Origin of the sequence: Pseudomonas sp. HN11 (assembly GCF_021390155.1) — a bacterium.
Taxonomy (GTDB): domain Bacteria; phylum Pseudomonadota; class Gammaproteobacteria; order Pseudomonadales; family Pseudomonadaceae; genus Aquipseudomonas.
The window spans coordinates 4942644-5172661 of sequence record NZ_CP089985.1 but is presented as its reverse complement, the minus strand read 5'-3'; the positions used below and the strand labels follow the sequence as shown (position 1 = coordinate 5172661).

The 230018-nt window shown below is 59.8% G+C and carries 214 protein-coding genes, 3 tRNA genes and 4 pseudogenes (2 of these 221 cut by a window edge); 126 read left to right on the top strand and 95 right to left on the bottom strand.

Annotated features, from left to right (window positions below):
* Positions 1-801: the 3' portion of a protein translocase subunit SecF gene (gene secF / locus LVW35_RS23670; RefSeq protein ID WP_233892268.1), read on the top strand. It extends 114 nt beyond the left edge of the window; the window shows 801 of its 915 coding nt (coding positions 115-915); its start codon lies beyond the left edge, outside the window; its stop codon occupies positions 799-801.
* A 124-nt stretch (positions 802-925) separates the two neighbouring features.
* Entirely contained in the window at positions 926-1468 is a 543-nt protein-coding gene (locus tag LVW35_RS23665) for a glycine zipper 2TM domain-containing protein (protein WP_010207894.1), read from the top strand.
* Between the two features lie 59 nt (positions 1469-1527).
* Here the strand turns inward: LVW35_RS23665 and suhB are convergent, their stop codons facing one another.
* Positions 1528-2343 (bottom strand): type III secretion system regulator SuhB, encoded by an 816-nt coding sequence (gene suhB / locus LVW35_RS23660; protein WP_003175971.1) that lies wholly within the window; start codon positions 2341-2343, stop codon positions 1528-1530.
* Positions 2344-2488: 145 nt separating this feature from the next.
* Between suhB and trmJ the strand changes: the two genes are divergently transcribed.
* The 19 genes from trmJ to der all read left to right on the top strand — a co-directional run bounded on the left by trmJ (position 2489) and on the right by der (position 19249).
* Positions 2489-3259 carry a tRNA (cytosine(32)/uridine(32)-2'-O)-methyltransferase TrmJ gene (gene trmJ, locus LVW35_RS23655; RefSeq protein ID WP_233892267.1) on the top strand — a complete coding sequence of 257 codons (771 nt, stop codon included), beginning with the start codon at positions 2489-2491 and terminating at the stop codon, positions 3257-3259.
* Between the two features lie 2 nt (positions 3260-3261).
* Positions 3262-4044 carry a serine O-acetyltransferase gene (gene cysE, locus LVW35_RS23650; protein WP_233892266.1) on the top strand — a complete coding sequence of 261 codons (783 nt, stop codon included), beginning with the start codon at positions 3262-3264 and terminating at the stop codon, positions 4042-4044.
* A gap of 301 nt (positions 4045-4345) precedes the next feature.
* A complete protein-coding gene (iscR, locus tag LVW35_RS23645) occupies positions 4346-4837 on the top strand; it encodes a Fe-S cluster assembly transcriptional regulator IscR (RefSeq protein WP_003194020.1) in 492 nt (163 codons plus the stop codon).
* A 50-nt stretch (positions 4838-4887) separates the two neighbouring features.
* On the top strand, positions 4888-6102 hold the full coding sequence (locus tag LVW35_RS23640; protein WP_233892265.1) for an IscS subfamily cysteine desulfurase: 1215 nt from the start codon (positions 4888-4890) through the stop codon (positions 6100-6102).
* Between the two features lie 99 nt (positions 6103-6201).
* Positions 6202-6588 (top strand): Fe-S cluster assembly scaffold IscU, encoded by a 387-nt coding sequence (iscU, locus tag LVW35_RS23635; protein WP_010207899.1) that lies wholly within the window; start codon positions 6202-6204, stop codon positions 6586-6588.
* Between the two features lie 28 nt (positions 6589-6616).
* The gene (gene iscA / locus LVW35_RS23630) at positions 6617-6940 is read left to right on the top strand and encodes an iron-sulfur cluster assembly protein IscA (RefSeq protein ID WP_003175963.1); all 324 of its coding nucleotides are present in this window, start codon (positions 6617-6619) and stop codon (positions 6938-6940) included.
* 8 nt (positions 6941-6948) lie between these two features.
* Positions 6949-7470, top strand: coding sequence for a co-chaperone HscB (gene hscB, locus LVW35_RS23625; protein WP_233892264.1), 522 nt, complete (start codon positions 6949-6951; stop codon positions 7468-7470).
* A 53-nt stretch (positions 7471-7523) separates the two neighbouring features.
* Positions 7524-9386, top strand: a complete 1863-nt coding sequence (gene hscA / locus LVW35_RS23620; protein WP_233892263.1) for a Fe-S protein assembly chaperone HscA — start codon at positions 7524-7526, stop codon at positions 9384-9386.
* 3 nt (positions 9387-9389) lie between these two features.
* On the top strand, positions 9390-9731 hold the full coding sequence (fdx, locus tag LVW35_RS23615; protein WP_015885743.1) for an ISC system 2Fe-2S type ferredoxin: 342 nt from the start codon (positions 9390-9392) through the stop codon (positions 9729-9731).
* A 14-nt stretch (positions 9732-9745) separates the two neighbouring features.
* On the top strand, positions 9746-9946 hold the full coding sequence (iscX, locus tag LVW35_RS23610; protein ID WP_016977667.1) for a Fe-S cluster assembly protein IscX: 201 nt from the start codon (positions 9746-9748) through the stop codon (positions 9944-9946).
* A gap of 92 nt (positions 9947-10038) precedes the next feature.
* Positions 10039-10464: a nucleoside-diphosphate kinase gene (ndk, locus tag LVW35_RS23605; protein ID WP_083356869.1), complete on the top strand. Its 426-nt coding sequence runs from the start codon at positions 10039-10041 to the stop codon at positions 10462-10464.
* Between the two features lie 29 nt (positions 10465-10493).
* Positions 10494-11642 carry a 23S rRNA (adenine(2503)-C(2))-methyltransferase RlmN gene (gene rlmN / locus LVW35_RS23600; RefSeq protein WP_233892262.1) on the top strand — a complete coding sequence of 383 codons (1149 nt, stop codon included), beginning with the start codon at positions 10494-10496 and terminating at the stop codon, positions 11640-11642.
* 12 nt (positions 11643-11654) lie between these two features.
* Positions 11655-12413, top strand: coding sequence for a type IV pilus biogenesis/stability protein PilW (gene pilW / locus LVW35_RS23595; protein WP_233892261.1), 759 nt, complete (start codon positions 11655-11657; stop codon positions 12411-12413).
* Positions 12413-13393, top strand: a complete 981-nt coding sequence (locus LVW35_RS23590) for a RodZ domain-containing protein (RefSeq protein WP_233892260.1) — start codon at positions 12413-12415, stop codon at positions 13391-13393. The genes pilW and LVW35_RS23590 overlap by 1 nt, the downstream gene beginning before the upstream one ends.
* A gap of 2 nt (positions 13394-13395) precedes the next feature.
* Positions 13396-14505, top strand: coding sequence for a flavodoxin-dependent (E)-4-hydroxy-3-methylbut-2-enyl-diphosphate synthase (gene ispG, locus LVW35_RS23585; protein WP_003175952.1), 1110 nt, complete (start codon positions 13396-13398; stop codon positions 14503-14505).
* A gap of 21 nt (positions 14506-14526) precedes the next feature.
* Entirely contained in the window at positions 14527-15816 is a 1290-nt protein-coding gene (hisS, locus tag LVW35_RS23580) for a histidine--tRNA ligase (protein WP_233892259.1), read from the top strand.
* 41 nt (positions 15817-15857) lie between these two features.
* A complete protein-coding gene (locus LVW35_RS23575; protein WP_016977673.1) occupies positions 15858-16499 on the top strand; it encodes a YfgM family protein in 642 nt (213 codons plus the stop codon).
* Complete coding sequence (gene bamB, locus LVW35_RS23570) at positions 16492-17643, top strand: outer membrane protein assembly factor BamB (RefSeq protein ID WP_233892258.1); 1152 nt, start codon at positions 16492-16494, stop codon at positions 17641-17643. Before LVW35_RS23575 ends, bamB begins: the two co-directional genes overlap by 8 nt.
* 136 nt (positions 17644-17779) lie before the next feature.
* Positions 17780-19249: a ribosome biogenesis GTPase Der gene (der, locus tag LVW35_RS23565; RefSeq protein ID WP_233892257.1), complete on the top strand. Its 1470-nt coding sequence runs from the start codon at positions 17780-17782 to the stop codon at positions 19247-19249.
* An 87-nt stretch (positions 19250-19336) separates the two neighbouring features.
* Here der and LVW35_RS23560 read toward each other — a convergent pair whose 3' ends face one another.
* Positions 19337-20542, bottom strand: a complete 1206-nt coding sequence (locus LVW35_RS23560; RefSeq protein ID WP_233892256.1) for a hypothetical protein — start codon at positions 20540-20542, stop codon at positions 19337-19339.
* Positions 20543-20779: 237 nt separating this feature from the next.
* Between LVW35_RS23560 and LVW35_RS23555 the strand changes: the two genes are divergently transcribed.
* Positions 20780-21928 carry a pyridoxal phosphate-dependent aminotransferase gene (locus tag LVW35_RS23555; RefSeq protein ID WP_233892255.1) on the top strand — a complete coding sequence of 383 codons (1149 nt, stop codon included), beginning with the start codon at positions 20780-20782 and terminating at the stop codon, positions 21926-21928.
* Positions 21916-22707 carry an amidohydrolase gene (locus LVW35_RS23550; protein ID WP_233892254.1) on the top strand — a complete coding sequence of 264 codons (792 nt, stop codon included), beginning with the start codon at positions 21916-21918 and terminating at the stop codon, positions 22705-22707. The genes LVW35_RS23555 and LVW35_RS23550 overlap by 13 nt, the downstream gene beginning before the upstream one ends.
* A 94-nt stretch (positions 22708-22801) precedes the next feature.
* On the opposite strand, the gene leuA is transcribed toward LVW35_RS23550, so the two are convergent.
* From leuA to LVW35_RS23530, 4 genes and pseudogenes are all read right to left on the bottom strand, one after another.
* Positions 22802-24481: a 2-isopropylmalate synthase gene (leuA, locus tag LVW35_RS23545; RefSeq protein WP_233892253.1), complete on the bottom strand. Its 1680-nt coding sequence runs from the start codon at positions 24479-24481 to the stop codon at positions 22802-22804.
* Between the two features lie 324 nt (positions 24482-24805).
* Positions 24806-25627, bottom strand: a complete 822-nt coding sequence (locus LVW35_RS23540; RefSeq protein ID WP_233892252.1) for a M23 family metallopeptidase — start codon at positions 25625-25627, stop codon at positions 24806-24808.
* A 3-nt stretch (positions 25628-25630) separates the two neighbouring features.
* Positions 25631-27010 carry an exodeoxyribonuclease VII large subunit gene (xseA, locus tag LVW35_RS23535; protein WP_233892251.1) on the bottom strand — a complete coding sequence of 460 codons (1380 nt, stop codon included), beginning with the start codon at positions 27008-27010 and terminating at the stop codon, positions 25631-25633.
* Between the two features lie 10 nt (positions 27011-27020).
* Positions 27021-27600, bottom strand: a pseudogene (locus LVW35_RS23530) (LysR family transcriptional regulator).
* A gap of 91 nt (positions 27601-27691) precedes the next feature.
* Between LVW35_RS23530 and LVW35_RS23525 the strand changes: the two are divergent.
* From LVW35_RS23525 to LVW35_RS29270, 6 genes and pseudogenes are all read left to right on the top strand, one after another.
* The gene (locus LVW35_RS23525) at positions 27692-28459 is read left to right on the top strand and encodes a sulfite exporter TauE/SafE family protein (protein WP_233892250.1); all 768 of its coding nucleotides are present in this window, start codon (positions 27692-27694) and stop codon (positions 28457-28459) included.
* Between the two features lie 159 nt (positions 28460-28618).
* Entirely contained in the window at positions 28619-29167 is a 549-nt protein-coding gene (locus LVW35_RS23520) for a sugar ABC transporter ATPase (protein ID WP_233892249.1), read from the top strand.
* 104 nt (positions 29168-29271) lie between these two features.
* Positions 29272-30741: an IMP dehydrogenase gene (gene guaB / locus LVW35_RS23515; protein ID WP_038446326.1), complete on the top strand. Its 1470-nt coding sequence runs from the start codon at positions 29272-29274 to the stop codon at positions 30739-30741.
* An 80-nt stretch (positions 30742-30821) separates the two neighbouring features.
* Positions 30822-32399, top strand: a complete 1578-nt coding sequence (guaA, locus tag LVW35_RS23510; RefSeq protein ID WP_233892248.1) for a glutamine-hydrolyzing GMP synthase — start codon at positions 30822-30824, stop codon at positions 32397-32399.
* A gap of 1022 nt (positions 32400-33421) precedes the next feature.
* Positions 33422-33676, top strand: a complete 255-nt coding sequence (locus LVW35_RS23505) for a helix-turn-helix domain-containing protein (RefSeq protein WP_233892247.1) — start codon at positions 33422-33424, stop codon at positions 33674-33676.
* Positions 33660-33821, top strand: a pseudogene (locus tag LVW35_RS29270) (type II toxin-antitoxin system HipA family toxin); the annotation flags it as partial. The gene LVW35_RS23505 and the pseudogene LVW35_RS29270, both read left to right, overlap by 17 nt.
* Positions 33822-33899: 78 nt before the next feature.
* Here the strand turns inward: LVW35_RS29270 and treR are convergent.
* Complete coding sequence (gene treR, locus LVW35_RS23500; RefSeq protein WP_233892246.1) at positions 33900-34604, bottom strand: trehalose operon repressor; 705 nt, start codon at positions 34602-34604, stop codon at positions 33900-33902.
* A 237-nt stretch (positions 34605-34841) separates the two neighbouring features.
* On the opposite strand from treR, the gene treP reads away from it, so the two are divergent.
* The 5 genes from treP (at position 34842) to LVW35_RS23475 (ending at position 42097) form a co-directional block, all read left to right on the top strand.
* Complete coding sequence (treP, locus tag LVW35_RS23495) at positions 34842-36284, top strand: PTS system trehalose-specific EIIBC component (protein WP_233892245.1); 1443 nt, start codon at positions 34842-34844, stop codon at positions 36282-36284.
* A 29-nt stretch (positions 36285-36313) separates the two neighbouring features.
* Positions 36314-37960 (top strand): alpha,alpha-phosphotrehalase, encoded by a 1647-nt coding sequence (gene treC / locus LVW35_RS23490; protein ID WP_233892244.1) that lies wholly within the window; start codon positions 36314-36316, stop codon positions 37958-37960.
* A 69-nt stretch (positions 37961-38029) separates the two neighbouring features.
* Complete coding sequence (locus tag LVW35_RS23485; protein WP_233892243.1) at positions 38030-39250, top strand: maltoporin; 1221 nt, start codon at positions 38030-38032, stop codon at positions 39248-39250.
* 49 nt (positions 39251-39299) lie between these two features.
* Positions 39300-41816 carry a phosphoenolpyruvate--protein phosphotransferase gene (gene ptsP, locus LVW35_RS23480; protein WP_233892242.1) on the top strand — a complete coding sequence of 839 codons (2517 nt, stop codon included), beginning with the start codon at positions 39300-39302 and terminating at the stop codon, positions 41814-41816.
* A gap of 2 nt (positions 41817-41818) precedes the next feature.
* Positions 41819-42097 carry a PTS transporter subunit EIIB gene (locus LVW35_RS23475; protein ID WP_233892241.1) on the top strand — a complete coding sequence of 93 codons (279 nt, stop codon included), beginning with the start codon at positions 41819-41821 and terminating at the stop codon, positions 42095-42097.
* Between the two features lie 125 nt (positions 42098-42222).
* Here LVW35_RS23475 and mltF read toward each other — a convergent pair whose 3' ends face one another.
* Positions 42223-43683, bottom strand: a complete 1461-nt coding sequence (gene mltF / locus LVW35_RS23470; RefSeq protein WP_233892240.1) for a membrane-bound lytic murein transglycosylase MltF — start codon at positions 43681-43683, stop codon at positions 42223-42225.
* 287 nt (positions 43684-43970) lie between these two features.
* Between mltF and purL the strand changes: the two genes are divergently transcribed.
* The 5 genes from purL (at position 43971) to LVW35_RS23445 (ending at position 50198) form a co-directional block, all read left to right on the top strand.
* Positions 43971-47867, top strand: a complete 3897-nt coding sequence (gene purL, locus LVW35_RS23465) for a phosphoribosylformylglycinamidine synthase (protein WP_233892239.1) — start codon at positions 43971-43973, stop codon at positions 47865-47867.
* A 4-nt stretch (positions 47868-47871) separates the two neighbouring features.
* Positions 47872-48183: an NGG1p interacting factor NIF3 gene (locus tag LVW35_RS23460; RefSeq protein ID WP_106578295.1), complete on the top strand. Its 312-nt coding sequence runs from the start codon at positions 47872-47874 to the stop codon at positions 48181-48183.
* Between the two features lie 312 nt (positions 48184-48495).
* Positions 48496-49134, top strand: coding sequence for a DUF6036 family nucleotidyltransferase (locus tag LVW35_RS23455; RefSeq protein WP_233892238.1), 639 nt, complete (start codon positions 48496-48498; stop codon positions 49132-49134).
* Positions 49118-49570 (top strand): hypothetical protein, encoded by a 453-nt coding sequence (locus LVW35_RS23450; RefSeq protein WP_233892237.1) that lies wholly within the window; start codon positions 49118-49120, stop codon positions 49568-49570. The genes LVW35_RS23455 and LVW35_RS23450 overlap by 17 nt, the downstream gene beginning before the upstream one ends.
* A gap of 364 nt (positions 49571-49934) precedes the next feature.
* Entirely contained in the window at positions 49935-50198 is a 264-nt protein-coding gene (locus LVW35_RS23445; RefSeq protein ID WP_233892236.1) for a DUF6124 family protein, read from the top strand.
* 48 nt (positions 50199-50246) lie between these two features.
* Here the strand turns inward: LVW35_RS23445 and nagE are convergent, their stop codons facing one another.
* The 7 genes from nagE to LVW35_RS23410 form a co-directional block, all read right to left on the bottom strand.
* The gene (nagE, locus tag LVW35_RS23440) at positions 50247-51944 is read right to left on the bottom strand and encodes an N-acetylglucosamine-specific PTS transporter subunit IIBC (RefSeq protein ID WP_233892235.1); all 1698 of its coding nucleotides are present in this window, start codon (positions 51942-51944) and stop codon (positions 50247-50249) included.
* Between the two features lie 27 nt (positions 51945-51971).
* Positions 51972-54482 (bottom strand): phosphoenolpyruvate--protein phosphotransferase, encoded by a 2511-nt coding sequence (gene ptsP, locus LVW35_RS23435; protein ID WP_233892234.1) that lies wholly within the window; start codon positions 54480-54482, stop codon positions 51972-51974.
* A gap of 28 nt (positions 54483-54510) precedes the next feature.
* Positions 54511-55533, bottom strand: a complete 1023-nt coding sequence (locus LVW35_RS23430) for an SIS domain-containing protein (RefSeq protein WP_233892233.1) — start codon at positions 55531-55533, stop codon at positions 54511-54513.
* Positions 55514-56620 (bottom strand): N-acetylglucosamine-6-phosphate deacetylase, encoded by a 1107-nt coding sequence (gene nagA, locus LVW35_RS23425; RefSeq protein WP_233892232.1) that lies wholly within the window; start codon positions 56618-56620, stop codon positions 55514-55516. Before nagA ends, LVW35_RS23430 begins: the two co-directional genes overlap by 20 nt.
* A 10-nt stretch (positions 56621-56630) precedes the next feature.
* A complete protein-coding gene (locus LVW35_RS23420) occupies positions 56631-57389 on the bottom strand; it encodes a GntR family transcriptional regulator (protein WP_010207963.1) in 759 nt (252 codons plus the stop codon).
* A gap of 263 nt (positions 57390-57652) precedes the next feature.
* Positions 57653-58156 carry a L,D-transpeptidase family protein gene (locus tag LVW35_RS23415; RefSeq protein WP_233892231.1) on the bottom strand — a complete coding sequence of 168 codons (504 nt, stop codon included), beginning with the start codon at positions 58154-58156 and terminating at the stop codon, positions 57653-57655.
* A 20-nt stretch (positions 58157-58176) separates the two neighbouring features.
* The gene (locus tag LVW35_RS23410) at positions 58177-58725 is read right to left on the bottom strand and encodes an NUDIX hydrolase (RefSeq protein ID WP_233892230.1); all 549 of its coding nucleotides are present in this window, start codon (positions 58723-58725) and stop codon (positions 58177-58179) included.
* A 148-nt stretch (positions 58726-58873) separates the two neighbouring features.
* Here LVW35_RS23410 and LVW35_RS23405 point away from each other — a divergent pair, with 148 nt between their 5' ends.
* The 5 genes from LVW35_RS23405 to purT all read left to right on the top strand — a co-directional run bounded on the left by LVW35_RS23405 (position 58874) and on the right by purT (position 62133).
* Entirely contained in the window at positions 58874-59476 is a 603-nt protein-coding gene (locus LVW35_RS23405; RefSeq protein WP_016971944.1) for a CoA pyrophosphatase, read from the top strand.
* Positions 59477-59514: 38 nt separating this feature from the next.
* The gene (locus LVW35_RS23400) at positions 59515-60039 is read left to right on the top strand and encodes a gamma carbonic anhydrase family protein (RefSeq protein WP_028617818.1); all 525 of its coding nucleotides are present in this window, start codon (positions 59515-59517) and stop codon (positions 60037-60039) included.
* Positions 60036-60251: a DUF1289 domain-containing protein gene (locus tag LVW35_RS23395; RefSeq protein WP_233892229.1), complete on the top strand. Its 216-nt coding sequence runs from the start codon at positions 60036-60038 to the stop codon at positions 60249-60251. The genes LVW35_RS23400 and LVW35_RS23395 overlap by 4 nt, the downstream gene beginning before the upstream one ends.
* A gap of 163 nt (positions 60252-60414) precedes the next feature.
* Positions 60415-60882 (top strand): VUT family protein, encoded by a 468-nt coding sequence (locus LVW35_RS23390; protein ID WP_015885703.1) that lies wholly within the window; start codon positions 60415-60417, stop codon positions 60880-60882.
* Between the two features lie 69 nt (positions 60883-60951).
* The gene (gene purT, locus LVW35_RS23385) at positions 60952-62133 is read left to right on the top strand and encodes a formate-dependent phosphoribosylglycinamide formyltransferase (RefSeq protein ID WP_233892228.1); all 1182 of its coding nucleotides are present in this window, start codon (positions 60952-60954) and stop codon (positions 62131-62133) included.
* 105 nt (positions 62134-62238) lie between these two features.
* On the opposite strand, the gene LVW35_RS23380 is transcribed toward purT, so the two are convergent.
* The 3 genes from LVW35_RS23380 to LVW35_RS23370 all read right to left on the bottom strand — a co-directional run bounded on the left by LVW35_RS23380 (position 62239) and on the right by LVW35_RS23370 (position 65835).
* Positions 62239-63549, bottom strand: coding sequence for an MFS transporter (locus LVW35_RS23380; RefSeq protein ID WP_233892227.1), 1311 nt, complete (start codon positions 63547-63549; stop codon positions 62239-62241).
* Positions 63550-63771: 222 nt separating this feature from the next.
* Complete coding sequence (locus tag LVW35_RS23375; RefSeq protein WP_233892226.1) at positions 63772-65010, bottom strand: transporter associated domain-containing protein; 1239 nt, start codon at positions 65008-65010, stop codon at positions 63772-63774.
* 12 nt (positions 65011-65022) lie between these two features.
* Positions 65023-65835 carry a cytochrome C assembly family protein gene (locus LVW35_RS23370; RefSeq protein WP_043046858.1) on the bottom strand — a complete coding sequence of 271 codons (813 nt, stop codon included), beginning with the start codon at positions 65833-65835 and terminating at the stop codon, positions 65023-65025.
* Positions 65836-66055: 220 nt separating this feature from the next.
* Here LVW35_RS23370 and ffh point away from each other — a divergent pair, with 220 nt between their 5' ends.
* The 5 genes from ffh (at position 66056) to rplS (ending at position 69628) form a co-directional block, all read left to right on the top strand.
* Positions 66056-67432 carry a signal recognition particle protein gene (gene ffh / locus LVW35_RS23365; RefSeq protein WP_233892225.1) on the top strand — a complete coding sequence of 459 codons (1377 nt, stop codon included), beginning with the start codon at positions 66056-66058 and terminating at the stop codon, positions 67430-67432.
* Positions 67433-67683: 251 nt separating this feature from the next.
* Positions 67684-67935 carry a 30S ribosomal protein S16 gene (gene rpsP, locus LVW35_RS23360; protein ID WP_003175899.1) on the top strand — a complete coding sequence of 84 codons (252 nt, stop codon included), beginning with the start codon at positions 67684-67686 and terminating at the stop codon, positions 67933-67935.
* 5 nt (positions 67936-67940) lie between these two features.
* Complete coding sequence (gene rimM, locus LVW35_RS23355; RefSeq protein WP_233892224.1) at positions 67941-68477, top strand: ribosome maturation factor RimM; 537 nt, start codon at positions 67941-67943, stop codon at positions 68475-68477.
* On the top strand, positions 68459-69232 hold the full coding sequence (gene trmD, locus LVW35_RS23350) for a tRNA (guanosine(37)-N1)-methyltransferase TrmD (protein ID WP_233892223.1): 774 nt from the start codon (positions 68459-68461) through the stop codon (positions 69230-69232). The genes rimM and trmD overlap by 19 nt, the downstream gene beginning before the upstream one ends.
* A 45-nt stretch (positions 69233-69277) precedes the next feature.
* The gene (gene rplS, locus LVW35_RS23345; protein ID WP_003175895.1) at positions 69278-69628 is read left to right on the top strand and encodes a 50S ribosomal protein L19; all 351 of its coding nucleotides are present in this window, start codon (positions 69278-69280) and stop codon (positions 69626-69628) included.
* A gap of 166 nt (positions 69629-69794) precedes the next feature.
* Here rplS and LVW35_RS23340 read toward each other — a convergent pair whose 3' ends face one another.
* Positions 69795-70178 carry a hypothetical protein gene (locus LVW35_RS23340; RefSeq protein ID WP_233892222.1) on the bottom strand — a complete coding sequence of 128 codons (384 nt, stop codon included), beginning with the start codon at positions 70176-70178 and terminating at the stop codon, positions 69795-69797.
* A gap of 188 nt (positions 70179-70366) precedes the next feature.
* Between LVW35_RS23340 and xerD the strand changes: the two genes are divergently transcribed.
* The 4 genes from xerD to thrC all read left to right on the top strand — a co-directional run bounded on the left by xerD (position 70367) and on the right by thrC (position 75084).
* The gene (gene xerD, locus LVW35_RS23335; protein ID WP_233892221.1) at positions 70367-71263 is read left to right on the top strand and encodes a site-specific tyrosine recombinase XerD; all 897 of its coding nucleotides are present in this window, start codon (positions 70367-70369) and stop codon (positions 71261-71263) included.
* A 142-nt stretch (positions 71264-71405) separates the two neighbouring features.
* Positions 71406-72137: a thioredoxin fold domain-containing protein gene (locus tag LVW35_RS23330; RefSeq protein ID WP_010207987.1), complete on the top strand. Its 732-nt coding sequence runs from the start codon at positions 71406-71408 to the stop codon at positions 72135-72137.
* Positions 72138-72266: 129 nt separating this feature from the next.
* A complete protein-coding gene (locus LVW35_RS23325; RefSeq protein WP_033898582.1) occupies positions 72267-73571 on the top strand; it encodes a homoserine dehydrogenase in 1305 nt (434 codons plus the stop codon).
* A 103-nt stretch (positions 73572-73674) separates the two neighbouring features.
* Positions 73675-75084 carry a threonine synthase gene (thrC, locus tag LVW35_RS23320; RefSeq protein WP_233892220.1) on the top strand — a complete coding sequence of 470 codons (1410 nt, stop codon included), beginning with the start codon at positions 73675-73677 and terminating at the stop codon, positions 75082-75084.
* A gap of 88 nt (positions 75085-75172) precedes the next feature.
* On the opposite strand, the gene LVW35_RS23315 is transcribed toward thrC, so the two are convergent.
* Positions 75173-75373 carry a hypothetical protein gene (locus LVW35_RS23315; RefSeq protein ID WP_043205840.1) on the bottom strand — a complete coding sequence of 67 codons (201 nt, stop codon included), beginning with the start codon at positions 75371-75373 and terminating at the stop codon, positions 75173-75175.
* Between the two features lie 314 nt (positions 75374-75687).
* Here LVW35_RS23315 and LVW35_RS23310 point away from each other — a divergent pair, with 314 nt between their 5' ends.
* On the top strand, positions 75688-75972 hold the full coding sequence (locus LVW35_RS23310; protein WP_233892219.1) for a DUF3509 domain-containing protein: 285 nt from the start codon (positions 75688-75690) through the stop codon (positions 75970-75972).
* Positions 75973-76152: 180 nt separating this feature from the next.
* On the opposite strand, the gene LVW35_RS23305 is transcribed toward LVW35_RS23310, so the two are convergent.
* Positions 76153-77352: a CaiB/BaiF CoA transferase family protein gene (locus LVW35_RS23305; protein ID WP_233892218.1), complete on the bottom strand. Its 1200-nt coding sequence runs from the start codon at positions 77350-77352 to the stop codon at positions 76153-76155.
* Positions 77353-77488: 136 nt separating this feature from the next.
* Between LVW35_RS23305 and LVW35_RS23300 the strand changes: the two genes are divergently transcribed.
* Positions 77489-78031 (top strand): YaeQ family protein, encoded by a 543-nt coding sequence (locus tag LVW35_RS23300; RefSeq protein WP_016977727.1) that lies wholly within the window; start codon positions 77489-77491, stop codon positions 78029-78031.
* 103 nt (positions 78032-78134) lie between these two features.
* Positions 78135-79844 (top strand): single-stranded-DNA-specific exonuclease RecJ, encoded by a 1710-nt coding sequence (gene recJ, locus LVW35_RS23295; protein WP_233892217.1) that lies wholly within the window; start codon positions 78135-78137, stop codon positions 79842-79844.
* A gap of 138 nt (positions 79845-79982) precedes the next feature.
* Here recJ and LVW35_RS23290 read toward each other — a convergent pair whose 3' ends face one another.
* The 4 genes from LVW35_RS23290 to LVW35_RS23275 all read right to left on the bottom strand — a co-directional run bounded on the left by LVW35_RS23290 (position 79983) and on the right by LVW35_RS23275 (position 84543).
* Complete coding sequence (locus tag LVW35_RS23290; RefSeq protein ID WP_233892216.1) at positions 79983-81263, bottom strand: virulence factor family protein; 1281 nt, start codon at positions 81261-81263, stop codon at positions 79983-79985.
* Entirely contained in the window at positions 81263-83905 is a 2643-nt protein-coding gene (mprF, locus tag LVW35_RS23285; protein WP_233892215.1) for a bifunctional lysylphosphatidylglycerol flippase/synthetase MprF, read from the bottom strand. The genes LVW35_RS23290 and mprF overlap by 1 nt, the downstream gene beginning before the upstream one ends.
* Before the next feature lie 279 nt (positions 83906-84184).
* A tRNA-Met gene (locus tag LVW35_RS23280) sits at positions 84185-84261 on the bottom strand.
* A gap of 205 nt (positions 84262-84466) precedes the next feature.
* Positions 84467-84543 (bottom strand) — tRNA-Met (locus LVW35_RS23275).
* Between the two features lie 279 nt (positions 84544-84822).
* Here LVW35_RS23275 and dinB point away from each other — a divergent pair.
* Positions 84823-85881, top strand: coding sequence for a DNA polymerase IV (dinB, locus tag LVW35_RS23270; RefSeq protein WP_233892214.1), 1059 nt, complete (start codon positions 84823-84825; stop codon positions 85879-85881).
* A 68-nt stretch (positions 85882-85949) separates the two neighbouring features.
* Here dinB and LVW35_RS23265 read toward each other — a convergent pair whose 3' ends face one another.
* The 4 genes from LVW35_RS23265 to LVW35_RS23250 all read right to left on the bottom strand — a co-directional run bounded on the left by LVW35_RS23265 (position 85950) and on the right by LVW35_RS23250 (position 90712).
* On the bottom strand, positions 85950-86903 hold the full coding sequence (locus LVW35_RS23265; protein WP_233892213.1) for a hypothetical protein: 954 nt from the start codon (positions 86901-86903) through the stop codon (positions 85950-85952).
* Positions 86904-86923: 20 nt separating this feature from the next.
* Complete coding sequence (locus tag LVW35_RS23260; protein ID WP_177017058.1) at positions 86924-88639, bottom strand: proline--tRNA ligase; 1716 nt, start codon at positions 88637-88639, stop codon at positions 86924-86926.
* 182 nt (positions 88640-88821) lie between these two features.
* Positions 88822-90354, bottom strand: coding sequence for an AmpG family muropeptide MFS transporter (locus LVW35_RS23255; RefSeq protein ID WP_233892212.1), 1533 nt, complete (start codon positions 90352-90354; stop codon positions 88822-88824).
* A gap of 43 nt (positions 90355-90397) precedes the next feature.
* Positions 90398-90712, bottom strand: a complete 315-nt coding sequence (locus LVW35_RS23250; protein WP_442799697.1) for an MGMT family protein — start codon at positions 90710-90712, stop codon at positions 90398-90400.
* A 201-nt stretch (positions 90713-90913) separates the two neighbouring features.
* On the opposite strand from LVW35_RS23250, the gene LVW35_RS23245 reads away from it, so the two are divergent.
* The 10 genes from LVW35_RS23245 to LVW35_RS23200 all read left to right on the top strand — a co-directional run bounded on the left by LVW35_RS23245 (position 90914) and on the right by LVW35_RS23200 (position 99594).
* On the top strand, positions 90914-91921 hold the full coding sequence (locus tag LVW35_RS23245) for a DUF481 domain-containing protein (RefSeq protein ID WP_233892210.1): 1008 nt from the start codon (positions 90914-90916) through the stop codon (positions 91919-91921).
* Positions 91922-92027: 106 nt separating this feature from the next.
* A complete protein-coding gene (locus tag LVW35_RS23240) occupies positions 92028-92759 on the top strand; it encodes a HugZ family pyridoxamine 5'-phosphate oxidase (RefSeq protein WP_233892209.1) in 732 nt (243 codons plus the stop codon).
* Positions 92760-92825: 66 nt separating this feature from the next.
* A complete protein-coding gene (locus LVW35_RS23235) occupies positions 92826-93302 on the top strand; it encodes an FxsA family protein (protein ID WP_233892208.1) in 477 nt (158 codons plus the stop codon).
* A gap of 248 nt (positions 93303-93550) precedes the next feature.
* Positions 93551-93844 (top strand): co-chaperone GroES, encoded by a 294-nt coding sequence (locus tag LVW35_RS23230; protein WP_233892207.1) that lies wholly within the window; start codon positions 93551-93553, stop codon positions 93842-93844.
* A gap of 50 nt (positions 93845-93894) precedes the next feature.
* Positions 93895-95550, top strand: a complete 1656-nt coding sequence (gene groL, locus LVW35_RS23225) for a chaperonin GroEL (protein WP_233892206.1) — start codon at positions 93895-93897, stop codon at positions 95548-95550.
* 272 nt (positions 95551-95822) lie between these two features.
* Positions 95823-96506, top strand: coding sequence for a two-component system response regulator ColR (gene colR / locus LVW35_RS23220; protein WP_003175870.1), 684 nt, complete (start codon positions 95823-95825; stop codon positions 96504-96506).
* A complete protein-coding gene (locus tag LVW35_RS23215) occupies positions 96496-97776 on the top strand; it encodes a sensor histidine kinase (RefSeq protein WP_233892205.1) in 1281 nt (426 codons plus the stop codon). The genes colR and LVW35_RS23215 overlap by 11 nt, the downstream gene beginning before the upstream one ends.
* Positions 97777-97965: 189 nt before the next feature.
* A complete protein-coding gene (locus tag LVW35_RS23210) occupies positions 97966-98646 on the top strand; it encodes a class I SAM-dependent methyltransferase (RefSeq protein WP_233892204.1) in 681 nt (226 codons plus the stop codon).
* Positions 98647-98650: 4 nt separating this feature from the next.
* Complete coding sequence (locus LVW35_RS23205) at positions 98651-99370, top strand: lipopolysaccharide kinase InaA family protein (RefSeq protein WP_233892203.1); 720 nt, start codon at positions 98651-98653, stop codon at positions 99368-99370.
* Positions 99367-99594 (top strand): hypothetical protein, encoded by a 228-nt coding sequence (locus LVW35_RS23200; RefSeq protein WP_099585549.1) that lies wholly within the window; start codon positions 99367-99369, stop codon positions 99592-99594. Before LVW35_RS23205 ends, LVW35_RS23200 begins: the two co-directional genes overlap by 4 nt.
* A 61-nt stretch (positions 99595-99655) precedes the next feature.
* Here the strand turns inward: LVW35_RS23200 and LVW35_RS23195 are convergent, their stop codons facing one another.
* The 5 genes from LVW35_RS23195 to LVW35_RS23175 form a co-directional block, all read right to left on the bottom strand.
* Positions 99656-102682: a multidrug efflux RND transporter permease subunit gene (locus tag LVW35_RS23195; RefSeq protein ID WP_233892202.1), complete on the bottom strand. Its 3027-nt coding sequence runs from the start codon at positions 102680-102682 to the stop codon at positions 99656-99658.
* A gap of 3 nt (positions 102683-102685) precedes the next feature.
* Positions 102686-103816, bottom strand: a complete 1131-nt coding sequence (locus tag LVW35_RS23190) for an efflux RND transporter periplasmic adaptor subunit (RefSeq protein WP_233892201.1) — start codon at positions 103814-103816, stop codon at positions 102686-102688.
* A 115-nt stretch (positions 103817-103931) separates the two neighbouring features.
* Positions 103932-105029: a DUF1513 domain-containing protein gene (locus tag LVW35_RS23185; protein WP_233892200.1), complete on the bottom strand. Its 1098-nt coding sequence runs from the start codon at positions 105027-105029 to the stop codon at positions 103932-103934.
* Positions 105030-105031: 2 nt separating this feature from the next.
* Positions 105032-106096 carry an imelysin family protein gene (locus tag LVW35_RS23180; RefSeq protein ID WP_233892199.1) on the bottom strand — a complete coding sequence of 355 codons (1065 nt, stop codon included), beginning with the start codon at positions 106094-106096 and terminating at the stop codon, positions 105032-105034.
* Between the two features lie 31 nt (positions 106097-106127).
* Positions 106128-107555 (bottom strand): di-heme oxidoreductase family protein, encoded by a 1428-nt coding sequence (locus LVW35_RS23175; RefSeq protein WP_233892198.1) that lies wholly within the window; start codon positions 107553-107555, stop codon positions 106128-106130.
* A gap of 139 nt (positions 107556-107694) precedes the next feature.
* On the opposite strand from LVW35_RS23175, the gene LVW35_RS23170 reads away from it, so the two are divergent.
* The gene (locus tag LVW35_RS23170; RefSeq protein WP_233892197.1) at positions 107695-108258 is read left to right on the top strand and encodes a nitroreductase family protein; all 564 of its coding nucleotides are present in this window, start codon (positions 107695-107697) and stop codon (positions 108256-108258) included.
* Here LVW35_RS23170 and LVW35_RS29265 read toward each other — a convergent pair.
* From LVW35_RS29265 to gap, 8 genes and pseudogenes are all read right to left on the bottom strand, one after another.
* The gene (locus LVW35_RS29265; protein WP_442799695.1) at positions 108255-109010 is read right to left on the bottom strand and encodes a methyl-accepting chemotaxis protein; all 756 of its coding nucleotides are present in this window, start codon (positions 109008-109010) and stop codon (positions 108255-108257) included. The genes LVW35_RS23170 and LVW35_RS29265 overlap by 4 nt on opposite strands.
* 102 nt (positions 109011-109112) lie before the next feature.
* Positions 109113-110252: pseudogene (locus tag LVW35_RS29260) on the bottom strand (PDC sensor domain-containing protein); the annotation flags it as partial.
* 280 nt (positions 110253-110532) lie between these two features.
* The gene (locus LVW35_RS23160) at positions 110533-110934 is read right to left on the bottom strand and encodes a YbaN family protein (RefSeq protein WP_233892196.1); all 402 of its coding nucleotides are present in this window, start codon (positions 110932-110934) and stop codon (positions 110533-110535) included.
* A gap of 72 nt (positions 110935-111006) precedes the next feature.
* Entirely contained in the window at positions 111007-111615 is a 609-nt protein-coding gene (locus LVW35_RS23155; RefSeq protein ID WP_233892195.1) for a biliverdin-producing heme oxygenase, read from the bottom strand.
* A 134-nt stretch (positions 111616-111749) separates the two neighbouring features.
* Positions 111750-114314, bottom strand: a complete 2565-nt coding sequence (locus LVW35_RS23150; protein WP_233892194.1) for a TonB-dependent receptor — start codon at positions 114312-114314, stop codon at positions 111750-111752.
* A 115-nt stretch (positions 114315-114429) separates the two neighbouring features.
* A complete protein-coding gene (locus LVW35_RS23145) occupies positions 114430-115398 on the bottom strand; it encodes a FecR family protein (protein WP_233892193.1) in 969 nt (322 codons plus the stop codon).
* A gap of 74 nt (positions 115399-115472) precedes the next feature.
* On the bottom strand, positions 115473-115991 hold the full coding sequence (locus LVW35_RS23140; protein WP_233892192.1) for an RNA polymerase sigma factor: 519 nt from the start codon (positions 115989-115991) through the stop codon (positions 115473-115475).
* A gap of 89 nt (positions 115992-116080) precedes the next feature.
* The gene (gene gap / locus LVW35_RS23135; RefSeq protein WP_233892191.1) at positions 116081-117082 is read right to left on the bottom strand and encodes a type I glyceraldehyde-3-phosphate dehydrogenase; all 1002 of its coding nucleotides are present in this window, start codon (positions 117080-117082) and stop codon (positions 116081-116083) included.
* A gap of 221 nt (positions 117083-117303) precedes the next feature.
* Between gap and edd the strand changes: the two genes are divergently transcribed.
* From edd to LVW35_RS23115, 4 genes are all read left to right on the top strand, one after another.
* Entirely contained in the window at positions 117304-119130 is a 1827-nt protein-coding gene (edd, locus tag LVW35_RS23130; protein ID WP_233892190.1) for a phosphogluconate dehydratase, read from the top strand.
* Complete coding sequence (locus tag LVW35_RS23125) at positions 119127-120083, top strand: glucokinase (RefSeq protein ID WP_233892189.1); 957 nt, start codon at positions 119127-119129, stop codon at positions 120081-120083. Before edd ends, LVW35_RS23125 begins: the two co-directional genes overlap by 4 nt.
* Before the next feature lie 71 nt (positions 120084-120154).
* Entirely contained in the window at positions 120155-120889 is a 735-nt protein-coding gene (locus tag LVW35_RS23120; RefSeq protein ID WP_016975493.1) for a response regulator, read from the top strand.
* Positions 120890-120920: 31 nt separating this feature from the next.
* A complete protein-coding gene (locus LVW35_RS23115; RefSeq protein ID WP_233896540.1) occupies positions 120921-122348 on the top strand; it encodes an ATP-binding protein in 1428 nt (475 codons plus the stop codon).
* Here the strand turns inward: LVW35_RS23115 and LVW35_RS23110 are convergent.
* Positions 122345-123274 (bottom strand): AraC family transcriptional regulator, encoded by a 930-nt coding sequence (locus LVW35_RS23110; RefSeq protein ID WP_233892188.1) that lies wholly within the window; start codon positions 123272-123274, stop codon positions 122345-122347. The genes LVW35_RS23115 and LVW35_RS23110 overlap by 4 nt on opposite strands.
* A gap of 327 nt (positions 123275-123601) precedes the next feature.
* On the opposite strand from LVW35_RS23110, the gene LVW35_RS23105 reads away from it, so the two are divergent.
* Together LVW35_RS23105 and LVW35_RS23100 are read left to right on the top strand one after the other, a co-directional pair.
* Positions 123602-123943: an antibiotic biosynthesis monooxygenase family protein gene (locus LVW35_RS23105; RefSeq protein WP_016975490.1), complete on the top strand. Its 342-nt coding sequence runs from the start codon at positions 123602-123604 to the stop codon at positions 123941-123943.
* Between the two features lie 41 nt (positions 123944-123984).
* Complete coding sequence (locus tag LVW35_RS23100) at positions 123985-124227, top strand: hypothetical protein (protein ID WP_233892187.1); 243 nt, start codon at positions 123985-123987, stop codon at positions 124225-124227.
* On the opposite strand, the gene LVW35_RS23095 is transcribed toward LVW35_RS23100, so the two are convergent.
* From LVW35_RS23095 to LVW35_RS23075, 5 genes are all read right to left on the bottom strand, one after another.
* On the bottom strand, positions 124224-124847 hold the full coding sequence (locus tag LVW35_RS23095; protein WP_233892186.1) for a flavin reductase family protein: 624 nt from the start codon (positions 124845-124847) through the stop codon (positions 124224-124226). The genes LVW35_RS23100 and LVW35_RS23095 overlap by 4 nt on opposite strands.
* A gap of 91 nt (positions 124848-124938) precedes the next feature.
* Complete coding sequence (locus LVW35_RS23090; protein ID WP_233892185.1) at positions 124939-126258, bottom strand: MFS transporter; 1320 nt, start codon at positions 126256-126258, stop codon at positions 124939-124941.
* Between the two features lie 166 nt (positions 126259-126424).
* A complete protein-coding gene (locus LVW35_RS23085; protein WP_233892184.1) occupies positions 126425-127759 on the bottom strand; it encodes a sigma-54-dependent transcriptional regulator in 1335 nt (444 codons plus the stop codon).
* The gene (locus tag LVW35_RS23080; protein WP_233896539.1) at positions 127753-129519 is read right to left on the bottom strand and encodes an ATP-binding protein; all 1767 of its coding nucleotides are present in this window, start codon (positions 129517-129519) and stop codon (positions 127753-127755) included. Before LVW35_RS23080 ends, LVW35_RS23085 begins: the two co-directional genes overlap by 7 nt.
* A gap of 102 nt (positions 129520-129621) precedes the next feature.
* Complete coding sequence (locus tag LVW35_RS23075) at positions 129622-131145, bottom strand: fumarate hydratase (protein WP_233892183.1); 1524 nt, start codon at positions 131143-131145, stop codon at positions 129622-129624.
* Between the two features lie 216 nt (positions 131146-131361).
* On the opposite strand from LVW35_RS23075, the gene LVW35_RS23070 reads away from it, so the two are divergent.
* Positions 131362-132294 carry an iron-sulfur-binding ferredoxin reductase gene (locus LVW35_RS23070; RefSeq protein WP_233892182.1) on the top strand — a complete coding sequence of 311 codons (933 nt, stop codon included), beginning with the start codon at positions 131362-131364 and terminating at the stop codon, positions 132292-132294.
* Between the two features lie 30 nt (positions 132295-132324).
* Positions 132325-133074, top strand: coding sequence for an enoyl-CoA hydratase-related protein (locus tag LVW35_RS23065; RefSeq protein WP_233892181.1), 750 nt, complete (start codon positions 132325-132327; stop codon positions 133072-133074).
* 56 nt (positions 133075-133130) lie between these two features.
* Here the strand turns inward: LVW35_RS23065 and pyk are convergent, their stop codons facing one another.
* On the bottom strand, positions 133131-134582 hold the full coding sequence (gene pyk / locus LVW35_RS23060; protein ID WP_233892180.1) for a pyruvate kinase: 1452 nt from the start codon (positions 134580-134582) through the stop codon (positions 133131-133133).
* Between the two features lie 173 nt (positions 134583-134755).
* On the opposite strand from pyk, the gene LVW35_RS23055 reads away from it, so the two are divergent.
* Both LVW35_RS23055 and LVW35_RS23050 read left to right on the top strand, forming a co-directional pair.
* Complete coding sequence (locus LVW35_RS23055; protein WP_015885641.1) at positions 134756-135130, top strand: hypothetical protein; 375 nt, start codon at positions 134756-134758, stop codon at positions 135128-135130.
* Between the two features lie 226 nt (positions 135131-135356).
* On the top strand, positions 135357-135716 hold the full coding sequence (locus LVW35_RS23050; RefSeq protein WP_233896538.1) for a PilZ domain-containing protein: 360 nt from the start codon (positions 135357-135359) through the stop codon (positions 135714-135716).
* Between the two features lie 62 nt (positions 135717-135778).
* On the opposite strand, the gene LVW35_RS23045 is transcribed toward LVW35_RS23050, so the two are convergent.
* Genes LVW35_RS23045 through LVW35_RS23020 form a run of 6 tightly spaced genes read right to left on the bottom strand, consistent with a single transcriptional unit; the run spans position 135779 to position 142461 of the window.
* A complete protein-coding gene (locus tag LVW35_RS23045; protein ID WP_233892179.1) occupies positions 135779-137110 on the bottom strand; it encodes a DUF58 domain-containing protein in 1332 nt (443 codons plus the stop codon).
* 7 nt (positions 137111-137117) lie between these two features.
* Positions 137118-138113 (bottom strand): AAA family ATPase, encoded by a 996-nt coding sequence (locus tag LVW35_RS23040; protein ID WP_233892178.1) that lies wholly within the window; start codon positions 138111-138113, stop codon positions 137118-137120.
* Positions 138110-139279, bottom strand: a complete 1170-nt coding sequence (locus LVW35_RS23035) for a DUF4350 domain-containing protein (protein WP_233892177.1) — start codon at positions 139277-139279, stop codon at positions 138110-138112. Before LVW35_RS23035 ends, LVW35_RS23040 begins: the two co-directional genes overlap by 4 nt.
* Positions 139276-140805 carry a DUF4129 domain-containing protein gene (locus LVW35_RS23030; protein ID WP_233892176.1) on the bottom strand — a complete coding sequence of 510 codons (1530 nt, stop codon included), beginning with the start codon at positions 140803-140805 and terminating at the stop codon, positions 139276-139278. Before LVW35_RS23030 ends, LVW35_RS23035 begins: the two co-directional genes overlap by 4 nt.
* Entirely contained in the window at positions 140792-141772 is a 981-nt protein-coding gene (locus LVW35_RS23025; protein WP_233892175.1) for a stage II sporulation protein M, read from the bottom strand. Before LVW35_RS23025 ends, LVW35_RS23030 begins: the two co-directional genes overlap by 14 nt.
* Positions 141769-142461, bottom strand: a complete 693-nt coding sequence (locus LVW35_RS23020) for an RDD family protein (RefSeq protein ID WP_233892174.1) — start codon at positions 142459-142461, stop codon at positions 141769-141771. The genes LVW35_RS23025 and LVW35_RS23020 overlap by 4 nt, the downstream gene beginning before the upstream one ends.
* Positions 142462-142628: 167 nt before the next feature.
* Between LVW35_RS23020 and sbcB the strand changes: the two genes are divergently transcribed.
* Positions 142629-144056: an exodeoxyribonuclease I gene (gene sbcB / locus LVW35_RS23015; RefSeq protein WP_233892173.1), complete on the top strand. Its 1428-nt coding sequence runs from the start codon at positions 142629-142631 to the stop codon at positions 144054-144056.
* An 89-nt stretch (positions 144057-144145) separates the two neighbouring features.
* Here sbcB and mvaT read toward each other — a convergent pair whose 3' ends face one another.
* Positions 144146-144520, bottom strand: coding sequence for a histone-like nucleoid-structuring protein MvaT (gene mvaT / locus LVW35_RS23010; protein WP_016970296.1), 375 nt, complete (start codon positions 144518-144520; stop codon positions 144146-144148).
* Positions 144521-144870: 350 nt separating this feature from the next.
* On the opposite strand from mvaT, the gene purU reads away from it, so the two are divergent.
* Positions 144871-145719 (top strand): formyltetrahydrofolate deformylase, encoded by an 849-nt coding sequence (purU, locus tag LVW35_RS23005; protein ID WP_010208067.1) that lies wholly within the window; start codon positions 144871-144873, stop codon positions 145717-145719.
* Positions 145720-145804: 85 nt separating this feature from the next.
* The gene (locus LVW35_RS23000) at positions 145805-145975 is read left to right on the top strand and encodes a hypothetical protein (RefSeq protein ID WP_233892172.1); all 171 of its coding nucleotides are present in this window, start codon (positions 145805-145807) and stop codon (positions 145973-145975) included.
* Here LVW35_RS23000 and LVW35_RS29255 read toward each other — a convergent pair whose 3' ends face one another.
* Together LVW35_RS29255 and LVW35_RS29250 are read right to left on the bottom strand one after the other, a co-directional pair.
* Complete coding sequence (locus tag LVW35_RS29255) at positions 145976-146740, bottom strand: methyl-accepting chemotaxis protein (protein ID WP_442799694.1); 765 nt, start codon at positions 146738-146740, stop codon at positions 145976-145978.
* Positions 146741-146833: 93 nt separating this feature from the next.
* A pseudogene (locus tag LVW35_RS29250) lies at positions 146834-147865 on the bottom strand (HAMP domain-containing protein); the annotation flags it as partial.
* A gap of 204 nt (positions 147866-148069) precedes the next feature.
* Here LVW35_RS29250 and LVW35_RS22990 point away from each other — a divergent pair.
* On the top strand, positions 148070-149548 hold the full coding sequence (locus tag LVW35_RS22990; RefSeq protein ID WP_233892170.1) for a helicase HerA-like domain-containing protein: 1479 nt from the start codon (positions 148070-148072) through the stop codon (positions 149546-149548).
* A 4-nt stretch (positions 149549-149552) separates the two neighbouring features.
* Here the strand turns inward: LVW35_RS22990 and LVW35_RS22985 are convergent, their stop codons facing one another.
* Positions 149553-150008 (bottom strand): DUF721 domain-containing protein, encoded by a 456-nt coding sequence (locus LVW35_RS22985; RefSeq protein ID WP_233892169.1) that lies wholly within the window; start codon positions 150006-150008, stop codon positions 149553-149555.
* A 306-nt stretch (positions 150009-150314) separates the two neighbouring features.
* Between LVW35_RS22985 and secA the strand changes: the two genes are divergently transcribed.
* The 3 genes from secA to LVW35_RS22970 all read left to right on the top strand — a co-directional run bounded on the left by secA (position 150315) and on the right by LVW35_RS22970 (position 155355).
* Complete coding sequence (secA, locus tag LVW35_RS22980) at positions 150315-153050, top strand: preprotein translocase subunit SecA (protein WP_233892168.1); 2736 nt, start codon at positions 150315-150317, stop codon at positions 153048-153050.
* A gap of 122 nt (positions 153051-153172) precedes the next feature.
* Entirely contained in the window at positions 153173-154390 is a 1218-nt protein-coding gene (gene argJ, locus LVW35_RS22975) for a bifunctional glutamate N-acetyltransferase/amino-acid acetyltransferase ArgJ (protein WP_233892167.1), read from the top strand.
* A gap of 20 nt (positions 154391-154410) precedes the next feature.
* Positions 154411-155355, top strand: coding sequence for a Nudix family hydrolase (locus LVW35_RS22970; protein WP_233892166.1), 945 nt, complete (start codon positions 154411-154413; stop codon positions 155353-155355).
* 45 nt (positions 155356-155400) lie between these two features.
* On the opposite strand, the gene LVW35_RS22965 is transcribed toward LVW35_RS22970, so the two are convergent.
* From LVW35_RS22965 to LVW35_RS22955, 3 genes are read right to left on the bottom strand one after another with little or no spacing between them, the layout of a single operon-like run.
* On the bottom strand, positions 155401-155979 hold the full coding sequence (locus tag LVW35_RS22965; RefSeq protein ID WP_233892165.1) for a cob(I)yrinic acid a,c-diamide adenosyltransferase: 579 nt from the start codon (positions 155977-155979) through the stop codon (positions 155401-155403).
* Positions 155980-155981: 2 nt separating this feature from the next.
* The gene (locus tag LVW35_RS22960; protein ID WP_233892164.1) at positions 155982-158018 is read right to left on the bottom strand and encodes a sensor histidine kinase; all 2037 of its coding nucleotides are present in this window, start codon (positions 158016-158018) and stop codon (positions 155982-155984) included.
* Positions 158019-158064: 46 nt separating this feature from the next.
* Positions 158065-158982, bottom strand: coding sequence for a putative 2-dehydropantoate 2-reductase (locus LVW35_RS22955; protein WP_233892163.1), 918 nt, complete (start codon positions 158980-158982; stop codon positions 158065-158067).
* A 123-nt stretch (positions 158983-159105) separates the two neighbouring features.
* On the opposite strand from LVW35_RS22955, the gene LVW35_RS22950 reads away from it, so the two are divergent.
* Together LVW35_RS22950 and LVW35_RS22945 are read left to right on the top strand one after the other, a co-directional pair.
* Positions 159106-159591, top strand: coding sequence for a YajQ family cyclic di-GMP-binding protein (locus tag LVW35_RS22950; protein WP_003175814.1), 486 nt, complete (start codon positions 159106-159108; stop codon positions 159589-159591).
* Positions 159592-159726: 135 nt separating this feature from the next.
* Positions 159727-160569, top strand: coding sequence for a mechanosensitive ion channel family protein (locus LVW35_RS22945; RefSeq protein WP_233892162.1), 843 nt, complete (start codon positions 159727-159729; stop codon positions 160567-160569).
* Between the two features lie 185 nt (positions 160570-160754).
* Here the strand turns inward: LVW35_RS22945 and LVW35_RS22940 are convergent, their stop codons facing one another.
* Positions 160755-162053, bottom strand: coding sequence for an OprD family porin (locus LVW35_RS22940; RefSeq protein ID WP_233892161.1), 1299 nt, complete (start codon positions 162051-162053; stop codon positions 160755-160757).
* Between the two features lie 874 nt (positions 162054-162927).
* Here LVW35_RS22940 and LVW35_RS22935 point away from each other — a divergent pair.
* Positions 162928-163353 (top strand): HIT domain-containing protein, encoded by a 426-nt coding sequence (locus LVW35_RS22935; RefSeq protein ID WP_233892160.1) that lies wholly within the window; start codon positions 162928-162930, stop codon positions 163351-163353.
* Between the two features lie 3 nt (positions 163354-163356).
* Positions 163357-163563: a SlyX family protein gene (locus LVW35_RS22930; protein WP_016975456.1), complete on the top strand. Its 207-nt coding sequence runs from the start codon at positions 163357-163359 to the stop codon at positions 163561-163563.
* 69 nt (positions 163564-163632) lie between these two features.
* On the opposite strand, the gene LVW35_RS29015 is transcribed toward LVW35_RS22930, so the two are convergent.
* Positions 163633-164235, bottom strand: a complete 603-nt coding sequence (locus LVW35_RS29015) for a cold-shock protein (protein ID WP_326489593.1) — start codon at positions 164233-164235, stop codon at positions 163633-163635.
* Positions 164236-164651: 416 nt separating this feature from the next.
* Here LVW35_RS29015 and LVW35_RS22920 point away from each other — a divergent pair, with 416 nt between their 5' ends.
* The 20 genes from LVW35_RS22920 to nadA all read left to right on the top strand — a co-directional run bounded on the left by LVW35_RS22920 (position 164652) and on the right by nadA (position 181213).
* Positions 164652-165125, top strand: coding sequence for a Dps family protein (locus LVW35_RS22920; protein WP_177111177.1), 474 nt, complete (start codon positions 164652-164654; stop codon positions 165123-165125).
* A gap of 180 nt (positions 165126-165305) precedes the next feature.
* Positions 165306-165638 carry a ribbon-helix-helix domain-containing protein gene (locus LVW35_RS22915; protein WP_233892159.1) on the top strand — a complete coding sequence of 111 codons (333 nt, stop codon included), beginning with the start codon at positions 165306-165308 and terminating at the stop codon, positions 165636-165638.
* Between the two features lie 168 nt (positions 165639-165806).
* Positions 165807-166028, top strand: coding sequence for an FmdB family zinc ribbon protein (locus LVW35_RS22910; protein ID WP_010208103.1), 222 nt, complete (start codon positions 165807-165809; stop codon positions 166026-166028).
* A 107-nt stretch (positions 166029-166135) separates the two neighbouring features.
* Positions 166136-167911: an aspartate--tRNA ligase gene (gene aspS / locus LVW35_RS22905; RefSeq protein WP_233892158.1), complete on the top strand. Its 1776-nt coding sequence runs from the start codon at positions 166136-166138 to the stop codon at positions 167909-167911.
* Between the two features lie 134 nt (positions 167912-168045).
* Positions 168046-168792: a YebC/PmpR family DNA-binding transcriptional regulator gene (locus LVW35_RS22900; RefSeq protein WP_233892157.1), complete on the top strand. Its 747-nt coding sequence runs from the start codon at positions 168046-168048 to the stop codon at positions 168790-168792.
* A 68-nt stretch (positions 168793-168860) separates the two neighbouring features.
* Positions 168861-169385, top strand: a complete 525-nt coding sequence (gene ruvC, locus LVW35_RS22895; protein ID WP_233892156.1) for a crossover junction endodeoxyribonuclease RuvC — start codon at positions 168861-168863, stop codon at positions 169383-169385.
* 66 nt (positions 169386-169451) lie between these two features.
* Positions 169452-170063, top strand: coding sequence for a Holliday junction branch migration protein RuvA (gene ruvA, locus LVW35_RS22890; RefSeq protein ID WP_003175802.1), 612 nt, complete (start codon positions 169452-169454; stop codon positions 170061-170063).
* Positions 170064-171122 carry a Holliday junction branch migration DNA helicase RuvB gene (ruvB, locus tag LVW35_RS22885; protein ID WP_003193867.1) on the top strand — a complete coding sequence of 353 codons (1059 nt, stop codon included), beginning with the start codon at positions 170064-170066 and terminating at the stop codon, positions 171120-171122.
* A 151-nt stretch (positions 171123-171273) separates the two neighbouring features.
* Positions 171274-171729, top strand: a complete 456-nt coding sequence (gene ybgC / locus LVW35_RS22880) for a tol-pal system-associated acyl-CoA thioesterase (protein ID WP_015885610.1) — start codon at positions 171274-171276, stop codon at positions 171727-171729.
* Position 171730: 1 nt separating this feature from the next.
* Positions 171731-172426 carry a protein TolQ gene (gene tolQ / locus LVW35_RS22875; RefSeq protein WP_010208111.1) on the top strand — a complete coding sequence of 232 codons (696 nt, stop codon included), beginning with the start codon at positions 171731-171733 and terminating at the stop codon, positions 172424-172426.
* A gap of 23 nt (positions 172427-172449) precedes the next feature.
* A complete protein-coding gene (gene tolR / locus LVW35_RS22870; protein WP_233896537.1) occupies positions 172450-172902 on the top strand; it encodes a protein TolR in 453 nt (150 codons plus the stop codon).
* Positions 172902-173975, top strand: coding sequence for a cell envelope integrity protein TolA (gene tolA / locus LVW35_RS22865; RefSeq protein WP_233892155.1), 1074 nt, complete (start codon positions 172902-172904; stop codon positions 173973-173975). The genes tolR and tolA overlap by 1 nt, the downstream gene beginning before the upstream one ends.
* Positions 173976-173992: 17 nt before the next feature.
* Positions 173993-175273 carry a Tol-Pal system beta propeller repeat protein TolB gene (gene tolB / locus LVW35_RS22860; RefSeq protein WP_233896536.1) on the top strand — a complete coding sequence of 427 codons (1281 nt, stop codon included), beginning with the start codon at positions 173993-173995 and terminating at the stop codon, positions 175271-175273.
* A 55-nt stretch (positions 175274-175328) separates the two neighbouring features.
* Positions 175329-175829 (top strand): peptidoglycan-associated lipoprotein Pal, encoded by a 501-nt coding sequence (gene pal, locus LVW35_RS22855; RefSeq protein WP_003209827.1) that lies wholly within the window; start codon positions 175329-175331, stop codon positions 175827-175829.
* A gap of 6 nt (positions 175830-175835) precedes the next feature.
* Positions 175836-176669, top strand: a complete 834-nt coding sequence (gene ybgF, locus LVW35_RS22850; RefSeq protein WP_233892154.1) for a tol-pal system protein YbgF — start codon at positions 175836-175838, stop codon at positions 176667-176669.
* A 163-nt stretch (positions 176670-176832) separates the two neighbouring features.
* Positions 176833-177480 (top strand): 7-carboxy-7-deazaguanine synthase QueE, encoded by a 648-nt coding sequence (gene queE, locus LVW35_RS22845; RefSeq protein WP_010208116.1) that lies wholly within the window; start codon positions 176833-176835, stop codon positions 177478-177480.
* Between the two features lie 16 nt (positions 177481-177496).
* On the top strand, positions 177497-178171 hold the full coding sequence (gene queC, locus LVW35_RS22840; protein ID WP_233896535.1) for a 7-cyano-7-deazaguanine synthase QueC: 675 nt from the start codon (positions 177497-177499) through the stop codon (positions 178169-178171).
* A gap of 63 nt (positions 178172-178234) precedes the next feature.
* A tRNA-Lys gene (locus tag LVW35_RS22835) sits at positions 178235-178310 on the top strand.
* A gap of 317 nt (positions 178311-178627) precedes the next feature.
* Positions 178628-179914: an OmpP1/FadL family transporter gene (locus tag LVW35_RS22830; RefSeq protein ID WP_233892153.1), complete on the top strand. Its 1287-nt coding sequence runs from the start codon at positions 178628-178630 to the stop codon at positions 179912-179914.
* 240 nt (positions 179915-180154) lie between these two features.
* A complete protein-coding gene (gene nadA, locus LVW35_RS22825) occupies positions 180155-181213 on the top strand; it encodes a quinolinate synthase NadA (RefSeq protein WP_233892152.1) in 1059 nt (352 codons plus the stop codon).
* Between the two features lie 4 nt (positions 181214-181217).
* On the opposite strand, the gene LVW35_RS22820 is transcribed toward nadA, so the two are convergent.
* The 12 genes from LVW35_RS22820 to arcD (LVW35_RS22765) all read right to left on the bottom strand — a co-directional run bounded on the left by LVW35_RS22820 (position 181218) and on the right by arcD (LVW35_RS22765) (position 195380).
* Positions 181218-181706, bottom strand: coding sequence for an RDD family protein (locus LVW35_RS22820; RefSeq protein WP_233892151.1), 489 nt, complete (start codon positions 181704-181706; stop codon positions 181218-181220).
* Between the two features lie 95 nt (positions 181707-181801).
* Positions 181802-182017 (bottom strand): cold-shock protein, encoded by a 216-nt coding sequence (locus LVW35_RS22815; protein ID WP_233892150.1) that lies wholly within the window; start codon positions 182015-182017, stop codon positions 181802-181804.
* A gap of 388 nt (positions 182018-182405) precedes the next feature.
* Positions 182406-183530: a glycine cleavage system aminomethyltransferase GcvT gene (gcvT, locus tag LVW35_RS22810; protein WP_233892149.1), complete on the bottom strand. Its 1125-nt coding sequence runs from the start codon at positions 183528-183530 to the stop codon at positions 182406-182408.
* Positions 183531-183569: 39 nt separating this feature from the next.
* Positions 183570-184946 carry an L-serine ammonia-lyase gene (locus LVW35_RS22805; RefSeq protein ID WP_233892148.1) on the bottom strand — a complete coding sequence of 459 codons (1377 nt, stop codon included), beginning with the start codon at positions 184944-184946 and terminating at the stop codon, positions 183570-183572.
* Between the two features lie 121 nt (positions 184947-185067).
* Complete coding sequence (gene gcvP / locus LVW35_RS22800; protein WP_233892147.1) at positions 185068-187908, bottom strand: aminomethyl-transferring glycine dehydrogenase; 2841 nt, start codon at positions 187906-187908, stop codon at positions 185068-185070.
* A gap of 10 nt (positions 187909-187918) precedes the next feature.
* Complete coding sequence (gene gcvH / locus LVW35_RS22795) at positions 187919-188302, bottom strand: glycine cleavage system protein GcvH (RefSeq protein ID WP_233892146.1); 384 nt, start codon at positions 188300-188302, stop codon at positions 187919-187921.
* A gap of 269 nt (positions 188303-188571) precedes the next feature.
* Positions 188572-190080 carry a sigma-54-dependent transcriptional regulator gene (locus LVW35_RS22790; protein ID WP_233892145.1) on the bottom strand — a complete coding sequence of 503 codons (1509 nt, stop codon included), beginning with the start codon at positions 190078-190080 and terminating at the stop codon, positions 188572-188574.
* 172 nt (positions 190081-190252) lie between these two features.
* Entirely contained in the window at positions 190253-190615 is a 363-nt protein-coding gene (locus tag LVW35_RS22785) for a DUF5064 family protein (protein WP_233892144.1), read from the bottom strand.
* A gap of 18 nt (positions 190616-190633) precedes the next feature.
* Positions 190634-191563 (bottom strand): carbamate kinase, encoded by a 930-nt coding sequence (gene arcC, locus LVW35_RS22780; protein WP_233892143.1) that lies wholly within the window; start codon positions 191561-191563, stop codon positions 190634-190636.
* Between the two features lie 86 nt (positions 191564-191649).
* Positions 191650-192660, bottom strand: coding sequence for an ornithine carbamoyltransferase (locus tag LVW35_RS22775; RefSeq protein ID WP_233892142.1), 1011 nt, complete (start codon positions 192658-192660; stop codon positions 191650-191652).
* Between the two features lie 11 nt (positions 192661-192671).
* On the bottom strand, positions 192672-193928 hold the full coding sequence (gene arcA, locus LVW35_RS22770; RefSeq protein WP_233892141.1) for an arginine deiminase: 1257 nt from the start codon (positions 193926-193928) through the stop codon (positions 192672-192674).
* A 24-nt stretch (positions 193929-193952) separates the two neighbouring features.
* A complete protein-coding gene (arcD, locus tag LVW35_RS22765; RefSeq protein WP_233892140.1) occupies positions 193953-195380 on the bottom strand; it encodes an arginine-ornithine antiporter in 1428 nt (475 codons plus the stop codon).
* Positions 195381-195815: 435 nt separating this feature from the next.
* Between arcD (LVW35_RS22765) and arcD (LVW35_RS22760) the strand changes: the two genes are divergently transcribed.
* On the top strand, positions 195816-197243 hold the full coding sequence (gene arcD / locus LVW35_RS22760) for an arginine-ornithine antiporter (protein ID WP_233892139.1): 1428 nt from the start codon (positions 195816-195818) through the stop codon (positions 197241-197243).
* Positions 197240-198103 (top strand): DNA-3-methyladenine glycosylase family protein, encoded by an 864-nt coding sequence (locus tag LVW35_RS22755; protein WP_233892138.1) that lies wholly within the window; start codon positions 197240-197242, stop codon positions 198101-198103. The genes arcD (LVW35_RS22760) and LVW35_RS22755 overlap by 4 nt, the downstream gene beginning before the upstream one ends.
* A gap of 110 nt (positions 198104-198213) precedes the next feature.
* Here the strand turns inward: LVW35_RS22755 and LVW35_RS22750 are convergent, their stop codons facing one another.
* From LVW35_RS22750 to LVW35_RS22720, 7 genes are all read right to left on the bottom strand, one after another.
* Positions 198214-199563: a CoA transferase gene (locus LVW35_RS22750; protein ID WP_233892137.1), complete on the bottom strand. Its 1350-nt coding sequence runs from the start codon at positions 199561-199563 to the stop codon at positions 198214-198216.
* Between the two features lie 40 nt (positions 199564-199603).
* A complete protein-coding gene (locus tag LVW35_RS22745) occupies positions 199604-200947 on the bottom strand; it encodes a sensor histidine kinase (protein WP_233892136.1) in 1344 nt (447 codons plus the stop codon).
* Positions 200948-201015: 68 nt separating this feature from the next.
* A complete protein-coding gene (locus LVW35_RS22740) occupies positions 201016-201480 on the bottom strand; it encodes an LTXXQ domain protein (protein ID WP_233892135.1) in 465 nt (154 codons plus the stop codon).
* A 185-nt stretch (positions 201481-201665) separates the two neighbouring features.
* Complete coding sequence (locus tag LVW35_RS22735) at positions 201666-202343, bottom strand: response regulator transcription factor (RefSeq protein ID WP_233892134.1); 678 nt, start codon at positions 202341-202343, stop codon at positions 201666-201668.
* A gap of 7 nt (positions 202344-202350) precedes the next feature.
* Entirely contained in the window at positions 202351-202758 is a 408-nt protein-coding gene (locus LVW35_RS22730) for a translation initiation factor 2 (protein ID WP_233892133.1), read from the bottom strand.
* Positions 202759-202864: 106 nt separating this feature from the next.
* Positions 202865-203164 carry a YciI family protein gene (locus LVW35_RS22725; protein WP_233892132.1) on the bottom strand — a complete coding sequence of 100 codons (300 nt, stop codon included), beginning with the start codon at positions 203162-203164 and terminating at the stop codon, positions 202865-202867.
* A gap of 1 nt (position 203165) precedes the next feature.
* Complete coding sequence (locus LVW35_RS22720; protein WP_233892131.1) at positions 203166-203762, bottom strand: septation protein A; 597 nt, start codon at positions 203760-203762, stop codon at positions 203166-203168.
* An 87-nt stretch (positions 203763-203849) separates the two neighbouring features.
* On the opposite strand from LVW35_RS22720, the gene LVW35_RS22715 reads away from it, so the two are divergent.
* The 6 genes from LVW35_RS22715 to rluB all read left to right on the top strand — a co-directional run bounded on the left by LVW35_RS22715 (position 203850) and on the right by rluB (position 208702).
* Positions 203850-204713, top strand: a complete 864-nt coding sequence (locus LVW35_RS22715; protein ID WP_233892130.1) for a PHP domain-containing protein — start codon at positions 203850-203852, stop codon at positions 204711-204713.
* A 13-nt stretch (positions 204714-204726) separates the two neighbouring features.
* Complete coding sequence (locus tag LVW35_RS22710) at positions 204727-205356, top strand: L-threonylcarbamoyladenylate synthase (protein ID WP_016975422.1); 630 nt, start codon at positions 204727-204729, stop codon at positions 205354-205356.
* A 120-nt stretch (positions 205357-205476) separates the two neighbouring features.
* Complete coding sequence (locus tag LVW35_RS22705; RefSeq protein WP_164365898.1) at positions 205477-206175, top strand: segregation and condensation protein A; 699 nt, start codon at positions 205477-205479, stop codon at positions 206173-206175.
* Positions 206176-206187: 12 nt separating this feature from the next.
* Positions 206188-207120, top strand: a complete 933-nt coding sequence (scpB, locus tag LVW35_RS22700; RefSeq protein ID WP_233892129.1) for an SMC-Scp complex subunit ScpB — start codon at positions 206188-206190, stop codon at positions 207118-207120.
* A gap of 37 nt (positions 207121-207157) precedes the next feature.
* Positions 207158-207349, top strand: a complete 192-nt coding sequence (locus tag LVW35_RS22695) for a DUF1289 domain-containing protein (RefSeq protein WP_233892128.1) — start codon at positions 207158-207160, stop codon at positions 207347-207349.
* 144 nt (positions 207350-207493) lie between these two features.
* Positions 207494-208702: a 23S rRNA pseudouridine(2605) synthase RluB gene (gene rluB, locus LVW35_RS22690; protein ID WP_233892127.1), complete on the top strand. Its 1209-nt coding sequence runs from the start codon at positions 207494-207496 to the stop codon at positions 208700-208702.
* Between the two features lie 107 nt (positions 208703-208809).
* Here the strand turns inward: rluB and LVW35_RS22685 are convergent, their stop codons facing one another.
* Together LVW35_RS22685 and LVW35_RS22680 are read right to left on the bottom strand one after the other, a co-directional pair.
* Positions 208810-209769 carry a leucyl aminopeptidase gene (locus LVW35_RS22685; protein WP_233892126.1) on the bottom strand — a complete coding sequence of 320 codons (960 nt, stop codon included), beginning with the start codon at positions 209767-209769 and terminating at the stop codon, positions 208810-208812.
* A gap of 72 nt (positions 209770-209841) precedes the next feature.
* Entirely contained in the window at positions 209842-209979 is a 138-nt protein-coding gene (locus tag LVW35_RS22680) for a hypothetical protein (RefSeq protein ID WP_003237751.1), read from the bottom strand.
* A gap of 638 nt (positions 209980-210617) precedes the next feature.
* Here LVW35_RS22680 and LVW35_RS22675 point away from each other — a divergent pair.
* Positions 210618-212039, top strand: coding sequence for an amino acid permease (locus LVW35_RS22675; RefSeq protein WP_233892125.1), 1422 nt, complete (start codon positions 210618-210620; stop codon positions 212037-212039).
* A gap of 109 nt (positions 212040-212148) precedes the next feature.
* A complete protein-coding gene (gene arfB, locus LVW35_RS22670; protein ID WP_233892124.1) occupies positions 212149-212562 on the top strand; it encodes an alternative ribosome rescue aminoacyl-tRNA hydrolase ArfB in 414 nt (137 codons plus the stop codon).
* Here arfB and LVW35_RS22665 read toward each other — a convergent pair.
* From LVW35_RS22665 to LVW35_RS22655, 3 genes are all read right to left on the bottom strand, one after another.
* Complete coding sequence (locus LVW35_RS22665) at positions 212559-213755, bottom strand: MFS transporter (RefSeq protein WP_233892123.1); 1197 nt, start codon at positions 213753-213755, stop codon at positions 212559-212561. The two genes, arfB and LVW35_RS22665, sit on opposite strands and share 4 nt — an antisense overlap.
* A 104-nt stretch (positions 213756-213859) precedes the next feature.
* The gene (locus tag LVW35_RS22660) at positions 213860-214030 is read right to left on the bottom strand and encodes a hypothetical protein (RefSeq protein ID WP_233892122.1); all 171 of its coding nucleotides are present in this window, start codon (positions 214028-214030) and stop codon (positions 213860-213862) included.
* A gap of 350 nt (positions 214031-214380) precedes the next feature.
* Positions 214381-214692 carry a DUF962 domain-containing protein gene (locus LVW35_RS22655; RefSeq protein WP_233892121.1) on the bottom strand — a complete coding sequence of 104 codons (312 nt, stop codon included), beginning with the start codon at positions 214690-214692 and terminating at the stop codon, positions 214381-214383.
* A gap of 160 nt (positions 214693-214852) precedes the next feature.
* Here LVW35_RS22655 and LVW35_RS22650 point away from each other — a divergent pair, with 160 nt between their 5' ends.
* Positions 214853-215911, top strand: a complete 1059-nt coding sequence (locus LVW35_RS22650) for an AraC family transcriptional regulator (protein ID WP_233892120.1) — start codon at positions 214853-214855, stop codon at positions 215909-215911.
* Here the strand turns inward: LVW35_RS22650 and LVW35_RS22645 are convergent.
* The 7 genes from LVW35_RS22645 to LVW35_RS22615 form a co-directional block, all read right to left on the bottom strand.
* Positions 215868-217322, bottom strand: a complete 1455-nt coding sequence (locus tag LVW35_RS22645) for a TrkH family potassium uptake protein (protein ID WP_233892119.1) — start codon at positions 217320-217322, stop codon at positions 215868-215870. The genes LVW35_RS22650 and LVW35_RS22645 overlap by 44 nt on opposite strands.
* A gap of 109 nt (positions 217323-217431) precedes the next feature.
* A complete protein-coding gene (locus tag LVW35_RS22640) occupies positions 217432-218775 on the bottom strand; it encodes an imelysin family protein (protein ID WP_233892118.1) in 1344 nt (447 codons plus the stop codon).
* Positions 218776-218902: 127 nt separating this feature from the next.
* Entirely contained in the window at positions 218903-220954 is a 2052-nt protein-coding gene (locus LVW35_RS22635; protein WP_233892117.1) for a putative bifunctional diguanylate cyclase/phosphodiesterase, read from the bottom strand.
* A 235-nt stretch (positions 220955-221189) separates the two neighbouring features.
* Positions 221190-221369: a hypothetical protein gene (locus LVW35_RS22630; RefSeq protein WP_233892116.1), complete on the bottom strand. Its 180-nt coding sequence runs from the start codon at positions 221367-221369 to the stop codon at positions 221190-221192.
* Positions 221370-221523: 154 nt separating this feature from the next.
* Complete coding sequence (locus tag LVW35_RS22625) at positions 221524-222120, bottom strand: superoxide dismutase (protein ID WP_233892115.1); 597 nt, start codon at positions 222118-222120, stop codon at positions 221524-221526.
* Between the two features lie 178 nt (positions 222121-222298).
* Positions 222299-222898 carry a LysE/ArgO family amino acid transporter gene (locus tag LVW35_RS22620; protein WP_233892114.1) on the bottom strand — a complete coding sequence of 200 codons (600 nt, stop codon included), beginning with the start codon at positions 222896-222898 and terminating at the stop codon, positions 222299-222301.
* A 5-nt stretch (positions 222899-222903) separates the two neighbouring features.
* The gene (locus LVW35_RS22615) at positions 222904-223305 is read right to left on the bottom strand and encodes an ACT domain-containing protein (RefSeq protein WP_233892113.1); all 402 of its coding nucleotides are present in this window, start codon (positions 223303-223305) and stop codon (positions 222904-222906) included.
* 98 nt (positions 223306-223403) lie between these two features.
* On the opposite strand from LVW35_RS22615, the gene LVW35_RS22610 reads away from it, so the two are divergent.
* From LVW35_RS22610 to LVW35_RS22585, 6 genes are all read left to right on the top strand, one after another.
* Entirely contained in the window at positions 223404-224300 is an 897-nt protein-coding gene (locus tag LVW35_RS22610; protein WP_233892112.1) for a LysR family transcriptional regulator ArgP, read from the top strand.
* 91 nt (positions 224301-224391) lie between these two features.
* Positions 224392-225390: an NAD-dependent epimerase/dehydratase family protein gene (locus tag LVW35_RS22605; protein ID WP_233892111.1), complete on the top strand. Its 999-nt coding sequence runs from the start codon at positions 224392-224394 to the stop codon at positions 225388-225390.
* A 110-nt stretch (positions 225391-225500) separates the two neighbouring features.
* On the top strand, positions 225501-226337 hold the full coding sequence (locus LVW35_RS22600) for an ATPase (RefSeq protein ID WP_233892110.1): 837 nt from the start codon (positions 225501-225503) through the stop codon (positions 226335-226337).
* Between the two features lie 181 nt (positions 226338-226518).
* Entirely contained in the window at positions 226519-227778 is a 1260-nt protein-coding gene (locus LVW35_RS22595; RefSeq protein WP_233892109.1) for a D-mannose isomerase, read from the top strand.
* 104 nt (positions 227779-227882) lie between these two features.
* On the top strand, positions 227883-229169 hold the full coding sequence (locus tag LVW35_RS22590) for an ABC transporter substrate-binding protein (protein ID WP_233892108.1): 1287 nt from the start codon (positions 227883-227885) through the stop codon (positions 229167-229169).
* A gap of 101 nt (positions 229170-229270) precedes the next feature.
* A protein-coding gene (locus tag LVW35_RS22585) for a carbohydrate ABC transporter permease (protein ID WP_076949697.1) crosses the window boundary here: on the top strand, positions 229271-230018 show its 5' portion. The gene runs 161 nt beyond the window's last position; 748 of the gene's 909 nt are visible here — the first part of the coding sequence; it begins with the start codon at positions 229271-229273; its stop codon lies beyond the right edge, outside the window.

The window sequence follows — 230018 nt, the reverse complement described above, 5'->3', positions numbered from 1 at the left end:
GACTTCACCGGCGGTACGCTTATCGAGCTGACCTATGAGAAACCGGCCGACGTTACCCTGGTGCGTGGCGAGCTGGTCAAGGCCGGTTACCACGAAGCCGTGGTGCAGAGCTTCGGTGCCACCACCGATCTGCTCGTGCGTATGCCGGGCGAAGACCCGCAGCTGGGTCACCAGGTAGCCGACGCCTTGCAGAAAGTCGGTGGCGACAACCCGGCGTCGGTCAAGCGCGTCGAGTTCGTAGGTCCGCAAGTAGGTGAGGAGCTGCGTGACCAAGGCGGCCTCGGCATGCTGATGGCACTGGTCGGCATCATGATCTACCTGGCGTTCCGCTTTCAGTGGAAGTTTGGTGTCGGCGCCATTGTGTCGCTGATCCACGACGTGATCGTGACCGTGGGTATCCTGGCGTATTTCCAGATTACTTTCGATCTGACCGTGCTGGCGGCGGTGCTGGCAATCATTGGTTACTCCCTCAACGACACCATCGTGGTATTCGACCGGGTTCGCGAGAACTTCCGTGTGCTGCGCAAGGCATCGTTGATCGAGAACATCAACATTTCCACCACCCAAACCCTGCTGCGGACCATGGCCACGTCGATCTCCACTTTGCTGGCGATTGCAGCACTGATGATCTTCGGTGGCGACAACCTGTGGGGCTTCTCCCTGGCGCTGTTCATCGGCGTTCTGGCGGGCACCTACTCGTCGATCTATATCGCCAACGTGGTGCTGATCTGGCTGAACCTCAACAGCGAAGACCTGATCCCTCCTGCGGCGACGGGCAAGGAGGTCGACGACCGCCCTTGAGGGGTGTTTGTCGATCCGCTGTTACAAGAAAGGCGCGAGTATTGAACTCGCGCCTTTTTTTTTGCTCCAAGGCTGGGTATAGCGCGGACGTTTCAGTCCGCTTGTGATGGTCAGGAGGTTCAACGTGAACAAGTCGTTACTGGTTGGTGCGGTATTGGGTGCTGTCGGTGTGACTGCCGGGGGTGCTGTTGCCACCTACAGCCTGGTAAAAAGCGGCCCTGAGTATGCGCAAGTGCTGGCAGTGCAGCCGGTGAAAACCCAGATCAAAACTCCACGCGAGGTTTGCAAGGACGTCACCGTGACTCGGCAGCGTCCAGTGCAGGATCAGCATCAAATCGCCGGTACGGTCGTAGGTGCCCTGGCGGGTGGCTTGCTGGGCAACCAGATCGGTGGTGGTAACGGTAAGAAGCTGGCCACGGTGGCCGGTGCGGTCGGTGGTGGTTATGCCGGTAACAAGGTTCAGGAAGGCATGCAGAACCGCGATACCTACACCACCACGCAAACCCGCTGTAACACCGTCAACGACATCAGTGACAAGGTTGTCGGGTATGACGTGCGTTACAACCTGGACGGTAAGGAAGGCTCCGTGCGTATGGAGCGCGACCCTGGCAGCCAGATTCCAGTCGACAAAGAAGGTCGACTGATCCTGGGCCAGAACCAGCAGTAACCGGTTCTACAGGCATAAAAAAAGCACCCCCGAGGGGTGCTTTTTTTGTGCTCGCTCGCTTAACGCTTCAGCGAGGCCGGCAAGTGAGGCTGGATCGCCGTCAGGACTGCCTTGAAGCATTTGGTGTTGCCGGCAACCACGTGGCCTTTCTCAAGGAAGTCGTGACCGCCGGTGAAATCGCTTACCAAGCCGCCCGCTTCCTGGATCAGCAGCGCCCCTGCAGCCATGTCCCACTCGGACAGGCCTGACTCCCAGAACGCATCGAAACGACCGGCAGCCACATAAGCCAGGTCCAGGCTCGCAGCACCCGCGCGACGGATGCCGGCAGTCTGGCCAACCAGGGCGCGGAACATGCCCAGGTAGTTTTCCAGGTTATCCATCTGGTCATCACGAAACGGGAAGCCGGTACCCAGCAGGGCGCCGTCCAGGCTGGTGCGACCGCTGACGCGCAGGCGGCGACCATTCAGTTGAGCACCACGGCCACGGCTGGCGGTGAATTCTTCCTGACGGACTGGGTCCAGAACCACGGCGTGTTCCAGGCGACCACGGTATTTGCACGCGATGCTCACGGCAAAGTGCGGGATGCCACGCAGGAAGTTGGTGGTGCCATCCAGTGGGTCGATGATCCACAGGTAATCTTCGCCTTCGCCACTGCCTTTATGCAGGCCGGTTTCTTCGCCGAGAATGCCGTGGGTAGGGTAGGCCTTGCGCAGAGCGTCGATGATTTTCTGTTCGGCGGCGCGATCCACCTCGGATACATAATCCTTGGCGTCTTTTTCGTCGACCTTGATGGTATCCAGGCGCTCGATGGAGCGGAAGATCAATTCACTGGCGCTGCGGGCGGCGCGCAGCGCGATATTCAGCATGGGCTGCATGGATAGGTCACCTAAGGTTGTTAAAGAAAGCCGAGCAGTTTAGCAGAAACTTTCTTCAGGTGAAGGACGACGTTAGCTTTCATGGCATAACCTTAGGCTGTTCTGTAAGATTTGCTCCCCTTTCCCGTGTCCGAGAGCGCCTCCCTTGCTGCAAAACATTCGTGTCGTCTTGGTCAATACCAGTCATCCCGGCAACATCGGTGGGGTGGCGCGAGCCATGAAAAACATGGGGCTGACGCGCCTGGTGCTGGTCGACCCGCGCGTGTTCCCGCACCACGAGGCCGATGCCCGCGCGTCCGGCGCCAATGACCTCCTTGAAAAAGCCCAGGTCGTCGCTACTTTGGAAGACGCCTTGGTCGGCTGCAACCTGGTGCTCGGTACCAGCGCCCGCGACCGTCGCATCCCCTGGCCGCTGCTGGATCCGCGCGAATGCAGCACTAAAGTGGTGGAAGAGGCCGCCGGCGGCGCTGAAATCGCCTTGGTGTTTGGTCGTGAAGACTCCGGCCTGACCAATGAAGAGCTGCAGCGATGTCATTACCACGTGCACATCCCATCAGACCCCGAGTTCAGCTCGCTGAACCTCGGGGCCGCGGTGCAGGTGTTGACCTACGAAGTGCGCATGGCCTGGCTGGCTGCACAAGGTCAGCCAAGCAAAGTGGAGAAGGACGAGGTAGCCTCGACCAAAAGTGGCGAACTGGCCACCATGGACGAGCTGGAACGGTTTTATGAGCACCTGGAGCAAACCTTGGTGGCCATCGAATTCCTCGATCCGGAAAAACCACGGCACTTGATGGCGCGCCTGCGTCGCCTTTACGGACGCAGCGCGGTCAGCCGGGCAGAAATGAATATATTGCGTGGCATCCTCACGGAAACCCAGAAAGCGGCCCGTGGCGAGCTTCTTAAGCGGAAGGATTAAAAATGTTCGAGCGTTTGCGAGAAGATATCCAGAGTGTTTTCCACCGTGACCCGGCGGCGCGCAACGCCTTTGAAGTGCTGACCTGCTACCCGGGCATGCATGCGATCTGGATCCATCGCCTGTCCGGCGCCTTGTGGGGTATGGGCTGGAAATGGCTGGCGCGGCTGGTGTCGAACTTCGGTCGTTGGTTGACCGGGATCGAGATTCATCCAGGTGCTAAGGTGGGCCGCCGCTTCTTCATCGACCATGGCATGGGTATCGTGATTGGCGAGACTGCCGAGATCGGCGATGACGTGACGCTCTATCAAGGCGTGACCTTGGGTGGCACCAGCTGGAACAAAGGCAAGCGTCACCCGACACTGGGTGATGGCGTGGTGGTAGGGGCGGGCGCCAAGGTACTCGGTCCGTTCACGGTCGGCGCTGGCGCCAAGGTCGGCTCCAACGCGGTGGTGACCAAGGCTGTGCCGCCGGGCGCAACGGTTGTCGGTATTCCTGGCCGGATCATCGTCAAGCCGGAAGTCGGCGACGAGCAAGAAGCCAAGCGCAAGGCCATGGCCGAGAAAATCGGCTTCGATGCCTATGGCGTCAGCGAAGACATGCCTGATCCGGTGGCGCGAGCAATCGGCCAGTTGCTGGATCACCTGCAGGCAGTAGATGGCAAGTTGGACGGTATGTGTGGCGCGCTGAAGGACTTGGGCAGCCCCTACTGTGCGAAGGATCTACCAGAGCTGCGCGAAGAAGACTTCGCCGAAATCAAGGATGAAACCGCCACCAAGGCGAGCTAAAGCCTAAGGCTCACTGCAAAATCCCTGTGGGAGCGGGCTTGCTCGCGAATACGGCATGTCAGTCACCAAATATATCGACTGAATCACCGCTTTCGAGAGCAAGCCCACTCCCACATTGATCTCCGTTAGTCTTGAGATCGGGCGTTGGGCTTGTTCCTGCTGTTCGTCCCCACCCCATCCTGCTATGATTCGCGCGCCCTTTTTACGGGTAATCCTGACTAAAGTAGTGGGTCTTATAGTTGACTTAAATACTCGGGAATCGCATACTTGCCCACATTCTGAAACACCTTGGTACTTGTCCATGAGACTGACTACAAAAGGCCGATACGCGGTGACTGCCATGCTCGACCTGGCTTTGCACGCGCAAACTGGGCCGGTGTCCCTGGCCGATATCTCCGAGCGCCAAGGCATTTCCCTGTCCTATCTCGAGCAACTGTTCGCCAAGCTGCGCCGTAGCAACCTGGTTTCCAGTGTGCGTGGGCCAGGTGGTGGCTATCAGTTGTCCCGCGACATGCAGGGTATCCAGGTAGCCCAGGTGATCGACGCGGTCAACGAATCCGTCGACGCCACCAAATGCCAGGGCCTGGGTGACTGCCACGCCGGCGACACCTGCCTGACACACCACCTGTGGTGTGACTTGAGCCTGCAGATCCACGAGTTTTTGAGTGGTATCAGCTTGGCTGATCTTGTGACTCGCCGTGAGGTGCAAGAAGTAGCCCAGCGTCAGGACCAGCGCCGTTGCAACACCAAGGCGCCGCGTCTGGACAAGATCGAAGCGTCCGCCGTCGAGTAACAGCCGAAGAGCTAACGGCACGCCAGCCAGCCTGATTTAGGAGAAAGTCCATGAAATTGCCGATTTACCTTGATTATTCAGCGACCACCCCGGTTGATCCGCGTGTCGCGCAAAAGATGAGCGAATGCCTGCTGGTTGACGGAAACTTCGGCAACCCGGCCTCCCGTTCCCACGTATTCGGCTGGAAAGCCGAGGAAGCGGTCGAGAACGCTCGTCGCCAAGTCGCCGACCTGGTCAACGCCGATCCACGGGAAATCGTCTGGACCTCCGGTGCCACCGAGTCCGACAACCTGGCAATCAAGGGCGCGGCGCATTTCTACGCGACCAAGGGCAAGCACCTGATCACCACCAAGATTGAGCACAAGGCTGTCCTCGACACCATGCGCCAACTGGAGCGTGAAGGTTTCGAGGTTACCTACCTCGAGCCCACCACCGACGGTATCGTCACCCCGGCCATGATTGAAGCCGCGCTGCGTGAAGACACCATCCTGGTTTCCGTGATCCACGTGAACAATGAAATCGGCACCATCAACGACATCGAGGCCATCGGCGAACTGACCCGCTCGAAAGGCATTCTGCTGCACGTCGACGCTGCTCAGTCCACCGGCAAGGTCGATATCGACCTGTCGAAGCTGAAAGTCGACCTGATGTCGTTCTCCGCCCACAAGACCTACGGCCCTAAAGGCATCGGCGCTCTGTACGTGAGCCGCAAGCCACGCGTGCGCATCGAAGCCACCATGCACGGCGGCGGTCACGAGCGCGGCATGCGTTCGGGCACCCTGGCGACCCACCAGATCGTCGGCATGGGCGAAGCCTTCCGCGTAGCCAAGGAAGACATGGCTGCCGAGAACATCCGTATCAAGGCACTCAGCGATCGCTTCTACAAGCAGGTCGAGAACCTTGAAGAGCTGTACATCAACGGCAGCATGACCGCCCGTGTACCGCACAACCTGAATTTGAGCTTCAACTATGTTGAGGGCGAGTCGCTGATCATGGCGCTCAAGGACCTGGCCGTTTCGTCCGGTTCGGCCTGCACCTCGGCGTCCCTTGAGCCTTCGTACGTACTGCGCGCCTTGGGCCGCAACGACGAACTGGCACACAGCTCGATCCGCTTTACGTTCGGCCGCTTTACCACCGAAGAACAAGTCGACTACGCCGCGCAGAAAGTCTGCGAAGCCGTCAACAAGCTGCGCGTTCTGTCGCCGCTGTGGGACATGTACAAAGACGGTGTCGATATTTCCAAGATCGAGTGGGCGGCACACTAACTATAGAAGCCGCCACCCAAGCTCTGTAGGAACGTGGCGGAAAACGCAGGCGTTTCTACAGGGTTCCAGAGCGGCCCTGATGAGTGAGGATTCAGTACCATGGCTTACAGCGAAAAGGTCATCGACCACTACGAAAACCCGCGTAACGTCGGCAAGATGGACGCGGAAGACCCGGATGTCGGCACCGGCATGGTCGGCGCCCCGGCGTGCGGCGATGTAATGCGCCTGCAGATCAAGGTCAACGACAACGGCGTCATCGAAGACGCCAAGTTCAAGACCTACGGCTGCGGTTCGGCCATCGCCTCCAGCTCCCTGGCAACCGAATGGATGAAAGGCAAGACCCTGGATGAGGCTGTCACTATCAGCAACACCCAGCTGGCCGAAGAACTGGCCCTGCCGCCCGTGAAAATCCACTGTTCGGTACTCGCAGAAGACGCCATCAAGGCGGCTGTTCGCGACTACAAGCAGAAGAAAGGCTTGATCTAAGCATTTGGCGACGAGTAAGGAGTCAACGATGGCTATCAGCATGACAGAAGCGGCTGCGCAGCACATTCGCCGCTCCCTGAATGGGCGCGGGAAAGGTGAGGGGATTCGTCTGGGTGTTCGCACTACAGGCTGTTCCGGCCTTGCCTACGTGCTGGAGTTTGTCGACGAGGTGGTGGCGGAAGACCAGGTGTTCGAAAGTCACGGCGAGAAAGTGATCATTGACCCTAAAAGCCTGACCTACCTGGACGGCACCGAACTCGATTTCGTCAAGGAAGGGTTGAACGAAGGCTTCAAGTTCAACAACCCCAACGTGCGCGGTGAATGTGGCTGCGGCGAAAGCTTCAACATCTGAGGCTATTCGTGGGTACTCCTTGTCATTTCGCTTTATTCGAGCTGCAGCCGAGTTTTCGCCTGGACCTTGAGCAGCTTGCCACGCGCTACCGAGAATTGGCGCGTGGCGTGCATCCGGACCGCTTCGCTGACGCTTCCGAGCGTGAGCAACGCCTGGCCTTGGAGCGTTCGGCCAGCCTCAACGAAGCCTATCAGACCCTCAAAAACCCTCCGAAGCGCGCGCGTTACCTACTCGCGATGAACGGTGGGGAGTTGCCGCTGGAAGTTACGGTTCACGACCCGGACTTTCTGATGCAGCAGATGCATTGGCGCGAGGAGCTCGAAGACTTGCAGGACGAAGCCGATCTGGCTGGCGTCGCAGTCTTCAAGCGTCGTCTGAAAACGGCCCAGGACGAGCTCAACGAAAGCTTCGCAGCCTGTTGGGATGATGCGGCGCAACGTGAGCAGGCTGAACGCCTGATGCGGCGCATGCAGTTCCTCGACAAGCTCACCTACGAAGTGCGCCAGCTAGAAGAGCGCCTCGACGATTAACCCAGTGTGCTGCCCGTGATGCACGCCTGATAGACAGATAAGACCTGATTACCATGGCCCTACTGCAAATCGCCGAACCCGGCCAAAGCCCTCAACCGCACCAGCGTCGCCTGGCGGTCGGGATTGACCTGGGCACCACCAATTCCCTGGTCGCTGCCTTGCGCAGCGGCCTGTCCGAGCCGTTGCCCGACGCTGACGGCCAGGTGATCCTGCCGTCTGCCGTGCGTTATCACGCCGACCGCACCGAAGTCGGTGAGTCGGCGAAGCTGGCGGCGTCTACCGATCCTTTGAATACCGTGCTGTCGGTCAAGCGCTTGATGGGGCGTGGTCTGTCTGACGTCAAGCAATTGGGTGACCAGCTGCCGTACCGCTTTGTCGGTGGTGAATCCCACATGCCGTTCATCGAGACCATCCAGGGCCCGAAAAGTCCGGTGGAAGTGTCGGCCGATATTCTCAAGGTGCTGCGCCAGCGCGCGGAAAAAACCCTGGGCGGCGAACTGGTCGGTGCGGTGATCACCGTTCCGGCCTATTTCGATGACGCGCAACGTCAAGCCACCAAGGACGCGGCGAAACTCGCCGGCCTGAACGTGCTGCGCCTGCTCAACGAGCCGACGGCAGCGGCCGTGGCTTATGGCCTGGACCAGCATGCAGAGGGCCTGGTTGCGATTTACGACCTGGGCGGCGGCACCTTTGATATTTCGATCTTGCGCCTGACCGGCGGTGTCTTCGAAGTGCTCGCGACCGGCGGCGACAGCGCCCTGGGCGGCGATGACTTCGACCACGCCATCGCGGGTTGGATCATCAGCGGCGCCGGCTTGTCGGCCGATCTGGATCCTGGCGCGCAGCGCAATCTGCTGCAAACTGCCTGTGCCGCTAAAGAAGCGCTGACGGATGCCGCAACTGTTGAAGTTTCTTACGGCACTTGGTCGGCCCAGCTGACCCGCGAAGCCTTCGATGCGTTGATCGAACCGATGGTTGCCCGCAGTCTGAAAGCCTGCCGCCGTGCCGTGCGTGATTCCGGTATCGAACTGGAAGATGTCGGTGCCGTGGTCATGGTCGGTGGGTCCACCCGCGTGCCGCGCGTTCGTGAAGCCGTCGCCGAAGCCTTCGGTCGCCAGCCACTGACTGAAATCGACCCGGATCAAGTGGTCGCCATCGGCGCCGCGATCCAGGCCGATACCCTGGCTGGCAACAAGCGCGACGGTGGCGAGTTGCTGCTGCTCGACGTGATTCCGCTGTCCCTCGGCCTGGAAACCATGGGCGGCTTGATGGAGAAGGTGATTCCACGCAACACCACCATCCCTGTCGCCCGCGCCCAGGACTTCACCACTTATAAGGATGGCCAGACGGCCATGATGATCCACGTGCTGCAAGGTGAGCGCGAGCTGATCAGCGACTGCCGCTCCCTGGCGCGCTTCGAATTGCGCGGCATTCCGGCGATGGTCGCGGGTGCGGCGAAGATCCGTGTGACCTTCCAGGTCGACGCCGACGGCTTGCTGAGTGTTGCTGCGCGCGAGCTGGCCTCGGGCGTTGAAGCCAGCATCCAGGTCAAGCCGTCCTACGGTCTTACCGACGGCGAAATCGCCAAGATGCTCAAGGACTCGTTCCAATATGCCGGTGACGACAAGGTCGCCCGTGTATTGCGTGAGCAGCAAGTCGACGCCCAGCGTTTGCTCGAAGCAGTACAGGGCGCCCTGGACGCTGACGGCGAGCGCCTGTTGGATGCCGAGGAACGTATGGTCATCGATCTGCAGATGCAGGAGTTGGCCGAATTGATGAAAGGCGACGATGGTTATGCCATCGAGCAACAGACCAAGCGCCTGTCGCAAGTGACCGATGCCTTTGCCGCCCGTCGTATGGACCAGACGGTCAAAGCCGCCCTGGCGGGACGCAACCTGAATGAAATCGAGGAATAATTAATGCCGCAGGTCATTTTTCTGCCACACGCCGAGCATTGCCCGGACGGTATGGTCGTGGAGGCTGAGACCGGCAAGTCCATCCTCGAAGTTGCCCATGACAACCACATCGAGATCGAAAGCGCCTGCGGCGGAGTGTGCGCTTGCACCACGTGCCACTGCGTCATACGCGAGGGCTTCAACAGCCTTGAAGAGGCTGACGAGCTGGAAGAGGACTTCCTTGACCGCGCGTGGGGCCTGGAAGCGACTTCGCGTCTAAGCTGTCAAGCAAAGGTCGGGACGGAAGACATCACCGTCGAAATTCCGAAATATTCCCTCAACCATGCTGCCGAAGCGCCGCATTGATTCAAGGAAGTGTCATGAGTCTTAAATGGGTTGATGTGCAAGAGATCGCTATCCTGTTGGCTGATGCCAACCCGGATCTGGATCCTTACTCCCTGAACTTTGTAGCTTTGCGTGACATGGTCATGGCGTTGCCAGGGTTCGAAGATGAGCGTGATCGCGGCGGTGAGAAGGTTCTGGAGGCTATCCAGACTGCCTGGAAAGAAGAACAGGACTGACGCCTCCCTTTACGCAGTTAGGCAATACCCAATAACCCGCGTATAATTCGCGGGTTTAATTTTTCGTAAATTACCGTTTCTGGAGTTACACCATGGCTGTTCAACGTACTTTCTCCATCATCAAGCCTGACGCTGTTGCAAAAAACGTCATCGGCGAGATCACCACTCGTTTCGAAAAAGCCGGCCTGAAGGTTGTAGCTTCGAAACTCAAGCAACTGTCCAAGGCTGAAGCTGAAGGCTTCTACGCTGAGCACAGCGCTCGTGGCTTCTTCGGCGACCTGGTCTCCTTCATGATCTCCGGTCCTGTTGTTGTTCAGGTGCTGGAAGGCGAAAACGCTATCGCTCTGAACCGTGAGCTGATGGGCGCTACCAACCCTAAAGAAGCAGCTGCTGGCACTATCCGTGCTGACTTCGCTGAGTCCATCGACGCCAACGCTGTACACGGTTCGGACTCCGAAGCTGCTGCTGCTCGCGAAATCTCGTACTTCTTCGCCGCTACTGAAGTAACCGCTCGCTAAGCATCGGCTTAAAGAGTGAGGGTGAATCCATGACGACATCGACTGTAAAAACCAACCTGCTGGGTTTGACCCAGCCGGAAATGGAGAAATTCTTCGACTCAATCGGGGAGAAGCGTTTCCGTGCCGGTCAGGTAATGAAATGGATTCACCACTTTGGCGTCGACGATTTCGACGCCATGACGAACGTCAGCAAGGCCCTGCGCGACAAGCTCAAGGCCATTGCTGAGGTCCGTGGTCCCGAAGTGGTCAGCGAGGACATCTCCAGCGACGGCACCCGTAAGTGGGTGGTGCGTGTGGCGTCCGGCAGCTGCGTCGAGACCGTGTACATTCCCCAGGGCAAACGCGGCACCTTGTGCGTTTCGTCCCAGGCAGGCTGTGCCCTGGACTGCAGTTTCTGCTCCACCGGCAAGCAAGGCTTCAATAGCAACCTCACCGCCGCCGAAGTGATCGGCCAAGTGTGGATTGCCAACAAATCCTTTGGCAGCGTCCCGGCGACCGTCGACCGTGCCATCACCAACGTGGTGATGATGGGCATGGGTGAGCCGCTGCTGAACTTCGATAATGTCATTTCGGCCATGCATTTGATGATGGACGACCTGGGCTACGGCATCTCCAAGCGCCGTGTGACCCTGTCGACCTCCGGCGTGGTACCGATGATCGATGAGCTGGCCAAGCACATCGACGTCTCCCTGGCGTTGTCGCTGCACGCGCCCAATGACGCATTGCGTAACCAATTGGTGCCGATCAACAAGAAGTATCCGCTTAAGATGCTGCTCGAATCTTGCCAGCGTTACATGGCAACTTTGGGCGAGAAACGTGTGTTGACCATTGAGTACACCCTGCTCAAGGACATCAACGACAAGGTCGAACACGCGGTCGAGATGATCGAGTTGCTCAAGAACACCCCGTGCAAGATCAACCTGATTCCGTTTAACCCGTTTCCACATTCTGGGTACGAGCGACCGAGCAACAACGCCATCCGCCGTTTCCAGGATCAACTGCACCAGGCCGGTTACAACGTCACCGTCCGCACCACCCGTGGTGAAGACATCGACGCCGCCTGTGGCCAATTGGTAGGGCAGGTGATGGACCGCACCCGCCGCAGCGAACGTTATATCGCCGGACGCGAAGTAAGCGCCGCCGACGATTTACCGCTGATTGCTGTGAATCGAATCTGAGAGAGGATCTCTATGCCCTTGCGCCTTGCGCCGCTTTTGCTTGTTACCGGTCTTGCGGCCGGTTGTGTTTCATCGGGTCCTGAGAGCCCTTTGCAAACCGGTAAAGGCCGTGACGAGGCGCGGGTTGCCTATGTGCAACTGGGCTTGGGTTACCTGCAACAAGGCATGAGCGAGCAGGCCAAGGTGCCGTTGAAGAAAGCCTTGGAGCTGGACAGCGACGATGCCGACGCCAATGGCGCACTGGCCCTGGTATTCCAGGCCCAGGCTGAGCCTGAATTGGCCGAACAGTATTTCCACAAGGCCCTGGCCTCCCGTCCTGCCGACCCTCGGCTGCTGAACAATTACGGCAGCTTCCTGTTCGAGCAGAAACGTTACGACCAGGCCGCCCTTTACTTTCAGCAGGCCAGCGCTGATACCCTCTATCCTGAACGTTCGCGGGTGTTCGAGAACCTTGGTGTCACCTCGATGCGCCTCGGTCAACGCGATAACGCGCGCCAGCAACTGGAAAAAGCCCTGCATTTGAATGGTCGGCAGCCTCGGGCATTGCTCGAAATGGCTGAGATATCCTTTGATGACAGGCATTATGTGCCGGCACGTGACTATTACGAGCGTTTTAGCCTGCTCAGCGGGCAAAATGCACGTAGTCTATTGCTCGGTGTGCGCCTGGCGACGGTTCATGAAGAACGCGACACGGCCGCACGTTTTGGCCAGCAACTCGAACGACTCTATCCCGGTACGCCGGAATATCAGCAATACCTGTCGGAGCAATGATGAAAGCGGCGCACCCGGAAGTTGTAGCAGCTAATCGCGTAAACCCAGGCGACACCTTGCGCCAGGCCCGCGAAAGCAATGGTTGGTCGCTGGCGGAAGTGGCCCTCAAGCTCAATTTGACCACCACCTCCCTGGGCAATCTTGAAGCCGGCGCGTTCGATAAGCTGCCTGGGCACACCTTTGCCCGCGGCTATATACGTGCCTATGCCAAGTTGCTGGGCATTGACCAAGCCGTATTGGTCCAGGAATTTGACCAGTTCACCGGCACCGACTCCCAAGGCAGCAATGTACATGGCCTGGGTCGCATCGAAGAACCGGTGCGGGTTTCCCACACGATTTTGCGAATAGTTAGCCTGTTGCTGTTGATCGCAGTCATTGGCGGTGGTTTTGTCTGGTGGCAAGACCAGACCTCCCAGCGCACCAAGGACCTGACCAGCAACGCCATGGAGCACGTCGAAGTCGAAAGCGCCGACGGCACCACCCAGATTCATCCGCTGGACGAGCCGGAAGACCAGGCCGTTGCCGAAGGCCAGGCCGTGCCTGAGGCACCGGTTGCCACTGAGCAGCCAGCAGCACCGGAAACCGCACCAGCCGCGACCGCTGCTGTCCCGGCTCCTGCAACGCCTGCTGCCCCGGCTCACACTCCGGCCGCCCCAGCGCAGACGCTAGCAACTCCGGCTCCAGCCGCTCCTGCTGCCCCTGCGATTTCGCCGCCCACCACCCCGGCGTTGATCGCCGGTGATGGCCGCTTACAGATTACCTTCATCGCTGACTGCTGGACGCAGGTCACCGATGGCAATGGCAAAGTGCTGTTTAGCGGTCTGAAGCGTAAGGGAGATACGCTTGACCAGGGCGGCAAGCCTCCTTTGACGCTGCGTCTGGGCTTCGCCCGTGGCGCGCAAGTGGCCTACAACGGCCAGCCTGTGGACGTAGCGCCGTTCACCACTGGCGAGACCGCTCGCCTGAAGTTGGGACAATAGTCATGCACGGCGAATCTCCAATCAAACGTCGCGTATCGCGCAAGATCTGGGTCGGCTCGGTGCCGGTGGGTGGCGACGCCCCCATCGCCGTCCAGAGCATGACCAACAGCGACACCAATGACGTGGCCGCCACCGTTGCCCAGATCAATCGTCTGGAAGCTGCTGGCGTGGACATCGTGCGCGTCTCCGTGCCAGACATGGACGCTGCCGAAGCCTTTGGTCGCATCAAGCAATTGGTCAAGGTGCCGCTGGTTGCCGACATTCACTTCGACTACAAGATCGCACTGCGGGTGGCCGAGTTGGGTGTGGACTGCCTGCGTATTAACCCGGGCAACATCGGTCGTGAAGACCGTGTACGCGCGGTGGTTGATGCGGCTCGCGATCGCGGCATTCCAATCCGCATCGGCGTCAACGCCGGTTCCCTGGAAAAAGACCTGCAAAAGAAATACGGCGAGCCTACCCCGGCGGCACTGGTTGAATCGGCGCTGCGCCACGTTGAACACCTCGAACGCCTGAATTTCCAGGACTTCAAGGTCAGCGTAAAGGCTTCGGACGTGTTCATGGCAGTAGAAGCCTACCGCCTGCTGGCCAAGGAAATCGTGCAGCCGTTGCACCTGGGTATCACCGAAGCCGGCGGTTTACGCTCAGGCACAGTGAAATCTGCGGTGGGTCTCGGTATGCTGCTCGCCGAAGGAATTGGCGATACTATCCGCATCTCGCTGGCAGCAGACCCTGTAGAGGAAGTGAAAGTCGGTTACGACATTCTCAAATCCCTGCGTTTGCGTTCTCGTGGTATCAATTTCATTGCCTGCCCGAGCTGCTCGCGGCAGAACTTCGACGTGGTGAAAACCATGAACGACTTGGAATTGCGCCTCGAAGACCTGCTGGTGCCGCTGGATGTTGCGGTGATCGGTTGTGTGGTCAACGGGCCCGGTGAAGCCAAAGAAGCCCATGTGGGGCTGACCGGTGGCACGCCGAACCTGATCTACATCGACGGCAAGCCGTCACAGAAGTTGACGAATGACAATCTGGTGGATGAGCTGGAAAAGCTGATCCGCGAGAAAGCGGCCGAGAAGGTCGCGGCTGACGCAGCGCTGATCGCGCGCGGCTAAGAACGAATTTAAGGATTTGATGTGAGCAAGTCTCTGCAAGCCATTCGTGGCATGAACGACATCCTGCCGGAACAGACGCCGCTGTGGCGCTATTTCGAGGGCACTGTCGCGCGCCTGCTGGATAACTACGGTTATAAGCAGATCCGCATGCCGATCGTTGAGTTCACCGAGCTGTTCAAGCGCTCCATCGGTGAAGTGACCGACATCGTCGAAAAAGAGATGTACACCTTTGAAGACCGCAACGGCGACTCCCTGACCCTGCGTCCGGAAGGCACCGCGGCCTGTGTGCGCGCCGTGCTTGAGCATGGCCTCACCGGTGCTGGCCAGCCGCAGAAATTGTGGTACATCGGTCCGATGTTCCGTCACGAACGTCCACAGAAAGGCCGTTATCGCCAGTTTCACCAGATCGGCCTGGAAGTGTTCAATCTCGACGGTCCGGACATCGACGCCGAGCTGATCGTGCTGACCTGGCGCCTGTGGGGCCTGCTGGGCATCCGCGACGCGGTCAAGCTTGAACTCAACAGCCTGGGCACCAGCGAATCCCGCGGCCGCTACAAAGTGGCCCTGGTCGAGTACCTGTCCGCCCATCTGGACAAGTTGGACGAAGACAGCCAGCGCCGTCTGAAGACCAACCCATTGCGCGTCCTCGATACCAAGAACGCCGATACCCAGGCCGTGCTGGTCAATGCGCCGAAAATGGCCGACTACCTGGACGACGAATCCCGCATCCATTTCGAGGGCCTCAAGGCTCGTCTGGAGGCGGCTGACATTCCGTTCGTGATCAACACCAAGCTGGTACGTGGTCTCGACTACTACAGCAAGACCGTGTTCGAGTGGGTCACCGACAAACTCGGTGCCCAGGGCACCGTGTGTGCCGGTGGCCGCTACGACGGCCTGGTCGAGCAGATGGGCGGCAAGCCGACCACGGGCGTGGGCTTCGCCATGGGCATCGAGCGGCTGATCCTGCTGCTGGAAACCCTGGAGCAGGTCCCGGAAGAGATCTCCCGTCAGGTGGACGTGTACCTGTGCGCCTTTGGCGAGGCCGCCGAACTGGCTGCCCTGGCCCTGAGCGAAAAGATTCGCGACCAACTGCCGAACCTGCGCCTGCAAGTCAATGCCGGCGCTGGCAGCTTCAAGAGCCAATTCAAGAAGGCCGACAAGAGCGGTGCGCTGTATGCACTGATCCTCGGCGATGACGAGCTGGCCCAGCAAGTGATAGGTTTCAAACCCCTGCGTGGCCAGGGCGAGCAACAGAACATTGCCTTTGATGCGCTCGCTGCGCACTTGGCCACCTGCGTCGTGCAGGGTTGAAGCTGTCGAACAGCCGAATTTAGCGATTAAGGAGTATTGGGGTGTCGAGTTCTGATGATGATCAACTGGCCGAGTTCAAGGACTGGTGGCAGCGTAACGGCAAGCCCCTGGTTACTGGCGGTCTGCTGGCTTTAGTGGTGGTGTTCGGCTGGCAAGCCTGGACCAAGTATCAGGCTAACCAGTCCCAAGGCGCCTCGATCCTCTATCAGCAATTGCTGGAAACCACCCTGACGCCGGACGGCAAGCCGGACCCTGCGCAGGTTGCGGACCTGGCCGGCAAGCTGAAAAACGAATTTGGCGGTAGCACCTACGCCCAATACGGCAGCCTGTTCGTCGCGAAAGTCGCGGTCGACACCGGCAAGCTGGACGACGCAGCCGCTGAACTGAAGGCCATCGCCGACAAGCCGACCAACCCGACCCTGGGTGAAATCGCACGTCAGCGCCTGGCTCAGGTACTGGCGGCACAGAACAAGGCTGACGAAGCACTCAAACTGCTCGACGGCGATGCTGACAAGGCATTTGTAGCCACTCGCGAAGAGCTCAAGGGCGACCTGTTGGTCCAATTGGGTCGTACCGACGAAGCCAATGCTGCGTACCAAAAAGCCAAGGCGGCGCTGTCTGATGAAGCGGCGGTCGGTGGCTTACAAATCAAGCTGGACGACTTGGCCAAAGGGGATGCGTGACGTGATCCGTTGGAAACATGCAGCATTGCTGGCTCTGGCCGTTCTGGCCGCGGGTTGCAGCAGCAACAGTAAGAAAGAACTGCCGCCTGCGGAGCTGACCAGCTTCAAGGAAGAAGTGGTGCTGCAAAAGCAGTGGAGCCGCTCCATCGGTGATGGCCAGGGTGAAACCTACAACATGCTGGTACCGGCGATCGACGGTGACAGCATTGTGGCTGCTGACGTGACTGGCGTGGTGATCTCCATGGATCGCATGAACGGTGACGTGAAGTGGAAGAAAGACCTCGAAATACCGGTATCCGGTGCCGTCGGCGTGGGTTACGGCATGGTCTTGCTTGGCACGCTCAAGGGCGAAGTCGTGGCCCTGGATTCCAGCACCGGTGAAGAGAAATGGCGCGCTCGGGTGACCAGTGAAGTCCTCGCACCGCCCGCCACCAACGGCGATATCGTTGTGGTGCAGACCCAGGACGACCGTGTGATCGGCCTTGACGCCAGCACCGGCGAACAGCGTTGGTTGTACGACAGCACCCCAGCGGTGCTGACGTTGCGCGGTACCAGTGGTCCGATTGTGACCAACAATCTGGCCGTTGCAGGCCTGTCGACCGGTAAAGTGGTCGCCCTGGATACCCAGAACGGCGTGCCGGCCTGGGAAACCCGGGTGGCCATCCCGCAAGGTCGTTCCGAGCTGGACCGCGTAGTGGACATCGACGGCGGCCTGCTGCTGTCCGGTGAAACCCTCTACGTCGCTACCTACCAGGGCCGTGTTGCGGCATTGGACCTGCAGAGCGGCCGTGTGAACTGGCAGCGTGATGCTTCCAGCTACGCCGGTGTCGCCCAAGGGTTTGGCAGCGTCTACGTGAGCCTGGCGTCCGGCACCGTTGAAAGTGTCGACGAACGTTCCACTACCGCGCTGTGGAGCAACGACTCCCTGGCTCGCCGTCAACTGTCGGCACCGGAAGTGTTTTCCAGCTACGTCGCCGTGGGTGACTTCGAAGGCTACCTGCACCTGCTGAGCCAGGTGGACGGTCGCTTCGTGGGTCGCGAGCGTATCGACAGCGACGGCCTGCGTGCGCGTCCGCTGGTGGTGGGTAACATGCTTTATGTGTATGGCAACAGCGGCAAGCTGGAAGCCCTGACCATCAAGTAAGAACTATGCTTGGGGTAAAACTCCCAGGCGGCCCCGCTTCGGCGGGGCATGCGGCATTTGATTATGCTGCCCCGAGCACCAGCCGCTGCCTTGCAGCGGCTTTTGTATTTTCTGAAATAACGAAGTGGAGAGCCGCATGGTTCCCGTAATCGCCCTGGTGGGCCGACCTAACGTCGGCAAGTCCACCTTGTTCAACCGCCTGACCAGGACTCGCGACGCCATCGTCGGCGACTTGTCCGGTCTGACCCGTGATCGCCAATACGGTGAGGCAAAGTGGCAAGGGCGCTCCTACATTATTGTCGACACCGGTGGTATTTCCGGTGACGAGCATGGCATGGACGAAAAGATGGCCGAGCAGTCGCTGCTGGCCATCGAAGAAGCCGACGTCGTGTTGTTCCTGGTGGACGCCCGTGCGGGCTACACCGCTGCCGACCAGATGATTGGCGAGCACCTGCGCAAGCGCAACAAGCGTTCCTATCTGGTCGCGAACAAGATCGACAATATCGATCCTGAAGCGGCCCGTGCCGAATTCAGCCCGATGGGCCTGGGCGACGCGATCCCGGTCGCCGGTGCCCATGGTCGCGGTATCACCCAGATGCTGGAAATTGCCCTGCGCGATTTCCCCAAGGATGATATCGAGGAAGAAGAGGGCGAAGAGGAAATCGTTGCCGAAGGCGAGGAAGCCAAGCGCATTCCTGGCCCAAGTGAAAAAGACGGTATCAAGATCGCCATCATCGGCCGTCCGAACGTCGGCAAGTCGACCCTGGTCAACCGCATGCTCGGTGAAGACCGGGTCATCGTCTACGACCAACCCGGCACCACCCGCGACAGCATCTACATCCCGTTCGAACGTAACGAGGAAAAGTACACGCTGATCGACACGGCCGGTGTGCGCAAGCGCGGCAAGATCCATGAGGAAGTTGAAAAGTTCTCGGTGGTGAAAACCCTGCAGGCGATCAAAGACGCCAACGTGGTGATCTTCGTGATGGACGCCCGCGAAGGCGTGGTGGACCACGACCTCAACCTGCTGGGCTTTGCCCTGGAGGCCGGTCGGGCACTGGTGATCGCGATCAACAAGTGGGACGGCATGACGCCGAGCGAGCGCGATTTCGTCAAGATCGAGCTGCAACGCCGCCTGTTCTTCGTCGAGTTCGCCGATATCCACTTTATCTCGGCACTGCACGGCACTGGCGTGGGCAACCTCTACGCGTCCGTCCAGAACTCGTTCAAGTCTGCGGTCACCCGCTGGCCGACCAACCGCCTTACCCAGATCCTGGAAGATGCGGTTGGCGAGCACGCGCCGCCGATGGTCAACAACCGTCGGATCAAACTGCGTTACGCCCACTTGGGTGGTGCCAACCCGCCGATTATCGTGATCCACGGTAACCAGATCGAGAAGGTGCCGAAGTCCTATGTGCGTTACCTGGAAAACACCTACCGCCGTGTCTTGAAACTGGTCGGTACGCCGATCCGTATCGAGTTCAAGGGTGGCGAGAACCCGTACGAAGGCAACAAGAACACACTGACTGACCGTCAGGTGAACAAGAAGCGTCGTTTGATGACTCACCACAAGAAGGCCGACAAGAAGCGCCGCGACAAGCGCTGATCCGTATCAGGCGGGTGGCGTTCATCAGTCGCCGGCCGCGCAACTTATAAATGGGCGCCTTGGGCGCCCATTTGTATTCAGCGTTGGTTATGAAAAAAGACGAGCCAGGTAATATTGGCTGTCGCCAATATTTGCTTTGGCAGAAGCCAGTATGACAATACCTTTCTGTGTGTCGTAAGTGACATCAATCGGAGCGCTCTCCGATGCTCCGTAGTCTATTGATGCGTAGCCGCCTGTGCCGAAAGATCTGTCTAGGGTTCTATCGTTATTGAAGCGAGCAACAACAAGTTGTGATCCGAACGCACTTTTTCTTTCACCAATTAGAACTAGTTTATTATCCTGCCAGGCCATTTTTGTCCATCGGTTACTTAAATTAATGGGTGTTATGCTGGGTTCACCCTGCAGGTTGCCCTCAGTATCAAGTTCAAACAGTAAGGCTTCCCCTGAGCCTGTTGAGCCGCAACACAAGATACGTTCGTTAACGACAATGATATGTTCAGGTTTCCAGCCTTCTCTACGAAAGGTAAACGCTGAATCCGCCAGTCCATCTTTTTCGTAGCGTAAAATAATGCCTCTACGGATCCCTACACGGTCCTCGGTATAACCACAGGTTACGATCTTGTCATCGTGCTGGGTGGCGATTGACGATAAACGTATCTGCTCGTCGGCGTACTGACGAGTGTCGACATACTCTTGATTATTATTGAACGTGGCGTCACGCCTTCCGTCATGTGTGCTTCGTACCATAACAGTTGTTACGTTATGGTGAGTGACGTATGGATTGATGCTCAAGAGGTATTGATGAGATTGAATGCAGGCATCGGTATAAGGGTCATGTGCGCTGCCGTACTCTGGGATTAAAGGTGAGCGTGCTACATAGCGACCGTTTTCGCCGAAACTGTGGTCCGGGTTGCCGTTGATGTCAAAACGGGCAAATGCCGCCAGTACTGATGTAGTGCCGTCGATGAAGCGACCTGACAATAATATCCGGGAATTTTCCAATTCAAAGGCCTTCTGACCCATGGAAGATAGGCTTGCGTCTTCTGTAAATCGACCTGATACAGAGTCGCCCTCGCCGAAGTTGTCGGGATGTCCGAGGTGTGTTCTTCGTCCCAGCGAATAATATATGTGCTTCCCTGTATCATCGGTATAACTCCCGGGAGTAAGCAGTTTTCCCGCCTTTGTTAGCGTCACACCGTGGACTTGAAAAAATGACTTACCCGGCTGAGTAATATGCGCAAGCCCCTCAGTACCGAACGTGTGATCAAGATCACCTGGATTGTTAGTCGCCATGCTGTACTCCTCGTAGGTCGCTTTCCTTGATTTGACTCTTGTCTGGGAGTTCCAGCTACTGTGAAAACTAACAGGTACGCCTGATCATTTTGGCCACTCGTCAGTTAAGCGGCAGCCGGCGCGCGTAATAAATCAGTGAGTAGATCGCGTCGTGCAGTTGTTTTTTCTCACTATTGAATCGGCTATCCTCGGTCCCTCCCGCGCCGCCGTAGCGCCGGGTGTTCAGCAGGGGTTCCCATGATCACCAGCAAGCTGCCGAATGTCGGCACGACCATTTTTACCACCATGTCGCAACTCGCTGCCGAAACCGGCGCACTCAACCTTTCTCAGGGCTTCCCGGACTTCAATGGCCCCCAGGGTTTGCTCGATGCGGTGGGCAAACATATCGCCCTCGGTCACAACCAATATGCGCCCATGACTGGCCTGCCGGTGCTGCGTCAGCAGGTGGTGGCCAAGATCGCCCGCAGCTATGGCGCTACGGTCAATGCCGACAGTGAAGTGACCATCACCCCTGGTGCCACCGAGGCGATCTTCTGTGCGGTACAGGCGGTGATTCGTAATGGCGATGAAGTCATCGTGTTCGATCCGTGCTACGACAGCTATGAGCCCTCGGTCGAGCTGGCCGGTGGCCGTTGCGTGCACGTGCAACTGAGCCTGGATGGCTTTGCCCTCGACTTCGAGAAGATCCAGGCGGCGCTGTCGCCGCGTACGCGCATGATCATCCTCAACACACCGCACAACCCGACGGGCGCGCTGATCAGTCGCGCCGAGCTTGATCTGTTAGCGGCATTGATCCGTGACCGCGATATCTACCTGGTCAGCGACGAGGTTTACGAGCACCTGGTATTTGATGGCGTGCCCCACGTCAGTGTACTGGCCCATGAGGAGCTTTATCAGCGCGCCTTCGTGGTCAGTTCCTTCGGCAAGACCTACCACGTCACCGGCTGGAAAACCGGTTACGTCGTTGCGCCACCGGCCCTGACGGCCGAACTGCGCAAGGTGCATCAATACGTCAACTTCTGCGGCGTCACCCCGTTGCAGTACGCGTTGGCCGATTTCATGGCCGAACACCCGGAGCATGTCGAGGAGCTGCCAGCTTTTTACCAAGCCAAGCGTGACTTGTTCTGCGACTTGCTGGCGCCATCGCATTTCAGCTTTACCCGCGTCACCGGCACCTACTTCCAACTGGTGGATTATTCACAGATCCGCCCGGACCTGGATGACGTGGCCATGTCTCTGTGGATGACCCGTGAGCACGGTGTCGCCACCATCCCGGTCTCGGTGTTCTACCAGACTCCACCCCAAGGCCAGCGCCTGGTGCGCCTGTGCTTTGCCAAACGCGAGGAAACGCTGCGTCAAGCGGCTGAAAAACTATGCGTGATCTGAGTGCACTGCAGAACCTGAACATTGCCCTGGTCCAGACCAGCCTGGCCTGGCATGACCGCCAGGCCAACCTCGAACATTTCGAGATGCTATTGGAACAGGCCAAAGGCGCCGATCTGATTGTGTTGCCAGAGATGTTCACCACCGGCTTCTCGATGGAATCACACAACCTTGCTGAGCCTGAAAACGGCCCGACCCATCATTGGCTCCAGGCCCAGGCGGCGAAGTACAACGCGGTAATTACCGGCAGTGTGATCATCCAGGACGCCGACGGCAGCCACCGCAACCGCTTGTTGTGGGCGCGGCCGGATGGAGAAGTGTTGCATTACGACAAGCGCCATCTGTTCCGCATGGCGGGTGAACACAATCACTACACGCCGGGCGAACGCCAGGTGCAGTTCCAATTGAAGGGTTGGCGTATTCGCCCATTGATTTGCTACGACCTGCGCTTCCCGGTGTGGAGCCGCGACGCTCAGGATACCGACCTGCTGCTGTATACCGCCAACTGGCCGGGTGCGCGGCGTTCACACTGGAACCGTCTGCTGCCGGCGCGGGCTATTGAGAATCTGTGTTATGTGGCGGCAGTGAATCGAGTGGGCACGGATGGGAAGGGCTTTGCCTACACCGGGGACAGCCAGGTATTGGATTTCCAGGGTGAGACTTTGCTGAGTGCGGGTGAAGCGGATGGGGTGTTTCAGGTGAACCTGGATGCAGCGGAATTGGCCGCGTATCGCACCCGATTTCCGGCCAATCTGGATGCCGATAGCTTTCAGTTTGTCTGACCGACCGCCATCGCGGGCAACACAAATCTGACATAGCCAACAAAAAGGCCCCTGAGTTTTCACCCAGGGGCCTTTTGCATTCCTACGAACCGGCTTACGCCGCTTTCGCTTCCTGCTGGCTCAACGAGCGGTTCAGCGCACTGAACAGCGCCTTGAAACTTGCCGTAGTGATGTTTTCATCAATACCGACGCCATGCACCGGACGCTCACCGTTCACACGCAGCTCAATATAGGCCGCAGCCTTGGCGTTGGTGCCCGCACCGATCGCATGTTCGTTGTAGTTCATGATCTCCACGCCGATCGGCAGGCCTGCTACCAGCGCTTCCAGCGCGCCGTTGCCTTTGCCTTTCCAGTGCAGGTTGGTTTCGCCCTGGCCCTTGCCGGAGACTTCCACCTCAACAAAGCTGTTACCGTTTTCTTCCTGCAGGCGATGGCTGACCAGCGCGTACGGGGTGTTGGCTTGCAGGTATTCACGCTGCAGCAAGGCGTAGATCTGCGGCGCTGTCATCTCCAGGCCTACGCGGTCGGTTTCGGCCTGTACCACTTGGCTGAACTCGATCTGCATACGACGCGGCAAGCTGATGTCGTATTCCTGCTCCAGCAGGTAGGCGATGCCGCCTTTGCCCGACTGGCTGTTCACGCGAATCACCGCCTCGTAGCTGCGGCCGATGTCGGCCGGGTCGATCGGCAAGTACGGCACTTCCCACAAGGCATCGTCTTTCTGCTGGGCGAAGCCTTTGCGGATTGCATCCTGGTGGGAACCGGAGAACGCGGTGTGGACCAGGTCGCCCACATACGGGTGACGCGGGTGCACCTGGATCTGGTTGCACTCTTCGACGACCTTGCGTACGCCGTCGATATCGGAGAAGTCCAGTTCGGGGTTAACCCCCTGGGTGTAGAGGTTCAGCGCCACGGTCACCAGGTCGACGTTGCCGGTGCGCTCGCCGTTGCCGAACAGGCAGCCTTCGACACGGTCGGCGCCGGCCATCAGGCCCAGCTCGGTGGCGGCTACGCCAGTGCCACGGTCGTTGTGGGTGTGCAGGCTGATGATCACGCTGTCACGACGGTTGATATGACGACCGAACCACTCGATCTGGTCGGCATAGATGTTCGGCGTGGCGCACTCAACGGTGGCGGGCAGGTTGAGGATCATCTTGTGCTCAGGCGTCGGGTTCCACACCTCGATCACCGCGTCACACACTTCCTTGGCGAACTCCAGCTCGGTGGCGCTGAAAGTCTCCGGGGAGTATTCGAAGGTCCACTGGGTTTCCGGCTGCTGGGCGGCGTACTTGACGAACAGCTTGGCCGCGTTGACCGCGATGGCCTTGATGCCGTCCTTGTCCTGGTTGAACACGATGCGGCGGAAGGACGGCGACGTGGCGTTGTACAGGTGCACGATGGCCTTCTTGGCACCGCGCAGGGATTCGAAGGTGCGTGCGATCAAGTCTTCACGGCCCTGGGTCAGCACCTGGATGGTGGTGTCCTCGGGGATGTGACCGTCTTCGATCAAGGTGCGCACGAAGTCGAAGTCGGTTTGCGAGGCGGCTGGGAACGAGGCTTCGATTTCCTTCACGCCGACCGCAACCAGGGTCTTCCAGAAACGCAGCTTTTTCACCGCGTCCATCGGCTCGATCAGCGACTGGTTGCCATCGCGCAGGTCGGAGCTGCACCAGATCGGCGCTTCGGTAATGGTCTTGGACGGCCAGGTGCGGTCCGGGATGTCGATGGTCGGGAACGCGCGGTACTTCGAAGACGGGTCTTTGAGCATGCTCATCGGTAAATCCTTTGTTGTAGGGGCCGAGAAAAGGCGGCCTGCCGTGGAACTGTTTTTAGGGATAAAACTGAAAGACGAGGCAGATCGATTCAGCCTGGCAGTCGTGCGCTGACGAGGCACAGGCTGCGGTGCTGGCGGAGCTGAATGAGGGTGTGAGAGGTTTTCATAAGCCCAACCCTAACCGCCGGGGTGAAAGATGGCAAGCAGTCGCGAAAAATTGAGAGAAGTTCTGCTTTTTGCGTGGGAGGCGAGATTTTGTGCTTGAGGATATGTCTGGGGCTGGTTTTAATTGCGCGCCCATTATCAGGCGCGCAATCGAGCGTTTCAGGGTTGGAACGCCCCAATAAAGATCGCCGGGTCGACCCGTGCGTCGTTCAGGCTGACGTTCCAGTGCATGTGCGGCCCGGTCGCGCGGCCCGTGGCACCGACTTTACCTACCACCGCGCCCCGCGTGAGCTGGTCACCGACTTTCACGTCGATCTTCGACATGTGGCAGAACATGCTGATAAAGCCCTGGCCGTGGTCGACGAACACGGTATTGCCGTTGAAGAAGTAGTTGCCCACCAGAATCACTTTACCGTTGGCCGGTGTCTTGATCGGTGTACCGGCCGGCACGGCAAAGTCCAGGCCCGAATGCGGATTGCGCTCTTCACCGTTGAAGAAACGTCGCACGCCAAACTTGCTCGACAGCGGCCCGTTTACCGGTTTGTCCAACACCAGGTTGCTCGGCAGGTTCGGGCTGAAACTGCGGTAAGCCTTGATCTGTACCGCCAGCTCCGCCTCGATGCGTTTTAGCTGCGCCGGGTCGGGGTTCACCTGGCTTTTGTTTTTCAGGGTGATGCGCTGCTCCGGGTACTTCTTGTAGCCGACGATAAACGGCAGGTTGCGCCCGCCGCTGCTGATGCGTTCGTTGCCGGGCTTGACCGTCAACGGGATGCCGACAATCGCCAGCCAGGTGTCCGCCTCTTTTACCACCAGCACAGGCTTGCCCAGGTACGTGGCTTTGGGCGGGGCGGCGGAGGGGCCTAGTTCGACCACGGCAACACCACCCGGCACCGGCTTGTTCAAGGTGCGGGTGATGTAGCTATCGGCATGAGCATTAAAGGCAAGGCACAACAGCATCAACACACTAAAAAGACGTGGCATCGATCAATCCAATAACGAGAGGGTGACGGGTGTCAGGTGGTTGTCTTCCACCCGCACTTGCAATTGGCCCTCGCCGAGACGCGCGGTCAGGCGCTGACCGGTGTGGGTCTGCGCGGCGTTGCGAATGGCCTGGCCGCGCTCGTCCAGCAGGATGCTGTAGCCACGGCCCAGGGTCGCCAGCGGGCTGACCACATGCAGCGTCTGCATCTGGCTTTGCAGTTGCAGGCGCCGCGCCTTGAGGCCTTCGCGCATGGCGCGGGGCAGACGTTCGGCGAGGCTGTCCAGGCGTTGGCGCAACAGGGCCAGTTGGCGACCGGGGTGTTGGCCGGCGAGGCGGGTTTCCAGGCGGATCAGGCGCTCGCGACGGGTATTGAGGCTGCGCTCGAACGCACGGCGCAGGCGCATGTCCAGGTCATCCAGGCGCTGGGCCTGTTGTCGCAGGCGCTCGCCAGGGTGGCGCAAGCGTCGTGCCATGCCTTCCAGGCGCAGGCGGTCATGGTTCAGGCGATTGCGCATCAGCATCACTAGGCGGCGGTGCAGGTTCTCGACCTGGCGCACCAGGTGGCTGGCGTCCGGCGCGAGCAGTTCGGCTGCGGCGGAGGGAGTAGGAGCACGCACGTCGGCCACGAAGTCGCTGATGGACACATCGGTTTCATGGCCAACAGCGCTGACGATTGGCGTGACGCAGGCGTCCACCGCTCGGGCTACGGCTTCTTCGTTGAAGCACCAGAGGTCTTCCAGCGAGCCGCCGCCTCGAGCCAGGATCAGCGCATCGAAGCCGCGTGCATCCGCCAGTTTCAAGGCGCGCACAATCTGCGGGATCGCTTCGCGGCCTTGCACGGCCGTGGGGATCAGGGTCAGTTCAATGTTTGGCGCACGGCGACGGAACACGCTGATGATGTCGCGAATCACCGCGCCCGTCGGCGAACTGATAATGCCAACGCGCCGAGGATGCGCCGGCAGCGGCACTTTGCGTTCGGCGCTGAACAGGCCTTCGGCGCTGAGTTTTTCCTTTAACGCGTCGAACGCCAGGCGTAATGCCCCATCACCGGCAGGTTCCACGGTATCGAGGATCAACTGGTAGTCGCCACGGCCCTCGAACAACGAAACCTTGCCGCGCACTTTCACCGCCAGGCCATCTTTCAACGCTTGGCGCACCCGCGCGGCATTGTTGCGAAACAGCGCGCAACGCACCTGCGCGCCGCTGTCCTTGAGGGTGAAATACACATGACCAGAGGCCGGGCGAGCGAGGTTGGAGATCTCGCCTTCGACCCAGATATTGGTGAACACGTCCTCCAGCAACACCCGCGCGCGGCCGTTGAGCTGGCTGACAGTCAGGACTTCGCGGTCCAGGCCCAGTCGGGCAAAAGGATCTTTAATCATGGGCGGCAGTTTATAGGCATTCTTGCAATGTTTGGCAGAATTGCTCCACCAGCGCGCTCGGCTTTTGTGCGCAGGCCAGAGCTACGGTGCTGAGGCAGTCCGGGTCGGCCAAGGACACAAAGCGCACGTTGGGCGGAGCAATGTCCTGCATGGATTTTGGTAACAAGGCAATGCCGAAGCCGGCCTGGATCAATTGCAATCGGGTGGTCTTGCGTGACATCACCCCGCGCGGCCTTGGGGAAAAATCCTGCACGCATGCACAACTGCGCTTCGGAGGACAGTTGACGATGTCAATCGACACCCCAGGGCAGCGTGCCCAGTTCGCCGTTACCCACCTGTGTCGCCATCTCGCTGGCCTTGAGCAGTTCACTCAGCAGGTTGCGTGCTCGCGGGTAGAAGGCTTCCCCCGCGGCGGTGAGTCGTGGTTGGCGCGCGGTACGTTCGAACAACGGAGTCTGCAGCTGGGTTTCCAGCTCCTTGATCTGGCGGCTCAAGGCTGACTGCGCCCCAAACAAACGCTCGGCAGCGGCACTGAAGCTGCCGCTGTCGGCGATTTCGACGAAGTAACGCAGTTGGCGAGTGGAAATCACGCGTCATGTCTTTTCGAGATGGCTTTGAAGATATTAGTCGCATCCCTCGTTGATGGCTAAAGTGATGGCCATCTCTAACAAGGAATTACCCATGAGCCCGATTGAGCTGATGAGCCAATGGTCGTTTGGCGGTGTGGATTGGCTGGTGATCAGCCTAGGCATTGTCGTGGCCTATATCGTGTTCGGTATCGCGGGTTTTGGCACCGCGTTGGTGGCGGGTCCGCTGCTGATCCTGTTCATGCCGCTGTCGAAGATCATTCCGCTGCTGGTGTTGCTGGATTTTGTCGCGGCGTTTGGCAATCTGCTGCAATCGCGGCGGGAAGTGAACAAATCGGAGCTGCTGCGCTTACTGCCGTGCATGGCGATCGGTTGCACACTGGGCGTGGTGTTTTTGCTTAATCTGCATTCGGACCTGTTACTACTGCTGATGGGGCTGTTCATCAGTGCCTACGCTCTCTACAGCCTGGCGGTAAAGGCGCGGCCGACACAGCTGGCGGCGAGCTGGTCGATTCCCTTGGGCACGGTGGGCGGATTGTTCGGGGCGCTGTTCGGCAGTGGCGGCTTTCTCTATGCGATCTATCTGAATAGCCGCCTGCCCAAGGACGCGGCGCGCGCCACCCAGAGTGCGCTGATCAGTTGCAGTACGGTGGTGCGCCTGAGCCTGTTCCTGATCGCCGGGGTATATGCTGATTTACCGCTGTTGATGTTGGCGTTGTGCCTGCTGCCGGCGATGGCCCTGGGGCTGTGGTGTGGGCGCAGGCTGACGATGCGTATGTCGCGTGAGGCGTTTGTGAGATTGGTGACGTGGTTGGTGTTGGCCAGCGGTATTGCCTTGATTGGACGGTATTTGAGTACTTGACCTGGGTGGGGCAGGGATTAAGCTGCCAGCCTTCAGGGCCTCTTCGCGAGCAAGCCCGCTCCCACAGGGACTACATTCCTACAGGAAAAATGCAGTCGATGTAGGAGCGGGCTTGCTCGCGAAGGCGGCAGACGACACACCGCAGGACTCGCAGGCCTCATGAATTCCCAAAGCATCCTTGTCCCGAAAATCTCCACCTTGCCCGTCCACGAACCCCGCGCCCGGGCGATCGTGCGTTGGCTGGTGCGCAAGAACATCATCAAGGAAGAGCTGACCACCTGCGGCCGCACCGGCAACCGCATGGGCTACGCCCTGGCCGATGGCGCCCGCGCCGTGGTGTTGTACCCGCAGGCGCTGCCGTTCAACGAGCCGATCAACGGCTTGGAGATCATCTATAAGCGTTGCATCTACACGCCGGCCAAGGGCTTTCTCGAAGAAGCCGGCTGCCCGGAATGCCGCAAGGAAGTTGGCGAAGCGCTGTTCGAAAGCCTTGAAGACTGGATGCCCGGCCATACCGACAACTTCACCTGCCCGCTATGTGGGCATGAAGACGACATCAATGGGTTTCTTTTTCTGCAGGAATGCGGGTTTTCCAACCTGGGATTCATCTTCAATAACTGGGCAGAGGCGGGGTTCAAGCAGAGCTTTATCGACGAATTTGCCGATTGGCTGGACCAGAAGATGAGTTGGGTCAAAGTCGAACTTTAATCCATCTATCAGTATTACCAAGTTTGTCAGAGTTTTACATTGAGCCCGGCAGGGTGCATGTATATAATGGCGCGCTTCCATTTTCCCGCTCGGGAGCCCCCGCGATGCTGCGTATCAGCCAAGAAGCTCTGACATTCGACGACATTCTCCTAGTGCCCGGTTATTCCGAGGTGCTTCCTAACGAAGTCAGTCTCAAGACCCGCCTAACCCGTGGCATCGAGCTGAATATTCCCCTGGTTTCCGCTGCCATGGACACCGTCACCGAAGCCCGTCTGGCCATCGCCATGGCTCAGGAAGGCGGCATCGGCATCATCCATAAGAACATGACCATCGAGCAGCAAGCTGCCGAAGTGCGCAAGGTCAAGCGTTACGAAGCCGGTGTGGTGAAAGATCCGATCACCATCGAAGCCGACGCGACCGTGCGTGACCTGTTCGACCTGACCCGTCTGCACAATATCTCCGGCGTTCCGGTGCTGCACGATGGCGACCTGGTCGGCATCGTCACTTCCCGTGACGTACGTTTCGAGAACCGTCTTGAAGTCACCGTCCGCGAAGTGATGACGCCGAAAGAGCGTCTGGTCACGGTCAAGGAAGGCGCCGACAAGAACGATGTGCGTGAACTGCTGCACAAGCACCGCATCGAGCGCGTGCTGATCGTCGACGAGAAATTCGCCCTCAAAGGCATGATGACTGTCAACGACATCGAAAAAGCCAAGGCTTACCCGCTGGCCAGCAAGGATGACCAAGGTCGTCTGCGCGTCGGCGCTGCAGTCGGCACCGGTAAAGACACCGGCGACCGTGTTTCGGCCCTGGTCGCTGCCGGTGTTGACGTGGTGGTGGTCGACACTGCCCACGGCCACTCCAAAGGCGTGATCGACCGCGTGCGTTGGGTCAAGCAGAACTTCCCTGATGTGCAGGTGATCGGCGGCAACATCGCCACCGGCGCTGCCGCCAAGGCCCTGGCCGAAGCGGGCGCGGACGCGGTCAAGGTCGGTATCGGCCCTGGCTCGATCTGCACCACCCGTATCGTCGCTGGTGTGGGCGTGCCGCAAATCAGCGCCATCGCCAACGTCGCCGCTGCTCTCGAAGGTACCGGTGTTCCGTTGATCGCCGACGGTGGTATCCGTTTCTCCGGTGACCTGTCCAAGGCCATCGTGGCCGGTGCTTCCTGCGTGATGATGGGCTCGATGTTCGCCGGTACCGAAGAAGCGCCAGGCGAGATCGAACTGTTCCAGGGCCGTTCCTACAAGGCTTACCGTGGCATGGGTTCGCTGGGCGCCATGTCCCAGGCGCAAGGCTCCTCCGACCGTTACTTCCAGGACTCCTCGGCGGGCGCCGAGAAGCTCGTTCCGGAAGGCATCGAAGGCCGTGTGCCGTACAAAGGCACCCTGAGCGCGATCATCCATCAACTGATGGGCGGCCTGCGTTCCTCGATGGGCTACACCGGCAGCGCCGACATCGAAGAAATGCGCACCAAGCCAGAGTTCGTACGGATCACCGGCGCCGGCATGGCTGAATCCCATGTCCACGACGTACAGATCACCAAGGAAGCGCCAAACTACCGTGTAGGTTGATGCTTCCAGCAAAGTGTTAAGTAACCGGGGCTGTTCTTCAGCCCCGAGTTGTTTCTGATTCATTAGACGAGACTGACTTCATGGCCCTCGACATTCACGCCCACCGCATCCTGATCCTCGATTTCGGTTCCCAGTACACCCAACTGATCGCCCGCCGCGTGCGTGAAATCGGCGTGTACTGCGAACTGCATCCGTTCGACATGGACGACGAAGCGATCCGCGAATTCGCACCGAAAGGCGTCATCCTCGCCGGTGGCCCCGAGTCCGTGCACGAAGCCAACAGCCCACGCTGCCCGCAAGCCGTATTCGACCTGGGCGTACCGGTCTTCGGCATCTGCTACGGCATGCAGACCATGGCCGAGCAACTGGGCGGCAAGGTCGAAGGTTCCGAGCTGCGTGAATTCGGTTATGCCCGTGTCGACGTGGTCGGCAAAAGCCGCCTGCTGGACGGTATCGAAGACCACATCGACGCTGACGGCCTGTTCGGCCTCGACGTGTGGATGAGCCACGGTGACAAGGTCACCAAGATGCCGCAGGACTTCCACATCCTGGCCAGCACCCCGAGCTGCCCGATCGCCGGCATGTTCAGCGACGAGCGTCGTTACTACGGTGTGCAGTTCCACCCGGAAGTGACCCACACCAAGCAAGGCGGCCGCATCCTGTCGCGCTTCATCCTCGACATCTGCGAGTGTGAGGCCCTGTGGACCCCGTCGAAAATCGCTGAAGACGCCATCGCCCAGGTTCGCGCCCAGGTCGGCACCGACAACGTATTGCTCGGCCTGTCCGGCGGCGTTGACTCCTCCGTGGTCGCAGCCCTGCTTCACAAAGCCATCGGCGACCAACTGACCTGCGTCTTCGTCGACAACGGCCTGCTGCGCCTGCACGAAGGCGAGCAAGTAATGGCCATGTTCGCCGAGAACATGGGCGTCAAAGTGATCCGCGCCAATGCTGAAGATCAGTTCTTGAACAACCTGGCCGGCGAGTCCGACCCAGAGAAGAAGCGCAAGATCATCGGCCGCACCTTCATCGACGTGTTCGATGCCCAGTCCAGCAAACTGGACAACATCAAGTACCTCGCCCAGGGCACCATCTACCCTGACGTGATCGAGTCAGCCGGCGCCAAGAGCGGCAAGGCCCACGTGATCAAGTCCCACCACAACGTGGGTGGCCTGCCTGAGGAAATGAACCTCAAGCTGGTAGAACCGCTGCGCGAGCTGTTCAAGGACGAAGTCCGCCGTTTGGGCCTGGAACTCGGCCTGCCGTACGACATGGTCTACCGCCACCCATTCCCAGGCCCGGGCCTGGGCGTGCGGATCCTCGGTGAAGTGAAAAAGGAATACGCCGACCTGCTGCGTCGCGCCGACCACATCTTCATCGAAGAACTGCGCAAAGCCGACTGGTACCACAAAGTCAGCCAGGCATTCGTGGTGTTCCAGCCGGTGAAATCGGTTGGCGTGGTTGGCGATGGCCGTCGTTACGCCTGGGTCGTGGCCCTGCGTGCCGTCGAAACCATCGACTTCATGACCGCCCGCTGGGCACACCTGCCATACGAACTGCTGGAAACTGTCAGCGGCCGTATCATCAATGAGATCGAAGGCATTTCGCGCGTGACGTATGACGTGTCGAGCAAGCCGCCGGCGACGATTGAGTGGGAATGATCCTGCGCTAGCAGGTAAATGCTGAACAACAAAACCCCGGCCATGTGCCGGGGTTGTGTATTGTGGAATAAGGTAAACCAATCACCGCCGACACAAATTGTGTGGCTTGCCTGCGATGGCATCACCTCGGTATGACTTGATATCCCAGGCGTCTGCATCGCAGGCAAGCCACAGTTGATCTCTGTTTGGCCTTACCGCAGCGCGATATCCGAACAGTAAAACATTGACGTTTCAAACGAACGGCTCAGGCTGGCGCAGGTATTAGAGAAACTGTGATCGAATCAAATCCGTATCAAACGGAGTTATCCCTTGATCAGGCGCGAACACCGCCTGTGCCTGCAGCGGTGACGCCACTTGTTCTCCTCGTGCTCGAACGTGTAAATCGAACAGAGTCTCCAAGTCCGGTCTGGGTGTACATATTTATCCGCGTAGTCGCCCGGATGCAATACCTTAGCCAGGCGTTTCCAGCGCTCAGCATGGCGCATCACGTCTTCTACGGCGTTGGGTATTTGGTCGAGCGCTTCATCGCTGTGAAATGCGTCGAAGCTGTCGCTAGTGACACGTCTCCTCCATTCAGAGCGACTGCGAGTCGTAGCACGTCAGTCGCCGTTTCGACGTTTTTCTCAAGGAATGCGCCCACCCGTGCGTCGCCGGCTACCTGCAGGATAAGCGCGCCGCCAACCTGTGCACGGATTTCCCGGAACGGAATGGCTTCAGGCAGTAGGCGGAACACATCGTTTTTGTACGTTCGGATAAACCAGGCGACATCGGCAGCGTCCTCCTCGGAGAGCGAGGTGCGCGCTGAAACGAGTGACTCGAACTCAGAGGCGCTTCTCAACGGTAACAAGCTGCTTCACAGGCTACGTCTTTGCACAGTCTGCTTGGCGGGATGTTTGTGTTTCTGGTGTGCAAACGCTCATCGAGCCGCGAGCAAATAAAGCACTATTCAAAGCTGAGTGCATCGTATACGGTGCATTAATGCAGCATTACGAAATTTTGCATTGTATTGGATGCGCTTTGATATGAATGATTTAGGACTATTGATTAAGGACCTCCGCAAAGCCGCAGGTCTTTCGCAAAGCCAGCTCGCACAACGACATGGCATGAGTCGCGCCACCATTTCGGGGATTGAAAACAATACCATCCCGGAAGTGGGGATTCGCAAGGTCGCAGCCATTCTTGAAGGCCTGGGATATGAGTTGACCGCCACTCCCAGACGCCGGCGCATGACCCTTGATGAGCTGAAATCAGGAAACATCCATGACGAGTCAAAGTGAACGGCTATATATCGGCGTAGGCGGTGTGCCTGCAGGAACGCTCGGGCGGGGAGGGGAGAACCGCCGCGATACGGTTTTCTCGTATAACGACACTGTCAGCGAAGAGAATGCCATCTCCTTGACCATGCCGGTGCGTCTGGAAAGTTAGGAGAGAAGATGACCGCTGCCTGGGCAACAGGACTGGCAAAAAGCATCGCAGTGCAATGATCTTCCCGACCTGTGTTCAACGCCGCGCAATATCCGAAAAGTAAAACTTATCCAACGTATGCCGCGACTCGGTGTACTCGAACTGCCGCCCGTCCTGCAAAAACGTCTGGTTGCTTACCACGATCACATGGCTCTGGCCTTCTAGGTCCAGGTGGGTCTGGTCGTCTTTGCTGCGGGGCAGGGCTTCGATGGTGCGTTGCGCGTAGGCAATTTGCAGTTGCAAGGTCTGCTCGATAAACGCGTAGATCGACTGCTCGGCAATCGAGCGGTCCAGCCCGGGAATCACCTCGGCCACGAAGTGGTTGATGTCGAGGATCACCCGTTTGCCGCCGATGCGCCGTACCCGTTTGATGCGGGTGATCAGGGTGCCGGGTTCGGCTTCGATGTGTTGCAGCAATGAGCCTTCCAGCGGGAATTGGGTGAACTCGACCACTTCGGTGCGCACGTCATCGCCCAGGTCGGCGTGGGTTTCGTGAAAGCTGACGATGCCGCCCAGTTGGAACTCGATCGGGTTGGGCGACAACACGAACGTGCCCTTGCCGTGGATCTTTTGTGCAAAACCGCGCTCCTGCAACTGCTCGATGGCACGGCGCACGGTGCCTCGGCTGGCCTGGTAGCTGTCCATCAATTCGGTTTCGGAGGGGAGGCGCGTGCCGCGCTGCAGGCGTTCGGTAGTGATGCTGGCAAGCAGATCCGTATAGATCTGGTTGTATTTGCTCATGGGGATGGCTCTTTGCCGGGGTTGCGGTCAAGGCAGGAACCTTAGTGGCAGAGAGGCGGTTTGTCCATTAGACCCTTGGTTCATGCGGCTTGCAGCGACGCGCTGCCCTACAAAAGATAAACAATATGTAACTCGTACAGACGAGTTGTTGCTTTAACTCGTACAGACGAGTACTTTTGCCCTCGGCGTGCTGCCAATGACTGCCCCCAATAAAAAAAAACAAAGTGGAAACCAAGCATGAGCCACGACTATTCCAATATCGCCCGCGAGATTCTCGAGAACCTCGGGGGCAGCGACAACCTTGAGCAAGCTGCCCACTGTGTGACCCGTCTGCGCCTGGCGCTCAAGGACCCGAGCCTGGTCAACGGCAGTGCGCTGAACCAGGTGGATCTGGTCAAGGGCTCGTTCTTCACCGGTGGCCTGTTCCAGGTGGTGATCGGCCCCGGCGAAGTGGAAAAGGTCTACGCCGCCCTGCGCGCGCAGACCGGTCTCGCCGCTGCCACCATCGCTGACGTGAAGAAGAAGGGCGCCGATAAAACCAACGCCATGCAGCGCCTGGTGCGGGTGTTCTCCGACGTATTCATGCCGATCCTGCCCGCGTTGATCATTGCCGGCCTGTTGATGGGCGTGAACAACCTGATGGGCGCCAAGGGCATGTTCATCGAGGGCAAGACGCTGCTGGAGGCCTATCCGAACCTGGATGGCCTGTGGAGCCTGATCAACCTGATGGCCAACACCTCGTTTGTGTTCCTGCCGGCATTGGTGGGCTGGTCGGCGGCCAAGCGGTTTGGCGGCAGTGAAATCCTCGGCATCGTGCTTGGCCTGATGCTGGTGCATCCGGATCTGCTCAACGCCTGGAACTACGGCAAGGCGGTCGCTGGTCTCGACGGTCAGAGCCTGCCGTACTTCGATATTTTCGGTTGGTTCAAGATCGAAAAAGTCGGTTACCAGGGGCAGATCCTGCCGATCCTGATGGCCGCCTATGTGATGAGCGTGATCGAGAAATGGCTGCGGGCGCGAGTGCCCAATGCGATTCAACTGCTCGTTGTGCCGATCACCACCATCGTCGTCACCGGCGTGCTCGCCCTGGCGATCATCGGCCCGGTGACCCGTCACCTCGGCATCCTGATCACCGAAGGCGTGGTTACTTTGTTTGACCTGGCGCCGATGGTCGGCGGGGCGATTTTCGGCCTGTTGTATGCGCCATTGGTAATCACTGGCATGCACCACATGTTCCTCGCCGTGGACCTGCAATTGATCTCCACCCAGGGCGGCACCTTCATCTGGCCGATGATCGTCATGTCCAACCTGGCCCAGGGCAGCGCCGCGCTCGCGGTGTTCTACATGACCCGCAATGCGCGGGACAAAAGCATGGCCTCGACCTCGGCGATTTCCGCCTACTTCGGCATCACTGAGCCAGCGATGTTCGGGGTGAATTTGCGTTTCAAGTTTCCGTTCTATGCGGCCTTGGTGGGCTCGGGATTGGGCAGCATTTTCCTCGCGCTGAACAAGGTGCAGGCCTCTGCCATCGGCGTGGGCGGCTTGCCTGGGTTTATTTCGATCGTGCCGCAATCCATCACGGTGTTTGTGATGGGCATGGTCATCGCGATGGTGGTGCCGTTTGTTCTGACCTGTGCATTGAGCATGAAGATCGTGCGTCCTGGTTATCGCGTCGCCTGACCAGCGTTTTCACATTGAAGGAGTCCACCATGCAAGACTGGCAACACTCGGTGATCTACCAGATCTATCCGAAAAGCTTCCACAGCCACGCGGGTAACGCCACCGGTGACCTGCTGGGCATCGTGGACAAACTCGACTACCTCAAATGGCTGGGCGTCGACTGCCTGTGGATTACGCCGTTCCTGCGCTCGCCGCAGCGCGACAACGGCTACGACATCAGCGACTACTACGCCATCGACCCCAGCTACGGGACCATGGCCGACTGCGACTTGCTGATCAGCGAAGCGGCCAAGCGTGGCATCAAGCTGATGCTGGATATCGTGGTCAACCACACCTCTATCGAACACGAGTGGTTCCAGCAGGCGCGCAGCAGCCTCGATAACCCGTACCGCGACTTCTACATCTGGCGCGACCAGCCGAATAACTGGGAATCCAAGTTCGGCGGATCGGCCTGGGAATACGAGGCGCAAACCGGGCAGTACTTCCTGCACCTGTTCGACCACACCCAGGCCGACCTCAATTGGGACAACCCCAAGGTGCGCGCCGAAGTGTTCAAGCTGATGCGCTTCTGGCGCGACAAGGGCGTGGGCGGTTTCCGCCTGGACGTGATCAACCTGATCTCCAAACCCGCCGATTTCCCTGAGGACGATACCGACGGCCGCCGTTTCTACACCGACGGCCCGAACGTGCACGCGTACCTGCAGGAAATGCACCGCGAAGTCTTCGAAGGGCATGACCTGATCAACGTCGGCGAGATGTCGTCCACCAGCCTGGAACACTGTATCCGCTACTCGCGGCCGGAGTCGAAAGAGCTGTCGATGACCTTCAACTTTCATCACCTGAAAGTCGATTACCCGAACCTGCGGAAATGGGTGAAGGCTGATTTTGACTTCCTGCAACTCAAGCAGATCTTCTCCGACTGGCAATTGGGCATGCAGGCCGGTGGCGGCTGGAACGCACTGTTCTGGTGTAACCACGACCAGCCGCGGGTGGTCTCGCGTTTCGGCAATGACGGCGAGCATCGCGTGGTCTCAGCCAAGATGCTGGCGACGGCGCTGCACTTCCTCCAGGGCACGCCGTATGTGTATCAGGGCGAAGAGTTGGGCATGACCAATCCAGGCTTCGACAACATCTCGCAATACCGCGATGTGGAGACCCTGAACATCTTCCGTCTCAAGCGCGATGCGGGTGAGTCCGAGGCATCAAGCATGGCGGCGATCATGCAGAAGTCCCGCGACAACGGCCGTACGCCGATGCAGTGGAATGCCGGGGAAAACGCCGGTTTCAGCAGCGGTGAGCCGTGGATCGGCATTCCGGCCAATGCGGCGCAGATCAATGTCGAAAGCCAACTGGATGACCCGGACTCAGTGCTGCATCACTACCGCGCGCTGATTGCCTTGCGTCGTCGTGAACCGCTGATCCAGGAGGGCGTATATCGCCAACTGTTGCAAGACCACTTGCAGGTCTGGGCCTACACGCGCGAAGGCCATGGGGAACGCCTGTTGGTGCTGAATAACTTCTACGGCGCGCCCTGCGAAATCCAACTGCCGGACGGGGTTATCAATCCCGCCAGCGAACAGCGCCTGCTGATCAGCAACTACCCCGACTGCCCGCAACGTACTGCCACGGTGACGTTGCGCCCTTACGAATCGTTTGTGCTGCACCTCAAAGGTTAAAACCCGCTGCAACCCCGTGTGGGAGCACGGGGCGCTTCAAAAACCATAATAAAAATATCGGAGTGCTTTATGAAAACAACAATAAGGCTGGGCCTCGTCGCGTCTTGTTTAAGCCTGCCTCTTGGCGCTCAAGCCTTGGAATTTTCCGGTTATGTGCGCAGTGGCGCGGGGACATCGACGGGCAGTGGTCCACAGCAGTGCTTCCAACTGCCGGGGGCGCAAACCAAATACCGTTTGGGCAACGAATGCGAGCAATACGCCGAACTGGAACTGCGCCAGGACCTGCTCACCCTCGACGACGGCTCGGTGCTCAGTGTCGATGCCATGGCGTCGCTCTACAACAAGTACGATCGCGAGTTGAAGTTCCAGGGCGAAAACAACGGCACCGCGCGCATGCCTCAGATGTATGCGCAATGGTCCAACCTGCCCAGCCTCAATGGCGGTTCGGTGTGGGCCGGCCGGCGTTACTACAAGCGTAACGACATCCATATCTCCGACTTCTACTACTGGAACCAGAGCGCCACGGGCGGGGGGATCGAGGACGTGCAGATCGGTGACCTCAAGTACAGCTACGCGATTTCCCGCAAGGACAACCTGTACCAGAAGGAATACGCCACCCGTCACGACTTCAACGTCGCGGGCTTCAAGACCAACCCCGGCGGCGAGCTGGAACTGGGCCTGAGCTACATCGAAAAAGCCGGCGGGCGCGACACCAACAGCGGTTGGGCGCTCACCGCGCAGCACGTGCAAAAACCTTTCCTGGGCGGCAAGAACAAGTTCGCCTTGCAGTACGGTGAAGGCCCCGGCACCGGCCTGGGTTATACCGGCAATACCTTGCTGGACAACAGCAGCAAAAGTTACCGCGCCGTGGAGTTTTTCGACTGGCAGGTGACCCCGCGTTTTGGCGGTCAGGTCGAAGCGGTGTACCAGAAGGATATCCGCCCCGGCAGCCAGGATCAGACCTGGATGTCCATCGGCGTGCGCCCGGCGTACGCCATCAGCGAGCAGTTCAAACTGGTCACCGAGCTTGGGCATGATCAGGTCGACGCAACGGGCGGCACACGCAAGCTGAGCAAATTTACCTTCGCCCCGACCTGGTCACCCAAAGGCCCGCACTTCTGGGCGCGGCCAGAAGTGCGCTTGTACTACACCTATGCAACCTGGAACGAAGCGGCCAAGCGCGCGGCGAATGAACTGGCCGCGGGCTCGGCGTTGTCTGATACCGGCTCCTATGGCACGGCGCGGCATGGCTCGAATTTTGGTGTGCAGGTTGAGTATTGGTGGAAGTAATCCTTCCTCCACTCAATGATATTTACAGAACAAAACAGCAGGTGAAGTCATGACCACAACTCAACCCCTGGAATTGCTGGCGCCCTTGTCGGGTGTGCTGCTGGCGCTGGACAAAGTGCCTGACCCGGTTTTCTCCAGCCGCCTGATCGGCGATGGCCTGTGCATCGACCCCACGTCGCAGACGCTGTGCGCGCCGCTGGCCGGAGTGATCAGCAATATCCAGGACAGTGGGCATGCGGTCAGTGTCACCGATGACAACGGTGTTCAGGTGCTGATGCATATAGGCCTGGACACTGTGAACCTGGCGGGCCAGGGCTTCACCCGGCTGGTGCAGGAAGGGCAGCGGGTGGAAGCCGGGCAGCCGTTGATCGAATTCGACGCCGACTACGTGGCGCTCAACGCACGGAGTTTGCTGACCCTGATGCTGGTGGTCAGCGGCGAGCCGTTTAGCCTGTTGGCAGATGGTTTGGTGGAAACGGGCCAGCCGCTTTTGCAGTTATCCCCAGGTGAGGCCGTGGAAGCAGCGGACGACGAGGAGGGCGAGGCGCTGTTCTCCAAACCGCTGACGTTGCCCAATGCCAATGGTTTGCACGCTCGCCCAGCGGCGGTGTTCGCCCAGGCGGCGAAAGGTTTCAACGCGAGTATTTACCTGCACAAGCAAACCCAGAGCGCGAACGCGAAGTCGCTGGTGGCGATCATGGCACTCCAAACCGTGCAGGGCGACACGTTGCAGGTGAGCGCGGCGGGGGAGGAGGCCGAGGTGGCGATCACTGCGCTGGTAGCCTTGTTGGCTGAGGGCTGTGGCGAGGTCGTGACGACAGTTGCTGAACCGGTCGCGACGGTGTTGTCGGCGTCGATGCTAAAGGGTGTGTGTGCATCACCGGGCTCGGCGTTTGGTCAGGTGGTTCAAGTGACTGAGCCGGAGCTGCTCATCACGAAGCAAGGCTCGGGCGAAGCAACGGAACGTGTTGCTTTGACCCGTGGCCTGCGCGCCGCCACTGAAGCGTTGCAGGCGTTGCAGGATAAGGCTGCCGGCAGTGCTCAGGCGGAGATTTTCCGCGCCCATCAGGAATTGCTTGAAGACCCGACCCTGCTGGAACACGCCAACCGCCTGCTGGCTGAAGGCAAAAGTGCCGCGTTTGCCTGGAACAGTGCGACGCTCGCGACCGTCAAGCTATTCCAGGGATTGGGCAACGCACTGATCGCCGAGCGTGCCGCAGATCTGGCGGACGTCGGCCAGCGCGTGCTGAAACTGATCCTGGGCATTCAGGACAGCGCCTGGGACTTGCCGGAGCGTGCGATCCTGATCGCCGAACAACTGACGCCTTCGCAGACGGCCAGTCTGAATACACGCAAGGTGCTGGGTTTTGTCACGGTCGGCGGCGGCGCTACCAGCCATGTCGCAATTCTCGCCCGCGCCCTTGGCCTGCCGGCTATTTGCGGCGTTCCAGTCCAAGTACTGGCGTTGGCCAATGGCAAGCAGGTGCTGCTTGATGCCGACAAAGGTGAATTGCACCTGGAGCCGAACCTGGCCGAAATTGAGCAATTGGAAGCGGCGCGCAAACAACAAGTGCTCCGCCATCAGCGCGACGTGGCGCAGGCCTCGTTACCCGCCACTACCCGCGACGGTCATCACGTCGAAGTCACTGCCAACGTGGCTTCATTGCAGGAGGTCGAGCAATCCCTGACCCTCGGCGGCGAAGGTGTCGGCCTGTTGCGCTCGGAATTTCTCTACTTGGACCGCAACCGCGCGCCTGGCCCTGACGAACAAGCCGCGACCTACACCGCGATCGCCCGTGCCCTGGGCATCGAGCGCAACCTGGTGGTGCGCACCCTCGATGTCGGTGGCGACAAGCCCTTGGCTTATGTGCCGATGGACGCCGAGACCAACCCCTTCCTCGGCCTGCGCGGCATCCGTTTATGCTTGGAGCGCCCGGAGCTATTGCGCGAACAATTGCGTGCGATCCTCGCCAGTGCCGGGTTTGCGCGCCTGCATATCATGTTGCCGATGGTCAGCCTGCTGGCTGAGCTGCACCTGGCGCGCAAGATCCTTGAAGAGGAGGCGCTGGCGTTGGGGCTCACTGAGTTGCCAAAGCTGGGCATCATGATTGAAGTGCCGTCCGCCGCGGTGATGGCGGATGTGTTCGCGCCCCATGTGGATTTTTTCTCCATCGGCACCAACGACCTGACCCAATACACGCTAGCCATGGACCGCGACCACCCGCGCCTGGCCAGCCAGGCCGACAGCTTCCATCCGGCCGTGCTGCGCCTGATCTCCACCACGGTCAAGGCCGCCCATGCCCACGGCAAGTGGGTGGGCGTATGTGGTGCATTGGCGTCTGAAGCACTGGCCGTGCCCGTGTTGATCGGCCTGGGCGTGGACGAGTTGTCGGTCAGCGTGCCGCTGATCCCCACCATCAAGGCCACTGTGCGCGAGCTGGACCTGGCCGACTGCCAGATCTTCGCCCGCCAGGTCCTGGACCTGGAAGAGGCCGCCCAGGTGCGTGAAGCCTTGCGCCAATATCAAGCGGCCACCGTTGAAACCTCACCTGTCGTGGAGCACTGAGTATGTTCGAGAAATTACAACGGGCATTCTGGAAGGCACTGACCCCGGATTTGATCGCCGAGACCGTAGCACCACCGACGCAGGGTCTACTGCCAGCCGAAGTACTCAGCGCGCTGGGCGGCGTGGAAAACCTCAAGTCGCAGCAGCGAGTGGCGCTGACGCGGGTGCGGGTACAGTTGCAGGATGCGGGGCGGATGGATGAGGCGGCGTTAAGAGCGGCAGGTGTGCCTGGGGTGATGGTGTTGACGACTGGCGTTGTCCATCTGCTCACCGGTCTCTAAGCCAAGTGGAGATGTAAATGTGCGAGCGGGCTTGCTCGCGAAGGGGGAGTATCAGTCAGCCGATGTATCGACTGATACTCCCCCTTCGCGAGCAAGGCCGCTCCCACATAGGTCCTGCAGTGTTCTTACAATTGTGGGTTATCTTCCGGCGGCTTGGTCTTGTCCACACCGGGTACATGCAAGTTGCCTTCGACCACCTGGTTGCCCTCCAGCTGCGGCTGGGTCACCCAGGTGAGGATGTCGTAATAACGCCGGATGTTCGCCACGAAGTGCACCGGCTCACCGCCCCGCGCATAACCGTAGCGGGTCTTGCTGTACCACTGCTTCTGCGACAGGCGCGGCAGCATCTTCTTCACGTCCAGCCACTTGTTCGGGTTCAGGCCTTCGCGCTTGGCCAGGGTGCGTGCGTCGTCCAGGTGGCCGGTGCCAACGTTATAGGCGGCGAGGGCAAACCAGGTGCGGTCCGGCTCGGCGATACTGTCGTCCAGCTCATCCTTGATCTTGGCCAGGTACTTGGCGCCGCCCATGATGCTTTGCTTGGGGTCCAGGCGGTTGGACACGCCCATCGCCTGGGCGGTGTTCTGGGTCAGCATCATCAGGCCGCGCACGCCGGTCTTGGAAGTGACGGCCGGCTGCCACAGCGATTCCTGATAGCCGATGGCAGCCAGGAGGCGCCAATCGACCTTTTCTTCCTTGGCATAGGCGCGGAAGTGTTTCTCGTACTTGGGCAAACGCTGCTGCAGATGCTGGGCAAAGGTGTAGGCGCCCACATAGCCGAGCACGTCGACGTGCCCGTAGTAGCGGTCTTTCAGGCGCTGTAACGTGCCGTTCTTCTCGACTTTATCCAGATAGCTGTTGATCTCGTTGAGCAGGCTGTTGTCTTCACCGGCGGCCACGGCCCAACTCTGGTTGCTGGCGTTGCCCAGGTCGAACGCCACGCGTACGTTGGGGAAGTACACCTGGTTCATTGCCACTTCGTTGGAATCCACCAGGGTCAGGTCGATTTGCCCCTCGTCTACCATGCGCAGCAGGTCGACCACCTCAACGGCGTCGGATTCTTCGTATTCAATCGCAGGATTCTGCTTTTTAAGCGCCGCCAGTTGTTCGGCGTGGGTGCTGCCCTTGAGCACCATGATCTTCTTGCCCACCAAATCGGCCGCGTTGGTCGGTCGTGACTGGCCGTTACGGTAGATGATCTGCGGGGTGACTTCTAGATAAGGGTGGGAAAAACGCACCTGCGTCTGGCGCTGTTCGCTGCTGACCAGGCCGGCCGCCGCGAGAACCGGGCCGTTGGGTTTACCCAACTGGCCAAACAGGTCGTCAAGGTTGTCGGCGGTCTCGATTTCCAGCTTCACACCCAGGTCATCGGCGAAGCGCTTGACCAGTTCGTATTCGAAACCGGTTTCACCGTTGCGGTCCTGGAAATAGGTTGCAGGGCTGTTCCGGGTGACCACCCGCAATACGCCATCCTCCTTGATTCGCTCGAGCGTGCTGGGTTTATCAACACAGGCGCTGAGCATCAGGAAGAGTCCGGTGGCGATGAGCCATTTGGCGCATCGCGGGCGCAAAGCAGTTGGGGAGAACATCTGCGCAGTATACGCAAACGGCCCACGGCGCCATATCTCGACAGCGTGGGAGTTGTCTGCTAGCACCGGCAAAACTGTGCTGCAGCCCGCAGAAACGTGGCTTGGCGCGCGATTGTGACGGTTAAAATAACTGCGCCGAATGCCCGGCATGGCCCCTCGAAAGGGGGGTAATCCGGCCAACTGACGTCCGGCAGCAGCCACCGGTAGCGTTTCGGGTGCCGTTGGCAACGGTTTACGCTAGAATGCACGGCCTCAAAGCACACCCCCTTCCCGAGGCTGTCCCGAAGATGTTGATCCTGCGCGGCGCTCCTGCCCTTTCTGCCTTTCGCCACAGCAAACTCCTTGAGCAACTGAGCCAGAAGGTTCCAGCTGTTACAGGCCTGTACGCTGAATTTGCTCACTTCGCCGACGTTACCGGCGTATTGACCGCCGACGAGCAGCAAGTGCTGGCACGCCTTCTGAAGTACGGCCCAAGCGTTCCGGTTCAAGAGCCTGACGGCCGCTTGTTCCTGGTTCTGCCGCGGTTCGGCACCATCTCGCCCTGGTCGAGCAAGGCCAGCGATATCGCCCGCAACTGCGGCCTGGAGAAAATCCAGCGCCTGGAGCGTGGTATCGCTTTCTACGTCGCCGGCCAGTTCAGCGATGCCGAAGCCGAGCTGATCGCCAGCAGCCTGCACGACCGCATGACCCAGATCATCGTCAGCCAGTTGGAACAGGCTGCCGGCCTGTTCAGCCACGCCGAGCCCAAGCCGCTGACCGCGATTGACGTGCTTGGCGGTGGTCGCGCCGCCCTCGAGAAGGCCAACACCGAGTTGGGCCTGGCCCTGGCCGAAGACGAGATCGACTACCTGGTCAACGCCTTCAACGGCTTGAAGCGCAATCCGCACGACATCGAACTGATGATGTTTGCCCAGGCCAACTCCGAGCACTGCCGTCACAAGATTTTCAACGCCAGTTGGGACATCGACGGCGAAAGCCAGGAAAAAAGCCTGTTCGGCATGATCAAGAACACCTACGTGATGCACAGCGAAGGCGTTCTGTCGGCTTATAAGGACAACGCTTCGGTGATCGTCGGCTCCGTCGCCGGCCGTTTTTTCCCGGACCCTGCAACCCGCCAGTACGGCGCGGTGCAGGAGCCGGTGCACATTCTGATGAAGGTTGAGACCCACAACCACCCGACCGCGATTGCCCCGTTCCCGGGCGCAGCCACCGGTTCCGGCGGCGAAATCCGTGACGAAGGCGCTACCGGCCGAGGCGCCAAGCCAAAGGCGGGCCTGACCGGTTTCACCGTATCCAACCTGCAGATCCCAGGCTTTGAACAGCCATGGGAAGTGCCGTACGGCAAGCCTGAGCGCATCGTCAACGCGCTGGACATCATGATCGAAGGCCCGCTGGGCGGCGCTGCGTTCAACAACGAATTCGGGCGTCCGGCGCTGACCGGTTACTTCCGTACCTTCGAACAATCCATCACCACCCCGCGTGGCGATGAAGTGCGCGGCTACCACAAGCCAATCATGTTGGCCGGCGGCATGGGCAACATCCGTGAAGAGCACGTCAAGAAAGGCGAGATCCTGGTCGGCTCCAAGCTGATCGTGCTCGGCGGCCCGGCGATGCTGATCGGCCTGGGCGGCGGCGCGGCTTCCTCCATGGCCACCGGCACCAGCTCGGCGGACCTGGACTTCGCTTCCGTACAGCGCGAAAACCCGGAGATGGAACGTCGCTGCCAGGAAGTCATCGACCGTTGCTGGCAGTTGGGTGACAAGAACCCGATCAGCTTCATCCACGACGTCGGCGCCGGTGGTTTGTCCAACGCCTTTCCGGAACTGGTCAACGATGGCGACCGTGGTGGCCGTTTCGAACTGCGCAACATTCCAAACGACGAGCCAGGCATGGCTCCGCACGAAATCTGGAGCAACGAATCCCAGGAGCGTTACGTTCTGGCGGTTGGTGCAGAAGACTTCGCGCGCTTCCAGGCCATCTGCGAACGCGAGCGCTGCCCATTCGCCGTGGTCGGCGAAGCCACTGCCGAGCCGCAACTGACTGTTACAGACAGCCACTTCGGTAACAGCCCGGTCGACATGCCGCTGGAAGTGCTGCTGGGCAAGGCCCCGCGCATGCACCGTTCAGCGGTACGTGAAGCCGAGCTGGGCGATGATTTCGACCCAAGCACGCTGGAACTGGCCGACAGCATCGAGCGCGTGCTGCACCACCCGGCCGTGGCGAGCAAAAGTTTCCTGATCACCATCGGCGACCGCACCATCACCGGCCTGGTGGCTCGTGACCAAATGGTCGGCCCGTGGCAGGTTCCAGTGGCTGACGTTGCCGTCACCGCCGCCAGCTTCGACGTCTACACCGGTGAAGCCATGGCCATGGGCGAGCGCACGCCGCTGGCCCTGCTCGACGCTCCGGCGTCGGGCCGCATGGCGATTGGTGAAACGCTCACCAACATCGCGGCTTCGCGCATCGGTAAATTGTCCGACATCAAACTGTCGGCAAACTGGATGTCCGCTGCCGGTCACCCGGGTGAAGACGCGCGTCTGTACGACACCGTCAAGGCAGTCGGCATGGAGCTGTGCCCGGAACTGGGCATCACCATTCCGGTGGGCAAGGACTCCATGTCCATGGCCACCCGTTGGAACGAAGACGGCGTCGACAAGACAGTCACCTCGCCGCTGTCGCTGATCGTCACCGGTTTCGCACCGGTCACCGACATCCGCCAGACCCTGACCCCGCAACTGCGCATGGACAAAGGCACCACCGATCTGATCCTGATCGACCTGGGCCGTGGCCAGAACCGCATGGGCGCGTCGATCCTGGCGCAGACTCATGGCAAGCTCGGCAAGCAGGCACCGGACGTCGATGACGCCGAAGACCTGAAAGCCTTCTTCGCCGTGATCCAGGGCCTGAATGCCGACGGCCACCTGCTGGCTTACCACGACCGTTCCGACGGTGGATTGCTGACCAGCGTTGTCGAGATGGCCTTCGCCGGTCACTGTGGCCTGAACATCGTGCTCGACAGCGTTGCCGAGGATGCTGCCGAGATCAACGGCATCCTGTTCAACGAAGAGTTGGGCGCGGTGATCCAGGTTCGCCAGGACGCTACCCCGGACGTGCTCGCCCAATTCAGCGCTGCTGGCCTGGACGACTGCGTGGCCGTGATCGGCCAGCCGATCAACAATGGCGAGATCAATATCTCGTTCAACGGCGACACCGTGTTTGCCGGTCAGCGTCGTTTGCTGCAACGCCAGTGGGCCGAGACCAGCTATCAGATCCAACGCCTGCGCGACAACGTTGAGTGCGCCGAGCAGGAATTCGACGTGATCCTGGAAGAAGACAACCCGGGCCTGAGCACCAAGCTCAGCTTCGACGTCAACCAGGACATTGCCGCGCCTTACATCAAGAAAGGCATTCGCCCACAAGTTGCCGTGCTGCGTGAGCAGGGCGTCAACGGCCAGGTGGAAATGGCGGCCGCGTTCGACCGCGCCGGCTTCAATGCGATCGACGTGCACATGAGCGACATCCTTGCCGGTCGCGTCGACCTCAACGAGTTCAAAGGCCTGGTGGCCTGCGGCGGTTTCTCCTACGGCGACGTGCTGGGTGCCGGTGAAGGCTGGGCCAAGTCAGCGCTGTTCAACAGCCGTGCCCGCGACGCGTTCCAAGGCTTCTTCGAGCGCAACGACAGCTTCACCCTGGGTGTGTGCAACGGTTGCCAGATGATGTCCAACCTCAGCGAACTGATCCCGGGCAGCGAGTTCTGGCCGCACTTTGTGCGTAACCGTTCCGAGCAGTTCGAAGCCCGTGTCGCCATGGTGCAGGTGCAGGAGTCCAACTCGATCTTCCTGCAAGGCATGGCCGGTTCGCGCATGCCAATCGCCATCGCCCACGGTGAAGGCCATGCCGAGTTCGAAAGCGAAGAAGCCTTGCTGGAAGCCGACCTGTCCGGCACCGTCGCCCTGCGTTTCGTCGACAACCACGGCAAGGTCACCGAGACCTACCCGGCCAACCCGAACGGCTCGCCGCGCGGGATTACCGGCCTCACCAGCCGCGACGGTCGCGTGACCATCATGATGCCGCACCCGGAGCGTGTATTCCGCGCCGTGCAGAATTCGTGGCGTCCGGAAGAGTGGAACGAAGACGGCGCCTGGATGCGCATGTTCCGCAACGCCCGTGTGTGGGTGAACTAAGACGGTGTACAAGCTCGCCTTCTTTGTGCCCGCAAGCCATGTGGAGACGGTGAAAACCGCCGTCTTCGCAGCCGGCGGTGGGCGCATCGGCAACTACGACAGCTGCGCCTGGCAAGTGCTGGGCCAGGGCCAATTCCGCGCGTTGGACGGCAGTCAGCCGTTTATTGGGCAGGTGGGTCAGGTTGAAGTAGTTGAGGAGTGGAAGGTTGAGCTGGTGGTGGCGGATGAATTGATCGTGGCTGTTGTGGCCGCGCTCAAACTTAGCCATCCGTATGAGACACCGGCGTATGAGGTGTGGCAGCTGGCGGATTTTTAACTCGCACGCTGCAAAAACAAGAAACCCGCTGGGCCAGTTTGGTCAGCGGGTTTTTTGTTGGCTGTGGGGCTAATCGCAGGCAAGCCCGCTCCCACATTCGACCGCGTTTATCCTGAAGGAATGCAGTCGAATGTGGGAGCGGGCTTGCTCGCGAAGGCGTTGGGACAGGCGCGTCAGATCTTTCCCACAAGCCTTTCAGGTTGTCCCTCGGAACCTGCCTCAATAGCCTTCTTCGGTCGCTGTCAGTTCAGTGATCGGGATTTGAACTCAAGGCCCGCCCTGCAACCGTGCATTCGGGTTTGATATTCAATAATGGAATTGCCAGATACCGTTGTTCCCAGCCTCAATACAAGTACCGCACTAGGGCAAGCCTTGGTTTCAATGTTCAAGTCCATCGAGGTGGAGTTGACGCTTGAGGGGGCAAGGCCTGGCGCCGTCAGGGTCATTGTCTTTGGCGGTTGTGCAGTTCATTTATATACACACCATCGTATTTCCACTGATGTAGATGCGGAGATTTATTGCGCGGATTTTCGAGACAAGCTGCGCCTTCAGACGCTATTAGCGGAGTTTCCTGAACAGTTTTTTGATGAGCAGTCTGGCCGTGTAATGGAGCTGAACTATGACCTCCAATACAACACTAGCTTTGGCCCGCTTCACGAAGACTACTGGGAACGAAGTTTTCCCCTGGAAGAGTTTCCTCTTGAGTCTGCACTGCATCTTCATATAGCTGCGCCCATCGACATTGCAATCTCAAAACTGGGCAGAGCCACTGATCAGGATATAGGCGACATAATGGCGTTGCTCAGGGCTGGCTTCATAGTGACCACTGAGCTCCGTCAGCTGGCATTGCAGGCGATTGATATGTATGTTGGCAACAAAGAGCCACCCAGATCTATTTTGACCAATATCTTGCACGATTATCTGGAGACTGCAGATGGCCAAGTCTTTTAACGGTCCCATCCTCTCGTCCGCCTTGGACACACTGGTCAAAAGCCCTTTGAATCAGGCTGATGACGACGCGCTGGTGAGTGCAGCGAAAGCGGTTTGGTACTCCGACGCCAACCTTGTGGGGGAAGTGAAGGACTTTCTGGATGGCCACTCCAGCGAATTGGAGCTTCGTCGCGCAGGCTATTTGCTAGAGCGCTTCACGCGGTTTTCTTGCGTGACGGATAGTCGGTTATTAGAGGCGTTGAAGGCGCTTGAGCTGTTTTCAGCATCTGCCTCCAAGCAAGACGTGAAACCACAGGGCGCTGTTGCATTGCGCAGTCGTCGTGATGAACTGGCAGTGTCTTGGGGGCTGAGTGAAGGGCTGGGTTTGAAGGCTCAGGCGTTGATGCCTTTCCAGACTCGCCATTACGAAGCGCAGCAGCGTGCAGCGTCTGCCTAGGTGTTGATTGCGACTGAAGAACCCGGCGAAGGCCGGGTTTTTGCTGTCTGCGATATCTTCAGCTCTCGGAGATTTCCCACAGGTCTTTCAGGTTGTCCCTCGGAACTCACCTCACTAACCTTTGCCAGTCGCTGCCAATTCAGTGACCGGGACTGCAAGCCCGCCGAAACCTCACCAGTGAGTTACAAGCGCCTTTATAATTGCGGCGCTTTTTCATGGTCGCCATTTATGGCGGCTGTGTGCGGGAGACCTTCGGGTCTACCGAGACTTGCTGGTGACTCTCGGTCTTGCAGGCCCGCACACAGCTGCCACCCATCATCTGCAAGTGATGCTGGTAGTCCTTACTTCACACCAGAGGTTTACCATGATCAAAGACAGCCCAAGCCCCCCGTCAGATTCCCAGCCCACCGACCAAATTTTCACCGTCCTAACCAACCTGAACACCGAAACCCTGCTCGCCAATGCTTCCCAAGACCTGGCATCAGTACAGGCACTGGCGGGTAATCTGGCTTTTGACGTCGACGGCCCGCAGCGAGATGCAGTGCTGGGGATTCATCGGATGGTGGAAGGTATCCAGTTGATGGTCGATCGGGTGTTGGACCTACAGGAAGTGCCGATCAGCAACTGACCACACCCACCCTGTGGCGAGGGAGCAAGCTCCCTCGCCACAGGGTGGTCAGGCGTTGATTGGGCGGGTAACCAACCGCTCCAACGCTTCACCCAATCCTGACGCATTTTCACCAATCAACAGGTGCCACACACCGCTTTCCAGCTGGCTCACACCCTGGCAGCCGAGTGCAGTAAGTTGAGCTTCGGACAATACAGAATCATCCCCCAACTCCACCCGTAACCGAGTCGTCGCCACCGCTTCCAACTGCCGCACATTCCCGCGACCACCCAACGCATTCAGCCATTTCTCGGCTTCCTGCACATTCACCGCCACCGGCTTATCCACAGGCGCAACCGCCACCGGCGCACTGGCGACAAACGAAGGCATGGCCAAGCGAATCTCATCGGCAATGCTGTCTGCCATCGGCCCGACCACCACCTGCAAACTGCCGCCGTTACCTGGCCGGACGACCGCCATGGCACCCAGGGCTTTCAGCTCCGCATCCATCGCTTTGTTGCGATCCACCATGTCCAACCGCAGGCGCGTGGTGCAGGCGCCGACGCTCAGCAGATTCTCCGCACCGCCCAGCGCCTGGATGTAAGCCGTGGCCCGCTGGTTATCACTCATCACCTCAGCCTGCACCACCTGGATATCTTCCCGCCCCGGCGTCTTCAGGTTAAAGCGACGAATGCAGTAGTTGAACACGCTGTAGTAGATCAGCGCATAGGCCAGGCCGACCGGGAACACCAGCCAGCCATTGGTGGACTTGCCCCAACCCAGCACCATGTCGATAAACCCACCGGAGAAGGTAAAGCCCAGGTGGATATTCAGCATATTGGTGACAGCCATCGACAGGCCGGTCAGCACGGCGTGGATCAGGTACAGGAACGGCGCGAGGAACATGAACGCGAACTCAATCGGCTCGGTCACCCCAGTCAGGAACGAGGTCAGCGCCATCGACAGGAAAATCCCGCCCATCACTTTACGGCGCTCCGGCAGCGCGTTGCGGTACATCGCCAGACACGCCGCAGGCAAGCCGAACAGCATCACCGGGAACATGCCTGTCATGAACTGGCCGCCTTTCGGGTCGCCGGCGAAGTAGCGGGTCAGGTCACCCGTCACAACCGCGCCAGTGGCGGGATCGGTAAAGCTGCCAAACACAAACCACGCCATGTTGTTGAGGATGTGGTGCAGGCCGGTGACGATCAGCAGGCGGTTGAACACGCCGAACACAAAGGCGCCCAGGCTGCCGCTTTCCATCAGCAGCACGCCGAAGCTGTTGATGCCGTGCTGGATCGGCGGCCAGATCAACCCAAAGATCACACCCAGACCGACTGCCGAGAACCCGGTGACAATCGGTACAAACCGGCGCCCACCAAAGAACGCCAGGTACTCCGGCAACTTGATGTCCTTGAATCGGTTATACAGCCCGCCCGCCATCAGGCCGCTGGCGATACCGGCGAGCATGCCCATGTTGATGGTTGTGTCCATCACCTTGAGCGTGGAGACCATCACCAGGTAACCAATCGCCCCGGCCAAACCGGCCGTGCCGTTGTTGTCGCGGGCGAAACCCACGGCGATGCCGATGGCGAAGATCAGCGCCAGGTTGGCGAAGATCGCCTGCCCGGCGTCGTGCATCACCGCGATGTTGAGCAAATCGGTGTCGCCCAGGCGTAGCAGCAGGCCGGCGATTGGCAGGATCGCGATCGGCAGCATGAGTGCACGGCCCAGGCGTTGCAGGCCTTCGATGACATGTTGGTACATAGCGAGTCTCCTTTTTTCTTGTTGTTGTCAGCTCAGCGGCCAGTGGTGTTGACAGGCGTGGCGAACGGCTTTGGCGCTGCTCAGGTCGAGCAGGCCTTGGCTCAATTGCCGGCATTGCGCCGCGTCCAGGCGACGGACACGGTCCTTGATTTCTCCGATCTGCGGCGGGCTCACCGACAGCTCGCTGACGCCCAGGCCGACCAGCACCGGCGTGGCGAGCGGGTCGGAGGCGAGGGCGCCGCAGACGCCGACCCAACGTCCATGTTTTAAAGCCCCGGCGCAGGTTTGGGCGATCAGCCGCAGCAGGGCCGGGTGCAAGGCGTCGACCCGTGCGGCGAGGCCGGCGTGGTCTCGGTCCATGGCCAGGGTGTATTGGGACAGGTCATTGGTGCCGATAGACAGGAAGTCCGCGTGCTTGGCCAACTGCTCGGCCATCAGCGCGGCGGCGGGCACTTCGATCATTACGCCCAGCTCTGGGCGTTGCGTCAGTTCCAGCTCAATGCACAGCTCATCCAGACGTTGGCGGATCTGCAGCAACTCATCCACTTCGCTGACCATCGGCAGCAGGATGCGGCAGCGCGCCAGCGGGCTTACTTGAAGCAGGGCACGCAGTTGCTGGTCGAGCACTTCCGGGCGCACTTGGGCCATGCGAATACCGCGCAGGCCCAGCACCGGATTGGCTTCGACCGGCAGCGGCAGGTAGTCGAGCTGCTTGTCGCCGCCCACGTCGATGGTGCGGATGATCACGGATTTATCGCCCATGGCATCCAGCACGGCTTGATAGGCGTGGCGTTGTTCCTGTTCATCCGGCGCGGTACGGCGGTCGACGAAGAGAAACTCGGTGCGCAGCAGGCCAACACCATCGGCGCCATTTTCAAACGCCACCTGGGCTTCGGCACTGGACGCGACATTGGCGGCGACTTCGATGGTCACTCCATCGGTGGTGCGTGCCGGCTGTTGGGCCTGGGCCTGCTGCTGCTGGCGACGCAGTTTCTGCGCGTCGCGAATCTGGTGCACTTCGGCGTGGCGTGCGTCGCTGGGTTCCAGTTCCAGACGGCCGTTGGCGGCGTCGAGTACCACGCGTTGACCCTGGGGCACATCAAGTACGTCCGCGCCCAAGGCCACTACGCAGGGCAAGCCTTTGCCGCGGGCCAGGATCGCCACGTGAGAGGTGGCGCCGCCTTCGGCCATGCAAATGCCGACGGCTTGTTGCGCACTCAGTTGCAGCAAGTCAGACGGGGTCAGTTCATGGGCGCTGACAATCGATCCGGCGGGCAATTCGAAATGCCAGGCTTCACCCAGCAACGCGCGCAATACCCGTTGTTGCAAGTCCCGCAGGTCGTTGGCGCGCTCGGCAAACAGCGGTTTGCCCAGGGCCAGCAATACCGCGCATTGCGCCTGGATTGCATCGCGCCAGGCGTGGGTGGCTGCGCTGCCTTGTTCAATTGAACCGGCCGCGGCTTCCAGCAGATTCGGGTCTTCCAGCAGCGCGAGGTGGGCGGCGAAGATGTCCTCTTCATCAACGTTCTTGCGCTGGCGGGCATGATCCAGAGTGATGCGAATTTCGCTGCGCACCTGCTCCAGGGCCGTGTCGAGGTGTTGCAGTTGCTCATCGGCAGTGTGGTTGCCGGTGTCTGCCGGCAGTTCGATACCGGTCAGGCGGAACAGCGGCCCGCATACGAGACCCGGCGCGGCACACACGCCTTGTAACACGCCGGCTTCGGTATTTGCCCTGCGTGGGGTGGCAACGATGGGGGCGTGGTGTTCTTCTTTGATGGCAGCTGACAATGCTGCGACCAAGGCCTGCAAAGCGGCTTCGGCGTCTTTGCCGCGACAGCTCACACGCACTTCATCACCTTCACCAATACCCAAGCCCATTAAGCCAATCAGGCTGTCACATGACGCGGACTTATCGCCGAAGTGCAACTGCGCCTGGCTGCTGAAACCTTGTGCGGTCTTACGAATCAACGCCGCCGGGCGCGCGTGCAAACCTCCACGATGGGTGATGCGCACGCTGGCGCTGACTTCAGCGTTCGAGTTATCCACAGCGGTTTGAGCCACTGCCGCCGAACGCGCCACGACCTGCAACAACGGCTCACCGACCTTCACCGTTTGCCCGGCCACCGCACGCAATTCAAAGCGCTCGCCATTGGTCAGGATGATCAGACTGACCAGGCTCTTGCACTGGCGCGCAATGCGGTCAAGATCAAACTGCACCAACGCCTGGCCCTTGCTCACCTTCGCGCCTTCCTTCACCAGCAAGGCAAAGCCTTCGCCGTTCAGTTCCACCGTGTCGATGCCCACATGCATCAACACCTCGGCGCCGTTCTCGGCGCGAATCGTCAGGGCGTGCCCGGTACGCGCGACATGGATGATCACGCCGTCACACGGCGCATACAGGCAATCGTTCAGGGGGTCGATGGCAATACCATCGCCCATGGCGCCGCTGGCAAACACTTCGTCGGGAACGTTGCCCAGGGTCAGCACGGGTCCGCTTAACGGAGCGCTGAGGGTCAATTCATTATTGTTGTAGGACATGGGCACGGTACTCATCAGGAAACGCGACTCAGTGAGTGCGGGTAACTTTGCTCAGGTGACGCGGCTGGTCCGGGTCCATGCCACGGGCTTGCGCCAAACCTGCCGCCATTACGTAGAAACTCTGGATCGCCAGGATCGGGTCCAGGGTCGGGTGTTCGGCACGGCTCAGGGTCAGGTCGCGTTCGGCGATATCGTCCGGCGCGGCCAGCAATACACGGGCGCCGCGTTGGCGCATATCGGCGGCCAGGCTCAACAGGCCGGCTTGCTCGGCGCCGCGCGGGGCGAATACCAGTAGCGGGTAGTTGTCGCCGATCAGGGCCATCGGGCCGTGACGCACTTCGGCGCTGCTGAAGGCTTCGGCCTGGATCGCCGAGGTTTCCTTGAGCTTGAGCGCCGCTTCCTGGGCGATGGCGAAACCGGCGCCGCGACCGATAACCATCAGTTGCTGGCAGTCGCGCAGGGCGTCGATGGCAACCGTCCAATCTTGCTTGGCGGCGGCACGCAGGTCATCGGGCAGGGCGCGGCAGGCTTGCAGCAACTCGGTTTCCTGATTCCAGTGGCCGATCAACTGCGCGCTGGCGCTGAGGGTGGCGATAAAGCTTTTGGTCGCGGCCACGCTGTGTTCCGGCCCAGCGCACAGCGGCACATGGAATTCGCAGGCGGCTTCCAGCGGCGAGTCTTCTGCGTTGACCAGCGAAATGCTCAGGGCACCGCGTTTGCGCAGCAGGCGCAGACTGTTGACCAGGTCCGGGCTCTGGCCCGATTGGGAGAAGCCAAACGCCACTTGGCCGCTGACTTTCATCGGGGCCTGCAACAAGGTCACCACCGACATCGGCAACGACGCTACTGGAATGCCGACGTGCTGCATGGCCAGGTAGGCGAAATAACTGGCGGCATGGTCCGAGCTGCCACGGGCGATGGTCATCGCCACCTGCGGCGGCTGGCGACGCAGGCGGCCGGCGATTTCTTCCAGCAGCGGGTCCAGGCGTTGCAGCTGGGCGGCAACGGCGTCGCAGGAGGCCAGGGCCTCTTCAAGCATTTTTGAAGTCAATGGTTTCTCCTTCGACCATTACGTCGGTGAGTGTCAGGGAACGGTCCAGGCGTACGCAGTCGGCAAAGCTGCCGGGTTGCAGGCGGCCGCGTTCTTCCAGGCCCAGGTAGTCCGCAGGAAATTGCGACAGGCGTTGTGAGGCTTCGCTGATGGGCAGGCCGATCTTCACCAGGTTGCGCAGCGCCTGGTCCATAGTCAGCGTGCTGCCGGCCAGGGTGCCGTCGGCCAGGCGCACGCCGCCCAGGCATTTGGTCACGGTGTGGCTGCCCAGCTTGTACTCGCCATCGGGCATGCCGGCGGCGGCAGTGGAGTCGGTGACGCAGTACAGGCACGGGATCGAGCGCAGGGCCACACGCATGGCGCCGGGGTGAACGTGGAGCAGGTCCGGGATCAATTCAGCGTACTGGGCGTGGGCCAATGCCGCACCGACGATACCCGGCTCGCGGTGATGCAACGGGCTCATCGCGTTGTACAAATGGGTAAAGCTGGTGGCCCCGGCGGCGAGGGCGGCGACGCCTTCTTCGTAGCTGCCCAGGGTGTGGCCGATCTGCATGCGCACGCCGCGCTCGCTGAGGGCACGGATCAGGCCGTCATGCCCGGCGATCTCCGGCGCGATGGTGATCACCCGGATCGGCGCGAGGCGTAGGTAGGCTTCCACTTCGGCCATCAACGCGGTGTGGGCGAAGTTGGGTTGCGCGCCGAGTTTTCCTGGATTGATGTAAGGCCCTTCCAGGTGTACGCCGAGGACACGAGCGCAGCCGGTAGGGCGCCGCTCGCAGAAGGTGCCGAGCTGGCCGAGCACGCGGGAGATTTCCTCGACCGGCGCCGTCATGGTGGTGGCCAGCAATGACGTGGTACCAAACCGCACGTGGGTGCGGGTGATGGTCTCGAAGGCATCGCTGCCTTCCATGATGTCCGCGCCGCCACCGCCGTGCACATGCAGGTCGATAAAGCCCGGCAGCAGGTAGGGCAAATCGTTTTCAGCCGGATCGCAGGGCTTGCCTTCGATGGCGACGACCTTGCCGTGCGCGTGCACCAGGCGGCCGCAAATCCAGCCGCTGGGCGTGAGGATGTTGTCTTCGGACATGGGCAGTTCTCTAAATTCGCAGTTCAGCGGAATAGTCGTGGCGACGCAGTTCTGCGACGAAGTCGTAGTAGTCGTTGCGGCAGTAGGTGTCGGTGATTTCGATCGGCGTGTTATCGGCGGTGTAGCCAACCCGCGTCATCAGCAGCATGGCGGTGCCGGGGGCGATGCCGACCAGCCTGGCGAACTCGTCCGAGGCGTTGATCGCCTGCACATGCTGCAAGGCGCGGACGATGGGCTTGCCGATGCTTTCAAAGTATTCGTACAACGAACTGCCCAGGGCTTGCGGCTGCGGCAGCACCGAGGCGGGGACAACCGTCATTTCGATCGCCATCACGGTGTCATCGGCTTTGCGCAGGCGCTTGAGCCGCGCCACTTTGTCGCTGGTCGACAGGCACAGGCGGATCAGTTCTTCATGGGTTGGCGGGGTGATGTCGCGTTCCAGCCACTGCGAGCTGGGCACAAAGCCTTTGAGGCGCAGCATCTCGCTGAAACCCGACAGGCGCGACAGCGGTTGTTCCAGGCGCGGCGTGATAAAGGTGCCGGAACCCTGGCTGCGGCGGATCAGGCCTTGGTCGAACAGCACTTCAAGGGCTTTGCGGGCGGTGACCCGGGAAATGCTCAGTTGCTCACTGAGTGCCCGTTCCGATGGCAGCGCCTGTTCGGACGTCCACTGGCCGGCATGGATCGCCGCTTCCAGCTTGCGCGCCAATTGCAGGTACAGCGGCGTGGATTGTTTGTCGTCGGGGCGCAGGCCCAGGATGGGATTCATCGTTAAGGTTTCCGATGCGGTTATTGGAGTGTTGTCGCCCGGTATTGGCCGGAAATTAATACCACTTAAATACCATGTCAATGCAGCCAAACCGGTGAAAATAGTGGGTTCAGGGCCCTGTAATGGAAGTCGGTATCAAGTGGTATTAGAGAGGTCTTTACCGCGCACAGAACTGTGCAGCCCGTGGGGGTGAACTGGTATTCACCGATGGTCGCGGGGCAGGGCAGGAAATATTTTTGAATTATTTTACGAACGGTACGAGATTACGGACGAATCTCGATGAGAGTGCCGTCTTTGACCAGGTTCCACACTTCACGCATATCCACATTGCGCATGCCGATGCAGCCGTCGGTCCAGTCCAGGGTGTGAAACCACTGTTCCGGGTAATCCTCGGTGTCGGGGGTGCCGTGGATCATGATCATACTGCCGGGCTTCACGCCTTCGCGGCGGGCACGGGCCGCGTCGCTGATATTCGGATAGGAAATGTGCATGGCCAGGTTGAAGCGGTCGCTGGTCTTGCGCCAGTCGATCCAGTAAAGGCCCTCTGGCGTGCGGCGGTCGCCCTCGATCAGCTTGTGGCCCTTGGGGTTCTTGCCCAGGGAAATGCGGTAGGTCTTGAACGGCTTGCCGTCATTGATCAGCTGCAACTGGTGGGCGGACTTGAGCACCAGCACTTTTTCGACTGTTTTACCGCCCAGGGTTTGCACCGTGGCCGCTGGCGCCAGTGTGGCGAATGATAGACAGAGCAAAGCAAGCACCCAACGCATCAAAGACGATATTCCTAGTGTCATGGCGCGGGCTTGCCCATGGGCGGCACGGCCTCGCTGCGTACCCGGAACGATTGTTGCCGACGGTCAGCGAAAAAATATTCCAGGGTACGCCCGACCGTGCGGAAAGCCAGCTCGGACCACGGGATGTCAACTTCGTCGAACAACTGCACTTCCAGGCTTTCGGGACCGGCGGCGAAGTCCTGGTCGAGCAGGTCGGCGCGGTAGAAGATATGCACCTGGTTGATGTGCGGTACGTCGATCAGGGTGTAGATGTTCAGGTTGTGCACGCGGGCGCAGGCTTCTTCCAGGGTTTCGCGCATCGCGGCCTGTTCAACTGTCTCGCCGTTTTCCATGAAGCCGGCGGGCAAGGTCCAGTAACCCAGGCGCGGTTCGATGGCGCGGCGGCACAGCAGCACTTTATCGCCCCATACCGGCACGGTGCCGGCGACGATATTGGGGTTCTGGTAGTGGATGGTCGAGCAGTGATCACACACAAAACGCAGGCGGCCGTCGCCTTCGGGGATGCGTTGGGTAACCGGTTTACCGCACTGGCTGCAGAAATTCATGCTGGGGTTCCTGGAAAGTGCGTCTATCTTGGCGTGACCGGCAGGGCGCTGCAACAAGTTGTCGTTTAGCGACACCGCGCGGGTTTGGGGTTGGGTGCCCGCGTGCTTTGGTGCATGATGCAAGGTAGCCAACAGACCGAGATGACTCATGCTGGACGAGCTACTTCGCCGGGTAAGCAATCACACCCCCCACACGCTGGAAACCGACGGGCGTTTCCCCGAGGCCGCGGTGTTGGTGCCAATTACCCGCAGTGACGAACCTGAGCTGATCCTGACCCTGCGCGCCAGTGGCCTGTCGACCCATGGTGGCGAAGTGGCCTTTCCCGGCGGGCGCCGCGACCCCGAAGACCCTGACCTGATTTTCACCGCGTTGCGCGAGGCTGAAGAAGAAATTGGCCTGCCACCCGGCCTGGTGGAAGTTATCGGCCCGCTGAGCCCCTTGATCTCCCTGCACGGCATTCGGGTTACGCCGTATGTCGGCGTCATCCCGGATTACGTCGAATACCTGGCCAACGATGCCGAGATCGCCGCGGTCTTCAGCGTGCCTTTGGACTTCTTCCGACAGGACCCGCGCGAACATACCCACCGGATCGACTACCAGGGCCGCAGTTGGTACGTGCCCAGCTATCGGTTCGGCGAATACAAGATCTGGGGGCTGACGGCAATCATGATCGTCGAATTGATCAACCTGCTCTATGACGACGCGAAGATCAGCCTGCACCAACCCCCCAAGAGTTTCATCAATATCTAAAAAGCCATCGCTTGAATGGCATGCCGTGAGGAATATCCATGAAATACCGCCTGGGCGACGCCCGCGTCGAGACTCATCCACACAGCTGGGTGGCGCCAAATGCCACGCTGGTGGGCAAGGTCAAGCTGGAGGAGGGCGCCAACGTCTGGTTCAACGCGGTGTTGCGTGGAGACAACGAACTGATCCTGATCGGCAAGAACAGCAACGTGCAGGACGGCAGCGTGATGCACACCGACATGGGTTACCCGCTGACCCTGGGCACGGGCGTGACCATCGGCCATAACGCCATGTTGCATGGTTGCACGGTGGATGATTACAGCCTGATCGGCATCAATGCGGTGATCCTCAACGGCGCCAAGATCGGCAAGCACTGCATCATCGGCGCCAATTCGCTGATCGGTGAAGGCAAGGAAATCCCCGATGGCTCGCTGGTGATGGGTTCGCCGGGCAAGGTGGTGCGGGAGTTGACCGACGCACAGAAACGCATGCTTGAAGCCAGCGCCGCGCACTATGTGCATAACTCGCAGCGTTACGCGCGTGATCTGGTTGAGCAGGAAGAATGAACCCGGTTGAACGTCCTGTTGCCTCGCCGTGCGTGAGCATTTGCGCGCTGGACGATGACGATATTTGCACCGGCTGCCAGCGTACGGTGGATGAGATTACTCGCTGGAGCCGGATGGATAACACCGAGCGCCGGATGGTGTTGAGGTTGTGCCATGAGCGGGCAGTGGCGAGTGGGTTGGTGTGGATGATTCCGGGTGAATCCGGCGGCTGATAGACTGCTTTCGCGAGCAATCCCGCTCCCACATTCGACCGCATTCTTACAGGATAAACGCGATCAAATGTGGGAGCGGGCTTGCTCGCGAAGGGGCCCTCCCAGACGACATATTTCCCAATGTGAAGTACCCTGTGCCCCTTGTTCACAGGCCCACTTTCCCATGCTCTTCCTGATCGCCTACATCAGCAGCGTCGTGCTGATCAACTTCGCCTTCTCCACCGCCCCGCACCTGGATGTCATCTGGTCCGCCTGGGGTGGCCTGGTCTTCATCCTGCGCGACATGGTGCAAACCCGCTTCGGCCACGGTGCAATCATTGCCATGCTGGCCGCGCTGGTACTGTCGTATGTCACGTCCGACCCGGCCATCGCCCTGGCAAGTGCCACGGCGTTCGCGGTGTCGGAGTGCATTGACTGGCTGGTGTTCAGCATCACCAAGCGCCCTCTGCACGATCGCCTGTGGATAAGTTCGGCGCTGAGCATTCCCCTCGACACCTTTATCTTCTTCGGCCTGATCGGCGCGCTCACCCCGGCCGTGGCGGGCACCGCGCTGGTGTCGAAATTCGCCGGGGTCACGGTGGTGTGGCTGATCATGGCCTGGCGCATCCGCAAGCGGGCCGTCGCCAACTGAGGCCAATTCGTGCAGTTCATGTAAAATGCCGGCCTTTCTCCCAATGATCCGCTCCCCTGAGGACCTGAGATGACCCGAATCGGAACTCCATTGTCGCCAACCGCGACCCGCGTTTTGCTGTGTGGCTGCGGTGAACTGGGCAAGGAAGTGGTAATCGAACTGCAACGCCTGGGCGTTGAAGTGATTGCCGTGGATCGCTATGCCAACGCGCCGGCCATGCAGGTGGCGCACCGTAGTCACGTGATCAACATGCTCGACGGCGCTGCCCTGCGTGCGGTGATCGAGGCCGAGAAACCGCACTTCATCGTGCCTGAAATCGAAGCCATCGCCACCGCCACCCTGGTGGAACTGGAAGCCGAAGGCTTCACCGTGATCCCGACCGCGCGCGCCACCTCGCTGACCATGAACCGCGAAGGCATCCGCCGCCTGGCTGCCGAAGAGCTGGACCTGCCGACCTCGCCGTACCACTTCGCCGATACCTTCGAGGACTACCGCAAGGCCGTGCAAGACCTGGGTTTCCCATGCGTGGTCAAGCCGGTGATGAGTTCGTCGGGCAAGGGCCAGAGCCTGCTGCGCAGTGTCGATGACGTGCAGAAGGCCTGGGACTACGCCCAGGAAGGTGGCCGTGCCGGTAAAGGCCGCGTGATCATCGAAGGCTTTATCGACTTCGACTACGAAATCACTCTGCTGACCGTGCGTCACATCGGCGGCACCACTTTCTGCGCACCGGTCGGTCACCGTCAGGAGAAGGGCGACTACCAGGAATCCTGGCAGCCGCAGGCCATGAGCCCGATTGCCCTGGCCGAATCCGAGCGCGTTGCCAAGGCGGTGACCGAGGCCCTGGGTGGCCGTGGCCTGTTTGGCGTGGAGTTGTTCATCAAGGGGGATCAGGTGTGGTTCAGCGAAGTCTCGCCGCGTCCCCATGACACCGGTTTGGTGACCTTGATTTCCCAGGACCTGTCGCAGTTCGCCTTGCACGCTCGCGCCATTCTGGGCCTGCCGATCCCGTTGATCCGTCAGTTCGGGCCTTCGGCTTCGGCGGTGATTCTGGTGGAAGGCCAGTCGACCCAGACCGCGTTCGCCAACCTGGGCGCCGCGTTGAGCGAGCCGGATACGGCGTTGCGTCTGTTTGGCAAGCCGGAAGTGAATGGCCAGCGCCGCATGGGCGTGGCGCTGGCGCGGGATGAGTCGATTGAAGCGGCCCGGGCGAAGGCTACTCGTGCTTCCAAAGCCGTTGTAGTCGAGCTGTAATCGAGGCGTGCCTTTCGCCAGCAAGCCCGCTCCCACATTCGACCGCGCTCCTATTGGATAAATGCGGTCAACTGTGGGAGCGGGCTTGCTCGCGAAGGCGGTCTATCAGGCGACCTTGTTCAAATCGTTATCCCGCGTCTCTTTCAGGCACAGCACAGCAATCAAGCTGAGCAATGCTGCCGCCGACACATACCCGCCGACATAACTCAACCCACCCATCGCCACCAGCTTGGTCGCGAAAAACGGTGCGGCCGACGCGCCCACAATGCCGCCCAGGTTATACGCCGCCGAAGCGCCGGTATAACGTACGCGGGTTGGGAACAGTTCCGGCAACAGCGCGCCCATCGGTGCGAACGTAACGCCCATCAGGAACAGCTCCAGCGCCAGGAATAGCGCCACGGCCCAGGTCGAACCGTGGGTCAGCAGCGGCTCCATGGTGAAGCCCGACAGGATCGCCAGGATCGCGCCGACAATCAGCACCGGCTTGCGTCCGTAACGATCACTGGCCAGCGCTGCCAATGGCGTCGCAAGTCCCATGAACAGCACCGCAAAGCACAGCAGACCGAGGAAGGTCTCGCGGCTGTAGCCCAGGGTTGAAACGCCATAACTCAGGGAAAACGCGGTGGTGATGTAGAACAGCGCATAACACACCACCATCGACGCAGCGCCCAGCAATACCGGCAGCCAATGCTGGCTGAACAATTCCACCAGCGGCACCTTGACCGGGGCTTCCTTGGCGACGGCGTTGGCGAACACCGGCGTCTCGTGCAGCTTCAGGCGCGCATACAGGCCGACCATCACCAGTGCGGCGCTGAGGATGAACGGAATACGCCAGCCCCAGCTGCGGAATTGTTCGTCGCTCAGGCTCATGGCCAGGATCAGGAACAAGCCGTTGGCTGCCAGGAAGCCGATCGAAGGACCCAACTGAGGGAACATGCCGAACCAGGCGCGTTTACTCTTGGGCGCATTCTCGGTCGCCAGCAGCGCCGCGCCGCCCCATTCACCGCCAAGGCCCAGACCCTGGCCGAAGCGCAGCACACACAACAGGATCGGCGCCCAGGCCCCGATGCTGTCATAGCCGGGCAGCAAGCCAATCAGCGTGGTACACACGCCCATCAGTAGCAGCGAAGCCACCAGTGTGGATTTGCGCCCGATGCGGTCGCCAAAGTGGCCGAACAGTGCCGAGCCCAGCGGGCGGGCGATGAAGGCGATCCCGAAGGTCAGGAACGAGGCCAGCATCTGCGCGGTACCGGAGGTCTGCGGGAAGAACACCGGACCGATCACCAGCGCAGCGGCCGTGGCGTAGATATAGAAGTCGTAGAACTCGATGGCGGTGCCGACAATGCTTGCCGTGGCGACCCGTGCGGTCGAGTTGGTCGGGGCGGCGGGCGCGGCCTCGTTGTAGGTGGTGCTCATGGTGGTGTCCCTGATGGTCATTGCGCGTTTGGACGCGGATTATTATTGGTCGAACACCCATGGATCAGGGTTGTGCGCGGGAAGGCTCGGGATGGGAGCGAACACCGGTCAGACACGATAAAGCGGTGCCTGGACACGCTGGGTGCGGGTAGCACGCGGTCGGGCGCGGCTCTGGTAAGCCGCCCCGATTATAGGAAGGGGTTTGCGGATCCAACAAGGGGGTTAAACGGCCACCGGCATCCTGCTGGTATGCCAGATCAGCACCTTGCTCACGCGATTGTCCTCGGTCTCGAGGATTTCCAGGCGATAGCGGCCGATTTTCAGGCATACCGCGCAATCCGGGATGGTCTCCAGCGCTTCGGTGACCAGACCGTTGAGGGTCTTGGGTCCATCGCTGGGCAAGTGCCAGTTGAGGCTTTTGTTCAGCTCGCGGATCGAGGCGGCGCCATCGATGATGTAGCGACCGTCCGGCTGGGGTTCGATATGTGGGTTGTCGGCACTCTGCTCGCTTTCGAATTCGCCGACGATTTCTTCGAGAATGTCTTCCAGGGTCACGATACCCAGCACGTCGCCGTACTCATCCACCACCATCCCCAGGCGCCGCTGTTGCTTGTGAAAGTTCAGCAACTGCAGTTGCAGGGGAGTGCTTTCCGGAACGAAGTAGGGTTCGTGGCAGGCGGCGAGCAACGCTTCCTTGGTCAGGCTGGCGTCGGGCAGCAAGTGCTGGATCTGCCGGGTGTTGAGCACCGCCTGGACCTGGTTGATGTCGCTGTGGAACACCGGCAGGCGCGTACGCTGGGAGGTGCGCAGCTGTTCGATGATCTCTTCGATCGAGTCATCCAGGTTGATGCCGTCCACTTCGCTGCGCGGCACCAGGATGTCGTTGACGGTGATGTTGTCCAGGGCATGGATGCCCGGCATGCCTGGGGTGCGGCCTTCGTCGGACTCGGGTTCCGGCTCATCGTCATGGTCGGGCAGCGGTTCGTCGCTCTTTTTCACCACGCCGGATTTACGGGCGAACGGGCGCAGCAGCAACAGGCTGATGCCATTGAGCAGCCAGGCCAGCGGGTAGAGGATTTTCAGCGGCACGCCCAGCAGTGTATTGCCAAAGCCCAGCACGGCCTGCGGATGGCGGATGGCGAGGGTGCGGGGCAGGTAATCGGCCAGAATCAACAGTATCGCGCAGGAGATCATCCAGCCAAGCCAGGGGCCGTTCTGCGCCCAGGCATAGATAGCCAGCAGCGTGCAGAGGATCACCACGGCAGCGCGACACAAGCTGTTGCACAGGATCAGGCTATTGCGCGGGAAGCTCAGACGGGCGGCCGCCTTGTCGCCCTGGCGTGTGCCGGGGCGCAGGGCCAGCAGGTGTTGTTGCGCGGCTTCGATGGCGGTGAACAGTGCGGCCCATAAGACCAGCAGGGCGATTACCGCGAGCATCGGCTCCAGGGGCAAGTTGTCCATGATTGCTGCCCGTCAGATATGCAGGATGTATTCGCGGACCAGCTTGCTGCCGAAATAGGCCAGCATCAGCAGGCAGAAACCGGCCAGGGTCCAGCGAATCGCCTTGTGCCCGCGCCAGCCGAGGCGGTTGCGGCCCCACAGCAACACGCTGAACACCACCCAGGCCAGGCACGCCAGCAGGGTCTTGTGCACCAGGTGCTGGGCGAACAGGTTCTCGACGAACAGCCAGCCGGAGATCAGCGACAGCGACAGCAGCGTCCAGCCGGCCCATAGAAAGCCGAACAGCAGGCTTTCCATGGTTTGCAGCGGCGGGAAGTTCTTGATCAGCCCCGAGGGGTGCTTGTGCTTGAGCTGGTGGTCCTGCAGCAGCAGGAGCAGGGCCTGGAACACCGCGATGGTGAACATGCCGTAAGCCAGGATGGACAGCAGGATATGCGCGAGGATGCCCGGCTCTTCATCAATCACCTGCACCGTGCCGGTGGGGGCGAATTGCGCCAGCAGCACCGTCAGCATGCCCAGCGGGAACAGCAGTACCAGCAGGTTCTCGACGGGAATGCGGTAGCAGGCCAGCAGGGTCAATGCGATGACGGCGGCCGCGATCAGGCTGGCGGCGCTGAAAAAATCCAGGCCCAGACCGACAGGTGTCATCAAGTGGGTAAACAGGCTGGCAGCATGGGCCAGCAGGGCGAGGACACCAAGGCCTACAAGCAGACGTTTGTCCGCCTTGGCGCCTTGGGCCAGACGAGTGCCCTGGTAGAGAGTCGCAGCGGCATACAAAATGGCGGCGGCGAGGCTGGGTAGCAAACTGGGTGACAAAGGGAGCATAAATCCTGTTAGGCAAGCCCGAAAGGCGCTGAGTTTGGCATACCCCCGCGTAACACGAAAGACTCTCAGGCCAGACAGCGGGTGTGCATGGCGGCAGTCTTCGCTATAATCCGCGACCTGCCCACGCCGCAGGCTCGCCGAGCGCTGTTTTTAATAGCGATTTACCACAGCCTGGGCCGCCATTACCTCGGTCTATGAATAGGGCCTGAAAGGATCGCGCATGTTTGAAAATCTGACTGACCGTCTCTCGCAGACGCTGCGCCACGTAACCGGCAAGGCCAAGCTGACCGAGGACAATATTAAAGACACCCTGCGTGAAGTGCGCATGGCGTTGCTGGAAGCCGACGTGGCCTTGCCAGTGGTGAAGGACTTCGTCAACTCGGTCAAAGAGCGCGCGGTGGGCACCGAAGTGTCCCGCAGCCTGACCCCGGGCCAGGCGTTTGTGAAGATCGTCCAGGCCGAGCTCGAAAGCCTGATGGGCGCGGCCAATGAAGATTTGAACCTCAGCGCCGTGCCACCGGCCGTTGTGCTGATGGCCGGTCTGCAAGGTGCGGGTAAGACCACCACTGCCGGCAAGCTGGCGCGCTTCCTTAAAGAGCGCAAGAAGAAGTCCGTGATGGTGGTGTCGGCCGACGTCTACCGTCCGGCCGCTATCAAACAGCTGGAAATGCTTGCAGGCGAAGTAGGCGTGACCTTCTTCCCGTCCGACCTGAGCCAGAAGCCGGTCGACATCGCCAACGCGGCTATTAAAGAAGCCAAGCTGAAGTTCATCGACGTGGTCATCGTCGATACCGCCGGTCGCCTGCACATCGACGACGAAATGATGGGCGAGATCAAGGCGCTGCATGCCGCGATCAACCCGGTCGAGACGCTGTTCGTGGTCGACGCCATGACCGGCCAGGATGCGGCCAATACCGCCAAGGCCTTTGGTGACGCACTGCCGCTGACCGGCGTGATCCTGACCAAGGTCGACGGGGACGCCCGTGGCGGTGCCGCGCTGTCGGTACGTGCCATCACCGGCAAACCGATCAAGTTCATCGGTATGGGCGAGAAGAGCGAAGCGCTCGAGCCGTTCCACCCAGAGCGTATTGCCTCGCGCATCCTCGGCATGGGCGACGTGCTCAGCCTGATCGAGCAGGCCGAAGCCACGCTCGACAAGGACAAGGCCGACAAGCTTGCTAAAAAGCTGAAGAAGGGCAAGGGTTTCGATCTCGAAGACTTCCGCGACCAGCTGCAACAAATGAAGAACATGGGCGGCCTTGGCGGTCTGATGGACAAGCTGCCGAACATCGGCGGTGTGAACCTGGCGCAGATGGGCAATGCCCAGGGCGCGGCAGAGAAGCAGTTCAAGCAGATGGAAGCCATCATCAACTCCATGACCCCGGCCGAGCGCCGCGACCCTGAGCTGATCAGCGGTTCGCGCAAGCGCCGGATCGCCATGGGTTCCGGCACCCAGGTGCAGGATATCGGTCGCTTGATCAAGCAGCACAAGCAGATGCAGAAGATGATGAAGAAATTCTCCGCCAAGGGCGGAATGGCCAAGATGATGCGCGGCATGGGCGGTATGTTGCCCGGCGGCGGCATGCCGAAAATGTAAAGTATTCGAGCGGGAGCCCTGCTCCTGCTCCGACCCACAGGGACGTGGGATCTCCAGCAAACCCGTCGTTGGCGGGCGCTGACTTGCCGTTTTAACCGACGGCTCTATAGCAGATCTGAGTGGCACGCTGATAGGCGCCAGAAAAAGACATTTGCAAAAGTCCGGATATTCCTTAGAATATGCGGCCTTTCGGGCACCTATGCCCGCTGTGCATTTAGATTTGCAGCACCGACTACAGGAACGATGTTCACATGCTAACAATCCGTCTTGCCCTTGGCGGCTCCAAAAAGCGCCCGTTTTACCACTTGACCGTAACCGACAGCCGCAACCCGCGCGACGGTTCGCACAAGGAACAGGTTGGTTTCTTCAACCCTGTTGCTCGTGGTCAAGAAGTTCGTCTGTCCGTGAACCAAGAGCGCGTAGCCTACTGGCTGAGCGTGGGTGCACAGCCATCCGAGCGCGTTGCAAAACTGTTGAAGGACTCGGCTAAGGCCGCAGCCTGAGCAATATGAACGCGACGCCAGCTGTTGCTGATGATTTGATCGTTATCGGCAAGATTTACTCGGTTCATGGCGTTCGCGGCGAAGTGAAGGTGTATTCCTTTACTGATCCGACTGAAAACCTGTTGCAGTACAAAACCTGGACGCTCAAGCGCGAAGGGAGTGTGAAACAGGTCGAGCTGGTCAGTGGACGCGGGAGCGATAAGTTCCTGGTCGCAAAGCTCAAGGGTCTTGAAGATCGTGAAGAAGCTCGTCTTCTGGCTGGTTATGAGATCTGCGTGCCGCGAGACCTGTTCCCTGAATTGACCGACGGCGAGTACTACTGGTACCAGCTGGAAGGTCTGAAGGTTATTGATCAACTCGGACAATTGTTCGGGAAAATCGATCATCTTCTGGAAACCGGCGCCAATGATGTAATGGTGGTCAAGCCTTGCGCTGGCAGCCTGGATGATCGCGAACGCCTGTTGCCGTATACCGAGCAATGTGTGTTGGCCGTCGACCTGGCCGCAGGCGAAATGAAGGTGGAATGGGACGCGGACTTCTAAGCGTGGCTAATTTGCGCATTGAAGTGATCAGTTTGTTTCCCGAGATGTTTTCTGCCATCAGCGAGTACGGCATCACCAGTCGGGCGGTGAAACAGGGGCTATTGCAGCTTACCTGTTGGAACCCGCGAGACTACACGACGGATCGACATCACACTGTGGACGATCGCCCATTTGGCGGTGGCCCGGGCATGGTGATGAAGATCAAGCCCCTGGAAGACGCGTTGGCTCAGGCCAAGGTCGCCGCCGGGGAGAAGGCGAGGGTAATTTACCTGTCCCCTCAAGGCCGTCAGCTGAAACAGGCTGGGGTCCGCGAACTGGCGAATGAGGAAGCACTGATCCTGATTGCCGGTCGCTATGAAGGCATTGACGAGCGTTTTATTGAAGCTCATGTCGATGAAGAGTGGTCGATTGGGGACTATGTTCTGTCTGGCGGCGAGCTGCCGGCGATGGTCCTGATAGATGCGGTTACACGACTGCTGCCTGGAGCTTTAGGGCATGCGGACTCCGCGGAGGAAGACTCCTTCACGGATGGTTTGCTGGATTGCCCGCACTACACCCGACCGGAGGTGTATGCGGATCAGCGTGTTCCCGACGTATTGCTAAGTGGCAATCACGCACATATCCGGCGTTGGCGTTTACAGCAGTCCCTTGGTCGGACCTATGAACGACGCGCCGATCTTCTGGATAGCCGCTCGCTTTCTGGAGAAGAGAAGAAGCTGCTCGAGGAATACATCCTCGCGCGGGACGATAGTTAACAACGTATCGATGGTAGGTCCATTGACTTACCTTAGGAGCACAGCATGACTAACAAAATCATCCTTGCACTCGAAGCAGAGCAGATGACCAAAGAGATCCCTACCTTTGCCCCGGGCGACACCATTGTCGTTCAGGTGAAAGTGAAGGAAGGCGACCGTTCGCGTCTGCAAGCGTTCGAAGGCGTGGTAATCGCCAAGCGTAACCGTGGTGTGAACAGTGCTTTCACTGTTCGTAAAATCTCCAACGGTGTTGGCGTAGAGCGTACTTTCCAGACCTACAGCCCGCAGATCGACAGCATGGCTGTGAAACGTCGCGGTGACGTACGCAAAGCCAAGCTGTACTACCTGCGCGACCTGTCCGGTAAAGCAGCTCGCATCAAGGAAAAACTGGCTTAAGTCCAGCTTTTCGATGCAGAAAAAAGCAGCCTTCGGGCTGCTTTTTTGTGCCTGAAATTTGTCCTTTCCGGTATCGGTCCATGACCGCCCCGCTTGAAGAAATCCAGCGCCGTACCGACCTGTCGGTCGCCCACGTGACCAAAGCTGTATTTCAACACTCAGTCATTTAATACGAAAGCTTTTGTGACCGCATTTGGTCGTTGTATGAGTTGAAGATCGCGGTATCCGAGTGGCTGATGAACACACCGTCGTCATGCCGAGCCGCGCGTTTGTAGTCGGTGATTTCGGTCAGCAATTGCTCTTTGCTCAACAGTGTCTTCGCGAAATCAGAGTCTTGTTTGTTATAGCCTGGGCTGTTCTTGTCACGCTGCGCGACCTCTGTAAGTGAGTGCTTCGTAACAAATTGATTGCGGTGCCTCGAGTCAGCAAAGCGTTCGAAGTTGTTCTCCAAGTGTTTTATGAGCGCGCTGTCGCTGTAGTTCGTGTAGGGATTATCAGTCGACAAATGGGGGGCGGGCCCGGTTTTGAGCTGGGTGTCGTTAATGTACATAAGGTCTCCGAGGTCTTAGGGATTTGCCGTCGTTGAAGGGGAGTCTTGTAATTGGCTGTTACTATGTCGTACGAAGTCTCGAAGCAGTTCCACCGCAGCGCGGCGAAAGGCAGGTTTAAAAAACACCGTGCCCCAGCCCGCCCTTCTTGATTAAGCTCCTTCTTTCATTCGGCGAATTCGAACTGCCCATGCCCGCGATTGACCACCTTCTGATTGACCGTTTCCTGGATGCTCTCTGGCTGGAAAAGGGCCTGTCGGTTAACACACGCCAGGCCTATCGTAGCGACCTGGCCCTGTTCAATGGCTGGCTGCAGGAAAAGCGCCTCGAGCTCATCAGCGCCGGCCGTGAGTTGATCCTCGATCACCTGGCCTGGCGCCTTGAGCAAAACTATAAGCCGCGTTCAACTGCGAGATTTCTCTCCGGGGTGCGTGGCTTTTATCGCTATCTGCTGCGTGAAAAGCTGATAGCGGTCGACCCGACTCTACAAATCGACATGCCACAATTAGGTAGGCCTCTTCCCAAGTCTTTGTCAGAAAGTGACGTGGAGGCCTTGCTCGCCGCCCCTGACCTGAGCGAAGCCATCGGCCAGCGCGACCGCGCCATGCTGGAGGTCCTGTACGCCTGCGGCCTGCGGGTCACCGAGCTGATCAGCCTGACCCTGGAGCAAGTCAACCTGCGCCAGGGTGTGTTGCGGGTGATGGGCAAGGGCAGCAAGGAGCGGCTGGTGCCCATGGGCGAAGAGGCGATCGTATGGGTCGAGCGCTACATGCGTAATGCTCGCAGTGAATTGCTTGGCGGACGGCCCAGCGACGTACTGTTCCCGAGTTTGCGCGGCGAGCAGATGACCCGGCAGACCTTCTGGCATCGCATCAAGCACCAGGCCAAGGTCGCCGGGATCGGCAAGGCGCTGTCGCCGCACACACTGCGCCATGCATTTGCCACGCACTTGCTCAACCACGGTGCGGATTTGCGTGTGGTGCAGATGCTGCTCGGCCACAGCGACTTATCCACCACCCAGATCTACACCCACGTGGCGCGCGCGCGTTTGCAGGATATGCACGCCAAGCACCACCCGCGAGGCTGAAAACCGCCAATTTATCCCGCCACGGGCTGCCCTGCGGCCCAACTGTGGTAGGCTTTGCCGGTTAGCAAAGGGGACGGCCCATGCCCGAGTTTCCACATCGGTGCTACTGCACCCGTCCCTGCATCTGCCTTCAGGAGTTCCCATGCGCTTGACCCAGATTATTGCCGCCGCAGCCATTGCGTTGGTTTCTACCTTTGCCTTCGCCGATGACGCTGCCGAGCAGACCATCCGCAAGAGCCTGGCCAACCTGCAACTCGATACCCCAATCGAAAGCATCAGCGCCAGCCCGATGGCCGGCCTGTATGAAGTCAAGCTCAAAGGCAGCCGCGTGCTGTATGCCAGTGCTGACGGCCAGTACATCGTCCAGGGCTACCTGTTCCAGCTGAAGGACGGCAAGCCGGTCAACCTGACCGAGAAAGCCGAGCGCCTGGGCGTGTCCAAGCTCATCAACGGTATTCCGGTAGCGGAAACCGTGGTTTACCCGGCCATCGGCGAGACCAAGACCCACATCACCGTGTTCACCGACACCACCTGCCCGTACTGCCACAAGTTGCACGCCGAAGTGCCGGCGCTGAACAAGCTGGGCGTGGAAGTGCGCTACGTTGCGTTCCCGCGCCAGGGCCTGGGTTCGCCGGGTGACGAGCAGCTGCAAGCGGTGTGGTGCTCGGCCGACAAGAAAGCCGCCATGGACAAGATGGTCGACGGCAAGGAAATCAAGGCGGCCAAATGTGCCAATCCGGTTTCCAAGCAATTCGCCCTGGGCCAGTCGATTGGCGTGAACGGTACACCGGCCATCGTTTTGGCTGACGGCCAAGTGATTCCGGGCTACCAGCCGGCGCCACAAGTTGCCAAACTGGCGCTGAGTGCCAAGTAAACCAGCATCGTCGAACCTTTGACGATCATGACCCGTGGACAAGTCGACGGGCCATTAATTGAAAGCCGCAGTTGTGCGGCTGTTTTCCACGGCCGACCTAGCGTCGGCCGTTTCATGGGGAGTTCTTCAGTGAAACCGGTCAAAGTAGGCATCTGTGGGTTAGGGACCGTCGGTGGCGGTACCTTTAACGTACTTCAGCGTAACGCTGAGGAAATTTCCCGCCGCGCAGGCCGCGGGATTGAAGTGGCGCAAATTGCCACGCGTTCGCCAAAGCCTCAGTTCGAAACGACCGGTATTGCGATTACCAACGATGTCTTTGCGGTTGCCACCAACCCTGAGATCGATATCGTCATCGAGCTGGTCGGCGGCTACACCGTGGCCCGTGAGCTGGTGCTCAAGGCTATCGAGAATGGCAAGCACGTGGTCACTGCCAACAAGGCGCTGATCGCCGTGCACGGCAACGAGATCTTCGCCAAGGCGCGCGAGAAGGGCGTGATCGTGGCGTTCGAAGCCGCCGTGGCCGGTGGCATCCCGGTGATCAAGGCGATCCGTGAAGGCCTGTCCGCCAACCGCATCAACTGGGTGGCCGGCATCATCAACGGCACCGGTAACTTCATCCTCACCGAAATGCGCGAGAAGGGCCGTACCTTCGAAGACGTGCTGGCCGAAGCCCAGGCCCTGGGTTACGCCGAAGCCGACCCGACCTTCGACGTGGAAGGCATCGACGCCGCGCACAAGCTGACCATCCTGGCCTCCATCGCCTTTGGTATCCCGCTGCAGTTCGACAAGGCCTACACCGAAGGCATCACCAAGCTGACCACCGCCGACGTGAACTACGCCGAAGCCCTGGGCTACCGCATCAAGCACCTGGGCGTAGCGCGTAGCACACCGGCCGGTATCGAGCTGCGTGTGCACCCGACGCTGATCCCGGCCGACCGCCTGATCGCCAACGTCAATGGCGTGATGAACGCCGTGATGGTCAATGGTGATGCGGCGGGTTCAACCTTGTTCTACGGTGCCGGCGCCGGCATGGAGCCGACCGCTTCGTCGGTGATCGCCGACCTGGTGGACGTGGTTCGCGCCATGACCAGCGACCCGGAAAACCGCGTGCCGCACCTGGCCTTCCAGCCGGATTCGCTGTCGGCGCACCCGATTCTGCCGATCGAAGCCTGCGAAAGTGCCTACTACCTGCGCATCCAGGCTCAGGACCACCCGGGCGTGTTGGCTCAGGTTGCCAGCATCCTCTCGGAGCGCGGTATCAACATCGAGTCGATCATGCAGAAGGAAGTCGAGGAGCAAAACGGCCAGGTGCCGATGATCCTGCTGACTCATCGCGTGCTTGAACAGCATATCAATGATGCCATCCAGGCGCTGGAAGCTCTCCAGGGTGTGGTTGGGCCGGTAGTCCGGATTCGCGTCGAACACCTGAATTAATTCAGCTGCAAGCGTAAAGCTGCAAGCTTCAAGTAGAAGCAGATCCGCTTTAACTTGAAGCTTGTCACTTGAAGCTTGAAGCCCAAACCGAAGGTTTGCCCCTATGCGCTATATCAGCACCCGCGGCCAGGCACCGGCCCTGAATTTCGAAGACGTCCTGCTGGCAGGCCTTGCCACTGACGGTGGCCTGTACGTGCCGGAAAACCTGCCAAGCTTCACCCAGGAGGAAATCGCTTCCTGGGCCGGCCTGCCGTACCACGAACTGGCGTTTCGCGTGATGCGCCCGTTCGTCACCGGCAGCATTCCGGATGCGGATTTCAAAAAGATTCTGGAAGAGACGTATGGCGTGTTTTCCCACAATGCCATCGCGCCACTGCGCCAACTGAACGGCAACGAATGGGTGCTGGAGTTGTTCCACGGCCCGACCCTGGCGTTCAAGGATTTCGCCCTGCAACTGCTGGGTCGCCTGCTCGACTACGTGCTGGAGAAGCGCGGCGAGCGCGTGGTGATCATTGGCGCCACCTCCGGTGATACCGGCTCTGCGGCCATCGAAGGGTGCAAGCACTGCGAAAACGTCGACATCTTTATCCTGCACCCGCACAAGCGCGTGTCGGAAGTACAACGTCGCCAGATGACCACCATCTTTGGTGAGAACATCCACAACCTCGCCATCGAAGGCAACTTCGATGACTGCCAGGAAATGGTCAAGAACAGCTTCGCTGACCAGAGTTTCCTGAAAGGCACGCGCCTGGTGGCGGTGAACTCGATCAACTGGGCGCGGATCATGGCCCAGATCGTTTATTACTTCCACGCCTCTCTGCAGCTGGGCGGTCCAGCGCGTTCGGTGTCGTTCTCGGTGCCGACCGGCAACTTCGGCGACATCTTCGCCGGTTACCTGGCGCGCAACATGGGCCTGCCGATCAACCAGTTGATCGTTGCCACCAACCGCAACGACATCCTGCACCGCTTCATGAGCGGCAACCAGTACGTCAAGGAAACCCTGCACGCGACCTTGTCGCCGTCCATGGATATCATGGTCTCGTCGAACTTCGAACGTCTGCTGTTCGACATGCACGGTCGCAACGGTGCCGCAATTGCCGGCCTCATGGATACCTTCAAGAGCGGTGGCGGTTTCAGCGTGGATGAAGAGCGCTGGACCGAAACCCGCAAGCTGTTCGATTCCCTGGCCGTGGACGATGCGCAGACTTGCGAAACCATCGCTGAAGTCTACGCCCAGACCGGTGAGCTGCTCGATCCGCACACCGCCATCGGTGTGAAGGCCGCCCGCGAATGCCGTCGCAGCCTGGACACCCCGATGGTGATCCTGGGCACCGCCCACCCGGTCAAGTTCCCGGAAGCAGTGGAGAAGGCTGGCGTTGGCAAGGCGCTGGAGTTGCCGGTGCACCTGGCTGACCTGTTCGAGCGTGAAGAGCGTTGCACGGTGTTGGCCAACGACCTGAAGTCGATGCAGGCGTTTGTGAGCCAGCATGGCAATCGGGGCAAGCCGTTGTAAGGCGAACCGCGTAGACAAAAACGTCGCTTTCCCTTCCCTGGGGCAGCGGCGTTTTTCGTTTCTGGCAGGCCCCGCTTGGTATGCGCGGCTACGTGAGTAGTTTCTGCACGATGGCCAAGACAGTGCTGAACGCCGTAAACATGGCCATGACGACACCCAATGGATACCAGAAATTCTCACGGGTTATCTTGTGGGTCTCGGCAGTGAGTTTGCGTTGCTCCGCATAAATGCGTGATATGTCGGCGTGAATCTTCTCTAGCGCAGCTTGCTCTTTGTCGTGTTCCAGCATCGTCTTTATCCTTCGCAGTAAGGGCCTTCTGACATGCGCTTTTATCTGCTTAGCAGCGTCACCAGCGCTCACCGAGTATAGGATCCACCTCTGATCTGACCCTTGGGAAAACCCCAAAACGACCCACCATTGCGTAAGCAGTTATGTGCCGTCGTTTTTAGGTTGTCATGTTGCAAGCGCATGCTGGAATCCGTCACCCCCTGACGGCCCCATAAAGACGATAAAGCGAACTTTCCTACGTCACAAACAGTCACTTAGGATAGATGCAGTTCCCGTTGAAACGATTGTTCCCGAACTATTGAGTGGTGATCGAGATGGAAAGTATCAGCCTATTGCTCGAAGAAGCACTGAGCCCTTATCAGGTTACGCTGACCACCTCTGGTGTGCAGGACGAGTGCCTGGTAACCGTGAAGAATCCTGCTGGCGCCATCGTGGTCGAGCGTGAAGTCGACCGTGCCCAATTGATGGACAAGCGAGTGCTGGTGGATGTGGTGGATTGTCTGCTGCGCGACATTAAAATTGCCGAAGGACGTCTGGAGCCCTCAGTCATCGCAGCCTTGCGCAGCGCAGCCCAGACCCGCGGCATTGCCGTCGCGTGAAGAATTATTTAAGCGTGGAAACTTCCTACACTGTGGCCAGTCAGAGTTTGTAACAGCAAGAGCAAACATTGTGCTCCGGTGTTTGTGGCTTGTTGTACTGGTCATTGTAAGGCCACGTTTAACCCTGAAGTGTTTCCCCACGCTTCGGGGTTTCTTTTTGCCCGCGATTCGTCATCGCGATCAAATTGCGCCCTCCTTGCGCAGGCGAGCGATCGCTGTTGCGTCGTACCCCAGCGCAGTGAGCACGACCGCATTATGCTCACCCAATTGCGGCCCGACCCATTCACAGCTGCCCGGCGTGTCCGACAACTTGGGCACGATGCCCGGCATCTTGAAGTCCTTGCCGCCGGGAAGCTGGGCTTTGAGGAACATCTCCCTGGCGAGGAATTGCGGATCGCCGAGCATGTCTTCGGCGCTGTAGATACGGCTGGCAGGCACTTCGGCTTTATTCAGGATCTCTACCACCTGATCCAGCGGCAGTGAATTCACCCAACGATCAATTACCCCGTACAACTCATCACGGCGGCTATCACGCCCGTCATTGCTGGCCAGTGCAGGATCGTTGGCCAAATCCTCGCGACCAATGGCCGACATGAAACGCTTGAAGATCGCATCACCGTTGGCGCCAATCTGCACATGCTTGCCGTCGGCGCTGGTGTGGATGGAGGAAGGGGTGATGCCGGGCATGATGTTGCCGGTGCGCTCGCGAATAAAGCCGAACACATCGAACTCCGGGATCATGCTTTCCATCATGGCAAAGATGGCCTCATACAACGCCACATCCACCACTTGGCCCAGACCTCCGTTGACTTCGCGATGACGCAGCGCCATCAACGCGCCGATCACCGCCCACAACGCGGCAATCGAGTCACCGATGGAAATGCCGGTGCGTACCGGCGGGCGGTCTTCAAAGCCGGTGATGTAGCGCAGGCCGCCCATGGATTCGCCGACGGCGCCAAACCCTGGCTGGTCTTTCATCGGCCCGGTCTGGCCAAAACCAGAGAGGCGCACCATCACCAGCTTGGGGTTGAGGGTGTGCAGGGTTTCCCAGCTCAGGCCGAGTTTTTCCAGCACGCCGGGGCGGAAGTTCTCGATCAAGATATCGGCGTCGGCCAGCAACTGCTTGAGGATGGCCAGGCCATCCGGGTGCTTGAGGTTCAGCGTCAGCGACTGTTTGTTGCGCGCCTGCACGAACCACCACAGCGACGTGCCCTCGTACAACTTGCGCCATTTGCGCAGAGGATCGCCGCCGTCAGGTGATTCGACCTTGATCACTTCGGCGCCGAATTCCGCGCAGATACGTGAGGCGAACGGACCGGCGATCAGGGTGCCGAGTTCGATGACTTTCAGTCCGGCAAGCGGTTTGGCGTTGAACGACATGAGGATCCTTGTCTGCGCAGGGCGTTGGTGTGATGCCTTTTAACACAGGCCGGTAGCCCAGAGCAGCGCAGGATTCGTTGAATCGCCTCGCCATCGGTTAGACTGGCCGCCTTTCCCTGTCTCTAGAAGCCCGTTCATGGCCCAGCCGTCCACGACCTACAAATTCGAACTCAACCTCACCGACCTCGATCGCTCGGTGTACGAGAGTGTCAAACAAACCATCGCCCGCCACCCGTCGGAAACTGAAGAGCGTATGACCGTGCGCCTGCTGGCCTACGCCCTCTGGTACAACGAGCAATTGTCGTTCGGCCGTGGTCTTTCAGATGTAGACGAGCCAGCCCTGTGGGAAAAAAGCCTGGATGATCGGGTGCTGCACTGGATCGAAGTCGGTCAGCCCGATGCCGACCGCCTCACCTGGTGCTCGCGTCGCACCGAACGCACCAGCCTGCTGGCGTATGGCAGCTTGCGCGTGTGGGAAGGCAAGGTGGTGCCGGTGGCGAATAACCTGAAAAACGTACACATCGCTGCCGTGCCTCAGGAAGTCCTCGAGACCCTGGCCAAGGACATGCCCCGCGTTATCAAGTGGGATGTCATGATCAGCGAAGGCACGATGTTCGTCACCGACGACCGTGGTCAGCATGAAGTGCAGTTGCAGTGGTTGGTCGGCGAACGCGGTTGAAGAGTGGCAGTGGCAAGCGGCAAGCAGTTAGCTGCAAGCTTGAAGCTTGAAGCTTGAAGCTTAAAACCAATATTTCCTTAAATAGAGAACTCCCCAGCTTCCCATGCGTATCGATCCTCGCCCGTTGCCCGCTGTCCTGCCGTTCCTCGGTGAATTGCCGCCGCTGTTGACCCGTCTCTACGCCGCGCGCGGAGTGCAATCCGAGGCCGAGCTGGATAAAAGCCTGGCGCGGTTGATTCCCTACCAACAGCTCAAGGGAATCGATGCAGCGGTGGACCTGTTGGTGACGGCGTTGGAGCAGCGCCAGCGTATCCTCATTGTCGGCGACTTTGACGCCGATGGCGCCACCGCCAGCACCGTGGGCACCCTGGGCCTGCGTTTGCTCGGTGCGGCCCATGTCGACTACCTGGTGCCCAACCGTTTCGAGTACGGCTACGGCCTGACCCCGGAAATTGTCGCCGTGGCCCTGCAGCGCGAGCCGCAGTTGCTGATCACCGTAGACAACGGCATCTCCAGCGTCGAAGGCGTGGCGGCGGCGAAAGCGGCGGGGTTGCAGGTACTGGTGACCGATCACCACTTGCCTGGCGATGAGTTGCCGGCGGCAGATGCCATCGTCAACCCGAACCAGCCCGGTTGCGAATTCCCTAGCAAAGCCCTGGCTGGGGTGGGCGTGATCTTCTACGTACTGATGGCCTTGCGTGCGCGCCTGCGTAGCTTGGGCTGGTACGAGAACAAGCCTCAACCCAACATCGGCGAATTGCTCGACCTGGTTGCCCTGGGCAGCGTCGCCGATGTGGTGCCCCTGGACGCCAACAACCGCATCCTCGTGCATCAGGGCCTGGAGCGTATCCGCGCCGGTCGTGCGCGGCCGGGGATCAAGGCGATCCTGGAAGTGGCCAAGCGTGATGCCGCGCGTATCACCTCTACCGACCTGGGTTTTATCCTCGGGCCACGCCTGAACGCGGCCGGGCGCTTGGATGACATGAGCCTGGGCATCGAATGCCTGCTCACCACCGACTTCGCCGCCGCGCGGGAAATGGCCGCGCAACTGGACGGCATGAACCAGGACCGAAAATCCATCGAGCAAGGCATGCAGCGCGAGGCCCTGGCCCAGCTCAAGGACTTGCCGGTGGAGTCGATGCCTTACGGCTTGTGCCTGTTCGACCCGGAATGGCACCAGGGCGTGATCGGGATTCTCGCGTCGCGTATGAAAGAACGTTACTTCCGCCCGACCATCGCTTTTGCCGACGCCGGTGATGGCTTGCTCAAGGGCTCAGGGCGTTCTGTGCAGGGTTTTCATATCCGAGATGCCCTGGCGGTGGTCGCGAGCCAGCATCCCAACCTGATCGCCAAATACGGCGGCCACGCCATGGCGGCGGGGCTGACATTGCGCGAAGAAAACTTCCCGCTGTTTGCCGAAGCCTTTGATGCTGAAGTGCGCCGGCAACTGCGTGAAGAAGACCTGACCGGTCGTCTGCTATCGGACGGCACCCTGGCGGTGGAAGAGTTTCACTTGGAACTGGCCCGCGCGTTGCGGCATGCCGGGCCGTGGGGGCAGCATTTCCCCGAGCCGTTGTTTCACGGCGTGTTTCAGCTGGTTGAACAGCGCGTGGTAGGGGAGCGGCACCTGAAGGTGGTGCTCAAAAGCGAATGCGGCTCTGTGAAGCTCGATGGTATTGCATTTGGGGTGGACCGGGAGGTTTGGCCAAACCCGACCGTGCGTTGGGTGGAGTTGGCTTACAAGCTGGATGTGAACGAGTTTCGTGGGAATGAGACTGTGCAACTGATGATTGCCCACATCGAACCGCGCTAAGTATCAGTCACACCACTAAGCAAATGTGGGAGCGGGCTTGCTCGCGAAAGCGGTGGATCAGTCACAGCAACATCGACTGACATTCCGTATTCGCGAGCAAGCCCGCTCCCACATTTGGTTTTGCGTATGGCTGCAGGATTACTCGGCTTTGGCCTGATGCTTCACGATGATATCCACCAAGCGTTTCGCCAGCGCCGGGTAGTTCTCATCAAAGTGATGCCCGCCCGGCAACTTGAGTGCCTCACCTACGGCGGTCTTATCCGTGCAGCCGCTCTCGTCGACCTCTTCGGCCCCATAGATACACGCCACTTTCTCAGGTGGCAGCTTGGCCATTTCCGGGCCGGTGGCGGCTTCTTTGCCGGCGTTGCCCAACCAGCCTTCCACTTCAATCTCGAAGCTACCGGTGCGCGCGAACGCCAACAGGATGATGGCGTCCACACGCTGCTGCTCGTTTTCCGGCAGGCGGTTGTAGATGGCCGGCAGCACGTCAGCGCCGAACGAGTAGCCGGTCAGTACGAAGCGCTTGGTGCCCCATTTCTGACGGTAGTGCTGCATCAGTTCGGTGAGGTCCTTGGCGCTTTGTTCCGGGGTCTTGTGCTGCCAGTAGTAACGCAGGGTATCGATGCCCACCACCGGGTAGCCGATCTTGGCCATCTCGCCGGCCACGTCGCGGTCCAGGTCGCGCCAGCCGCCGTCACCGGAGAGAAACAGGGTGACGGTGTCTTTCGCTTGGCCCGCCGGGACTTCAACCACCGGAATCGCCAGGCCGCCGTTGTCCGAACCCACCAGTTGCTTGCGCAGCTCGTTGTTCAGCACTTGCGGGTAGTGAATGTCGTAGTCGCTGATGCTGGTGGTGGCGCGCGGTGTGTCGCGTACGAAACTGGCGCTTTCATCGTCAGGGTTGTCGTTCCAGGCCACCAGCCAATTGCCGTGTGCGGCCGTTTTTGGCAGTGGGTCCTTGCAGCCTTCCTGGGCCAGGGCGAAGCCAACCGAGATGGCATTGGCCATGTCGTCGTTCTGAGTGGCCAGCCAGCGCCAGGCGAGGGCGGCGCCAGGACCGATGCCGCTGACCAGGGTGGCTGGGCCCTTGAGCTGACCCAGAGCGCTTTGCAGCGCCTGTTCCTGCAGCTTGCAGTCGTCCTTGGGCAGGATCACCTGGACAATCTGCGCCTTGCCGCCTTGGCTCAGGGCAATCAATTGGCTGTCGGTCAGGATTTCATCCGGCATCACGGCCACGGCCACGCGGGCTTTCGGCGTGCCGTACGGGGTCACGCGGGTCATCACCGAGCCATCGGCCTGGGGCAGTTGCTCCAGGGTCGGCTGCGGGGCAGGGCGGTTCCAATACCAATAGCCGCCACCCAGGACCAGGGCGAGCAGCACTACAAAGGCCAATACATACCGCCAGGAGCGTCGAATCATCAGCGTTTCACCAATCCAGTCAAGCCGCCCGCGATCAGGGCGGCGGTATCGGCCAGTGCCACCAGCGGATCAAGTCCTGCGGGCACGGCCATGTAACGGGGTTCCCAGTCAGGCTGGAACTTGTCTTTGAAGCGGCGCAAACCTTGGAAGTTATACAGTTGCTCGCCACGACGGAACACCATCGAACCCAGGCGTTGGGTCAGCGGGGCGCCACGTCGTGGTTGCAGGCCCGACAACGGCACCATGCCGAGGCTGAAACGGGCGTAGCCGTGACTTTTATAGTGTTGAATCAGGCCGACCATCATGAATTCCATGGTCAGCTTGGGCGCGTCCGGGTGGGCGCGCATCAGGTCGAGACTGGCCAGGTCGTGGTTGTAGGTCTCGAGCAGGTTGGCGAAGGCCACCGGGCGCCCTTCGAAGCGAATGATCGCAATGCGAAAGTGCTTGAGATAGTCATCGCTGAAGCGTCCCAGGGAAAAGCCTTTTTCCCGCACGTTCTTGCCGGTCAGCCAGGCATCGGAGATTACCTTGAGCTCGTCCATCGGCGCGGTGCCCGGCTCGCAGATCTCCAGGGACAGGCCGTCTCGCGAGCCGCGGTTCCAGGTGTAGCGCAGGTCCTTCATCTCTTTGCCCTTGGCTTCCAGGTCAAAGCGTTTCAGGTCGACACGGGCTTCTTCGCCCAGCTTGATGGCGGTGAGGCCGATGTCCATGTAGTACGGCAGGTTTTCCGCTCGTACCTGATAGAACACCGGGCGCGCGTGGTGGATATCGCACAGGTCGCGGAACTGCCAGATCATCTCCGCTCGTGGCTGAGTCGGACCGATCGGGTCGTACAACGCTACCAGGCTGCGGCCGCGGCGGGCGTACATGAGGAAAGCTTCATCATTGGGGTGAAACAGCAGTGCCTTGTCGCCGGTGAGCGCCAGGCCACCGTCGGGCTGGGACGAGGCCATCAGGATCTTGCTGGCGCGCTCCAGTTCGTCGGGTGTCGGCAGGTGGATCACCGGGCGCGCGGTACGCAGCAGCCAGGTCAGGGACACGATCACCAGCAGCACGGCGGCGCCCAATAGCGAGCGCAGGCCACGTGGGGCGTTGGCGTCCAGGGTGAACTGCCACCATAGCTGATGGCTGTAAGGCACATCTTGATAAGCGAACAGCAGCAGCCAGATCGAAGCGCCCAGCACGCAGACACTGGCCACCAGGTACAGCGGCGAGAAGGGCAGTTCGGTGAGGCGGCTGGCGCGGTAGAAAGAGCGCCGGAAGATCGCCAGCAGGATCGCGGTCATGGTCATCAGACTGGCTTCTTCCCAGTCGAAACCCTTGAGCAGCGAAAGCAGGGCGCCTACCAGCAGCAACACCATGGTCAACATCCAGGCGGCCGACAGGCGCCGGCGCAGGCCCTGGGCCAACAGCAGGCACAGCACGCCGATCAGGCTGGCGCCAAAGTGCGAGGCATCAATCAGGCGGTGGGGAATCAGGAAGCCGATGTTTTCCAGGCGTGAGTCGATTTCGGGCGTGGCGCCAGAGAACAGCAGGACCACGCCAGACAAAAAAACCAGGACGGCCAAAACTGGCGCTGCCAGTCCCGAGGCGACCCGCAGGCTTTGCTGGGTCTGGAACAAACGTTGCGCTTCGTTGACCAGCAGGAACACGCAGGCAATCAGCAGCGGCAATACCACGTAGATCATGCGATACAGCAGGAGGGCGGCAGCTAATGGCGCAGCGCCCAGTTTGTCGGCGAAGGCTGCCAGCAGGATCGCTTCGAATACCCCCACACCGCCCGGCACATGGCTGAGCACGCCGGCGGCCAGGGCCAGCAGGTACACCAGCAGAAAGGGCCCGAACGGCGGTGCTTCCGGCAGCAGCATATAAAGGACAGTGGCGGCGGCGGCTACGTCCAGTGCGGTGATGATCAGTTGCAGAAAGGTCAGGCGCCGCCCCGGCAGGCGCAGGGTGCGGCGGCCGGCTTTTACCAGCAGGTTATCCGGGTAGGGTTGTTCCGGCAGGCGACGGCGGTAAATGCCGATGCACAACACGGCCGACAGTAACAGCACGGCGCCAGCGATGCCGCCAAGCACAGCCTGTGGCAAATGCAGGTAAGTCGATGCGGCGGGCAGGTTGCTCAGTGTTGCCAATGCGGCCAGTGGTGGCAGGGCTGTGCCGAGCGCAAGGCTGGCGAACACCGTCATGTGGGCGACTTCCGAAGCCCCGATGCCATGGCGTGCATATAAACGGTAGCGTACCGACCCGCCGGAAAGCATCGACAGGCCAATCGCATTACCAATGGCGAAAGCGGTAAAGCCACCGAGGGCCAGGGTCTTGGCGGGCAAGTTCACGCCTGCATATCGAGCGCCGGAGAATTCATAGCCCAATAGAATGACGAAACCGGCAACGGCCGCGGCGAATGCACCCAGCAGGGCGGGCTTGGGCACTTCCAGGATCGAATCGTGGAGGGCGTAGAGGTCCAGTTCCAGTAGCAGATGGCGACAGGCAATCAGGGCAATGGCGAACAACAATAGGGTAACGGCCAGCCCGATGGGTTGCCGGTACTTGCTCACCAGATCCAGCCAACGCAAACGGGTGGGTGGGATCGGTTGTTCTGCTGTGACAGTGTCTTGTGGTTCAGACGAGTTGGCGCGCATCAATCACCTCGTGGATTGTGCGCGACAGGATGGAGGTATCCAGCCAAGTTACCAATCCCTATGGACAAAATAATTACAAATATTAACGCGTATCACCGGGGGCGGCGACAGCGGCCATTGGTCGTAGAGGGTAGCGCTAGCGCATTGAGCATAGCTTGCAATGAGATGGACTCTACAAACCGCATGCGGTTTCATGAAAGATGCCATGCCATTGTTTCAGAAGAGCTTTTTCACCGGATACAAAAAAGGCCACTCTTTCGAGCAGCCTTTTTTGATGTTTGGTTGCGGGAGCCGGATTTGAACCGACGACCTTCGGGTTATGAGCCCGACGAGCTACCAGACTGCTCCATCCCGCGTCTGTGGGCGGCATTCTACAGCCCAACGGCGAGGTGTCAACCGTTATCGGGCCGATGGGTCAAATAAGTGTGAATTGGCCTCCGAATGTTGGCCATGCACGTAAGTGCGCGATGGGAAAGATTTTTTTGTCTTACAATTTTCGTACATGACAAAAACAGGCACGCACAAAAAAGTCCACTCTTTCGAGTAGCCTTTCTTGATGTTTGGTTGCGGGAGCCGGATTTGAACCGACGACCTTCGGGTTATGAGCCCGACGAGCTACCAGACTGCTCCATCCCGCGTCTGTGTGTCGGCATTCTACAGAGGAACGCCAGTGTGTCAACCTGTGAATTAAAGAAAAGCGCTTGTGGTTCAATCGCTTAGCTCTCTATAAAGGCCCCTTGATACCCCTCGGGCCCAGTCTGGCCGAGGCTTTCAGCTCTATCGGAAGGTCAAATCCGATTGAGAAAATAAATTCATCTTGGAATTTTCCTACCGCTCAAGCGGAAGATTCAAACTACTGGTGCTATATACAGGTGTGAGTGCGATACTGGCCGCCCGTAGGTAAACACCCCGTTTATATGACGCAGCGCAAAATCATCCACGTCGACTGTGATTGCTTCTACGCCGCCATCGAGATGCGTGATGACCCGAGCCTGGCGCAAAAGCCATTGGCAGTGGGCGGCTCGGCGGACCGACGCGGGGTGATCGCGACCTGCAACTACGAGGCACGCGCCTATGGCGTGCGCTCGGCCATGTCTTCCCGCCATGCCTTGAAGCTGTGCCCGGACCTGACCATCGTCAAGCCGCGCATGGATGCTTATAAAGAAGCGTCGAAGGAAATCCAGACGATCTTTCGCGACTACACCGACCTGATCGAACCGTTGTCGCTGGATGAGGCCTACCTGGACGTGTCCGGCAGCTCGCATTTCGGTGGCAGTGCCACGCGCATTGCCCAGGATATTCGCCGGCGTGTCTCCAACCAATTGCATATCACTGTTTCCGCGGGCGTGGCGCCGAACAAATTCCTGGCCAAAATCGCCAGCGACTGGAAAAAGCCGAACGGATTATTCGTGATCACACCGGACCAGGTCGAAGACTTCGTCTCGCAATTGCGCGTGAGCAAGTTGCACGGTGTGGGCAAGGTCACGGCAGACAAATTGGCGCGCCTGGGAATCGAAGACTGCCACCAGTTGCGCGATTGGAACAAGCTGGCGCTGGTGCGCGAATTCGGCAGTTTCGGCGAGCGACTGTGGAGCCTGGCCCGTGGGATCGATGACCGCGTGGTGCAGAACGACAGTCGCCGGCAATCGATCAGTGTGGAAAACACCTACGACGTGGATCTACCAGACCTCTCAAGCTGCCTGGCCAAACTCCCCGAGCTGATGGACACCCTGGCCGGGCGAATGGCACGCATCGACAGCAGTTACCGGGCGGACAAGCCGTTCGTCAAGGTGAAGTTTCATGATTTTACCCAGACCACCTTGGAGCAGGCGGGGGCAGGGCGGGATCTGGAGAGTTATCAACAGCTGCTGACGCAGGCGTTTAATCGCGGTGGGAAACCGGTGAGGCTACTGGGCATCGGCGTGCGCTTGTTGGATTTAAGCAATGGCAACGAACAGCTTGAATTCTCCTGGTAGAAACCGGGAGCAAAAATGTGGGGGCGAGCAAGCCCGCACACATTTAGATCTTCAGCAGGCTTTAGATCTCAGCGAGCGCCAGGATCTGCCACCAACCGCCCCGCATCCTTGGTCAGCGCTTGCAGGAATTCCTGCTGCAACTCGGGATCATTGCGGGTCAGTTCGATCAGGCTTTGTTCCAGCTCGCTGGCTTCTTCTTCCAGGCCCAGTTCAGACAAACGCTTGACCCGGTGTACCCACTGGCTGACTTCGTCGTCTTCCAGGTCGTCGTAGATCAGGCCGTGGGCTTCCAGCAGCTTGTTGCGCAAGGTGCTGCTGACAGCTAGCGTGGAATCCGAATGCACGTCGTCCTGGCCATCCTCCACGCTGATCTTCAGGGTCGTGACGCGGTTCAGGTCCTGCTCGGCAAATGGGCTGTCCAACAGGTTCAGGCGCAGTACGCCGTTGCGGTCGGTGGTCAGTTCATGGACGTGTTTGCCAGCGGTGACTTGCACCGGGCGTTCGCTCCAGGGCAGGCTCGAATACTCCACACGTTTGTCGCGCTGGACTTCATCGATACCCGCGAGGTTCTGTTGCGCACGGCCATGGGACTGCACGTTCATGAACGGGTTGAGGCCGTCCACGCCGTAGGTCAGCCAGTCGCGTGTCATGCTGGTCGGCAGGTTGCCAAGGGCAAAGACATTCACCACGTTGGCGCCCGCGCCGGCCACCAGGGCTACGGCACCCAACGGCATCTCATAGAGTTTGCGCCAGGGTTGGTAGGGGGTGTAGCGGTCGTAACGACGGGTGACTTCGAACTCGGTGACCTCAAAGGTCTTCTGTTCGTGAATGCGTACCCGGCGTTGCGGCAGTTCCAGCACCTTGGGTTCGCCTACATCGATCTGCAGGCTGTGATCAAGCAACTTACGCTCGACCCGCTCCTCGTGCTCACTGCGTTGCGACATCTGGTTGGCGCAGCCGCTGACCAGCAGGGCGCCGCACAAGGCGGCGCCCCCCAGGGCTCTGGTGTTTCGCTTGAACATGACTTCTCTTGATCTGGTTTTCAGCGACGAATACGCGCCTGAAGGAAAGACAGCACGTCAGCCACCGGCAACGGTTGGGCTTCGGCTTCGGTCCGGCTCTTGTATTCCAGATTGCCATCGGCCAGGCCGCGGTCACTGACCACGATCCGGTGCGGGATGCCAATCAGTTCCATGTCGGCAAACTTGATGCCCGGGCTGGTTTTCTTGTCTCGGTCATCCAGCAGCACTTCAAAACCGGCGGCCGTCAGTTCGGCGTACAGTTTGTCGGTGGCTTCGCGTACTTGCTCGGTTTCATAACGCAGCGGTACCAGTGCGACCTGAAACGGCGCAAGGGCGTCACTCCAGATGATGCCTTTCTCGTCGTTGTTCTGCTCGATGGCAGCCGCAACCACGCGCGACACACCAATGCCGTAGCAGCCCATGTCCAGGGTGATCGGCTTGCCGTTCTCGCCCAGCACTTCGCATTTCATCGCCTTGCTGTACTTGTTGCCCAGCTGGAAGATGTGCCCGACTTCGATGCCGCGCTTGATTTCCAGGGTGCCCTTGCCATCCGGGCTTGGATCACCGGCCACCACGTTACGCAGGTCGGCCACGGTCGGAACCGGCAGGTCACGTTCCCAGTTCACGCCGAAGTAGTGCTTGTCGTCGATATTCGCGCCGATACCAAAGTCGCTCATCAGCTCGACCGAACGGTCGATGATGATCGGCAGCGGCAGGTTCAGCGGGCCGAGCGAACCGGCGCCGGCGCCAATGGCGTCGCGCAGTTCGGCATCGGTGGCCATGACCAACGGACTGGCCACGCCAGGTTGCTGGGCAGCCTTGATTTCGTTGAGCTCGTGGTCGCCACGGATCACCAGAGCGATCAGCTTGCCTTCTTCTTCGGCGCGCACGATCAGGGTCTTGATGGTCTTTTCAATCGGCAGGTTGAATTTTTCCACCAGGGCCGCAATGGTCTTGGTCTCTGGTGTGTCCACCAGGCGCAGCTCTTCGGTTGGTGCCGGGCGGGACGTTTCCCGTGGCACGGCTTCGGCTTTCTCGATGTTCGCCGCGTAGTCGGAACCATTGCTGAACACGATATCGTCTTCGCCGGACTCGGCCAGCACATGGAACTCGTGGGAGCCGGCGCCGCCGATGGAGCCGTTGTCCGCTTCAACCGGGCGGAACTTCAGGCCCAGGCGCGTGAACACGTTGCAATAGGCCTGGTGCATGCGGTCGTAGGTGACCTGCAGCGACGCCTGGTCAGCGTGGAACGAATACGCATCCTTCATGATGAATTCGCGGCCACGCATCAAACCGAAGCGTGGGCGGATTTCGTCGCGGAATTTGGTCTGGATCTGATACAGGTTCAGCGGCAGTTGCTTGTAGCTGCTCAGCTCGTTGCGCATCAGGTCGGTGATCACTTCTTCATGGGTCGGGCCGGCGCAGAAGTCGCGGCCATGACGGTCCTTGAAGCGCAGCAATTCAGGGCCGTACTCTTCCCAGCGCCCGGATTCCTGCCACAGTTCAGCCGGTTGGGTGCTCGGCATCAACACTTCCAGAGAGCCGGCAGCGTTCATTTCTTCACGAACGATGGCTTCGACCTTGCGCATCACCTTCAAGCCCATGGGCAGCCAGGTGTACAGGCCGGAGGCCAGTTTGCGGATCATGCCGGCGCGCAGCATCAGCTGGTGGCTGATCACGACCGCGTCGGAAGGCGTTTCTTTCTGTGTGGCGAGCAAATATTGACTGGTACGCATGGTAGGCCGTTGTCGGTTGCTTGGACTTGAAATGACTCTGGATTGTACGGGCGCCGGCTGCTGGAGTACAGGCATCAGAATGCAGAGGGGTCTGTGGGAGCGGGCTTGCTCGCGAATGTGGAGTGTCAGTCGCTAAATCCTTTTCTCACCACCGTATTCGCGAGCAAGCCCGCTCCCACAGGTCAGTCTTCTGTCTGGGGAGCCAACTTCGCCCGCCGATTCTCCTGATACCAATGCAGAGCAATCAGCAGCAGCGTCGGCACACCCAGCATGCAGGTGATCAGGAAGAAATTGTGATAGCCGAACTTCTCTACCATCACCCCCGAATACCCGCCGATCAGGCGCGGCAGCAACAGCATGATCGAGCTGAGCAGGGCATATTGGGTGGCGGAGAACTTCAGGTTGGTCAGGCTGGAAAGGTAGGCCACGAATGCCGAAGTCGCCAGCCCGGAGCTGAAGTTATCCAGGGATATGGTGAAGATCAGCATCTGCAGGTCCGGGCCCATGTCGGCGAGCATCACGAACAGCAGGTTGGTGCCGGCCGAGGCCACACCGCCGATGAACAGAATCGGCAGGATGCCGAAGCGCACGATCAGCAGGCCACCCATGCCGGCGCCCACCAGGGTCATGATCAGGCCGAAGATCTTGCTGACCCCGGCGATCTGGTCCTTGGTAAAACCCTGGTCGATATAGAACACGTTGGCCATCACGCCCATCACGGTGTCGGACATGCGATAGGTGGCGATCAGTCCCAGCAGCAGCAACGCCTGCCAGCGATAGCGCAGGATAAAGTCGTTCACCGGCGTCAGCACCGGCGCCAGGCCACGGCGGCCCATGGCTGACAGGCATAGGGAGGTGAGGGTGATATAGAGGATGGCCCGCAGGAACGCGCGGTCTTCCATGAGTAAGTCCCACAGACTCATGCCGTGGAACAGCACGCTTTCGAAATCGGTGTTGAACAGCTGAGTGAACATCGCCGGCACCGACACCAGCAACACAATCAGCACAAACACAGACGCGAGTTGGTGCACGAAGCTGTAGCGCCCGGCTTGCAGTTGAGTGCGTAGCGGCACATTGGGTTCGCGCATGAACAGGGTGGTCAGCAGCGCCGGGATCATCAACACGCCGAACAGCACATAGGTGCCCGTCCAGGCCGAGTGTTTATAGTTGAAACCGGTGGAACCGAAACCCTCGGCAAAAAACAGTGCGCCCGCCGTGGCCAGCAAGGCGGCGATGCGATAACCGGACATATAGCTGGCGGCCAAAGCGGCCTGGCGGCTGTCGTCGGCGATTTCCAGGCGGTAGGCGTCGACCGCGATGTCCTGGGTCGCGGAGGCAAAGGCGACGATGACAGCGATAGCGATCAGCCAGGACAAATGTTTCTGCGGGTCGCAAAAACCCATGCCGATCAATCCGAGGATCACCAGCGACTGGGCCAGCACCAGCCAGGAACGGCGGCGCCCAAGCTTGCCGAGTAACGGCAGACGCCATTGGTCAAGCAGCGGCGACCACACCCATTTAAAGGCATACGCCAAACCGATCAGACTCGCATAGCCGATGGTCTCGCGCGCCACACCGGCTTCACGCAACCACACTGAAAGCGTCGAGAACACCAACATGTAAGGCAGGCCGGCGGCAAAGCCGAGCAACAACAGGACCAACGTCGAGGGGCTGGCATAGGCAGCGAGCGCGGCGCGCCAGGTTTTACGGGGCATGGGCTGGAGTCTGCCTCAGATTTGCGGAAACAAAGCGCGCACTCTAACCGCTGTGCTCTACCGGGCGCCAGCCATGGCGCTGAATATCCACGCGATTGTTGCGGACAGTGACGCCTTCATCGCGCAAACGCGCGCGCTGCTCGTCACCCGAGGCACTGCCCACCGGCAGACTTATCCGACCGCCGGCACCCAGCACGCGGTGCCAGGGCAGCTTGGTGTCTTCCGGAAGCTGGCTCAGGGTACGGCCGACCCAGCGAGCCGCACGACCCAGACCTGCCAGGTGGGCCAGCTCGCCATAGCTCACCACGCAGCCTGCGGGCACTTGCGCCAGGGTCAGGTACAGCGCGGTACGGCGCATTTCGGCGGGGCTTTGAGGGGATTCGGCAGCTTGGTTCACTGTGAGGCTATCCGTTGAAATCGTCGGCATTTTTGTAAGAAACGTCTGCAAACATGAAGGTGAGCATTGAACTCAACCCAGATCCTTGAGTCAGTCCTTGCTAAGACGTTATCTAACACGATAATGCCCTTTTTTCGCCAAGCCCGAGCCTCGAATCTGCTTATGTTGTCCAGAACCCTGTTGTGCCTCGCTGTTTTCAGCGCCTCCACGCCCTTGCTGGCCGATACCGTCTGGTTGAAGAACGGTGACCGCCTGACCGGCAAGATCAAGGTCTTCGACGGTGGCAAGCTGCTGATCCAGACCGATTACGCAGGCGCCATCCCGGTGGACTGGAAACAGGTGAAAACCCTGGAGAGCGACCAGGAACTGCTGGTCAAGCAGGACGCCTACACCGGCGAGAAAGCCAAGTCCCTGAAAGCTGCGGACGACGGCAAGGTGGTACTGGCCAACGGCGAAGCACCCAAGACCGTCGACCTGGCCAGCATCCAGCAGATCATCAAGCCCAAGCCTGTGATCGAAGACCTGGTGTGGAAAGGCAACGTGGACATGGCGCTGGACTATAAACGCGCCGACAAAGACACCAACGACTACGACATCGACTTCAAGACCACCGCCCGCCACGGCCAATGGCGCCATACCGGGCAGGGCGAGTACAACCGAGAGTTTCAGGACGATGTCACCACCACCGATAACTGGGCCCTGGAATACGACCTCGACCGCTTCCTGACCGAGCACTGGTTCTGGCAAGGCCGCTTGACCTATAAGCGCGACAAGGTTGAAGACCTGTCCCGCCAGCGCACCGTCGGCACGGGCCCTGGCTATCAGTTCTGGGACGATGAGCTGGGCGCCTTCTCCCTGGGTTCGCTGGTCAACCGCACCGACTATGAGTACGCCGACGGCGGCAAGGACAACTTCTATTCCCTGGCCATGAAGTGGAATTACAACCGCTACCTGGTGGGTAAGACGGTCGAGTTCTTCACCAATGGCGAAGTAGGCAAGCCCATCGCCGGCCCGGCGGAGTACTCGCTGGATGCGGAAATGGGCCTGCGCTACAAAGTCACCGAGTGGGCTTCGCTCAACCTCAAGGCCGAGCGCGACGTGATCAGCGGCGACTCCGACAGCAGCCTGAGCAAAACCCGCTACACCGCAGGCTTCGGCGTGGCCTGGTAACACGGGCGAACAAAACCTGCTTGGCAACCTTTGCCGATAATGATTACCTTGCGTTGAGATCCATTCCCATATGCCATGGGCGGCTGATTACCCGAGGAGTCATACGTTGAGCGCACAGGTTGCCAAGAACGCCCGAGAGCTGTTGCTCAAGGAATACCGTGGGGCTCTCTCCACACTGTCCAAAGCCATGCCCGGTTTCCCTTTCGGTTCGGTCGTGCCCTATTGCCTCGACGAGCTGGGTCGCCCGCTGATCCTGATCAGTCGCATAGCGCAGCACACCCACAACCTGCAGAAAGATCCCAAGTGCTCGCTGCTGGTGGGTGAGCGTGAGGCGGATGACGTACAGGCCGTCGGGCGCCTGACCTATCTGGCTGAAGCCGAAAAGCTGGTGGAGGGCGCCGCCATCGAGGCGGCTGCCGAGCGCTATTACCGCTACTTCCCTGATTCAGCCGACTACCACAAGGCCCACGACTTCGACTTCTGGGTGCTCAAGCCCGTACGTCACCGTTACATCGGTGGCTTTGGCGCGATTCACTGGGTCGACCAGTTGACCCTGGCCAACCCGTTTGCGGGCAAAGCCGAGCGCAGCATGATCGAACACATGAACAGCGATCACACCAAGGCCATTGCCCATTACGTCGACCTGACCGGTTTGCCGACCTCCGAGCCTGCACAGTTGGCCGGTATCGACAGCGAAGGCATGCACTTGCGTATAGGCCAATCCTTATATTGGTTGCCATTTGCGGAGTCTTGCAACACACCGATACAAGTACGCGAAGCCCTGGTTTCATTGGCCCACGCCGAGGTCTGGCCGAAAAAAGCCATCGTCGACGCTTGAATTCACGAAATGGCGACGTCATCTAAGGTGGACTGGCAAGGCATTCTTGCGTTGAGGAACCTTTTGATGCGCCCTTTTTTATTGCTCTTTCTGCTGTTCCCGGTGTTAGAGCTGTTCGTATTCGTTCAAGTCAGCAGTGCGATCGGCTTTTTCCCGGCGTTGCTGCTGATCATTCTCGGCTCGATGTTCGGCGTCCTGGTGCTGCGCGTCGCCGGTCTGGCCACTGCGTTGCGTGCGCGTGAAAGCCTGAACCGTGGCGAACTGCCCGCCCAGACCATGCTTGAAGGCCTGATGATGGCCCTGGCCGGCGGCCTGTTGATCCTGCCGGGTTTCATCAGCGACGTGGTGGGCCTGGTGATGTTGCTGCCGTTCACCCGCAAACTGCTGGCCAGCAAGATGCGCCAGCGCGCCGAAGAGGCTGCAATTCGCCAGCGGGCGTTCGCCGACGACCTGCAACCCCGTGGCGGCCCGCCCCCACGCCAGCCGCTGGGGCGCGAAGGTGATGTGATCGAAGGCGAGTTCGAACACCGCGACAGCAAATAACCGCTTCACTGGCACGGCACCTCAGGGTGCCGTGTTGCTTTCAGTCGTCGGCACACGCAAAAAAAATTACGCCGCGGCCCCTTGTAATAAGCTTATGCGCCCTTATGTAACGGTCACCGCAAGGTTTCTGGTGGTGACACTGGACAGACTTCCGCGTTTCGCTCCGCGAACCGCGACCGGCACCGCCGGAATTTAACCCGCCGGAATTGATACCGGCCGATGAAAAACACAATTAGGAGAGATCGACAATGAAGCTTCGTCCTCTGCACGACCGCGTCGTAATCCGTCGCAGCGAAGAAGAAAAGAAAACCGCTGGCGGTATCGTTCTGCCAGGTTCGGCTGCTGAAAAAGCCAACCACGGTGTGATCGTCGCTGCGGGCCCAGGCAAGACCCTGGAGAACGGTGATGTACGCGCGCTGGCCGTGAAAGTGGGTGACAAGGTTGTTTTCGGCCCTTACTCCGGCAGCAACACAGTGAAAGTCGACGGCGAAGACGTGCTGGTTATGGCTGAGAACGAGATTCTCGCTGTTCTGGAAGACTGATTTCCCCGCTCATTTTCCCGTTACTCCAAAGTATTTAAGGAATATCGATCATGGCTGCTAAAGAAGTGAAATTCGGCGATTCCGCCCGCAAGAAAATGCTTACCGGTGTCAACGTCCTGGCTGACGCAGTAAAAGCGACCCTGGGCCCGAAAGGCCGTAACGTGATCATCGAGAAGAGCTTCGGCGCTCCGACCATCACCAAGGACGGCGTTTCCGTCGCCAAAGAAATCGAACTGGAAGACCGTTTCGAAAACATGGGCGCGCAGCTGGTCAAAGACGTTGCCTCCCGTGCCAACGATGACGCAGGCGATGGCACCACCACCGCCACCGTTCTGGCTCAGGCCATCGTCAACGAAGGCTACAAGGCCGTTGCTGCCGGCATGAACCCGATGGACCTCAAGCGCGGCATCGACAAGGCGACCATCGCCATCGTTGCTGAACTGAAAAACCTGTCCAAGCCTTGCGCTGACACCAAGGCTATCGCTCAGGTAGGCACCATCTCCGCCAACTCTGACAATTCCATCGGCGACATCATTGCCGAGGCTATGGAAAAAGTCGGTAAAGAAGGCGTGATCACTGTTGAAGAAGGCAGTGGCCTGGAAAACGAACTGTCGGTTGTAGAAGGCATGCAGTTCGACCGTGGCTACCTGTCCCCGTACTTCGTCAACAAGCCGGACACCATGGTTGCCGAACTGGACAGCCCGCTGATCCTGCTGGTCGACAAAAAGATCTCCAACATCCGCGAAATGCTGCCAGTGCTGGAAGCCGTGGCCAAAGCCGGCCGCCCACTGCTGATCGTTTCCGAAGACGTTGAAGGCGAAGCCCTGGCGACTCTGGTTGTGAACAACATGCGTGGCATCGTTAAAGTCGCAGCCGTCAAGGCTCCAGGCTTTGGCGACCGTCGCAAGGCCATGCTGCAGGACATCGCTGTTCTGACCGGCGGTACCGTTATCTCCGAAGAGATCGGCCTGAGCCTGGAAAGCGCCACCCTGGAAAACCTGGGCAGTGCCAAGCGCGTGACCATTTCCAAAGAAAACACCATCATCGTTGACGGTGCTGGCGTTGAAGGCGACATCGAGTCCCGTATCGCTCAGATCCGTGCGCAGGTTGCCGAGACTTCGTCCGACTACGACCGTGAAAAACTGCAAGAGCGTCTGGCCAAGCTGTCCGGCGGTGTTGCAGTGATCAAGGTTGGCGCCGGTTCCGAAGTTGAAATGAAAGAGAAGAAAGCCCGCGTTGAAGACGCCCTGCACGCCACCCGTGCAGCCGTTGAAGAAGGCGTGGTACCTGGCGGTGGCGTTGCGCTGATCCGTGCTCTGGAAGCCCTGACCGGCCTGACCGGCGACAACGCTGACCAGAACGTCGGTATCGGTGTACTGCGTCGTGCTGTTGAAGCGCCGCTGCGTCAGATCGCTGCCAACTCCGGCGACGAGCCAAGCGTTGTGGTCAACGAAGTCAAGAACGGCAAAGGTAACTACGGTTACAACGCTGCGACTGGCGTCTACGGCGACATGATCGAAATGGGCATTCTGGACCCTACCAAGGTGACCCGTTCCGCGCTGCAAGCCGCAGCCTCCATCGGCGGTCTGATCCTGACCACCGAAGCGGCCATCGCTGACAAGCCGAAGGCTGAAGGCGCAGCTGGCGGCGGTATGCCAGACATGGGCGGCATGGGTGGCATGGGCGGCATGGGCGGCATGATGTAAGCCAGCCTTACCCGGCTAACTTAAAAGCCCCGCCTGCAGTGATGCAGGCGGGGCTTTTTATTGGGCGCTATCTGTCGATGAAAATGTGCGCCCCATCGGTAATTTTTTCATCGGCACTGTGTTCAATACGTGAAGCTATAGTGAAAATCTCGTTCAGCCGAAATATTGGTTGAAAACCTTTATCGACGTACCCCAAGGTCTATCCCTGAACCACACTTGGCCTTAAGCTGCGCGAGCCAACACGGCCGTTACCGCGTACGGAGATACTGCCCATGCGAATTCTATTGGTTGAAGACAACCGCGATATTCTGGCCAACCTGGCTGATTACCTGGGGCTAAAAGGCTATACCGTGGACTGTGCGCAGGACGGTTTGTCGGGCCTGCACCTGGCCGCTACCGAACATTATGACCTGATCGTGCTCGACATCATGCTGCCTGGTATCGATGGCTATACCCTGTGCAAGCGCCTGCGCGAAGACGCACGCCGTGACACGCCGGTGATCATGCTCACCGCCCGCGACCAACTGGATGACCGGCTGCAGGGCTTCAAGTCCGGCGCCGATGATTACCTGCTCAAACCGTTTGCCCTGTCGGAACTGGCCGCGCGCATCGAAGCCGTGCTGCGCCGTGCCCAGGGCGGCGGACGCCGCGCCCTGCAAGTGGGTGACCTGAGCTACGACCTCGATACCCTGGAGGTGACCCGCGAAGGTCGCCTGCTCAAGCTCAACCCCGTCGGCCTGAAGCTGCTGGCGGTGCTGATGCAGAAGAGCCCGCACGTGTTGCGCCGCGAAATTCTTGAAGAAGCCCTGTGGGGCGATGACTGCCCGGACAGCGACAGCCTGCGCAGCCACGTTCACCAGTTGCGCCAAGTGATCGATAAACCATTCGCCAAGCCATTGCTGCAAACGGTGCACGGCGTCGGTTATCGCCTGGCTGAGGGTCGAGATGGAGTTTAAGCAGAGCCTTGCTCAACGGATCATCATCGCCTTTGCCTTGATGAGTGCGTTGGTGGCGGGAGCCTTCGCCATGGGCATCGTCGCGACGGTGCACCTGGTGGAAGAGAAGCTGATCTCGGCAGGCTTGGGCGGCGACCTGCAGCGCCTGTTGCTGATGGACACGGTCGAAGACTGGCGGCACCGCCCCGAGCCGGATCAGTTGTTTTACTTCAGCGGTGGCCCTGGCGATTTTGAGTTACCCAAGGATTTGCGCCACCTAGAACCCGGTTTCCATGAAGTGTTCCGCGAAACGCTGTCGTACCATGCCATGGTCGAAGTGGTCGATGGCCGGCGCTACGTGTTGCTGCAGGATCAAAGCGATTTTGAAGAACGTGAGCGCGTACTGTTTGCCGTGGTGCTGGTGGGCTTTGTGCTGAGCCTGGCGCTGGCGGTGTTCCTTGGTTGGGTGCTGGCGCGCAAAGTGATGGCGCCGGTCGTGCGCCTGGCCCGCCAGGTGCGTCACCGTGATCAACTGCTGGGCCTGGCACCGCCGTTGGCACCGGACTACGCGGCGGATGAAGTGGGGGAGCTGGCCGTGGCCTTCGATGCCACGCTGGGGCGTCTGCGTCAGGCGCTGTCCCGTGAGCAGATGTTTACCAGTGATGTGAGTCATGAGTTGCGCACTCCGTTGATGGTGCTGGCCAGCTCCTGCGAACTGCTGCTGGAAAACCCGGCCATCGATCAGCGTGGGCGTAACCAGGTTGAGCGGATCGCCCGTGCCTGTGAAGAAATGCGCGAACTGGTGCAGACCTTCCTGATGCTGGCCCGTGCCGAACATGACGACGGCACCATGTCACCCCAGGTCAGCCTGGAGCAAGTGGCCGATGATCTGCTCGGGATCTGGCGTGACCCCATCGAGCGCAAGGGCCTGGAGTTGATCTACCAGCCGGGCAACCCCCTGGATACCCGGTATAACGCCACCTTCCTGCATGCTGTGATGGGCAACCTGCTGCGCAATGCCTTGCATTACACCGAGCAAGGGTTTATTCGCCTGACCTTGGAATCGAGCGGTTTTGTGGTAGAGGACTCAGGCGTGGGCATCCCCGAAGACAAGCGCGAAGCGATGTTCGAGCCTTTCGTGCGCGGCAACGAGAAACGCGGCGACGGCCTGGGCCTGGGTTTGTCATTGGTCCAGCGTATCTGCGAAAACCAGGGCTGGAGCGTGAGCCTCAGTACCATGGAACCCAATGGCTGCCGCTTTCATGTGCAATTGAGTCAGGGCAACGCCTGACTCCACCCTCTACCGCTATCCTGCCAGAGATCACCGTAATTCGGCGAAGATGGCCCCAGGCTATTGCTTGTGTCTGTAAAGTCTTGAAATGTATGAGATTGGACAGGACAAGTTTTTCACAACGGGTTGACCTGTTGATTACAGATTGCTGCTTAAGGTTGTAGGCATCAGCAACTGGAGGTCAGTGAGATGTCTACCCCGATCAAACTCGAATTTTCCGATAAGTACGACGACGAGCACGCCTACGAATATTTGCTCAAGCATCAGGACAATCTGGCTCGCCGGTTGTCCCACAAACGCGACGAGCAATTGGCCCGTGGCGCGCTGGCAATGGCGGGCGAGCCCGGTCTGGTGCTGGACTTGCCGTGCGGCGCCGGGCGTTTCTGGCCGCTGCTGGCCGAAAAACCCAACCGCGTCATCATCGGTGCCGACAATTCGGCGTCGATGTTGAAGGTGGCAACGGTCGCCCAACCCGCCGATGTGGTGAAACGGGTACGGCCCTTGCAAACATCTGCGTTTGATATCGATCTTCCGGATAACTCGGTCGACAGCATTTTTTGTATGCGCTTGCTGCACCACATTGGTGATCCAGCGCACCGACTGGTGATATTGCGGGAGTTTCAGCGTGTTACCCGTGACAGCGTGATCGTTTCATTGTGGGTCGATGGCAACTTTAAAGCCTGGAAACGCAAGCGCCTCGAAGGGCAACGTCGCAAGAAAGGTGAGCAGGAAGGTTACCAGAACAGATTTGTGTTACCGGCTGCTACTGTTGAAGCAGAGTTCGAGGAGGCCGGTTTCCGTGTCCAGGAGTCCCTGGACTTCATACCGCTCTACGCCATGTGGCGAGTGTATGTATTACGCAAGAGGTAACAGGATGGCAGTTGAGTGCGTAGCAGGCAGTCACGTAGCTCCCGAAGAGAGATTCGACTATTTCTGGCGCCAGCAGGGCGAGTGGGTTGAAGAGCCTAACCGTCGACGCGGTGGTGAGAGTGGCGTTCAGCGCGTGATCAGCGCCAACGGCCACTTGCTCTACAGCAAGCGCCAGACCGGGCATATCTACCGCAGTTGGTTGCATCCGTTTGGCCGCCCCACGGTATTGCGTGAGCGTGATGCCATCAAGGGCCTGCGCCTGTTGGATGTACGTGTGCCGGAGATGGTTTTTTGCCAAGCGCGCCGCGACCCCGAGCACCGCTGGCAGGCATTGCTGGTGACCGCGGCTCTTGAAGGTTTTGACGAAATTGAAAAGTGGTACGCCGCCGGTGGTCGTGAGCAATACGGCGAGTTGGTGCATGAGCGTGTGCTCAAGGAATTGGCTGGCACTCTGGCACGTATGCACCGGGGGCGCTGGCAGCATGGCTGCCTGTACATCAAGCATATTTTTGTACGGGTGACGGGCGAAGGTGACGCGGCCAACGTCGAAGTGGCGCTGCTGGATTTCGAGAAATGCCGCCAGCGCCTGACCGCTTATCGGGCCGCTTCCCATGACATGCTGCAATTGCGCCGCCATTCGTCGTGGAACGATACTGACTGGAAGAAACTCAGCTACTTTTACGAGACGGCGTTTGGCAGCGCTATCAAGGGTTTAAGCAGATGAAGCTAGAAATAGCACGAGGTGTGTTCCTGGTCGGGGCGTTGGGCGTTGCAGCCTTGGCGCTGGCGGCCTGGGAACAGCCTCGCACGCAGGTGCTCAGTGCGACGCAGGGTGGCGCGCAATGCCTGCTGCCGCGCGTCGCCAAGGCGAGCACGGCGGCCAAACCTGATCATGAGTTGTTGCTGTTCATGTTTGGGATGTCTCAAGGCATGAGGCCGCAGAGTTGAAACGATTCAAACCCCCGGGAAAGGGCTTCGCGATGCGAGGCCCTTTTTTTTGCCTGGGTGTTCAGGCCTTATCCGGTTTGGCCAGCAAGGTATAAATGCAAGGCAACACAAACAGCGTAAACAGTGTGCCGATCGACATCCCCGTCGCAATCACCATCCCGATATCAAACCGGCTTACCGCGCCTGCGCCCGTCGCGAAAATCAACGGCACCATGCCGAACACCATCGCTGCGGTGGTCATCAATACGGGTCTCAGGCGAATCGCTGCGGCTTCTTCCACTGCCTGCCGCGGTGTCAGGCCTGTGTCCTTGCGCAGCTGGTTGGCGAACTCGACGATCAGGATTCCGTGTTTGCTGATCAGGCCGATCAGCGTCACCAATCCGACCTGGGTGTAAATATTCATGCTCGACCAGCCTAGGAACAGCGGAATCAGCGCCCCGCAGATCGACAACGGCACCGTCACCAGGATCACCAAGGGATCACGGAAACTCTCGAACTGCGCCCCCAGCACCAGAAAAATGATGGCCAGCGCCAGCCCGAACGTTACCCACAGCGCCGCGCCTTCCTGGATAAATTGCCGGGATGCGCCGCTGTAGTCGAATGCATAGCCGGGCGGGGTTTCTTCAATGGCGATCTGGCGCACGGTGTCGATGGCCTCGCCCATGCTGACAATGGGAAACCCCGAGATCAACGCCGAGTTGAGCTGCTGGAACTGATTCAACTGCCGAGGGCGGGCGCGGTCGGTCAGGGTGATCAGGGTCGACAGCGGCAGCAGTTCGCCCTGGGCATTTTTCACGTAATAGTTGTTCAGCCAGTCGGGGTTGTCGCGATAAGCGCGCTCGACCTGGGCGATCACTTTGTAGCTACGACCATCCAGGGTGAACCGGTTGATTTCCGCCTCAGCCAACAGCGTCGCCAGGGTGCCGCCAAGGTCCTGCATCGACACGCCCATCTGCGCCGCCTTGGCGCGGTCGATGTCTACCACCACTTCAGGTTTGTCGAATGCCAGGTCGATATCGACAAAGGCAAACTTGCCCGACTCCATCGCACGCTTTTTCACGCGGTTGGCCACTTCCAGCAACGACTCGTAATCGTTGGCCGTATTGATCACAAAGCCGAATGGCAACCCTTCGCCCGTGCCCGGCAGAGAGGGCAGGTTGAAGCCGAACACCTGCAGGCCGGGAATCTGCTCCAGGCGGCTTTGCACTTCAGGCAGGATCTGCATCTGGGTACGGTCGCGCTCGTTCCACGGCTTGAGCAGGAATCCGCCGATGCCCGCTTGCACGCCATTGAAGCCGTTGATCTGGAACGACGAGTAGTACTCCGGGAACTCCTTGAAGATGTTGATGAACTCGTCGGTGTAGGTGTTGAGGTATTCCAGGTTGGTCGGCTGCGGCGCGCTGGCCATCATGAAGATGATGCCCTGGTCTTCGTCGGGCGCCAGTTGCGACTGAGTGAACTTGAGGAACACCGGGATCAGGCACAGCACGATCAACGCAAACACGATCACCACCGGTCGCGTGTTCAGGGTGCCGTGCAGCATGCTCTGGTAACGACGCTTGAGGCTGTCGAAGATCCGGTCAAGACGATGGGCCAGGCCGGAAGGGTTCTGATCGTGGCGTAACAGCAGCGCGCACATCATCGGCGAAAGGGTCAGGGCGACAATGCCGGAAATGATCACCGCCCCGGCCAGAGTCAGGGCGAATTCCTTGAACAAGGCGCCGGTGAGCCCTTCGAGAAAACCAATCGGCGCATACACCGCCGCCAGGGTGACGGTCATCGATACCACCGGCAAAGCGATTTCCCGTGCACCTTCCAGCGCTGCATCCAGCGGTGTCTTGCCTTCCTCGATATGCCGGTGGATGTTTTCCACCACCACGATGGCATCGTCCACCACCAGGCCGATGGCCAACACCATCGCCAGCAAGGTCAGCAGGTTGATCGAGTAACCCATCAACTGCATGAAAAACAGCACGCCGATCATCGACAGCGGGATAGTGATCACCGGGATCACCACCGAGCGCAGGGCGCCAAGGAACAGGAATACCACCACGATGACGATCAACACGGCTTCAAAAAGGGTCTTGACCACCTCGTTGATGGACGCCTGGATAAACAGTGTCGCGTCGTAGGCAATTTCTGCCTTGAGGTCGGGCGGCAACTGGGACTCCAGCTCCGGCATGATCTTGCGCACTTCCTTGATCACGTCCAGCGGGTTGGCGCTGGGTGTGGCCTTGATGCCGATGTACACCGACGGCGTGCCGCCAAACGAGCTGATGGCGTTGTAGTTTTCCGCGCCCATTTCCACCCGCGCCACATCCCGTAGCAGCACGCGGCTGTCGCCGTCGGTTTTAATGGTGATGGCGCCAAAGGCGTCGGCGGACTTGAGGTCGGTGTTGGCGTTGATACTGGTGACCACGAACTCGCCCTTCACCTCGCCGGCAGCGGAGAGGAAGTTGTAGCGGCGCACGGCGTCGGTGATGTCGCTGGCGCTGAGGCCGAAACCGGCCAGCTTCACCGGGTCGAGCCAGATGCGCATGGCGAACACCTGGTTGCCGAGGATCTCCGCTTCGGCCATGCCGGGCAGGGTAGCGAGCTTGGGTTGGATGACCCGCGACAGATAATCGGTAATCTGCGGATTGCTCAGTTGCCCGCTGGAGAAGCTGATGTACATCAGCGCCGAGGCGTCAGCCGCCTCTTTGCTCAGCACCGGGTCTTCGGCGTCTTGCGGCAGCTTGTTTTTCACCTCGTTGGCCTTGGCCAGCAGCTCGGTAAACAGGCGGTCGCTGTTGGCGCCGATACGCGCGTAGATCGAGATCACCGAGAAGTTCTGACGGCTCACCGAGGTCATGTAGTCGATGCCTTCGGCACTGGCCAGGCTTTGCTGCAACGGCTGGGTGATGTAGCCCTGGATGGTCTCCGCGTTGGCACCGGGGTAGGCGGTGGTCACCGTGATCAGGGCATTTTCCATGCTCGGGTATTGGCGCAGCGGCAACTTGCTGTAGGCCTGGAAACCCAGCAGCACGATCAGCAGGCTCACCACTATGGCCAGCACTGGCCGGCGGATAAAGACGTCGGTGAACTTCATGGCCTAGTGCCCTGCCGGCAGGTTTTTGTCCGGACTGATGGCAATGGGGGTGCCGTTATCCAGCTTCAGCTGGCCGGCGCTGACCACTTGTTCACCGGCCTTGAGGCCCTTGCTCACCAGCACCAGGCCGCCGCGTCGCTCACCGGTCTCGACGAAGCGTCGTTCGGCAATCAGCAGTGGCTTGCCATCGGCGTCCTTTTCCACCTCGCCGGCCTCGGTCTTTTTCTCGGCCACGGCGTACACCGAGTTGCCGTAGAGGGTGTAGGTGATCGCGCCTTCAGGCACCACGATCTGCGGGGCGGGGTTGGACAGTAGCACATCCAGGCTGGTGAACATGCCGGGCAGCAGCTTGCCCTCCGGGTTGGCCAGGGTGGCGCGCACCAGCACATTGCGCGTGGTGTTTTCGACCTTGGGGTTGATCGCGCTGATGCTGCCGGGGAACTGTTCGCCGGGATAAGCCGAGACTTCCACCTGCACGGCTTGCCCCAGGGCGACCTTGGGCACAGAGTGCTCAGGGATATAGAAATCGACGTAGAGACTGCTGATGTCCTGCAGGGTAGCGATTACTGTGCCACTGGCGAGGTAGTCACCCACGTCTACCTGACGAATGCCGATAGTGCCGCTGAACGGCGCAACGATGTGTTTCTTCGCCAACGACGCCTTGAGCTGATTGACCGTGGCCTTGTTCTTCTGCAGTTGCGCAGAGAGGCGATCGAATTCGCCTTTGGAGATGGCCTGGCTGCCCACCAGTTGGCTGCCGCGACCGTAGTCCAGTTGCGCCAGGCCGAGATCAGCCTGGGCGGTTTCCAGCAGCGCGCTTTCGACCGCGCTGTCGAGTTGCACCAGCGGTTGCCCGGCCTTGACCTTCTGCCCGGACTCGAACTGCACGTTCTTGACCGTACCGGCAATTTCCAGGCTCAAGTTCACCCCTTGCAGCGCCTTGAGCGTGCCCACCGAGGGTAAGCGCAGTTGCCAGGGGTGTTCAGCCGCCGTCGCGACCGCCACACTCACGGCCGGCTTGGGCTTGGAGAAAACCTGAATCTGCTGATAGATGGAAAAGGCTTTATAGCCCCCCAGCAGCAGGACGATTAGCAGGACGACACCCAACATGATCAGCATGCGACGGCGCAGCATATTCCGCTTCCTTGGAAAACTTTGGCAGACGTTTTTTTTGTAGAAGTGTAGTGGGTATTCCAGGCGGTGTTTATCACCGGTTACAGGGCCAGGACTGGCCCTGTTCAGAGGGGCGTCAGATCAGATGCAGATGGTTATCCCAGAGCCCTGCCGGCAATTCCAACGGTTTTGCTACCAGCTGTTTCTGGCGGCAATCGTAGAACCGGCAACGGCCTTGGCCCGAGGTCACGACAAACCCGTCCTCTACCGCACCGACACCGGCACAGTCGGGTAACGGCCCATCCAGATGCAACTCGCCACTGTCCATGTCCCAGATAAAGAAGCGGTTGCCCCGTGGAGCGGTCAATGCCACCAGGCGCAATTCACTGTGCACGGCGACACTGGCGGTGTAGTGTCCCATGGCCTGCAACTGCTCATCGGCCACGGGAAATGCCACGAATGGCTGGCCCGGCCGCTTGATCGCCAACAACTCGGAACGCTCCTGGGACGGCCCCATGAACTGCTGCCCGGTGAGGATGGTGCCATCGCTGGCGATTCCCATATGGCGCACGCTGTTCATCTGCTGGCCGAGGGTTTCCTTGCTGATCAGCGTACCGTCGCGGTGCATCAGCACCAGGCTCGGTTCCATGGCGTTGAGGTTCATTTCCACGCGGCTTTCGGCTTCGGTGCGAATGCCGCCGTTGGCCACCACCAGGGTTTCGCCATCGGGCATCCACGACACCTGATGCGGGCCGATACCGTGGGTGGAGATCTCGCCGGTATGCACCAGCCGCTCGCCTTCGAACCTGTATACGCCGAGCAGGCCACGACCGGGGTCGGTCGTGTCGTTCTCGGTGGCGTACAGCCAGTCGCCGCTCTGGTGGATGACCGCGTGGCCATAGAAGTGGCGATTGGCCTTGGAGGTGATGGTTTGCAGCAGCGTGCCATCCCGCAGGTCGATCAGGTAACTCTCGGTGCCCGGACGACGGGCGACAAACAGCGCAATCGGCAGCGTCGGGTGGTTGATGATGTCGTGGCAACGCTGGCCGACCTGGGTGGCAAACACCTGCTTGCCGTCCAGGCGATAGCCCACGGCGTAGTGCTTGCCGTCTGCGTCATCCCGCGCCGAGAGCAGCAGCGGGCCCTTGTCTTTACCTTTGAACAGCGTCCAGCCACCCAATGTGAGCGCACTGAGCAGCACGCTGCCTACGGCCAAAGCTTGTCGCCTGAGCATCATCAGTCACCGTCGTTGGCGTTAAAGCCCAGTTGGATGCCCAGCGCCTTGGCCAGTTCGCCTTCGTGCAGGCGGTGGACGACGTTGAGGCTGTCGTAGATATCGTTGAGCTGCTGGCGTCCGGCGTCGTCGGCCAGCAGTTCATTGAGGGTGCGCTGGTTGCTGGCGAACAGTTTCAGCGACGCGGCATAGGCGGCGTCAATCTTGTCGGCCAACGGCTTCTGCTCGGACGGCAGCAGGCCACGCAAGCCTTTGTTGTCGACGCCGACCCATACGGTCTGGGCCGCCGCGAGGCTGGCTTCCAGGCTTTGCAGGGAGGACTGGCTGCGCCACGCATCAGCCTGGAAGGGCTGCGGGATGCCCTTGGTCTGGCGACCCATCGGCGTGCCAAGTTTCTTTTTCAGGGTGTCCAGTGCGGTCACCTGGACGCGCAGCAGATCGGCAATGGCTTCGTGGGAATCGGCATAGCGCTGATTCGGAAACGTGCTCATCTGCGCCAGCATGCCGTCGGTGCTGTTCCAACTGGCCAGGATCTCTTCGGCCAGGGCCTTCTGACGGTCGCCGATGGCCACCAGCAGCGGGCAGTAACGGGCTTTTTGGGCGTCGTCGGCGAGGTCGGTCCTGGCGTCGTAGAGGATGTATTCGTAGGCGGACAGGCCTTGTACCACCACGCTGGATTTGGCCAGGGCGGCGCCGTCGATCTGCGGCTGGCTGGCGACCAGTTGTTCGACCTGACGCCCGACCAGGTTCTTCTTGTCCGGCCAGAACTGGACCTGCCACGAACGGTTGCCCTCGGCCAACGGGCCGATCAACAGCGGTTGCAGCTCGGCCCAGGCCTTTTGCGCGTGCAGGAAGTCTGCACGGGCCGTGTCCAGGCTCTCCTTGCCTTGGCAATAGGCCAGGGCGCTGACGGCCAGTTGGCGGTCGGCTTCGACCCAACGGCTGTAGGTCGGCAGGATCACTTGCTTGGCGATGGCCGCCGAGGTCACCGCTTGCGGGTCTTGCGGCGAGCAGGCGCCGAGGGCAAGCGCGGCCAGGCTGGTGAACAACAACTTGGGACGGAACATGTCGAGCTCCCTTCTGTAATTGGGGCGAAGCTTATAAAGAATTCAGGAACGCCAGCAACGCGGCGCGCTGTTCGGCATTAAAGGACAACACGTGTTGCTGCGCCGCTTGTGCTTCACCGCCGTGCCACAGCACGGCTTCCAGCAGGTTGCGAGCGCGGCCGTCATGCAAGAACTGGGTGTGGCCACTTACGGTTTGTGTCAGGCCGATGCCCCACAACGGCGGCGTGCGCCAGTCACGGCCACCGGCCTTGAATTCGCTGCGGTTGTCGGCAAGGCCTTCGCCCATGTCGTGCAACAGCAGGTCGCTATAGGGGCGGATCACCTGGTTGGCCAGCTCTGGTTCGGCGGCATTGGCCGCCGTGGTGAACACGGGCTTGTGACAGCCTTGGCAGCCGGCTTGGTAGAACAGATTTTTACCGGCCAGGACCTGCGGTTTATTCACGTCGCGGCGCACCGGCACAGCCAGGTTGCGGGTGTAGAACAGCACCAGACGCAAGATATTGTCGCTGACTTCTGGCTCGCCATCGGGGCCATTGCCGTTGGGGGCCTGTTTGCAGGCGACTTGCGCATCGGTGCAGTCATCGAAGGGTCTCAGGGAGGTGGTGAGGCCCATATCACCAGAAAACGCGTGAACATTTTGTTGATTGAGGTTGGGCTGCCCGGCTTTCCAGCCGAAACGCCCCAGCACGGTTTTTTGCTGGGCGTCGTCCCAGACCCAGTTGGCGCGGCCGACGATGGCTTCTTTGTCAGCGGTCTTGGGGTCGGTGTTGCGCAGGATATCGGCGTCGCTGATGGCTTCGAGCAGGCCCAGGCCGATCATTGGCGGGGCGACGCGCGCGGAGAAGCGTGTGTCCGAATGCATCGGGCCGTAGCCGAGTTGGGTGATTTGCAGGTCCGGCTTGCGTAGTTCAATCACCGTGCCGTCTTTGAAGGCCACGTTGACCGGCGTGTAATCGACCCGCACTTTGCCTTCAGGCAGCACGCCCGGCACGGCCATGTCCTGCAATTGCCCGCCGTAGACCGGTTCGGGCACCACGCCAAGCTGTTCGATGAGCTTGGCATAAGGTGCTGCATCCGGAATCGACAGGCGCACCAGCATCGACACCGCATTGGCCGCGTCGGGTAACGGCGGATGCCCGCGACCGTCCTTGATATGGCAGTTCTGGCAGGCATTGGTGTTGAACAGCGGGCCCAGGCCATCACGCGCGGTGGTGGTGGACGGCGCGATCACCCAGGGGCTGCGAAAAAAGCTGTTGCCCACGCTGAAATCCAGGCGACGGGTGGGCGACAGGTTGGCCGAGGGCAGTGAAAATGCGTTCTGATCGCGCTTGTTCACGGTCGCAGCACCGCCGGCCCGTGACTCACCCGGCTCGGCCTTGGTAAACCTGGGCGCGTCATCGCAGGCGGTCAGGCTCAAGGCCAGCACGGCTGCGGACAGGCGAAAAAGCGAACGGAACATCGAGTTTCCCGGACGAAGGCGAAAAATAAGGTCGCAAAGTCTAACAGGGCAGGGCGCAATGAATAAGAGCAATTATCGTTTGGTCGAACCCGATTCAATCCCGCTAGAATGGCCGCACATTTTTCTCAGGAGGTGGCCAATGCAGGCTCTCGACGCTTTGCTCAACCGTGTTTCCGTGCCGCGTTTGCTCGAGCCGGCACCGACCCAGGAGCAGCGCGACGTGCTGTTCGCCGCCGCCATGCGGGCGCCCGACCACGCTCAGTTGCGCCCTTGGCGCTTCCTCACCGTTGAAGGCGCCGCCCGCGAACAGATGGGTACGCTGCTGGCCGAGGCTGCGCGCCTGCAAGACGCCGATGCGCCGCAAGCCGCCATCGACAAAGCCCAGAACGGCCCATTGCGCGCGCCGTTGGTCGTGGTGGTGATTGCCTGTTTGCAGGAGCACTTCAAGGTGCCGAAATCCGAGCAACTGCTGGCTGCGGCCTGTGCGGCCCACGGCATCCTCCTGGCGGCGTATGCCCAGGGGATTGGCGCCGTGTGGCGCACCGGTGAATTGTCCTACTCGGCCCATGTCGCCAAAGGCCTGGGGCTGACGGCAGACGAGGAAGTGATTGGCTTCCTCTACCTGGGGACACCGCAGAACCCGCCGCGCACAGCGCCCAAGGAAGATGTGGCGGCGTTTGTCAGTGCCTGGACCGGCGTTTAAACCCTGAACTGATCCATCAGTTTCATCTGCTGGCTGGCCAACGCGTTGAGTTGGCTGCTGATGGCCGCCGACTCGGTGGCCTGGCCGGTGAGCGTTTCGGTCACAGTGCGGATCGCCGAGACGTTGCGGTTGACCTCTTCGGCCACGGCGCTCTGTTGTTCGGCGGCGCTGGCGATCTGCAGGTTCATGTCGCTGATCACGGTGACGGCATCGCTGATCTTGCCCAACGCCTGCACCGCCTGATGGATCTGCCCGGCATTGCTCTGGGCCTGGCTCTGGCTCGAATGCATGGTCGCCACCACGCCACGGGTGCCGCTCTGGATGCGTTCGATCACCAGGCGGATTTCCTCCACGGAGTCCTGGGTGCGCTTGGCCAGGTTGCGTACTTCGTCGGCCACTACCGCAAAGCCACGGCCACTTTCCCCGGCGCGTGCCGCCTCAATGGCAGCGTTCAGCGCCAGCAGGTTGGTCTGCTCGGCGATGCTGCGGATCACTTCCAGCACCGAACCAATCTGCTCGCTGTTGACTGCCAAGGCTTCGACTTCGCCTACGGCCTTGCTGACTTCTTCGGCCAAGGAGGTGATGTCGCGGGTGCTCTGCTCAATGATCGACATGCCTTCGCGCGCTGACTGGTCAGCACCCCGTGCCGCGCTGGCCGCATTGGAGGCACTGTTGGCGACGTCATGGGCAGTGGCGCTCATCTCATTGGACGCGGTAGCCACCTGGTCGATTTCGCGGAACTGCACCTGCATGCCTTCGCTGGTCTGGCGTGCAATGGCCGATGACTGATCGGCGGTGCCACGGGCTTCGGTGATGCTGTGCTTGATCTGCGCGATGGTCGGTTGCAGCTTGTCGAGGAAGCGATTGAACCAGTTCACCAGTTCTCCGAGTTCATCTTTTTTGGTGTAGGCCAGGCGTTGAGTGAGGTCGCCGTCGCCGCTGGCGATGTCCTTGAGCATGGCGGCCACGCTGTTGATCGGACGGGTCACGCCGGTGGCGGTCAGCCAGATCAGCAATAAACCCAGCAGGCCGGCAGCGGCGCCCACCAGCAAAGCCTTGAGGGTGCCGCTGGCCTGGGCTTCATCGAGTACGCCCTGGAGTTTGTTGGCATCGGCAAGCATTACGTGTCTAGGCAGCTTGATCACCACGCCCCAAGCTTTCGCGTCGGTAATGGGCTTGACCGAGTAGACCGCACGAATGGTATCGCCCTGTTCGCGGTTGACGCGACTGTCACTGGCCAGCAATTGCACGATTTCCTTGCCTTCGGCGCCAAGGGTGTCGATCAGGTTTTTTCCGACCCTGGCCGGCTCGCCGCTGTAGGCGGCAATCACCCCGCTGCTGGAGATGATTTCCAAATGCGCGGCGCCTTGGAACAATTCCTTTTGAGCTGCGTCGGTGAGCGCTTGCAGACTGTTCAGAGCGATATCGACCCCCACCACGCCGATTACGTTGCCGTCCACGATCAACGGTAGGGAGATAGTGGTCATCAGCACGGGTTTGCCCGCCACGGTGTCTTCGTAGGGGTCAAGCAGGCAGGTGCTGCGGGTATCCCGAGGGCAGGTATACCAAATGTTGTAGGGCGTACCGCTGAGGTTGAGGGTGGTCTTGGTCAAGTCATCTTCGACCATGATGGTGTTCAGGCCTTCACCACCGGCGCGGCTCCAGTAACTGGAGAAGCGGCCTTTTTCGTTGGACACGCGGGCTTTGTCGTCAATGAATTCGCTGTCCTTGCCATCCAGTCCATTGGGTTCGAATGACAACCAGATACCCAGCACTTTGCTGTTGCGCTCGAACGTGGTCTTGAGGCTCTGGTTGAGTTCTTCCCGCAAGGCGCCGGGTTCCAGCGAGCGCTTGGCCGCCAGGGCGCGCAGGTCCTTGACCTGGTCGGCGAGGGCCGTCACCACCAGCAGGTTTTCGCCAAAGGTTTTCTGCAATTGCACGGCCTGTTCGGCGGCTTTGGATTGCAGCAGGCTCTGCACGCTATTGGTGAGCATTCGCGAGCTTGAATCGCTGATCAGGCGGTCGTTCTGGTCGGTTTCGTAGAGGTTGATGCTGATGATCAGCGCGATCACCCCCAACAGGCAAAGGCCTGACAGCAGCACTATTTTCAAGCGAATGGAGAGGGTGTCGAACATAGGTTCACTCATGAATGGACTTGTTGGAAAGCACGCAGTGCAGGCCAAGTCCATTCAGCGCTATGTCTGAAACATCGGCGCCACATATCAATTCATGAGATAGAGGCGATGAGCGGTCGGAGAACCCACGCGCGCAGCGTTATACAGGGGCTGCAAGCCGTTCCGGACGTGACCAGATCCACAGGTTGCCCAGGCTCATCCCGGCAATTGCCAGGTAGATCGGCCAGCCGTGATCGAGCATCACCAGCATCAGGAGGGCGCACAGCAGCATGCTCACGGTGGCACTGACTTTGGCCCGGCGGGCGATGATCTTGCCGTTGCGCCAATTGAACAGGATCGGTCCGAACAGCCGGTGGTTTTCCAGCCAGGCGCTGAGGCGCGGTGAGCTTTTGGTGGCGGCCCAGGCGGCGAGCAGGATGAATTCGGTGGTGGGCAAACCCGGCACGACAATCGCCACCAGCCCGATGCCCAGGCTGACGTAGGCCAGCAGGCCGAAGAGGATCCGGGCGATTTTCGAGGTGGATTGGATTTTGCCGGTCATGGGAGCATGCAGAGTAGATAAAAAACAGCTTGGAATGTGGTTTAAATGTGGTATCGCATTCCAAGCGAGGGATCAGGCCAGTTCAGGGGCGCTAGCGTACGCCTGTTCCAGCAAGACGGTGAAGCGTACAAATGCGTCGATCGCGCCTTTTTCCACGGCGGCTTCTTCTTCGGCACTGAATTCCATGGCGTCGAGCGTACGGGTGAAGCTTTTCCAGCCTTCGGCACGTCCACCGGCCGGCTCACCCAGGTGACGGGCACCGAAGGTTTCGCTCAGGCCCAGGCCAACGGCGCGCTTGATCAGAAATGCGGCGCCCAGCTTGGAGCCTTCGGACACGAACAACCAGCCCAGGGCTTCGGCCTTGCTTGGGTTTTTCACGGCACCGGCGACCGGAGCGGGCACGTCGGTGTCCAGGTCGCCCAGGTCCAGCTTGGCGGCTTCGGCGCGGCAGCGTTCGGCCAGGTCCGGCACGATCTTGATCAGTTCGGCATCGTTGTACAGGTCGACCAGTTCCGACTGGAACAGGTACTGCGCCACCACGAAACGGGCGAAGTTGGCTTGGGTTTCAAACGGGGCGTGGGCTTTGACCAGGGCGTCGAGCTTGGTGTGTGGCTCGTTAGTGATCTGGTTCAGGCGCTGGGAGCGTAGGCTTGGGCGTTCTGCGGTAGGAGAAGCGGTCATGAAAAAGTCCTTGAGAAGGGGGGGCGCCTGGGTGCCCTAAAGAGAGCTGTTATCAACTAGACGAACAAGAAGACGCGGCACAGTAAAAAATCCTCACCTCATCGATGAAATTTCGGTGAGGCGAGTGGGGCGGATTAAATGTCCCAGACCAGGTTGATCGCAAAGTTGCGGCCCGGCTGGGTCAGGCGGTCGAGGTTGGCCGGGGAGGTCACGCCCGCTTCGCCGACACCGTCGTAGCTGCGTACGTCGTCCCAGTTCCAGTACTTCTTGTCGGTGAGGTTGTAGAGGCCGCCATTGATGGTCACGTCCTTGGTGACTTTGTAGAAACCGGTCAGGTCGAGGACGCCGAAGCCTGGGGTTTTGAATGGGCCAGTGGTGCTGCCGTCAGGCGCGTGGAAGGTGGTGCTGTCGACGCGGTTCTGCTTTTTCACCAGGGTCCAGCTCAGCAGGCCGCCGTAGTTGCCCTGATCGTAGCCCAGGCCGAATACGCCCTTGAGCGGGTTGACGCTGTTGAGCGCCTCGCCGTTATCGTCGTTGCGGCCATAGGTGTAGCCAACCGAACCCTGGGTATACAGGCCTTGCGGTGCGCCGAACGCATCGAGGTTCAGGCGACCTTTGGCTTCGATCCCCTTGATGGTGGCGTGCTTGATGTTGTTGGCTTCGAATTGCTGTGATGTACCGCCGGCGACGGAGGCGTCTTCGTCGATGAAGTTGCGGTATTTGTTGTAGAACACGGCGATATCAAACGAGCCGGAATCGAAGTTGCCGCGAATCCCGGTTTCCACGCCCTTGCTGCTTTCCGGCTTGAGGTTCGGGTTGGGCTCGACGGTGTAGCCCTGTTGCAGGTTTTCAAAGCGGCCGTACAAGGCTTTGGCCGACGGCGTGCGGAAGCCTTCGGCGTATTGGCCGAACCAGGTGTAATGATCGGTCAGCGCATAGGTCAGGCCGAATTTCGGCGTGACACGGTGCCAGGTTTTTTCCTTGTCACTGTGAGCGTAGATCCGCGTTGGGTCGACGGTGTTGAGGAACTCTTCAGTCAACTTGGGTTTTAGTCGGGTGTAGTCGTAGCGCACGGCAGGCAGGAAGGTCCATTTGTCCCAGGTGATCTGGTCCTGAGCGAACAGCGAGTAGGTGTTGATGGTCGGGTCCGGGAAGTCGCTGGCTTTTCTCACGCTGTCGCTTGCAATCGGGCTGGGCGCGCCGATGGCCGTGCAACCGCCGCCAACAGCCAGGCAGCTGGCTGCGCCTTCACGGGAGCCGGTGACTTTCTGTTGTTTGAGGGTGGTGCCGTAGGTCAGTTGGTGATCGGTTTCACCCAGGCTGAAGGCCTTGTTCAACTGTGCGTCGAATACCCACTGCTTTTCTTCATAAAGGGTTTCGCGGGTGCGCAACACACGGCGTGAGGGCTGATAGATCTCGGCGGTGGTCTGGTCAGTCTTGGCGATCTGGTAGTTAAGGCGGGTCTTGATCTGATCGGCAATCGGCGAGTCGAGGGCGAAGCGGTTTTCGATGCCAAAACGCTCGCGGGTAATGGTGTCGTTGCCCGACCGCGCACGGTAGAAGTTGAAGCCGCGCCCGCCGGTGAACGGTCCGCCCACGGCACTCTTGAGGTTGACGTCGCGATCGTCCTTGAATTTCTCGTAAGTCAGGCCCAGTCGGTTGTCATCGCCATAATTCCAACCCAGTTTGGCCAGCACGTTGGTCGTGCGTGCATCCTCGGGGTTGGCACCGGTACGCGCCAGGCCCGTGGCGTTGTTGCCATCGTAGGATTCCATCTCGTGGCCGTTGCGCTGGCTCAGGTGCAGCAAGCCGTCGAAGTCCTGCACGCGACCGGCGACGGTGCTGGAGGTCAGCCAGCTTTCGTCGGCGGAGCTGTAGCCGGTTTTCAGGCGGGCGCCGACGTCCTGGCCAGGCTTGATGATGTCGTCCGGGTCGAGGGTGAAGTAACTCACCGCACCGCCGATCGCGCTGCTGCCGTACAGGGCCGAGGCCGGGCCGCGCAGGATCTCCACGCGCTTGACGATTTCCGGGTCGACGTAGTTGCGGCGGGTCTTGGCGTAAGGGCCGTTGAAGAAGTTGTCCGGCACTTCCACGCCATCGACCTGGGTGAGGATGCGATCGCCGTCGATGCCGCGAATGTTGTAGCCCGAATTGCTCGAGCGGCCACCGGCACCGCCTACCGAGACGTTGGGTTCGTAACGCACCAGTTCACGGATGGTATTCACGTTCTGGCGGTCCAGCTCCTCGCGATCATGCACGCTGACGGTGCTCGGCACGCTGTTTACATCCTGCTCGTTACGGGTGGCGCTGATGGTCACCTGTTGCAGGTTGAGGGTGCTGCCCGCTGAGCGTTTTTCCAGGACGATAGTGTTATTGCCCAGTTTGCGGTAGCTCAGGTTGGTCCCCACCAACAGCCGGTCCAGGGCTTTTTCCGGCGACAACGGGCCGCGTACGCCAGGAGACGACACACCCTGGCCCAGCTCCGCGGGCATGCCGACTTGCCAGCCGGTCACAGCGGTAAACGCGTTGAGTGCCGAGACCAGCGATTGCTGCTCGATGCTGAAATTGTAGTTGCCGTGGCTGCGGGGAGCGGGTTCGGCGGCAGTGGCCGCCATGACAGGCGCAACGGCCAGCAAGATGGCTGCAGTCAGCAAGGACAAAACGGGCGAAGAGGACCGGCGGTTGAAACGAGAGGACATCGAGAGCGCTCCGGAGTACGAGTCTTATAGTTGCGAACTGAAACAAATAGGAATCAGTTGCATTGGCTAAGACGAGACGTACCACCCTCAGCTATCGAGTAAAAATAATTCTCATTTAGTTCAGGATCACCAGCGCCGGGTATTCCGACAGCTTCGCCGAGGTGATGTGGGCCAGTGAGCGCACCACGTCCAGAGGCTGGTCGAGGCGGTAATTGCCGGTGACGGCGACGCTGGCGAGTTGGTCGTTGGTGTTGACGATCCAGCCGGGGTAATAGCGACGCAGCTCGGCGAGCACTTCGCTCATCGGGCAGTTTTCGAAGATCAGCCGGCCTTGTACCCAGGCCAGGTCCTTGTTGGCGTCCAGCTTGGCCGGCTGGCCGAAGCCCTTGGGCCCGATGCGGATACTCTCGCCGGCGCGCAGACGCACGCGGGCATCGTTGAAGGTGTTGCTCAGGTCGACATCGCCACGTTGCACCTGTACCTGGGCTTCGCCATTGAGGTAACGCACGGCAAACGCCGTGTCGCGCACGCTGGCGCGCACGGGACCGGCGTCGATCTCCAGGGGCAGGCCGTGGTTGGGCACGATTTCGAAAAATGCCTCGCCCTGATACAGGCGGGCGATACGCTGGTGATCCTTGATGTTGCTGGAAAACGCCGAGTTGGTGTTGAGCAGTACCTTGGAGCCATCGTCCAATTGCAGGCGCTGGCGTTCGCCCACCACGGTGAGGTGGTCGGCTTGCAGGCGCATCGGCAGGTTGCTGAAGCTGAACAGGCCGATCAGCAGCACGGCGGCGGTGGCCAGCGGTTTACAATGGGGTTTGATCCGGCGCCAGGCGCTGGGTTTACGTGGCGCGGCCAGTGCGACGGCGGCGCTGTGTACCGGCGCACCACCCCAGGCGGCCTGGGCCTTGGCGAAGGCGTGGACGTGGGCGGGATCGTCGGCCAACCAGGCTTCGAACTCGGCCTGCTGCCCTGGTTGCGGGCGTTGCAAGGCGATCAGCCAGTCGAGGGCTTGGTCCATAGCCGTGTCTTGCAGCACCTCATGAGCCAGCTCATGGGGGCGCAGTTTATTCGGGTCCGTCACGGTGTCCCTCGGGTCTTCGCCACGTTCTATTCAACTTTCCTACCGTTTGGGTCGACGTTTCTGTGGGATGAAGCTTAAGGCCGATCCAGCCGGTCGGCCACACCTACACAGATGGCCATGATCAATTTGAGTTCCTTTTGCACGGTGCTCAAGGACACTTCCAACTGATCGGCGATTTCCTGATAGCTGCAGCCGTGCAGGCGGCTGAGGATGAAAATCCGCTGTTGGCGGGCGCTCAACTGGCCCAGGCTGACACTCAGGGCCTCAAGCATTTGCTCGGCCTGGGTGGCATCTTCGGGGGTGCTGATGGGGGCGGCGACGCTTTGCAGGACGTCCAGCGGAACATCTTCCTGCAACGTACGGGCCTGGATCCTGCGCGCACGCAGGTGATCCAGCGCCAGGTTGCGCGCGGTTTGATAAACGAAGGGTTCGAGGTGGTCGATCGGCCGTTCACTGAGGGCCCGGGTAACGCGCAGGTAGGTTTCCTGCAACAGGTCCTCGGCGGTGCTGTGGTTATTCACCATCCGCTGCAAGGTGCGAAGCAGAATCACCCGTTGGGTGAGAAAGACATGGTTGAAGCGAGATTGGCTCACAGTGATACCAGACCGATTTGCAGTTAATGATAATGCTTATCATCAACTCAATTGGCAAGTGGCTATTTCTGTGAGCCTTTACCTGAGGATTACTCGGCGTTACACAGCGCCAGGCAGTTATCCAGCATACGGTTGGAGAAGCCCCATTCATTGTCGTACCAAGCCAGCACTTTCAGCAATTTACCGCTGACCTTGGTGTGATTGGCATCGAAGATCGACGACAACGGGTTGTGATTGAAATCGCTGGAAACCAGCGGCAGGGTGTTGTAGCCCAAAATCTTCGAATGCTGGCTGGCATCCTTGAGCAGCGCGTTGACCTGTTCGGCAGTCGCTTCTTTCTTCAACTGCACGGTGAGGTCCACCAGCGACACGTTGATTACCGGTACACGCACCGCCATGCCGGTCAATTTGCCCGCCAGTTCCGGCAGTACCAGGCCGACGGCTTCGGCGGCGCCGGTCTTGCTCGGGATCATGTTCTGGGTGGCCGAACGCGCGCGGTACGGGTCGGTGTGGTAGACGTCGGTCAGGTTCTGGTCGTTGGTGTAGGCGTGAATGGTGGTCATCAGGCCGCTTTCGATGCCCAGCTCGCGGTGCAGCACTTGCGCCACAGGGGCCAGGCAGTTGGTGGTGCACGACGCGTTGGAGATGATCTGGTGGGATTGACGCAGAATGTCATGGTTCACACCGTAGACCACGGTCGCGTCCGCACCCTTGGCGGGTGCAGAGATGATCACCTTGCGTGCGCCGGCGGTAATATGGGCGGCAGCCTTGTCGCGGTCGGTGAACAGACCGGTGCATTCGAACACCACGTCAATCGTGAGCGCAGCCCACGGCAGGTCAGCCGGGTTGCGAATGGCACTGACTGCAATCCGGTCGCCATTGACGGTCAGACTTTCCTGATCGTGGGCGACCTCTGCGTCGAAAGTGCCATGCACGGTGTCGTATTTGAGCAGATGAGCATTGATCGAACTGTCGCCCAGATCATTGATGGCGACGATCTGCAAATCCTGGCGGTAGCCTTGGGTATACAGTGCGCGCAGGACATTACGGCCGATACGGCCAAAACCATTGATTGCGATACGAAGAGTCATTGGAAAGTGCCTGTCGTCGATTTGTTGTAAGAATTACAAGATTATTCGCATAAAAATAGAAAACAAGCCTTTTTAGTGGCAATATTTTGTTCAATCTACAACGAGTGACCTGAATCAACTGGTCCGATGATCCAAACGACTCCCTGCCATCCCATGCGCTGCGGGCGTTTGATCAGCATAGACACTCAGGTCGCCACATCCGTTAGCCTGGAGTTCTACACATGCATCCCCGCGTTCTTGAGGTCACCGAACGGCTTATCGCCCGCAGCCGCGCCACCCGCGAGGCCTACCTTGCGCTCATTCGCGGTGCAGCCATCGACGGTCCGATGCGCGGCAAGCTGCAATGCGCCAACTTCGCCCACGGCGTGGCCGGTTGCGGCACTGAAGATAAAAATAGTCTGCGCATGATGAATGCCGCCAACGTGGCAATTGTTTCGTCATATAACGACATGCTCTCGGCACACCAGCCGTACGAACATTTCCCCGAACAGATCAAGAAGGCTCTGCGCGAAGTCGGCTCGGTCGGCCAGTTCGCCGGCGGCACCCCTGCGATGTGCGACGGCGTGACCCAGGGCGAGCCTGGTATGGAGCTGAGCCTGCTCAGCCGTGAAGTCATTGCCATGTCTACGGCGGTAGCGCTGTCCCACAACATGTTCGACGCCGCGCTGATGCTGGGCATCTGCGACAAGATCGTCCCTGGCCTGATGATGGGTGCGCTGCGCTACGGCCACCTGCCGATGATCTTCGTACCGGGCGGCCCGATGCCGTCGGGCATCTCCAACAAGCAGAAAGCCGATGTGCGCCAGCGTTACGCTGAAGGCAAGGCCACTCGCGAAGAGCTGCTGGAATCGGAGATGAAGTCCTACCACAGTCCCGGCACCTGCACCTTCTACGGCACCGCCAACACCAACCAGTTGCTGATGGAAGTGATGGGCCTGCACTTGCCGGGCGCCTCGTTCGTCAACCCGTACACGCCGCTGCGCGATGCGCTGACCCGCGAAGCCGCGCACCAGGTCACGCGTTTGACCAAGGCCAACGGCAGCTTCATGCCGATCGGCGAGATCGTCGATGAGAAGTCCATCGTCAACTCGATCATTGCCCTCAACGCTACGGGCGGGTCCACCAACCACACCCTGCACATGCCGGCCATCGCCATGTCGGCGGGCATCATCCTCACCTGGGACGACATGGCTGACCTCTCCGAGGTGGTGCCGACCCTGTCCCACGTGTATCCAAACGGCAAGGCCGACATCAACCACTTCCAGGCAGCGGGCGGCATGTCGTTCCTTATTCGCGAATTGCTCGAAGCCGGCCTGCTGCACGAAGACGTCAACACCGTGGCTGGCAAGGGCCTGAGCCGCTACACCCAGGAACCGTTCCTGGTGGACGGCGAGCTTATCTGGCGTGACGGCCCTATCGAAAGCCTCGACGAAAGCATCCTGCGCCCCGTGGCCCGCGCGTTCTCGCCGGAAGGCGGATTGCGCGTGATGGAAGGCAACCTTGGTCGTGGCGTGATGAAAGTGTCTGCCGTAGCCCCTGAGCATCAGATTGTTGAAGCACCGGCGGTGGTGTTCCAGGACCAGCAAGACCTGGCCGACGCGTTCAAGGCCGGTCTGCTGGAGAAAGACTTCGTTGCCGTCATGCGCTTCCAGGGCCCGCGCTCCAATGGCATGCCCGAATTGCACAAGATGACGCCGTTCCTCGGTGTCTTGCAGGACCGTGGTTTCAAGGTTGCACTGGTAACAGACGGGCGTATGTCCGGCGCGTCGGGTAAGATTCCCGCTGCGATTCATGTCAACCCCGAAGCCCAGAGCGGTGGGCCACTGGCGCGGGTGCGCGATGGCGATATCATTCGCGTGGATGGCGTGAAGGGCACCTTGGAGCTTAAGGTGGACGCCGGAGAATTTGCAGCGCGCGCGCCTGCCACGGGCCTGTTGGGCAATAACGTGGGGGCCGGTCGCGAGCTGTTTGCATTTATGCGCTTGGCCGCAAGCTCCGCAGAGCAGGGCGCCAGCGCCTTTACCTCTGCCTTGGAGACGCTTAAGTGAAGCTTGCGCTGGTCGGTGATATCGGGGGCACCAACGCCCGTTTCGCGTTGTGGCGCGATCAGGAACTGCATTCGATCCGCGTGCACGCCACGGCGGATCATTCCAGCCCTGAAGACGCGATCAAGGTTTACCTGAAAGAGGAAGGCCTGGAAATCGGCGACATCGGTGCGGTGTGCCTGTCGGTGGCCGGGCCGGTGAGCGGCGATGAATTTAAATTCACCAACAATCACTGGCGCCTGAGCAAAACTGCGTTTTGCAAGACGTTGCAGGTCGATGAGCTGCTGCTGGTCAATGACTTCTCGGCCATGGCACTGGGCATGACGCGCCTCAAGCCGGATGAGTTCCGTGTGGTTTGCGAAGGCACGCCAGAACCATTGCGCCCGGCGGTGGTAATTGGCCCGGGCACTGGCCTGGGTGTCGGCACCTTGCTGGAGCTCGGGGCTGGTCGTTTTGCGGCGTTGCCGGGGGAGGGCGGGCATGTTGACCTGCCCCTGAGCAGCCCGCGTGAAACCCAGCTGTGGCAGCATATCTACAACGAGATCGGCCATGTCAGTGCCGAAACCGCCTTGAGCGGTGGCGGGTTGCCGCGTCTGTACCGTGCCATTTGCGCGGTCGACGGCCATACGCCGGTGCTGGAAACCCCCGAGGCCATCACCGCCGCAGGCCTGGCCGGCGACCCGGTGGCGATGGAAGTATTGGACCAGTTCAGCATCTGGTTAGGCCGCGTCGCCGGCAACAATGTACTGACCACCGGTGGACGCGGTGGCGTGTATATCGTGGGCGGGGTGATACCGAGGTTTGCCGATTTCTTTATCCACAGTGGCTTTGCCAAGAGTTTTGCGGACAAAGGCTGCATGAGCGACTACTTCAAGGGCATTCCGGTGTGGTTGGTGACGGCCCCTTATTCCGGTTTGACCGGGGCTGGCGTCGCGCTAGAGCAGGCCTTTGCATAGTTAGTTATGGCCTCTTCGCGAGCAAGGGCAGCAAATGACTTAAGCTTGGCCATAACAACAAGGAGGACCCCGTGAGCGTAATCAGTAAATCGATTCTCCTCGTCGACGATGACCAGGAAATCCGCGAATTGCTGCAGACCTACCTCAGTCGCGCCGGTTTCCAGGTGCGTGGCGTACCGGATGGCGCGGGGTTCCGCCAGGCGATGAACGAGGCGCCGTGCGACCTGGTCATCCTGGATGTGATGTTACCGGACGAAGACGGTTTCAGCCTTTGCCGCTGGATCCGCCAGCACCCGCGCCAGGCGCAGGTGCCGATTATCATGCTCACCGCCAGCTCCGACGAGGCCGACCGCGTGATCGGCCTGGAACTGGGCGCCGACGACTACATCGGCAAGCCCTTCAGCCCCCGCGAGTTGCAGGCGCGGATCAAAGCCCTGTTACGTCGCTGCCAGTTTGGCCAGGAACGCAGCAGTGGCGGCGAAGTGTTGGTGTTTGATGAATGGCGCCTGGATATGATCAGTCATCGCTTGTTCCATGTGGATGGCGAAGAAGTGATCCTGTCCGGCGCCGATTTCGCCTTGCTCAAATTGTTTCTCGACCATCCGCAACAGATCCTCGACCGCGACACCATCGGCAATGCCACCCGTGGCCGCGACCTGATGCCGTTGGACCGTATTGTCGACATGGCCGTCAGCCGCCTGCGCCAGCGCCTGCGCGATACCGAAAAACCCCCGAGGCTGATCCGCACGGTGCGTGGCAGCGGATATCAACTGGCAGCCAGCGTGGTTGCCGGCAATGCCCACTGAACATTTGACCGAGCACCGTCGCCGCTTTCCGGTGCCACGCTCGTTGCTAGGGCGCATGTTGATGCTGACGCTGCTGGCCGTATTGTTCGCCCAGGCGCTGTCCAGCGTGATCTGGGTGTCGCAATTGCGCGCCACTCAGCTCGAAGGCCTGGTCACCAGCGCCCGCAGCCTGGCGCATTCGATGACCGCCAGCGTGAGTTATTTCCGTTCGTTGCCGGTGGCCTATCGTCCGTTGGTCCTCGATCAATTGCGCAGCATGGGTGGCACCCGCTTCGTGGTAACGCTCAATGATCGCCCGTTGGACATGGCCATCCTGCCGCAGACTCCGCGTAAACAAGCGGTGCTTGAGGCGGTCGATGCGGTGTTGAAGCAGACGCTTGGCGCCGATGTGCACATGTCGGTGGAGTTCGTCAGCGCCGAAGACCTGCGTATCTTTAACGCCGGCCTGAAACTCGATGAGCTGCCGCGTTCCTGGGCCCACTATGCACTGACCCTGGAGCCGGTGAACCCGCCGGTGCTGGTCACTCAGATCCAGCTTGCGCCCGGCGAATGGCTGTACATCGCCTCGCTGTTGCCCGAGCCCTACACCAGCCTTGAAGAACAGGGCCTGCCGTCCCAGCAGGTGTGGTTTATCGTGCTGACCAGCGGTTTCCTGCTGTTGTTCATCGGCTTGCTGGTGCATTGGCAGAGCCGGCCGCTCAAACGCCTGGCGCGGGCTGCGCGGGACATGTCCCTGGGCGCCGACGTAGAGCCGGTGGCCGAAGGCGGTGGCAGTGAAGTGGTGGAAGTGGGCCGTGCGTTCAATGCCATGCGCGAACGCATCAGCCGTTACCTGACCGAGCGCAGCCAGCTGTTCAGCGCGATTTCCCACGACTTGCGCACGCCGATCACCCGCCTGCGCCTGCGTGTGGAATTGCTGGAAGACGAGAACCTGCAAACCAAATTCGGCCGTGACCTGGATGAGCTGGAGCTGTTGGTGAAGGGCGCGCTGCAATGCGTGAAGGACACGGATATCCACGAAAACATCGAGCCCGTGGACTTGAACCACGTGCTCGACTGCCTGGTGGAGCCGTACCTGGCGCCGAACGGTAATGGCCGGGTGACTCAGCATGGTCGAGCGTTGACAACCTATCCGGGCAAGCCGCTGGCGCTCAAGCGCTGCATTGGCAATCTGATCGATAACGCTTTGAAGTACGGGCAGAACGCGCATTTGCAAATCGAAGACGATGGTGTGGAGTTCATTCTGCACGTGGATGACGAAGGCCCCGGCGTGCCCGAGCAACGCCTGGAGCAAGTGTTCGAACCGCACTTCCGCCTGGCCGGGCAACAGCAGGGCTATGGCCTGGGATTGGGGATTGCGCGCAACATTGCCCATAGCCATGGTGGGGAAGTGAGTCTGCAGAATTTGCGTGAAGGTGGGTTGCGGGTGACGTTACAGCTTCCGCGCACCCTCGACTAAATGCTCTGGCGTAACCGGGCCAAGTCACGCAACGGCGGCGCACCAAACAGCCGGCTGTACTCCCGGCTGAACTGCGACGGGCTTTCATACCCTACCCGATAGCCGGCGGCCGAGGCTTCCAGCCCTTCGGCAATCATCAACCGCCGCGCCTCCTGCAAGCGCAGTTGCTTCTGGTATTGCAGCGGGCTCATGGCGGTGATCGCCTTGAAGCGGTGGTGCAGGGTCGAGACGCTGAGGTTCACTTCCCTGGCCAGGTCATCGATACGCAGCGGTTGCTCGTAGTTGCCGTTCAACCACTTGATCGCCTGGCTGACCCGATGGCTCTGACTGTTGGCCACGGCAATTTCATACAGCCTATAACCCTGCGGGCCGCGCAGCAGGCGGTAGAGAATCTCGCGGTTGATCAGCGGCGCGAGCATGCCAATGTCTTTGGGTGAGTCCAGCAGACGCGCCAGGCGCAGCACGGCGTCGAGCAGTTGGCCGTCGATGCGGTCGACATACATGCCACGGGAGGTGGGACGTGACGGCACGCCCATTGGGCCCGCTTCTGCGATCAGGGCCGTCAGTTGCGCCGGGTCGATATTGATGCGTACCGACAGGTTCGGGTCTTGCGGGGTGGCATCGATGATCCGCCCGGCCACCGGCATCGCCACCGAGAACACCAGGTAATTGAGCGGGTCGTAGGCAAAGATCTCGTCGGCCAGGCGCACTTCCTTGCTACCGCTGGCCAGAATGCACAGGGCGGGCTCCACCAACACGGGCATGAAGTCACGTGGCGTGTTGTGGCGGTTCAAAAACAACGTAGTGATGGCGGTACCGTAGGAGCCGTCCTCCCAGGTATGCCGGTGCACGATGCTGGCCAGTTCGGCGCGCTGTTTTTCCATCTCGGCATCAAGGGGGATGGCTTTGTGTTCGGGCGACGACATGGAGCGTCCTCTACTGGCTACTTCGATGGGCTCAGCTTAGCGGCAGCTTTTCAAAAATGTTACGTCGATCCTGCACAATCCTTGCCTGATCCTGCGACGTATCGTGAATCAGGCAATTGCAGGGCCTGTCCTCTCCCTGAAATAAGGCTTTGGTGCATGGAATAAAACCGGTAGGCCAAACGTCTCCCCTACGCTTCTCGCAGGATTGTGCAATAAGCCGACAGGAATTGACTAACCGCGCCCACACCCGCGCCGTTATCTTTAATCCTGTGGCAACACGCCCTCACTGTGCTTGCCGAGCATCACTTCTCAACGGGAGAGTCGAACATGTCCACCCCCATTCCCGCGAGCCATATGGCCTTTATCCGCGCCCGCACCGGGTGCAGCACCGAACTCGGTGCACGCTTGAGCAGTTTGATCGAACCGGGCCGTCAGGCTCAGGGTTGCCTGCAATTCTCGTTGCAGCATTCCCAGGTTGACCCCGATGTGTGGCTGGTCTCGGGTTTCTGGAGCAGCGAGCAGGCGATGAGTGCCTACTTCAACTCTCCAGCCTTGATGATCTTTACCGAGCTGTTGAATGACATGGTGGTTCGCAGCATGGACTTCCAGACCTTTACCGACGCATCCGCTGCACATGCCTACGGCGAATACCTGCAACTCGCCGGTTAAAAGGTAGAATGGCCGACTTTCCATTGGCCAGGACCTGCAACATGGCACGTAGACAATTTGCCCACCACGAAGCCGTTTCCGCCGTAGTACCGGGGGAGGGTGGCTACAGCGCCGCTGTCGCCGTCAAGGCACTGGATGGCATGGGCGCACCGCAGTTTCACAAGATCCTTGAAGGACAAACGTTCAAGACCGCCTCCGACGCCGATGATGCGGCCACCCTGCAGCTTGAGCGGTTGGTCGATGTCGACGAAGAAGGGCAATTGGCCTGGGCGGCTGAATCCTAAGCCTTTGGGCGATGCATCTTGAACAGGGCCTCGGGGCCCAATTGGAAGTAATCCGCCGGGCCGCCACCGCGCAGTATCGGCTCGGCGGCGGCGGTGTCGTAGATGCCATCCTTGAGCAGCCACTTGGCAATGTGCACCGCGACTACCTCGCCCAACACCAGCCAGCTGGGCACCAATGCCTTGTCAGCTCTCTGAAGCTGGATGATCTGCGTCACCTTGCACTCGAACGACACTGGGCTCTCGCCTACCCGTGGCACGCCCACGATTCTCGACGCCACCGGTGTCAGGCCGGACAAGTCGAACTCATTCACCTCGGGTGATACCGGGGCACAACTCTGGTTCATCTGCTCGGCCAATGGTCGGGTCGCCAGGTTCCACACAAACTCGCCGGTCTGTTCGATATTGTTCAGGCTGTCTTTGCGTCCGACACTGGAAAACCCAATGATCGGCGGAATGTAGTTGAATGCGTTGAAGAAGCTATAGGGCGCCAGGTTCAGGCGGCCTTCACTGTCTTGGGACGAGATCCAGCCAATCGGCCGTGGGCCGATAATGGCATTGAAGGGGTCGTGGGGCAGGCCGTGGCCGTTGGCGGGTTCGTAGAAATGGATGTCGTCGGACATGGCCGGGTTCTGCTCTCGATTTCGGGACCCGCATCATACCCAATGTGGGAGCGGGCTTGCCCGCTCCCACAGTTTTTACCGCTTCGGTTCTTTAGTCGGTGGTGATGCGCGAGTGTTTGCGCGTGTCCTTCATGGTCACATACACCACCAGCGACACCGCGATACACGCGGTCACATACCAGTAGTAACCGGTTTCCATGCCGATGCTCTTGAACCACAGCGCGATGTATTCAGCGGTGCCGCCAAAGATCGAGACGGTCAGGGCATATGGCAGGCCCACGCCCAGGGCGCGGATTTCGGTCGGGAACAGTTCGGCCTTCACCACCGCGTTGATCGAGGTGTAGCCGCTGACGATGATCAGCGCCGCCATGATCAGGAAGAACGCGCCCCACCAGCTCTGGATAGTGTGCAGAGTGGTGAGGATCGGTACGGTGAACAGGGTGCCGAGGATGCCGAAAGCGATCAGGATCGGGCGGCGGCCGACTTTATCCGACAGCCCACCGATGATCGGTTGCAGGCACATGAACAGGAACAGCGTTGCCGCCGAGATGGTGGTGGAGTCGGAAATGCTCATGCCGACGGTGTTCACCAGGTATTTCTGCATGTAGGTGGTGTAGGTGTAGAAAGCCAGGGTGCCGCCCATGGTCAGGCCGACCACGGTCAACAGTTCCTTGGGGTGGCGCATCAAGGTGCGCATGGCGCTTTCCTTGGCTTTTTCCTTCTTGGTGAACGACTCGGTTTCTTCCATGCCGCGCCGCAGGTACAGCGCAACCACCGCACACAGCGCGCCGATGGCGAACGGGATGCGCCAGCCCCAGGCATACAGCTGCTCGGTGGTCAGCAGTTGTTGCAGCACGATCAGCACGGCCAGGGCGATGAGCTGGCCGGAGATCAAGGTCACGTACTGGAAGCTGGAGTAGAAACCGCGGCGTTCCTTGGTCGCCATTTCGCTGAGGTAGGTGGCGGAGGTGCCGTATTCGCCGCCGACCGACAGCCCCTGCAGCAAACGGGCAAACACCAGCAGGATTGGCGCGCCGATACCGATGATTTCATAGCCGGGGCTCAGGGCAATCAGCAGCGAGCCGAAGCACATCAGGTAGACCGAGGCCATCAGGGCTTTTTTACGTCCGACTTTGTCGGCGTACAAGCCCATCAACCAGCCACCGATCGGGCGCATCAGGAAGCCCACGGCGAAGATCGCGGCGGTGTTGAGCAATTGCGCGGTGGTGTCGCCTTTCGGGAAGAAGGTCTTGGCGAAGTACAACGAGAAGGCGGCGTAGACATACCAGTCGTACCACTCGACCATGTTGCCGACGGAACCACTGAAAATCGATTTGATGCGGCTGGAAGTAGTGCGCTCTTTCGTCGGCGCGGCCGCCGACCCCAGAGGCAGGGCGTTGGAGTTATCCATTGAAGGATCCTTCATCTAGTTGTTTTTATGGAGCGGCGCGTGCGCAGCCTGGTTCGAGCTATAGCAGGAGCTGTGCCAGGTGGATGAAGGCCCGGAGTAGAAGGGTTACCGGTTTTTTTTAAGCGGAAAGCCGCTGATGATTTTCAGGGGGTGAGCGGAAATCCGCTCATTCATCCTTCAGGAACATGTCTCGGGCGAGGCCATGGCGCTGCATCTTTTCATTGAAAGTGCGCCGTGGCAGTTGCAGTTCAGCCAGCACCGCCTTGATATCACCTTTGTGCCGGGTCAAAGCGGCTTTCAAGCAATGGGCTTCGAATGCTTCCTGCTGCGCCGCCAGGGACTGCCCAGCCTCGATGCCCTCCGGTTCCGGCTCGCCAAGGCCCAGTACCTGACGTTCGGCGACGTTGGCCAGTTCACGCACATTGCCTGGCCAATCATGACTGAGCAGGCGCCCCAGTTGCGCGCCGCTGAGGGGCTCGACGCTGCGGCCCAGGCGCTCGGCAGCGCTCTGTGCAAAGTGGTCGAACAGCAGCGGGATATCTTCGCGGCGTTCACGCAAGGGGGGCAGGCGCAATTGCGCGATGTTCAAGCGATAAGCCAGGTCTTCACGAAAGCGTCCGGCGCGGGCCTCTTCCAGCAGGTCCGGCTTGGTGGCGGCGATGATGCGCAGGTCTACGTGGATACTTTGGTTGGAGCCCAGGCGTTCCAGTTTCTGCTCCTGCAACACACGCAGCAGTTTCACCTGTTGGGCCAGGGGCATGCTTTCGATTTCATCCAGGAACAGCGTGCCTCCGTGGGCATATTCCAGCTTCCCGATGCGTTTGCCCTGGGCGCCGGTGAACGCGCCGCTTTCGTGGCCGAACAGCTCGGCTTCAAACAACTGCTCAGGGATCGCGGCGCAGTTGAGCGCTACAAAGGGTTTCTTCGAGCGCGGGCCAAAATCATGCAGGCAACGGGCAACCATTTCCTTACCGCTGCCGGTCTCGCCACGGATCAGCACATTCACCGGCAGGCTTGCCAAGTCCAGGACCTGGCGGCGTAAGGTCTGCAAACCCCGGGACACACCCAACAGGGTCGTTTCCAACTGTGCGCGATGATCGGCCTGCTGGTGCAGACGGCGGTTTTCCAAGATTAGACCGCGTTTATCCAAGGCACGGCGCAGGCTGTTGAGCAGGGCGTCGGGGCTGAAGGGTTTTTCCAGGAAATCGTAGGCACCGTCGCGCATGGCCTCAACCGCCATCGGCACATCGCCGTGGCCGGTGAGCAGGATGACCGGTAAATCGGCATCGCGGCGCTGCACTTCGGCCAGCAGTTCGAGGCCGCTGAGTCCGGGCATGCGCACATCGCTCAGGATTACGCCAGGGAAATCCTTGGGCAATTGCGCCAGGCATGCCTCGGCGCGGCTGAACAGCTGCACCTCAAACCCCGACAGGCTCAGCCACTGTTCGACGGCCGTGCGGATGCTGGCTTCGTCATCGACCACAATCACCGCGTTCAACATAGGTCGGGCGTCTCCAGCGCGATAGGCAGGGTCAGGGTGAATACCGCACCGTCGCCGCGATTGCTGGCGATCAGGCGCCCACCCAATTCGTGCACGATAGCGTAGGACACCGCCAGCCCCAAGCCGAGCCCGTCGCCCACGGGCTTGGTCGTGAAGAACGGGTCGAACACGCTGTTCAGGTGCTCTTCGGCAATCCCGCCGCCGCTATCGCTGACGGTCAGTTGCCACAACTGTTGGTCGGCATGCAGGCGGATTTCCAGGCGTTTACGCGGTTTGTCGGCCATGGCGTCGAGGGCATTGCGCAGCAGGTTGATCAATACCTGTTCCAGGCGGATCGCATCGCCGCGCACCGAGGCGGGACGGGTCAGGTCCAGCACTACGCCAATGGATTCATCGCGCAGGCGCGCATCGAGCAAGTGCAGGGACTGGTCGACCACGGTGGCCAGGTCCAGGCGTTCGCGCAGGCCGCTGGGGCTTTTGCGCGCGAAGGTCTTGAGATGGCCGGTGAGGGCGGCCATGCGCGTGAGCATGTCGTCCAGCGGGGTGAGCGCCCTGTAGGCGTCGTCGACACGGCCGTGATCCAGCAGCAGGCGCAATGTGGCCAGTTGCATGCGTTGGGCGGTCAACGGCTGATTGATTTCATGGGCAAGGGCGGCGGACATCTGCCCCAATGCAGCCAGCTTGGCCGATTGCACCAGGCCATCTTGAGCGGTGCGCAGCGCCTGGGTGCGTTCTTCCACCAGTTGCTCAAGCTCTTCGCGACTGCGCTGGCGCAAGCGGGCCAGGCGCCAGCGTTGGGTCAGGAACAGCACCAGGAACACCAGCGCCAGCCACGAACCGGCGGCCGCCAACCCGGCGTTGCGCTGATCCTCAAGCGCGAACTGCGGCTTGCGCAGCAGGTGCAGGGTCCAGCCTTCGGCCTTCAGCGGCAGGGATTCCCAGATGTAATTGGCACTGCCATCCGGGCCGTTGACGCGCATCAAATGACTGTTTTCGTCGAAACGTTGCAGGGGGCTGGTTTCCAGCGCCTGCAGGTGTTTTTTGTCGTATTGGCGAGTGGCCTTGAGTTCGGCAAGGTCACTGGCCGTCAACGGCCGCAGGTTGCGGTAACGCCAGCCGGGCTGGTTGGCGATGAACACGATGCCGCGCGCATCGCTGACCAGTAGCAGGTCATTGCCTTGGGCCCATTCGCGTTCAAGTTCGGGGAACTCAAGCTTTACCACCATCGCGCCGAGGAACTGTTCATGTTCATCGACCACCGCGCTGGAGAGGAAATAACCGGGAATGCCGGTGGTCACACCCACCGCGTAAAAGCGCCCGGTGCCCTGGCTCAAGGTCTGGCTGAAATACGGCCGAAAGGCGTAGTTATGCCCCACGTAACTGCTGGGCAGGTTCCAGTTACTGGCGGCCACGGCCAGACCGGTGCGGTCCATCAGTTCCAGGGTGGACGACTGCGCTGCGCCGTTGATGCGTTCCAGTTTGCGGTTGAGCAGATCCTGCGTCGCGGCGTCCAGGGGGCCCTTCAAGGCATTGATCATCTCCGAGTCCAGCGCCAGCACGGCGGGCAGGGCGCGGTAGCGTTCGATCAGGGTGTGCAGCGAGTTGGCGTACAGCGCAAGTTGCTGATGGGCGCGGGCTGCGTCGTCCACCAAGGCCTGGCGTTCGGCGTGGCGCGTGGCCAAGGCCGCGGCCAGTAGCGCGCCAGCGATGATCAGCAGGGAATAGAAGGTCAGGCGCAGGGGGCGAGGGATCACGATCATACGGTGATGGGCAGGCACGGTAAGGGAGTGCACCATAACATGTGCCATAAAAAAGGCGACTGGGCCATGGCCACAGTCGCCTTTGTGTTTGCAGGGGAAGCGCTACTGCACTTCTACCGCCAGGCTTTCACTGATCTTTTTCTGCCAGATGGCAGGACCGGTGATGTGCACGGATTCGCCTTTGCTGTCGACAGCAACGGTGACCGGCATGTCCTTCACGTCGAACTCGTAGATCGCTTCCATGCCCAGTTCTGCGAAGGCGACAACACGCGACTTCTTGATGGCTTGCGCCACCAGGTAAGCGGCGCCGCCCACGGCCATCAGGTACACGGCCTTGTGGTCCTTGATCGCTTCGATGGCGGTCGGGCCGCGCTCGGATTTGCCGATCATGCCCAGCAAGCCAGTCTGCTCGAGGATCTGACGGGTGAACTTGTCCATCCGCGTCGCGGTGGTCGGGCCCGCCGGGCCAACCACTTCTTCGCGCACCGGATCAACCGGACCGACGTAGTAGATGAAGCGACCTTTCAGGTCTACCGGCAAGGTTTCACCCTTGTTCAACATCTCGACCATGCGCTTGTGCGCGGCGTCGCGACCGGTGAGCATCTTGCCGTTGAGCAACACGGTTTCGCCCGGCTTCCAGCTCTGCACTTCTTCCGGGGTCAGGGTGTCGAGGTTGACGCGACGGGCCGACGGGCCGGCTTCCCAGACGATTTCCGGATAGGCATCCAGCGATGGCGCTTCCAGCGACGCGGGGCCCGAACCGTCGAGCACGAAGTGCGCGTGACGGGTGGCGGCGCAGTTGGGGATCATGCACACCGGCAAGGACGCGGCGTGGGTCGGGTAGTCCATGATCTTCACGTCAAGCACGGTGGTCAGGCCACCCAGGCCCTGGGCGCCGATGCCCAGTTGGTTGACCTTCTCGAACAGCTCCAGGCGCATCTCTTCGATACGGTTCTGCGGGCCGCGCTTTTTCAGCTCGTGGATGTCGATGGATTCCATCAACACTTCCTTGGCCATTACTGCGGCTTTTTCGGCGGTGCCGCCGATGCCGATGCCCAGCATGCCCGGTGGGCACCAGCCGGCACCCATGGTCGGTACGGTCTTCAGCACCCAGTCGACAATCGAGTCGGACGGATTGAGCATGGCCATTTTCGACTTGTTTTCGGAACCGCCACCCTTGGCCGCCACGTCCACTTCCACGGTGTTACCCGGAACGATGGAGTAGTGAATGACCGCCGGGGTGTTGTCCTTGGTGTTCTTCCTGCTACCTGCCGGGTCGGCCAGGATGGAGGCACGCAGGACGTTTTCCGGCAGATTGTAGGCGCGACGCACGCCTTCGTTGATCATGTCGTCCAGGCCCATGGTGGCGCCATCCCAACGTACGTCCATGCCCACGCGCACGAACACGGTGACGATACCGGTGTCCTGGCAGATCGGGCGATGGCCGGTGGCACACATGCGCGAGTTGATCAGGATCTGGGCGATGGAGTCACGGGCCGCTGGCGATTCTTCGCGCAGGTAGGCTTCGTGCATGGCCTGGATGAAATCCACGGGGTGGTAGTAGGAAATGAATTGCAGGGCGTCGGCAACGCTCTGAATCAGGTCGTCTTGCTTGATCACGGTCATGAGTCGCGCTCCTCTATAAGGGAACATTCAATAAAGGTGGGCCCAGTGTTGCATCGGTCGGCTGAGCTCACCTTTCCAAGGCACGCCAAAGTGGTGCAGGCGCGACGCTAAAAAGGCGCGGCAGTATAACCCGGCACGGTGGCCGATACACCCGACTATGGTCAAACTGTCGCAGGCATGATTCCCTGTGCGCGCCCCTTGTGACTGAGTCCTTCTATGCCTGAACTGTACGTCGGCGAACGCCATTGGTCGGTAACGGCCGGCAGCAACCTGCTGGATGCCTTGAACCAGGCGGGTGTGGCTGTGCCTTACAGCTGTCGCGCCGGCAGTTGCCATGCGTGCCTGGTGCGATGCCAGGGGGAGGTCGAGGACAAGCAGCCCGAGGCCTTGAGCCCGGCGCAACGTCAAGACGGCTGGCGCTTGGCGTGCCAGTGCCAGGTCAGCGCTGATCTGCGCGTCGAAACCTTTGACCCGACGCGTGACGGGTTGCCGGCCCAGGTGGTGGGTGTGGATTGGTTAAGCCCCAGCGTGCTGCGCCTGCGCCTGCAACCCGAGCGTGGCCTGCGCTACCGGGCCGGGCAGCATCTGGTGCTGTGGGCAGGGCAGGTGGCGCGGCCGTACTCCCTGGCAAGCTTGCCTCAGGAGGATGGGTTCCTGGAGTTTCATCTCGATTGTCGCCTGCCTGGCGAATTCAGTGACCTGGCCCGCCAGTTGCGGGTGGGCGAGCGTCTACGCTTGGGCGAATTGCGCGGCGGCGCGCTGCAATACGATCCGGACTGGCAATCCCGGCCGCTGTGGCTGCTGGCGTCCGGCACGGGCCTGGGGCCGCTTTGGGGCGTATTGCGTGAGGCCCTGCGCCAGGATCATCAGGGCGACATCCGCGTGATTCACCTGGCCCATGATGCTGAGGGGCATTACCTGGCCGAACCCCTGGCGCAACTGGCTGCACAGCATCCAAACGTGACAGTGGAGCTGTGGACGGCGGCGCAGGCGGCCCAGGCATTGGCGCAACTGCGGCTTGTTTCACGGCAAACTCTGGCTTTACTCTGCGGACACCCGGCCCGTGTCGAGGCGTTTTCCAAGCGCCTGTTTTTGGCCGGATTGCCGCGTAATCAACTGCTGGCCGATGTGTTCCTGACCCGGGGTTGAGCGCTGAACTCTACAGCCGCGAGATTCGCCATGACCGACGCCATCCTGCAGCACCGCGAACGCGGGCTGCTGACCTTGCAACTCAATCGCCTCGACAAGAAGAACGCCCTGACCCGCGCCATGTACCTGCAACTGGCTGAGGCACTGGAGCAGGCCGATGCGGATGAGGGCATCCGCTGCGTGCTGATCCAGGGCAGCAGCGACTGTTTTACCGCCGGTAACGACATCGGCGATTTCCTTGAGCAACCGCCCAGCGCTCTCGACAGCCCGCCGTTTTATTTCATGAAAAGCCTGCTCAACTGCCGCAAGCCGGTGATCGCCGCCGTGGCCGGAGCTGCGGTGGGTATCGGCACAACCCTGCTGCTGCACTGCGACCTGGTGTATATCAGCCGGGATGCTCGGCTGCGCATGCCGTTCGTCAACCTGGGGCTGTGTCCGGAGTTTGGTTCGAGTCTAATTCTGCCGAGGCTGTTGGGGCACGCGAAGGCTGCGGAATTATTGTTGCTGGGCGAGGGCTTTACCGGCGAACAGGCGGCAGCCTGGGGGATTGCTACCGAGGCGCTGGGCAGCGGCGAGGCGGTGTTGGTCAAGGCGCGGGAAATGGCCGAGCGCTTTGAGTCCTTGGCGCCGGGGGCGGTGCAGGTGACCAAGCAACTCATGAAGGGTGTGGATCGTGAGCAATTGCGCCAGGTGATCGAGGAAGAGGGGGCTTTGTTTGTACAGCGGTTGAAGTCGCCGGAGGCGCTTGCCGCGTTATCGGGTTTTATCAACCGATCCTGAGCATGTAAAAAGCCCCGCCATTTACAGGGCGGGGCTTTTGTTTTTCAGCCTGTCACTCAGACCTGCGGGTCGCCCACGTGCAGGATCTTCATGCCATTGGTGCCACCGGTGGTGTGGTAGCTGTCGCCCTTGGTCAGGATGACCCAGTCGCCTTTCTCTACTACGCCGCGCTTGACCAGCTCGTCGATCGCTTTCTGGCTGACTTCGTTCGGTGCCAGCGATGCCGGATCGAACGGAACGGTGTACACACCACGGAACATCGCGGTGCGAGCCTGGGCTTCACGGTGAGGGGTGAACGCGTAGATCGGCACCGAAGAACGGATGCGCGACATGATCAACGGTGTGTAACCACTCTCTGTCAGCGCGATGATCGCCTTCACACCGGGGAAGTGGTTCGCAGTGTACATGGCAGCCAGGGCGATGCTCTGGTCGCAGCTTTCGAACTCTTTGCCGATGCGGTGGCTGGAGGTTTTGCTGGTCGGGTGCTTTTCAGCGCCGAGGCAGATACGCGCCATGGCTTGCACAGCTTCCAGCGGGTACGGGCCGGCGGCACTTTCAGCCGAAAGCATCACGGCATCGGTGTAGTCGAGCACGGCGTTGGCCACATCGGACACTTCGGCGCGGGTCGGCATCGGGTTCTGGATCATCGACTCCATCATCTGGGTCGCCACGATCACCGCTTTGTTGTGGCGGCGGGCGTGCAGGATGATCTTTTTCTGGATACCGATCAGCTCGGCGTCACCGATTTCCACGCCCAGGTCGCCACGGGCAACCATCACCGCGTCGGAAGCCTTGATCAGGCCGTCGAGGGTTTCGTCATCGGCCACGGCTTCGGCGCGTTCAATCTTTGCCACCAGCCAGGCAGTACCACCGGCTTCGTCGCGCAACTTACGGGCGTATTCCATGTCGGCGGCGTCGCGCGGGAAGGACACGGCGAGGTAGTCCACTTCCATCTCGGCGGCAAGCTTGATGTCGGCCTTGTCTTTTTCAGTCAGGGCCGGTGCGGTCAGGCCACCGCCGCGACGGTTGATGCCTTTGTGGTCGGACAGCGGGCCGCCGATGATCACGGTGCAATGCAGCTCGGTCGGGGTTGCGGTGTCGACGCGCATGACCACGCGGCCGTCATCCAGCAGCAGTTCGTCGCCGACGCCGCAGTCCTTCACCAGGTCCGGGTAGTCGATACCCACGACTTGCTGGTTGCCTTCGGTCAGCGGGTGGCTGGTGGAGAAGGTGAAGGTGTCACCGATCTTCAGCTCGATCCGCTTGTTGGCGAATTTGGCGATACGGATTTTCGGGCCTTGCAGGTCACCCAGCAGTGCGACGAAGCGGCCGTGCTTGGCGGCCAGGTCACGCACCAGCTTGGCGCGAGCCTTGTGCTCGTCCGGGGTGCCGTGGGAGAAGTTCAGACGGGCAACGTCCAAACCAGCCAGAATCAGCTGTTCGAGGACTTCCGGCGAGTTGCTGGCCGGGCCAAGGGTGGCGACGATTTTGGTACGACGGACGGACATGCACAGACTCCTGAGTTCAAGCGCTGTGGAAGGCTACTATGCTCTTTCGTTGTAGTCATTGTTCGTTTGCACTACTTATCGACGATTGACTTGTTTTCGTTGCGGCCGAATACGAACATCCTTGAAGATTTTCGACGAGGGGTCGATACACTGCACAAGACAGGAGAACCCTCATGCGAATTTTGCTCATTGCTGCCCTGGCCGTCAGTGTTGTCGGCTGCACCCGTTGGTCGATGGACCACCATTTGAACAATGCCTACCGGGCCTACAAGGTGGGTGATTGCGAGCGCGTTACTCTGGAATTGTCCCAGGTCGACCGTGAAAGTCGTACCCGACGTTACGTGCAGCCCGAGGTCTCGATGTTGCGCGGGCAATGCCTGGAACGGCAGAAGCTTTTCGTTGACGCAGTGCAGACCTATCAATTCATCATCAATCAATACCCGTCGAGTGAGTACGCCTACCGAGCGCGTGCGCGTCTCGATACCCTGCAACAACTTGGGCATTACCCTGGTGCAAGCGTCGCTCGGCCACGTCCGGCGTCGTTGTGATGATATTCGTCATTTCATAACTGGCCTGTTGCCAGTCTTGGGCTATCCTTTGAATGTCCGTTTGTACAAGTTTCAATGCAAACGAATGTAGGGCCCGGATTCGGCGGTTGTTTGGCGGCGAGATATTGCACGTTGTCGCACCGAGATTCAGGGAGAGCGGGTGGTTTCAGCCCGTTCCGAATCACTGGCACGGCCGCAGTCAGGGCCACTGGATGGCGATCTCACCATGTTTACCGACCGACGGATCGAGCGGCATCAATTACCTTATTTCCTGCAAGTATTTAACCGCATCACCGACAAGCCTATCGGGTTTTTGGGCAATGTCTCTGAAGACGGGCTCATGTTGATCAGTCAATTACCCATGATGGTCGACGCGGACTTCGAGCTGCGTTTGAAAATTCCAGGTGCTGATGGCACGTTCCATCCGATTGATCTCACGGCAACCTGTCTGTGGAGTCACGAAGATATCAACCCGCAGCATTACGATTCCGGGTTCAGCGTACTCCAGGCGCCCGAGGAGTATGGGCAATTGGTTAATATCCTGTTTCACTACTTCAGCTTTGATCCTTTGCAGGCTTCGGCGTAGGCATTGAGCAGGGCCGACCTGGTTTGGAGCGCGGCTGTCCCCGCCATGAAGGTGCGCGCTCTTCAGAGCATTCCGGCTTTCTTCCAGCCCAGGTAACGTGTCACCAGGCTCGGGCCCAGCTCAGATGGCACGGTGTCCAATACGCAAAGTCCTTGGGCGTTGAGGCGGTCGTGCAATTCGTTTCGGGTATTCAAGTAGTCGATGGCGCCGCTGTAAGCCAAGGCTTCGGGCAAAGTCTGCACCGGGGCCTGGCGCAATTGATCGAGTATTCCCTCGCGCAAACTGGCCACCAGCACTCGATGCTGGCGGCTGATGCGCTTAACGGCAGCCAGCAATGCCTCATCGTCTTCGTCCCGCACGTTGGTCACGATGATCACCAATGCACGCCGCTTTTGCCGAGCCAGTAGCTGGCTTGCCGCAGCCTGATAATCTGCGGTCCGTCGAGTGGTGTCCAGGTCGTATACCGCATTGAGCAACAGATTCAACTGGCTACTGCCCTTGACCGGGGCCAGGTAGCGCGGCTGGTCACTGGCAAAGGTGCACAACCCCACAGCGTCACCCTCACGCAAAGCAACGTAACTGAGCAACAGGCAAGCATTGAGGGTGTGGTCAAAATGGGACAACTCATCATCCTGGCTGCGCATGCGGCGACCACAATCGAGCATGAACACGATCTGTTGGTCGCGCTCATCCTGATATTCACGCGCGATAGGCGTGCGTTGCCGGGCTGTGGCCTTCCAGTCGATCTGGCGCAGGCTGTCGCCGTCGCGAAACTCGCGTAACTGGTGAAACTCCAGCCCCAAGCCGCGCCGTTGGCGTTGACGCACACCCAGTTGACTCAGCCAGCTGTCCACGCCCAGCAGTTGTGCTCCATACAGCCGAGCGAAATCCGGGTAGACGCGGGTAGCATCGCTTACCGCGATAAACCGGCGGGCTGACCACAGGCCCATGGGACTCGGCAGGTGAATTTCGCAGCGTTTGAAACTGAAATGCCCGCGCCGCATAGGACGAAGGCGATACCCCAGCTCACTGCCTTCACCGGGCCGTAGGCTTATGGACTGGGGCATGTTCTCCACGGCCAATCCGTCAGGCACGTGATCGAATACCTGTACTGTCAGCGGTTGTGGAAAGTCATGCTCCAAGCCCAGACGGACTTCGCTCCAGCGCCCCAGCGCCAGACTGCCGGGCATTTTCCGCTGCACCCGGGGTGACGGTCGGTTACGCAGGCGTATCGCGTCCAGCATGGCCAGCAGCAGGAGCGCCAGAAGCAAACCCCACACTGTCGAGTGCAGGGTGTCCGGTACTTTGAATTTCAACGCTGCCACTGTGCCCAGCAGAATACCCAAGCCTAGCAATACGCCAAGCCAGTTCAACAGCAGACGGGTCGGTTTCATGGGCGGGTCATTGCCGTGGTGCCGGGATCTGATCGAGCAGTTGCTTAAGCACCTGATCGACCTCCAGTCCGTCTATATCCAATTCAGGTGCTATACGTACTCGGTGGCGCAGTACTGCCAGGGCGCATCCCTTGATGTCATCCGGGGTGACAAATTCACCACCGCGCAACAAGGCGCGGGCGCGGGCGCCACGTACCAGGGCGATGGACGCCCGCGGGCCGGCGCCGATGGTCAGCCCCGGCCAGCTACGGGTGGCACGTGCCAGACGCACGGCATAGTCGAGCACCTGTTCGTCCATGGCCAGGTCACTGGCAATCTGCTGCAACTGCAATACGTCATCGGCCTGTAACACTGTGCGCAATGGGTGTACGTCCAGCATGTCGGCCCGGGAGGAGCGGGTTACTTCTCGCACCATGTCCAGTTCCTCTTGCGCCTCCGGGTAGTCCATGCGCACCTTGAGCATGAAGCGATCCAGCTCGGCTTCCGGCAAGGGATAAGTGCCTTCCTGCTCGATAGGGTTCTGGGTTGCCAGCACCATGAACGGTTGGCCGATGGGCAGCGCTTCGCCTTCGAGGGTCACTTGCCGTTCCTGCATAGCCTCGAGCAAGGCCGCTTGAGTCTTGGCTGGGGCGCGGTTGATTTCGTCGGCCAGCAACAGGTGTGTGAACACCGGCCCTTTGCGCAACTTGAACTGTTCGGTGCGCAGGTCGTACACGGCATGGCCGGTGACATCGCTGGGCATCAGGTCCGGGGTGAATTGAATACGCGCGAAATCGCCATCGAAGCATCGAGCCAAGGCACGAACCAACAAGGTTTTACCCAGCCCCGGCACACCTTCGAGCAACACATGGCCGCCAGCGATCAGTGCGGTCAGGATGTCGTCAATCACCTGGTCCTGGCCAATCACTGCCTTGCGCAATTCAGTGCGCAGAGCTTGGGCTTGCCCGGCGGCGCGCTGCAAGGTTTCGCGGGTTAGGGCGGTTGCGCTTGGAAATTCGCTCATAGGGCATTCCTGAGGGTTTGCAGGCATGCCACTTGCCGGCTGAAATCGGCGCTGGAAAGCCGTTTTGCCGGGAGTGGGCCAAGGGCCTGGCTGATGACGTTAGAGGGTTGGCGTGTCAGGTGTTCAAGCATCCGCCACTGCTCTGCGTTGCCGAGGTGCTCAAAACCGGGGTGGCGGTGCCGCGCCGCGCGTAAGATATCGCACTGCAAGGCATGCAGCAGCGTGCCCTGACCGCAGCGCCGCAGCAGGAAGTCGGCGCTCGCATTCAGGTGCTCCTGTAATTGGCGACGCGCGTTCGGCGCGGGAGCCTGAACCGGGCCTTGACGCATACCGGCCTTCCACAACGCCAAGGCGACCAGGGCAGTGAGCGCCGTCAAGGCATGGGGGAAATACCGCATCAGCAGGGTGAACACGTCATCGAAGTCGCTGTTGAACAGCAAAGTGACGGCCGTGCCCTGGTTCAGGTGCCACAGCAGCCAAGCATTGTCGTGTTTGCCGATGTTCGGGGTTTTCCACACGTCGCTGTCGGTAATCACCGTGACACGGCCTTCCCCAAGGTTGAGTTGCATCAGGTGGCTCGATCTTGCGCTGTTGGCAGAAAATTGAGCCAGGTGCTTGGGGTCGGTGAGGTTGAAGTCCGTGTCGAAACTGAAATAGGCGGCGGGGGTTTCATTGTCAACGTAGAGTTTGGTCAGGTCCGGGACTTTCTTTTCAAGGTTTTTTTTACTGGAAGGAGCGAGTTCTTCAGGCTCATCACTCAAGGTCTGGTGGATATGCAGGCGATCCAGCAACAGGTCGCCACTTTTGCCAGTCTCTTCATCCCATAGCGCTTCAGCCACCAGTAACAGATGGCCGCCGGATCTGGCCCAGTTCAGCAGTTGTTCTGCCTGGCGTGGTGACAGGGTACTGCGCTCTCCGAGCAGCAACAGGCTGTTTCCCCTGGCAGGCAGGGTTGTCAATCGCTCAAGATCAGTGGCGTGCTCCACGGTCAGGCCTTGCTGGCGCAGAAAGTGTTCGGCTGCCAGGTATTGATTGGCCAGTGCTTCCGGCGAAGGGCCACGGTCAATCACCTCGTCGTAAGGAGTTGCCGTGCGCCATACGTAGTAACATCCCGCGCCAAGCAGGCACGCCAGCAGTAGTCCCACCCACAGTAATGGCTGTTTCATGGGGGGCTCCCTGAGCTGAACAGGATGCGCCAATCACTGCACAGTTTTTGCTGGACTGAGAGGGGAGGCAGGTGATGGCCGTAGGCGAGGTTTTGCCAGTGCCGGGTCAACTCATCGCTGAAAGCCAGCAGTTGCGGGTGCTGCAACTGGTGGACTCTTTCCTGGACCTGGCCTTCGGTGTCAGCGCTTTTCAGCGGTACATTGAAGTCATGTAAGAGCCGGCTGAGCAAGCCGCGATACAGCAGGCCGAGAGCTTCCCTTGGTCGGGTGGCCCACAGGTGTTCGGCAGTGCTGGCAACATCATCGGGTAAGGTCTCGGTACCCAGTTCAAGGCCGAACAATTGCGTAGGTACTGGTTTGATAACGCTGGGCTTGCGTGGCCCGCGTCGACTCACAAAGGTGCGCAACCACTCTCGATACCTCCACGCCAGTAGTGTCAGGCCACTGATCAGCACTCCCCACAACAACATTTCCAGGCCTTGGGCGATGTGCTTGAAGGTATCGCTGTTGAGGTTGTTCAGTAGCGCCTTCAGCCAGCCCGGAAGTTTACCGTCGCTTTGAGCTTTGTTTTTAGTGGGAGGGTTCTCTTCGCCAAAGCGATACCGGGTGACAGTTTCCGGGTTTTTGAAAGGGGGCTTTTCCAATAGCGACTTGATGGATTGGTTCGCGCTGTGGGTGGTCAGTGGCTTGGGAGAGCTGGGCGCATCAGCCATAACGGGCCGGCTCAATGGCAGTAGCGTCAGCCCGATCATCAGTACTAAAAGCGGCGTTACATTGCTCAGGCGCTGACGAAAGCGGCGGAAGACCAATTCCAGGTCCCAGGCCTCCAATACGGTACGACGGTTAAGGTAGAGGCTGAAACCACAAGCGACATAGATGGGCTCCCAAAATACTAGAATCAACGCATAGAGGGCGTTGCTCAGGTGTTCAAGCCACAACCCTTCTGAGTGTGTCGCGAGCGCCAGGCGTTGCCAGTCCCAATCCATCTCGACGTTTTGAGGAATAAACAGATAGAACAGCGCCATACAACCGAACCACAAGCCGATTTCCAGGTGCACTCCGATGGTCGTCAACCAGCGTGCGGTCCCGGCGTTACGTTGCTGCAGCACGCCCAGGCGTTTTTGGCGTGCCGTGCCATCCAGGCCTTCGAGTTGGCTCACCGGCATCACAAAGCTTCGACTCAGGCTGAACCGTCGCCAGGTCAGGCTGGCCAGCAGTTGGCCTTGGAGCAGGCGCGGCCATTGGCGCACTGCCTCCCTGACGCTGGGTGTTTCGCCAAACAAAACCTTGGACAGGATGTACAGCGGTAAGCGGTCGAAGGCTGGCTTAAGCCACCAGAACAGAAACATGGCAGTGGACGGGTATTTCCACAGCAGTGCAGTGAGTAAGGCAAACACTGGCAGAGTTATCAGCGCCCAGCTAACCATTAACAGCAGGCGATGTTCCCGGGCCATTAATACGCCAAGATCCATGGCTTCCCAGGCCGTGCGTGGACGGATTACGACGCTGGCATCACTCAGGCGCATGGCGAGTCCTTCCGGCAAGGCTCAGGTAACTGATCACCAGCAGCCAAAGGCTAGTGCCCACCAGGTATTTGACCCAAGGGGTGATCATGGTGGTGGATGACCAATACGCCTCGATAAAGGCAGCGATGAGCAGGAAAATCATGACACCGCACATCATTTGCACGCTCTTGCGTGCCGCCATCCGCAATGATTCACCACGGGTCAACTGTCCGGGAGTGATCAGCGCCCAGCCTACCTGCAGGCCCGCGGCGCCGGCGAGGGCGATCGCCGTCAGTTCGAATGCTCCATGGCCGATGACGAAAGACCAGAAGGTCTGCCCGTAACCGATTTCTGTCAGGTGCCCGGAGACTGCGCCGATGATCAGTCCGTTGAAAATCAGGAAGAACACACTCCCCAGACCAAACAACAAACCCGCCGCAAACGTCTGGAAAGCGATACCGATGTTGTGCATCACGTAGTAGCCGAACATCATCCAGTCTTCGCTTGATGCCCGTTCGGCGGCGCGACCCAGGTGACTGGCATCGGGGTCATACATGCTCTGCATCTCGGCAACTTGCTGGGGGCTGATGATGCTGTAGACCAGGTCGGGAAACAGGTACACCAACAGAGCGATACCCATCAGGCTGCCAAAGAACAACGCGCTCGCTATCAATATGAAGCGCCACTGTTCTCGCACCAATCGAGGAAAACCGGCGAGTAGGAAACTCAGCACATTCGCCGCCAATTGGCCGCGATGACGGTAGAGCTGTTGATGGCCGCGTAGTGCCAGTTGCTGCAAGGGATCTACCAGATAGCTGCTGTAGCCACGTTCTTGGGCGAGTGCCAGGTGGTGGCACAGGCGTCGATATTGATGGGGGAAATCGGCCACGTCACTGGCTTGGGCCTTACCTTGCTCCAAGTGTTGCAGATGTTCGGCAAAGGCTTTCCATTGAGGCTGGTGGCGGCGTTCGAAAAGACTCTGCTTCATGTCGGCCCCAACAGGCCACGGGCCACACCATTGAGTTGCTCGACGGCGCGGGCCGGAGATACCTGCAAGGGGGTGGCGAGAATTGATGCCAGCTCGTGAACACGTGCGGTGGACAACTCGCCCTGGCGTTCTGCGAAACCAAGGATGGCGCGTTGTTCGCTCAAATCCAGCGCAAAGGGTAGGCGCAAGGCCGCCGCTTGAGGAATCCGGGGACGCACCAGCGGCTGTTCCTGGTAGATCACCAGTGTGCCGGCCGCCAAGTCGCCCAAACGCTTGAAGTGAGGATGTTGTAGGCAACTGATCGCGCCGAGAAAGTAACCGAATGGCAGCATGTCGACAAACCGCAGCAAGTTACGGATCAGTGACGCGGACCAGCCAATCGGCGTGCCGTCATCTTGTACGACACGTAACCCCATGACTTGTTTGCCGGGCGAGCAACCCTGGTTGAGCACCTCAAAGAGCACCATGTACCACCAACTGATCAGAAACAGCAGCAGCGAACCGAGGCCGATACCGACGTTGCCGAGCAAGGCCAATGGCACCAGCATCACACCCATGACTACCGCACGTATACCCAGGTCGAAGGCAAAGGCCAGCACGCGTGGCATCAGGCCGGCCGGGCGCAGGGGCAGGTCGATACCTTCCGGGGTCTCGATCTGATAGCGGGTATCCAACGGGGTTGACGGCATCGCGATCCTTGTCAGTGCAGAGCGGCTGGGAGATACGGATGCTAGCAGTGTCGCGGATGGAAGCAACCATTCAAGGTTTTGCTGGATGTTTGTACAGTATATTTGGTGCTGGTCGCGGACGTCGCTCAACGCCTAGACTTTGTCCATCTTCAGTACAGGAATAGCCCGTGACCTCCATTTTCTGGTACGACTATGAAACCACCGGCATCAATCCGCGCAGCGATCGCCCACTCCAGGTAGCTGGCATTCGCACGGACTTCGACCTCAATGAGATCGGCGCGCCAGTCAATCTTTATTGCCAGCCCAGCGAGGATATCCTGCCTCACCCCGTCGCCTGCGCGATTACCGGTATCACCCCCGCAATCCTCGCGGAAAAAGGTCTGGCCGAGGCCGATTTCATGACCCGGGTGCATGCTGAACTGGCCGCCCCGGGTACTTGCGGTGCAGGCTACAACACCTTGCGTTTTGACGATGAAATGACGCGCTACAGCCTGTATCGCAATTTTTTCGACCCTTACGCGCGGGAGTGGCAGGGCGGTAATAGCCGCTGGGATCTCATCGACGTGGTTCGCACTGCCTACGCCCTGCGTCCGGAAGGCATTGAATGGCCGCAACAGGATGGGCGTGTCACGCTCAAGCTGGAGCGCCTGACCGAAGCCAACGGCATTGACCATGGGCAGGCTCACGACGCGTTGTCCGACGTGCGCGCCACGATTGCCTTGGCTCGATTGGTGCGTGAGAAACAACCCAGGCTGTATGAATGGCTGTTTCAATTGCGCAGTAAACAACGGGTGATGGATCAGGTGCGCTTGCTGCAACCGATGGTGCATATCTCCGGGCGCTTTTCTGCCGAGCGTCATTACCTGGGGGTCGTGCTGCCTCTGGCGTGGCACCCGCGTAACCGTAATGCCCTGATCGTCTGCGACCTGGGGCTTGATCCTCAAGGATTGCTGGACCTTGATGCCGTTACCTTGCGCCAGCGCCTCTACACCCGCCGTGACGATCTTGCCGAGGGCGAACTGCCAGTGCCGCTCAAATTGGTGCACATAAATCGCTGCCCGGTGGTTGCGCCTTTGAATGTGCTACGGGCGCAAGATCGTGAACGTCTGCACTTGGACATGAACATTTATCAGGAGCGGGCGCTGCGGCTAACTGACGCACAGGAACTTTGGCGCGATAAGTTGGCGGCCATTTACGCCGAAGAAGACTTCACAGCGAGTACCGACCCGGAACAGCAGCTTTACGACGGTTTTATTGGAGACCGTGATCGACGTTTATGTGAACAAGTCAGGGCGGCCGAGCCTGCGCAATTATCAAGCCAGCAGTGGCCATTTGATGATCACCGTTTGCCTGAACTATTGTTTCGGTACCGTGCGCGTAACTTCCCGCATACCTTGAACAGCGAAGAGCAACAACGCTGGATACTTTTTTGTCAGCAACGGTTGTCGAACCGGGAGTGGGGTGCGCCGAATACCCTTGAGGCATTTAAGCAGGCCAGGCAGGAGTTTTCAGTTAGTGCGACGCCGTTTCAGCATGGGGTACTGGAGCAGTGGCAGGAATATGCAGATGCTCTCGCCGCCAGAGTCAATCTGTAATCGGTTGTCACGCAACAGACAGGCAATTAAAAACGCCAGCAGGCTGGCGTTTTTAATGTGTCACGTATCAGGCGGAAGCCTGGCGAAGCTTAGCCCAGCAGGGTAGCCCAGCCTTCAACCACGTCACCGCCCCACTTGGCTTTCCACTCTTTCAGAGTTTTGTGGTTGCCACCTTTGGTTTCAATCACTTCGCCGTTGTGCGGGTTTTTGTATTGTTTGACCTTGCGAGCACGCTTGGTGCCAGTAGTTTTCACAGCGCCGCGCGGTGCTTTAACTTTAGACTCTGGATCCAGTAGCGCGATGATGTCACGCAGGGATTTGGAGTATTCACCCATCAGGGCGCGCAATTTGCCTTCGAATTCCAGCTCGGTTTGCAGTTTGTCGTCTTGGGACAGATTCTTCAAACGGGCTTGCAGCTCTTTGATAGCTTCTTCGGTGGCACGGTATTCGTTGATCAGAGACATGTGGACTACCTTATGTAGAGCGCTGATTGACAGGGATAGTGGCCCAATAATAGTCAGGCGGTTTCCCCAAGTAAACATTTAAGGTCGTATTTGTGTGAATTACTTTAAATGTTTGTAGCAATGCTATGCGTTCGAGTTAATTACGAGGGCGTAGACCTAAAGATAATTTCCTCGAAAGCCCGGGAATAGCCACAGGGTGACGTAGTAGTGCCTTATGAAGGTGGTAAAACCATAGGCTATTAAGGGGCAAGGCACGGGCCGGTGATCAGAATCAGCGTTAACGAATACTGCAGTTTTTCTGCACAATCGCTAGAATGGCGGCCTTTGCGAAGTTCTGGAGTTTCCCCCTAATGCGCACTTTTCGGCTGGTGATTGCTTGCCCGGACCGGGTTGGCATCGTTGCCAAAGTCAGTAACTTTCTGGCCTCCCACAACGGTTGGATCACTGAGGCGAGCCATCACTCGGACAATCTCAGCGGTTGGTTCTTCATGCGTCACGAGATTCGTGCCGATTCGCTGCCTTTTGGTCTTGATGCCTTCCGTGACGCGTTCGCGCCGATCGCCGAAGAGTTTTCGATGACCTGGCATATCACTGACACCGAGCAGAAAAAACGCGTGGTGTTGATGGCAAGCCGTGAGTCCCACTGCTTGGCTGACTTGCTGCACCGCTGGCACAGCGATGAGCTGGATTGCGAGATTGCTTGCGTGATTTCCAACCATGACGACTTGCGCAGCATGGTCGAGTGGCACGGTATCCCGTATTACCACGTGCCGGTCAACCCACAGGACAAGGAGCCGGCTTTCGCCGAAGTCTCACGCCTGGTCAAGCAGCATGAAGCCGACGTGGTCGTATTGGCGCGCTACATGCAAATCCTGCCACCGGAGCTGTGCCGCGAATACGCGGGCAAGGTGATCAACATTCACCACAGCTTCCTGCCATCGTTTGTCGGTGCAAAGCCTTACCACCAGGCTTCCCTGCGTGGCGTGAAGCTGATCGGCGCTACGTGCCACTATGTCACCGAAGAGCTGGACGCCGGCCCGATCATCGAGCAGGACGTGGTGCGTGTCAGCCACAGCGACAGCATTGAAGACATGGTGCGGTTCGGTCGTGACGTCGAGAAGATGGTCCTGGCGCGTGGTCTGCGTTATCACTTGGAAGATCGCGTGCTGGTGCACGGCAACAAGACGGTAGTGTTCTGATCGAGCGGTTGTGATTGAAGAATGAAGGGCCTGGGCGTTAAATCGTCTCAGGCCCTTTTTTTTGCATGCCATTGAGGATTGAGCAATGAGTGATCCGCGGGAAAAAGCAACGTCAAACGCCCCGGCGACCCTGGGGGAAGGGTGTTTGAGCCGATATGACCCGGATGACCTGAGCAGTGAGGACGGCACCGAATTTCCCGGTGCCGCCGAACTGTGGAAGCAGGAGCAGGCCAAGTCTGAGCCCAGGGACGCTTGATCAGATCCGGAAACTGCCGACCAATTGCTTCAAGCGTGCCGCTTGTTGTTCAAGGTCGGCGCACGCGCGCAGCGTGGATTGAAGGTTTTCCACACCTTCCTGATTGAGAGTGTTGATCTCGGTAATGTCCATATTGATCGACTCCACCACCGAGGTCTGTTCTTCGGTGGCGGTGGCGACGGACTGGTTCATGCCGTCGATCTCGCCGATGCGCTGGGTCACGCTGTTCAGGCGTTCGCCGGCCAGGTTGGCGATGTCGACACTGTCGAGGCTGTGACGCTGGCTTTCACTCATGGTGCTGACCGAATCCCGGGCGCCGACTTGCAGTTCCTCGATCATCTTTTGCACTTGTTGCGCCGATTCCTGAGTGCGATGCGCCAGGTTGCGTACTTCATCCGCAACCACCGCAAACCCTCGTCCTGCTTCACCTGCACGGGCTGCTTCAATCGCGGCGTTCAGTGCCAGGAGGTTGGTTTGCTGGGAAATACTGGTGATCACCTCAAGAATCTGGCCGATATTCACTGTCTTGCTATTGAGCGCTTCGATATTGCTGCTGGAGGCGCTGATCATCGACGACAACTGGTTCATTGCCTTGATATTGCGTTCCACCACGTGCTGGCCGTCTTCGGCCAAGTGCCGAGCGTCGCTGGCTTGATGGGAGGCTTGCGCTGCATTGCGCGCGATTTCCTGGGCGGCCGCCCCCAACTCATTGATGGCGGCAGCAACGCTGTTGGTGCGGTTGGCTTGCTCATCGGAATTGACCATCGACGAGTTAGATGCGCTGACAACCCGCAGTGCCACCTCATTGACTTGTTCGGTAGCCGAGGACACTTCGCGGATCGACGTATGAATGCGCTCCACGAACCGATTGAATGCGTTACCCAACGTGCCGAATTCATCGTGATTCTGGATGGTCAGCCGGCGGGTCAGATCACCCTCGCCATCGGCGATGTCCTGCATGGCGCGGGTCATCACATGCAGCGGTTGCAGCAGCACGCGGATCAACATACCGAGCAGGGCGATGATGATCACCACGGCAATGATCGTGGCGATGATCGCTGAGGTGCGAAATTCGCTGAGCATGGCGAAGGATTTGTCTTTATCCACTGAAATACCGAGATACCAGTTCACCGAGGGCAGGCCCTTGATTGAGGTAAAGGTCACGATATTGTCTTTGTCGTTGGCCTCGACTTCGCTGAAGTCTGCGCTGATCTTGGGCGTATTTTTGGGGTACACATCGGCCAGGGTTTTCATCACCAGGTTTTTGTCCGGGTGTACCAACACTTTGCCGTCAGCGCTGACCAGGAACGCATACCCCATGCCGCCGAAGTTCAGGGCGCCGATGTTATCCACCAGGGTTTGCAGGCTCAGGTCGCCGCCGACCACGCCGATGCTTTGGGTACCTTGAGTGCTGGGGGTGGCAACGGAAATGATCAGTTTGCCGGTAGCGGCATCGATATAGGGTTCGGTCAGGGTTGAGCTGTTGCTGTTCTGCGCACCTTTGTACCAGGGTCGTACACGCGGGTCGAAGCCGTCCGGCATTTTGGTGTCGGGGCGAATGGTGAAGGCGCCTTTGCTGTCGCCGACGTAGGTCGCCATGAATGAAGACGTCAGGATTTTCTGTTCCAACAGGCTGGCCACCGCGGACGGCTCGGGGTTGATGGCGATGTTTTGCGCGGCGTTCTCCACCAGGGCAATGCGCCCAGTAAGCCAGGTCTGAATGTTGCTGGCGGTGACATCGCCCATTTCATGCAGGTAGTTGTTGAGGTCGTCGCGAATCGCGTTGCGCTGTAGGTAGTCGTTATAGAGGGTAAACAGCGCGAATGCGGCAATGACGATAAGGGAGGCCGCAAGCAGGATTTTGTGGCTGAAGCGCAGATTTTTATTCATGGCTTGTAGGGTCCGCTAAGGTCTTATTATCCGAAGCGCGTCCTTATGGGATGCGCAAAATGGTAGCGTCAAAAAAGGTGTGATACTTCTTGTGATAGCTCCAGTGGTCCCTGTAGGAACTATCTGACCTATTTTTAGACTTTGTGGGTCTCACACTGGCCTGTATCGACTTGGCGGCACTAAAGATTAACCATAGGTGACGAAATGCCTGACTCCACGCAACTTCTTATCGGCGCCGGTCTCGATGGCCAGCCCATCGCCCAGCCCATGCGCCTGGCCAACCGTCACGGGTTGATCGCCGGCGCCACGGGTACGGGCAAGACCGTCACGTTGCAACGCCTGGCGGAAGCCTTCAGTGATGCCGGCGTGGCGGTGTTTGCCGCGGACATCAAGGGGGACCTGTGCGGGCTGGGTGCCGCAGCGACCCCTCAGGGCAAGGTGGCCGAGCGGATCGCCGATATGCCTTTCCTCAATTACACAGCCAAGGCTTATCCGGTCACGCTGTGGGATATCCACGGGCAGTCCGGCCATCCATTGCGCACCACCATCAGCGAAATGGGCCCATTGTTGCTTGGTAGTCTGCTGGAACTCACCGACAGCCAGCAGTCGGCCCTTTATGCCGCCTTTAAAGTGGCGGACCGCGAAGGCCTGTTGCTGTTGGACCTCAAAGACCTCAAGGCACTGCTTAACCATCTGCGCTACCACCCGGAACTGCTGGGTGAAGACGCGGCGTTGATGACTACTGGTTCCAGTCAGGCACTGTTGCGCCGCCTGGCAGTGTTGGAGCAGCAGGGCGCGGAAGCCTTGTTTGGTGAGCCGGCGCTGCAGTTGGAGGATATCTTGCAACCTTCCAGCGACGGGCGCGGACGCATTCACCTGCTGGACGCCAGCCGCCTGGTGCATGAGGCACCCAAGGTGTACGCGACCTTCCTGCTGTGGTTGTTGGCGGAGTTGTTCGAGCAACTGCCTGAGCGCGGTGATGCCGACAAGCCACTGCTCGCATTGTTTTTTGATGAAGCGCATTTGCTGTTCACCGACACGCCCAAGGCCTTGCAGGAACGTCTGGAGCAGGTGGTGCGGCTGATTCGTTCGAAAGGCGTTGGCGTGTATTTTGTTACCCAATCGCCTGGCGACCTGCCGGACAGCGTGCTCGCCCAGCTCGGCCTGCGCATCCAGCATGGCTTGCGGGCGTTCACGACCAAAGAACAGAAATCGTTGCGTGCCGTCGCGGACGGTTTCCGGCCAAACCCGGCTTTCGATGCCTTGTCGGTATTGACCGAGCTGGGTACGGGTGAAGCCTTGGTGGGCACCTTGCAGGAAAAGGGCACGCCGGAGGTCGTCCAACGCGTCTTGGTCGCGCCGCCGCAATCACGGATTGGGCCGCTCAGCGAAGCCGAACGTGCTGCATGGGTGGCCGGCTCGCCGTTGCAGGGCCGCTATGACAAGCCCATCGATCGGGAATCCGCCTATGAAGTGCTGATGTCCCGCAAGGACCTTGGGCCGACCGAGGACGCCAAACCGACTGCCGACGAACCGAGCTTTACTGACAAGGCGGGTGCTTTTCTCGGCACAACAGCGGGCAAAGCGCTGAAATCCGCGATGCAGCAAGCCGCCAATCAGATGGGGCGGCAACTTGTGCGTGGCTTGTTGGGGTCGTTATTGGGCGGCAGCAAGCGCAAATAGTTAATCAGGTCTTTGGCTTGGCGTGGGCGGCCAGCCGCTCAAGCGCTGCGCGTAAGCCTGGGTTGCTGATTCCGTCGGCCGTTGCCTGAATGGTTTCGGCCGCATTGGTCGACAGATCATGAATATGCTCCACCACGCCAGGCAGTGTGGTCGGCGGTTGGACCTTGAACTGAATGCGCGTCAAACCGGCGAATTCATCAAAGACCATCAATTGACGTTGCAGGCGTTTTTGCTGATAGCGCAAACGCGTCGCCCAGTGACCATCTGTGACAATCAGTAGCAGGTTACCTTCGCGCCAGGACGCCACGCGGCAGTGTTCGCGCGCGGCCGGTTGCAATTGGCTTTCGAGCAGGCGTTGCAAATGGCCCAGGCGTTGCGCATGGCCAAAGATGGCTTTCAGCGGCTTGGCATCGCGAAGCAACACGGCGGGCGCGCGGGCTGTCAGGGGGCGAAACGCCATTATTGAGACACCTTAAGTAACAGAGCCGCCATCTTAGCAGAAAGCGTCTGTACGCCCCCAGGCCATGCCTCCACCGGGCTTTGTACGTGAAATCAATAGGTAACTTCTGCATTCCATGGGTTGAAGTTCCGGCAAAAGCCCTTATTTTAAACAAGCCCTCTCACAGCACCATGCCAGCATCGGGGAACAACGCCACTTTCCTCACCCACGAATCCGGGTAGAATGCGCGTTCGCATGCGGCCGTGAGGGCTGCTCGGGCCACTCACGGTGCGCCCTCCATCCCTATGTGTGGAAGAACCTGCCGATATGTTTGCGCCTTTGTTAAAGAAACTTTTTGGAAGCAAGAATGAGCGCGAAGTCAAACGCATGCTCAAGACGGTGCAGCTGGTCAATGCCCTCGAAGAGCAGATGGTTGCCCTGTCGGACGAGCAATTGCGCGCCAAGACCCAAGAGTTCAAGGCCCGCATAGCCAAAGGTGAAACCCTCGACAAGCTGCTTCCCGAAGCCTTTGCGGTCGCCCGTGAAGCCGGTAAACGTGTAATGGGCATGCGCCACTTCGACGTCCAGTTGATCGGCGGCATGACCTTGCATGAAGGCATGATTGCCGAAATGCGTACCGGTGAAGGCAAGACCCTGGTGGCAACCCTGGGTGTTTACCTCAATGCGTTGTCCGGCAAGGGCGTGCATGTTGTGACGGTGAACGACTACCTGGCTCGCCGGGACGCCAACTGGATGCGCCCGCTGTATGAGTTCCTCGGCCTGACCGTCGGTGTGGTAACGCCGTTCCAGCCGCCGGAAGAGAAGCGTGCCGCCTACGCCGCCGACATTACCTACGGTACCAACAACGAATTCGGTTTCGACTACCTGCGCGACAACATGGCGTTCAGCATGGAAGAAAAATTCCAGCGCGAACTCAACTTTGCCGTGATCGACGAAGTCGACTCCATCCTCATCGACGAAGCCCGTACCCCACTGATCATCTCCGGCCAGGCCGAAGACAGTTCGCGCCTGTACACCGAAATCAACAAGTTGATTCCGCGCCTGGAACAGCACATCGAGGAAGTGGAAGGCGTAGTGACCAAAGAAGGTCACTTCACCATCGACGAGAAGACCCGTCAGGTCGAGCTCAACGAAGCTGGTCACCAGTTCGTCGAAGAGATGCTGACCCAGATCGGCGAGCTGGCCGAGGGTGAAAGCCTGTACTCGGCACATAACCTGGGCCTGTTGACTCATGTGTATGCCGGCCTGCGCGCCCACAAGCTGTTCCATCGCAACGTTGAATACATCGTGCAGGACGGCCAGGTCGTATTGGTTGATGAACACACCGGCCGTACCATGCCGGGTCGCCGTCTGTCCGAAGGTCTGCACCAGGCCATCGAAGCCAAGGAACACCTCAACATCCAGGCTGAAAGCCAGACGTTGGCGTCCACTACCTTCCAGAACTACTTCCGTCTGTACAACAAACTGTCCGGCATGACCGGTACGGCCGACACCGAAGCGTTCGAGTTCCACCAGATCTACAACCTGGCCGTGATGGTCATTCCGCCGAACAAGCCGTTGGCGCGTAAAGACTTCAACGACCTGGTGTTTCTGACGGCCGAAGAGAAATACGCGGCAATTATCAATGACATCAAGGACGGCCTGGCCCAGGGGCGACCGATCCTGGTGGGTACTGCCACCATCGAGACTTCCGAGCACGTGTCCAACCTGCTCAACAAGGAAGGCATCGAGCACAAGGTCCTCAACGCCAAGTTCCACGAAAAAGAAGCCGAGATCATCGCCCAGGCCGGTCGCCCGGGCGCACTGACCATCGCCACCAACATGGCCGGCCGTGGTACCGACATCCTGTTGGGCGGCAACTGGGAAGTGGAAGTCGCGGCGCTGGAAAATCCGAGCCCTGAGCAGATCGCCCAGATCAAGGCTGACTGGCAGAAACGCCACCAGGCCGTGCTGGAATCCGGTGGTCTGCAGGTAATCGCCTCCGAGCGTCACGAATCGCGTCGTATCGACAACCAGCTGCGTGGTCGTGCCGGTCGTCAGGGTGACGCCGGTTCCAGCCGCTTCTACCTGTCCCTGGAAGACAGCCTGATGCGCATCTTCGCTTCGGACCGCGTGAAGAACTTCATGAAGGCCCTGGGCATGCAGTCCGGTGAAGCGATTGAACATCGCATGGTGACCAACGCTATCGAGAAGGCACAGCGTAAGGTCGAAGGTCGCAACTTCGACATTCGTAAACAGCTGCTCGAGTTCGATGACGTCAACAACGAACAGCGTAAAGTGATTTATCACATGCGTAACACGTTGCTGGCCGCTGACAATATCGGCGAGACCATCGCCGACTTCCGTCAGGACGTGCTCAACGCCACCGTCAGCGCGCATATTCCGCCACAGTCTCTTCCAGAGCAGTGGGATGTTGCCGGCTTGGAAGCTGCATTGAAGAGCGACTTCGGCGTCGACTTGCCGGTTCAACAGTGGCTGGACGAAGACGACCACCTGTACGAAGAGACGCTGCGCGAGAAGCTGATGACCGAGCTGCTGGCCGCGTACAACGAGAAGGAAGAGCAGGCGAGTGCCGAAGCACTGCGCACCTTCGAGAAGCAGATCGTACTGCGCGTGCTGGATGACCTGTGGAAAGACCATCTGTCGACCATGGATCACCTGCGTCACGGCATCCACCTGCGTGGCTACGCCCAGAAAAACCCGAAGCAAGAGTACAAGCGCGAGTCGTTTACGCTGTTCTCCGAACTGCTGGATTCGATCAAGCGCGATTCGATCCGTGTGCTGTCCCACGTTCAGGTGCGTCGCGAAGACCCGATCGAGGAAGAAGCCCGCCTGCGTCAGGAAGCCGAGGCACTGGCTGCGCGCATGCAGTTCCAGCATGACGAAGCGCCGGGCCTGGAAGCCCCTGAAGTTCTGGGCGAAGAGATTGATGTGGTCCTGGCTCAAACCCCGGTTCGCAACGACCAGAAGCTGGGCCGTAACGAGCTGTGCTGGTGCGGCTCGGGCAAGAAGTTCAAACACTGCCACGGCCAGATCGAATAAGCTTTCTGCCTGACGCTGCAACACCCCGCGCCGCGACCGGCCTCTGCCGTCGCGGCGTTTTGCCTTAATTTCACCGTCGCTTACGACGGCACAGACATCACCTATTTTTAAGGAGCGCATTCATGGCTGTTGGTCTTGGTCCTTTGCCCACATTGCACCCGGTTGCCGGTTTTGAACTCGGTATCGCTTCGGCCGGCATCAAGCGCCCAGGGCGTAAGGATGTGGTGGTGATGCGTTGCGCCGAAGGCTCGACCGTCGCCGGTGTGTTCACCCTCAACGCGTTCTGCGCCGCGCCGGTGATCCTGGCCAAGCAACGCGTGGCCGGCACGATCCGTTACCTGCTGACCAACACTGGCAATGCCAACGCCGGCACCGGCGAGCCTGGCCTGGTGGCGGCTGCGCGCACGTGCGCCAAGCTGGCTCAGTTGACCGGCGTGGACGCCAGCCAAGTGCTGCCGTACTCCACTGGCGTGATCGGTGAGCCGTTGCCCGTCGAGAAAATCGAAGGTGCATTGCAAGCCGCGCTGGACGATTTGTCTGTGGATAACTGGGCTGCCGCCGCGACCGGCATCATGACCACCGATACTCTGCCCAAAGGCGCCAGCCGCCAGTTCGTGCACGACGGCGTGACCGTTACCGTGACCGGCATCAGCAAGGGGGCAGGCATGATCCGTCCGAATATGGCCACCATGCTCGGCTACATCGCCACCGACGCCAAAGTCTCCCGCGACGTGCTGCACAGCCTGATCCTGGACGGTGCCAACAAGTCGTTCAACCGCATCACCATCGATGGCGATACTTCGACCAACGACTGCTGCATGCTGATCGCCACCGGCCAGGCCAGCCTGCCGGAAATCACCGAAGCCAGCGGTCCCTTGTTCGCGGCGCTGAAGCAAGCCGTGTTCGAAGTGTGCATGGACGTGGCCCAGGCCATCGTGCGTGACGGAGAGGGCGCCACCAAGTTCGTGACCGTTGAAGTGAATGGCGGCGGCAATCACCAGGAATGCCTGGACGTGGGATACACCGTAGCGCATTCGCCGCTGATCAAGACGGCGCTGTTCGCCTCGGACCCGAACTGGGGCCGTATCCTGGCGGCAGTCGGCCGTGCTGGCGTGCCGGATCTGGACGTGAGCAAGATTGATGTGTTCCTGGGCGACGTATGCATCGCCAGCCGTGGCGCGCGTGCCGAGTCCTACACCGAAGCCCAGGGCTCGGCAGTGATGCAGCAGGAAGAAATCACTATCCGCATAGAGCTGGGTCGTGGTGAGTGCAGCGAAACCATCTGGACCACCGACCTGTCCCACGAGTACGTGAAGATCAACGCGGAATACCGTACCTGACAGCCAAGAGGAAGAGCACGGTGAAACGAGTGCATGTAGCAGCAGCGGTGATCCGCGGTGTCGACGGCAGGATCCTGCTGGCGCGCCGCGCCGACACTCAGCATCAGGGCGGCTTGTGGGAGTTTCCCGGCGGTAAGGTAGAGGCCGATGAATCGGTCGCCAGCGCATTGTCCCGCGAATTGCAGGAAGAGCTGGGTATCCATGTCACCACGGCGCGTCCGCTGATCAAAGTGCAGCATGACTACCCGGACAAACAGGTGTTGCTGGATGTCTGGGAGGTCTCGGCCTTCACCGGCGAACCTCATGGTGTTGAAGGGCAGCCTCTGGAATGGGTGGCCCCTCGGGACCTGCTCAACTATGAGTTTCCAGCGGCCAATGCACCGATCGTTGCGGCTGCGCGTTTGCCAGCGCAATATCTGATCACTCCGGGCGAGCTGGAAACTCCGGTATTGTTGCGCGGTATTCAGAAAGCCATTGCTGGCGGCATCAAGTTGGTTCAGTTGCGGGCGCCCAACGGTTACGACCCCAAATACCGCGACCTCGCGGTGGATGCAGTGGGGTTGTGTGCGGGTAAGGCCCAGTTGATGCTCAAGGGACCGTTCGAATGGTTGGGGGATTTTCCTTCGGCGGGCTGGCACATGACCTCGGCGCAATTGCGCAAATACGCGAACAAAGGCCGGCCATTGCCTAAAGACCGTTGGTTGGCGGCCTCTTGCCACAATGCCGAGGAGTTGGCGCTGGCGGAAATGATGGACGTGGATTTCGTTACGCTGTCGCCGGTGCAGCCCACGCAGACCCATCCTGACGCACAGCCATTGGGTTGGGAGCAGGCGGCTGAGTTGATCAGTGGGTTCAGCAAGCCTGTTTTTTTGCTGGGTGGGGTTGGGCCTGCTGAGCGGGAAAAAGCTTGGGAGGCTGGGGCTCAGGGTGTCGCTGGGATTAGGGCGTTCTGGCCGGAAGTTTGATGTTGTTCTGAAGGGCCTCTTCGCGTGAGCTCAGACGTCTCCTGATTAATGTGGCTTGGCCGCTGCCTGCCACAACACCTCAGCAACACCCTGACGCCTGGCAATCACCCGAGCCGCCACAAACAGCAAATCCGATAGCCGATTGATATACGCCAACCCAACGCCTTCCAACGGCTCCACCGCATTCAAGTGCTGACACCTGCGCTCCGCACTGCGCGCCAGGCTGCGGCATACATGGGCCTGCGCGATCAACGCCGAACCACCCGGCAGGATGAAGTTCTCCAGCGGCCCGACTTCCTCATTCCAGCGATCAATTGCCGCTTCCAGCCGATCCACTTCCGCAGCATTCAACGCCTTGTACACCGGCATCGCCAGCTCACCCCCCAGATCGAACAAACGGTGCTGGCAAGGGGTAAGTACTTCAATCACATCCTTCAACCCTGGATGTTTGCCACTCTGCTCTTCCAGATTGGCCAGCAGCAAACCGAGCTGACTGTTCAGCGTATCCACCTCACCAATCGCTTCCACCCGTGGGTGGTCCTTGGGCACGCGGCGGCCGTCGCCCAGGCCGGTTTCGCCCTTGTCGCCGGTGCGGGTGTAGATCTTAGACAGGCGAAAGCCCATGGTCAGTGCTCCAGTTGATTCAGTTCGTAAGGGGGCAGTTGGCTGCCGGCCAAGGGCAGGCGCAGGGTGAAGCAGGTGCCTTGGCCGAGAGTGGAATGCACCTCCATCTGGCCTTTGTGGTTGTTGGTGATGATGAAATATGACACCGACAGCCCAAGCCCGGTGCCCTGGCCGATTTCCTTGGTGGTGAAGAATGGCTCGAACGTGCGTTTGCGCACGTTCTCGCTCATGCCGATGCCATTGTCTTCCACCTGAATTTCCGCCCACGGCGGGTTGAGGCGGGTACGCAGGATGATGCGCCCCGGCTCGCTGTCGTCTTCTCGCAGATGGATGGCCTGGGCGGCGTTTTTCAGCAGGTTGAGCAGGACTTGTTCGAGTTCGTTTGCAGTACCGGGTACCGGGCCGAGTTGAGGGTCGAACTGGCGGATGATCGCCTGGCCCTTGAAGTCAAAGCCGATGGTCAGGTCAAAGTCATTACCGGCGATTTCCACCGCCTGGTCGATCAGCGCCGGCAGGTCGCAGGGCGCCATTTGTCGGTTGCTGCGACGGCTGAAACTGAGCATATGGGTGACGATCTTCGCCGCCCGCGCCCCGGCCTGCTGGATGCCATCGAGCAGTTGCGGCACTTCGCGACTTTGCAGGTAGTGGTTGACCGTTTCCAGCTCAATGCCGGCCTGCTCGGCGTGCTCCAGGTTCTTGGGCAAGTCGGGGGACAGACGGCGTCGGATGTTCTGCACGTTATGCAGGATCGCCCCCAGCGGGTTGTTGATCTCGTGGGCCATGCCGGCTGCCAGTCCGCCCACGGAGAGCATTTTCTCCGACTGCACCATCATTTCTTCCAGTGACAGGCGCTGGGTGATGTCATCGATCCGTATCACCACGCCGCGCCCGGCGCCGCCCATCAGAGGGTAGAAGGTCAGGGCGTAATGCTTGGGTTCTTCGTCCTTGAACCAGGTGACTCGCTCAATGCGCTCCACGGTGTGTTGCTCGACCGCTGCCCTGATCTGCGGCAGGTACGGTTTGAGCGGCTGGAACGCCAGATAGATCGGCTGGTTCAGGGCCTCGTCCAGGCGCGTACCGGAGAGGGCGCTGGCCTCTTGGTTCCATTGGGTGACGTAAAGCTGCTCATCCAAGGCGATCAGTGCGGAGGGCATCGAGTCGATGATGCTGTTCAGATAATTCTGGAAACCAGTGAGTTTTTTCTCGATCTTGCTGCGAACCTGCACTTCCAGTTCCAACTTGCGATTGGTGTGGCGGGTCTCTTCGGCCAAGCCTTGTGCCTGGTCATAGGCAGCCTGGGAGTCGTCCCGCGCGCGTTTGAGCTGTTGCTCACGGGCTTCGATGCGCGACAACATGGTGTTGAAGGCTTCGGCCAGGCTGCCGATTTCATCGTGGTTGCCACGGCCGGCGCGCAGGGCGTAGTTTTCTTCGCGGGTGACCTGGCGCGACAGCTCTTCCAGCTCGTGGATCGGCCGTGTGATCAGGCGTTTGATCTGACGGGCGATGATAAGCCACAACAGCACGCTGAAAATCAGGATGCCCAGGCTGGCCGTCAGCGTGCCGGTATAGAACGCCACCGGTAACTCACTGCTGGCCACCAGCAATAAATGCCCAGACGGCTGGCCGGCACGGGGCAGGGTGATGATCTGGTTGCTGCGAAACTCGGTCACGCGCCAGGCTTCGATATGCCGGTAGTTGTCGGGCAAGTGCAGGCGTTCGCCGTGTTGCATCTGCGCCAGGCGGTTGCCTTCGCCGTCGTACAGGGCGGCGGCGCGCAATGGCGAATAGCTGGTCAGTTCGTTGAGCAGCGCATCGGCCTTGGCGGGCGATTCGAGGGCTTCGGCGGCGAGCGCGGGGTTGGACACCAGGCGGCCGATGGCCTGCAGGGCCTGGGGTGCCATGCTTTCCTGGGAGATCCAGTAGGCGGCGCTGATAAAGGTCAGGTTGGCCACCAGTAATACAGTGGTCAACAGCACCAGCAGGGCGGCCAGAAGTTTCTGCCCGACCGGTAGGTTTTCAAGACGCTGGCGCAGCGGCATCAGGGTTTTCCCAGGTGATAGACAGGCGGGCAGGGTAGCGCGTGACTCAGTTGCGGGGCAATCCGCGCGCAAGCAACTGCTCGACCAAGCGCACCTGCAACTGTTGCAGGTGCGGCAGGTTCAGTTGGTGACGGGCGGCCGCCTGGCAAGCATAGCCCAATAGATAGCTGATTTCGGTGCGGCGGCCGGCGGCGACGTCCTGGTACATGGAAGAGTAATTGGCGGCGGTGGCCTGGATCACCCGTTCCACTTCGTGTTGCAGGTCCAGCGCGGCAGCGGGCTGGCCGCAGCATTCCAGCAGTTCGCCGAGTTCGGCGCACAGGGTGGCGACTTCGCAGTGGTGGGCTTGCAGTTCTCCATTGCGACACTGATAAAGCACGGTCAGTGGGTTGATGGCGCAGTTGAGCGCCAGCTTGCGCCACAGTCGCGTGAGGATATCGGTACTCCAGTCGTGGGGGATGCCGGCGGCGTGCAAGTCATCCAGCCAAAGCGGGGGAGTGGGGTGGCTCGCGTCCCCCAACCAGGTGTAACCGTGGCCGGCGAACACCACGCGCCAGTCGCCGTCGCGAAAGGCGCCTTCGGTGCTGGAGGCAAAAATGCAGCGGGCCTGGGGCAACTGCGCCGCGACCGCGTCTTGGCTGCCGAGGCCGTTTTGCAACAGGATCAGTTCGGCATCCGGTGTCAGCCGGTGTTGCAACTGTGCGACGGCGCCTTGGGCGTCGTAGGCTTTGCACGCTACAAGTAGGCGATGAATCGACTCGGGGCTGTTGGGCGTTTCGCCGATCACCGGGTAAGTGTGTTCTACACCCTGCTCCACCAGAGTCAGCCCTTTGGCTGTCTGATAACTGGCCAGGCGCGCTTCATCGCGCAGGATCAACCGCACGGGCACGTCGGCACGCGCCAGGCGAGTGGCCCAGAGTGTGCCGAGGCTGCCGGCGCCAAGAATATGCCAGATGGTCGACATCTGTTTGTGCTCCTTAGGGTCGCTCACAGTGAATGCGGCGAAAGAACCGCTATAATGCCTCGGCATTTTAGCTTGGGCGCGCTCCATCTCTACTGAGCCCGCCCCTTATATTGGAGAAATGACATGCCTTCGTTCGACGTGGTATCCGAACTGGACAAACACGAAGTCACCAACGCCGTCGAGAACGCCGTCAAGGAACTGGACCGTCGCTATGACTTGAAAGGCAAGGGCAGCTTCGAATTCAAGGAAAAAGAGCTGACCGTCAACCTGACCGCTGAAGCCGATTTCCAGCTGGAAGCGATGATCGAGATCCTCAAGCTGTCGCTGGTCAAGCGCAAGATCGACGCACAATGCCTTGAAATCAAAGACGCCTACGCTTCCGGCAAGCTGATGAAGCAAGAAGCCGTCCTCAAGGAAGGTATCGACAAGGAGCTGGCGAAGAAGATCGTTGCTCACATCAAGGATGCCAAGCTGAAAGTCCAGGCCGCTATCCAGGGCGAGCAGGTTCGTGTCACCGGCAAGAAGCGTGACGACCTGCAAGAGGCCATCGCGGCCCTGCGCGCCAAGACCTTCGACATGCCGCTGCAGTTCAATAACTTCCGCGACTGATGGCACTTTGGGGAACCAGTGTGCGTTTTTGACGTCCCACGCCCCAGAACCTGCGCCTACTATTGAGCCCTACGGGGCTCAATTGCATTTATGGCCACTCAATACGCCGAACATCCGGTAAACAGGAGAATGTAGATGGATTTGAACGCTGAAGTGGATCACCTGATCAAGACCTCGGAGTCTTGGTTACCGATGATCATGGAATACGGCAGCCGGTTTTTACTGGCGGTGGTCACCCTGGCCATCGGTTGGTGGCTGATCAACGTGTTGACCCACCGAGTAGGGCGTTTGCTGGCAATGCGCAATGCTGACCTGGCCCTGCAACACTTCATCACCAGCCTGGCGAATATTGCGCTCAAGGTCATGCTGGTGGTCAACGTGGCCTCGATGATTGGCGTGGCAACCACCTCGTTCGTGGCCGCGATTGGTGCCGCTACCCTGGCCATCGGCCTGGCACTTCAAGGCAGTCTGGCGAACTTCGCCGGCGGCGTGCTGATTCTGTTGTTCCGCCCGTTCCGCATTGGTGACTGGATTGAAGCTCAGGGCACTTCCGGCACGGTTGACAGCATCCAGATCTTCCACACCGTGTTGCGCACCGGTGACAACAAGACCGTGATCATCCCCAACGGCAGCCTGTCCAACGGCCTCATCACCAACACCAACCGTCAGCCGACCCGCAAGGTGGTGTTTGATGTGGGTGTCGACTATGAAGCCGACCTGCAGAAAGCCCGTGAGGTGTTGCTGGAACTGGCCAAAGACCCGCGCGTACTGGCAGATCCGGCCGCTGTGGCGGTGGTGTCGACCTTGGGTGATAGTTCGATCACTGTATCCCTGCGTTGCTGGACCAAGACGGCGGATTATTGGGACGTGATGTTCATGTTGAACGAACTTGCACGTGACCGCTTGAAAGCGGCGGGGATTGATATTCCGTTTCCGCAGCGGGTTATTCGTGTGATGCAGGAAACAGCTGCCAAGTAACTGGTTCTTGAAGTTGGCCGTTAGGTCAGGTTCAAGGTGCAAGTGCTAATCTCGTTAGTTAGCTTGCTAGTTATACCAGTGCTGAAACCTTACAGCCATAAAAAAGCCGCTCCCTTGTTAACCAAGGGAGCGGCTTTTTTGTTTAAGGCCGAGGCCTTAAGTCATTGTTGTAATTAAAGCGTCAATTACAAGATGTTCAGCGGGTATTGGGCGATCAGACGCAGTTCGTCGATGGACGAAGAACCGTAGTACACGCCATCAGACGAACGATAGGTCGCTTGACGTACACGCAGGCTCAGGTCTTTGGCCGGGCCGCTCTGGATCACGTATTTGGCTTCGATGTCGCGTTCCCACTCTTTGCCGTTCGAGGTGGTGGCGGTGTTGGCGCCGCTACCGGTTACGTAACGAGTCATGAAGCTCAGGCCAGGAATGCCGAAGGTAGCCATGTTGATGTCGTAACGCGCCTGGTAGGACTTCTCGCCTTCGGCGTTGAAGTCGGAACGGGCGATGGAGTTGGCCAGGAACACAGTGCCGCCGCCGTCTACGCCGTAGCCGTAGTCGCCGTCGCCGGTGACTTTCTGGGCTGCCAGGGTGAAGGTGTGTGCACCGATGGTGTACGCACCCTGCAAGCTGAACGCGCGGTTGTCGAGCTTGGTGCGTTCCTCGAACGGCAGGGCGCTGTCCTTGGAAGCACGTTGCAGGCCTTCGCCGTCGCTTTTCGTGTCGTAGATGTTGAAGTCCAAGGCGAACGACTGGTCGTCGCTCAGCGCGTGGGTCCAGTTCAGGTTGCTGTACCACTTGCGGAAGTAGTCTTCGGTTTTAGCGTAGTACAGGCTACCGGTGAACTCTGGGGTGAAGGAGTAGACTGCGCCGGCAAAGTCGGTTTTGGTCAGGCCCAGGCTGTCATGGTAGGTCTGGTTCTGCGCGATGCTGGAAGTGAAGTGACCACCTTCCAGCTTCAGGCCCTTGATTTCGTTGCTGGTGATCGAGATACCTTGTGGCAGCTCTGGCAGCAAGCGGCTGTCGTCAGACGCGAATACAGGGGCTGTGGTGTACTGGTCACCGATTTTCAGGACAGTATCGGAGATACGGAATTTAACCGCGCCGCCGCCCTTGGAGTACTCGTCCTGCGAGCGACCGTCGGAACCGGTTGGGAACAGACCAGTGCCGGCACGGCCTTTGCCGCTGTCGAGCTTGACGCCCAACAAGCCAATCACGTCAACACCGACACCGATGGTGCCTTGGGTGAAGCCCGATTGGTAAAGGGCATTGAAGCCCAGGCCGGATTCTTCGGCGCGGCTCTGGGAGTCTGGGCCCGACGGGTTGTTGCGGAAGTCGCGGCTGAAGTACAGAGCGCGAGTATTAATGCTGAAAGTGCTGTCTTCAACAAAGCCTTTGGAATCGCTTTGGGCGGACGCCATTGCGAACTGCGTAGTGCCTGCTGAAACAGCCAGGGCGATCATGCTCCACTTCATCACGCGCATCGTGATTTGCTCCTTTGGTTTTAGGAAGAGTACTGCCGTCCCACCTATATTTTTGTCTGGGCGGCTCTTTCTTTTTGTGTCGGCGCAAAGTTATATCACGCTGACAATATTGGCGATACGTGCCCAACTTTCCTTTCAGCTTCTTTACGAGCTTGTCGTAGATTGCTATATCCATGTCGCAAATTCACAGCCTCACTGTAACGAGGCTGACAACTTCAATACTGTTTCCAAACCGTTAAAAGAACGCAAAAAATCGTTACTTTCCAAGTTTGAAATCTTCCGTGGAGCGCATTGAACCGCTGCTGTTCTTATCGCGAAACACCTGCTTCCCTTCCGGTGCCGTTGCCGACGATAGAGGGATGAATGCAGCAAGCGTGCCCAAACCGTAAATCGAATGTCATTTTTTCGTGAAAAACGTTGCGGCTTTGTGAAAACCGCATAAGCACGGGGTTTTTACGCCGATTGGTTTGGGCTTGCCCCACGCTTCATTCCTGTGGTGTGTGGTGCATAAAATCCTGGACTTGGGTAAAACGTTACCGGTTCACCCCTCTGAGTGGGTAATTGGCGGATCCCTTTGAGGCATAAATGAGTCATTTTGGTGCAGGGCCCCAAGTGCCTCGTGAATGCGGTGATGGCTCAATGCCTTGTTTTGTGAGGCCTCTGTATCGCGGGTCTCCTTGGAATCGTTTGTTCTGCGTTGGTCAGTTCACGGCTGGACTGGTCATAGAGCGTAGTCGAATTATTGGTTTGTCTCGAAATGGTGCGCTTTTTTTCACCACACCTGGGTCGAGCGCGCATGGGCTGGCGTGAAGCAACCGTGATTCGCAGGTATGCTGGTGGTCTTGAACCTGACCTGCCGAACGGAGTGCCTGCGGTGTTCGCTTTAGATCAACGCCTTCAACACGACACGCTGGTGATGGGGGATTTCCCCCTGTGCCGCCTGCTGCTGTCCAATGACTCGAACTACCCCTGGTTCATCCTGGTGCCGCGTATCAACGGTATCAGCGAAGTGTTTCAACTGGATGTCGCGAACCAGCAGCGCTTGTGGCAAGAAACCACCGCCCTGGCCCAGTTGCTGAATGAAGGCTTGTCCGCTGACAAGATGAATATCGGTGCCCTGGGCAATGTCGTCAGCCAGTTGCACATGCATGTGATCGTGCGCAAACGTGATGACGCCGCCTGGCCAGCGCCGGTATGGGGTAAACATCCTGCGCAGCCTTACACCAATGAGCAAGTGGCAGCCATCCGCACCCGTCTGCGCGAGCTGTTGCCCGCCGACTTCGTTTTTACCCAGGGCTGAATCATGGATCTGCAAGACCGCGTCAACGATCTGGAAAGCCGCCTGGCCTTCCAGGACGACACCATCGAGACCCTCAATGACATCCTTGTCACCCAACAGCGGGCTGTCGAGCGCCTGCAGATGCAGATGACCGCGCTGCTCAAGCGCCAGGAAGAAATGGGCGGTCAGTTCGAAACTTCCGAAGAGGAAGCGCCGCCGCCTCACTATTAATAGGCATGCATAAAAAAACCGCGATCCAGCTGAGCCGGATCGCGGTTTTTTTTGCTGCGAAGGCGGGTATCAGCGACGCGGCAGTGCAGCGATCACGTCTTCGGCCTGCAGGCCTTTGTCGCGATTCATGACGGAGAACTCCACGCGCTGGCCTTCCACCAGGACACGATGGCCTTCGCCGCGAATAGCCCGGAAGTGGACGAAGATATCGTCGCCCGAATCGCGGGAAATAAAGCCGAAGCCTTTGGACGTGTTGAACCACTTGACGGTACCGGTATCCCGATTGGTCATGTCGTAGGTTTGCGACGAGGCCGCAGGGGACGAACGGTAGAAGCTGATGGCCAGGTGAAGAACAATGGCGACCACAGCAATCACCAGGCTGAGCAGGATGGCCGGATGGCCGCCGACTTCAGGCATGGGTGCCAGGAGGGTGAGGGTTTGTACGACAACGGTCAGTACCAACAGCGCACTGACCAGGTTTTGCAGTTGATGACGCGTGCCTTTGTTCCAGTAAGGGGTCACCGGTGCCAGCGTCAGGTTAAGAAGGCCGAACAAGGCCAGGTACAGAGCGTCGTGTTGTTCCAGGTAGGGAGGGCTTCCCTGTTGCAAGCTCGGTATAAAGGACAGCAGCAAAGCTGCAACGCCCGTTAGCAGGTGGACGATTTTCAACATTTTGATTAACTCACGTTAAGACGGATCACAAGGAAGAGCTGACTGGCACGGTTCGCTTCTGAACAATGGGAGGCGTTGGGCACGTGCGCGGGGTATCAGCCTATGTCGCTGCCGCAGAAAGTAACGGTGACGACACGCCGCCTATTTAACAGCAAAGGCTGTGCCTACTCAAATCAAGCATTTCAGGGTGTCGCAAGGGCGACGGCATTTCTGCGTCAAACGCTTGTCCTAGACACGTGCGGGCTTTTCATCCGGCCTGTCGGAACATTTCCTACGTGGGCAGAAGGCTTGAATTTCGCTGTTTTCGCAGGCCAGGGCCGGGGCGAATTGCCACGCCGGGCTGCGTATCACCGACACACTTGCTAGAGTGGTCCTGCATCTGATCAATGAATACTTGTCAATTGAAGGGGATAAACATGGCAATCGATATCGGTATCAGTGAAGAAGATCGTAAATCCATCGTCGACGGACTTTCGCGACTGCTTTCCGATACCTATGTACTGTACCTGAAGACCCACAACTTCCATTGGAACGTCACGGGCCCCATGTTCCGCACGTTGCACCTGATGTTCGAAGAGCAGTACAACGAGCTGGCATTGGCGGTGGACTCCATTGCCGAGCGTATCCGTGCCCTGGGTTTCCCCGCGCCGGGTGCCTACTCCATCTACGCCCGTCTTTCTTCCATCAAGGAAGAAGAAGGCGTGCCGAATGCTGAAGACATGATCAAGCAACTGGTAGAAGGCCAGGAAGCGGTCACTCGCACCGCGCGCGGCATCTTCCCGCTGCTCGACAAGGTCAGCGATGAGCCGACGGCCGACCTGTTGACCCAGCGCATGCAGGTTCACGAGAAAACCGCGTGGATGCTGCGTTCCCTGCTCGAAAATCAGTAAACAACTGTCCTTGGCGGCGCCTTCCCGGCGCCGCTCGCTTGTTTCCGCGCATTTCCTGGCGTTGTCCTACGCCGATCAACTCCGCGTCTTCTGGCTGCCGCACTCAGCCTGCTGTTTTATAGGCTCATTGCCCAATGGGACAACCCATGGGCGGCTGTTTGGCAATGGAGTGTCAGGTGTATGTCACGCGGAGTGGGTAATGGAATCATGGAAGCCGGTGGTTTTCATAAAATAAAGGTCGACCCCTTTACAAAAGGGTTCGACATGGGACTGGCCAAGCCATTGTCCCGGTCGGTAAGGCTCAACGGGTTTTCCACGTGCCTGCGGCTGGAGCAGATCTATTGGAATATCCTCACTGAAATCGCCAGGATCAACGCCTGTTCGGTCAGTGCGTTGCTGTCCTATGTGGATCGGGAAGTGCACTTGCGCCATGGTGGGGTGAAGAACTTCAGTGGGTTGGTCAGGGTGGTGTGTGTGGTTCACGCCTTGAAAGAGCGTGTTGAAGCTTCGTAGTCACCGCGCTTCGGGGGCGGCCCTTCTGCAAAGTGGGGGTGGCCCCGGGGCAGAAAGCCGGCTGCGCTGCCTCGATTTACCAGATATAATCCCGCGCTTTGCTGCGCGTGCCGGGGTTTTCCCGGAGCAGGCGTGGCGCAGTAACGTTCTGATCGCCGAGACATCGCCATGCCCATGTACGACTATCAATGTGCTTCCTGTGGTCATCAGTTGGAAGCCATTCAGAAGATCAGCGCCGCGCCGCTGGTCGATTGCCCGGCCTGCCAAGCGCCGGAGCTCAAGAAAATGTTGTCCATGCCAGGCTTCCGCCTGAGCGGCAGCGGCTGGTACGAAACCGACTTCAAGACCGGCTCCAAGAAGAACCTGGCGGGCGGCGACAAAGCAGACTGAGTTGAACTCTACGCGCAGGCTCCTGCATTATCCGTCCCCTGCTTTAATGTACGGTGACGAGGCAGGCCTCCACCGAATTTCGAATTACGAGAAGTGAAACCACTACCATGATGCGCAGCCACTATTGCGGCCAACTGAACGAGACCCTGGAAGGTCAGGAAATCACCCTTTGCGGATGGGTTCACCGTCGCCGCGACCACGGCGGGGTGATCTTCCTCGATATCCGTGATCGTGATGGTCTGGCCCAGGTGGTGTTCGACCCGGATCGCGCCGAGAGCTTCGCCGCCGCCGACCGCGTGCGCAGCGAGTACGTCGTGAAGATCACCGGCAAGGTACGCCTGCGTCCGGCCGGTGCCGTGAACAAGAACATGGCGTCCGGCGGCATCGAAGTGCTGGGTTACGAGCTGGAAGTGCTGAACGAGTCGGAAACCCCGCCGTTTCCACTCAACGAATTCTCCGACGTGGGCGAAGAAACCCGCCTGCGCTATCGCTTCCTGGACCTGCGTCGTCCGGAAATGGCCGAGAAGCTGCGCCTGCGTTCGCGCATGACCACCAGCATCCGCCGCTTCCTCGACGAAAACGGCTTCCTGGACGTTGAAACGCCGATCCTGACCCGGGCCACCCCGGAAGGTGCGCGTGACTACCTGGTGCCGAGCCGAACCCACGCCGGTTCGTTCTTCGCCCTGCCGCAATCGCCACAACTGTTCAAACAGCTGCTGATGGTGGCCGGCTTCGACCGTTACTACCAGATCGCCAAATGCTTCCGTGACGAAGACCTGCGCGCCGATCGCCAGCCGGAATTCACCCAGATCGACATCGAGACCAGCTTCCTCGATGAAAAAGAGATCATGGGCCTGACCGAGCAAATGATCCGCAACCTGTTCAAGGAAGTGCTGGACCTGGAATTCGGCGACTTCCCGCACATGACCTTCGAAGAAGCCATGCGCCGTTATGGTTCCGACAAACCAGACCTGCGTAACCCGCTGGAACTGGTGGATGTGGCCGACCAACTCAAAGAGGTCGACTTCAAAGTGTTCAGCGGCCCGGCCAACGACCCGAAATGCCGCATTGCCGCCCTGCGCGTGCCTGGCGGCGCGAGCATGCCGCGCAAGCAGATCGATGACTACACCAAGTTCGTCGGCATCTACGGTGCCAAGGGCCTGGCATACATCAAGGTCAACGAGCGCGCCAATGGCGTTGACGGCCTGCAATCGCCAATCGTGAAAAACATTCCGCTGGACAACCTGAACGCGATCCTCGACCGCGTCGGTGCAGTCGACGGCGATATCGTGTTCTTCGGCGCCGACAAGGCCAAGATCGTCAGCGAAGCCCTGGGCGCGCTGCGGATCAAGCTGGGTCACGACCTGGACCTGCTGACCTGCGAATGGGCCCCGATGTGGGTCGTCGATTTCCCGATGTTCGAAGAGAACGACGACGGCAGCTTCAGCGCTTTGCACCACCCGTTCACCGCGCCGAAGTGCTCGCCGGCCGAGCTGGAAGCCAACCCGGCGGGCGCGCTGTCCCGTGCCTACGACATGGTGCTCAACGGTACCGAGCTGGGTGGCGGTTCGATCCGTATCCACCGCAAAGAGATGCAGCAAGCGGTCTTCCGCCTGTTGGGCATCAACGAAGCGGAACAGGAAGAGAAGTTCGGCTTCCTGCTCGACGCCCTCAAATACGGCGCGCCGCCGCACGGTGGCCTGGCGTTCGGCCTGGACCGTCTGGTGATGCTGATGACCGGCGCCCAGTCGATCCGTGAAGTGATTGCCTTCCCGAAAACCCAGAGCGCTGCGGACGTCATGACCCAGGCTCCAGGTGTGGTGGATGCCAAGGCATTGCGCGAACTGCACATCCGTCTGCGCGAGACGCCGAAGGCTGAGTAAGGCTGCTGCGTGAAAGCGCACTGAGGTTTACGCAGTTTAAAAAGGCGCATCTTCGGATGCGCCTTTGCGTTACAAGAGGCAAATCCCGCGCAGCGGGGTTGATCAAGGTTTCTACAGAATTTCGGAGTTGTGTTATGGCTGGCCATTCCAAGTGGGCGAACATCAAGCACCGCAAAGAGCGTCAGGATGCCAAGAAAGGCAAGATCTTCACCAAGTGGATCCGCGAGCTGACCGTCGCTGCCCGCCAGGGCGGTGGTGATCCCGGCTCCAACCCACGTTTGCGCCTGGCATTGGATAAAGCCCTTGGCGCGAACATGAGCCGTGACATCATCGACCGCGCCGTCGCCCGTGGCGCCGGTGCTGCCGATACCGACGACATGGTCGAGCTGAGCTATGAAGGCTACGGCCCGGGCGGTGTGGCGGTGATGGTCGAGTGCATGACCGACAACCGCAACCGCACCGCAGCGGCCGTGCGGCACGCGTTCAGCAAGTGCGGTGGTAACCTGGGCACCGACGGTTCGGTGGCCTACCTGTTCGAGCGCAAGGGGCAGATCTCCTTCGCGCCGGACACGGATGAAGATGCGTTGATGGAAGCAGCGATGGAGGCGGATGCCGACGATGTGGTGACCAACGAAGACGGCTCCATCGATGTGTTCACCTCGTTCGCCAGCTTCTATGCGGTGCGCAATGCCCTGGAAGCCGCCGGTTTCAAAGGTACTGACGCGGAAATCGTGATGCTGCCGACCACCAGTGCCGAGCTGGACCTGGATGGCGCGCAGAAAGTGCTGAAGATGCTGGATATGCTGGAAGATCTGGATGATGTACAGAACGTGTATTCCAACGCCGACATCCCGGAAGATGTGGCTGCACAGCTAGTCTGAGGTATGACCCAGATCAAAATGTGGAGCTTCACTGTTCACAAATTGTGTTTATCTAGCCCGCAGGCGTTATGACTTTAATCCTAGGTATCGACCCCGGTTCGCGCATCACCGGTTTTGGCGTGGTGCAACAGACCCCGCGCGGCTGTGTCTACATTGCCTCGGGCTGCATCCGTACCGGCGCGGGCGAGTTGGCCGAGCGCCTGCAGATCGTCTATCGCGGCGTGCGTGAAGTAATCCAGACCTACGGGCCGGTGACCATGGGCATCGAAAAGGTGTTCATGGCCAAAAACGCCGATTCAGCCCTGAAACTTGGCCAGGCTCGTGGCGCCGCCATCGTTGCCGGCGCCGAGGAGGGCATGGACATTGCCGAATACACCGCGACCCAGGTCAAGCAAGCCGTGGTCGGCACCGGTGCGGCAAATAAAGAGCAAGTGCAGATGATGGTCATGCACATGCTCAAGCTCACTTCAAAACCGCAAATCGACGCCTCCGACGCCCTGGCTATCGCCATTTGCCATGCGCACACCCGCTCCAGCTTGCTGCCCCACGGCTTGGGTACGGCACGCAGTCGTGGCGGGCGCCTGCGTCTCTGATAGCATCAGCGCAATCGTAATTTCCGGTCAGGCCCTGTTCTGACCCCAGCTTTAAGGATCTGAACCGTGATTGGACGCTTGCGCGGCACCCTGGCTGAGAAACAGCCGCCGCACCTGATTCTGGATGTAAATGGGTTGGGGTATGAGCTGGAAGTGCCCATGACCACCCTGTATCGCCTGCCGTCGGTCGGTGAGCCGATAACATTGCACACGCATTTGGTGGTGCGCGAAGACGCACAACTGCTCTATGGTTTCATTGGCAAGCGTGACCGCGACTTCTTCCGCGAACTGATCCGCCTCAACGGCGTGGGCCCGAAACTGGCCCTGGCTTTGATGTCGAGCCTGGAAGTGGATGAACTGGTACGCGCCGTTTCCGCTCAGGACACCTCGGCGCTGACCAAGGTGCCAGGTGTTGGCAAGAAGACCGCCGAGCGTCTGCTGGTGGAACTCAAAGACCGCTTCAAGGCCTGGGAGGTCGTGCCGAGCATGTTTGCCCTGGTGCCAAACCAGCCGGACATGCCGGCGGGCCAGGTCGCCAGTGCAGAGAGCGATGCCGTCAGCGCGCTGATCTCCCTCGGCTACAAGCCGCAGGAAGCCAGCAAGGCCGTATCGGCCATCAAGGACAAGAACCTGAGCAGTGAAGACATGATCCGCCGCGCCCTGAAGGGAATGATTTAAGTGATTGAAGCTGATCGTCTGATTGCAGCCACTGGCCCGCGTGACCGTGAAGAGGTCCAGGACCGCGCCATCCGCCCCCTGAGCCTGGCCGAATACATCGGCCAGCCCACTGTGCGCGAGCAGATGGAGTTGTTCATCCAGGCTGCACGTGGGCGCAGTGAGTCTTTGGATCACACGCTGATTTTCGGTCCGCCGGGCTTGGGCAAGACCACGTTGGCCAACATCATCGCCCAGGAAATGGGCGTGTCGATCAAGTCCACCTCCGGGCCGGTGCTGGAGCGCCCGGGTGACCTGGCGGCATTGCTGACCAACCTTGAACCGCACGATGTGCTGTTTATCGACGAAATCCACCGGCTCTCTCCGATCGTCGAGGAAGTGCTGTACCCGGCCATGGAAGACTTTCAGCTCGACATCATGATCGGCGAAGGCCCTGCGGCCCGCTCGATCAAGCTCGACCTGCCGCCGTTCACGCTGGTCGGCGCCACGACGCGCGCCGGTATGTTGACCAACCCGTTGCGAGACCGTTTCGGCATTGTTCAACGTCTAGAGTTCTATAGCACGGCAGACCTGGCGACCATCGTCAGTCGTTCGGCGAGCATTCTCGGTTTACCGCTTGACCCGGAAGGCGCTTTTGAAATCGCCCGCCGGGCCCGCGGTACGCCACGGATTGCCAACCGCTTGCTGCGTCGCGTGCGCGATTTTGCCGAGGTGCGGGCCAAGGGGCATATCACCAAAGCCGTTGCCGACCTGGCCTTGAACCTGCTGGATGTGGATGAGCATGGCTTCGATCACCAGGATCGACGCCTACTCTTGACCATGATCGAGAAGTTCGACGGTGGCCCGGTTGGGGTCGATAGCCTGGCGGCAGCCATCAGTGAAGAGCGCCATACCATCGAAGATGTGCTGGAGCCATACCTGATCCAGCAGGGCTACATCATGCGTACCCCGAGGGGGCGAGTGGTCACGCGCCACGCCTATCTGCACTTTGGGTTAAACATTCCGTCACGATTGGGCGAGATGCCTGTAGTAGACGAATTCCTCGATGCAGTGGACGATTAAAAGCTTCACGCCAGACGATTTATCCGAGGTTTGTGCTGTCCTAGTGGCTGGTGTCGTCATTCAGTCGTTAGAAATATTCTTCAGAATGAAGAGCGAGAACGAAAAAACAGTTGCGGGCCGGATTGGCAACCTGAGGAGTAAGCACTAGAGTATGCGCGCGCAAAACGGGGATCAGTCGTTTGCACATCGCTGTCGCGTTTATTACGAGGACACCGATGCCGGCGGCATCGTGTATTACGTCAATTACCTCAAGTTCATGGAGCGGGCTCGAACCGAGCGGCTACGGGAGCTGGGCTTTGCCCAATCCCAGCTGGCAGGGGAGGACCTGTTATTCGTCGTGCATTCCAGCGAGGCGCGGTATCACGCGCCGGCGCGGCTGGACGACGAGTTGTTGGTCAGCGCTGAAGTAATCGAATTGAACCGTGTCAGCCTGCGTTTCAAGCAGCAGGTCAGGCGGGCAACGGATGCAACGCTGCTCTGTGAGGGGCAGTTCCTGGTGGCCTGTGTGCGCACCAATAGTTTGAAACCCCGGGCCATTCCCGAAGCTCTACGTGCGGCCTTTGCCGACGTAAGCGGCGCGGGTAAACAATCAAAGCAGGAGATTTAGCGTGGAACCTACCGTCGTCGACCATTCCTCCATGTGGAGCCTGGTCAGCAATGCCAGTGTTGTGGTTCAACTGGTCATGCTGACCCTGGTAGCCGCATCGGTTACCTCTTGGGTCATGATTTTTCAGCGCAGCAACCTGCTGCGTGCCGGTCGACGTGCCCTGGAGAGCTTTGAAGAGCGCTTCTGGTCGGGTATCGACCTGTCCAAGCTGTACCGTCAGGCGGGCAGCAACCCGGACCCGGACTCGGGCGTCGAGCAGATCTTCCGCGCCGGTTTCAAGGAATTCTCCCGTTTGCGCCAGCAGCCTGGCGTAGACCCGGAAGCCGTGATGGAAGGCGTGGCCCGTGCCATGCGCGTTGCCATTTCCCGCGAAGAAGAGAAGCTTGAGCAAAGCCTGCCGTTCCTCGCCACCGTCGGTTCCGTTAGCCCTTACATCGGCCTGTTCGGTACCGTATGGGGCATCATGAACTCCTTCCGTGGCCTGGCCCAGGCCCAGCAAGCGACCCTGGCCACCGTGGCCCCAGGTATCGCCGAAGCCCTGATCGCCACCGCGATCGGCCTGTTCGCTGCCATTCCCGCAGTAATCGCTTACAACCGTTTTGCCGCCCGCGGCGAGAACCTGATTGGCCGTTACTACACCTTCGCCGATGAATTCCAGGCGATCCTGCACCGTAAAGTGCACACCAGCGAAGAATAAGCAGGTATCTCACGATGGCTTTAATCACTCGAGCTCGAACCAAGCGCAAGCCGGTCGCCGAGATGAACGTAGTGCCTTACATCGACGTGATGCTGGTGCTGCTGGTGATCTTCATGGTGACCGCGCCGATGCTCAACCAGGGTGTGAAGGTTGACCTGCCCAAGGTTTCCAGCGAAGCCTTGCCCCAGGACAACAACACCCAGGTGCTGACCATTTCGATCAAGGCTGACAAGACCTATTACTGGAACCTTGGCAGCGAAGTCGACACCCAGAAGCAACAGGACAAGGCCTTGACCTTGCCGGCGATGACCGACGCGGTGACCAAGATCATTCGCTCCGGCAACGAAGGCGGCAAGCACACCCAGGTCTTCATCCGCGGTGACAAAGCGGTCGACTACGGCTCCGTCATGGGTGCCATGGGCGGGCTGCAGAAGGCCGGCGTGGGTAACGTTGGCTTGATTACCGAGGCGCCCTGATGCAGCAACAGCGAGAGCCGTCCGCCTCGGAAAGCTACTTCTGGCCTAGCGTCTGGGCAATTGCCCTGCACGTCCTGGTGTTTGGCATGCTGTTCGTCAGCTTTGCCATGACTCCGGACCTGCCGCCAGCCAAGCCGATCGTGCAGGCGACCCTGTATCAGCTGAAATCGAAAAGTCAGGCCACCACCCAGACCAATCAGAAGATTGCGGGTGAGGCCCAGAAGTCGGCTGCGCGCCAGACTGAAGTCGAACAGATGGAACAGAAGAAGGTCGAGCAGGAAGCGGTGAAGGCTGCTGCGGAACAAAAGAAAGAAGAGGCGGCTCAAAAGGCCGAGGAATCGAAAAAGGCAGACGAAGCCAAGAAAGCGGACGAGGCGAAAAAGGCGGATGAAGCCAAGAAAGCCGAGAAAGCTGCCGAAGCCAAAAAGGCCGAAGAGAAACAATTGGCTGATATAGCCAAGAAGAAGTCTGAAGAAGAAGCCAAGAAGGCTGCTGAGGAAGAGGCCAAGAAAAAGGCCGCTGAAGAAGCCAAGAAAAAAATAGTCGAAGACGCGAAGAAGAAAGCCGCCGAAGACGCCAAGAAAAAAGCTGAAGCAGACGAGGCGAAGAAGAAAATCGCCGACGATGCGAAGAAGAAAGCTGCCGCCGACGCCAGCAAGAAAAAGGCCCAGGAAGCAGCGCGCAAATCCGCCGAAGAGAAAAAGGCCCAGGCCTTGGCAGATTTGCTTTCCGACACGCCGCAGCGTCAGCAAGCCTTGGCCGATGAACGTGGCGATGAAGTCGCGGGCAGTTTCGACGACCTGATTCGGGCGAGGGCAGCAGAAGGTTGGACACGTCCACCTTCGGCACGCAAAGGCATGACAGTAGTGCTGCAGATCGGCATGTTGCCGGACGGCACGGTGACTTCGGTCAGCGTGTCCAAGTCCAGTGGTGACGGTTCGTTCGACAGTTCGGCGGTTGCCGCAGTCAAGAACATTGGCCGGTTGACCGAGATGCAGGGAATGAAACCAAGCGACTTCGCTCCCTATCGTTCATTCAAGATGACATTCACACCTGAGGATCTAGCCTTGTGAGAAACCTTCTTCGAGGAATGCTTGTCGTTATTTGCTTTATGGCAGGGATAGCGGCGGCGGATGAAAAGAACATCCTGGTCACCAGCGGTAGCGATCGGGCCACCCCGATCGCCGTAGTACCGTTCGGCTGGCAGGGCGGTAGCGTGTTGCCGGATGACATGGCCCAGATCGTCAGCGACGACCTGCGCAACTCCGGTTACTACGCGCCGATTCCAAAAGGTAACATGATCAGCCAGCCAAACCAGGCCAGCGAAGTCGTGTTCCGTGATTGGAAAGCGGTGGGCGCGCAGTATCTGATGGTCGGCAATATCACGCCGGCCGGTGGTCGTCTGCAAATCACCTACACCTTGTTCAACGTGGCGACTGAGCAGCAGGTTCTGACTGGCAATGTGTCGGGCACTGCCGAGCAGATTCGCGACATGGCCCACTATATCTCGGACCAGTCGTTTGAAAAGCTTACCGGCATCAAGGGTGCGTTCTCGACGCGTCTGCTGTACGTAACGGCTGAACGTTTCTCCGTGGACAATACTCGTTACACTCTGCAGCGCTCGGACTACGACGGTGCACGGGCTGTGACCTTGCTGCAATCCCGGGAGCCGATTCTGTCGCCGCGCTTTGCGCCGGACGGCAAGCGGATTGCCTATGTGTCTTTTGAGCAGAAGCGTCCGCGTATCTTCGTCCAGCACATTGATACTGGCCGTCGTGAGCAGATCACCAACTTTGAAGGCCTTAACGGTGCACCGGCCTGGTCGCCGGATGGTTCTCGCCTGGCATTTGTGCTGTCCAAAGATGGCAACCCGGATATCTACGTGATGAACATGGCCTCGCGCCAGATCTCCCGCGTAACCAGCGGCCCGGGTATCAATACCGAACCGTTCTGGGGCAAGGATGGTTCGACCATCTACTTCACCTCTGACCGAGGCGGCAAGCCGCAGGTCTATAAGGCGAACGTGAATGGTGGTGGTGCAGAGCGAGTTACTTTTATCGGTAACTACAATGCCAACCCTAAACTGTCGGCCGATGAAAAGACGTTGGTGATGATTCACCGTCAGGATGGTTTCACTAATTTCCGGGTTGCGGCCCAGGATTTGCAGCGCGGAACCGTAAAAATCCTTACAGATACCAACCTTGATGAGTCAGCCACTGTTGCGCCCAACGGCACCATGGTAATCTACGCCACCCGCCAGCAGGGCCGGGGAGTCTTGATGCTCGTGTCCATAAATGGACGCGTAAGGCTCCCACTTCCTACCGCACAAGGCGAAGTCAGAGAACCATCCTGGTCCCCTTACCTGAACTGACGCGGCGCTACAAAAAGAAGTACTTAACACACTGGGGTTCATTAGGAGTTTCACGATGGAAATGCTGAAGTTTGGTAAGTTTGCTGCTCTGGCTCTGGCTCTGTCCGTAGCCGTTGGTTGCTCGTCTAAAGGCGGCGACAATGCCGGTGAAGGCGCAGCTGTTGATCCAAACGCTGGTTACGGCGCTAACACTGGTGCGGTTGACGGCTCCCTGAGCGAAGAAGCTGCTCTGCGCGCTATCACCACTTTCTACTTCGAATACGACAGTTCGGACCTGAAACCAGAAGCCATGCGCGCTCTGGACGTTCACGCGAAGGACCTGAAAGCTAACGGCGCTCGCGTTGTTCTGGAAGGTAACACTGACGAACGTGGTACTCGTGAGTACAACATGGCACTGGGCGAGCGTCGTGCGAAAGCCGTTCAGCGCTACCTGGTACTGCAAGGTGTTGCTCCAGGCCAACTGGAACTGGTTTCCTACGGTAAAGAGCGTCCAGTTGCTACTGGCCACGACGAGCAGTCCTGGGCTCAAAACCGTCGCGTCGAACTGCGTAAGTAATTCGTCATGCGAACGTGCCGTCGTGCTCTAACTGTATTGGCTCTCAGCCTCGCACCGCTTGCGGTGTGGGCTGCGGTTCCTGTGGAAGATAGCAACTCTGGCTATAACAATAGCGGGAGCAGCTATCCGCCAGCGGGTTATGGCACGAACGGCGCCTATGCGGGGGGGGCGGCTACGTCCGCTCCCTCGGCACAGGGCGAACTGTTCAACCAGCTGCAACGCATGCAGGATCAAATCGCGCAGCAACAGGGCGCCATTGAAGTACTGCAGAATCAAGTGAACCAGCTGAAGCAAGAAGGCCTGGAGCGTTACCAGGATCTTGATCGACGCATTGGAGCCGGCGTTCAACCTGCCGCAACTCCTGATAATTCTTCTGCCGGTGGCGCGCCAAGCGCTGCTGCCGGTGGTGCAGCAGTAGGGGCGGCTGCCAGCCAAGCCCCTGCCGCGAGCAGTGAACCGGGTGATCCGGCGAAGGAAAAGCTGTATTACGATGCAGCTTTCGACCTGATCAAAGCCAAGGATTTCGATAAGGCCAGCCAGGCATTTACCGCTTTCCTGCGCAAATACCCGAACAGCCAGTACGCGGGCAATGCCCAATACTGGTTGGGCGAAGTCAACCTCGCCAAGGGTGACCTACAGGGGGCAGGCCAGGCATTTGCCAAGGTCAGCCAGCTGTACCCCAAGCACGCCAAGGTGCCGGATTCGCTGTACAAACTTGCTGACGTAGAACGCCGCCTGGGTCATACCGACAAGGTCAAAGGCATTCTGCAGCAGGTTGTGGCCCAGTATCCGGGCACCTCCGCTGCTCAGTTGGCCCAGCGGGACCTGCAGCGCTTGTAAGCGATGCCACCCGTTTAGAAGAAACCCGCGCCTGGCGCGGGTTTTTTCGTTAGAATCCACGCCCTTTTATGAAACACGCTTTTTGGGGTCTACGCGTTGGCGGGTCCCTCAAAGTGCCTGACGGAGGCGGACAGCCTGTTTAGCTGTTACGCCCGTGGCGACTATGCAAGACACATTACGTATTACCGAAGTTTTTTACTCGTTGCAGGGTGAAACGCGAACGGCCGGCCTGCCCACAGTCTTTGTGCGCCTGACCGGTTGCCCCTTGCGTTGCCAATACTGCGACAGCGCCTACGCCTTCAGTGGCGGCACGGTGCGCACCCTCGATGACATCCTGGAGCAGGTCGCGGGCTACAAACCACGCTACGTCTGCGTGACCGGCGGTGAGCCGCTGGCCCAGCCCAATGCGATCCCTTTGCTCAAGCAGCTGTGTGATGCCGGCTACGAGGTTTCGCTGGAGACCAGTGGTGCCTTGGACATCTCGGCAGTCGATCCCCGTGTAAGCCGTGTGGTCGACCTCAAGACTCCGGACTCCAAGGAAGCGCACCGTAATCGCTACGAGAACATTGAGCTGCTGACGGCCAACGATCAGGTCAAGTTCGTTATCTGTTCGCGTGACGACTACGATTGGGCGAACTCCAAGCTGATTCAATACGGGCTGGACCGCCGTGCAGGCGAAGTACTGTTCTCGCCTAGCCACCATGACCTCAACGCACGCGATCTCGCCGATTGGGTGGTTGCGGACAATCTGCCGGTGCGCCTGCAATTGCAGTTGCATAAATACCTTTGGAACGACGAGCCCGGACGCTGATATGACTGAACAAACAATGGACCAGAAACGCGCGGTAATTCTGCTGTCTGGCGGCCTCGACTCCGCCACGGTGGTTGCCATGGCGCAGGCACAAGGCTACAGCTGCTACACCATGAGCTTCGACTACGGCCAGCGTCACCGCGCCGAGCTGAACGCCGCCGCTCGTGTCGCCCGTGACAGGGGCGTGGTCGAACACAAAGTGATCGGCCTGAACCTCAACGGTATCGGCGGCTCCGCGCTTACCGACAGCAGCATCGATGTGCCGGAAGCACCCAGCGAAGGCATTCCAGTAACTTACGTGCCGGCGCGTAACACGGTATTCCTGTCCCTGGCGCTCGGTTGGGCAGAAGTGCTTAACGCTCGCGACATTTTTATCGGCGTCAACGCGGTGGACTACTCCGGCTATCCGGACTGCCGCCCAGAGTTCGTCGAGTCGTTCGAACGCATGGCCAACCTGGCAACCAAGGCCGGTGTAGAAGGGCAGGGCTTCCGCATCCTGGCGCCGCTGCAAAACCTCAGCAAGGCCGATATCGTCAAGGCTGGCGTAGGACTCGGCGTAGATTATTCGCTGACTGTTTCCTGCTATCAGGCAGACGATGACGGCCGTGCTTGTGGGAAATGCGACAGCTGCCGACTGCGCGCAGAAGGCTTCGAAGCGGCCGGAATTACTGACCCAACGCGTTATTTCTGATTTATTTCAAATAAGGTGTTGAATAATCCTTAGAAATCAGTATTATACGCGCCACCACACAGCGGGTCGTTAGCTCAGTTGGTAGAGCAGTTGGCTTTTAACCAATTGGTCGTAGGTTCGAATCCCACACGACCCACCATTTTTGGCGGTTTAGAAAATCCGGAAGGCCCACGCAAGTGAGGATTTCCGGGTTTTTTTTTGCCTGTTTGAATACACAGAAACCCCAGGCATATGAAGTGCCTGGGGTTTTTTTGTATCCAAGCCATTGCCAGGCTCTGTTCAAAACCAATGGGTCATAATCGGGTGTCAAGGTCATTATTGGGAACGACAAAACATCCAAAGTCTCTGATATACATAGGATTGTCCGACAATTCTCTGCATGAAAAACTCTTCATAAACCCCTCGCTCGAACGTTGGTAGCTTCCTCGTCGCTGCCCCTCAATTCGAGTCCTAATAATGAATAACAAAACTCTTAAGGGCGCCTTGGCGCTCGCCGTTTCCCTTGCCTCAACCCAGCTGTTCGCCGGTGGTTTCGCGCTCAATGAACAAAGCATCAGTTCAATGGGGACGGGCTATGCCGGTCGCTCCTCATCGGCCGAAGACGCCAGTACCGTGTTCGGCAACCCCGCCGGCATGTCTCGCCTTAAGCACAATGAAGTCAGCCTGGGCGCGACTTACCTCGATGCCAAAACCAATATCAAAGACGCCAGTTCCTCGCAGTTCGGTGCCGAGAACCCCGGCACCAACAAGGGCGACATGGTGCCCGGCATTGCCGTGCCGATGGGTTACCTAGTCACGCCGATTGATGACCATTGGGCGTTCGGCCTGGGCATTTACGCGCCGTTCGGCCTGGTGACCGACTATGAGCACAGCTTCCAGGGCAATGGTTTCGGCAATAAGAGTAAGGTCCAGGTCATCACCGTGCAGCCGACGGTCAGCTATGCCTTCAACGACAAGGTATCAGTGGGGTTCGGCCCGACCTTCAACCGCATCAGTGGCGAGTTGGATTCCAATGTGCCGCTGGGTGGCGGCGCGGGTGAAAGCGTGAAAGTCAAAGGTGACGACAATGCCACCGGGTTCAACGCCGGTATCCTGGTGCAACCCCTCGAAAGCACACGCATCGGCGTGACCTACCACTCTCAGGTGGTCTACCATCTCAGCGGCAAGACCCATGCGTCCGGCTTGATTTCCGATGCCTTCGACGGTGGGCCGCAAAAGTATGACGCCAGCCTGGATGTGACAACGCCCTCTTCGGTGGATTTCTCGGTAACCCATCAACTCAATGATGACTGGACCTTGTACCTCGGCAGCACCTACACCCGTTGGAGTCAGTTGAAGAAGATCACCATCAACAACGATGGAGTCTCCGATCTCACTGCTCAATTCGGTGGCCTGGGCTCGATCACAGAGCAGCAGCACTGGCATGACACGTGGTCACACGCCATCGGTGCAGCCTATCGGGTCAACAAAGAACTCGTACTGCGGACCGGCTTCTCGGTGGACCAGACGCCTACCAACAATACCGACCGCTCCGTGCGGATTCCTACAGGGGATCGCACTGTTTTCAGCCTCGGTGCAGGTTGGACACCCGTCGACAACCTGACTTTCGATGTGGCGTATTCCTACCTCAAGGAAGAACCGATCAAGGTGCGGCAGAACCTTTCCCAGGTTGGCCTGACTTACGATGCCAAATATGAAAACAGTGCCAACGGGTTCGGTGGCTCGGTGACTTACCGTTTTTGATAAATAACCGGCGGTAAAAACGGGAAACTCCAAGTGGCGTTTCCCGTTTTTTTGCCCAATGCAGGCGCAGGCGAATACCAGATTAGGCTTTTGAAACCATTCGATATTCTGTAGCCTTGCCGAGCTTCACCTTAACCCATGCTTGATGAACACAATCACTTCGTCCGGCGGCGCCCGAAGGGCTCCAGAGCCGGTGGTACACTCGACTTTCGCGCAACTGCGCCTGCAGGTCTTGCGAACATGACGCAAATTTCCGAACGCCTTCTGGTTCAAGCCCACCTAGACGCCAAGCAGCCCAAAACCCTCAGCGCTGACGAGGAGGCGAGCCTGCGTACCGCCATCGCCGCCGAGCTCAAGGCGCAAGACGCGGTGCTGGTTGCCCACTTCTACTGTGATCCGGTCATTCAAGCCCTGGCTGAAGAAACCGGCGGCTGTGTCTCCGACTCCCTGGAAATGGCCCGCTTCGGCGCCGCCCACCCGGCCAAGACCGTATTGGTTGCCGGCGTGCGTTTCATGGGCGAGACCGCCAAGATCCTCACCCCCGAAAAGCGCATCCTCATGCCGACGCTGGAAGCCACGTGCTCCCTGGACCTGGGTTGCCCGGTGGATGAGTTTTCGGCGTTCTGCGACCAACATCCCGAACGCACCGTGGTGGTGTATGCCAACACCTCGGCGGCGGTCAAAGCCCGGGCCGATTGGGTCGTGACCTCCAGTTGCGCGCTGGAAATCGTCGAAAGCCTGATGGACAACGGCGAGACGATTATCTGGGGCCCGGACAAGCACTTGGGCACCTACATCCAGCGTCAGACCGGTGCCGACATGCTGCTGTGGGACGGTGCCTGCATCGTCCACGAGGAATTCAAGTCCAAGCAGTTGGAAGACATGAAGGCGCTGTACCCGGATGCTGCGATTTTGGTGCACCCCGAGTCGCCGACATCGGTGATCGAACTGGCGGATGCCGTAGGTTCGACCAGCCAATTGATTGCTGCCGCTCAGCGCCTGCCGAACAAGACCTTCATCGTCGCCACTGATCGCGGCATCTTCTACAAGATGCAGCAGCTGTGTCCGGATAAAGTCTTTGTCGAAGCGCCTACCGCCGGTAACGGTGCCGCGTGCCGCAGTTGCGCGCATTGCCCGTGGATGGCGATGAATACGCTGGAGCGTACATTGCAGTGCCTGCGAGAGGGCAGTAACGAGATCTTCGTCGAGCCTTCGGTAATCCCGCATGCAGTGCGCCCGCTCAAGCGCATGTTGGACTTCACCCAGGCCGCACGCTTGAAGCAGGCGGGCAACGCCTGAGTCGCTACTTTTTCTGTTTGGGGATACGAACCAGCTGGCTGTCGGAATAGATGTCATGCCAGCTGCGTTTGCGCTTATCAAACAGCGACCAGAGAAACCCCAGCCCTACGCACAACCACGACGCAATCGACACCACAAAACGTAACAACGCCTGCCACAGGCTGATGCGTGAGCCATCGGCGTTCTGTACACGCACGCCCCACACCTGCATGCCCAGGGTCTGCCCGGAATGGGTCCAGAACTTGGCGAAAAAGCCGAACAGCACAAATAACAGAATCGTCGACAGCAGGGGGTCGCCGTCCAGTGCACCGGACTCGGTGAGGGTGCGCATCTTGGCTTCGCCCACAAACGCGATCCAGATCAGCTTGTAGATAAACGCGGTGACGATCAGCAAGGCAGTGCACAACAAAAAATCATAGAACATCGCTGCCAGGCGACGGCCCAGGCCGACGGCGGGAAACTCGCCTTGTGGGCTCAACAGGGGTTTCGACATGGCAGGGCTCTCTTATGAAAAAAGCCATTTTACGAGCAAACGCACATAAAAAAGCCCCTGATGTCACCATCAGGGGCTTTTTGTCGCAGATGAACTCAGTGGGTTTCTGCTTGTACTTCGTCAGCCTGCATGCCTTTTTGGCCTTGCACAGCAACGAACGTCACTTTCTGGCCTTCTTTCAGGCTCTTGAAGCCGTTGCCCTGAATAGCGCGGAAATGCACGAACAGATCCGGACCGCTTTCTGGAGTGATAAAACCAAACCCTTTCTCGTCGTTAAACCACTTGACGGTACCGCTCTGACGTTCAGCCATTTTCTTATTTCCTTGACGCTAAAAATTAATGACAGCCCCTTTCGCATGAAAGAGTACTGGGCTGGGTTGCAGGAAAGTAAGAGACGTCGAACGGGTTGTAGCTAAGTTTGGCTACTGCCCAGGTCCAGGTTCCAAGCGACCCATGCAAACACAGTGGGCAAACTCTACGACAACTAATGGAGAAAAAACAAGCCCTGCCAAAAGCCCAGGTTTTGCTCAGGCTTATGACACTTGGGTGAATATTGTGGATCCCAGTTATTCGATAGAGTTGGTCACTTGTTATAGGTTGATCCCTATAAAAAGACTATCGGTAGTGCACTGTTTTATGGCGATTGCGTTACAAATTAGTGCGCGTTAACACAATCGCGTTACTTATAGAAACAGTCAATCAGCCACGATAGTAACGTTGCGGCACAAATGGCATTTTACTTACACGTAGTGGCACCTTTTTCCCACGCACGAGTGCAGCAACTTCGGTATCCAGTGCAATGAAGGCACTGTCCAGATACCCCATGGCCAGCGGGCCGCCGAGGGTCGGACCGAAGCCGCCGCTGCACACACTGCCGATCACGGTACCGTCTGCATCAACGATTTCCGCGCCTTCACGCACCGGCGTGCGCTCTTGTGGCAACAGGCCTACACGTTTGCGGCTTACACCGGTTTGCTGCTGGGTGAAGATCTTGTCAGCGCCCGGGAAGCCACCGGCACGCGCACCGTCGGCACGACGGGCCTTGGAGATCGCCCACAGCAGGCTGGCTTCGATCGGTGTGGTGTCGGTGTTCATGTCGTGGCCGTACAGGCATAGGCCGGCTTCCAGGCGCAGCGAGTCGCGGGCGCCAAGGCCGATGGCCTGCACTTCGGTTTCGGCCAGCAGGCTGCGCGCGAGGCTTTCGGCATTGGCGGCGGGCACGGAGATTTCGAAGCCGTCTTCACCGGTGTAGCCCGAACGGCTGACATAGCAGTCCACGCCCAGCAAGCGCAGGGAGGCGAACTGCATGAAGGTCATCTTGGTGACTTCCGGGGCCAGGCGCGCCAGTACCTTCACCGCCGCCGGACCCTGCAAGGCCAGCAAGGCACGCTCTTCGAACAACGGCTCGATGGTGCACTGGTCGCCGATATGTTGGCGCAGGTGCGCCAGGTCCTGGTCCTTGCAGGCGGCGTTGACCACCAGGAACAGTTCGTCGTTACCCAGGTTCGCCACCATCAGGTCATCGAGAATACCGCCTTGGTCGTTGGTGAACATCGCGTAGCGCTGCATGCCCACCGGCAGGTCGATGATGTCGACCGGCACCAGGGTTTCCAGGGCCTTGGCGGCGTTGGCGCCAGTGAGGCGGATCTGCCCCATGTGGGACACGTCGAACAGCCCGGCCTGATCACGGGTGTGCTGGTGTTCCTTCATCACGCCCAGCGGGTATTGCACTGGCATGTCGTAGCCGGCGAAGGGCACCATGCGTGCGCCCAATTCAATGTGCAGGGCATGCAGAGGGGTTTTCAACAGGGTTTCGGTGGACATATTCAGCTCCTGAAAAACGTGCTGGCGCGCTACTAGGCGTCAGCACTCGATAATGTTGACCGCCAAACCGCCACGGGCGGTTTCCTTGTATTTGCTTTTCATGTCGGCGCCGGTCTGGCGCATGGTGCGAATGACTTTATCCAGCGAGACAAAGTGCTGCCCGTCACCGCGCAACGCCATGCGCACCGCATTGATCGCCTTGACCGAGCCCATGGCATTGCGCTCGATGCAGGGCACCTGCACCAGCCCGCCAATGGGGTCGCAGGTCAGGCCGAGGTTATGTTCCATGCCGATCTCGGCGGCGTTTTCCACCTGGGAAACACTGCCGCCCAAGACTTCGCACAAGGCGCCGGCCGCCATGGAACAGGCTACGCCGACTTCACCCTGGCAGCCGACTTCTGCGCCAGAGATCGATGCGTTTTCCTTGTACAAAATGCCGATGGCGGCGGCAGTGAGCAGGAAGCGCACTACACCCTCCTCGTTCGCGCCGGGGATGAAGCGCATGTAGTAGTGAAGCACCGCCGGCACGATCCCCGCTGCGCCGTTGGTGGGCGCCGTGACCACGCGGCCGCCGTTGGCGTTTTCTTCATTGACCGCCAGGGCGTAGAGGTTGACCCAGTCGAGTACCGAGAGCGGGTCGCGCAGCGCTGATTCAGGGTGCTTGCACAGTTGGCGATGCAGGGCGGCGGCGCGGCGCTTGACCTTCAAGCCCCCAGGCAAAATCCCTTCGTTGCGACAGCCCGCGTCCACGCAGTCCTGCATCACCTGCCAGATCTTCAGCAGCCCGGCGCGGGTTTGCGCTTCCGGGCGCCAGGCGCTTTCGTTGGTCAGCATCACCTGGCTGATGGACAGCCCGTAGGTGGTGCAATGGCCGAGGAGGTCTCTGGCATGTTTGAAGGGGAAGGTCAGCGGTGTGGCGTCCTCGACAATACGGTCGGCGCCGGCGGCATCCTCGTCCACCACAAAACCACCGCCGACCGAGTAGTACTCGCGGCTGCGGATCTGGATGTTGGCGGCGTCGAAGGCGCGGAAAATCATGCCGTTGGGATGGTACGCGAGGGGTTTGCGAATCATCGCCAGGTGTTCTTTCTCGTTGAACGCAATGCTGTGTTCGCCGAGCAGGTTCAAGCGACCGTCGCCGCGCATTTGCGCGAGGCGTGCAGCTACGGTTTCGGTATTCACGGTGTCCGGGTGTTCGCCTTCCAGGCCCAGCAACACGGCCTTGTCGCTGCCGTGGCCTTTTCCGGTGGCGCCCAGAGACCCATAGAGTTCCACCTTGATGCTGGTGGTGGCGCTCAGCAGGTTGTCACGCTTGAGGCCCTCGACGAATCGAGCGGCGGCGCGCATCGGGCCAACGGTGTGGGAACTGGAGGGGCCGATGCCAATCTTGAACAGGTCGAACACGCTAAGGGACATGGTTGTTCTCCGGTTTCTTGTTATGGGGTAGCCGCAAGCCGCAAGCTACAAGCTACAAGTAAGAGCCGGTGGGGCTATTGGCTTGCAGCTTGCAGCTTGAGGCTTGCCGCTTATAACTGCTTTACGCGTAAAGCTCGATCGACGGGCACGCACACACCAGGTTGCGATCACCGAACACGTTGTCGACACGACCCACCGGAGGCCAGTATTTGCCTTCGATCAAGGACGCTACTGGATACACCGCTTGCTCGCGGCTGTACGGATGCGACCACTCGCCTACCAGTTCGGCCGCGGTGTGCGGGGCGTTCTTGAGCGGGTTGTCGTCCTTGTCCAGCATGCCGTTTTCCACCGCGCGGATTTCTTCGCGGATGGCGATCATCGCGTTGCAGAAGCGGTCCAGTTCTTCCTTGGATTCGCTTTCGGTCGGCTCGATCATCAAGGTGCCGGCCACCGGGAATGACATGGTCGGTGCGTGGAAGCCGAAGTCGATCAGGCGCTTGGCGACGTCATCGACGCTGATGCCACTGCTGTCCTTGAGTGGGCGCAGGTCGAGGATGCATTCATGCGCCACCAGGCCGTTGCTGCCGGTATACAGGACGGGGTAGTGCTCTTCCAGGCGACGGGAAATGTAGTTGGCATTCAGGATCGCCAGCTGCGAAGCGCGCTTGAGGCCCGCGCCGCCCATCATGCTGATGTACATCCAGGTGATCGGCAGAATGCTCGCGCTGCCGAACGGTGCCGCACACACCGCGCCTTCCTTTCGCGCCATGGCCGCGTGGCCTGGAAGGAACGGAGCGAGGTGCGACTTGACGCCAATCGGGCCGACGCCCGGGCCGCCACCGCCGTGGGGGATGCAGAAAGTCTTGTGCAGGTTCAGGTGAGACACGTCGCCGCCGAACTTGCCCGGTGCGCACAGGCCAACCATGGCGTTCATGTTGGCGCCGTCGATGTACACCTGGCCGCCGTTGTCGTGGATGATCCCGCAGATTTCACGGATGCCTTCTTCGAACACGCCGTGGGTGGACGGGTAGGTGATCATCAGCGCGGCGAGGTGGTCGCGGTGCTCGATGGCCTTGGCGCGCAGGTCTTCGATGTCGACGTTGCCACGGGCGTCGCAGGCGGTGACGACCACGCGCATGCCAGCCATGTTGGCGGTGGCCGGGTTGGTGCCGTGGGCCGAGGACGGGATCAGGCAGATATCGCGACGCTCATCGCCACGGCTCTGGTGATAGGCACGGATGGCCAACAGGCCGGCGTATTCGCCCTGGGAACCGGCGTTCGGCTGCAGGGAGATCGCGTCGTAGCCGGTGGCGGCGCAGAGCATGGCTTCCAGGTCGGAGGTCAGCTCCAGGTAGCCGGCGCTTTGCTCGGCCGGGGCGAACGGGTGCAGGGCGCCGAACTCGGCCCAGGTCACCGGGATCATTTCGCTGGCGGCGTTGAGTTTCATGGTGCACGAGCCCAGCGGGATCATGGTGCGGTCCAGCGCCAGGTCTTTGTCGGCCAGCTTGCGCAGGTAGCGCATCAACTCGGTTTCCGAGTGATAGCGGTTGAACACCGGGTGGCTGAGCACTGGCGATTGACGCAGCAGGGCGGCAGGTAGAGTGCTTTCAACGCTGGCGTTGAAGTTCGGCAGGGCCTTGCCGTCGGCGAAGATCGACCAAAGGGTTTCGATATCGGCCTGGGTGGTGGTTTCGTCCACCGACACACCCACACGCTCGGCGTCTACTACACGCAGGTTGATGCGCTGGGCGCGGGCCTTGTCGTGCAGGGCGGCGGTGTTGGCGCCGGTGTTGAGGGTAATCGTGTCGAAGAAGTGTTGCTGCTCGACCTTCAAGCCCAGGGCGCCCAGGCCCTTGGCCAGGATCGCGGTCAACTGGTGCACACGCTGGGCAATCTGGGTCAGGCCTTTAGGCCCGTGGTACACGGCGTACATGCTGGCGATGTTGGCCAGCAGTACCTGGGCGGTGCAGATGTTCGACGTGGCTTTCTCGCGGCGGATATGTTGCTCGCGGGTCTGCATGGCCAGGCGCAGCGCCGGCTTGCCGAAACGGTCGACGGACACACCGACCAGACGGCCCGGCATGTCGCGCTTGAATGCATCCTTGGTGGAGAAGTACGCCGCGTGCGGGCCGCCAAAGCCCAGCGGCACGCCGAAGCGTTGTGCGCTGCCGATGGCTACGTCGGCGTCGAACTCACCCGGCGGGGTCAGCAGGGTCAGGGCCAGCAGGTCGGCGGCCACGGCCACCAAGGCGTTGGCGGCGTGGAAGCGTTCGGTCAGTTCCCGGTAGTCGAATACGTCACCGTTGCTGGCCGGGTATTGCAGCAGGGCGCCGAAGAACGGACTGACGTCGGTCAGTTCGCGCTCATCGCCGACCACCACGTCGATGCCCAACGGTTCGGCACGGGTGCGCAGTACGTCGAGGGTTTGCGGGTGGCTGTGGATAGAGGCGAAGAAGGCGTTGCTGCCCTTGTTCTTGCTCAGACGCTTGCAGAAGGTCATGGCTTCGGCGGCGGCGGTGGCTTCGTCGAGCAGCGAGGCGTTGGCGATCGGCAGGCCGGTGAGGTCGCTGATCAGGGTCTGGAAGTTCAGCAGCGCTTCCAGGCGGCCTTGGGATATTTCTGGCTGGTAGGGGGTGTAAGCGGTGTACCAGGCCGGGTTTTCCAGCAGGTTGCGCAGGATCGGCGACGGCGTGTGGCAGTTGTAGTAGCCCTGGCCGATGTAGGTCTTGAACAGTTGGTTTTTGCCGGCGATGGCCTTGATCTTGGCCAGGGCGTCGGCTTCGCTCAGGCCGTCTTCCAGGCCGAGCACGCTGGTGCCCTTGATGCTTTCCGGGATCACGCTGGCGCTCAGCGCTTCCAGGGAGTCGAAGCCCAGGCTGGCAAGCATCTGCTGCTCATCTTCCTGACGCGGGCCGATGTGGCGGGTGATGAATTCGTTGGCGGTGCTCAAATTGACAGTCATGGCGCGCTCCTCAAGCTTCAGCGTTGGCTTTGATCAGGCGGTCATACGCGTCCTGATCCAACAGTTTAGCGACCGCACCGGCATCGGTCGGTTTAAAGCGAAAGAACCAACCTTCGCCCATCGGATCCTCGTTGACCAGCTCCGGGCTGCCATCCAATTTGTCGTTCACTTCAAGGACCTCACCGTCCAGAGGCATGTACACGCCGCTGGCCGCCTTCACGGATTCAACAGTGGACGCCTCGGCACCCTTGTCATAGGCCTGCAGCTCCGGCAGTTGCACGAAAACCACATCACCCAGCGCGTTCTGCGCGAAAGCCGTGATACCCACAGTGACGCTGCCGTCAGCTTCGGCGCGCAGCCATTCGTGATCTTCAGTGAAACGCAACTCGCTCATGGAAACTCCTCAAGGCCAGATTCGTCTGGTGGACGGGATTGGAATAATGGGGTTGCTTAGCAATATTGCGGCCAACGTTATTAAGTCTTTATAAATCAAAGAGTTGATAAAATAGGCCGTAGAGATGCGCAAATAAGCTGTAGCGATTTCGCTACAGCTGAACCTGTGAAAAAAAGCCTATGTGGATCAAAGCCTTGCATGGCACGCAAAAAACTAGGCTGTATCGATATCGTTACGCTGTAGCGCTTTCAGTACAGCCGATGTCGTTCTCAGACCTTATTCGGGATGCCGTACTTGCGCAGGCGATGGGCAATCGCCGTGTGGGAAGTCTGCAGGCGACTGGCCAGTTGGCGAGTCGAAGGGTAGCTGGTGTAAAGCGTTTCCAGCAGATTGCGTTCGAAGTCTTCCACCGCCTGCTCCAGGCTGTCGATTTCACCGTCGTTCTGGCGCGCTACTGAAGTGCCGGCGATGTCGAGGTCGCCAATGTCCACCAGGCTGCTTTCACAGATGGCTGCCGCGCGGAAGATCACGTTTTGCAACTGGCGCACGTTGCCCGGCCAGCGGTTGCCCAGCAGCGCCGGGTAAGTGCCGGGCGCCAGGCGGCAGACCGGGCGCTGGATCTGCGCGCAGGCCTGTTGCATGAAATAGCGGGCCAGCAACAGGATGTCCTGGCCGCGTTCGCGTAAGGGCGGTACTTCGACGTTAAGCACGTTGAGGCGATAGAACAGGTCTTCGCGGAACGTACCTTCGCCGACCATTTTTTCCAGGTCGCGATGGGTGGCGCTGAGGATACGCACATTGACCTTCACTTCACGGTCACCGCCCACGCGACGGAAGCTGCCGTCATTGAGAAATCGCAGCAGCTTGGCCTGCAGGTACGGCGACATCTCTCCGATCTCATCGAGAAACACGGTGCCCTGGTTGGCCAGCTCCATCAGCCCCGGCTTACCGCCGCGTTGCGCCCCGGTAAAGGCGCCCGGTGCATAGCCGAACAGCTCGCTTTCGGCGAGGTTTTCCGGCAGCGCCGCGCAGTTCAAGGCGAGGAAGGGCGCACTGTGACGCGCGCTGATCGCATGGCAGGCGCGCGCAACCAGCTCCTTGCCGGTGCCGGTTTCGCCCTGTATCAACAACGGTGCATCCAGCGCCGCCACCCGCTGGGCGCGGGCCTTGAGGGTGCGGATGACCGGGGATTCGCCGAGCAGCGCATCAAAGCCTTCGGCATGGTCATGGTGCAGCGCCGACAGTTGTTCGCCGATACGGTTGGGTTGGTAGAGGGTGAGCAGGGCACCGGCGTCGGTGATCGGTGTGGCGTCCAGCAGCAGGGTCTGCCCGTTGACGCTGATCTCACGCAGCGGCAAGCGGAAGCCGTGTTCCAGCAAGGTGTCGAGCAGCCCCGGGTCGTTGAACAGCTCGCTGATGCTTTCGCCAGCCGGCTCACGACCATAAAGGGTGATCAGCGCCGGGTTGGCCAGCAGGATCTTGCCCGCGCTGTCCAGGGCCAGCACCGGGTCGGTCATGGCGGCCAACAGGGCATCGAGTTGCAGGTGGCGACGTTGGCCGGGGAGGATGTCCACCACGGTTACCGCTTGCACGCCCTGCACGCTGAACAACGCGTCGCGCAGTTCTTCCAGCACGTCGGCGCTCAGGGTGGGGGCGTCGATGTAGACGTTGGGTGGCACCATTTCCACCGCATCCAGGTTGAGATTGCGCCCACCGAGCAAGGCCAGGACTTCCTGGGTGATGCCGACGCGGTCGATGAAGCTGACGTGGATACGCATGGGGCGCTAACAATTCTGGGAAGCGAGAGGCGGCAAGTATGCCTGAGAGTCGAAGGAGATCAAAAATGTGGAAGCGGGCTTGCTCGCGAATGCGGTCTGTTCTTACTGAACCCGGTGACTGACACTCCGCTTTCGCGAGCAAGCCCGCTCCCACAGTGGATCTGCGGCGTTCTTATTCCAGGTGTTCGGGCTTGACCGGATCGCCTGCCTTCACATCCAGTTGATGCCGCACATCCTCGAACATCAAGTCGTACTGCTTGTGCATCGAGCCGTTCAACACGGCGATCTTCGGCATTCCATATTTTTGCGCAATGTTCATCGCATGCCGCGCAAAGTCGAACGCCTGGTCCTTGGGCAAAAAGAACTCTTCCTTGAGGTCCTTGCCCTGTACCGAGCCATGCAGCTTGAACAGCATGCCCTTGCCTTCCTTGGGGTCATGGCTGACTTCATAGTCGATGCACAGGTTGTAGCTGTAGTCGTCCTTGTTGAGTGCGTGGCGTTCAACGTGCAGATGACCCGGTTCAAAGGTGGCCATAGGCGTCTCTCCTCTACTTCACAGATAGGTGATGCCAGGTTTTGCCGTGCTGATGCGCGTACCGGCGCTGCCCTGGACGATGGCTTCGATGTCCGAGAGTGAACCGATGACGGCGGTTTTGCCAGTCTGACGGGCGAACTCGCAGGCGGCTTGCACCTTGGGCCCCATGGAACCGGCGGCGAAGCCGAGTTTTTCCATTTCGTCGGGATGGGCCTGGTCGATGGCCTTTTGGGTGGGTTTGCCGAAGTCGATAAAAGCGGCGTTGACGTCGGTGGCGATCACCAGCAAATCGGCGTCCAACTGCGAGGCCAGCAGCGACGAGCACAGGTCCTTGTCGATTACCGCCTCAATGCCGCGCAGTCTGCCGTCTTCCCCGTACATGGTTGGAATGCCACCACCACCGGCGCAGATCACGATGGCACTCTTTTCCAACAGCCACTTGATCGGGCGGATCTCAAAGATGCGTTTGGGCCGTGGGCTGGCGACCACGCGACGGTACTTGTCGCCATCCGGCGCAATGGCCCAGCCTTTGTCAGCCGCGAGCTTTTCCGCTTCGGCCTTGGAATACACCGGGCCGATAGGCTTGGTCGGGTTCTTGAAAGCCGGGTCCTTGGCGTCCACTTCGACCTGGGTGAGCAGGGTGGCCAAAGGCACTTCAAAGTCCAGCAGATTGCCCAGTTCCTGTTCGATGATATAGCCGATCATGCCTTCGGTCTCGGCGCCGAGCACGTCCAGCGGGTACGGCGACACCTGGGTGTAGGCCGCCGCCTGCAATGACAGCAGGCCGACCTGCGGGCCATTGCCGTGGGCGATCACCAGCTCGTTGCCGGGGTGGATCTTGGCGATCTGTTCGGTGGCAATCCGGATATTGGCGCGTTGGTTGTCCGCCGTCATGGGTTCACCACGGCGCAGGAGGGCGTTGCCGCCCAGGGCTACGACGATGCGCATACAAAATGTCCTTCTGAAATTCATCGTTGTGAACGCGGTTAGCGTGGGAGGGGATTTGCCCCCTCCCACATTTGACCGTGTAGCCTTTAGATATCCGCCAACGCCGACACCAGAATCGCCTTGATGGTATGCATGCGGTTTTCCGCCTGCTCGAATGCGATGTTGGCCGGTGACTCGAACACCTCTTCGGTCACTTCCACGCCATTGGCCAGGTGCGGGTAACGCGCGGCGATATCCTTGCCTACCTTGGTTTCGCTGTTGTGGAACGCCGGCAGGCAGTGCATGAATTTCACGCGCGGGTTGCCCGAGGCTTTCATCATCTTGGCGTTGACCTGGTACGGCAGCAGTTGCTCGATACGCTCGTCCCACGCTTCTACGGGTTCACCCATGGACACCCAGATATCGGTGTGGATGAAGTCCACGCCTTTGACTGCTTCTTTCGGGTCTTCGGTGATGGTGATGCGCGCGCCGCTTTCCTCGGCAAACGCCTGGCATTGCTTGATGAAATCTTCGTGCGGCCACAGCGCTTTCGGCGCGCCGATGCGCACGTCCATGCCCAGCTTGGCGCCGATCATCAGCAGCGAGTTGCCCATGTTGTAGCGCGCATCGCCGAGGTAGGCGTAGCTGATGTCATGCAGCGGCTTGTCGCTGTGTTCGCGCATGGTCAGGGTGTCGGCGATCATCTGTGTCGGGTGGAATTCCGCAGTGAGGCCGTTGAACACCGGCACGCCGGCGAACTTGGCCAGTTCTTCGACGATTTCCTGCTCGAAGCCACGGTATTCAATCGCGTCGAACATGCGCCCGAGCACGCGGGCGGTGTCTTTCATGCTCTCTTTGTGGCCGATCTGCGACGACACCGGATCGATGTAGGTGACGTGCGCGCCCTGGTCATGGGCCGCGACTTCGAAGGCGCAACGGGTACGGGTCGACGTTTTTTCGAAGATCAGTGCGATGTTCTTGCCCTTCAGGTGCGGACACTCGGTGCCGGTGTATTTGGCGCGCTTGAAGTCGCGGGACAGGTCCAGCAGGTAGTGCAGCTCGCGGGTGGTGTGGTGCATCAGCGACAGCAGGCTGCGGTTGCGCATGTTGAAAGCCATGATGGATCTCCTTAATAGTCAATAGGGTCGCGGATGATCGGGCAGGTCATGCAGTGGCCGCCGCCACGGCCACGGCCCAGTTCACCGGCGCTGATGGTGATGACTTCCACGCCGGCCTTGCGCAGCAGGGTGTTGGTGGAAGTGTTGCGGTCGTAACCGATCACCACGCCCGGCTCCACGGCCACCACGTTGTTGCCGTCGTCCCACTGCTCGCGTTCGGCGGCGAAGCTGTTACCGCCGGTTTCGACGACGCGCAGGGCCTTGAGGCCGAGGGCGGCGGCGACGGTGTCGAGGAAGTTGGTTTTCTCGCGTTGGATGTCAATGCCATGTGGCTTGCTTTCATCCGGGCGCAGGGTGAACGGCACGATCTGGTTGACCACTTCGGGAAAGATAGTGACCAGGTCGCGGTCGCAGAAGCTGAACACGGTGTCCAGGTGCATCGCCGCGCGGGATTTTGGCAGGCCGGCAACGATGACTTTCTCCACCGCCTTGTTCTTGAACAGGTTGCGCGCCAGTTGGCCGATCGCCTGATGGGACGAACGCTCGCCCATGCCGATCAGGACCACGCCGTTGCCAATCGGCATCACGTCGCCGCCTTCCAGGGTGGAAGCGCCGTGCTCCTGGTCCGGGTCGCCGTACCAGATCTGGAAGTCGGCGTTGGTGAACTCCGGGTGGAATTTGTAGATGGCGGTGGTCAGCAGAGTCTCTTGGCGTCGCGCCGGCCAGTACATCGGGTTGAGCGTCACGCCGCCGTAGATCCAGCAGGTGGTGTCGCGAGTGAACTGAGTGTTGGGCAGTGGCGGCAGGATGAAACTCGAATGCCCTAGGAAATCGCGGAACATCTCGAGGGTCTTGCCACCGAAGCTGCTCGGCAGGTCATCGGCGGACACGCCCCCAATCAGGAACTCGCTGATTTTGCGCGGCTCCAGGCTGCGCAGCCAGGAGCTGACTTCATCCGCCAGGCCCAGGCCGACGGTGTTGGCGGTGATCTTGCGCTGCAGGATCCAATCCAGCGCTTCGGGGATGGCGACGATGTCGGTCAGCAGGTTGTGCATTTCCAGCACATCAATATCCCGCTCACGCATCTTGGTGACGAAGTCGAAATGATCGCGCTTGGCCTGGGCCACCCATAGCACGTCATCGAACAGCAGTTCATCGCAGTTGTTGGGGGTCAGCCGCTGGTGGGCCAAGCCTGGGGAGCACACCATGACTTTGCGCAGTTTGCCGGCTTCGGAATGTACGCCGTACTTCACTTTTTCCGTGGTCATTACAGATCCTCCGTTAAACACAAGTTACAAGGTCAGGAAGCCGTCGTAGAGCCCATAGGCTGCCACCAGGGCGCCAATGACCACTGCGGCGAAAATCAACTTCTCGACATTGGTGAAAATCGGTTTGCCCAGTTCACGCTTGGCCTTGGCGAACAGGATTGCGCCGGGGGCGTAGAGCAGGGCGGAGAGCAGCAGGTATTTGGTGCCACCGGCGTAGAGCAGCCAGATCGCGTACACCAGGGCGATCGTGCCGATGAACAGGTCTTTCTTGCGCTCTTTCAGGGCGTTTTCGTAGGTCTCGCCACGCACCGCCAGCAGCAGCGCGTAAGCCGCCGACCACAGGTAAGGCACCAGGATCATTGAGGTGGCGAGGTAGATCAGCGACAGGTAGGTACTGGCCGAGAACAGCGTGATCACCAGGAACAGTTGCACCATGGCGTTGGTCAGCCAGAGGGCATTGACCGGCACGTGGTTGGCGTTTTCCTTGCGCAGGAACTCCGGCATGGTGTGGTCCTTGGCGGCGGCGAACATGATCTCCGCACACAGCAGCACCCACGACAGCAACGCCCCCAGCAGCGAGATGATCAGGCCGACGCTGATCAGCATCGCACCCCAGTGGCCCACCACATGCTCCAGCACGGCGGCCATCGACGGGTTCTGCAGCTTGGCCAGCTCCGGCTGAGTCATGATCCCCAGGGACAACACGTTCACCAGCATCAGGAACAGCAGTACGGTGATAAAACCGATGACGGTGGCCTTGCCCACGTCGGAGCGTTTTTCCGCACGGGACGAGAAGATACTCGCGCCTTCGATGCCGATGAACACCCACACGGTGACCAACATCATGTTGCGCACCTGGTTCATCACACTGCCCAGGTACGGGTTTTTCACGCCCCAGATGTCAGCGGTGAAGATCTCCAGCTTGAATGCAAACAGCGCGATCAACACGAACAGCACCAGCGGCACGACCTTGGCGACGGTGGTCACCAGATTGATGAACGCGGCTTCCTTGATGCCGCGCAGCACCAGGAAATGCACGGCCCATAGCAGCACCGAGGCGCCAATCACCGCGGCAGGGGTATTGCCCTCCCCAAATAGCGGGAAGAAGTAACCGAGGGTGCTGAACAAGAGTACGAAGTAGCCCACGTTGCCCAGCCAGGCACTGATCCAGTAGCCCCAGGCGGACGAGAAACCCATGTAGTCGCCGAAACCGGCCTTGGCGTAGGCGTATACCCCGCCGTCCAGGTCGGGCTTGCGGTTGGCCAGGGTCTGGAACACGAACGCGAGGGTCAACATGCCGATGGCGGTAATCACCCAGCCGATCAACACGGCGCCGACATCGGCACTGGCGGCCATATTTTGCGGCAGTGAGAAGATCCCGCCGCCAATCATCGAGCCCACGACAAGCGCAACCAGTGCGCCGAGTCGAAGTTTTCCGGGAGATTCAGACATTGCATAACTCCAATGCAGGAGAAGAGAGACCACAGAATAATTCCGTGCGCTATTCAAACAGCTGACTCAGATCACTTCATTGGCACATTCCATTGTGAATTAATGATTCAGATTGGAAACTCGTGGGCGATGAAAGTCCTCGGAAAGACGCTTTGCAGAGCCGTCTCTCCCGTTTTTGGTTAATCATTTAGTCGACGCCATGGACGTTTGAAACTAGACCGTTTTTACGGATGTGCAAACTTTTTGACCACGGCTTAACAAAAGCACTATAAACATTAATGCAAGTGCACTATTTAAATTCTAAATAAGCCTAAACATGCCATTACGTTATGAGCCTGGCGGTTTTATCGCGGTCTCTAATAAACGCTAAACTCGCAGAGTTGATTAGTTGAGTGCACGGTTGTCATCTCACATTGTATTTACCCAGGAGTGTTAATGTCCCAGCCGGCCCAGAAACTTCGACTCAGCGCCCTGATCGCCCTGGTGGTGGGCTCCATGATCGGTGGGGGAATTTTTTCCTTGCCGCAAAACATGGCCGCGCGCGCCGAAGTCGGTGCCGTGTTGATCGGCTGGGCGATCACCGCCGTGGGTATGCTGACCCTCGCGTTCGTGTTCCAGACCCTGGCCAATCGCAAACCCGAATTGGATTCAGGTGTGTATGCCTATGCCAAGGCGGGTTTTGGCGATTACATGGGCTTCTCGTCCGCCTGGGGTTACTGGATCAGCGCGTGGATGGGCAACGTTGGTTACTTCGTGTTGCTATTCAGTACCCTCGGCTATTTTTTCCCGGCGTTCGGCCAGGGCAACACGCCGGTGGCCATCGGTTGCGCGTCGTTGCTGCTGTGGGCCGTGCATTTCCTGGTACTGCGTGGGATCAAAGAGGCAGCGTTCATCAACCAGATCACTACGGTCGCCAAGATTGTGCCGTTGCTGATGTTCATCGTGATCGCCGCCGTGGCGTTCAAGGCGGATATTTTTACCCGGGACATCTGGGGCCTGGGCAACCCGAAGATCGGCAGTGTGGTGGACCAGGTGCGCAACATGATGTTGGTCACCGTATTTGTGTTCATCGGCATCGAAGGCGCCAGTGTGTACTCGGCGCGGGCCGAGAAACGCTCGGATGTAGGCCGCGCCACAGTGATCGGTTTTCTCGGTGTGCTGGCGTTGCTGGTGCTGGTGAACGTGCTGTCCCTGGGGATCATGAGCCAGCCGGAACTTGCGCAATTGCAAAATCCGTCGCTGACCGGTGTGCTGGAGCATATCGTCGGCCCCTGGGGCGCGATGGCGATCAGCATCGGCCTGGCGGTGTCGCTGCTCGGTGCCTTGTTGTCCTGGGCGTTGCTCTGCGCGGAAATCCTCTACGCCACCGCCCATGACAAGACCATGCCGGCCTTCCTGGAAAAGGAAAACGCTAACCAGGTGCCGGTCAATGCGTTGTGGCTGACTAATGTGATGATCCAGCTCTTTCTGGTGATCACGCTGTTTTCCCACAGTACCTACACCACCCTGATCTACCTGGCTTCCTCGATGATCCTGGTGCCCTACCTGTGGTCGGCGGCCTATGCGGTGCTGTTGAGCGGACGTGGCGAAACCTACATGGGCGCCCGTGGCCAGCGCATGAGGGACTTGCTGGTGGCCCTGATTGCTCTCAGCTACGCCGTATGGCTGCTCTACGCCGGGGGCTTGAAGTACTTGCTGTTGTCGGCGCTGTTGTATGCGCCGGGCGTGATCCTGTTTGCCCTCGCCAAGCGTGAGCAGGGTCAGCCATTGTTCACCCCCATGGAAAAAGGCATTTTCAGCTGCGTGAGCGCTGGCGCAGGGCTGGCGGCGTATGGGTTGTACAGCGGAGCGTTGTCGTTGTGAGACTGGCGTATCAACCGCCGTATGACTGGGCGGCGATGGTGGGTTTTCTGTCGGCGCGGGCGATCTCCGGGATGGAGACGGTCGAGGTTGGCGTGTATCGCCGCAGTATCAGCCTAGGCGGGCAGCATGGCTGGATCAGCGTGGCAATGAGTGCCGGCGATGGGTTGGACGTGGTGGTGGATTTTCCAGAAACGGCGGCGTTGCCTGAGATCGAACGGCGCCTGCGCAACATGTTCGATCTGGACGCACAGCCCCAGTTGATCAACCCGCAATTGGCGGCGGACCCGTTGATGGCGCAACTGGTTGCAGCGCGCCCGGGCTTGCGTGTACCGGGCACCTGGGATGGCCTGGAGCTGGCGATTCGCGCGGTGTTGGGCCAGCAAATCACTGTGGTGGCCGCGATTCGTCTGGCGGGCAGGTTGGTGACGCAATACGGGCAGCCATTGGCAACGCCGCATGCCGGTATCACCCATGTGTTCCCCACCGCCGAGGTGTTGGCGGCGGCGGACCTGGCGACGCTGGGCATGCCCAAGGCACGTGGGCGCACGTTGTCGGGTGTCGCCCAGGCATTTCTGGATGATCCCCGATTGTTCGAACCCCAGGCCAGCCTCAAGGAGTCCGTGGCGCGGTTGGTGGCGTTGCCGGGGATTGGCGACTGGACGGCGCAGTACATCGCCATGCGCCAGATGCGTGAGGCGGATGCGTTTGCCTCGGGGGATATCGGGTTGATCAATGCGCTGGCGGCGTTGGAAGGTGGGTCGGTTTCCGCGCGACAGTTGCTGATGCGGGCCGAGGCTTGGCGACCGCTTCGGGCTTATGCGGCGCAGCATTTGTGGACGTCGTTGCAGCGGGCAGATTAAGAGTGCCTGTACTGGCCTCTTCGCGAGCAAGCCCCCACATTTTGACCGAGTACATCCATGGAATGCGGTCGAATGTGGGAGCGGGCTTGCTCGCGAATGCGGACTTAATGTCACCACTGAGGCCGGTGTGACCCCAATTCCCCTGCGGGTAGATCCCACTGCAACGGCGTGCCGCTGATGGTCACCGGCGGTAATAATCGATGCGCCTGGCCCCAGGCTGTCTGCTCCACGACCAAGCCTTGATCAGTAGGTTCCTCGGCGCGTAACGCTGGCTGTTTCGGCACTTGTCCAGCCTCCACCAACAAGGTCGCCGTACGCGCCAATGACAACCGCGCCGAACCACCCCGGCCGGACTTCAACCGTTCGCTGACCGCCTGGATCGCACTGGCCGCCATCAAGTACCCGGTGGCGTGATCCAACGCCTGCAACGGCAGGGGCACCGGTTTGTCCGCCTGTTTCCAGGCCATGCCTGCGGCGGCGATCCCGCTGCTCATCTGCACCAGGCTGTCGAAACCCCGGCGATTGCGCCACGGGCCGCTCCAGCCATAGGCGTTAAGGCTCACGTCAATCAGGCCGGGCGCGAGGGTTTGCAATGCGTCGGCGGTGTAGCCCAGCTGTTCCAAGGCATCGGCGCGGTAGCCGTGGAACAGGATGTCGGCCTCCTTGAGGAGAGTTTCGAAAACCTTTCGACCTTCCCGGCTTTTCAAATCCAGGCGGGCGCAGCGTTTGCCCAGGGTCATTTCCGGCACCACGCCGGGTTCGTTCCAGGTGGGTGAGTCGATGCGTAGCACGTCAGCGCCCAGGCCTGCGAGAAAGCGGCTGGCTACCGGGCCGGCCAACACGCGGGTCAGGTCCAATACCTTGAGGCCCGCCAATGGCCGCGCAACCGAGCCGAGCCAAGGCTTGTCGGTGGTTGTCACAAAAGTTTGGCGCTGCACCAGTTTCTCGGCATTCACCGCCAAACCTTGGGGGTGTGCCTGCCACGCTTGCCAGTCACGCATCTGCGCGGCGCAACCGCCCTCATCGACAATCGCCTGTTCCAGTTCGGCGGCGTTCCATTTAGCGACCTTGGCGGCCATTTCGGCTCGGTCGGTCACCTTTCCCAACACTCGTTCCGCGGCCGCACGGTGATGGGGCGCGTTGGTGTGCAGGCGAATCCAGCCATCGGCGCTGGCGTAGTCGCCGGCCACCGGGTCCCACAGGGGCGGTACTTGCCAGCCCACTGGACGCATCGAAGACGAGAACCAGAAGGACGCGAGGCGTCGGTCCACAGTGACGCTGGGCAGGCGCCCGGTCTGTTGCTGGATCAGCTGTGCCACGGCCTGCCCGGCGGCCCCGATGCTGGCGCTGGCCAGGTCGGTCACGGCGAAGGTCGAAGGCAGGGCGCCGGCTTCGGCAAAGGTCAGCGGCGTTTGCGGTAGATCGAGTGCGGCTTGGATGGGGGTCAGCAGGTCAGTCATCAAAGGCCCTCCGTAAGAGAAGGGCCACTATAGAAGATCATCAGGCCGGTGTGGCAACCCCAGGCTCCAACGGCAGGTCAATGCTGGCGATAAAGCCGCCGTCGGGGTGGTTGGCCAGGATCAGGCTGCCGCCATGGCGTTCGGCGGCGCGACGTGCAATCGCCAGGCCCAGGCCGTGGCCTTGTGCGGTCTGGCCGGGGGCGCGGTAGAAGGGTTCGCCCAGCTGGCTCAAGTGTTCGGTCTCAACGCCGGGGCCGTGGTCGCGCACGCTGATCAGGATGCGTTCGCCCAGACGCTGGGCCTGCAATTCAATCGCCTGGTTTTGTGGATTGAAGCGCTGGGCATTACGCAGCAGGTTGTCCACCGCGCGCTCGATCATGGTCGGCCAGCCTTTGAGGTGCAGGTCGGTTTCGGTGCTCAGTTGCACCACTTGGTCGGGCGCGCTCAGTTGGGCGTCCTTCTGCAGGGTTTTGAGCAAGGTGTTGAGATCGACCTCTTCGGCACTGGCGTTGTCGGCATCGACGCGGGCCAGTACCAGGATCTCGCTGATCAACGCTTCCAGTCGGTCGCATTCGAGGGTCAGGCGGGGCCAGAGTTTTTCGCGCTCTTCGGGGCTGGCGCGCTCGGCCAAGGCCAGGGCGATGCGCAAGCGCGCCAGGGGCGAGCGCAATTCGTGGGACACATCGCGCAGCAACTGGCGCTGACTGCCGATCAGGCTTTGCAGGCGTGCGCCCATGCGGTTGAAATCGGTGGCCAGCACGCCGAATTCATCACGACGGTTGGCCAGGCGCGCCAGGCTGTTCTGCTGGTAAGTGGTCTGGCCGAGGTCATGCACCGCGCCGCGCAAACGGCTGAGTGGACGAGTGATGGACAGTGTCACCAAGAGGCTGAACAGGGTCAGCACCACCAATGCAATCGCCAATGCACTCAGGGGCCAGAGCAGGCTGCTGCGGTGCCAGGCGTCGAGCTCCGGGTGAGGAATGCGGTAGATCAGCAGGTAGGTGTTGCCGGTTTTTTCGCTGGTGTACTCGGCGGTCAGGCGCCGCCAGGGCAGGTGGCCGTCCTGGCTGTCATTCTGGCGTGCTTCGAAGGCGGCGGCGCGGCGCGGAAAGGTACCGCGCACCACCGGCTCGCCGCTTTCATTCAGCACTTGCACGTCGATGTGGTACTGGCGTTTGCGCTGTTGCAGCAAATCCTGGGCAGCGTCCTCGCCCTGGGCTTCGTAGAGTTGGGTCCACTCTTCGGCCAGGTTATTGAGGCCGGGGTGACGGCTGAGAATCCAGGCATCTTGATTAAGCATATGCCCCAGCAGGATCGACAACCCGGCAACCAAGGCGATGGCCAGCCAGAAACTGGCCAGGATGCGCCAGAACAATGAACGCACAGGAAACCCTCAAACAGGAAAAGCCCAGCGGCGCGAGCCACTGGGCTGGGAGTGTTAACGCGTGGGCATTATTGCGCTTTTTGCGGCTGTTGCGCTTTCCAGGCCTGGAATTCCTTCCATTCGGCGCGGCGCTGTTCTTGCTGCTTGACGATCTCGTCGAACTTCTTCTGCTGGTCAGGCTTGAGGACCGCACGGATGTCCGCCCGGGTTTTCTGCTTGCCGGCGGCGATTTCGTCCTGCATGGCTTTCTGGTCAGCGGCGGGCAGTTTGTCCAGGTACTTCTTGGTCAGGTCTTTGCGAGCGTGCCATTGGTCGCCCATCAACTTGCCGATCTGCTCGCGCTGTTCCTTGCTCAGGTCCAGTTGGCTGAAGGGACCGCCTTTGCCACGTGGACCGTGTTCACCGCCGTGGCCCGGGCCACCCATCATGTGACCTTCCGGGCCGCCCATCGGGCCTGGGCCTTCGGGCATTGCCGCCATGGCAACGGTTGGCAGGGCAGCGGCGAACATCAAAGCGATAAGGGTCTTGCGCATGGTGATTCTCCTGTCTCTATTCCGGTGAGTCCGGATGTGAGTAGATTACGGAGATCAAGGTCAGCCGCCGTCAGGGGAGGGTAAAGGTTTGGTAAGGGCGAGGGCGGCAGCTTCAAGTGGCGAGCCGCAAGCTTCAAGTGAAGAGCTTTTGACTTGCCGCTTGGAGCTGAAAACTGACAGTTGCCTCAAAGGCTGTAGTAATAACCCCGGCTACGCAACGCCACGATCCTTGGCCGGCCATCCGGATGCGGGCCGATCTTTTTGCGCAGGTTGCTGACGTGCATATCCAGGCTGCGATCATAAAGGGTCAGCTTGCGACCCAGGGCGATCTGCGCCAGTTCTTGTTTATCCAGCGGTTCGCCGGGCTGGCGCAGCAGGGCTTCGAGCAGGCGGCTTTCGGAGACGGTAAGGCTGAATTCCTGTTCATCGATGCTGACCACGCCGCGCACCGGGCTGAAGCACAGGTCGCCCAGTTCGAGTTGGGTCGACACGGCTGTCGGATGGCTGCGGCGCAATACGGCACGCAGGCGGGCGGTCAGCTCGCGCGGGTCGCAGGGCTTGGCCAGGTAATCGTCGGCGCCCAGTTCCAGGCCGAGGATGCGGTCCAGCGGTTCGCCACGGGCCGAGAGCATCAGCACCGGCAACTCCGGGTGGTCGTTGCGCAATTGCTTGAGCAACTCAAGGCCACTGCCGTCTGGCAGCATCACGTCAAGCACCACCGCTGCCGGTGCGCTGTCGGCCAAGGCTTTGCGAGCGCTCAAGCCATCATGGCAGGCGCGCACCTGGAAGCCTTCCTGGCTCAACCAACTGGTCAGCAGCTCGCAGAGCTCCTGGTCATCATCTATCAGTAACAGCTCGCTCATGACTCACTCAATTTAGCCATTGTCGACGGCGACGGTGCCCCCCGCTGGCGAAGATTCCGCACAGCAAGGCGATCAGTGCGACGGCCCCGCCGGTGACAAACCACTGCTGTTGCTCGGTCAGCCATCGGGTCAAGGCACCGCCCTGTGTCTCTTTGAGTTGCTGGGCCAGGCGTTGGTTCTCTTGGCGAAGGCGGCTCAATTGAGCGCTTTCGCGGGTAGCCTCCGCAGTCTGCAGTTGCTTGCTCAATTCTTCACGCTGGCGTTCGCTTTCTTTCAAACGTTGCTGCAACTCGGTGATCTGGGCGCCGACACTCAAGGACAGGGGCGTGGAACTGCCGGTGTTCGAGGTTTCTTCAGCGTGGGCCGTAGCCCCGATCATGACCACTGCCAACAGACACAACTGACGTAAGCGCATCGGAACTCCTGATTCCACACGAATATTCAGAACGTTGTCGGCAGGTTACCGGGAATAATGAGCAATTAGGAGCGTGCCGGACTGAAATGGTTCGGCGCGACCGGAGTCAAGGCAGGACTTGCTTGAACGGCTTGATCACGACATCGGCGTAGACGCCCGCCGCGACATAAGGGTCAGCTTTGGCCCAGTTCTGGGCATCGGCCAGGGAGGCGAATTCGGCGACGATAAGGCTACCGGTGAAACCGGCATCGCCCGGGTCGTTGCTGTCCACCGCCGGGTGTGGGCCGGCCAGCACTATACGGCCTTCGGCTTGCAGCTGTTTCAGGCGCTCGACGTGGGCCGGGCGCACGGACAGGCGTTTTTCCAGCGAATTGGCAACGTCGGTAGCAATGATGGCGTAGAGCATGTCAGTCCTCGGTTTTTGGCGATGTAGGGTCGGTGTCATGCAGGTAGCGTGACAGGTAGATACCCTGGGCCACCAGGAACAGTACGGTCATGCCCAGGCTGCCGAAGACTTTGAAGTCGACCCAGTATTCCTGGAAGGTGAACGCCACGAACAGATTGGCGGCACCGCAGAACAGGAAAAACACGATCCAGGCCACGTTCAGGCGTGCCCAGACCGGCTCCGGCAGGGTCAGCGCATGGCCCATGATCCGCTTGATCAGCAGGCGATCACCGATGAAATGGCTGCCGATGAACGCCAGGGCGAACAGCCAGTTCACCACCGGGGCTTTCCATTTAAGAAAGGTCTCACTGTGGAAGGCCAATGTCAGGCTGCCGAACACCAGGCATGCGACCAGGGTCAACCATTGGCTTTTTTCCAGCTTGCGCTGGGAGATGAAGATAGCGCCATAGACCACGACGGAGCTGATGATAAGCACGGCGGTAGCGCTGTAGATGCCCCCGAACGTCAGCTCATGGCCGGCCAGATCGATGACCCTGGGGTCGAGTTTGTAAACGATGAAAAACAGCAACAGCGGGATGAAGTCGATGAATTGTTTCACAGTAAGAGCCAGAAGCTGGATGTGGCGGCATAATAACAAACATCCTTGGTAGCGAAAGCGCCAGCTGACTTGAGGTTACACATCCCCGTGAATGTTGATTTGCACTGCCACAGCACGGCCTCCGACGGCGCCCTGGCGCCCGCGGTACTGGTTGCGCGTGCGTTTGAAAAAGGCGTGCGAGTCCTGGCGTTGACCGACCACGACACCCTCGAAGGCCTCGACGAAGCCCGGGTCGCGGCCCACGGTCTAGGCATGCAACTGGTTAATGGCGTGGAATTGTCCTGCACCTGGGGCGGCGCCACCATTCATGTGCTCGGCTACGGTTTCGACCAGCAAGCCCCGCCGCTGGTGCAGGCCATCGCCGATTTGCACGATGGCCGCTGGCTGCGGTCCGAAGAAATAAGCCGCAAGCTCGGCCTCAAAGGTATGCCCAACGCCCTCGACGGCGCTCGCGCCATCCAGCAGGAGCTGGGCGACAGCGGCAATGCGCCGGCCCGGCCGCACTTTGCCGACTGGATGGTGCGTGAAGGTTTTGTAAAAGACCGTGCCGAAGCCTTTCGCAAATGGCTGGGCGCCGGCAAGCTGGGGGATGTGAAGCAACATTGGCCGACCCTGGAAGACACCGTCGCGACACTGCGGTCCGCCGGGGCCTGGGTCAGCCTGGCGCATCCCTGGCATTATGATTTCACCCGCAGCAAGCGCCGTAAGCTGATCAGCGACTATATTGGAGCGGGCGGCCACGCGATTGAAGTGGTTAATGGGCATCAACCTGCCGACCAGGTCGGCAGCCTGGCGATTCTTGCCCGCGAATTTGGTCTGCTGGTCAGCGCCGGCAGTGACTTTCATGGTCCAGGCGGCTGGTCCGAGATCGGCGAGTATCGCCAGGTCCCGGAAGATTTGCCGCTTTTGTGGGGGCGATTCAAGCATGACCCCATTATTGCCACCGTCTGAACAGGTAGAACACGTGAGTCAATTCTTCCAGATTCATCCGGAAAATCCCCAGGCGCGCCTGATTAAACAGGCCGTCGAGATCATTCGCGCCGGCGGCGTGGTGATCTATCCAACGGATTCGTCTTACGCCATCGGTTGCCAGATCGGCGACAAGGGCGCAGTCGAGCGGGTAAGACGCCTGCGTCAGTTGGACGACAAGCACAACTTCGCGCTGATCTGCAGCGACCTGTCCCAGTTGGGGCTGTTCGCCAAGGTCGACACCGGCACCTTTCGCCTGCTCAAGGCCCACACGCCGGGCCCCTACACCTTTATTCTCAACGCCACCCGCGAAGTGCCACGCCTGCTGCTGCACCCCAAGAAGCGCACCATCGGCCTGCGGGTGCCGGAACATCCCATTGCCCTGGCGCTGCTCGAAGAGCTGGGTGAGCCCTTGATGAGCGTGTCGCTGATCATGCCGGGCGAAGATGAGCCGTTGTACGACCCTTACGAAATGCGCCGCCTGCTGGAAAAGCATGTCGACCTGATCATCGACGGCGGCTACGGCGGCAATAAAGCCTCCACCGTGATCAACCTGGCAGACGGCGAGCCCGAAGTGATCCGCGTGGGGTGCGGCGACCCGGCCCCGTTCATGGTCGAGGCCTGAATGTCTGCCGTGGAAACTGTCGATAGCCAGGCAGGCGCCCAGCAGGAACTGCCATTTGCCATGGTGTATGGCCAGGCTGTCATGGAAATGCCCCTGGACCTGTACATTCCACCTGACGCCCTGGAAGTCTTCCTTGAAGCCTTCGAAGGCCCGCTGGACTTGCTGCTGTACCTGATCCGCAAACAGAACATCAACATCCTCGACATCCCGGTGGCGGAAATCACCCGCCAGTACATGGGTTATGTCGAACTGATGCAGTCGGTGCGCCTGGAACTGGCCGCCGAGTATCTGGTGATGGCGGCCATGCTCGCCGAGATCAAGTCGCGCATGCTGCTGCCGCGCTCGGAAACGGTGGAAGCCGAAGAAGACGATCCGCGCGCCGAACTGATTCGCCGTCTGCAAGAGTACGAACGCTTCAAGGCAGCCGCCGAAGGCATCGACGGCTTGAGCCGCGTGGGCCGAGACGTCGTAGTGCCCAAGCTCGATGCGCCTGAAGCCCGCGCACGCAAGTTGCTGCCGGATGTGAGCCTGGAAGAATTGTTGATGTCCATGGCCGAGGTGCTGCGCCGTGGCGATATGTTTGAAAGCCACCAGGTCAGCCGCGAGGCGTTGTCGACCCGTGAGCGCATGAGCGACGTGCTGGAGCGTCTAAAGGGCGGCGGATTCGTGCCCTTTGTCGAGCTGTTCACCGCCGAAGAAGGACGCTTGGGGGTGGTGGTGACCTTTATGGCGATCCTCGAATTGGTCAAGGAGTCCTTGGTCGAGCTGGTCCAGAATGAGCCTTTTGCGGCTATCCACGTGCGGGCGCGAGCCGAATAAAGAGCTGAATCGATGAATCTGACTGAACCCCGCGAACTGGCGCCGTTGTTGGAAGCTTTCCTCCTGGCCTCGGGTAAACCGCAATCCCTGGAGCGCCTGTTCGAACTCTTTGAAGAAGCCGAGCGCCCTGAGCCGCCGGTGTTCAAGAAGGCGCTGGAGATCTTGCGCAAGTCTTGCGACGGCCGTGCCTTCGAATTGCGCGAAGTGGCGTCGGGTTATCGCCTGCAGATCCGTGAGAAATTTTCCCCGTGGGTTGGCCGCTTGTGGGAAGAGCGCCCGCAGCGTTATTCGCGGGCGATGCTGGAGACCATGGCGTTGATCGCCTATCGCCAGCCGATCACCCGGGGTGAGATTGAGGACGTGCGTGGCGTGGCGGTCAACAGCCATATCGTCAAGACGTTGCTGGAGCGCGAGTGGATCCGCATCGTCGGTTACCGTGATGTGCCCGGCAAACCGGCGATGTTTGCCACCACCAAGGTGTTTCTCGACCACTTCAACCTGAAGAACCTCGACGATTTGCCGCCGCTGGCCGAACTGCGCGAAATGGAAGCCGAGCCGGTACTCGATTTCGACGACGCACCGGTTCCCGCGAGTTTGCAGGAATTGGCCGACGCCACCGCCGAGCCGGAAGAGCCGAAGGACGAGACCAGTTTCCATACGTTGTTGCTGGAATTGGACGACATGGAGCAGGGCATCAAGACCGACTTTGATGACTTGCTGCGTGATGGCGCCGCTGAACCTGAAGCTCAACCGAACGTTGAGGTTGAGTCTGAAATCGAAACAGAATCTGAGCCCGAGGAAGACATCCTCGGCGTAGCCGAAGCCCGGGAAAAACTCCTGGCCGCCGTCGCCGCCCTCGAACAGCCGCCACTGAGCGACGAAGAAGACGAAGCCCGAGCCCTGGCCGAAGCCATCGAAGCCGAACGCCGCCAGTTCGAAGATTGACGCTCCCACATTTGATCTCCATTGTCTGGGAGAAACCATGAGCTCCACCAAAGACCCGTGCATTAGCCTCTGTAAATTCAGCGATGACATCTGCGTCGGTTGCGGCCGCAGCAAGCGTGAGATCCGCGCCTGGAAGAAATTCGACAAAGCCGACAAGCGTAGCGTCCTGGCTAAGGCCGAGCTGCGATTGCTGGCCTTGGGCGCCACCGGTCGGCGGAAAAGCAAATGATTAGGGCGTTATCGACTAGTCTCTGATGCACAACACCCGCCATGCGCGTATGATTCGCGACCCTTTGCCGACCTATTCGGCCAAAGCCCCGCTTTCAACACTCTTCAGGCCACGCCTGAATCGACCCACCGGGAGGTGCTTAAGATGAACGACAAAGACCAGAACGACAGCCAGGAAATCGGCCCTGCAGGCGAAAAACTGCAAAAGGTGCTGGCGCGTATCGGCGTGGGCTCGCGCCGCGACGTCGAAGCCTGGATCACCCAGAAGCGCATCAAGGTCAACGGCGTCGAGGCCACCCTCGGCCAGCGCGTCGACCTGCACGATGCAATCACCATTGATGGCAAGGTCATCAAGCGTGAAGAGGCCGCCGAATCGGTGCGCCGCGTGATCATGTACAACAAGCCCGACGGCGAGATCTGCACCCGTGACGACCCGGAAGGCCGTCCGACCGTGTTCGACAAGATGCCAAAGCCGAAAGAAGGCCGCTGGATCAACATCGGTCGTCTGGACATCAACACCACCGGCTTGCTGATGTTCACCACCGACGGCGAACTGGCCAACCGCCTGATGCACCCTTCGTATGAGATGGACCGCGAGTACGCCGTGCGTGTACGCGGTGAAGTCGATGACGAGATGATCGAGCGCCTGAAGGCTGGCGTGGTGCTGGAAGACGGCCCAGCCAAGTTCACCGACATCAAGCAAGCGCCGGGTGGTGAAGGTTTCAACCACTGGTACCACTGCGTGGTGATGGAAGGCCGTAACCGTGAAGTACGGCGTCTGTGGGAATCCCAGGGCCTGGTGGTCAGCCGCCTGAAGCGCGTGCGTTTCGGCCCGGTGTTCCTGAACTCCGACCTGCCGATGGGCCGCTGGCGCGAAATGAGCCAGTACGAAGTCGATATCCTCAGCGCCGAGGTCGGCCTGACGCCGGTTGCGATGCCGCAGATGAACGCCAAGAGCAAAGACAAGCTTGAGCGTATGCAGCGCAAATCGTCGCGTCCTGTGGCGCGTACCGAGCGTGTTGCCCGCACCCTGCGCCCGGCGCTGAATGCACCGGCAACCGGCGGTCGTATCTCCCGTGAGCCGCAGATCGAAGGTGAGCGTCGCCCAACCGCGCCGTCGCGCCAGGAAGGTGAGCGTGCGCCACGTACACCGCGTCCGGCCCCGGCCGGTGGTCGCAGCAACCGGGGTGAAGCCGATCGCCCTGCTGACAACGCCAGTACCAAGCGTCCAGCCAAGCCGGCGGCGAACAAGCGCCCTGGGCCGAAACTGGTCGCGGACGAGCCGTCGGGCAAGCGTCGTGGCGCACCGGCCGGTTCGGGGCAGCGTCCTGGTTTTGGTCGCAAGAAGCCTTGAGAACAGCGGCGAGTTTTTAACTGCAAGCTGCAAGAGAAAAGCGTCGACCCTGACAGGTTGGCGCTTTTTTTTGCTTGAAGCTTATGGCTTACGACTTGTAGCTGGCCCTAAAACGCAAATCTCCCATCAAAAACCGGTTTGTCGTCTAGGGCCAAAGTCCCACTGGCAAAGATCAGGTCCAGATGATGGCTGCCTTTCTGCCCACCACCCAGGCCCAGGTGCAACCCGCAATGGCGCTCCTCGAACCCGGCGTTGCGCGCATACAGATCTTTCACCCCTTCGTTAGTGCCAATCCCCAGCTCCTCGACTCGACGGTTCGAAGGATTGGCATTCAGGTACTTGTTGAAATCATCCGCCAGCCCCGGCACATCGCTGGCTACGCTGCAGACAGTCGAGTTCTCGATCCATAGCTCCAGCGGCGACTGCAGCACTCCATATTTGCGCGCGAACGGAATGGTGCTGAGAAATGTACCGACAAACCGAACCTGGCCATTGATGGCCTCACTGTGGGTGGCGATCTCGCCGGGCGCCAGGTCATGGTTGCCGACTCCGTTGATATTGGTCCACTTCTTGATGCTGCTCATCGGCGCTTCCAGGCGTGAGCCGTGCTTGTCGGTAAAGCTCAGCACCGTGGCTTGGGACATGTGCCGGATCAGCGTGGCATTGAGGTCGGCAATGCGCTGGGGCTCGACGCTGAAGGTGTCGTAGAAGTAGTCGCCGTAATCCTTGAACAGTAGGGATTTTTTCCAGTGTTCGGCCATCACGCCTTGCAGTGCACGGATAAAGTCCGGGCCTTCGGCGCGTGGGTTGGGCAAGGTGGAGGAGTCGTAGAGAAACAGGTACAGATCGCAGGCTTCGATGGCCTCGGCCAAGCTGTCGCTGGCGGCCAGGTCCAGGCGCTGCACCTGGAAGTTGAAACGGGCGGCGCTGCTGTGGGTGATCGCCTGGGCGATGGCGTCGTAGCGCTCGGTATGGCCCAGCAATACGGTAGGGCAGTTCAGGCCGTTGAGGGCCGGATGGTGCGCGAGGTAGTAGAGAAAGTGTTCGACGGCGCGGGCCTTGTCCATGACGTGTTTCCTTCTGTGCCTTGGGTAAGGAGGCAGGTGCCGTGCACGGCACCTGCCGGATGCCTGCCGGTTTTAGAACGGCCACATCGCGGTGCCGAACGGCACAACGGCGTCGGCTTGCATCATTTCAACGGCGGCCTCATGGGTCGGCGCTTCAAACCAATCGTCAAGTTGCAGTTCGGTTTCCAGGTCTTTTTCCAGTGCTTGCATGGTGTATCTCCTAGAGGACGGTGTTTGAGAACGGCTTGCCAACGGGCTTCGCGGGCAAGTGGGAAGAACCTAGAAGAGAGTGTTTCAGAATGCAAAAAATTTATTGACACGGTTTCATTTGGATTTTTTGTTCTGTTTTTTCGGTTTGATTTTTTCTTGAGGAAATTCAGGTGGCTGCGAAGGCTAAACCGTCAGAAATTTCTGACCGACAATTTTTCTTCAGATCACGGCTGTAACGTTATTTTTCCGTGCTGTAACGATTAATTTACGTGTAAATGGCGAGATTCCTGGCTGTTTCTGCCCTGTAAGGTTTATCTGACAGAACGTCGCACACGTCTTTCGAGGGCGCCCCCAAGCTGTCGAGCGGTGTACAATCCGCCGCGTTTTACTGTGACTCCCTTGCGTAACCACGCAAAAGGCCAAGACCTCAGGGTTTACCCATCCTGATCACTCCGCCTGGCCACGAGCCGGACGGGTTCGATTTCGTCACAGATAAAAACAAACAGGTGACGCATGACCATTAGAAAGACGCTGTACTCCTGGTGCCTGCGCTGGGGTTTGAGCGGCGCTGCTTGAGTCGGTAATTCAAGGCAGCAACCTGCATTCAACATCATCAAACCTTGCGTGAGAGCCTTTTCATGAGTGTTCCCCCTTCCTCTTCAGGTGAGCTGAAACGCGGCCTGAAAAACCGGCATATCCAGTTGATCGCCCTGGGTGGCGCCATCGGCACCGGTCTGTTTCTTGGCTCGGCCGGGGTACTGAAGTCCGCCGGCCCGTCGATGATCCTGGGCTATGCCATCTGCGGCTTCATTGCCTTCATGATCATGCGCCAGCTCGGTGAAATGATCGTCGAAGAGCCGGTCGCCGGTTCCTTCAGCCACTTTGCCCACAAGTACTGGGGCGGTTTCGCCGGCTTCCTGTCAGGTTGGAACTGCTGGATCCTGTACATCCTGGTGGGCATGTCGGAGCTGACCGCTGTCGGCAAATACGTGCACTACTGGTGGCCGCAGATTCCGACCTGGGTCTCGGCCGCGGCGTTTTTCGTGCTGATCAACCTGATCAACCTGGCCAACGTCAAAGTGTTTGGTGAGGCCGAGTTCTGGTTCGCGATCATCAAGGTGGTGGCCATCGTCGGCATGATTGCCCTGGGCAGCTACCTGCTGGTCAGCGGCAGTGGCGGGCCGCAGGCCTCGGTGACCAACCTGTGGGAACACGGCGGTTTCTTCCCCCACGGCGTGGGTGGATTGGTGATGGCCATGGCAATCATCATGTTCTCCTTCGGCGGCCTGGAGATGCTTGGCTTTACCGCAGCCGAAGCCGACCAGCCACGCACTGTGATCCCGAAAGCGATCAACCAAGTGATCTACCGCATCCTGATCTTCTACATCGGTGCTCTGGTCGTGCTGCTGTCGCTGACCCCTTGGGACAGCCTGCTGGTGACCCTCAACGCCTCCGGTGACGCCTACAGCGGCAGCCCGTTCGTGCAGGTGTTCTCGATGCTGGGCAGCAACACCGCCGCGCATATCCTCAACTTCGTGGTGCTGACCGCGGCGCTGTCGGTGTACAACAGCGGCACTTACTGCAACAGCCGCATGCTCTTGGGCATGGCCGAGCAGGGCGATGCGCCTGAAGCATTGGCGAAAATCGACAAGCGCGGCGTACCGGTGCGCTCTATCCTGGCCTCGGCGGCGATCACCCTGGTGGCGGTGCTGATGAACTACCTGATCCCGCAACACGCGCTGGAACTGCTGATGTCTCTGGTGGTGGCCACATTGGTGATCAACTGGGCAATGATCAGCTTCTCGCACTTCAAGTTCCGCCAGCACATGAACCGCACCGGCCAGGTGCCGCTGTTCAAGGCGCTGTGGTATCCGTATGGCAACTATGTCTGCCTGGCGTTCGTGGTGTTTATCCTGGTGATCATGCTGATGATTCCGGGGATTCAGGTGTCGGTTTATGCGATCCCGGTGTGGGTGGCGTTTATGTGGGTGTGTTACCGCATCAAGAACAAGCGTAGTGCGCAGCGAACCTTGGAAGTGGCTGCTTCAGCAGTGAAGTGAGGCGTGCGTGAGATGAACCAAACCCGGCCATGCGCCGGGTTTGTTGTTTCAGGAATGGGCGCGCGCATTCGCGTATCCTTGGTTGCCCCCACAGAGGATCCCGCTGCCCATGCTGGTGATTTCCAACAACGTCCACCTGCCTGACGCCGAGATCGAGCTGACCGCCATTCGCGCCCAGGGCGCCGGTGGGCAGAACGTCAACAAGGTGTCGAGTGCCGTGCACCTGCGATTTGATATCCCCGCGTCTTCGCTGCCGGAGTTTTATAAGGAGCGGCTGCTGGCACTGCGCGACAGTCGGATCACCAGTGAAGGCGTGCTGGTGCTCAAGGCCCAGCAATACCGGACCCAGGAGCAGAATCGTGCGGATGCGTTGGAACGTCTGGTGGAGTTGATCCTCAGCGCCATCAAGGTGGAGAAGAAGCGTCGCCCAACCAAGCCGACCCTGGGCTCGAAAAAGCGTCGTCTCGAATCCAAGACCAAGCGCGGCAGTATCAAGGCCGGGCGCGGCAAGGTCGACTTCTAGTCGCCACGCGCCTCACGGGCCTTGGGTGCCTGACGGTACAGGTATACGCTCAGCAACAGACCACCGAGGGCGGCAAGGGCGGCGAACAGAAAGATCGACGCAAAGCCGAAGCCGGCTGCCACGGCCCCGGCGAGTGGTCCGGTGATGCCCAGTGACAGGTCGATAAACAGCGAGTAGGCGCCCACCGCCGAGCCGCGGCTGGACGCGGGCACCAGGTTGACGGCCTCAACCCCCAACGCCGGGAACACCAGGGAAAAACCAAAACCGCTTAACGCTGCGCCAGCCAGGGCCAGATTGGCATCCGGCGCCAGCCACAGCAGTAGCAGACCGAGAATCTCCACCGACAGGCAGGCAATCGCCACGCGAAAACCGCCGATCCGGTTGATCAGGTTGCCGAACAACAACCGCGCGCCGATAAAGCTGGCGCCGAACAGGCTCAGGGCCCACACCGCGTTATCCCAATGCTGGGTGGTGTAGTACAAGGTGATGAAGGTGGCAATGGTGCCAAAGCCAATGGAGCCCAAGGCCAGCGCGCAGCCATGGGGCAGCACCCGGCCCAGCACATTCATGAAGGGCAGGCGCACACCGGCTACAATCGGCGCGGCAACTTTGTTCCAGGCCAGCAACAGGCCAACGATTGCCAGCAGAATGATGCTGACGCCCATGCTCCAAAGTCCGAAATTTCTGACCAGCAACACGCCCAATGGCGCGCCGATAGCCAGGGCGCCATAGCTGGCGATGCCGTTCCAGGAAATGACTTTGGCGGTGTTCTGCGCGCCGACTCGACCGATGCCCCAGCCGATGGCGCCTGAGCCTACCAGGCTTTCTGCGCTGCCCAGCACCAGGCGACCGATCAACAGGCTGCCCAGGCTCAAGGCCGGCAGGCTGGAAAACCATGCCGCGAGCAGCATGAATACACCGCTCAGGCCGCAGCCGACCAAGCCGATCAGCACGGCGCGCTTACTGCCCAGGTTATCGATGATTTTGCCCGCATACGGGCGGCTCAGCAGGGTGGCCAGGTATTGCACGCTGATCACCAGGCCGGCAATCACCGCGCCGTAGCCCAGCTCACTGTGGACATAGCCGGGCAACACGGCCAAGGGAATGCCGATATTCAGGTAGCCGATGAAGGTGAACAACACGATGGAAACAACTTGCAGCGTGACCGCCACGGGGCGCTGGGTATCTGGCATGGGAGAGGTCCACTGTCGCGGCAGGTAAAGATAGGCTGCTAATGATACCGGTGGTTTGGCTTGGGAAGGGCGGTAAAACGCAAAAACCTCAGATCAAGAAGACGTCAGGCTTTCGGGGGGACGAGCAATTGGGTAGTGACCAGGGCCGCGAGGGCGTTTTCCTGGGTGCCGAAACGCTTGAGCAGCAGGGCTTGTTTGTCGGCGCTGAGACGGTTCCATACGTCGACCATCTGCAGGGCTGCATCGAGTACGGCGGTATCCGGGGTGTGGGTCATGGTGGGGATCTCGATTCATTCAGGCAGTGTGGAAAGCGCTCAAAGCTGCGCTTTCCACACGGTCTGGTACGGCGTCAGTCCTGGCTTTCGCTGTCGACTGGTTTTGCTTCTTTGGCCTCAGGCTGTTTGTCGCTGGCCTGCTGCGGTGTTGGCTGCTCTGTAGGGTGCAGGCTTGGGAAGGGGAGATTAGGTATCTCGTGCATCGTCGTCGCTCCTCGCAAGGTCTGTTTTTTCAATCGCAGGTGATTCCGCGCTCTCAAAAAGCCTTGGCAGGATACAGCACTGCAAATGACAAAAAGATTTTAATGTCGACAGGTGGATGAACTTTCATCGTTTAAACGGTCGTTTGGCTAAAACGGCACCTTGCCCAGAATCATGTCTCGATACATCACAAAATCCCCCAAAAGGCTGTAGAACGGGTGCTGAAACGTTGCCGGGCGGTTCTTTTCGAAGAAGAAATGGCCGATCCAGGCAAAGCTGTAACCGGCAATCGGCAAGGCGATCAACAAGACCAGCGAACCTCTGCCGATGGCGTACGCCAAAATACCAATCACCAGCGTGGTGCCGATAAAGTGCAGGCGTCGGCACGTGCTGTTGGCGTGTTCAGCCAGGTAGTAAGGGTAAAACTCAGCAAAGCTGTTGAATCGCTTGACGTTTTCCACAGTGACCGGCCCTTTGATTGTTGTGCCGCCCAACAGATGTTCGGCGGGGAGCTTATTTGAGTCTAGAGTGATCAGTGGTAACAGCCAGTGACAATAGATGCCACTTTAGTATCCTTGGCTTCCTGGCTGCTGTTTGAGCCTGCTTTATTAAGAAGACGCCATGAGCGAACGAACAACTTCTGCAAGCTGGGCGAAGGGGATAGTCAAGGCATTGGAAATGGACGGCCTGGATTGCCGCGCGCTGTTCAAGCAGCTCGGCCTGGACTACGCCGCCCTGGATGATCCTGATGCGCGGTTTCCGCAAGACTCCATGACCCGGCTGTGGCAGCGGGCGGTAGAGTTGTCGGGCAACCCGGCGATCGGCCTGAACATGGGCAAAGTGGTGCGCCCGGCATCGTTTCATGTGGCCGGTTATGCACTGATGTCCAGCAACACGCTGGCTGAAGGCTTTATGCGTTTGGTGCGCTATCAGCGGATCATCGCCGAAAGTGCCGACCTGAGTTTCCGACTGATCCCCGAAGGTTATGCGCTGATTCTGACGGTGCACGGCGATCACTTGCCCCCCACCCGGCAAAGCGCCGAAGCCTCGTTGGCCAGTGCCCTGGCGCTGTGCGGATGGCTGACCGGGCGCACGTTGCAGCCACGCAAGGTCGTGTTGCAAGGTGAGCAACCGGCAGACCTGGCCCCCTACAGACAAGCCTTCCATGCGCCGCTGGAATTCAACGCGCCTTATGACGCGCTGATCTTCGAGCGGGCTGACATGGATGCGCCGCTGCCCACGGCGAACGAGGCCATGGCGCTGTTGCATGATCGATTTGCCGGTGAATACCTGGCGCGTTTCTCTGAAAGCCGCGTGACCCACAAAGCGCGGCAGGTGTTGTGCCGCCTGTTGCCCCAGGGCGAGCCCAAGCGTGAGGTGGTGGCCCAGACGTTGCACTTGTCCCAGCGCACCTTGCAGCGGCGATTACAGGAGGAGGGCACCAGTTTTCAGACCCTGCTCGACGACACCCGACGCGAATTGGCCGAGCAGTACCTGGCGCAGCCGAGCATGACGTTGTTGGAAATTGCCTACCTGCTGGGTTTTGCCGACCCGAGCAACTTTTTCCGCGCGTTTCGCCGCTGGTTTGATGCCACGCCCGGTGAGTACCGGACGCGATTGCTTGAAGTGTCGAGCGTCAGTGGCGCCAAAACGCCGGGATACACAGAACAAAGACCGTGATGATCTCCAGCCGGCCGAGCAGCATGCCCAGCGACAGGATCCACTTGGCCGCATCCGGCAGGCTGGCGAAATTGCCCGCCGGGCCAATGGTCTCGCCCAGGCCCGGGCCCACGCCCGAGACGGTACTCGCGGCACCGGTCAAGGCAGTCATCCAGTCCAGGCCGAGCAGCGACAAGGCCAGGGCAATGGCGCAGATGGTGATGGCGAAGAAGAACGAAAAGGTCAGAATCGAGCGTACGATTTCTTCGTCAAGACGGTGGCCGTTGTACTTCTGCTTGATCACCGCGCGCGGGTGAATCAACTGGTTCAAGTTGGCCTTGAGCAGGATATAGGCGACCTGGAAGCGGAAGATCTTGATCCCGCCCGCCGTGGAGCCCGAGCAGCCACCGATGAAGCCGAGGTAGAAGAACAGCATCAGTGAGAAGTTGCCCCACAGGCTGTAGTCCCCCAATGCAAAACCAGTCGTCGTCACCACCGAAGTGACGTTCAGTGCCACATGGCGCAGCGCGTCCAGCCAATGCAGGTTGGTGGTCCACCAGTACCAGGTGCCAAGCACCAGCCAGGTCACGATCAGCAAGCCGAGCAACCCCTGCACCTGCTGATCCTTGATCAACGCCTTGCGGTTGCCACGCAACGTGGCGACATACAGCGCGAACGGCAAGCTGCCGAGGATCATCACCACCACCGCCACCCAGTGCACCGCCGGCTGTTTCCAGTGCGCCAGGGACTCATCTGAAGTCGAGAACCCACCGGTGGAAATTGCCGACATCGCGTGGTTGATCGCGTCGAACAGTCCCATCCCGGCCCACCAGAACGCCAGGCTGCCAAAGATGGTAATGCCCACGTAGGCCGCCACGATCAGCCGCGCCACCATGTGTGAGCGGGGCATGACTTTTTCCGAACGGTCCGAGGATTCGGTCTGGAACAGGCGCATGCCACCAATGCGCAGCAGCGGCAAAATCGCCACCGCCATGCCGATGAAGCCGATGCCGCCCAGCCAGTGCAGCAGCGAACGCCACATCAGGATGCCCGGCGACATGGCATCCAGGCCGCTCAATACCGTGGAACCAGTGGCGGTAATGCCGGACATGCTTTCAAAGAATGAGTCGGTGTAGCTGATGTGCTGGGTCAGCAGAAACGGCAGCGCGGCGAAGATACACACCACCACCCAGCTTGTAACTGTGAGCAGGTACATGTCCCGCGGGCGCAGGTGCACATGCTCGGGACGGCCGGGGATGACCAGCGCCAGGCCGGCGATAAAAGTGATCATGCTGGCCCACAGGAACGAGGGCAGGTCGCTGGTGCGTTCGAAGATCACCAGGGTTGCCATGGGCACGACCATCGCGATCGCGAGGGTGATCAGGAAGATGCCGATGATGAAACCGATGATGCGCAGGGTCGGCAACGCCATGAAATTCGCTCGAGATAGGGCAGAGGCGCCATTCTACCTGGGGTGCGGGGCATGTAAACCGTCCATGAAAAAGGCGACCCTAAGGTCGCCTCATTGAACTCGGTACTGATCAGAATTCGTGATCAGCGCTGTCCGGGTTCAGGTCGCTGATGCCCAGCTTGCCCGCCGCCGCTTCGATCGAACCGGTCTGCTTGACCAGGGCGGCGATGGCGTCACGTACGATCTGGTTGCCGGCATCGTTACCGGCAGCGATCAGTTGGTCGTAGTGCTCACCCTTGTCTGCGTGGTCAACCATGACCTGGATCTTCGCTTCGGTCGCTGCCAGGTCCGCTTTCAGTGCAGTGTCGGCTGCCGGGTCGGCCTTGGCCACCAGGGACGACAGGCTGGCGCCGGTCATTTTGGTGCCGTCGACGCGGGTGTACTCGCCCAGGTAGACGTTGCGGATGCCCTTGGCGTCGTAGAAGTGCGAGTTATGGGTGTTGTCGCTGAAGCAGTCCTGCTCGTCTTCCGGCGAGTTGGCTTCCAGGGAGACCTTCATGCGTTCACCGGCCAGCTCGCCCAGGGACAGGCTGCCCATGCCGAACAGCATTTTGCGCAGGCCGTCGGTGGCAGGCTCTGCTTCCAGGGTGGCGCGGTAGTTGTCTTCGACGTTGGGTTTCCAGTTGCCGACCATTTCTTCCAGGTCGCTGACCAGCAGTTGGGTCACCGCGCTCAGGTAGGCGCGGCGGCGCTCGTTGTGGCCGCCAGTGGCGCCGTCGCCGGTCAGGTAGTCCGAGGCCGGACGGTTGCCGGCGCCTGGGCCGGTGCCGTTCAGGTCCTGGCCCCAGAGCAGGAATTCGATGGCGTGATAGCCGGTGGCGACGTTGGCCTCGGAACCGCCCAGCTCATTGAGGCTGGCGAGTTTTTCCGGGGTGATGTCCTTCACGTCGACCTTGTCTTCGCCGACCTGGATTTCGTTGTTGGCGATGATATTGGCGGTGGCGCCTGGGTTACCCAGGGCATGTTCATAGGACTTGTCGACGTAGTCGATCAAGCCTTCGTCCAGTGGCCATGCGTTCACCTGGCCTTCCCAATCGTCGATGATGGTGTTGCCGAAGCGGAACACTTCGCTCTGCAGGTAAGGAACGCGGGCGGCGATCCAGGCAGTGCGCGCAGCTTTCAGGGTTTCGTCGTTTGGCTTGGCCAGGAAAGCATCAATGGCGGTTTGCAGGGTTTTCGCAGTGGCCTCGGCATCGCTGTAGACCGCGAACACCATGTCAGCGTAATGCGCGACCACGGCCTTGGCGGCGGCTTCGTCAACCTGGCCGGCAGGGGTGGCAGCCGCTGGAGCGGTAGTGCTGGCAGCCGGGGTCGGCGCCTGGGGCGCGGCAGCCTTGTCTTTACCTTCGCCGCAACCGGCGAGAGAAATGGCAATGGCCAGCAGACTGGCGGTGGCCAGGGGCATACGAATCATGGCGAACATCCTGCTTCGGTTGTTGATGGGGCGCGCGGGGGAGCGCAAAAACTGCGACATAATGCGAAAGATTTGCATTTTGTGTAAAGGGTTAAACGCGGGAAATATTCTGTCTTGGTTTGCCGTGTCAAAGAATCGCTGCGTTATTACGCTCCGACTGCTTCAAGAATGCCGCCAGCTCCCGCGCCTGCAAGGGTTTGCTGTAGTGATAACCCTGACCTTCATGGCAGCCCTCGGAGATGATGTAGGCCTCCTGTTCAGCGGTTTCCACGCCTTCGGCTATCACCTGCATGCCCAGGCTTTTACCCAGTTGGATAATCGCCCGCACGATGGTCGCATCGTCGTCGTCATCCAGCAGGTCCTGCACAAAGCTCTTGTCGATCTTGATCTTGTCCAGCGGCAGGCTTTTCAGGTAACTCAGGGAGGAGTAGCCGGTGCCGAAGTCATCGATTGCAATCAATGCCCCGGAACGGCGCAGGCTCAGCAGGTGCTGCGCAGCAGTGCTGATGTCTTCCATCAGGCCGGTTTCGGTGACTTCCAGTTCCAGGCTGCGCGGTGGCAGGCGGTAGATCTGCATCAGGTTGTTGACCACCCGGGGCAACTCGCTGTGGTGCAACTGCACGGTGGACAGGTTGACCGCCATGCGCAGCTCGGTGAAGCCCAGGTCGTGCCATTCGCGCAACTGCCGGCAGGCCTGGTCCAGCACCCATTCGCCAATCGGGATGATGGTGCCGTTTTGCTCGGCCAGCGGGATAAACAGGTCAGGCGGCACCAGGCCATGTTCCGGGTGCTGCCAGCGGATCAACGCTTCCACGCCGACAATGCTGTGGTCGCGGTAGCTGATCTGCGGTTGGTACACCAGGTGGAACTGGTCGCGGCTGAGGGCTTCGCGCAAGTCTTTTTCCAGCTCACGGCGCCGGCGCATTTCGCTGTCGACACTGGCGATATAGAACTGATAACGGTTGCGCGAACGGGTCTTGGCCAGGGTCATGGTCTGTTCGGCTTTTTGCAGCAGCTTTTCGGTGCTGTCGCCGTCTTCCGGGAACAGGGTAATGCCGATGGTGGCGCGCAGGCGGATGCCTTCCTGGTCGAGCGGGAACTCCGCCTCCAGGTCATCGAGAATGCTTTGCGCCAGCTCGGCGGCCTCGTAGGGCTGGTCGATATCGGCCTGTACCAGGGCGAACTGGTCGCCGCCCAGTCGGGCCAGGGCGCCCAGGCGGCCACTGTGGGCGCGCAAACGGTCGGCCAGGGCCAGCAGCAATTTGTCACCGGCCTGGTAGGTGAACTGTTCGTTGACGCTTTTAAAGTCGTCCAGCCCCACGCACAGCACGGCCACGCGGCGTTGACGACGGCCAGCGTCGGTGAGGATCTTGTCCAGTTGCTCTTGCAGTTTCTGACGGTTCGGCAGGCCGGTGAGGAAGTCGTACTGGGCCATGCGCAGCAGGCTGCTTTCGGCCTCATGGCGCAGGTGGGTATTGCGCTCGATGGATTCAAGCAACTCATTGGCGGTGTTGATCCACAACCCTAATTCGTTGCGTTCGTGGCCTTTGAGCTGCGGGATCTTGTGTTCGCTGGGCCGGTCGGGGTTGATGGCGGTCAGGTGCTCGATAATCCGCGACAAGGGTTTCGTCAGCAGCCAGTGGTAGACCAGGTACAACACCAGGCCCATCGCCAGGGCGCGTAGAACCCCGGAAATAAAAATGATCACCGAGCTGACAATAAACCCCTTGCCGTAGGTGGCCGTGTCGAGGGTGATGCTCAAGTCGCCGTAATATTCGCTGTAGGGGCCTTTGCCGACCAATGCGGTGGTGAACGTGCGTTCCTGGCCCAGAATCAGGTCGGTCAACCAACGGCTCGGCGATTGCTGCAGGGCGCGGCTTTTTTCGGCGAGCATGGTTTCGTTGGGGTGGCCGATGGACGCCATGCGCACGGCGTCATCCTGGAACAGGCCTTCGATGACTTGCATGCCCATCTCGCGGTCGAGGCTGTAGACGGCTTGGGTCGAGGGGTCGCGAAACATGTCGAGGATGCGCTGCGCATCACCGGCCACGGCCTGGCGCGTCTTATAGGCATCGAACACGATCTGCGCCACGCTCAGCGCCACGCCCACGATCAATGCCGAGAGCAGCACAACCCGGAGCAACTTCACCGACAAGCTGTTCTTGAGTTCCAGCTTCAAAGGGGCATTCCTTGTTCCTTGCGGGTAGCCTCAATATGCCATGAGTATTGGCAATCTGGTGAGGGCAGTCAAAGGAACATTGGGGGTGAGTTCAATTGAAATGTTGGCTGGATAACTTTGACCAGTACCAAGGTGGCTTGGGTGCCTGTCGGAAGAGATCACGAAGTGATCATGCCTTGAAGGGCACGTGGGGGAGAAGGCGGTGCGCGGCCGCCTTCTATGGGAAACGCCTAAGTCAGAAAGAGATCTGAGATGTAGGCTGCGACGCCGTATCGGCTCCGATCTTTCCCGGACCTGAGATCTGGTCCATGAAATTGTCTGCCAAGTTCACTAACCCTTTGGCCACATCCAACCCTTTATCAAGAATGCCGGCGGCCATTGGTACTGCCCCAGCGGCCATCGAAATAGGATCCATAGTGATTCTCCAAATTTGATTAGGAGGTGTATTCCTCCTGCGACCTGAGTGGAGATATTTCAGTGATCAGTTCCATGATTCTCCGTCAGCATTTCAAAATGATGCGTATAAAAAAGCCCGGCATTTGCCGGGCTCTTTTTACTGCAAGCAGTGCTTAGGCAGTGAAGGTCTTGCCTTCGAACTGCTCAGCCACGAACTTCCAGTTGACCAGGTTCCAGAACGCTTCCACATACTTTGGACGCACGTTGCGGTAGTCGATGTAGTAGGCATGTTCCCACACGTCGCAGGTCAGCAACGGGGTGTCGCCGTTGGTCAACGGGTTGCCGGCGCCGATGGTGCTGGCCAGGGCCAGGGAACCGTCAGCCTTTTTCACCAGCCAGCCCCAACCGGAACCGAAGGTGCCGACGGACGTTTTGGTGAATTCTTCCTTGAACTTGTCGAACGAACCGAACGCAGCGTTGATGGCTTCAGCCAGCGCGCCGGTTGGTTGGCCACCGGCGTTTGGCGCCAGGCAGTTCCAGTAGAAAGTGTGGTTCCAGACCTGAGCGGCGTTGTTGAAGATGCCGCCCGAGGAAGCCTTGACGATCTCTTCCAGGGTCTTGCCTTCGAACTCGGTGCCTGGCACCAGGTTGTTCAGGTTCACGACATAGGTGTTGTGGTGCTTGTCGTGGTGATATTCCAAGGTTTCCTTGGAGATGTGCGGCTGCAGGGCATCGTGTGCGTAGGGCAGCGGCGGCAATTCGAAAGCCATGATGATTCTCCTAATCAGGTCAGTTGCGGTGAGCGCAAGGCCGATCACGGGCGGCCAAACAAGCGCCGGGGAGTTTGTACTCTTTGCGGCGCAGGGTCCGGATCATAGCACCGGGGGTGCGGCAAAACCACGCAACAACTGTGTGGGATAGAGGTTCCAGAGCGTTTTGGAATAACCGTCAGGCGCTGATCAGTTGATAGGCCACGCTGAACATCATCACGGCCACCAACAGGTCCAGCAAACGCCAGGTAGCGGGACGCGCCAGCCAGGGAGCCAGCCACGCCGCGCCGAGTGCCAGGGTGGCGAACCATAGGAACGAGGCACTGGCGGCACCGGCCACATAGGCGCCGGGCTCGGTTTGTTGGGCGCCGAGTGAACCGATCAGCAATACCGTGTCCAGGTACACATGCGGATTGAGCAGGGTCACGGCCAACGCACTCAGCAATACGGCACGCAACGAACGCACCTTGAGCGTGTTGCCCTGGTCCAGGCTTTGTTTCGAACAGGCCCGACGCAGCGCGCACGCCCCGTACCAGATCAGGAAGGCCGCGCCGCCCCAGCGTGCCACCGCCAGCAGCACGGGGCTCTGTGCCAGCACCGTCGCCAAACCGAACACCCCGGCAGCCACCAGCAGTGCATCGCACACCACGCACAGTGCCGCCACGGGCAAGTGATGTTCGCGGCGCAGGCTTTGCGCCAATACAAAGGCATTCTGGGTGCCGATGGCCATGATCAGGCCCAGCGCGACTAGCAGACCATTCAGGTAACTCTGCCACATAGGGTTTACTCCGCGTTTGCCGCCAGTTGCTGTAACACCTGCATGGCACGATGCGCATCGGCGCGGCCAACGAACAGGTGATCGTGGTAATAGCCGGCAATCACGTTGCAACTGATGCCGGCCTTGCCCAATGCGCCAGCAAAGGCGGCGGTGAGGCCCACGGCTTCCAGGGCCGAGTGCACATTCAAGGTGATCCACGCGGCGACGTAGTCGAAGGCCAGCCCAGCCTGTTCTGCTTGCTGGCGTTCGACGATCAGGGTCAGGCCTTCCTGCTCGCGGAAGCTGCCGATCACCTCGCAACCTGAAGGAATACGATTGTCAGGCGCGGTGCAGAACACATAGTCGCCATCATTGAGCTGGGGGCTCATGCTGCGCAGCAGGGTTGCCAGGGTGGTTTCGCCAGCCATGGGAGGTTCCTTATAAAGAGAGAAGCGATGCTGGCTATTCTCATGGTGCAGGCTGTATAAGAAAAACCAATAGTGCTGATCGCTCATTAGAGAAACTGATGTTCGACTATAAATTGCTCTCTGCCCTGGCGGCAGTGGTGGAACAGGCGGGCTTTGAGCGCGCCGCCCAGGTGCTGGGACTGTCGCAATCGGCAATCTCCCAGCGCATCAAGTTGCTGGAGGCGCGTATTGGCCAGCCGGTCCTGGTGCGAGCCACACCGCCGACGCCCACCGATATTGGCCGTCGCCTGCTTAACCATGTGCAGCAGGTGCGCCTGCTCGAACGTGACCTGCAAAGCCAGGTACCGGCGCTGGATGAAGAGGGCATGCCCGAACGCCTGCGCATCGCGTTGAACGCTGACAGCCTCGCCACTTGGTGGGCTGAGGCCGTCAGCGGTTTTTGCGCTGAACAGCATCTGCTGCTGGACCTGGTGGTGGAAGACCAGACCGTCGGACTCAAACGCATGCGCGCCGGGGAAGTGGCGGCTTGTATCTGCGCCAGCGAACGGCCGGTGGCGGGCGCGCGCAGCCTTCTGCTGGGCGCCATGCGCTATCGGGCACTGGCTAGCCCGGCCTTTATCGCGCGGCATTTTCCCCAGGGCGTACGCGCGGATCAACTGGCGCGCACACCCGCATTGGTGTTTGGGCCGGATGATTTCCTGCAACACCGCTACCTGGCATCCCTCGGCGTGGACGGTGGTTTCGAACACCATTTGTGCCCATCATCCGAAGGTTTTATCCGCCTGACGGAAGCGGGTCTGGGCTGGGGGCTGGTGCCGGAATTGCAGGCACTTGACCAACTGGAAAAGGGCATATTGGTCGAGTTATTGCCAGATAAGCCTATTGATGTGCCGTTGTACTGGCATCATTGGCGCAGTGGCGGTCAGTTGCTGGGTTTGTTGACTGAGCACCTGGCCCAGGCCTGTGGACAATGGTTGGTGCCCTATCAGCAGTGACAAGCGTCAAGCTGCAAGAGAAGAGCTTGCAGATCGTATTTAACTTGCAGCTTATAGCTTGAAGCTAGCAGCTGCATCCGTAGGAGGCTCCATGAAAGTTCTGGTCACCGGCGCAAGCGGCTTCATTGGCGGGCGCTTTGCGCGTTTCGCCTTGGAGCAGGGCCTGGACGTGCGGGTCAACGGGCGGCGCGCCGAAGGGGTGGAGCACCTGGTCAGACGCGGCGCCGAGTTTATCCAAGGTGATCTGAATGACGCCGACCTGGTGCGCGACCTGTGTCGCGACGTCGAGGCGGTGGTGCATTGCGCCGGCGCCGTCGGCTTGTGGGGCAAGTATCAGGACTTTCATCAAGGCAATGTGCTGGTGACCGAAAACGTCGTTGAAGCCTGCCTCAAGCAACACGTCGGGCGCCTGGTGCACCTGTCTTCGCCATCGATCTATTTTGACGGCCGCGATCACCTGGGCCTGACCGAAGAGCAAGTGCCCAAACGTTTCAAGCACCCTTATGCCGTGACCAAATACCTGGCGGAACAGAAGGTATTCGGTGCCCAGGAGTTCGGCCTCGAAGTGCTGGCCCTGCGCCCAAGGTTCGTCACCGGCGCGGGCGACATGAGTATCTTCCCGCGTTTGCTGAAAATGCAGCGCAAGAACCGCCTGGCCATTGTCGGCGATGGTTTGAACAAGGTCGACTTCACCAGCGTGCACAACCTCAACGAAGCCTTGCTCAGCAGTTTGCTCGCACCGGGTTCGGCTTTGGGCCGGGCCTACAACATCAGCAACGGCGCGCCGGTACCGGTTTGGGATGTCGTGAACTACGTGATGCGCCAAATGGAGTTGCCGCAGGTGAGGCGGTATCGGTCCTACGGTTTGTCCTACAGCGTGGCGGCGCTCAATGAAGCCTTTTGCGCGATGTGGCCGGGTCGCCCGGAGCCGGCGTTATCGCGCCTGGGCATGCAAGTGATGAACAAAGATTTCACCCTGGACATCAGCCGCGCCAGGCATTATCTGGACTACGACCCCAAAGTCAGCCTGTGGACCGCCCTCGACGAATTTTGCAGTTGGTGGAAAGCCCAGGACCCGGGGTTCAAGTAAGCACACAAGCGGCAACACTTCGGGAACCGAATCTGGCGTCCCGGGTCGATCAGAGCGCCGGGAACGCGGTTTATACTCCCGTCGCCCCTTCACCGATTCAGGGTTGATACATGCGTAACGATGCTAAAGACGACTTCGACAACGTTCCCAGCCTGCGGGCCGATGTCGGGGATGACGATGATTTCGAACCGACCCCGGCCACTTCGTTGCGCTCGCGCAATACCAAGGTGGTCAAGGTCAAGAGTGCCAGCACCGGGCCATTGTGGGCCCTGATCGGCGCGCTGCTGATTGCCTTTGCGGGCCTGGCCTGGTGGAGCTTCCAGCAGATTTCCCTGATGGGCCAGCAGTTGGTTGCCACCCAGGAAAGCTTTGCGCGCATCAGCGAAGAAGCGGCGGGGCGCCTGCAGGATATTTCCGGCAAGGTGGTGGCCAGTGAAGCCAGCGTCAACAATGGCAGCGAAGCGCTGAAGCTGCAGATCAAGCAGCTTGAAACTCAGCTGCTTGAGCAGGGCAAGCAGCAGGTCGGCGTGGCCGGGCAAGCCACCGAGTTGGACAAGCGCCTGGCCCAGATGACCGCCAGTACCACTGAGCTGTCCAACGCCAATGCCAAGCTGCAAGGCCAGGTGCAGGCCCTGACCGACGCCGTGGCTACCCTGAAAGCGGCGCAAGGCGATGCGGGTAAACGCGACACCGAGCTCAAGGAACTGGCTGCCGACGTGGCCGCCCTGAAGAAACAAGGCAACCCGAGCGCTGCTATCGCGCGTATCGAACAGGACCTGGTGGTGCTCAAGAGCGCGCAGGAAAACCAGCCGTCCAACAGCGACGCGCCGACCAATAAAGAGTTCGACGTGTTCCGTATCCAGACCACGCGCAACATCACCACCTTGCAGAGCCAGGTGCAGAGCTTGAGTCAGCAACTCAACGCGCCAGCTAGGGTCACACCGTAGGGCCAGTGACCGATCCCGAGCTGTAGACCGATTTGAATGTGGGAGCGGGGCCAGGCGCTGAACAGGACCGCCTGCAGCAAATGTCACCACTTGGTGACATTTCCCATCCCCTTCGTTACTTGCCGCCACCTCGCCCTTGTTTAGACTCCGTTCATCCCACAAAAAACAATAAGGGCCACCCATGACCACGCAACCACTGCCTGCCAGCAGTTGGCTGAACGCGCCTGCCCATCACGCCTGGCTCGCCGCCGAAGGTCAGCGCCTGCTGGCGTTCGCCAAGGCATCTCGACTGCCCGATGGCTTTGGCAACCTGGACGACAAAGGCCAACTGCCAACTGACGCTCATGCCGAAACCATGAACACCGCCCGCATGACCCACAGCTTCGCCATGGCTCACGCGCTGGGGTTGCCGGGTTATGCCGATCTTGTGGCGCATGGTGTTGCCGCCCTCAGTGGCCCCTTGCATGACAGTGAGCACGGTGGCTGGTTCGCCACCCCTCACGCCATTGATGGTAACCGTGGCAAAGCCGCCTACCTGCACGCCTTTGTCGCCCTGGCCGCCAGCTCGGCAGTGGTGGCAGGCGCGCCCGGCGCGCGCACCCTGCTGAACGACGCCATTCATATCATCGACCAGTTTTTCTGGAGCGAGGAGGAGGGCGTGATGCTCGAGTCCTTTGCCCAGGATTGGAGCGGCGTCGAAGCGTATCGCGGCGCCAACAGCAACATGCACGCCACCGAAGCCTTTCTTGCCCTGGCCGATGTAACGGGTGACACCCGCTGGCTGGACCGCGCGCTGCGCATCGTCGAGCGCGTGATCCATACCCACGCCGGCGGCAACCAGTTCATGGTGATCGAGCATTTCGACGTTCACTGGCAACCCTTGCTTGGCTACAACGAAGACAACGCTGCCGACGGCTTTCGCCCGTACGGCATCACCCCTGGCCACGGTTTCGAATGGGCGCGGCTGGTGCTGCACCTGGAAGCTGCGCGCCTGCAAGCAGGGCTGGCCACGCCCGAGTGGCTGGTGACCGATGCCAAGGGCCTGTTCGCCAGCGCCTGCGAATACGCCTGGTCTGTGGATGGCGCCCCCGGCATTGTCTACACCCTCGACTGGAATCAGCGCCCGGTAGTACGCGAACGCCTGCACTGGACCCATGCCGAAGCCAGCGCCGCTGCCCAGGCCTTGCTCAAGCGCACGGGAGAGTTGCATTACGAGACCTGGTATCGGCGCATCTGGGAGTTTTGCGAAGCCCACTTTATCGACCGGATCCACGGCAGTTGGCATCACGAACTCAATGCGCAGAACCATCCCAGCAGCAATATCTGGGGTGGCAAGCCGGACCTGTACCATGCCTGGCAGGCAATATTGTTGCCTGCTCTGCCGCTGGCGCCCAGCATGGCCAGTGCCATCGGGGCTGGGCGCTATGTCACCAGTTGGTGACATTTGCACATCCCTTTGTTACCTGCGCCTCAAAAATCCATGTTTAAACTCCGTGCAGCGCAAGCCTAAGACTTGCATGCATAACAACAAGAAAAGGTACTCAGATGAACGCGATTAATCGCCTCGCCGTTGCTATTTCCATTGCCTCGTTGTTTCCCCTCAGTGCATTTGCCGCCGACTCGAAAGGGACGGTTGAAGTTGTGCATTGGTGGACCTCGGGCGGTGAGAAGGCGGCCGTAGATGTCCTGAAGGCCCAAGTTGAGAAAGATGGCTTCGTCTGGAAAGACGGCGCTGTCGCAGGTGGCGGTGGTGCCACCGCCATGACCGTGCTGAAAAGCCGCGCGGTCGCCGGCAACCCGCCAGGTGTTGCCCAGATCAAAGGCCCCGACATCCAGGAATGGGCGTCCACTGGCCTGCTCGACACCGATGTCCTGAAGTCCGTCGCCAAAGACGAGAAATGGGATTCCCTGCTCGACAAGAAAGTCTCCGACACCGTGAAGTACGACGGTGACTACGTCGCCGTACCGGTCAACATCCACCGCGTGAACTGGCTGTGGATCAACCCGGAAGTCTTCAAGAAAGCCGGTATCACCAAGAACCCGACCACCCTCGAGGAGTTCTATGCAGCCGGTGACAAGCTCAAGGCTGCGGGCTTCATTCCGCTCGCCCACGGTGGCCAGCCTTGGCAGGACAGCACCGTGTTCGAAGCGGTCGTTTTGTCGGTGATGGGTGCCGATGGCTACAAGAAAGCCCTGGTCGACCTGGATAACGGCGCACTGACCGGTCCGGAAATGGTCAAGGCCCTGACCGAGCTGAAGAAAGTCGCGACCTACATGGACGTCGACGGCAAAGGCCAGGACTGGAACCTCGAAGCGGGCAAGGTCATCAACGGCAAGGCCGGCATGCAGATCATGGGTGACTGGGCCAAGTCCGAGTGGACCGCCGCCAAAAAAGTTGCTGGTAAGGACTACGAGTGCGTAGCGTTCCCGGGCACCGACAAAGCCTTCACCTACAACATCGACTCCCTGGCGGTGTTCAAGCAGAAAGACAAAGGCACGGCTGCTGGCCAGCAAGATATTGCCAAAGTCGTGCTGGGTGAAAACTTCCAGAAAGTGTTCAGCATCAACAAGGGTTCGATCCCGGTTCGCAACGACATGCTGAACAAAATGGACTCCTACGGCTTTGATGCCTGCGCCCAGACCGCTGCCAAGGATTTCCTGGCAGACGCCAAGACCGGCGGCCTGCAGCCAAGCATGGCGCACAACATGGCCACTACCCTGGCTGTACAAGGTGCGTTCTTTGACGTCGTGACCAACTACATCAACGACCCGAAAGCCGATCCGGCCGACACCGCCAAAAAGCTTGGCGCTGCGATCAAGTCGGCCAAATAAGCAACAAGCTGCAAGTTAAAAGCTGCAAGTGGTGTGCTGGCTCTCTTGCCGCTTGTAGCTTGTAACTTGCAGCTGCCTTTATTCTTTTAGTGGATTTCCCCATGAGTTCTGTTGCTGTGTTCAGCAAAGCCTCGCCGTTCGATGCACTGCAGCGCTGGCTACCCAAACTGGTGCTGGCGCCCAGCATGTTCATCGTGCTGGTGGGCTTCTACGGCTACATCCTGTGGACGTTTGTGCTGTCGTTCACCAATTCGACATTTCTGCCCACCTACAAATGGGCGGGCCTTGCGCAATACGCGCGGTTGTTCGACAACGACCGCTGGTGGGTCGCGAGCAAGAACCTGGCTGTGTTTGGCGGGATGTTCATTGGCATCACCCTGGTCATCGGCGTAACCCTGGCGATCTTCCTCGACCAGAAAATCCGTCGTGAAGGCTTCATTCGCACCATTTACCTGTACCCGATGGCGCTCTCGATGATCGTCACCGGTACGGCCTGGAAATGGCTGCTCAACCCGGGCATGGGCCTGGACAAACTCCTGCGTGACTGGGGCTGGGAAGGCTTCCGTCTCGACTGGCTGATCGACCCGGACCGCGTGGTCTACTGCCTGGTGATCGCTGCCGTCTGGCAAGCCTCTGGCTTCATTATGGCGATGTTCCTTGCGGGTCTACGCGGTGTCGATCAATCAATCATCCGTGCCGCGCAGATCGACGGCGCGAGCCTGCCGCGCATCTACTGGAGCGTGGTGCTGCCAAGCCTGCGCCCAGTGTTCTTCAGTGCGGTGATGATCCTGGCGCACATTGCGATCAAGAGCTTCGATCTGGTGGCGGCGATGACTGCTGGCGGCCCTG

Coding starts and splice junctions, on each gene's coding strand:
- suhB (WP_003175971.1), bottom strand. CDS start 2,343: ATGCAGCCCATGCTGAATATCGCGCTGCGCGCCGCCCGCAGCGCCAGT.
- cysE (WP_233892266.1), top strand. CDS start 3,262: ATGTTCGAGCGTTTGCGAGAAGATATCCAGAGTGTTTTCCACCGTGAC.
- iscR (WP_003194020.1), top strand. CDS start 4,346: ATGAGACTGACTACAAAAGGCCGATACGCGGTGACTGCCATGCTCGAC.
- LVW35_RS23640 (WP_233892265.1), top strand. CDS start 4,888: ATGAAATTGCCGATTTACCTTGATTATTCAGCGACCACCCCGGTTGAT.
- iscU (WP_010207899.1), top strand. CDS start 6,202: ATGGCTTACAGCGAAAAGGTCATCGACCACTACGAAAACCCGCGTAAC.
- iscA (WP_003175963.1), top strand. CDS start 6,617: ATGGCTATCAGCATGACAGAAGCGGCTGCGCAGCACATTCGCCGCTCC.
- hscA (WP_233892263.1), top strand. CDS start 7,524: ATGGCCCTACTGCAAATCGCCGAACCCGGCCAAAGCCCTCAACCGCAC.
- fdx (WP_015885743.1), top strand. CDS start 9,390: ATGCCGCAGGTCATTTTTCTGCCACACGCCGAGCATTGCCCGGACGGT.
- iscX (WP_016977667.1), top strand. CDS start 9,746: ATGAGTCTTAAATGGGTTGATGTGCAAGAGATCGCTATCCTGTTGGCT.
- ndk (WP_083356869.1), top strand. CDS start 10,039: ATGGCTGTTCAACGTACTTTCTCCATCATCAAGCCTGACGCTGTTGCA.
- rlmN (WP_233892262.1), top strand. CDS start 10,494: ATGACGACATCGACTGTAAAAACCAACCTGCTGGGTTTGACCCAGCCG.
- pilW (WP_233892261.1), top strand. CDS start 11,655: ATGCCCTTGCGCCTTGCGCCGCTTTTGCTTGTTACCGGTCTTGCGGCC.
- LVW35_RS23590 (WP_233892260.1), top strand. CDS start 12,413: ATGAAAGCGGCGCACCCGGAAGTTGTAGCAGCTAATCGCGTAAACCCA.
- ispG (WP_003175952.1), top strand. CDS start 13,396: ATGCACGGCGAATCTCCAATCAAACGTCGCGTATCGCGCAAGATCTGG.
- bamB (WP_233892258.1), top strand. CDS start 16,492: ATGCGTGACGTGATCCGTTGGAAACATGCAGCATTGCTGGCTCTGGCC.
- der (WP_233892257.1), top strand. CDS start 17,780: ATGGTTCCCGTAATCGCCCTGGTGGGCCGACCTAACGTCGGCAAGTCC.
- LVW35_RS23560 (WP_233892256.1), bottom strand. CDS start 20,542: ATGGCGACTAACAATCCAGGTGATCTTGATCACACGTTCGGTACTGAG.
- LVW35_RS23555 (WP_233892255.1), top strand. CDS start 20,780: ATGATCACCAGCAAGCTGCCGAATGTCGGCACGACCATTTTTACCACC.
- LVW35_RS23550 (WP_233892254.1), top strand. CDS start 21,916: ATGCGTGATCTGAGTGCACTGCAGAACCTGAACATTGCCCTGGTCCAG.
- leuA (WP_233892253.1), bottom strand. CDS start 24,481: ATGAGCATGCTCAAAGACCCGTCTTCGAAGTACCGCGCGTTCCCGACC.
- LVW35_RS23540 (WP_233892252.1), bottom strand. CDS start 25,627: ATGCCACGTCTTTTTAGTGTGTTGATGCTGTTGTGCCTTGCCTTTAAT.
- xseA (WP_233892251.1), bottom strand. CDS start 27,010: ATGATTAAAGATCCTTTTGCCCGACTGGGCCTGGACCGCGAAGTCCTG.
- LVW35_RS23525 (WP_233892250.1), top strand. CDS start 27,692: ATGAGCCCGATTGAGCTGATGAGCCAATGGTCGTTTGGCGGTGTGGAT.
- LVW35_RS23520 (WP_233892249.1), top strand. CDS start 28,619: ATGAATTCCCAAAGCATCCTTGTCCCGAAAATCTCCACCTTGCCCGTC.
- guaB (WP_038446326.1), top strand. CDS start 29,272: ATGCTGCGTATCAGCCAAGAAGCTCTGACATTCGACGACATTCTCCTA.
- guaA (WP_233892248.1), top strand. CDS start 30,822: ATGGCCCTCGACATTCACGCCCACCGCATCCTGATCCTCGATTTCGGT.
- LVW35_RS23505 (WP_233892247.1), top strand. CDS start 33,422: ATGAATGATTTAGGACTATTGATTAAGGACCTCCGCAAAGCCGCAGGT.
- treR (WP_233892246.1), bottom strand. CDS start 34,604: ATGAGCAAATACAACCAGATCTATACGGATCTGCTTGCCAGCATCACT.
- treP (WP_233892245.1), top strand. CDS start 34,842: ATGAGCCACGACTATTCCAATATCGCCCGCGAGATTCTCGAGAACCTC.
- treC (WP_233892244.1), top strand. CDS start 36,314: ATGCAAGACTGGCAACACTCGGTGATCTACCAGATCTATCCGAAAAGC.
- LVW35_RS23485 (WP_233892243.1), top strand. CDS start 38,030: ATGAAAACAACAATAAGGCTGGGCCTCGTCGCGTCTTGTTTAAGCCTG.
- ptsP (WP_233892242.1), top strand. CDS start 39,300: ATGACCACAACTCAACCCCTGGAATTGCTGGCGCCCTTGTCGGGTGTG.
- LVW35_RS23475 (WP_233892241.1), top strand. CDS start 41,819: ATGTTCGAGAAATTACAACGGGCATTCTGGAAGGCACTGACCCCGGAT.
- mltF (WP_233892240.1), bottom strand. CDS start 43,683: ATGTTCTCCCCAACTGCTTTGCGCCCGCGATGCGCCAAATGGCTCATC.
- purL (WP_233892239.1), top strand. CDS start 43,971: ATGTTGATCCTGCGCGGCGCTCCTGCCCTTTCTGCCTTTCGCCACAGC.
- LVW35_RS23455 (WP_233892238.1), top strand. CDS start 48,496: ATGGAATTGCCAGATACCGTTGTTCCCAGCCTCAATACAAGTACCGCA.
- LVW35_RS23450 (WP_233892237.1), top strand. CDS start 49,118: ATGGCCAAGTCTTTTAACGGTCCCATCCTCTCGTCCGCCTTGGACACA.
- LVW35_RS23445 (WP_233892236.1), top strand. CDS start 49,935: ATGATCAAAGACAGCCCAAGCCCCCCGTCAGATTCCCAGCCCACCGAC.
- nagE (WP_233892235.1), bottom strand. CDS start 51,944: ATGTACCAACATGTCATCGAAGGCCTGCAACGCCTGGGCCGTGCACTC.
- ptsP (WP_233892234.1), bottom strand. CDS start 54,482: ATGTCCTACAACAATAATGAATTGACCCTCAGCGCTCCGTTAAGCGGA.
- nagA (WP_233892232.1), bottom strand. CDS start 56,620: ATGTCCGAAGACAACATCCTCACGCCCAGCGGCTGGATTTGCGGCCGC.
- LVW35_RS23420 (WP_010207963.1), bottom strand. CDS start 57,389: ATGAATCCCATCCTGGGCCTGCGCCCCGACGACAAACAATCCACGCCG.
- LVW35_RS23415 (WP_233892231.1), bottom strand. CDS start 58,156: ATGCGTTGGGTGCTTGCTTTGCTCTGTCTATCATTCGCCACACTGGCG.
- LVW35_RS23410 (WP_233892230.1), bottom strand. CDS start 58,725: ATGAATTTCTGCAGCCAGTGCGGTAAACCGGTTACCCAACGCATCCCC.
- LVW35_RS23405 (WP_016971944.1), top strand. CDS start 58,874: ATGCTGGACGAGCTACTTCGCCGGGTAAGCAATCACACCCCCCACACG.
- LVW35_RS23400 (WP_028617818.1), top strand. CDS start 59,515: ATGAAATACCGCCTGGGCGACGCCCGCGTCGAGACTCATCCACACAGC.
- LVW35_RS23395 (WP_233892229.1), top strand. CDS start 60,036: ATGAACCCGGTTGAACGTCCTGTTGCCTCGCCGTGCGTGAGCATTTGC.
- LVW35_RS23390 (WP_015885703.1), top strand. CDS start 60,415: ATGCTCTTCCTGATCGCCTACATCAGCAGCGTCGTGCTGATCAACTTC.
- purT (WP_233892228.1), top strand. CDS start 60,952: ATGACCCGAATCGGAACTCCATTGTCGCCAACCGCGACCCGCGTTTTG.
- LVW35_RS23380 (WP_233892227.1), bottom strand. CDS start 63,549: ATGAGCACCACCTACAACGAGGCCGCGCCCGCCGCCCCGACCAACTCG.
- LVW35_RS23375 (WP_233892226.1), bottom strand. CDS start 65,010: ATGGACAACTTGCCCCTGGAGCCGATGCTCGCGGTAATCGCCCTGCTG.
- LVW35_RS23370 (WP_043046858.1), bottom strand. CDS start 65,835: ATGCTCCCTTTGTCACCCAGTTTGCTACCCAGCCTCGCCGCCGCCATT.
- ffh (WP_233892225.1), top strand. CDS start 66,056: ATGTTTGAAAATCTGACTGACCGTCTCTCGCAGACGCTGCGCCACGTA.
- rpsP (WP_003175899.1), top strand. CDS start 67,684: ATGCTAACAATCCGTCTTGCCCTTGGCGGCTCCAAAAAGCGCCCGTTT.
- rimM (WP_233892224.1), top strand. CDS start 67,941: ATGAACGCGACGCCAGCTGTTGCTGATGATTTGATCGTTATCGGCAAG.
- trmD (WP_233892223.1), top strand. CDS start 68,459: ATGGGACGCGGACTTCTAAGCGTGGCTAATTTGCGCATTGAAGTGATC.
- rplS (WP_003175895.1), top strand. CDS start 69,278: ATGACTAACAAAATCATCCTTGCACTCGAAGCAGAGCAGATGACCAAA.
- LVW35_RS23340 (WP_233892222.1), bottom strand. CDS start 70,178: ATGTACATTAACGACACCCAGCTCAAAACCGGGCCCGCCCCCCATTTG.
- xerD (WP_233892221.1), top strand. CDS start 70,367: ATGCCCGCGATTGACCACCTTCTGATTGACCGTTTCCTGGATGCTCTC.
- LVW35_RS23330 (WP_010207987.1), top strand. CDS start 71,406: ATGCGCTTGACCCAGATTATTGCCGCCGCAGCCATTGCGTTGGTTTCT.
- thrC (WP_233892220.1), top strand. CDS start 73,675: ATGCGCTATATCAGCACCCGCGGCCAGGCACCGGCCCTGAATTTCGAA.
- LVW35_RS23315 (WP_043205840.1), bottom strand. CDS start 75,373: ATGCTGGAACACGACAAAGAGCAAGCTGCGCTAGAGAAGATTCACGCC.
- LVW35_RS23310 (WP_233892219.1), top strand. CDS start 75,688: ATGGAAAGTATCAGCCTATTGCTCGAAGAAGCACTGAGCCCTTATCAG.
- LVW35_RS23305 (WP_233892218.1), bottom strand. CDS start 77,352: ATGTCGTTCAACGCCAAACCGCTTGCCGGACTGAAAGTCATCGAACTC.
- LVW35_RS23300 (WP_016977727.1), top strand. CDS start 77,489: ATGGCCCAGCCGTCCACGACCTACAAATTCGAACTCAACCTCACCGAC.
- recJ (WP_233892217.1), top strand. CDS start 78,135: ATGCGTATCGATCCTCGCCCGTTGCCCGCTGTCCTGCCGTTCCTCGGT.
- LVW35_RS23290 (WP_233892216.1), bottom strand. CDS start 81,263: ATGATTCGACGCTCCTGGCGGTATGTATTGGCCTTTGTAGTGCTGCTC.
- mprF (WP_233892215.1), bottom strand. CDS start 83,905: ATGCGCGCCAACTCGTCTGAACCACAAGACACTGTCACAGCAGAACAA.
- dinB (WP_233892214.1), top strand. CDS start 84,823: ATGACGCAGCGCAAAATCATCCACGTCGACTGTGATTGCTTCTACGCC.
- LVW35_RS23265 (WP_233892213.1), bottom strand. CDS start 86,903: ATGTTCAAGCGAAACACCAGAGCCCTGGGGGGCGCCGCCTTGTGCGGC.
- LVW35_RS23260 (WP_177017058.1), bottom strand. CDS start 88,639: ATGCGTACCAGTCAATATTTGCTCGCCACACAGAAAGAAACGCCTTCC.
- LVW35_RS23255 (WP_233892212.1), bottom strand. CDS start 90,354: ATGCCCCGTAAAACCTGGCGCGCCGCGCTCGCTGCCTATGCCAGCCCC.
- LVW35_RS23250 (WP_442799697.1), bottom strand. CDS start 90,712: ATGCGCCGTACCGCGCTGTACCTGACCCTGGCGCAAGTGCCCGCAGGC.
- LVW35_RS23245 (WP_233892210.1), top strand. CDS start 90,914: ATGTTGTCCAGAACCCTGTTGTGCCTCGCTGTTTTCAGCGCCTCCACG.
- LVW35_RS23235 (WP_233892208.1), top strand. CDS start 92,826: ATGCGCCCTTTTTTATTGCTCTTTCTGCTGTTCCCGGTGTTAGAGCTG.
- LVW35_RS23230 (WP_233892207.1), top strand. CDS start 93,551: ATGAAGCTTCGTCCTCTGCACGACCGCGTCGTAATCCGTCGCAGCGAA.
- groL (WP_233892206.1), top strand. CDS start 93,895: ATGGCTGCTAAAGAAGTGAAATTCGGCGATTCCGCCCGCAAGAAAATG.
- colR (WP_003175870.1), top strand. CDS start 95,823: ATGCGAATTCTATTGGTTGAAGACAACCGCGATATTCTGGCCAACCTG.
- LVW35_RS23215 (WP_233892205.1), top strand. CDS start 96,496: ATGGAGTTTAAGCAGAGCCTTGCTCAACGGATCATCATCGCCTTTGCC.
- LVW35_RS23210 (WP_233892204.1), top strand. CDS start 97,966: ATGTCTACCCCGATCAAACTCGAATTTTCCGATAAGTACGACGACGAG.
- LVW35_RS23205 (WP_233892203.1), top strand. CDS start 98,651: ATGGCAGTTGAGTGCGTAGCAGGCAGTCACGTAGCTCCCGAAGAGAGA.
- LVW35_RS23200 (WP_099585549.1), top strand. CDS start 99,367: ATGAAGCTAGAAATAGCACGAGGTGTGTTCCTGGTCGGGGCGTTGGGC.
- LVW35_RS23195 (WP_233892202.1), bottom strand. CDS start 102,682: ATGAAGTTCACCGACGTCTTTATCCGCCGGCCAGTGCTGGCCATAGTG.
- LVW35_RS23190 (WP_233892201.1), bottom strand. CDS start 103,816: ATGCTGCGCCGTCGCATGCTGATCATGTTGGGTGTCGTCCTGCTAATC.
- LVW35_RS23185 (WP_233892200.1), bottom strand. CDS start 105,029: ATGCTCAGGCGACAAGCTTTGGCCGTAGGCAGCGTGCTGCTCAGTGCG.
- LVW35_RS23180 (WP_233892199.1), bottom strand. CDS start 106,096: ATGTTCCGTCCCAAGTTGTTGTTCACCAGCCTGGCCGCGCTTGCCCTC.
- LVW35_RS23175 (WP_233892198.1), bottom strand. CDS start 107,555: ATGTTCCGTTCGCTTTTTCGCCTGTCCGCAGCCGTGCTGGCCTTGAGC.
- LVW35_RS23170 (WP_233892197.1), top strand. CDS start 107,695: ATGCAGGCTCTCGACGCTTTGCTCAACCGTGTTTCCGTGCCGCGTTTG.
- LVW35_RS29265 (WP_442799695.1), bottom strand. CDS start 109,010: ATGCAGGTGCAGTTCCGCGAAATCGACCAGGTGGCTACCGCGTCCAAT.
- LVW35_RS23160 (WP_233892196.1), bottom strand. CDS start 110,934: ATGACCGGCAAAATCCAATCCACCTCGAAAATCGCCCGGATCCTCTTC.
- LVW35_RS23155 (WP_233892195.1), bottom strand. CDS start 111,615: ATGACCGCTTCTCCTACCGCAGAACGCCCAAGCCTACGCTCCCAGCGC.
- LVW35_RS23150 (WP_233892194.1), bottom strand. CDS start 114,314: ATGTCCTCTCGTTTCAACCGCCGGTCCTCTTCGCCCGTTTTGTCCTTG.
- gap (WP_233892191.1), bottom strand. CDS start 117,082: ATGACTCTTCGTATCGCAATCAATGGTTTTGGCCGTATCGGCCGTAAT.
- edd (WP_233892190.1), top strand. CDS start 117,304: ATGCATCCCCGCGTTCTTGAGGTCACCGAACGGCTTATCGCCCGCAGC.
- LVW35_RS23110 (WP_233892188.1), bottom strand. CDS start 123,274: ATGTCGTCGCCCGAACACAAAGCCATCCCCCTTGATGCCGAGATGGAA.
- LVW35_RS23105 (WP_016975490.1), top strand. CDS start 123,602: ATGTCCACCCCCATTCCCGCGAGCCATATGGCCTTTATCCGCGCCCGC.
- LVW35_RS23100 (WP_233892187.1), top strand. CDS start 123,985: ATGGCACGTAGACAATTTGCCCACCACGAAGCCGTTTCCGCCGTAGTA.
- LVW35_RS23095 (WP_233892186.1), bottom strand. CDS start 124,847: ATGTCCGACGACATCCATTTCTACGAACCCGCCAACGGCCACGGCCTG.
- LVW35_RS23090 (WP_233892185.1), bottom strand. CDS start 126,258: ATGGATAACTCCAACGCCCTGCCTCTGGGGTCGGCGGCCGCGCCGACG.
- LVW35_RS23085 (WP_233892184.1), bottom strand. CDS start 127,759: ATGTTGAACGCGGTGATTGTGGTCGATGACGAAGCCAGCATCCGCACG.
- LVW35_RS23080 (WP_233896539.1), bottom strand. CDS start 129,519: ATGATCGTGATCCCTCGCCCCCTGCGCCTGACCTTCTATTCCCTGCTG.
- LVW35_RS23075 (WP_233892183.1), bottom strand. CDS start 131,145: ATGACCGTGATCAAGCAAGACGACCTGATTCAGAGCGTTGCCGACGCC.
- LVW35_RS23070 (WP_233892182.1), top strand. CDS start 131,362: ATGCCTGAACTGTACGTCGGCGAACGCCATTGGTCGGTAACGGCCGGC.
- LVW35_RS23065 (WP_233892181.1), top strand. CDS start 132,325: ATGACCGACGCCATCCTGCAGCACCGCGAACGCGGGCTGCTGACCTTG.
- pyk (WP_233892180.1), bottom strand. CDS start 134,582: ATGTCCGTCCGTCGTACCAAAATCGTCGCCACCCTTGGCCCGGCCAGC.
- LVW35_RS23055 (WP_015885641.1), top strand. CDS start 134,756: ATGCGAATTTTGCTCATTGCTGCCCTGGCCGTCAGTGTTGTCGGCTGC.
- LVW35_RS23050 (WP_233896538.1), top strand. CDS start 135,357: ATGTTTACCGACCGACGGATCGAGCGGCATCAATTACCTTATTTCCTG.
- LVW35_RS23045 (WP_233892179.1), bottom strand. CDS start 137,110: ATGAAACCGACCCGTCTGCTGTTGAACTGGCTTGGCGTATTGCTAGGC.
- LVW35_RS23040 (WP_233892178.1), bottom strand. CDS start 138,113: ATGAGCGAATTTCCAAGCGCAACCGCCCTAACCCGCGAAACCTTGCAG.
- LVW35_RS23035 (WP_233892177.1), bottom strand. CDS start 139,279: ATGAAACAGCCATTACTGTGGGTGGGACTACTGCTGGCGTGCCTGCTT.
- LVW35_RS23030 (WP_233892176.1), bottom strand. CDS start 140,805: ATGCGCCTGAGTGATGCCAGCGTCGTAATCCGTCCACGCACGGCCTGG.
- LVW35_RS23025 (WP_233892175.1), bottom strand. CDS start 141,772: ATGAAGCAGAGTCTTTTCGAACGCCGCCACCAGCCTCAATGGAAAGCC.
- LVW35_RS23020 (WP_233892174.1), bottom strand. CDS start 142,461: ATGCCGTCAACCCCGTTGGATACCCGCTATCAGATCGAGACCCCGGAA.
- mvaT (WP_016970296.1), bottom strand. CDS start 144,520: ATGTCTCTGATCAACGAATACCGTGCCACCGAAGAAGCTATCAAAGAG.
- purU (WP_010208067.1), top strand. CDS start 144,871: ATGCGCACTTTTCGGCTGGTGATTGCTTGCCCGGACCGGGTTGGCATC.
- LVW35_RS23000 (WP_233892172.1), top strand. CDS start 145,805: ATGAGTGATCCGCGGGAAAAAGCAACGTCAAACGCCCCGGCGACCCTG.
- LVW35_RS29255 (WP_442799694.1), bottom strand. CDS start 146,740: ATGGTCAATTCCGATGAGCAAGCCAACCGCACCAACAGCGTTGCTGCC.
- LVW35_RS22990 (WP_233892170.1), top strand. CDS start 148,070: ATGCCTGACTCCACGCAACTTCTTATCGGCGCCGGTCTCGATGGCCAG.
- LVW35_RS22985 (WP_233892169.1), bottom strand. CDS start 150,008: ATGGCGTTTCGCCCCCTGACAGCCCGCGCGCCCGCCGTGTTGCTTCGC.
- secA (WP_233892168.1), top strand. CDS start 150,315: ATGTTTGCGCCTTTGTTAAAGAAACTTTTTGGAAGCAAGAATGAGCGC.
- argJ (WP_233892167.1), top strand. CDS start 153,173: ATGGCTGTTGGTCTTGGTCCTTTGCCCACATTGCACCCGGTTGCCGGT.
- LVW35_RS22965 (WP_233892165.1), bottom strand. CDS start 155,979: ATGGGCTTTCGCCTGTCTAAGATCTACACCCGCACCGGCGACAAGGGC.
- LVW35_RS22960 (WP_233892164.1), bottom strand. CDS start 158,018: ATGCCGCTGCGCCAGCGTCTTGAAAACCTACCGGTCGGGCAGAAACTT.
- LVW35_RS22955 (WP_233892163.1), bottom strand. CDS start 158,982: ATGTCGACCATCTGGCATATTCTTGGCGCCGGCAGCCTCGGCACACTC.
- LVW35_RS22950 (WP_003175814.1), top strand. CDS start 159,106: ATGCCTTCGTTCGACGTGGTATCCGAACTGGACAAACACGAAGTCACC.
- LVW35_RS22945 (WP_233892162.1), top strand. CDS start 159,727: ATGGATTTGAACGCTGAAGTGGATCACCTGATCAAGACCTCGGAGTCT.
- LVW35_RS22940 (WP_233892161.1), bottom strand. CDS start 162,053: ATGCGCGTGATGAAGTGGAGCATGATCGCCCTGGCTGTTTCAGCAGGC.
- LVW35_RS22930 (WP_016975456.1), top strand. CDS start 163,357: ATGGATCTGCAAGACCGCGTCAACGATCTGGAAAGCCGCCTGGCCTTC.
- LVW35_RS29015 (WP_326489593.1), bottom strand. CDS start 164,235: ATGTTGAAAATCGTCCACCTGCTAACGGGCGTTGCAGCTTTGCTGCTG.
- LVW35_RS22920 (WP_177111177.1), top strand. CDS start 164,652: ATGGCAATCGATATCGGTATCAGTGAAGAAGATCGTAAATCCATCGTC.
- LVW35_RS22915 (WP_233892159.1), top strand. CDS start 165,306: ATGTCACGCGGAGTGGGTAATGGAATCATGGAAGCCGGTGGTTTTCAT.
- LVW35_RS22910 (WP_010208103.1), top strand. CDS start 165,807: ATGCCCATGTACGACTATCAATGTGCTTCCTGTGGTCATCAGTTGGAA.
- aspS (WP_233892158.1), top strand. CDS start 166,136: ATGATGCGCAGCCACTATTGCGGCCAACTGAACGAGACCCTGGAAGGT.
- LVW35_RS22900 (WP_233892157.1), top strand. CDS start 168,046: ATGGCTGGCCATTCCAAGTGGGCGAACATCAAGCACCGCAAAGAGCGT.
- ruvC (WP_233892156.1), top strand. CDS start 168,861: ATGACTTTAATCCTAGGTATCGACCCCGGTTCGCGCATCACCGGTTTT.
- ybgC (WP_015885610.1), top strand. CDS start 171,274: ATGCGCGCGCAAAACGGGGATCAGTCGTTTGCACATCGCTGTCGCGTT.
- tolA (WP_233892155.1), top strand. CDS start 172,902: ATGCAGCAACAGCGAGAGCCGTCCGCCTCGGAAAGCTACTTCTGGCCT.
- tolB (WP_233896536.1), top strand. CDS start 173,993: ATGCTTGTCGTTATTTGCTTTATGGCAGGGATAGCGGCGGCGGATGAA.
- pal (WP_003209827.1), top strand. CDS start 175,329: ATGGAAATGCTGAAGTTTGGTAAGTTTGCTGCTCTGGCTCTGGCTCTG.
- ybgF (WP_233892154.1), top strand. CDS start 175,836: ATGCGAACGTGCCGTCGTGCTCTAACTGTATTGGCTCTCAGCCTCGCA.
- queE (WP_010208116.1), top strand. CDS start 176,833: ATGCAAGACACATTACGTATTACCGAAGTTTTTTACTCGTTGCAGGGT.
- queC (WP_233896535.1), top strand. CDS start 177,497: ATGGACCAGAAACGCGCGGTAATTCTGCTGTCTGGCGGCCTCGACTCC.
- LVW35_RS22830 (WP_233892153.1), top strand. CDS start 178,628: ATGAATAACAAAACTCTTAAGGGCGCCTTGGCGCTCGCCGTTTCCCTT.
- nadA (WP_233892152.1), top strand. CDS start 180,155: ATGACGCAAATTTCCGAACGCCTTCTGGTTCAAGCCCACCTAGACGCC.
- LVW35_RS22820 (WP_233892151.1), bottom strand. CDS start 181,706: ATGTCGAAACCCCTGTTGAGCCCACAAGGCGAGTTTCCCGCCGTCGGC.
- LVW35_RS22815 (WP_233892150.1), bottom strand. CDS start 182,017: ATGGCTGAACGTCAGAGCGGTACCGTCAAGTGGTTTAACGACGAGAAA.
- gcvT (WP_233892149.1), bottom strand. CDS start 183,530: ATGTCCACCGAAACCCTGTTGAAAACCCCTCTGCATGCCCTGCACATT.
- LVW35_RS22805 (WP_233892148.1), bottom strand. CDS start 184,946: ATGTCCCTTAGCGTGTTCGACCTGTTCAAGATTGGCATCGGCCCCTCC.
- gcvP (WP_233892147.1), bottom strand. CDS start 187,908: ATGACTGTCAATTTGAGCACCGCCAACGAATTCATCACCCGCCACATC.
- gcvH (WP_233892146.1), bottom strand. CDS start 188,302: ATGAGCGAGTTGCGTTTCACTGAAGATCACGAATGGCTGCGCGCCGAA.
- LVW35_RS22790 (WP_233892145.1), bottom strand. CDS start 190,080: ATGCGTATCCACGTCAGCTTCATCGACCGCGTCGGCATCACCCAGGAA.
- LVW35_RS22785 (WP_233892144.1), bottom strand. CDS start 190,615: ATGGCCACCTTTGAACCGGGTCATCTGCACGTTGAACGCCACGCACTC.
- arcC (WP_233892143.1), bottom strand. CDS start 191,563: ATGCGCATCGTCGTAGCCCTGGGCGGCAACGCCCTCCTGCGCCGTGGT.
- LVW35_RS22775 (WP_233892142.1), bottom strand. CDS start 192,660: ATGGCTTTCAACATGCGCAACCGCAGCCTGCTGTCGCTGATGCACCAC.
- arcA (WP_233892141.1), bottom strand. CDS start 193,928: ATGACCACGGAAAAAGTGAAGTACGGCGTACATTCCGAAGCCGGCAAA.
- arcD (WP_233892140.1), bottom strand. CDS start 195,380: ATGTCTGAATCTCCCGGAAAACTTCGACTCGGCGCACTGGTTGCGCTT.
- arcD (WP_233892139.1), top strand. CDS start 195,816: ATGTCCCAGCCGGCCCAGAAACTTCGACTCAGCGCCCTGATCGCCCTG.
- LVW35_RS22750 (WP_233892137.1), bottom strand. CDS start 199,563: ATGACTGACCTGCTGACCCCCATCCAAGCCGCACTCGATCTACCGCAA.
- LVW35_RS22740 (WP_233892135.1), bottom strand. CDS start 201,480: ATGCGCAAGACCCTTATCGCTTTGATGTTCGCCGCTGCCCTGCCAACC.
- LVW35_RS22735 (WP_233892134.1), bottom strand. CDS start 202,343: ATGAGCGAGCTGTTACTGATAGATGATGACCAGGAGCTCTGCGAGCTG.
- LVW35_RS22730 (WP_233892133.1), bottom strand. CDS start 202,758: ATGCGCTTACGTCAGTTGTGTCTGTTGGCAGTGGTCATGATCGGGGCT.
- LVW35_RS22725 (WP_233892132.1), bottom strand. CDS start 203,164: ATGCTCTACGCCATCATTGCTACCGACGTTGCCAATTCGCTGGAAAAA.
- scpB (WP_233892129.1), top strand. CDS start 206,188: ATGAATCTGACTGAACCCCGCGAACTGGCGCCGTTGTTGGAAGCTTTC.
- LVW35_RS22695 (WP_233892128.1), top strand. CDS start 207,158: ATGAGCTCCACCAAAGACCCGTGCATTAGCCTCTGTAAATTCAGCGAT.
- rluB (WP_233892127.1), top strand. CDS start 207,494: ATGAACGACAAAGACCAGAACGACAGCCAGGAAATCGGCCCTGCAGGC.
- LVW35_RS22685 (WP_233892126.1), bottom strand. CDS start 209,769: ATGGACAAGGCCCGCGCCGTCGAACACTTTCTCTACTACCTCGCGCAC.
- LVW35_RS22680 (WP_003237751.1), bottom strand. CDS start 209,979: ATGCAAGCACTGGAAAAAGACCTGGAAACCGAACTGCAACTTGACGAT.
- LVW35_RS22675 (WP_233892125.1), top strand. CDS start 210,618: ATGAGTGTTCCCCCTTCCTCTTCAGGTGAGCTGAAACGCGGCCTGAAA.
- arfB (WP_233892124.1), top strand. CDS start 212,149: ATGCTGGTGATTTCCAACAACGTCCACCTGCCTGACGCCGAGATCGAG.
- LVW35_RS22665 (WP_233892123.1), bottom strand. CDS start 213,755: ATGCCAGATACCCAGCGCCCCGTGGCGGTCACGCTGCAAGTTGTTTCC.
- LVW35_RS22660 (WP_233892122.1), bottom strand. CDS start 214,030: ATGACCCACACCCCGGATACCGCCGTACTCGATGCAGCCCTGCAGATG.
- LVW35_RS22650 (WP_233892120.1), top strand. CDS start 214,853: ATGAGCGAACGAACAACTTCTGCAAGCTGGGCGAAGGGGATAGTCAAG.
- LVW35_RS22645 (WP_233892119.1), bottom strand. CDS start 217,322: ATGGCGTTGCCGACCCTGCGCATCATCGGTTTCATCATCGGCATCTTC.
- LVW35_RS22640 (WP_233892118.1), bottom strand. CDS start 218,775: ATGATTCGTATGCCCCTGGCCACCGCCAGTCTGCTGGCCATTGCCATT.
- LVW35_RS22630 (WP_233892116.1), bottom strand. CDS start 221,369: ATGGATCCTATTTCGATGGCCGCTGGGGCAGTACCAATGGCCGCCGGC.
- LVW35_RS22625 (WP_233892115.1), bottom strand. CDS start 222,120: ATGGCTTTCGAATTGCCGCCGCTGCCCTACGCACACGATGCCCTGCAG.
- LVW35_RS22620 (WP_233892114.1), bottom strand. CDS start 222,898: ATGTGGCAGAGTTACCTGAATGGTCTGCTAGTCGCGCTGGGCCTGATC.
- LVW35_RS22615 (WP_233892113.1), bottom strand. CDS start 223,305: ATGGCTGGCGAAACCACCCTGGCAACCCTGCTGCGCAGCATGAGCCCC.
- LVW35_RS22610 (WP_233892112.1), top strand. CDS start 223,404: ATGTTCGACTATAAATTGCTCTCTGCCCTGGCGGCAGTGGTGGAACAG.
- LVW35_RS22605 (WP_233892111.1), top strand. CDS start 224,392: ATGAAAGTTCTGGTCACCGGCGCAAGCGGCTTCATTGGCGGGCGCTTT.
- LVW35_RS22600 (WP_233892110.1), top strand. CDS start 225,501: ATGCGTAACGATGCTAAAGACGACTTCGACAACGTTCCCAGCCTGCGG.
- LVW35_RS22595 (WP_233892109.1), top strand. CDS start 226,519: ATGACCACGCAACCACTGCCTGCCAGCAGTTGGCTGAACGCGCCTGCC.
- LVW35_RS22590 (WP_233892108.1), top strand. CDS start 227,883: ATGAACGCGATTAATCGCCTCGCCGTTGCTATTTCCATTGCCTCGTTG.